This window comes from Pseudomonas sp. DL (assembly GCF_047199225.1).
Classification (GTDB): domain Bacteria; phylum Pseudomonadota; class Gammaproteobacteria; order Pseudomonadales; family Pseudomonadaceae; genus Pseudomonas; species Pseudomonas aeruginosa.
This window is the reverse complement of the sequence record NZ_CP178323.1, coordinates 3,606,407-3,829,484: the sequence shown is the minus strand read 5'-3', so window position 1 is coordinate 3,829,484 and position 223,078 is coordinate 3,606,407. Positions and strand designations below refer to the sequence as shown.

The window sequence follows — 223,078 nt, the reverse complement described above, 5'->3', positions numbered from 1 at the left end:
GGGCGGCACGGGTCGCGATGGGCATACTGCGCAAAGACATGATGGCGGATTCCAGGGGGCAGGAAGAGGGACGGGGCTGACCAGTACTATCGGCAGGCAGGGCGGGAGGTTTAGCCCGTTCATGCAGTCCGGGTAAAGAAACGCTGGGTACAAAAAAGCGCCCCGGAGGGCGCTTCATGCGGCGATGGAGGGAATCAACCCTGCCAGCGCTTGAGGACCAGGGTGGCGTTGGTGCCGCCGAAGCCGAAGCTGTTGCTCATGACGGTATCGAGCTTGGCGTTCTCGCGGGTCTCGCGGAGAATCGGCAGGTCGGCCACTTCCGGGTCGAGTTCGTCGATGTTGGCGGAGCCGGCGATGAAGCCGCCCTCCATCATCAGCAGGCAATAGATCGCCTCGTGCACGCCGGCGGCGCCCAGCGAGTGGCCGGACAGGCTCTTCGTCGAGCTGATGGCCGGCGCCTTGTCACCGAACACTTCGCGCACGCCTCGGATCTCGGCGACGTCGCCGACCGGGGTGGAGGTGCCGTGGGTGTTCAGGTAGTCGATCGGCGCGTCGACGGTGGCCAGCGCCTGCTGCATGCAGCGGATCGCGCCTTCGCCGCTCGGGGCGACCATGTCGTAGCCGTCGGAGGTGGCGCCGTAGCCGACGATCTCGGCGTAGATCTTGGCGCCGCGCTTGAGCGCATGCTCCAGCTCCTCGACCACCACCATGCCGCCGCCGCCGGCGATGACGAAGCCGTCACGCTTGGCGTCGTAGGCGCGGGAGGCCTTTTCCGGCGTGTCGTTGTACTGGGTGGAGAGGGCGCCCATGGCGTCGAACAGGCAGCTCTGGCTCCAGTGTTCCTCTTCGCCGCCACCGGCGAAGACCACGTCCTGCTTGCCCAACTGGATCTGTTCCATGGCCTGGCCGATGCAATGCGCGCTGGTGGCGCAGGCGGAGGAGATCGAGTAGTTGACGCCCTTGATCTGGAACGGTGTGGCCAGGCAGGCCGATACGGTGCTGCCCATGGTGCGGGTCACGCGGTATGGGCCGATGCGCTTGACGCCTTTCTCGCGCAGGGTGTCGATGGCTTCCATCTGGTTCAGGGTGGAAGCGCCGCCGGAGCCGGCGATCAGGCCGGTGCGGGGGTTGGAAATCTGTTCCGGAGTCAGGCCGGAGTCCTTGATCGCCTGCTCCATCGCCAGGTAGGCGTAGGCGGCGGCATCGCCCATGAAGCGGAAGACCTTGCGATCGATCAGCTCTTCGAGGTTCAGGTCGACCGAACCGGAAACGTGGCTGCGCAGGCCCATCTCGGCGTAGGACGGATTGAAGCGAATGCCGGGCCGACCCGCACGGAGGTTGGCGGAAACGGTGTCTTTGTCATTGCCGAGGCAGGAAACGATGCCCAGACCGGTGATAACGACGCGACGCATGCGGATAACCCTTAGAAGCTGTCAGTGGAGGTGAACAGGCCGACGCGGAGGCCTTCGGCACTGTAGATTTCGCGGCCATCGACGCTGACGGTGCCGTCGGCGATGGCCAGGACCAGCGAACGATTGATCGTGCGCTTGATATGAATGTTATACGTGACCTTCTTCGCTGTCGGCAGAACCTGACCGAAGAACTTCACTTCGCCCGAACCCAGGGCGCGGCCGCGGCCGGGGTTGCCCTGCCAGCCGAGGTAGAAACCGACCAGCTGCCACATGGCATCCAGGCCCAGGCAACCGGGCATGACCGGATCGCCTTCGAAGTGACAGGCGAAAAACCACAGGTCCGGGTTGATATCCAGCTCGGCGACCAGCTCGCCCTTGCCATACTTGCCGCCGACATCGCTGATGTGAACGATGCGATCGATCATCAGCATGTTGGGGGCGGGAAGTTGCGCGTTACCCGGGCCGAACAGCTCGCCGCGACTGCAGCGCAGCAGGTCTTCTCGGGTGAAGGCGTGTTGTTTGGTCATGCGAGCTCCTCAAAAATCCCTGAACTGCAGGGTTGTGGCGGTTCGTCCAGCGGCCGTCGCGCCGGGTTATTGTATCGGCGTCGCAGCGGCAGCCTAGTCATAGACTGTTGCGTTGCGGTGAAAGTCACAGTGTCCGGCGAACAGATGTTCACTTTATTCCCGCGCCCGCTTGCCGCCCTTGTCGTAGATCATTCCGGCTCCCCTCGTCCGGTTTCGTTCGATGTCACGGGGAGTTCCGGCTGCGAGCCGATCCAGCGTTGCAGTATGCGTTGCAATTCCGCCCGTTTGAATGGCTTGGCCAGGTAATCGTTCATTCCCGCCTGCAGGCAGTTCTCCCGATCGCCCTGCAGGGCGTTGGCGGTCAGGGCGATGATCGGTACCTGCCGGCCGTTCTCCTGGGCCCTGATTTCCCGTGTCGCCGAGTAGCCGTCGAGCACCGGCAGGCGGCAGTCCATCAGGATCGCGTCGTAGCGCTGGCGCTCGGCGCTGCGTACCGCCTGGATACCGTCGGCGACCAGGGTGACGCGATAGCCGAGGCTGCGCAACATGGCTTCTATGACTGTCTGGTTCACCGGATTGTCCTCGACCAGGAGGATTTCCTGACCGGCGGCGACCGGGGCGGCGTCGCCGGCGGCCTGCTGCCGGTGCGCCGGCGACTGCTGGAAGGGCAGCGGAATCTCCAGGGTGAAGGTCGATCCCGAGCCTTCCTTGCTCTCTGCCTGCAGGGTGCCGCCCATCCGTTCCGCCAGGGTCCTGGCGATCGCCAGGCCGAGCCCGGTGCCGCCGTAGCGTCGGGAAATCGACGAATCCGCCTGCTGGAAGGCGTCGAACATATGTTCCAGGCGTTCCGGCGAGATGCCGATGCCGCTGTCGTGCACCGCGCAGGTCAGCCACAGTACGCCGTGATCGAGAGCCTGCCACTCCAGGCTGAGATGGATGGCGCCTTCCTCGGTGAACTTCAGCGCATTACCCAGCAGATTCACCAGGATCTGTCGGATCCGCGTCGGATCGCCGCAGACCTCGATATTCTCCAGGCCGGCCTGGATCTGCAATTCCAGCGCCAGTCCGCGTTGCTGGGCGCTGTGCTGGAACACCAGGGCGGAGCCTTGCACCAGTTCCAGCAGGTTGAAGGGGATGCACTCCAGTTCAAGCGCGCCGCGTTCGATCCTTGAGAAATCGAGAATGTCGTTGATGACCTTCAGCAGGTGTTCGGTGGACTCGGTGGCCAGCGCCGTGTACTCGGCCTGTTCGCGGGTCTGCTCGGTGGTTTCCAGCAGTTGCAGCATGCCCAGCACGCCATTCATCGGGGTGCGAAGCTCGTGGCTCATCATCGCCAGGAAGTCGGACTTCGCCCGGTTCGCCTGCTCCGCTTCCTCGCGGGCGCTGATCAATTGGCTGATCGCCTGTTCCTGTTCCCGGCTCGCGCGGTCCAGCCCGCTGGCGAGATTGTTGATGTGACGGGCCAGGTCGCCGATCTCGCCGTCGTCGAGGATCGGCAGGCTGGTCTTGTAGTCGCCGCTCTGGATCGCCTCGACCGCCTGGCCCATGGTGCTGATCGGCGCCGACAGGCGCTGCGCCAGGCGGCGCGCGACGAGGAAGGTGAGGATCAGGGCGAAGGCGGCCAGCAGGGCGGCCTTCAGGAGGATTTCCTGTTGCCGCTGGCTGAAGGCGTCGTTGGACATGCCGACCACCACCCGGCCGAGGTAGTCCTCGCTGGACTGGCCGTCGCCTTCGCTGGCGCCATCCAGCAGCGGGTCGCTGGCCAGGGCGATACGCTGGCGCTGGATGGTGGAGTGGAAGATGTCGATCGGCGCGGCGTTCTGCAACGCGCCGGGCAACTGTTCGACGTACACCAGGATATTGTCGTTGCGGTCGCGTACCTCGATGAAGCGCACATGCGGGGTGTCGAGGGTGGCCTGCAGCAGCTTCTGCAGCACGGGCGTGTTGCCGGCGATCACGCCGTATTCGGCGGCCGGCGCCAACTGGTCGGCGATCAACTGGCCGGTATGGGTCAGTTCCTGGCGCAGGTCCTGCAGGCGCGAGTAGGTGAAGTAGGCGGTGAGCAACAGGGTCAGCAGCAGCGCCGGGCCCAGGCTGATCGCCAGCATGCGGGTACGGATGTCCCAGCCGTGGCGCTGGCTCATGGTTCTTCTCCTTCGGCGAGGCGCCGGCCGAGGTCGGCGTCGCTGGCCAGGTCGATACCCAGGGAACGGGCTACCTGCCGATTGCCGAGCACCTTGAAATGCCCTGGATAGAGGCTGAGGGGCCAGTGCCTGGGCGCCTGGCCGAGCAATTCGTCGAGGGTGTCCAGCCAATCCTCCTGGTCGCTGTAGCTGCTCGCCAGGCTGCCGGCCTTGACGAAGGCTGCGGTGGGGCCGAGCAGCGCGCGGTTCTTGGCGTAGCTGCCGAGCAGCAGGCTCTTGATACTCTGCGAGTTGTACAGCTGTTTGTCGTCGATGCCGAGCAGCAGGTCACTATTGCCGAGCAGGAACTGCAGCGGGCGCGGGTCGTCGTTGCCGCTGCTGCTGGCGACGAACAGCTGGAGCCCCTGGCTGCGGGCCTCGCGGCGAAGCTCGTCGAGGAGGAATTCGCTGTCCTTGCCGTAGAGCACGCCGATGCGCTGGATGCCCGGCAGGATCAGGCGCGCCAGGCGGAGCTGGCGGGACGCCGGCGGGTCGCTCCAGAGTACGCAGAGACCTCCGACGCCGTGTCCGCCATGTCCGTTGGCGCCTGGCAGCAGGCGCTGGCCATCGACCCGGTTGAGCAGCAGCGCCAGGGTCGGCGGCGCCCGGTGCTGGCGCAGGCGCCAGGCCAGAGCCTCGGGGCCGAGCAGGAGCAGGCGGGTGTCGTCGGCGAAGACCATCCCCTCCGCCAGGGCCGCGGGCGTGCGCAGTTCCACCTGGTCCTGCGGCCGTCGCTGCGCCAGGGCATCGCGAAAGGCGTTCACCGCGGCCCCCTGGTTGGCGCTGACCAGGACCAGTTGCGCGGCCTCGCCGACATGCGGGAGACAGCAGAAGACGAGCGCGAGCAGCGCCTGGAAAGCCCGGCGGGCGGGGCGCAAGCGACGCATCTAGAACGTCACCTCGGCGCTGAAGTAGAGCAGGTGGCGGCTGTCGTAGCGGTTGTCGGGAAACGTCAGCGGTTCGTCGTCGAGACGCTGCTGGAGCACGCCGGCCAGTTCCAGGGCGGCCTTGCCCAGGGGAATGCGCTTGGCCAGGCGCAGGTCGACGCGTTCGAAACGATGTCCATTGAGCGAGTCGTCGCCATAATAGAAGAGGGCGCTGGACCAGCCTTGGCCCCAGTCGTGCATCCAGCCGGCCGAGCCGCCGTGGCGGGCGGTCAGGCGCCGGTCGTAGCGACTGGTGGCGTCGTAGTCGAGATAGGCGTAGGTGGCGCGCAGGCGGTCGCGTAGGCCCAGGCGCCAGTCGAGCTGGCCTTCCGCGCCGGAGAAGCGGATGCGATCGCCGTTGTCGGGACTGAAGTCGACGACGCTGAGCGGATCGCTGATCAGTCCGGTGATTTCCTCGTGGAACAGGCGTACATCCACGGCCAGCCCGGTCTCGCGGAAAAAACCGTTGTAGCCGATCTCGCGCGAACGGGTGTGTTCCTTGCCCAGGTCGCCGGGGCCGTGGGCGCTGGCGAAGTAGTAGGCTTCGCTCTGCCCATAGGGCGCCGGTGTCAGGTGGCGGACCCGGTAGCGCCAGTCGACGTCGTTTTCGTACATGCCCGGTGACCGCACTGCCTCCGAATAGACCGCGCGCAGGCTGTGCTGGGGGTTGAACAGGTAGTTCACCGCCAGCCGCGGGCTGAACGAACTGCCGGAGCCCTCGACGTCTTCGAGCATCCCCCCGCCCTGCAGCAGCCAGTGTTCGCCGGCATGCCACTCCAACTGGCTGAACAGCCGCCAGATCTGGCTGCTGACCCTGCCGCCGTAGAAGGTCTCGGAGTTTGCCTGGTCGTAGCGGTAGCTCAGGCCGTTCAGCAGGCGCAGGTTGTCGCCCAGGCTGAGGGTGTCCTGCATCTCCAGGTCGTAGCGGCTTTCCCGGATGTTGCGGTCGACCCGTCCGCAGACCGGGCGCAGTCCGCCGTTGCGTAGCTGGTCGAGGACCTGGGTCGCCAGTTGCAACTCCTGGGCGCTGCCGGGCGGCAGCCGGGTCGGATCGTCGGCGAACCTGCGCAGGTAGTCCGGGTTCAGTTCCCAGAGCTGCGCCAGTTGCGGGCTGAAGGCAATGGCCGCCTCGCAGGCGTTCCATTCCTGCCGGCGCTCCCAGTGCTGTGCGTAGCCTTGTATATAGAAGCTGTGGCGCGGGTCGAGGTCGACATTCCAGCGCAGCGAACCGGCATAGTCGTGGGCGAGCGTATCGGAGTTGTCGATGTCGTCGGGAACCTGGGGAAACGGCGAGCGGTAGGCGTAGGGGTGCTGGTTCGAGCCTTCCTTGGCCGCCAGTTGCCACTCCAGGCTCTGGTTCGGCGCCAGGCTGTGGCTGGCGTTGAGGTTGAAGCGGCTGAGCCGGCGGCCGTCGCGCAGGGCGTGACCGTCGTGGTCGCGGTCGAAGCCGTCGTCTTCCTGGCCGGACAGCGACAGGCGGAAGTCGCTGTCTTCCAGGGCGATGCTCTGGCTGGCGTACCAGTCGCGGATGCCGCGCTGGCCCGCCGTGTACTTCAGGCGCGTGCCGGGCGACTCGCCGGGGGCGCGGGTGATGATGTTGATCACCCCCATCAATGCGTTGGCGCCGTAGCTGACGGTATTCGGCCCACGGAACACTTCGATCCGCTCGACATCCTCGAGGGCCAGCGGCAGGTCGCTCCAGTCGACGCTGGCAAGGCCCGGGCGGTACACCGAGCGGCCGTCGATCAGCACCTGCAGGCGCCGCGCCCCCGACATGCTGGTGCCGTGGTAGTTGACCGTGGGCTGGTTGCCGGACAGGTAGCCGACCATCATGCCCGGGACCAGGCGCATCAGTTCGGGAATGTCGCGGGCGCCGCTGGCGACGATCAGCTCGCGGTCGAGCACGCTGATGCTGCCGGGAACTTCCGCCGGGGATTGTTTCAGGCGTGTCGCGGTCAATACTTCGGGAACGCCGCTGGGATCGTTGAACAGGTCGGCGGCCGCGAGCTTGCCGCCGAACAGCAGGGCCAGCAGGGTCAGGGAGGCGGGAGCATGTGAAGCGATGGGCACGGAACGACCTTGTTCTCGATAGGTATTGTCTGGCCCGGGCATGGTAAACGAGGCGCGGGCTTTTGCCAGCGCCGGCGTCAAGACTGGTCGGCCGGCTGGCCGACCGTATAATGGCGTGATTGCCGCGTGGCGGCCAGAAATGGATGAATCATGACAGAGCAGCAACCGATTGCCGTGCTCGGTGGCGGCAGTTTCGGCACCGCCATCGCCAACCTGCTGGCCGAGAACGGCCAGGCGGTCCGCCAGTGGATGCGCGACCCGGAGCAGGCCGAGGCGATCCGCAGCCGACGCGAGAACCCGCGCTACCTGAAAGGGGTCAAGGTGCATCCCGGGGTCGAGCCGGTCACCGACCTGGAGCGCACCCTGGCCGATTGCCAACTGATCTTCGTCGCCTTGCCCTCCAGCGCCCTGCGCAAGGTGCTGCAACCACACCAGGCGGCATTGACGGACAAGCTGCTGGTGAGCCTGACCAAGGGCATCGAGGCGCACACCTTCAAGCTGATGAGTGAGATCCTCGAGGAAATCGCCCCGCAAGCCCGCATCGGGGTGATTTCCGGCCCGAACCTGGCGCGCGAGATCGCAGAGCACGAGCTGACCGCCACGGTGGTCGCCAGCGAGGACGACGAGCTGTGCGCCCGCGTCCAGGCGGCCCTGCACGGCCGCACCTTCCGCGTCTACGCCAGCCGCGACCGCTTCGGAGTGGAACTCGGCGGTGCGCTGAAGAACGTCTACGCGATCATGGCCGGCCTGGCCGCGGCGATGGACATGGGCGAGAACACCCGTAGCATGCTGATTACCCGCGCGCTGGCGGAAATGACCCGGTTCGCCGTCAAGCTCGGTGCCAACCCGATGACCTTTCTCGGCCTCGCCGGCGTCGGCGACCTGATCGTCACCTGTTCCTCGCCGAAGAGCCGCAACTACCAGGTCGGCCACGCCCTTGGCGAGGGGCTCAGCCTGGAGGAGGCGGTATCGCGCATGGGCGAGACCGCGGAGGGTGTGAACACTCTCAAGGTACTCAAGGAAAAGTCCGACGAGATGCAGGTGTACATGCCGCTGGTCGCCGGTCTCCATGCGATCCTCTTCGAAGGCCGCACCCTGGCGCAGGTCATCCAGCTGCTGATGCGCGGCGAGCCGAAGACCGACGTCGATTTCATTCCCACCACCGGCTTCTGACGAGGAGACCGCTATGTCCGCAGACCCGCAAGCACGCGAATCGATCTCCATCCGCATCCTCTGGATGCTGCTGTTCGTCCTGGTCTGGCAGGTCGCCGAATTGCTCCTCGGGGCGGTGGTGGTGATCCAACTGGTCTACCGACTGATCTACGGCGCGCCGAACGGCAGCCTGATGGCTTTCGGCGACAGCCTCAGCCAGTACCTGGCGCAGATCGGCCGTTTCGGTACCTTCCACAGCGACGAGAAACCCTGGCCGTTCGCCGACTGGCCGAGCGCCCGCGCCGCCGAGGGCGAGGCCGCCCACAGCGTGCCGCCCGCCGCGCACCCGGCGCGCGACGAAGAGCCGAAGTTGTGAAACTCTGGCTGTTGCGCCACGGCGAGGCCGAACCGCACGCCAGCCGGGATTCCGAGCGGCGCCTGACCGCCCATGGACGCAAGGAGGTGCTGCAGAGCGCCGCGCGGCTGGCCGGGTTGCCGCTGGACGGGATTCTCGCCAGCCCCTACGTGCGCGCCCAGCAGACCGCCGAGCTGGTGCGCGAGGCACTGGGCCTGGTCGAGCCGGTCGGCACCGCGCCCTGGTTGACCCCCGACGACGATCCGCGCGAGGTGCTCGGTTTCCTCGACGAGCGCAGCGAGCGCAATCTCCTGCTGGTCAGCCACCAGCCCCTGGTCGGGGCGCTGGGCGGTCTGCTGGTGCATGGCAACCGGCGCGATCCGTTGCCGATGAGCACTGCCTCGCTGGCCGAGCTGGAAGGCGACTTCGCCGCCGCCGGGCTGATGACCCTGGTCTCGCTGCATCACCCGCGGCACGGCTAGGAAGCGCCTGGCACAACGACTACAAACCGAAACATTTCCCGGCTTGCCTGCGGTTGGCTGTGATGGAATATTCGACCAAGCAAGTGCTTGGTCGATCTCCCAGAACAACAACAACGGAGGCGGTACGTGGTCACTGCAAATCGTCTGCCGCTCGAAGTCTTCTTCGAGCGCGAAAAGCGTCATCCGCAACGGCGTTACCTGGTGCAGCCCATCGGTGGCGGCCGGGTCGAGGAGCTGAGCTGGGGCGAGGTGGGCGACCAGGCGCGGCGTGCAGCCGCCTGGTTGCGCAGCCTGGATCTCCCCGCCGGCAGCCGTATCGCGATCATCTCGAAGAACTGTGCGCACTGGATCGTCATTGACCTGGCGATCTGGATGGCCGGGCACGTTTCCGTCCCCCTCTATCCCAATCTCACCGCCGAGTCGGCGCGCCAGGTGCTGGAGCATTCCGAGTCGGCGGTGGTCTTCGTCGGCAAGCTCGACGACTGGCCGGCGATGGCGCCCGGAGTCCCCGAGGGCATACCGACCGTGGCCATGCCGTTGCACCCGGAAGGGCGTTTCGACCGCCAGTGGAGCGACCTGCAGGCCTGCGCGCCGCTCGAAGGCGACACGCCGACCGCTGCCGAGCAACTCGCCACCCTGATCTACACCTCCGGAACCACCGGCGTGCCCAAGGGGGTGATGCACAACTTCAGCAGTTTCGCCTTCGCCGCCAGCCGCGGCGTGGAACTGTTCGGCACCCGCGAAGACGACCGGATGCTCTCCTACCTGCCGCTGTGCCACGTGGCGGAGCGGATGTTCGTCGAGATGGGGTCGCTCTACGGGGGAACCACGGTGTTCTTCGCCGAAAGCCTGGACACCTTCGTCGAGGACATGAAGCGTGCGCGGCCGACCCTGCTGTTCGGCGTGCCGCGCATCTGGACCAAGTTCCAGATGGGGGTGTATTCGAAGATGCCGGCGCAGAAGCTCGACCGCCTGCTGAAGCTGCCGATCCTCGGCCGCATCGTCGGTCGCAAGGTGCTCGCCGGGCTAGGCCTGGACGCGGTGCGCTACGCGCTCTGCGGCGCGGCGCCGGTACCCGAGGCGCTGCTGCTCTGGTATCGCCGCCTGGGCCTGGATGTGCTCGAGGTCTACGGGATGACCGAGAACAGCGGCTACTCCCACGTCTGCCGGCCCGGCCGGCAGAAGACCGGCTGGATCGGCCAGAACAGCCCCGGCGTCGAGGTACGCATCAGCGACGAGGGCGAGGTGCAGGTGCGTAGCGGCGCAACCATGGTCGGCTACTACAAGGAGCCGGAGAAGACCGCCGAGGTGCTCACCTCCGACGGTTTCCTGCGCACCGGCGACAAGGGCGAGCAGGACGCCGACGGCAACCTGCGCCTGACCGGGCGGATGAAGGAAATCTTCAAGACCAGCAAGGGCAAGTACGTGGCGCCGGCGCCGATCGAGAATCGCCTGGCGGTGCACGATCGCATCGAGCAGGTCTGCGTGGTCGGCGAGGGCCTCAGCGCGCCGCTGGGGCTCTGCGTGCTCTCCGAGGTCGGTCGCCGGGAGGCCCTCAACGGTACCCGCGGGGCGCTGGAAAGCAGCCTGCGGGCGCACCTGGAACAGGTCAACGGTGCGCTCGACAAGCACGAGCGCCTGGTCGGCCTGGTCCTGGTGCAGGAAACCTGGGCGGTGGACAACGGTTTCCTCACGCCGACCTTGAAGATCAAGCGCAATATGGTGGAAGGTGCCTATGGCTCGCGCTTCCACGAATGGGTGGAACGCCGCGAGGCCGTGCTCTGGCACGAATGACTCCCACCGACGGGAAGCCCTTCCGGGCTTCCCCCTTGCGCAAGGAATTCCCATGAGCCTCTGGCGACAAACGCCCGACCTGGAGCAACTGAACGCCTCGCAGAAGAACAGCATCGGCGACCTGCTTGGCATCCGCTTCGAAGCCTTCGACGACGAGTCGCTGACCGCCAGCATGCCGGTCGACTCGCGTACCCACCAGCCGTTCGGCCTGCTGCATGGCGGCGCCTCGGTGGTCCTCGCGGAAAGCCTGGGCTCGATGGCCAGCTACCTGTGCGTCGACACCAGTCAGTACTACTGCGTCGGCCTGGAAGTGAACGCCAACCACCTGCGCGGCCTGCGCAGCGGCCGGGTCACTGCGGTGGCCAGGGCGATCCACCTGGGGCGTACCACCCATGTCTGGGACATCCGCCTCAGTGGCGACGACGGCAAGCCGAGCTGCATCGCCCGCCTGACCATGGCGGTGGTGCCGCTGGCGGGCAGGGCGGGCTGAGCGCGGTCCGCAATTTTGTCCAAGATCGTTCCGTCCCGCGGGCGGTAGAGTAGCGGGATGGAACAGATCACCCATCTCAGCAGCGGGATTCCCGGCGTACGCCTGATAGACGCCGAGCACAACCGCTTTTCCTTTCCCCGGCACTTCCACCTGGAGTACCACATCGGCTTGCTGTTGCAGGGCCGGCATCGCTATGCCGCCGGCGGCGAACGGCGCCTGGCCGGGGCCGGCGACGCGTTGCTGATGGCGCCGGAAAGCATCCACGACGGCAGCAGCGCCGGCGAGGAGGGCTACCGTATCCGCGTCCTGGCGCTCGATGCCGACTGGCTGGAGCGCGCCAGCCGTGACTTCAGCGACGGCCGCCGGGGGGCGCCGCGCCTGACCAGCAGCCTGGTCCGCGACGAGCGTCTGCAGCAGCGCCTGCGTCAGTTGCACCTGGGCATGCTCGGCGGAGCGGCGGCGCTGGAGAACCGTCTGGCCCTGGAAGAGCACCTCTGGCAGGCGCTGGCCTGCCTGCTCAGCCTGGGCAGCAGCCTGCGCCTGGAGGAGGGCGACCGGGAAGGCTTCGGCCAGCGCGACTGGACGCGGCTGCGCGACTGGCTGGAGTCGCGCCTGGAGTACCCGCCGAACCTGGAGGAACTGGCCGCCTTCTGCGGCCTGAGCCCCTGGCAGGTGCTGCGGCGCTTCCGCCGTCACTGCGGCCTGCCGCCCCACCAGTGGCTGACCCAACTGCGCCTGGAGCGCGCCTTGCCGCTGGTTCTGCTCGGCGAGCAGCCATTGAGCCAGGTGGCCCAGCAGTTCGGTTTCTACGACCAGGCGCACTTCAGCCGTCTGTTCCGGCGCACCTATGGGTTACCGCCGGCGCGCCTGCGCCAGCGCTGATTCGCGTTTTCCTTTCCGATCCCTTTTTCGTGGAGTAGCCATGCAGGAATTGTCTGTCTTGCTGACCCTGGCGGCGGTGTTCGCCATAGCCCTGGTCAGCCCCGGTCCCGATGTCGCCCTGGTGGTGCGCACGTCCCTGCACCAGGGGCGGCGGGCCGGCCTGGCCAGCGCGCTGGGGCTGGCCTGCGGGATTCTCCTGCATACCACCCTGGTGCTGACCGGCGTGTCGCTGCTGCTCAGCCGTACGCCTGTGCTGTTCGCCATCCTGCAGGCGCTCGGCGCGCTGTACCTGGCCTGGCTCGGCGTCGGCGCGCTGCGCGCCTGGCTGCGGCGCGGCGACGGCCAGCCGGGCCGGCTCGACGGGGCACTGCCGCCGTCGCCCCTGGGGCCCTGGCTGCGCGGAGTGGCGACCAATCTGTTCAATCCCAAGGCGCTGGTGTTCTTCATCGCCTTGCTCGGCAGCCTGATTCCCGCGCAGATGTCGCTCGGCGGCAAACTGGCGGTGGCGGCGCTGCTGTTCGGCATGGGCGCCTGCTGGTTCGGCCTGCTCAGCCTGACCCTTACCCGCCCGGCCCTGCAGACCCGCCTGTTGCGCGCGGTGCCCTGGCTGGACGCGGCCTGCGGGGTGGTGTTCCTGCTGGTGGCGGCGGCGATCCTCGAGCATCTCGTCCGCTCTGCCTGAGGTTTTGGCCGCTTCGCCGTGCAAGGCAGCCGGCAAAGCCATTGCCGCCTCGGCGAGGCTCCCGGAGAATCCCTGGCATCAGCCCTGTCGAGACGTCGCGCATGTCGCAATCGGTTTTCTTCGCCCACGCCAACGGCTTCCCGTCGGCTACCTACGCCAAGCTGTTCGAGGCGTTGGCGCCGGAGTATCGGGTGGATCACCTGGAAATGCACGGGCACGACCCGCGTTTTCCGGTGAACGACAACTGGGACAACCTGGTGGACGAACTGCTGCACCACCTCGCCAGCCTGGAACAGCCGGTCTGGGGCGTCGGCCATTCCCTCGGCGGCGTGCTGCACTACCACGCGGCGCTGCGCCGGCCGGAACTCTACCGCGGCGTGGTGATGCTCGATTCGCCGGTGCTGACCCTCGCCGACCGCCTGGTGATCCGTGCCGCCAAGCGCTTCGGCTTCATCGACCGGATCACTCCGGCCGGGCGCACCCTGGGGCGTCGCGAGGCGTTCCCCGACCTGGAAGAGGCGCGGGCGTACTTCTCCGGCAAGGCGCTGTTCCGCCGCTTCGACCCCGATTGCCTGGAGGCCTACGTACGCCACGGGCTGGCCGACAGCGGCGGCGGTTCCGGCCTGCGCCTGCGCTTCGATCCGGCCACCGAGATCAGCATCTACCGTAGCGTGCCGCACAGCAGCCCGGGGCGTCCACGACAGTTGCAGGTGCCGCTGGCGATGGTGCGCGGGCGGCACAGCAAGGTGGTGTTGCCGCACCACACCCGGCTGATCCGGGCGATGCCGCGCGGCGAGTTCATGTCGCTGCCCGGCGGCCACATGTTCCCGCTGGAGCGCCCGCGGGAAACCGCCGAACTGCTGAAAGGCGTGTTCGATCGCTGGTCGCGGGCGACCGAGGAGCGTTCGGCATGAGCCTGCAGGTCGAGGAAGTACGCATCAGCCTGCCGCACATCGAACTGGCCGCGCATCTGTTCGGTCCGCCGGACGGCAAGCCGGTGATCGCCCTGCATGGCTGGCTGGACAACGCCATGAGCTTCTCGCGCCTGGCGCCGAAGCTCGCCGGGCTGCGTATCGTCGCCCTCGACTTCGCCGGCCACGGGCATTCCGCGCATCGTGCCGAGGGCGCCAGCTACCTGCTCTGGGACTACGCGCTGGACGTGCTGATGGTGGCCGAGCAACTGGGCTGGGAGCGGTTTTCCCTGTTGGGGCACTCGATGGGCGCCATCGTCTCGGTGCTGCTCGCCGGGGCCTTGCCCGAGCGCATCGAGCGGCTGGCGTTGATCGATGGCCTGATTCCCTACACTGGCGAAGCCGACAAGGCGCCGCAGAAGCTCGGCGAAGCGCTGAAGGCGCAACTGGCGCTACGCCACAAGCGCAAGCCGGTCTATGCCGAGCTGGAAAAAGCCGTGGAAGCGCGGATGCGCGGGGTCGGCGAGATCTCTCGGGAGGCCGCCGAACTGCTCGCCCAGCGCGGCCTGGAACCGGTGCCCGGTGGCTATACCTGGCGCACCGACGCGCGCCTGACCCTACCGTCGCCGCTGCGCCTGACCCAGGCCCACGCGCTGAACTTCGTGCGCAGCGTGGAATGTCCGGTCAGCCTGGTACTGGCCGAACAGGGCATGCTGGCGGTGGAGCCGCGCATGCGGGCGCTGCTGGAGACCCTGCCGTTCGAGCGGCACCACCTGCCGGGCGGGCATCACCTGCATCTGGACGACGAGGCCGGGGCGCAGGCGGTGGCCAGGGTCTTCGCGGCCTTCTTCGCGCGCTGAAACACCGGCTTGCCGTTGTTTCCTTGACTATTCCGGGTCCAGCCGTAAGGCTGGACGGATCGTTACGGAGAGTCACCGCATGATCGATCTCTACACCGCCGCCACGCCGAACGGCCACAAGGTTTCCATCGCCCTCGAGGAAATGGGCCTGCCCTACAGGGTGCACGCGCTGTCGTTCGACAAGAAGGAGCAGAAGGCTCCGGAATTCCTCAGGATCAATCCCAACGGCCGCATCCCGGCCATCGTCGACCGCGACAACGACGACTTCGCCGTCTTCGAGTCGGGCGCGATCCTCATCTACCTCGCCGAGAAGACCGGGCAACTGATGCCCACCGACGTCAAGGGCCGCTCGCGGGTGATCCAGTGGCTGATGTTCCAGATGGGCGGGGTCGGCCCGATGCAGGGGCAGGCCAACGTGTTCTTCCGTTATTTCCCGGAGAAGTTGCAGGGCGCCATCGACCGCTACCAGCATGAGACCCGGCGCCTCTACGAAGTTCTCGACGGTCGCCTGGGCGAGGCCGAGTACCTCGCCGGCGACTACAGCATTGCCGATATCGCCACCTATCCCTGGGTGCGCATCCACGACTGGTCCGGTGTCGCCGTCGACGGGCTGGACAACCTGCAGCGCTGGATCGCCGCCATCGAGGCGCGTCCCGCGGTGCAGCGCGGACTGCTGGTGCCGCGGCGGGAGAAGGAGGGCGACGACGCCATCCGTACCGCCCAGTCGATGCTGACCCGTTGAGGGCCGGTATGCGAGGGTTCCTGTTGCTATCCCTGGGCGTTTTCAGCTTTTCGGCGCTGGCCGCCGACCTTCCCGGCAGCCATGACCTGGACATCCTGCCGCGCTTCCCGCGCGCCGAGATCGTCGACTTCCGTCAGGCGCCGAGTGAGGAACGGATCTACCCGCTAGGGGCGATCAGTCGCATCAGCGGTCGCCTGCGCATGGAGGGCGAGGTGCGCGCCGAAGGCGAGCTGACCGCACTGACCTACCGCTTGCCGCCCGAGCACAGCAGCCAGGAGGCGTTCGCCGCGGCGCGCACCGCGCTGCTCAAGGCCGACGCCACGCCGTTGTTCTGGTGCGAGCGACGCGACTGCGGCTCCAGCAGCCTGCTGGCCAACGCCGTGTTCGGCAATGCCAAGCTGTACGGCCCGGACGAGCAGCAGGCCTACCTGCTGGTGCGTCTGGCGGCGCCGCAGGAGAACAGCCTGGTGGCGGTCTACTCGATCACCCGTGGCAATCGCCGCGCCTACCTGCAGGCCGAGGAACTCAAGGCCGATGCGCCGCTGGCGGAACTGCTGCCGAGCCCGGCGACCCTGCTGCGCCTGCTCAAGGCCAACGGCGAACTGACCCTCAGCCATGTGCCGGCGGAGCCGGCCGGCTCCTGGTTGGAGCTGCTGGTGCGGACCCTGCGCCTGGATACCGGGGTGCGGGTCGAGCTGTCCGGCAAGCACGCCCAGGAGTGGCGCGACGCCCTGCGCGGGCAGGGCGTGCTGAACAGCCGCATGGAGCTGGGCCAGTCGGAGGTCGAGGGCCTGCACCTCAACTGGCTGCGTTGAACGCGTTCGCCCGGGCCTGCGGGCCCGGGCGATGGCGAAAATGCCTTCGGCAAGGCCGCCCGCCAGAGTAGACTGCCTTTCCCCCGCGCCCCACGCTCCGGCTGGAAACGGCGCACGCCGAGCGCTGTCTATCGGTGTATCCCCCTTTGAGGAAGGCCTGCCTTGATGTTCGATAACGATCGGCTGTTGCTTCGCGTGCTGCTGTTCGGTCTGCTCGGTGCCAGTCTCTGGGTGCTGGCGCCATTCTGGTCGGCGCTGTTCTGGGCCGCGGTGCTGGCTTTCGCCAGTTGGCCGCTGATGCGCATGCTCACGCGCCTGCTCGGTGGCCGCGAGTCGCTGGCGGCGGGCCTGCTGACCCTGGGCTGGATCGTCCTGGTGGCATTGCCGCTGATCTGGCTCGGCTTCGGCCTGGCGGACAACGTTCGCTCGCTGATGGAGCTGCTGAAGAATCTCCAGGTCGAGGGCCTGCCGCCGCCGCCTTCGTGGATGGCCGGCGTACCGCTGATCGGCGACCGCCTGATCGGCTGGTGGGACTCCATCGACCAACAGGGCGTGGCGTTCTTCTACGTGCTCAAGCCCTATGTCGGCGAGGTCGGCAACTGGCTGCTGGCGCGCAGCGCGAAGATCGGCGGAGGGATCCTTGAACTGGTCCTCAGCCTGATCCTGATCTTCTTCTTCTACCGCGACGGGCCGCGCCTGGAGTCCATCGTCCACCGTGCCCTGGAACGCCTGATCGGCAACCGCGCGGAGCACTATCGCGACCTTGTCGCCGGCACCGTACAGCGGGTGGTCAACGGGGTGATCGGTACCGCCGCGGCGCAAGCCCTGCTGGCCTGGATCGGCTTCATGATCGCCGGCGTACCGGGAGCCATGCTGCTCGGCCTGCTGACCTTCGCCTGCAGCCTACTGATGGTCCCGCCGCTGGTCTGGGGGCCGGCCACCGCCTGGCTGTTCTTCAAGGGCGACTATGGCCACGGGGTGTTCCTCGGCCTGTGGGGCTTCTTCATCATCAGCGGGGTGGACAACATCCTCAAACCCTACCTGATCAGCCGTGGCGGCAACCTGCCGCTGGTGGTGGTGCTGCTCGGGGTATTCGGCGGCCTGCTGGCGTTCGGCTTCATGGGCCTGTTCCTCGGCCCGATCCTGCTGGCAGTGGCCTACAACCTGCTCAGCGACTGGATCGCCAGCACGCCGCGGACGCCGCCCGCCGAAGGGCGCGGCCCGGATGCCTGAGTGACGAAGGAGAAAAAGCCCCGCGATGCGGGGCTTTTTGCGTCTGCGGGGCTACAGGTGTTCGCTGCGGGCCCCCACGTACTGGCTGCGCCCGGCGCCGAGGCCGAACAGGGTGGCGGCGATGGCGACGCCGATGAAGATATAGCCGACCGCGTTCCAGCCGCCGGTCAGGTCGTGGACCACGCCGACCATGAACGGCCCCATGGCCGCCAGGGTGTAGCCGACGCCCTGGGCCATGCCCGACAGATGCGAGGCGACGTGGGCGTCGCGCGAGCGCAGGACGATCAGCGCCAGGGCGATGCTGAAGGTACCGCCCTGGCCGAGGCCGAGCAGGACCGCCCAGCCCCAGATGGTCTGCAGCGGCGCATAGAGGAAGCCGAGCAGGCCGGCGAGGGTGGTCGCCATCACCAGCACCACCGCCAGGCGCTGGTCCCTGGCGCGAGCGGCGAGCCAGGGCGCGAGCAGGGCGGTGATCAGTTGCAGCATCACCGAGCCGGACAGCACCAGGCCGGCTTCTACCGCAGTCATGCCGCGGTCGATCAGGATCGACGGCAGCCAACCGAAGACGATGTAGGCCAGGGACGATTGCAGGCCCATGTACAGCGTGACCTGCCAGGCCAGCGGGTCGCGCCACAGGCCGATGACACGGAAGGCCTGGCGATGGGCGTGCTGGCCCTGGCGGGTCTGCGGCAGCCAGAAGGCGGCGGCGAGGATCGCCGGCAGCGACCAGAACGCCAGCGCCAGTTCCCAGTTGCCGAAGAGCTTCTCCAGCGGCGCGGTAGCGCCGGCGGCGAGCGCTGCGCCCAGGCACAGGGCCATGGTGTAGACCCCGGTCATCACCCCGGCCTGGCGCGGGAAGTCGCGTTTGACGATGCCCGGCAGGAGCACGCCGATGATGCCGATGCTGGCGCCGGCCAGGACGCTGCCGGCGAACAGGCCGAACACCGGGAACAGGCTGCGCAGGACGATGCCGCCGGCCAGGCAGAAGAGGATCAGCAGCACGCTGCGCTCGGCGCCGATACGCCGGGCCAGGCGCGGCGCGAGCGGCGCGAACAACCCCAGGCAGAGTACCGGCGCGGTGGTCAGCAGGCCGGCGGCAGCGGCCGAGAGGCCGGTATCGTCGCGCACCTGGTTGAGCAGGGGGGCGAGGCTGGACAGCGCCGGGCGCAGGTTCAGCGCCACCAGCACCAGGCCCAGCAGGAGCAGCCAGGGGCGTAGTGGCGGCGCCGGCGGAACTGGTTCGTCGTCGACTTCGGCATCGATCAGCAGTTCTTCCGGAGGATGGCCGGGGTGCGCTCCCGGCCGGGCATTCAAGGCGTGAGTCATGGGTCTGTCCCGGGTTCAGATCAGCAGTGCGCGGTTGGCCGCGGCGGCAGCGTCCGGGTCTCCGCGTTCTATGGCGTCGAGCAGTTGCTGGTGCAGCTCGAAGCAGGGCTGGGCCCTTTGTGGGTCGGCCATGGTGCGTTCCAGCGAGGTCCGGATGACCTGCGAGAAATAGCGGTAGAGTTCGCTGAGCACCGGATTGTGGGCGGCATCGACCATCCGTTGGTGGAAGCGGACGTCGTGCTCTATGTAGTCCTGCAGGTCGGCGCTGCCGTAGCGCTGGCGCGAAGCGTCGAGATGTTCGCGCAATGCGCTCAGGTCGCTGTCGTCGCGGCGAACGGCTGCCAGGCGCGCCGCCTCGATCTCGATCATCCCGCGGGCCTCCAGGGAGTGCTGCACCGCGCTGCGCGCCAGCACCAGCATGGTTTCCAGCGGATCGGCGCAGGCGCGCACGTAGGTGCCGTCGCCCTGGCGGACTTCCAGCACGCCGGAGAAGGTCAGCACCCGCACCGCTTCGCGCACGGTGTTGCGGCTCATGCCGAGCAGCTCGGCGAGTTCCGGCTCCGGCGGCAGGCGCTGGCCGAGCGGCCAATGGCCGGCGTCGATGCGCTGGCGGATCTGCTCCAGGGCGATGTCCACCAGGGAGCGCTTGAGGGGAATGGTCACGGAAGAAACATCCAATCATCGGATGAATTTGCGCGCAGGATACCTCGGCAGCTGCAAGCCCGGAAAGCGTCGCTCGGGGAAAAAGCGTTGGCCTGGCGGCGAGACGCATGACGCTGCGCCGCCAGGTCGCCGATGCGTCAGCCTACGGCGGCGGTTTCGCCGGCGCGCAGGGACATGCCCAGTTGCGCTCGTCGGCGCAGCCAGGGACTGGGCCGGTAGCGCGGGTCACCGGTAAGCGTCTGCAAGCGCTGGAGAATGCTCAGCAGGCGCCGCGGGCCGAGGCGGTCGCCCCATTCCAGCGGGCCGTGAGGATAGCCGAGGCCGAGGTGCACCGCCTGGTCGATATCCTCGACGCTGGCAATGCCCTGCTGGGCGATGTCGCAGGCGAGGTTGACGATCATCGCCAGTACCCGCTGGACGACGAAGCCGGGACTGTCGCGCAGCACCGTGACCCCGACGCCGTCGCCAGCCAGTAGCGCGTGGGCGGCGTCGCGCATGGCCGGGATAGTCAGTGGCGAGAGCATCAGGCAGCGCCGGCGCTCGAGGTCGCAGAGCAGGTCGATGCCGACGCTGCGCTCGGCGGGACAGGCGAAGCGCTGCACGGCGCTGCTCAGGTCCTCGCCCCAGGCGGCCAGCAGGCAGAGCGCTGCGGCGGAAGGGCGTTCGCCGGTTTCCGGCTCGACGCCGAGGCGATGCAGCAGTTCGGCGAGCGTGCGGCGGTCGTCCTCGTTTTCGCAGCCCAGCCACACCGGGGGCCGGATGGCGGCCTGCGGCACCGGTTGCGGACCGGGCTTGTCCTGCGGCTGGCCGTCGACGTAGCGATAGAAGCCCTGGCCGCTCTTGCGCCCGAGACGGCCGGCGGCGAGCAACTGGCGGGTCAGCGGGTGTGGGCGGTAGCGCGGTTCCTGGTAGTACTGCTGGTAGATCGATTCCATTACCGGGTGCGACACGTCGAGGCCGGTAAGATCGAGCAGTTCGAACGGCCCCATGCGGAAGCCGGCGCACTCGCGCAGCACACGGTCGATCTCGGCGCATTCGGCGACGCCTTCGCCGAGGATGCGCAGGGCCTCGGTGCCATAGGCGCGGCCGGCATGGTTGACGATGAAGCCGGGGCTGTCCTTGGTCCGTACACCGCGGTGGCCCAGGCGCGCGGCGAGGGCGAGCAGGGCGTCGCCGACTTCCGGAGCGCTGGCCAGGCCGTCGACCACCTCGACCACGCGCATCAGCGGCACCGGGTTGAAGAAGTGAAAGCCGGCGACCCGCTGCGGCCGCTCGCAGGCGGCGGCGATGGCGGTGATCGACAGCGACGAGGTATTGCTGGCGAGGATGGTCTCCGGCGCGACTATGGCTTCCAGCCGGCGCAGCAATTCCTGCTTGGCCTCCAGGCGCTCGACGATGGCCTCCACCACCAGTTCGCAGTCGCCCAGTTGTTCCAGGCGTTCCGCCACCCGCAGCCGGTTTTGCGCGGCCTCGGCGTCGGCGGCGCTCAGCTTGCCTTTGCCGCACAGGCTCTCGAAGGTCTGCCGCAGGCGCTGGCGTGCCTCGGCGGCGGCCTCGGCGCGGCTGTCGAACAGCCATACGGTCAGGCCGGCCTGGGCGGCGATCTGGGCGATCCCGGTGCCCATCGCACCGGTACCGACCACGGCGATACAACGAATATCGGGCATCGTCTATTTCCCCTGGTAGTTCGGCGGGCGTTTCTCCAGGAAGGCCTGCATGCCTTCCTTCTGGTCCTGCGAGTCGAACAGCAACTGGAACGCCTTGCGTTCCAGGGCCAGGGCACTGTCCAGCGGCAGGTCGGCACCGGCCAGGACCACCTCCTTGATCTGCGCCAGCGCCAGAGGGGGCAGGCGGGCGATCTCCATGGCCAGTTCCAGGGCGCGCGCCAGCGTCGACTCGTCCGCCACCACTTCGCTGACCAGGCCCATGGCCAGCGCTTGCGGAGCCTTCACCAGGCAGCCGGTGAACAGCATGCGCAGCGCCTGGAACTTGCCCACCGCCCGTACCAGGCGCTGGGTGCCGCCGGCACCCGGCATCACCCCGACCTTGATCTCCGGCTGGGCGAACTGTGCCGACTCGCCGGCGACGATCAGGTCGCAGTGCATCGCCAGTTCGCAGCCGCCGCCCAGGGCGAAGCCGTTGACCGCGGCGATCACCGGCTTCGGGCAGCGCGCGATGGCTTCCCAGTAGCGCTCGCCGTGGCGGCCGTACAGGCCGATCGCCGTGCTCGTCGAGAGATCGCGGAGATCGGCGCCAGCTGCAAAGCAGCGCGAGTCGCCGGTGAGCACGATGACGCGGATCGCCGGATCCGCGCCGAGCGTCTGGAAGTGGCTGGCGAGGCGCTGGCGCACTTCGTCGTTCAGCGCGTTCCTGGCTTGCGGACGATTGAGGCGAAGCAGGGCTATATCGGCTGCGGGAAATTCGAGCAGGACCACGGGCGAAGGATCGGCGGACATGGAAGCTCCGATGAATTGATATTTCGCTATGCGAAATATAGTTTCATGATTTATCGAAAATAATCAGCGCCAGCCGTGGCGTTGTAAATACTCGCGTCGGATTTCGGACGATCTACTTATACAATTTACTGTTTTAAAAGGATTTTATTTTCGTTGTTGAAAGTGCATGGGTTCTTCTATTAGTTTCGCTATGCGAAATATGATTTTGTTTTATTGATTTTTTGAAAAAGAGGTCCCTACTATGCGCGGCAACGACGAGCGCCGGAGTCCGGCGGAAGGTGCCAGTACGGAAGCGGAAGTGTCCGCCTTCGAAGCTGTGCTGATCGACCCGATGCAGGAGAAAGACGAGGAACTCAAGGACCGCCAGTTCGTCACCGCGCTGGCCCGCGGGTTGGAATTGCTGCGCTGTTTCACGCCACGGGAAAGCCTGCTGGGCAACCAGGAACTGGCGAAGAAGACCGGCCTGCCGAAGCCGACGGTGTCGCGTCTGACCCACACCCTGACCCGGCTGGGCTATCTGCGTCACCTGCCGCATAGCGGCAAGTATCAATTGGAAGTGGGGGTGATGTCGTTCGGCTACGCGATGCTCTCGAACCTGTCGATTCGCGCGCTCGCCCGCCCGTTGATGGAAGAGATGGCCGGCTACGCCAAGGCCGCGGTGGCCATGGCGGCCCGCGACCGGCTGAGCATGGTCTACCTCGATGTGGTGCATGGCGAGGCCAACCTGACCATGCGTCGCCAGGTCGGCAGCCACCTCTCGCTGCACCGCAGCGCGATCGGCCGGGCCTGCCTGGCGGCGATGCCGGAGGACGAGCGGGAATTCATCCTCGGGCACATCCGCAAGCGCCACCCGGAAGACTGGCCGGAAGTGCGCAAGGGGCTGGAGCGGGCCTTCCGCGACTATGCCGACTACGGCTTCTGCCTGTCGCTCGGCGAGTGGCAACGCGACGTCAACGCGGTGGGCGTGGCCTTGCACCATGAGAGCCATGGGCTGCTGGCGTTCAATTGCGGCGGGCCGAGTTTCCATCTCAAGCGCGAGAAACTGGAGGACGACATCGGCCCGCGCCTGCTGCACATGGTCCACAACATCGAGGCCGCCACCCGCTGACCGAGGCCGGTGACGGAATCATGGCAACCGGCCTAGTGGCCTATTGGAGTGAGCATGATTCGTGATCCGGAAACCCTGAACCTGCTGCTGGACAGCATCCGCCAGTTCGTCCGCGAAAGCCTGGTGCCTCATGAGCAGGAAGTGGCGGAAACCGACCGCATCCCCGAGGCGATCATCGCCCGCATGCGCGAGATGGGCCTGTTCGGCCTGTCGATCCCGGAGGCCTACGGCGGCCTCGGGGTGACCATGGAGGAAGAGGTGAGCATCGCCTTCGAGCTGGGGCGGACCTCGCCGGCGTTCCGTTCGCTGCTGGGCACCAACAACGGCATCGGCTCCCAGGGCATCGTCATCGACGGCACCGAAGAACAGAAGCGGCGCTACCTGCCGCGCCTGGCGTCGGGCGAACTGCTCAGTTCGTTCTGCCTCACCGAACCGGACTCCGGTTCCGACGCCGCCTCGCTGAAGACCACGGCGGTGCGTGACGGCGAGCACTACGTGCTCAACGGTACCAAGCGCTTCATCACCAACGCCCCGCAGGCCGGCATCTACACCGTGATGGCGCGCACCGACCCGGCGATCCGTGGCGCCGGCGGAATCTCCGCTTTCGTCGTCGAGCGCGGTACGCCCGGGCTGTCCCTGGGCAAGCCGGATCGCAAGATGGGACAGAAGGGCGCGCATACCTGTGACGTGATCTTCGACGACTGCCGGGTGCCTGCCAGTCAGTTGATCGGCGGGGTCGAGGGCGTCGGCTTCAAGACCGCGATGAAGGTGCTCGACAAGGGCCGCCTGCACATCGCCGCAGTCTGTGTGGGGGTCGCCGAGCGGATGCTCGAGGATGCGTTGCGCTATGCCCTGGAGCGCAAGCAGTTCGGCCAGCCGATCGCCGAGTTCCAGTTGATCCAGGCGATGCTTGCCGACAGCAAGGCCGAAGCCTACGCGGCGCGCTGCATGGTCATCGACGCCGCGCGGCAGCGCGACGAAGGCCGCGATGTCGGTACCGAGGCGTCCTGCGCCAAGCTGTTCGCCTCGGAAATGTGCGGCCGCGTCGCCGACCGCGCGGTGCAGATATTCGGCGGCGCCGGCTATATCGGCGACTACGGGATCGAGCGCTTCTATCGCGACGTGCGGCTGTTCCGCATCTACGAGGGCACCACGCAGATCCAGCAACTGCTGATCGCCCGCAACATGATCCGCGCCGCCCAGGGCTAGCGTCGATCCTTCGCCTTGTCACCGGCCGTGGCGCAGTCCCCGGCCGGTTGCTGTCCCAGGCGCTGTCCGCGCCACTCTTTACGCTTTCTTTATGCCGTCCGACACGGCCCTGAATCGCTTCTTTACGCCCCCTTTGCGGAGACTTTCCCTCAAGCGGCAGAGGCCGCTCGAAGGAGAGATCGCACACATGACCGTTCTGGATTGGTTGTCCCTGGCCCTGGCCACGGGACTGTTCGTCTATTTGCTGGTGGCGCTGCTACGCGCCGACCGTGCCTAGGGGAGGGCACATGAACAGCCACGAGATTCTCTTGATCCTGGCCTTTTTCGCCCTGGTCCTGGTGCCTGCACCGTTCCTCGGGCGCTACTGCTTCAAGGTGATGGAAGGCCAACGCAATCTCCTCAGCGCGCCGCTGGCGCCACTGGAGCGCGTCTGCTATCGCCTGTTCGGCGTCGATCCGGCGAGCGAGCAGGACTGGAAGACCTACACCCTGGCGCTGCTGGCATTCAACCTGGCCGGCCTGGTCCTGCTGTTCTCGATCCTCATGCTGCAGGGCAGCCTGCCGCTGAACCCGCAGCACCTGCCGGGCCTGGAATGGACACTGGCGTTCAACACCGCGGTCAGTTTCGTCACCAACACCAACTGGCAGGCCTACAGCGGCGAGGCCTCGCTGAGCTACTTCAGCCAGATGGTCGGCCTCACGGTGCAGAACTTCGTCAGCGCGGCGGTCGGCCTCTGCGTGCTGGTGGCCCTGGCGCGCGGCATCAGCCGCCGCTCCACACGACAGCTGGGCAACTTCTGGGTCGACCTGACCCGCGGCACCCTCTACGTGCTGCTGCCGCTGTGCCTGCTGCTGGCGTTGCTGCTGGTCTGGCAGGGCGTGCCGCAGACTTTCTTCGACTATGTCCATACCACCACCTTGCAAGGCGCCGAGCAGACCATCCCGCTCGGCCCGGCGGCCAGCCAGATCGCCATCAAGCAGCTGGGCACCAATGGCGGCGGCTTCTTCGGCGTCAACTCGACCCATCCGTTCGAGAACCCGAGCGCCTGGAGCAACCTGTTCGAAGTGGCCTCGATCATCCTGATCCCGGCGGCGCTGGTATTCACCTTCGGCCATTACGTGAAGGACCTGCGCCAGAGCCGCGCGATCCTCGGCTGCATGCTGCTGCTGTTCTGCCTCGGCCTGGGCCTGTCGCTGTGGGCCGAATACCAGCCGAACCCGGCGCTGGCGCAGTTGCCGATCGAGCAGGGCGCGCCGATGGAGGGCAAGGAGAGTCGCTTCGGCACCGCCGCCAGCATGCTCTGGGCGATCACCACCACCGCCGCCTCGAACGGCTCGGTGAACGCCATGCACGACAGCCTGAGCCCCCTGGGTGGCATGCTGCCGCTGCTGAACATGATGCTCGGCGAGGTGATCTTCGGCGGCGTCGGCGCCGGCCTCTACGGCATGCTGCTGTTCGTCCTGATCGCGGTGTTCCTCGCCGGCCTGATGGTCGGGCGGACGCCGGAGTACCTGGGCAAGAAACTCGAGGCGAAGGAGGTCCGCCTGCTGGTCTTCACCCTGCTGGTGATGCCTGTCGGCGTGCTGGTGCTCGGCGCCATCGCCGCCAGCCTGCCGGGGCCGGCCTCGGCGGTGACCAATCCCGGCCCGCACGGCTTCAGCCAACTGCTCTACGCCTACACCTCGGGGAGCGCCAACAACGGCTCGGCGTTTGCCGGTTTCGGTGCCAACACGCCGTTCCACAACCTGATGATCGGCCTGGCCATGCTCATCGGCCGCTTCGGCTACATCCTGCCGATCCTCGCCATCGCCGGCAGCCTGGCGGCGAAGAAGGCCAGCCCGGTGGGGCCGAACAGTTTCCCGACCCATGGTCCGCTGTTCGTCAGCCTGCTCACCGTGACCATCCTGCTGGTCGGCGGCCTGACTTTCCTGCCGACCCTGGCCCTCGGCCCGATCGCTGAACAACTGAGCCTCGGCTTCTGAAGGAATCGTACATGAACGCTCAGACCCAGGCGTCCAAGAACGCCTTGCACAAATCGCTCGAACGTCGCCACAACGCGTCCACCAGCCTCGCCGCCTTGTGGCGGCCGGCGCTGCTGCAAGCCTTCGTCAAGCTCGACCCGCGCCAGTTGCTGCGCTCGCCGGTGATGCTGGTGGTCGAACTGACCGCCGTGCTCACCACCTTGCTGTGCTTCGTCCCCGACCAGGCGGTGCCGACCTCGGTGGCGCTGCAGATCGCCCTCTGGCTGTGGTTCACCGTGCTCTTCGCCAATTTCGCCGAAGCGCTCGCCGAGGGGCGTGGCAAGGCCCGCGCGGACAGTCTCAAGGCCGGCAGCCAGGGCCTCTCCGCCAATAAGCGGCGCGCCGACGGCAGTTTCGAGAGCGTCGTTGCCAGCAGCCTGCGCAAGGGCGATGTGGTACGGGTCCAGGCCGGCGAGATGATTCCCGGCGACGGCGAAGTCATCGAAGGGGTGGCGGCGGTCAACGAGGCCGCCATCACCGGCGAATCGGCGCCGGTGATCCGCGAGTCCGGCGGCGATCGCTCGGCGGTGACCGGCAACACCCAGGTGGTGTCCGACTGGCTGCTGGTACGGATCGGCGCCAACCCGGGCGAGTCGACCCTGGACCGGATGATCGCCCTGGTGGAAGGCGCCAAGCGGCAGAAGACCCCCAACGAAGTGGCGCTGGACATCCTGCTGATCGGCCTGACCCTGATCTTCCTGCTGGTAGTGGTGACCCTCAAGCCGTTCGCCCTGTTCGCCGGCGGCAACCTGCCGCTGGTGTTCCTGGTGGCGCTGCTGGTGACGCTGATCCCGACCACCATCGGCGGCCTGCTCTCGGCCATCGGCATCGCCGGCATGGACCGCCTGGTGCGCCTGAACGTGATCGCCAAGTCCGGTCGCGCGGTGGAGGCGGCCGGCGACGTCCACGTGCTGCTGCTCGACAAGACCGGCACCATCACCTTCGGCAACCGCCGCTGCAGCGCGCTGTACGCCGCGCCGGGGGTGAGCGGCAAGGAACTGGCCGAGGGCGCGTTGCTGGCCTCGCTGGCCGACGACACCCCGGAAGGCAAGTCGATCGTCGAATACCTGCGCATCCTGCATCCGATCGAGGAGCCGCGCCGCGAGGAGCTGACGCCGATCGCCTTCAGCGCGGAAACCCGCCTGTCCGGGGTCGACTGGAACGGCCAGGTGTACCGCAAGGGGGCGGTGGATGCGGCGCTGCGCTTCATCGACCTGCCGCGGGAGAAGATGCCCGAGGTGCTTTCGCGGGAGGTGGACAAGATCGCCCAGAGCGGCGGCACCCCGCTGCTGGTGGTAGCCAACGGCCGGCTGCTCGGCGCCATTCACCTGAAGGACGTGGTCAAGCCGGGCATTCGCGAGCGCTTCGCCGAACTGCGCCGGCTGGGCATCCGCACCGTGATGGTGACCGGCGACAACCCGCTGACCGCCGCTGCCATCGCCGCCGAGGCTGGGGTCGACGACGTGATCGCCGAGGCTACCCCGGAGAAGAAACTGGCGCGGATTCGCCAGGAGCAGGGCGAAGGTCGCCTGGTGGCGATGTGCGGCGACGGTGCCAACGACGCCCCGGCGCTGGCCCAGGCCGACGTCGGCATGGCCATGAACGACGGCACCCAGGCCGCCCGCGAGGCGGCCAACCTGGTCGACCTGGACAGCGACCCGACCAAGCTGCTCGACGTGGTCCAGGTGGGCAAGGAGTTGCTGGTCACCCGCGGCGCGCTGACCACCTTTTCCATCGCCAACGACGTGGCCAAGTACTTCGCCATCCTGCCGGCGCTGTTCGTCGGCATCTACCCGCAGCTCGACGTGCTCAACGTGATGCGCCTGCAAAGCCCGCAGAGCGCGATCCTGTCGGCCATCGTGTTCAACGCGCTGATCATCGTCGCGTTGATCCCACTGGCCTTGCGCGGCGTGCGGGTTCAGGCGGCGGACGCTTCGCAACTGCTGCAGCGCAACCTGCTGATCTATGGCGTCGGCGGCCTGGTGGCGCCGTTCCTCGGGATCAAGGCGATCGACCTGCTGCTGACCGCCGTCGGCCTGGCATGAACAACGGCCCTCGCCGTCGGGCGAGGGCCTGGGACTGAAGAGAGGATCTGCACATGTTCAAGCAACTCCGTCCGGCACTGGCGTCACTGCTGGTGCTGAGCCTGGTCACCGGCGTGGCCTATCCGCTGCTGGTCACCGGTATCGCCCAACTGGCGTTCCCCGAGCAGGCCAATGGCAGCCTGCTGCGCGACGCCGAGGGCAAGGTGCTCGGCTCGCGGCTGATCGCGCAGAAGTTCGACGGCGAGGAGTGGTTCCATTCGCGGCCTTCGGCGGGCGACTACGCCACCGTTTCCAGTGCCGCGAGCAACCTGGCGCCGAGCAACCCGGCACTGGCCGAGCGCATCGCCAGGGACGCCGCCCAGGAGCGTATCGCCGACCAGGGGCCGGTGCCGCTGGCGCTGGTCACTACCTCCGGTAGCGGACTCGATCCGCAGCTGCCGCCGCAGGCCGCGCGTTACCAGGCGCTGCGGGTGGCCACGGCGCGCGGGCTGCCGCTGCGGCTGGTGGAAGACCTGGTGGAAAGCCACACCGAGCGGCCGCTGGTGGGGCCGGCGGTGGTCAACGTGCTGGCGCTGAACATGGCGCTGGCGGGGTTGAAGCGCTAGGTTTCCCCAGAGACCCACGCAAGGGCTTGCAATATCGCCGCATCGGCGGATGATCGCCGGCGATCGTCCGCCCTGCGCGGCGCAGAGCAACGGAGTACGACCGATCCATGACCGACACCGCACGCGCCGACGCGCTGCTGGCCGACCTGCCCGCTGACGGGCGCGGCCGCCTGAAAGTCTTTCTCGGCGCGGCGCCGGGGGTGGGCAAGACCTTCGCCATGCTGCAGGCCGCCCAGGCCCAGTTGCGCCAGGGCGTGAAACTGCGCGCCGGGGTGGTCGAGACCCACTCGCGGGCGGAAACCGAGTCCCTCCTCGCAGGCGTGCCGCAGCAGCCGCTGCGCAGCCTCGAGTATCGAGGGATGAAACTGCAGGAAATGGACCTCGACGGTCTCCTTGCCGACCCGCCGGCGCTGGCCCTGGTCGACGAACTGGCCCACAGCAACGTTCCCGGCAGCCGCCACGCCAAGCGCTGGCAGGACATCCAGGAGTTGCTGGCGGCGGGAATCGACGTCTACACAACGGTCAACGTCCAGCACCTGGAGAGCCTCAACGACCAGGTCCGCGACATCACCGGCGTGCAGGTCCGCGAGACGGTGCCGGACTGGGTGTTGCAGGAGGCCTACGAGATCGTCCTCATCGACCTGCCGCCGCGCGAGCTGCTGGAGCGCCTGCGCGAGGGCAAGGTCTACGTGCCGGAACAGGCGCGGGCGGCGATCGATGCGTTCTTCTCGCAGACCAACCTCACCGCGCTGCGTGAACTGGCGATGCAGACCGCCGCCGCGCGGGTCGACGCCGACCTCAACCACCGCTACCGCCAGCGCGGCGAGGAAGCGCCGGCGTTGCGCGGGCGGCTGCTGGTGGGCATCGACGGTGACGAACAGGCCGAACGCCTGGTGCGCCACGCCTGCCGGGTCGCCGAACGTCGGCACCTGCCCTGGAGCGTGGTACACGTCGATACCGGCGGCTTGCGCGGCGAGCAGGCGCGGATGCGCCTGCAGGGTGCGCAGCAACTGGCCGAGCGGCTCGGCGGCGAGATCGTCGTGCTGCGCGCCGGCGAGGTGGCGCGGACCCTCCTGCAACATGCCCGCGAGCGCCGCGCCAGCCTGGTCCTGGTTGGCCAGTCGCGGCGCCGCTGGTACCGCCGGGCCTTCGGCGGTGGTCTCGCCGGGCGTCTGCTGCGTGACGGCCAGGGCCTGGAGATCAGTGCCCTGGACAGCGAGGCCGACCTGCGCCCGGCGGAACCGCGGCCACGCTATCCGGTGGTGTGGAACGACTATCTGCTGGCGCTGCTGGCGACCGCCCTGGCCAGCGGCCTGGCCTGGATCGTGGCGCACCTGCTGGAGCTGCCGAACATCTCCCTGGTGTTCCTGATGGCGGTGCTGCTGGTGGCAGTGCGCAGCAGCCTGATGCCGGCACTGCTGTGCGCGGTGGCGTCGTTCCTGGCCTATGACTTCCTGTTCATCCCGCCGCATTTTTCCTTCGCCATCCATCGCCACGAAGACCTGCTGAGCCTGGCGTTCTTCCTGTTCATGGCCGGCCTCACCGGCAACCTGGCGGCACGCCAGCGGCGCCAGCTGGAGGCGCTGCGCGATACCCAGGAGGAAACCAGCCTGCTGCTGGAGCTGTCGCGCAAGCTCACCGCCGCCACCGACCGCCAGGCGGTGCTGGCCGCCGCCGCCCAGCAGTTCGACGACTGGAAGGACGTCGAGGTCTGCCTGCTCGGTCAGGTCAATGGCGAGTGGAAGACCGGGGCCGGCGTGCAGCGGCAACTCGCCGACCAGGAACGGGTCGCCGCGGACTGGGCCTGGGCCCACGACCAGCCGGCCGGCCTCGGTACTGGCACGCTGCCCGGAGGACGCTGGTGGTGGTGGCCGCTGTCGGCGGAAGAGGGACCGCTGGCACTGCTCGGTGTCGCGCCGCTGGACGGCCAGCCGCTGAGCCCGCAGCGCCGGCGCCTGCTCGCCGCCCTCGGCCAGCCTCTGGCCCAGGCCCTGGCGCGGGCTCGCCTGGCCGAGGACCTGGAGGCCGCGCGCCTGCACGGCGAGACCGAGCAACTGCGCAGCGCCTTGCTCGCCTCGGTGTCCCACGACCTGCGCACGCCGCTGACGGCCATGCGCGGCTCCATCGACAGCCTGCTGGCGCTGGGCGAGGCGATCCCGCCGGCGGATCGTCGCGAACTGCTGGAAAGCACCCGCGACGAGGCCGAGCGACTGGACCGCTATATCCAGAACCTGCTCGACATGACCCGTCTCGGCCACGGTGGCCTGAAGCTGGCGCGCGACTGGGTGGCGCCGGGCGACATCGTCGGCAGCGCGCTGAACCGCCTGCGCGCGGTGCTGGCGCCGTACCGGGTACAGGCGATCGTGGCCAACGACCTGCCGTTGCTCTACGTGCATGCGGCGCTGATCGAGCAGGCGCTGATCAACGTGCTGGAAAATGCCGCGCGCTTCTCGCCGAACCACGGCCGGTTGCGCATCGAGGTCAGCCAGGATGCCGCCGAGCTGCGTTTCGCGGTGAGCGACGAGGGGCCGGGGATTCCCGAGGCCGAGCGGGAGAAGATCTTCGACATGTTCTACACCGCTGCCCGTGGCGACCGCGGTGGCCAGGGCACCGGCCTGGGCCTGGCGATCTGCCAGGGCATGATCGGCGCCCACGGCGGGCGTATCAGCGTCGGCGAAGGCCTCGACGGTCGCGGCACCACGCTGGTCCTGCACCTGCCGCTGCATCCGCAGCCGGACCTCGGGCAACTGGAGGGCGACGAATGAGCCCGGCGCACTTGCCTGGCGCCTGCGCTCGCGCTATTCCTGCCGTTTCCGCGACGCCGCCGCTGGCCTGTCGCCGTGTTCACCTGCCGTGCCGAGTGCCATGACCCAATTGCAGAACAGCATCCTGCTGATCGACGACGAACCGCAGATCCGCAAGTTCCTCCGTATCAGCCTCAATGCCCAGGGCTACCGGGTGCTCGAGGCCGGCACCGGCGAAGAGGGGCTGGCCCAGGCCGCGCTGAACCGACCGGACCTGGTGGTGCTCGACCTCGGCCTGCCTGACCGCGACGGCCAGGACATCCTTCGCGACCTGCGCGAATGGTCGCAGGTGCCGGTGCTGGTGCTGTCGGTGCGCGCCAGCGAGGGCGAGAAGGTACTGGCCCTGGACGGCGGCGCCAACGACTACGTGACCAAGCCGTTCGGCATCCAGGAGTTCCTCGCCCGCGTGCGCGTCCTGCTGCGCCAGGCGGCGCAGGGCGAAAGCCCGGAGGCGTCGGTGGCGGTCGGCCCGTTGCAGGTGGACTTCGCCTATCGCCGAGTCACCCTGGAGGGTGCGGAAGTGGCGCTGACGCGCAAGGAGTATGCAGTGCTCGCCGCGCTGGCACGCCATCTCGGACGGGTAGTGACCCAGCAGCAACTGCTCAAGGATATCTGGGGTCCGACCCATGTCGAAGACACCCATTACCTGCGGGTCGTGGTCGGCCACCTGCGCCAGAAGCTCGGCGACGATCCGGCCAGCCCGCGCTTCCTGGTGACCGAGGCGGGTGTCGGTTATCGCCTGCGCGACAGCTGACGCGCAGCGCAATTCTGCGCGAGGGGCATGCCTCCCGTGCGTTCATCGCCTATGATGCCGCGCATTCGCGCTGGCCCGGATGCGCCCGGGTCGGTGCCCCGGTGTCACCACGAAGGTCATCATGCAGCAACTGTTGAACGAGATTCTCGATGAAGTCCGCCCGCTGATCGGGCGCGGCAAGGTCGCCGACTACATCCCCGCGCTCGCCGGCGTCGAGCCGAACCAGCTGGGGATCGCCGTGTACAGCCGCGACGGCGAGCTGTTCCATGCCGGCGACGCCCTGCGGCCGTTTTCCATCCAGAGCATTTCCAAGGTGTTCAGCCTGGTCCAGGCGATCCAGCATTCCGGCGAGGACATCTGGCAACGCCTTGGCCACGAGCCCTCCGGCCAGCCTTTCAACTCCCTGGTGCAGCTGGAGTTCGAGCGCGGCAAGCCGCGCAACCCGTTCATCAATGCCGGCGCCCTGGTGATCTGCGACATCAACCAGTCGCGTTTCGCCGCGCCGGCGCAATCGATGCGCGATTTCGTCCGGCGCCTGTGCGGCAACCCGGAAGTGGTGTCGGACTCGGTGGTGGCGCGCTCGGAGTACCAGCACCGCTCGCGCAACGCGGCGGCGGCCTACCTGATGAAATCGTTCGGTAACTTCCACAACGACGTCGAGGCGGTGCTGCTCAGCTATTTCCATCATTGCGCGCTGCGCATGAGCTGCGTCGACCTGGCGCGGGCGTTCTGCTTCCTCGCCGACAAGGGCTTCTGCAAGCACAGCGGCGAGCAGGTACTCAACGAGCGGCAGACCAAGCAGGTCAACGCGATCATGGCCACCAGCGGGCTCTACGACGAGGCCGGCAACTTTGCCTATCGGGTCGGCCTGCCGGGCAAGAGCGGTGTCGGCGGCGGCATCATCGCGGTAGTGCCGGGGCGCTTCACGGTCTGTGTCTGGTCGCCGGAACTGAACGCCGCGGGCAATTCGCTGGCGGGTATCGCCGCGCTGGAGAAACTCAGCGAGCGGATCGGCTGGTCGATCTTCTGAAACCGCCGCCCGTCGTGGCGGCGCTCGAATTCCCGGCGCCGCTGCGCTATGTTCTGCGGCTACCGCTTGCCGGCGCCGGATGCGCCGGTCCACTCGCCAGGAAGGTCGCCATGTCCCGTCCGATCCCCGTTTCCCGTGTCTTCGCCTGCCTCACCGTTCTCGCCGCCTGCGCGCATGCCGGCGCCGCCGAACCGGACTGGCGTGGCTACACCAGCGAACAGCAGCAGCGCAGCGTGCTGGCCGTCGAGCAGGACGCCGAGGCCATCAACAAGCGCTACTACGACAGTGCCTTCGAGGAATTCCTGCCGGAACTGGAGCAACTGGAACTCAGCCTGGCGCAGCCCGTCGTCGCCGTCGACGAGAAAGGCCTGCTGGGCGACTGGAAGTGCCGCTCGACCCAGGCCGACCAGTACGGCATCTATCGCTATCCGAACTTCCAGTGCCGCATCCGGCGTACCGACCGCGGCCTGTTCCTGGAGAAGACCAGCGGTTCGCAGCGGGTCAGCGGCTACCTGTTCCGCGAAGGCACGCAGCGCTACGTGTTCCTCGGCGGCGCCACGGTCAACGACGAGCCCCAGGTGGCCTTCAGTGGCCTGGCCCACGGCGCGCCGGCTGAGTCCGACGTGGTCGCGCTGCTGCGCCCGCACGCCGGTGGCTTCCTCCTGCTGTTCCCGGAACGGCGCGGCGGCTACGAGGTCCTCGAGTTCAGCCGCTGAGGCTCAGGCGTTGTCTTCCTCGTAGCGGTCCAGGGTGTCGCTGGCGATCTGCCGGCCGAGGGCGATCAATTCCGGCGCCTTGTAGAACTCGAAGAAGCGGCAGACCCGCTTCGGCACGTTGATCAGGATGTCCGGCGGGTAGCCGGCGATCTTGTACTGCGCCAGCGAGGTCTGCATCACCTCGAAGCTCTGGTTGACCAGTTCCAGCAGCGATGCCGGACCGCTGCTTTCCACCACCGTGGTGCCGCTGGCCGACTTCGGCGAGTCCTTGCCTTGCGGCGCCGCGGCCGGCTGTTGCAGTTGCGGCTCGGCGGGCTCCTCGGATTCCGCCGGAACCGGATGGAGCAGGGCGTCGGCGCTCAGCTCCGGCGGGGTATTGTCGTCGCCGTGGCGGCGGAAGAACGAGAGTTTGTGGCCGAGGCTCTCGATCATGCTGTCGAAGCGCCCCTTGAGCGCGGCCGGACGCTCGATCACCGGCAGGTGGTACTGCTTCTGGTTGGTGGCGTTGAGATTGACCGCGATGATCAGGTCGCTGTGGGCCGACACCACCGGCACGATCGGCAACGGGTTGAGCAGGCCGCCGTCGACCAGCATGCGGCTGCCCTGCATGACCGGTGTGAACAGGCTGGGGATTGCCGCCGAGGCGCGCATGGCCTGGTGCAGGCAGCCTTCCTGGAACCAGATTTCCTGCTGGTTGGTGAGGTCGGTGGCAACCGCCGTGTAGGGAATCGACAGGTCCTCGATGTTTACCTCGCCGAGGATCTCGTGGATCTTGCCGAACACCCGCTCGCCGCGGATCGCGCCGAGGCGGAAGCTGACGTCGAGCAGGCGCAGCACGTCGAGGTAATCCAGGCTTTCCACCCACTCGCGGTACTCGCGCAGCTTGCCGGCGGCGTAGATGCCGCCGATCACCGAGCCCATGGAACAACCGGCGATGCAGGTGATCTCATAGCCGCGTGCCTCGAGTTCCTCGATCACGCCGATGTGCGCGTAGCCGCGCGCACCGCCGGAGCCCAATACCAGGGCGACCTGTTTGCTCATCTGCAACCCCTTGCCAATACTGCGTGACGAAGCGAAAACGATACGCGTGTCGCCCGGCCGCCGCCAAGTGCGTCGCGGCGATGCGCGGCCCTTTCCCTGTCCGGAGATCGTTCGATGAAAACCTGGATCGTTCTGCCCGTCCTTGCCCTGACCCTGGCCGGCTGCGCCGGCAAGACCGCCTACCGGGAGAACTGCGCCGACCAGCTGGACGCGGCCTGGAAGGAACTCGACCTGGCCAAGGCCGAAGGCTTCGCCGGCACCGTCAGCTACTCGAAGGCCCTGACCCTGCTCACCGGGGCCAAGACCCAGCAGCAGTTCGAGGCCTACGAGGGCTGCACCAGCAAGGCCGAGAAGGCGCGCTTCTATATCCGCGAGTCGCGCGCCGGGCGCTGAGCCGGGCGCGGCGATCGGTCCTCTGGCGGCGGCGCCGGCTTTGCTAGAATGGGCACTTTTCCGACATCCACGGGAGTACACCGATGAGCGAGGCGATCCGCCTGACCCAGTACAGCCACGGCGCCGGCTGCGGCTGCAAGATTTCGCCCAAGGTACTGGAGGTGATCCTCGCCGGCAGCGGCGCGCAGAACCTCGATCCGAAGCTCTGGGTCGGCAACGCCTCGCGCGACGACGCGGCTGTCTACGCCCTCGACGAGGAGCGCGGGGTGGTCTCCACCACCGATTTCTTCATGCCGATCGTCGACGACCCCTTCGATTTCGGCCGTATCGCCGCGACCAACGCCATCAGCGATATCTACGCCATGGGCGGCGACCCGCTGATGGCCATCGCCATCCTCGGCTGGCCGGTCAACGTGCTGGCCGCGGAAGTCGCCCGCGAGGTGATCGCCGGCGGCCGCAAGGTCTGCGAGGAAGCCGGCATCCCGCTGGCCGGCGGACACTCCATCGACGCCCCCGAGCCGATCTTCGGCCTGGCCGTGACCGGCGTGGTGGAGAAGCGCTTCATGAAACGCAACGACACCGCCGAGGCCGGCTGCAGGCTGTACCTGACCAAGCCGCTGGGCATCGGCATCCTCACCACCGCCGAGAAGAAGGCCAGGCTGCGCGCCGAGGACGTCGGCGTGGCGCGTGACTGGATGTGCACCCTGAACAGGCCCGGCGCGCGCTTCGGCCGGTTGGCGGGGGTCAAGGCGATGACCGACGTCACCGGTTTCGGCCTGCTCGGCCACCTGGTGGAAATGGCCGACGGCAGCAAGCTCACCGCACGCGTGGAGTACGCCGCGGTACCGCGCCTGGCCAGTGCCGAATATTACCTGGAGCAGGGCTGCGTGCCTGGCGGCACCCTGCGCAACTTCGACAGCTATGGCGAGCGCATCGCGCCACTGCCGGAAGTGCAGAAGCTGTTGCTTTGCGATCCGCAGACCAGCGGCGGCCTGCTGGTGGCGGTGGCTCCGGAAGGCGAGGCGGAGTTCCTCGCCGTGGCGGCGGAACTCGGCCTGCAACTGGCGCCGATCGGCGAGCTGGTCGAGCGACAGAGTCTCGCGGTACAGGTGCTGTAATGCGCGACAACACCCAGCACTACCGCGAACTGTTTCTCGACGATATCCCCCTGATGGATGTGCGCGCCCCGGTGGAGTACCACAAGGGCGCCTTTCCCAACACTGTCAACCGGCCGCTGATGAACGACATCGAGCGGCAGAAGGTCGGCACCAGCTACAAGCAGCACGGCCAGCAGGCCGCCATCGCCCTTGGCCACGAACTGGTCTGCGGGGCGCTCAAGGCCGAACGGCTGGCGGCCTGGAAAGCCTTCGCCGAAGCCAACCCGAACGGCTACCTGTATTGCTTCCGCGGCGGCCTGCGCTCGCAGATCGTCCAGCAGTGGCTGAAGCAGGACGCCGGCATCGACTACCCACGGGTGATCGGCGGCTACAAGGCGTTGCGCAACTTCCTTTTCGAAACCACCCGCGCGGCGGTCGACGAGTGCGATTTCGTGCTGGTCGGCGGCCTTACTGGTTGCGGCAAGACCGAGGTGATCGCGGCGCTGGACAACAGCCTCGATCTCGAAGGCCACGCCAACCATCGCGGCTCCAGCTTTGGCCGGCGAGCCACGCCGCAGCCGGCGCAGATCGACTTCGAGAACCGCCTGGCCATCGACATCCTGAAGAAGCGTCATCGTGGCGTCGGCCAGTTCGTCCTCGAGGACGAGGGGCGGATCGTCGGCAGCTGCTCCTTGCCGCTGGAGCTGTACCAGGGTATGCAGGGCTACCCGCTGGTCTGGCTGGAGGATGCCTTCGAGCAGCGTGTCGAGCGTATCCTCAGGGACTACGTGATCGATCTGCGCAGCGAGTTCGAGCGCGTGGTGGGCGTGGAGGAGGGCTTCGCCGCCTTCTCCGCCTACCTGCAGAAGAGCCTCGCCGGCATCGTCAAGCGCCTCGGCGGCGAGCGCTACCAGCGGCTGGCGGCGATCCTCGTGCAGGCGCTGGAAGAGCAGGGCCGCGACGGCTCGGTGGATACCCATCGCGGCTGGATCGAGGGGCTGCTCAAGGAGTACTACGACCCGATGTACGCCTTCCAGCGGCAGAGCAAGGAAGACCGCGTCGAGTTCCGCGGCAACCAGGCCGAGGTGATCGGCTACCTGCGCCAGCGTCAGGCGTTGCGGCCATCGTAGTGCTGTACCGGGAGCGCGCTGGCGTCGATGTCCTCCAGGCAGCGCGCGTTGACCGCGGCCATCGCCTGGCCGTCCGGACCTATGCCTTCGCTGAACGGCGCGCAGCCGCAGGTGGGGCAGAAGTGATGCTGCAGGCGGTGGGTGTTGAAGGTGTAGGTGTGCATCGCGCTGGCCGGCGTCTTCAGCGCCAGACGGTCGCGCGGGACGAACCACAGCAGCCAGCCGCGCCGGCTGCACAGTGAACAGTTGCACTGGATCACCTGGTCGAGGTCGCCTTCGACTTCGTAGGCGATGGTTCCGCAGTGGCAGCTTCCTCGATAGTTCATGGCAGGGCTCCTGGGTGAGGGTAGGGCAAGTCTAGCCGCTGCCTCCAGGTGGCGCAGGGCTGCGGCGCAGACGGTCGCGAGAGCTGCGGGGCTGCGGCATAATCGGCGTCCCCTCCGTCGATTTCCGCGAGACCGCCATGCAACTGGACTTCACCACCATCGCTCCCGCCGAGGCCTATCGCTGGTTGGCTTCCACCGTCACCCCGCGACCGATTGCCTGGGTCTCGACCCTGTCCGCCGAGGGCGCCAGCAACCTGGCCCCGTTCAGCTTCTTCCAGGTGATCAGCGACGAGCCGCCGACCCTGATGGTCAACGTCAGCCTGCGCGACGACGGCAGCCTCAAGGACACCCTGCGCAACGTCCAGGCCACCGGGCAGTTGGTGATCCACCTGGTCGGCGCCGCCCAGGCCGAAACCATGAACGCCACCTCCGCCTGGCTGCCCCATGGTGTGAGCGAGATCGAGACGGTCGGCATCCCTACCGTGTCCAGCGTACGCGTGGCGCCGCCGCGGATCGCCGCGGCGGCGGTGGCCTTCGAGTGCGAGGTGGCGGAGATCAAGCCGTATCCGGCGGAGAACCCCAATTGCCACCTGATCTTCGCCCGCGTGCTGCTGGCCCATGTCGACGATGCCGTGCTGGCCGACGAGCGCCATGTGGATAGCGCCCGGCTCGACCTGGTCGGTCGCCTGGGCGGCAGCCACTACAGCCATACCCGCGACACGTTCAGCATGATCCGGCCCAGGTAGCCGGGCTCAGTCCGGCGCCCGCAGGCACTCGTCGACCGTGCGCCGGCACACCGGCGCCTGGCCCGCGGCCTGGCGTTCCTGCCACTGGCGATAGGCGAACTGGTAGCTTTCCGGATACACCCCGCCGCGCTTCAGCGGCGCCACGATACTCGCGCGCAGCGCCTGTTCGGTCAGCGCCAGGTGCGCGGCCAGGCGCTGGAACTGCCAGGGCTGCTGGCCCTGGCGGCGCTCCAGGACCTCGACGTGGTACAGGCCGTCGGCCGCCGCGCTCGACAGGTTGTGCACGATCAGCCAGCGCGACAGGCCCGGCGCCGCCGGCAACGACCAGAGCGGCTGCTCGATCGGGCCGCTCCAGTCGGCCAGGGTGGGGGCGCACAGACTCAGCGACAGCAACAGCGGCAATACGGGACGCATGGCAAGCTCCTTTTTCCATGGGGCGCCCAGTATGGCTCCGCGCTCGACCGACGTCAGCCCGGATATCCTGGAAACGACCTGCGCATATCTCTCCTGGCCATTATCGTGCCATTACCTTGCCCGGCCGCTCAGGTTCGGCGAAAAACGCGCGACACAGCGGGAAATGCGCACGCAGACGGCGCGTCACGGGGGAGGGGAGTCATGCTGGGGTTGCTGCGCAGGCGTCTGGCCGATCTCGGCACGGCGAAGAAACTGGCCATCGGTTTTACCCTGGTCCTGCTATTGACCGCGCTGGTGGCCGCGCTCGCGGTGCTCTCGCTGCATGCGCTGGGGCAGCGCTTCGCGCGCCTGCAGGAGATGAGCGCGATCAATCGCGACGTGCTGGAGGTTCGCCAGGCCGAGAAGGACTTTGCCCTGCACGGGGAAAAGAGCGACGCCGAGCGCTTGCGCCAGCGCCTGGCCGCGACCCTTGAACGGGTGGGCCGGCTCAAGGCCGACGGCGACGCCGATCAGGCGCTTGGCATGGCCGAGGTGGAGCAGGTGCTGGCGGCATACCTAGAAGCGTTCGGCCGCTTCGAGCAGTCCATCCAGGGACGCCAATTGGCTTGGGAAAGCGCCAGTTGGTCGCTGAACGGCGCCGCCAACAGCCTCGATATCCTCCAGTCCAGCCTGGCCGAGGATGGCGCCTATGCGCTGAAGGAGAGCCAGGGGCACGACGGCGAGCCGCTGTTGCAGCAGGCGGCCCAGGTCGCCCAGGTCAATCGCCTGGTCCTTCAGGGGCTGGACGAGGCCCGCTCGCGTCTCGAAGCGCGCGCCGCGGATGCGCAGGAGGGGCCGCCGAAATCGCTGCGCGAGGCGCTGGAGCTGGCAGCCCGGCTGGAGCAGGCGATCACCGACGATGCCTACGTGTCGGTGGTCAAGGACGTGCTGACCAATATCCGCGGTTTCGCCGACAAGCTCGCCGAGTACCGCGCCAGTCAGCTCCAGGAGCGGCAGATGTACGCCGCCATGGGCGAGCGCGCCGGGCAGGTGATGGCGCGTGTCGACCGTAGCTGGGAGGCGCAGCAGCAGGCCATGCTCCACAGCCTGCGGACAAACTCCCTGCTGATCGTCGGCGCCGCCGTGCTGGCGCTGCTGGTGGGCCTGGGCGCGGCCTTCGGCATCAGCCTGCTGATCGTCCGTCCGCTGCGCCAGGCGATGGGTGTGGCGCAGCGGATCGCCGAAGGCGACCTTGCGGTACGGGTCGACAGCGAGCGGCGCGACGAGGTTGGCCAACTGATGGCCGCGATGCGCGCCATGACCGGCAGCCTGCGCGGTATCGTCAGCCAGTTGCAGGACGGCGTCGGGCGGATTGCCGGCGCTTCCGAGGCGCTGTCCGGCGTTACCACGCGCACCCGCCTGGGAATCGACAGCCAGCGGGCGGAAACCGAACAGGTGGCCACGGCGATGAACCAGATGGCCGCCACCGTCCATGAAGTGGCGCACAACGCCGAGGAAGCCGCGGGGGCGGCGGAAAGCGCCGACGGCAAGGTCAGCGTCGGCCAGGAGGTGGTACGCCAGACCCTGGAGCGGATCGAGCGACTGGCCGAGGCGGTGCGCGCGGCCACCGCCAGCGTCGAGGCGCTGAGCGCCGACAGCCAGCGCATCGGCAGCGTGCTGGACGTGATCAAGAGCGTGGCCGAGCAGACCAACCTGCTGGCGCTGAACGCCGCCATCGAGGCGGCGCGGGCCGGCGACCAGGGTCGAGGCTTCGCCGTGGTCGCCGACGAGGTGCGGGCGCTGGCGCGGCGCACCCAACAGTCCACGGCCGAGATCGAGACCCTGATCGGTGCCTTGCAGAATGGCACGCAGCAGGCGGTGCAGCGTATGCAGCGCAGCCACCAGTTGGTGGACCAGAGCGTCGACGACGCGTTGCAGACCGAGGCGGCGCTGGGCAACATCGCCACGGCGGTGGCGCTGATCCAGCAGATGAACCAGCAGATCGCCGCGGCCTCCGAGCAGCAGAGCGCGGTCGCCGAGGAGATCAACCGCAGTGTCACGGCGATCCGCGAGGTGGCCGATCAGTCGGCCCAAGCCATGCAGTCGACGGCTTCGTCCAGCGAACAACTGGCGGAGCTGGGCCGCGAACTACAGGGCATGGTCAGGCATTTCCGCTTGTAGCCGCGGCCTGGGCGGCGAGTCTTTCCTGCTGGCGCAGCCAGTAGCGATAGGCACTGACCCCGGAGCGCACCGAGCTGAACACCAGCGGCGGCTTGATCTCGCCGAGCATGCTCGAGCGTTGCAGCAGGTCCAGCGTCTGCCCGGTCACCCGCGCCAGCGACAGGTGCACGCCCTGGGCCTTGAGGATCTGTTGCACCTCGTGGAGGGTGGCCAGGCCGCTGATGTCGAGGTTGGTCATGGCTTCGGCGTTGAGCAGCACCGCATTCGGCCGCTCGCTGCCGTCCACCACGGCAAGCACCCGCTGCTTGAAGTAGTCGGCGTTGAAGAACAGCAGGGGGGCGTCGAAGCGGTAGATCACCAGGCCGGGAAGAGTGGTGGCTTGCGGGTACTTGGCCAGCTCGACCTGGCCGTCGATGCCGTGCATCCAGCCGAGCACCGCGTCGCTCGGGCGATAGGTGTAGTAGAGCAGGCGCAGTACGGCGATGCTGACGGCGACGAAGATTCCCGGCAGCACGCCGACGCTGAGCACGCCGACGGTGGTCAGCAGGCAGAGGCTGAACTCGAAGCGGCTGAGCTTCCAGAAGCCCTTCAGCGCCTGCACGTCGATCAGGCCCCAGCCGGCCAGCAACAGGACCGCACCGAGCGCCGGCATCGGCACCCAGCCCAGGGGCTTGTTCAGCAGCAACAGGGTGGCGGCGATCACCAGCGCGGCGACCACGCCGACCAGTTGGGTCTTGCCGCCGACCATGTCGTTCACCGCGGTGCGTGAGTCGGCGCCGCTGATGGCGAAGCCCTGGGAGACCCCGGCGCCGATGTTGGCCAGGCCGAGGGCGACGAATTCGTGGTTGGCGTTGATGCTGTAGCCGTGACGGGCGCCGAAGCTGCGCGCGGTGAGCATGGCGCTGCAGAAGCTGACCACCGTGATGCCGGTGGCGTCGCGCAGCAGGCTTTTCAGTTCCTCCAGGCTGGTCTGCGGCCAGCTCAGTTGCGGCAGCCCGGCCGGTACCTCGCCAAGCAGTTCCACGCCGTAGCGATCCAGGCCCAGCAGCGCCGCGGCGAGGCTGGCCAGGAGGACGCCGCAGAGCGCCCCGGGCAACTGCGGGAAGCGCCGCGGCAGCAGCACCATCAGCAAGAGCGAGAGGCTGCCGAGGATCAGCGTCGGCCAATGGATGTGCAGCAGGTTCTCCAGCAGCGCGAGGATGCCGGCGACGAAGCCGCTGGTCGCCGCCTCGTAGCCGAACAGCTTGCCCAGTTGCCCGACCAGCAGGCTCAGGCCGATGCCGTTGAGGTAGCCGACCAGGATCGGTCGCGAGAGGAAGCTGGCGATGAACCCGGCGCGGGCCAGGCCGGCGACGATGGAGAACAGCCCGACCATGATCGCGACGATCATCGACAGGTCCACCAGGCGCTGCGGATCGCCCGCCGCCAGCGGGGTGATGGCGGCGGCGACCATCGCCGCGGTCGCCGCGTCGGGGCCTACCATCAACTGCCGCGAGCTGCCGATCAGGGCGTAGATCAGCATCGGCAGGATGCACGCATAGAGGCCTACCTGGGGCGGGAAGCCGGCGATCTGGGCGTAGGCGATGGCGGTGGGGATCTGGATCGCCGCTACCGACAGCCCGGCCTGGACATCCGGACGGAACCAGGCGCGGCGGTAGTGGAGCAGGCTATCGAGTCCGGGTACCCAGCGGGCGAGCGGCATGCGGCTGATTCCTTGCAGGCGCGGATGCCGCAGCTTAGCCCGAAGGACAGGCGGCAGGATTGCCGGGAATCATTATTTCTTCAGTGCACACGCTCTTCGAGGCGAGGCGCTATCCGCCGCTTCTTCGCGCCGGCGGCGGACCTCAGACCTTCAACACCAACTTGCCGAAGTTTTCCCCGCTGAACAGCTTGAGCAGCGTTTCGGGGAAGGTCTCCAGGCCTTCGACGATGTCCTCGCGCGATTGCAGCTTGCCTTCCGCCAGCCAGGTGGCCATCTCCTTCAGGCCTTCTGGGAAGCGCTGGGCATAGTCCATCACCACCATGCCTTCCATGCGCGCCCGATTGACCAGCAGCGACAGGTAGTTGGCCGGGCCGCGCACCGCTTCCTTGTTGTTGTACTGGCTGATCGCCCCGCAGAGGACGATGCGTGCCTTGAAGGCGATGCGGGTGAGCACTGTGTCGAGGATTTCGCCGCCGACGTTGTCGAAGAACACATCGATACCCTTCGGGCATTCGCGCTTGAGTCCGGCGGCGAGGTCTTCGTTCTTGTAGTCGATGGCGCCGTCGAAGCCCAGTTCTTCGACCAGGAAGCGACATTTCTCGGCGCCGCCGGCGATGCCTACCACCCGGCAGCCCTTGAGCCTGGCGATCTGCCCGGCAACGCTGCCCACCGCACCGGCGGCGCCGGAGATCACCACGGTCTCGCCGTTCTTCGGCTGGCCGACGTCGAGCAACGCGAAGTAGGCGGTCATGCCGGTCATGCCCAGCGCCGAGAGATAGCGTGGCAGCGGCGCGCGGGACGGGTCGACCTTGTAGAAACCCTTGGGCTCGCCGATGAAATAGTCCTGCACGCCGAGGGCGCCGTTGACGTAGTCGCCGGCCTGGAAGCCGGGGTGCTTCGAAACCAGCACCTTGCCGACGCCGAGCGCACGCATCACCTCGCCGATCCCCACCGGCGGGATGTAGGAGCGGGCGTCGTTCATCCAGCCGCGCATCGCCGGGTCCAGCGACAGGTACTCGTTCTTCACCAGGATCTGGCCCTCGGCCGGTTCGCCGAGCGGGGTTTCGACGAAACTGAAGGTGTCGCGGCCGGGCAGCCCGCTGGGACGCTGGGCCAACTGGTATTGCCGATTGATCTGGGAGGTCATGGCAGGGCACTCGAATGTCGGGAAACAGGCCCCTAGGGATAGCTGGCGCCGGCGCCGGCGGCAAGCGAAGGCGAGTGCGGAAATGACCGGTCATCTATGCCGATGATTCGCCGCCATCAGTCTTATCAGCGGGCTGGATGGCCCATCCTCCAGTCCCCTGATAGTGCTATGCCTTGCGCCGGCCCTGGCTAGACTGGCGCGGCCCGGTTCCGTCGCGGTTGGCGGAAGGCGATTTTCCGAGGAGCAGCAGATGAGCAAACTTCTTTCCGGCCAGGTCGCACTGGTCACTGGCGGTGCGGCGGGCATCGGCCGCGCTACCGCGCTGGCCTTCGCCGCCGCCGGGGTCAAGGTGGTGGTCGCCGACCTGGACAGCGCCGGCGGCGAGGGCACGGTCGAAGCGATCCGCCAGGCAGGTGGCGAAGCCGTCTTCATTCGCTGCGACGTCACCCGCGACGCCGAGGTCAAGGCGCTGGTAGAGGGTTGCGCGGCGGCCTACGGCCGTCTCGACTACGCCTTCAACAACGCCGGTATCGAGATCGAGCAGGGCAAGCTGGCCGACGGCAACGAAGCCGAGTTCGACGCCATCATGGCTGTCAACGTGAAGGGCGTCTGGTTGTGCATGAAGCACCAGATCCCGCTGATGCTGGCCCAGGGCGGCGGCGCGATCGTCAACACCGCCTCGGTCGCCGGGCTCGGCGCGGCGCCGAAGATGAGCATCTACGCTGCTTCCAAGCACGCGGTGATCGGCCTGACCAAATCGGCAGCGATCGAGTACGCGAAGAAGGGCATCCGCGTCAACGCCGTGTGTCCGGCGGTGATCGACACCGACATGTTCCGCCGCGCCTACGAGGCCGATCCGCGCAAGGCCGAGTTCGCCGCCGCGATGCATCCGCTGGGTCGGGTCGGACGGGTCGAGGAAATCGCCGCCGCGGTGCTCTACCTGTGCAGCGACAACGCGGGCTTCACCACCGGTATCGCCTTGCCGGTGGACGGCGGGGCGACGGCGATCTGAGCGGGCGGCGATACAATCGGGATGCCCCGGCGCGGGGCATTCGCATTCTGTTACAGGTCGGCGCGCGGTTTGGCGCGCCAGGCCACTGCCGGGGGACTAACCTGGGTCGAGAATCCGGGGCCTGAGCCCGTCTCCATCGCATCGGAGCAATAACAATAATGACCGCCGATCCCATCCTGACCCTGTTCCTCCCCATCGCCCTGGGCATCATCATGCTCGGTCTCGGACTGTCCCTGACCCCGGCCGACTTCCTCCGCGTGGTGCGCTACCCGAAGCCGGTGCTGGTCGGCCTGGTGTGCCAGATCGTCCTGCTGCCCATGGCCTGTTTCCTGATCGTCCAGGGCTTCGCCCTGGAGGCGGCCCTGGCGGTCGGCATGATGTTGCTGGCGGCCTCGCCCGGCGGCACCACCGCCAACCTCTACAGCCACCTGGCGCATGGCGACGTGGCACTGAACATCACCCTGACCGCGGTGAACTCGGTGATCGCCATCCTCACCATGCCGCTGATCGTCAATCTGTCGCTGCAATACTTCATGGGCGACGGGCAGGCGATTCCCCTGCAGTTCGGCAAGGTCATGCAGGTGTTCGTCATCGTCCTCGGCCCGGTGGCCATCGGCATGCTGGTGCGCAACCGCCTGCCGGCCGTGGCGGATCGGCTGCAGAAGCCGGTGAAGATCCTTTCCGCGCTGCTGTTGCTGGTGATCATCCTGCTGGCGCTGGCCAAGGACTGGCAGACCTTCGTCACCTACGCGCCGGTGGTCGGGCTGGCCGCGCTGGCCTTCAACCTGCTGAGCCTGGCGGTGGGCTACTGGGTACCGCGCCTGCTGCGCCTGCCGAAGGCCCAGGCGGTGGCCATCGGCATGGAGATCGGCATCCACAACGGCACCCTGGCGATCGCCCTGGCGCTGAGTCCGAGCCTGCTGAACAACAGCACCATGGCGATTCCGCCGGCGATCTACGGAGTGTTGATGTTCTTCACCGCGGCGGCCTTCGGCTGGTGGGTCAGCCGTGGCCACCAGGCCGCGCCGGCGCCCGTGACGGCGCCGGACTGAGGTCGGTCAGCCGCGCCGCCAGTTGAGCACGAACTGAGTCAGCAGGCCGGCCACCAGGCCCCAGAACGCCGAGCCGATGGACAGCAGGGTGAAGCCGGAGGCGGTGACCATGAAGGTCACCAGCGCGGCCTCGCGCTGGCGCTCGTCGGCCATCGAGTTGGCCAGGCCGTTCATGATCGAGCCGAGCAGGGCGATGGCGGCGATGGACAGTACCAGTGCCTTGGGGAACGCCGCGAACAACGCTGCCAGGGTGGCGCCGAAGGTTCCTGCGACGCAGTTGAAGAAGCCGCACCAGAGCGCCGCGGTATAGCGCTTGTGCGGGTCCTCGTGGGCCGAGGGACCGGTGCAGATCGCCGCGCTGATCGCCGCCAGGTTGATCCCGTGGGAGCCGAACGGTGCCAGCAGGATCGAGGCGATGCCGGTACTCGAGATCAGCGGCGAGGCCGGCACCTGGTAGCCGTCGGCGCGCAGCACGGCGATGCCGGGCATGTTCTGCGAAGCCATGGCGACGATGAACAGCGGGATGCCGATGCTGATGGTGGCGGCCAGGGAGAAGCTCGGCGTGGTCCACTCCGGTACCGCCAGTTCCAGGCGGAACCTGCTGAAGTCCAGTTGGCCCAGTATCCCGGCCAGCAGCACCCCCACCAGTAGCGCAGCGAACACCGCATAGCGCGGCGAGAAGCGTTTGCACAGCAGATAGCTGAAGAACATCGCCAGCACCAGCAGGGTCTGTTGCTCGGCGGCGTTGCAGATCTCGATGCCGATGCGGAACAGCACCCCGGCCAGCAGCGCCGAGGCCAGCGAGGAGGGAACCTGGCGCATCAGGCGTTCGAAGCTGCCGGTGACGCCGCACAGGGTGATCAGGAGGGCGCAGACGATGAAGGCGCCGATCGCCTCGCTGTACGGCACTCCGGGCAGGCTGCTGATCAGCAGCGCCGCGCCGGGGGTGGACCAGGCGATCACGATCGGCACCCGGTAGCGCAGGGTCAGGCCGATGGTCGCCAGGCCCATGCCGATCGACAGGGCCCAGATCCACGAGGAAATCTGCGCGCTGCTGAGACCGGCGTTCTGCCCGGCCTGGAACATCAGTACCAGCGAGCTGGTGTAGCCGGTGAGCATGGCGACGAAGCCGGCCACCACGGCGGCGGGAGAGGAGTCGGCGAACGGACGCAGACGAGGCTGGGGCTGGTTGGTTTCGGTCATGCCGGGTACTTCCATGGAGTGTGCGGGACGACCGGGCACGGCGGTGGGCGGAGCCACGGGGCAGGTTGCGCGAGGCGCGGAGTGCCGATCATCTTTTTCTGTTTTGCGCAGCCTAAACAGCCGGCCAGGGGCTGTCCCGGTACAGCCGCGGACATAGTTGGCCATACAGTCGCAGCTGCCGGAAGCTGGCGCAGCTGGTAACTTCCCGGCATTTGCCGAGGAGCTTCGTCATGGATGCAAACCCCTACGCCACGCCGCGTGTCGAATTGGTCGAGCAGGGCATACCGGATGCTTTCCGCCGGCGCTGGACGCCCGCGCAACTGCGCATCCTCGCCTGGCTCTGCCTGGCCTCGATAGCCGGCGGCGTGGTGCTGATGGTGCTCAGCCTGCTGGAGGCATTCGGCGACGGCGCCGCGTTCAGGGTCTACGCCGACTGGCTGGGCCTGCTCCTCAGCCTGCTCGGCGCCTACCTGCTGCTGCGGCTCAAGCACCTGGTCGAGTCGCGCTTTCGCGGCCCCTCGCTGGCCTGGCCGGTATGGTTGTCGATTCTCCTGACCCTGCTGGGCGAGGGCTGGAGCCTGCTGGCGGTTACCGACGATGCGCTGCAGGGCTGGAACTGGCAGGCGCTGGTGTACTTCGCGCTGCTTGCGCTGATCGGAGCTACCACCCTCTGGCTGGGCCTGCGTCTGCTCAAGCAGGAAAATCTCTATCCGTCGCTGCGGATCATGGCCTGGCTGGACATCGCCGGCGGCGCGATGCTGGCTTCGGTGCTGTTGCTGGTGCTGGCGGTACTGCCGCTGCTGGCCGCCACCGTGGCCATGGCGCTGGCCTGCTGGCGCGCGGCGCGGGAGTTGGAGCGGAGCTAGCGGGCAGCCGGTCGGCTTGTCGAGCGTCCATGCGCCAGGCCCATGGGGCGTCAGTCGGCGGCCTCCGTCGCCGCTTCGCCGCGGCTGCCTGCATGCGCCCGAGCCAGGGTGCGATTGACCGCCAGCCAGCCGGAGACCGCTTCGCCGCCGGCTTCCTCGAAGCAGCGTTGGAGCAGCCGCGACTGCTCGCGACGCAGCGCCTTTTCCAACCGCACGCCCTCGGCGGTGAGGCCGAGGAGGCGTTTGCGCTTGTCGTCGTCGGCGGTGGCGCTGCCGATCAGGTTCATCTCCAGCAACTGGCGCAGCGGGATGTTCAGCGCCTGCTTGGTCACGCCGAGCAGGGCCAGCAGTTCCTTCACGCTGAGGCCCGGATAGCGGGCGATGAAGAACAGCACGCGGTGGTGCACACGTCCCAGGCCGCGGCGGGCGAGCATCTCGTCAGGCTTGGTGGTGAAGGCCTGGTACGCGAAGAAGAAGGCTTCCATCATGGCCTGCTGCTGGACGGCGTGGTTTTTCAGGTCAGGCATATTGACGCTTCCGGGTGCGGCATCGTAGTTTCGGTCAAGCAGTTTGACTCATTTTTCCCCGCCTACGCTACCGGTGATCCCATGGCCTTCTCTGAACGCATCTCCCGCCTGAAAAGCTCCTTGATCCGCGAAATCCTTGCCGCGGCGCAGCGTCCGGAGGTGATGTCGTTCGCCGGCGGGCTGCCGGCCGAGCCGATGCTGCCGAAGGTGCAGTGGGAGCAGATGCCGGCCTCCATAGGCCAGTACGGCATGAGCGAAGGCGAGCCTGCCCTGCGCGAAGCCATCGCCGCCGAAGCGCGTGCCCTCGGCGTCCCCTGCGAGGCGAGCCAGGTGCTGATCGTCAGCGGTTCGCAGCAGACCCTCGACCTGGCCAGCAAGCTGTTCATCGATCCGGGCACCGAGGTGCTGCTCGAGGCGCCGACCTACCTCGCCGCGCTACAGGCCTTCCAATTGTTCGGCGCCGATTGCGTGACCGTGCCGCTGGGTGCCGAGGGCCCCGACCTGGTTGCCCTGCGGCAGCGCCTGGAGCGACACAAGCCGGCCTTCGCCTACCTGATCCCGACTTTCCAGAATCCGTCCGGCGTGCGCTACAGCGAGGAACGCCGCGACACGGTGGCGGCGCTGCTAGACGAATTCGGCGTGACCCTGATCGAAGACGAACCCTATCGCGAACTGGTGTTCGACGAGGGCCGCGCAACCCCGCTGGTCAGCCGCCTGCGCAAGTCCAGCTGGATCTATACCGGCACGGTGTCGAAGACCCTGCTGCCGGGCCTGCGCGTCGGTTTCCTGATCGCCACCCCGGACCTGTTCCCCCACCTGCTGCGGCTGAAACAGTCGGCCGACCTGCATACCAACCGGGTAGGGCAGTGGCAGGCGCTGCAATGGTTCGGCAGCGAGGCCTACCGCCAGCACCTGGCCGAACTGCGCGAGTTCTACCGGGTCCGCCGCGACGCCATGCAGGAGGCGCTGCTGGAGCACTTCGGTGAGCTGGCCGAATGGAATATCCCGGAGGGCGGGCTGTTCTTCTGGCTGACCCTCAGGCAGCCGCTGGATACCCGCACCCTGCTCCAGCCGGCGCTGGCCGCCGATGTCGCATTCATGCCCGGCGAACCTTTCTTCGCCGAGCCGGAGCAGAACCTCGGGCGTCTGCGGCTGAACTTCAGCCACGTCGCCCCGGAGCGCCTGCACGAAGGCCTGCGGCGCCTGGCCAAGGTCGTCCGCGACGCCCAGGCCGCCGAAGCGGCCTGAACCCTCATCGGCGCTCCTTCCGGGGCGCCGGCCATCCGATCCGAGGAGCGACACGATGTACAAGGTCTACGGTGATTACCGTTCGGGCAACTGCTACAAGATCAAGCTGGCCATGTCGCTGCTCGGCATCGACTACCAGTGGGTACCGGTGGACATTCTCAAGGGCGAGACCCAGACCCCGGAGTTCCTGGCGAAGAACCCCAACGGCAAGATACCGGTGCTGGAGCTGGAGGACGGCAGTTGCCTGTGGGAGTCCAACGCCATCCTCAACTTCCTCGCCGACGGCAGCGCCCTGTTGCCCAGCGAACCGCGCCTGCGCACCCAGGTGCTGCAATGGCAATTCTTCGAGCAATACAGCCATGAGCCCTATGTGGCCGTGGCGCGCTTCATCAAGCTCTACCTCGGCCTCCCGGAAGCCCGCCGCGCCGAGTTCGAAGAGAAGAAGATCGGCGGCTACAAGGCCCTCGACGTCATGGAGAAACAGCTGTCGCGCACGCCATTCCTGGTCGGCGAACAGTTCTCCATCGCCGATATCACCCTCTACGCCTACACCCATGTCGCCCATGAAGGCGGCTTCGACCTGACGGCCTACCCGGCGATCCGCGCGTGGATCAAGCGAGTGGGGGAGGTGCCGGGGTATGTGGGGATGCTGGATTGAGGGGAGCTTCGATCAGCGGTTGGCGAGGCAGTGATTTCTGTCATGAGCGGGAGTTTCGGGTAGAGCGAAATTTTTATGCATCGGGCTGGATGCGCGTTTTTCCTGATTATTCGTAGCTCGCTTTCCTGGCGCTGCTGTTGGTACCCGGCGCTGCGCTGGTGGCGGGTCAGTTACTGGCCGTTGAGGTCGATGCCCAGGAGGGCATCGACCGACTGGCCGCGCTAGCCGACCCGACTACTGTCGGGCAGCTTTCTCGCCAGTAGGCGCACAGCACTGTCGAGCGGGTAAGCGGTGCGCAATTCTCTGTCGTCGCCGTACGCGGCCTACCGCATAAGTTGGTCATCGAGGGCTTGGCGATAGGCGCTGCGGCGGTCATCGAATCCTGCTTTCCTGACTGCTCGGGTCGCTATCGATTTCCGCCCAGCCGGTGCGGTACGGGCGTGTCCAGGGTAAACGCAGCGGTGCGTCCCGCCTGCAGTCGGTCACGGCGCAACTTCCTCGCCGGTGGCCATGGGACCGCCCATCTCGATTAATTTCTCTAACAATTCCCGTGCCAGTCTTTTCGTGGCTCTTTTAATCAATCTCATTCAATGGCTTATTGTTATCCATGTCTCATTCTGAAAAGAAATATAACAAGTGAATTGAGCAAGAAGTTGCGCAGTGCTGTGCAACTTTTTGCGCAGTAGTGTTCAGGCCAGTATTTTCAAGGGCTGTGGACTGTTATTGGGGATGTTTCTTGGTTTTCATTGTGCAACTTCTTGCACAATCGCTATTACGCTCTAAATCAGCTGTTGGTCCGCTTGGAAGGCCTATGTTTCGAGGCTCTCCGGAGAAATCCATACTGCCTGCCTTATTTTTTATAAATTGTTAACTACCTGTTTTGGTAGGGTTTTCCAAATGGCCATCAATGTCGTTATGATGGCTATAGCCAAGCCGTAAAGGGCATGGACGCAGACGCCTGACGTTTGGCTGAAAATCTTTCATTGATTCGTATCAATGAATAGGAAAATTCCCAAAGAGGGAATGTCCTGTTGCTTGCCAGTTTTTATGTTGTTTTCATGGAAAAGGCAAAGAGCTCTTCAGACTATTGGGATTTTCGCTCGGTTTTTATGCCAACTAGTTGAATTGTTAAGATATTCATTGGCGCACATGGTGTGCATTGAAGGGTTAGGATGACCTATTCGAGCAAGCTCTCCTCGCATTATCTGGAACTCGCGGAACAGCCGATTTCAAAGGATGTCTTTGCGGGTGAGGATGTGCGTTTTTCCAGCGAATACGAGGCGCTGGAAAATGAGCTGGGCAAGGCGCTCTCGCTCCATGAGAACGGCCAGACCGACTGGTTGAAAATCCTGGAAAACAGCGAAGCGCTGCTTCGTGCCCAATCCAAGGACCTGCGTGTTGCAGCCTGGTTGACCTGGGCCCTCTACCAACGGGAATCCTTTCCCGGTTTGCTGGCCGGACTGGGATTGCTGGAACGTCTGTGCAGCCGGCATTGGGTCGAGATCCATCCGCTCAAGGCGCGCACTCGCGCCGCGGCCATTGCCTGGCTGGTGCCCCGGCTGGAGCAGGCACTGAACGAAAACGTACCGATCAAGGAGCAACTCCCCCTGTTCCGGCGTCTCGCCGAGCACCTGGAAAAACTCGATACCGCGCTGACCGCGCAACTGGGCGACGACGCGCCCTTGTTGCTGCCGATCAGCCGACGCCTTTCGGGCATGCTCCAGCGCGCCGCCGACAACCAGCCCGAACCTGGCGTGGTCGGCGCCGTGGTGGCCCAGGTCAAGCAGGCGGCCAGCCAGTTGCTGGCGCCGGGTGCGCCCATCGACAACGAGCGCGACGCCCACAAGGCCATGCGCGCCCAGCAGGAGGCCGCACGCCCCCTGTGCGCCTGGTGGCTGAAGCAGAAAGCCACCGATCTGCGCGCGCTGCGCCTCAACCGAACGATGCTCTGGCTGCCCATCGAGTCCATGCCCGAGCGCAATGCCGAACAGGTCACCGCGCTAAGGGGAGTGCCGGCGGACAAGCTGAAAAGCTACCAGGAGCGTTTCGCCCAGGGCCTGTACGCCGATCTCCTGGTGGAGCTGGAGGCGAGCCTGGCACGGGCGCCGTTCTGGTTCGACGGCCAGCGCCTGGTCTGGGAGTGCCTGCAAGGGCTCAACGCCGAGCAGGCGATGCGGGAAGTCGAAATGCATTTCGCCTTGCTCCTGCAGCGTCTGCCGGGGCTGGTGGAGCTGCGTTTCCACGACGGCAGCGCATTCGCCGATGCGGCCACCCGCGGCTGGATCAGCGCCCATGTCATGCCCCATCTCCAGAACGACAGTGCGCCGCGCAAGGTCGAGACCGTGGCCCTGCAGGCCGAATGGGACGTCGCCCTGGACGAGGTCCAGCCGGTGTTGCGCAAGGACGGCCTGAAGGCGGCGGTACAGGTGTTGAAGCAGGGCATGAAGCGCGCCCACGGCGGACGCGCCCGGTTCTTCTGGCAACTGAGCCTCGCGCGACTGTGCTTCCTGGCGAAGAAGTACGAGCTGGCCAAGACCCAGCTGGAGAGCCTCGACCATCAGTTGCACGAATCGGGATTGCACGCCTGGGAGCCCGATCTGGCGCTGGATGTATTGCACCTGCTGCATAGCTGCTGCGAGCTGTTGCCGCAGAACCACGCCGTGCGAGAACGCAAGGAAGACATTTATCGCAGGCTGTGCCACCTCGATCTCGAGGTGGTGCTCGAATAGGGCTTCGCGCCCTCAATTCTCAAGGAGAAAAAGCCATGGCCAAAGAAGGCTCGGTAGCCCCAAAGGAACGCATCAACGTCACCTTCAAGCCCGCCACTGGCGGTGCCCAGGAAGAAATCGAACTGCCGTTGAAGCTACTGGCGATCGGCGATTACACCCAGCGCGCGGATGAGCGCAAGGTGGAGGACCGCAAGCCGATCGGCATCGACAAGATGACCTTCGACGAGGTCCTGGCCAAGCAGGAGCTGGGGCTGACGCTGAGCGTACCCAATCGTCTCCAGGAGGAGGGCGGCAGCGACGAGCTGGCGGTGGGGCTGCAGATCAACTCGATGAAGGACTTCAACCCGGCCAGCATCGTCGAGCAGGTGCCCGAGCTGAAGAAGCTGATGGAGTTGCGCGATGCGCTGGTGGCCCTCAAGGGCCCGCTGGGCAACGCCCCGGCGTTCCGCAAGGCCATCGAAAGCGTACTCGCCGACGACGAGTCCCGTAGCCGTGTGCTGGGCGAGCTGGGGCTGAGCGCCGCCCCCTCCCAGGACGCCTGAGCCACCCCTAGCCAAGGAAGCAGATACATGAGCACCAGTGCCGCACAGCAAGGCCGGAACCAGAACGGCGAATACAACATTCTCGACAGCATCATCGCCGAGACCCGCCTGAGCCCGGACGACGAGGCCTACGACATCGCCAAGCGCGGCGTCTCCGCCTTCATCGAGGAATTGCTCAAGCCGCAGAACGACGGCGAGCCGGTGAAGAAGGCGATGGTCGACCGGATGATCGCCGAGATCGATGCCAAGCTCAGCACGCAGATGGACGAGATCCTCCATCATCCCGATTTCCAGGCGCTGGAGTCGGCCTGGTGCGGCCTGCAACTGCTGGTCGACCGCACCAACTTCCGCGAGAACATCAAGATCGAGATTCTCAGCGTTTCCAAGCAGGACCTGCTGGACGATTTCGAGGACTCGCCCGAGGTGATGCAGTCCGGCCTGTACAAGCACATCTACACCGCCGAATACGGCCAGTTCGGTGGCCAGCCGGTCGGCGCCATCATCGCCAACTACTACATGTCGCCCAGTTCGCCCGACGTCAAGCTGATGCAATACGTCTCCAGCGTGGCCTGCATGGCCCATGCGCCGTTCGTGGCGGCCGCCGGTCCGAAGTTCTTCGGCCTGGAAAGCTTCACCGGCCTGCCGGACCTGAAGGACCTGAAGGATCATTTCGAAGGCCCGCAGTTCGCCAAGTGGCAGAGCTTCCGCCAGTCCGAGGATTCCCGCTACGTGGCGCTGACCGTACCGCGCTTCCTGCTGCGCACGCCCTACGATCCGGAAGAGAATCCGGTCAAGTCGTTCGCCTACAAGGAGACCGTGGCCAACAGCCACGAGCATTACCTGTGGGGCAACACCGCCTATGCCTTCGGCACCAAGCTGACCGACAGCTTCGCCAAGTATCGCTGGTGCCCGAACATCATCGGGCCGCAGAGCGGCGGTGCGGTGGAGGACCTGCCTTTGCACCACTTCGAGAGCATGGGCGAGATCGAGACCAAGATCCCCACCGAGGTGCTGGTGTCCGATCGCCGCGAGTACGAACTGGCCGAGGAAGGCTTCATTTCCCTGACCATGCGCAAGGGCAGCGACAACGCCGCGTTCTTCTCCGCCAGCTCGGTGCAGAAGCCGAAGTTCTTCGGCATCAGCGCCGAAGGCAAGGCCGCGGAGCTGAACTACAAGCTCGGCACCCAGTTGCCGTACATGATGATCGTCAATCGCCTGGCCCATTACCTGAAGGTCCTGCAACGCGAACAGCTGGGGTCGTGGAAGGAGCGTACCGACCTCGAGCTGGAGCTGAACAAGTGGATCCGCCAGTACGTCGCCGACCAGGAAAACCCCAGCGCCGAAGTGCGCGGCCGTCGCCCGCTGCGCGCTGCACAGATCATCGTCAGTGACGTCGAGGGCGAGCCGGGCTGGTACCGCGTCAGCCTGAACGTGCGCCCGCACTTCAAGTACATGGGGGCGGACTTCACCCTGTCGCTGGTCGGCAAGCTGGACAAAGAGTAAGCGGAGCTTTCCATGACCGGATACGGCAGCCTGTTCGAGCGCCTGAACGGCGACGCGGATAAGCGCGTCGGCTGGAGCCGCGAGGTTTCCGCCATGGCGTCGGTGGCTGCCCATCTGGGCAAGATGCTCAGCACCCGGGCGGGCAGCGTGCAGACGCTGTCCGACTACGGGTTGCCCGATCTCAACGACATGCGCCTGAGCCTGCACGACTCCCTGAGCCAGGCCCGCTCGGCCATCGAAGGTTTCATCGAGGCTTACGAACCGCGCTTGAGCGACGTGCGTGTCGTTTCCCTGCCACGCGACAACGACCAGCTCCGCCTGGCCTTCAGCATCGAAGGGTTGCTGGAGGTGGAAGGTTTCAAGCGCCAGGTGAGTTTTTCCGCATGCCTGGATGGCAGCGGCCAAGTGACGGTCAGCTAAGGAGGTTTCGATGTCCGGCAAACCCGCAGCCCGCGTTTCCGATCCAACCGCTTGTCCGCTCCCCGGGCACGGCAGCAATCCCATCGTCGTCGGTTCCGCCGACGTGTTCTTCGACGGCCTCGCGGCGGCCCGCCAGGGTGACGCCTCGGCCTGGCGCGCTTCGATGCCTGGTTCGTCCATGAGGTCTTCTGAGATGGGCGCGAATCGGGTCGATTACGGAAAGACAACGGACACCGTGGGTTTCCGATCTTCAGGCCAGAAATGTCATTGCGGTTTTGGCGGCAGCGGTCAGACGACTGCCATCAGTGAAACGATATCCAGCAGGTAGGCCGTGTCCTTCAATCATTACTACCAGAGCGAACTCACCGCACTGCGCCAGCTGGGGCGCCGTTTCGCCGAGCGTAGCCCGGCCCTGGCCCCGTTTCTCGGGCAGGTCGGACGCGATCCGGATGTCGAGCGCCTGCTCGAGGGCTTTGCCTTCCTGACCGGGCGGTTGCGGCAGAAGCTGGACGACGAGTTGCCGGAACTCAGCCACTCGATGATGCACCTGCTGTGGCCGAACTATATGCGCCCGCTGCCGGCTTTCAGCATTCTCCAGTTCGACCCCCTGACCCGCCCGGGCGGGGCGCTGCGCGTGGAGCGCGATACGCCGGTCGAGAGCCGGCCGGTGGGCGAGGTCGCCTGTCGCTTCCGTACCTGCTACGCCACCGAGGTCCTGCCGCTGGTGCTGGAGGCGCTCAACTATTCGGTGACCGGCGAAGGCGCGCTGCTCGGCCTGCGCCTGGCGATGAACTGCGACGGGCACCTCGGCGAGCTGGGCCTGAGTCGGCTGCGCCTGCACCTGGCCGGCGAGCGCTACATCAGCCAGATGCTCTACCTGTGCCTGCTGCGCAACCTGGAGAGCATCCAACTGATTCCGCTGGACGCCCATGGGCGCCCGCTGGATGGCGTGGCCGGCAAGCCGATGTCGTTCCGCCTGACGGGCGAGCGGGTGCAGCCGGTGGGTTTCGCCGAAGACGAGGCGTTGATTCCCTATCCGCTGAATACCTTCCGTGGCTATCGCTACCTGCAGGAGTACTTCGCGTTCCAGGACAAGTTCCTGTTCGTCGACGTGGATGGCCTGGACCTGCTCGGCGCGCTGCCCGAGGAAACCCTCAAGCAGGTCCGCGGCCTCGAGTTGCGCTTCGATATCCGCAAGAGCGGCATCCAGCGCCTGCACCCGACGCTGGAGAACGTCAAGCTGTACTGTACGCCGGTGGCCAACCTGTTCCGCCACGATGCGCTGCCGATCCGCCTCGACGGCAAGCAGGACGAGTACCTGCTGATGCCGGCCGAATACAGCCTGGAGGACTGCGGGGTGTTCTCGGTAGAAGGCGTCACTGGCTGGCGGCCGGGCGGGCTCGGCTACCAGGCTTACGTACCGTTCGAGTCCTTCGAGCACGATCCCAGCTTCGACGTTCCCGAAGCACGGCCCCACTACAGCGTCCGGCAACGGACCTCGTTGCTGCACGATGGCCTGGACACCTACCTGAGCTTCGGCATCCGCCATCCCGAGCAGATCGAGACGCTGTCGGTGGAACTGACCTGCACCAACCAGAACCTGCCCCAACGGCTGCGCCTGGGCGATATCTGCGTCGCCTGCGAAGGCACGCCGGAGTTCCTCGGTTTCCGCAATATCACCCCGGCGACGCCGAGCTACGCGCCGCCGCTGAACCGCGATTTCCTCTGGAAGCTGATCAGCAACATGTCGCTCAACTACCTGTCGCTGGCCAACGTCGACGCGCTCAAGGTGATCCTCGAAACCTACGACCTGCCGCGCTACTACGACCAGCATGCGGCGAAGGTCAGCAAGCGCCTGCTGGGCGGGCTCAAGGCGGTCCGCCACGAGCATGTCGACCGCCTGCATCGGGGCCTGCCGCTGCGCGGCTTGCGTACCGAGCTGACGATCGATCCGGAAGGCTACATCGGCGAGGGCGACCTGTTCGTGTTCGCTTCGGTTCTGAACGAATTTTTCGCGCTTTACGCCAGCATCAACTCCTACCACGAGTTGCGGGTGAGGAGCACACAGGGAGACGTGTACCAATGGAAACCGCGCATGGGTTTGCAGCCCCTGCTGTAAGCGCGCTGGCCCGGGGCATTCGCGAGTACTCGCTGTTCCAGGCGGTCCTGCTGGTCATGGATCGCCTGCGCGAGGAACATCCCGGCCTGGGAGACGAGGCGCTCTACGATCAGTTGGAATTCCAGGCCAATCCTAGCCTCGGCTTCCCGGGCAGCGATGTCGATCGGGTGGAGTTCTTCGAAGAGCGCGGCATGCTGCGGGCGCGGCTGCGTTTCAACCTGATCGGCTTGTTCGGTGCCAGTTCGCCGTTGCCGGCGTTCTACAGCGAGCAGGCCCTGGGCGACAGCGAGGAGGGCAATCCTACGCGGAACTTCCTCGATCTCTTCCATCACCGCCTGCATCGGCTGCTGTTGCCGATCTGGCGCAAGTACCGTTACCGGGTGAGCTTCCAGAGCGGCGCGAGCGATGCGTTCTCCGCTCAGTTGTTCGCCCTCGTCGGATTGGGCGGGGAAGAGATCCGCAAGGCCAGGGAACTGAACTGGAAACGCCTGCTGCCCTACCTGGGCCTGCTCAGCCTGCGGGCGCACTCGGCGGCCTTGATCGAGTCGGTGCTGCGCTACTACTTCAAGCATGCCGAACTGGTCGCCGAGCAGTGTATCGAACGGCGCGTCGCGATCCTCGAAGAGCAGCGCAACCGACTCGGCCTGTTCAACAGCCAGCTTGGCGAAGACGCGGTGCTGGGCGAACGGGTCCGCGACCGCAGCGGCAAGTTCCGCATTCATATCCGCCAGCTCGACTGGCAGCGCTTCCACGAGTTCCTGCCGATCGGTCCCGGCTACCAGCCGCTTTGCGCGCTGGTCCGCTTCACCCTGCGCGACCCGCTCGACTACGACATCCGGCTGGTCTTGCGCCACGAGGAAATCCGCGAGTTCCGCATCGGCGCGCAGAACGCCTGCCGCCTTGGCTGGACCAGTTGGCTGGGCCGGGAGCGCGCCGATGGCGTGGTGACGCTGGGCAGCAAGATTCATTAAGGATGGATGAGCATGATCAACGTAGACCTGCAACAACTGATTCAGGCGCTGGATGCCGACACCCGGCGCGACCTCGAAGGCTCGGCCGAGCGCTGCGTAGCCCGTGGCGGCAACAAGGTACTGGTGGAGGACCTGTTGCTGGGCCTGCTGGAGCGTCCCCAGGGACTGCTGGCGCGCGCCCTGCAGGATGCCGCGGTGGACGCCGGCGAACTCAACGCCGCGTTGCAAGCGCGGGGCGAGCACAGCGCCTCGCGCAATCCGGTGTTCGCGCCCGAGCTGGTGCAGTGGCTGCAGGATGCGCTGTTGCTGGCCAACCTCGAACTGGGCCGTAGCCAGATCGACCAGGCGGCATTGATCCTGGCCCTGCTACGCAACCCGTTGCGCTATGCCGGCAGCCGCTACCAGCCGCTGCTGGCGCGGCTCGACATAGAGCGGTTGAAGGATTTCGCGCTCTCGCAGCCGCTGGAGGGCGCGCCCAGCGGCAAGCCGGGCGGCGGCGAGTCCCTGTTGCAGCGTTTCACCCACAACCTTACCCAGCAGGCGCGCGACGGCAAGCTCGATCCGGTGCTCTGTCGCGACGGGGCTATTCGCCAGATGGTCGACATCCTGGCCCGTCGGCGGAAAAACAACCCCATCGTGGTCGGCGAGGCTGGCGTCGGCAAGACCGCCATCGTCGAAGGCCTGGCCTCGCGGATCGCCGCAGGGGAAGTGCCGCCGGCGCTGAGGGACGTCGAGCTGTTGTCCCTCGACATGGGCCTGTTGCAGGCCGGTGCCAGCGTGAAGGGCGAGTTCGAGCGGCGCCTTAAAGGCGTCATCGACGAAGTGAAGGCAGCGCCCAGGCCGACCATCCTGTTCATCGACGAGGCCCATACGCTGATCGGCGCGGGCGGTCAGGCCGGCGGCTCGGATGCCGCCAACCTGCTCAAGCCGGCCCTGGCACGTGGCGAGTTGCGCACCATCGCGGCGACGACCTGGGCCGAATACAAGAAGTATTTCGAGAAGGACCCGGCGCTGGCCCGGCGCTTCCAGCCCGTGCAGTTGCATGAGCCGAGCGTTGCCGAGGCGGTGACGATCCTGCGTGGCCTGGCCCGGGTTTACGAGGAAAGCCACGGTATCTACCTGCGCGACGACGCGGTGGTGGCCGCCGCCGAACTGTCCGCCCGCTACCTGGCGGGTCGCCAGTTGCCGGACAAGGCCGTCGACGTCCTCGACACCGCCTGTGCGCGGGTGCGCATCAGCCTGGCGGCGGCGCCGGAGAATCTCGAGCGCCTGCGCGGCGAGCTGGCCGAAGGCGAGCGCCAGCGCCAGGCCCTGCGCCGCGATGCCGAGGCAGGCCTGCCGATCGACCACGATGCCCTGCAGGCGCTGGAGGAGCGCCTGGCCCAGGTGGAAAGCGAGCGGCACGTACAGGAGGACCAGTGGAGCCGCCAGCGCGAACTCGCCGAGCGCCTGCTCGCCCTGCGCCAGCAATTGGCCAGGGCCCGCGAGGCGAACCGGGAAGAGCAGGGCAGCGAGGCGGACACGGAGGCTTTCCCGGCCGACGAGCATGGCGGTGTCGAAGCCCTGGAAAAGGCCCTTCACGAAACCCGCCAGGCACTCGCCGATGCCCAGGCCCAGGGGCGGCTGGTCAGCTTCGAGGTCTGCCCGCGCCTGGTTGCCGAGGTGATCGGCGCCTGGACCGGCGTACCGGTGGAACAACTGGCGCGGGAACACAACGCCAAGGTGATGGGGTTCGCCGACGACCTGCGGACGCGGATCCGTGGCCAGGAACAGGCGGTCAGCGCCCTGGACCGCGCGATGCGCGCCACCGCGGCCGGGCTGAACAAGCCCGATGCGCCGGTCGGCGTGTTCCTGCTGGTGGGCCCGAGCGGGGTGGGCAAGACCGAGACCGCGCTGGCGCTGGCCGACCTGCTGTATGGCGGAGAGCGTTTCATCACCACTATCAACATGTCCGAGTTCCAGGAGAAGCACACCGTCTCGCGCCTGATCGGCGCGCCGCCCGGCTATGTCGGCTATGGCGAGGGTGGCATGCTCACCGAGGCAGTACGCCAGAAGCCCTATTCGGTGATATTGCTGGACGAGGTGGAGAAGGCCGATCCGGACGTGCTCAACCTGTTCTACCAGATCTTCGACAAGGGCGTGGCCAACGATGGCGAAGGGCGCGAGATCGATTTCCGCAATACCTTGATCCTGATGACCTCCAACCTCGCCAGCGAGCACATCGCCGCGCTTTGCCAGGACGGCGCGCGACCTTCCGCCGAACTCCTGGAGGAAACCATCCGGCCGGCGCTCAGCCGGCATTTCAAGCCGGCGCTGCTGGCGCGCATGCGCGTGGTGCCTTACTACCCGGTGGGCGGCCCGGTACTGCGCGAGCTGATCGAGATCAAGCTGGAACGCCTCGGCGAGCGTCTGGCCCGCCGTCAGCTGGCTTTCGACTACAGCCAGGCGCTGGTGGATCACCTGGCCGAGCGTTGCACCCAGAGCGACAGCGGCGCCCGGTTGATCGACCACCTGCTGGACACGCACCTGCTGCCGCTGGTGGCCGACCGTTTGCTGGAAGCGATGGCGCACGACGAGCGTCTCGAGCGGGTCCATGCGACGCTGGGCGAGCACGGCCGCGTGCTCTGCGAGTTCGCCTGAGGTGGGTGCGATGTTCAGCCGCGTACCGCAACCCCTGGCCTTCGCCGAAGCCCTGCTCGCTCAGTTCGGCGCGCTGTCGCGGGAAACCGACATCGCGGCCCTGCTGGGCGGTTTCGCACGCGCAGTCGGCGAACTCAGCGGCTGCGAGCTGAGCCAGTTGTATCTGCTCGACCAGACCCATACCGCGCTCACCCTCAACGCCGAATGCCGGGACGGCCTGTTGCAGGCGCTGGAGCCGTCGAGCCTGCCGGCGGACTACACCGGCGAGCAGTTGCTGCAGTTCGCCCTGTGCCAGAACCGCGTGGTCAGTCTCGTCGACCTGCCGTCGCGGCTGCACGAGACCGGCTTCCTGCCGGCAGGGGAGCAGCCCTGGCTGTCCCTGCTCTGCGTTCCGCTGGTGAGCCCGGAGAAAACGGTCGAGGGCATGGTGGTCTGCGCTACCCGGCGCCCACTGGACCTGCAGGGATTCGCCCATCCACTGGGCCAGCTGGGCTCGTTCGTGCTGGCCCAGCTGCATCTGCTGCAACGCCTCTCGCAACCCTCCGGCGAGCCGCAGGGACCGTCCAGCGCACCGGTGGTCAGCGGCTACGGGCTGATCGGCAGGAGCGCGGCGATGCGTGAGACCTGCCGCCTGATCAGCAAGGTCCTGCACAACCCCTATACCGTGTTGCTGCAGGGCGAGACCGGCACCGGCAAGGAGGTGGTCGCACGGGCGATCCACGAGTACGGCCCGCGGCGTGCACAGGCATTCGTGGTGCAGAACTGCGCGGCGTTTCCGGAAAACCTGCTGGAAAGCGAGCTGTTCGGCTACCGCAAGGGCGCCTTTACCGGTGCCGAGCGCGATCGTCCCGGGTTGTTCGATGCCGCGGATGGCGGAACCCTGTTGCTCGACGAAATCGGCGACATGCCCCTGTCGCTCCAGGCCAAGCTGTTGCGCGTGTTGCAGGAAGGCGAGATTCGCCCGCTCGGCGGCAACGACACGCACAAGGTCGATGTACGCATCATCGCCGCTACCCACCGTGACCTCGCCCTGCTGGTACGCGATGGCAAGTTCCGCGAAGACCTCTACTACCGGCTGGCGCAGTTTCCCATCGAGTTGCCGCCGTTGCGCCAGCGCGAGGGCGACGCCCTCGAACTGGCCCGGCATTTCGCCGAGCGCGCCTGCGTGTTCCTGCGCCGCGCGCCGCTGGGCTGGTCCGCGGAAGCGCTGGAACTGCTCGACGGCTATGGCTTTCCCGGCAACGTTCGGGAGCTGAAGGGACTGGTGGAATGCGCGGTACTGCTCTGCGAAGGCGAGGTGCTGCTGGCCGAACACTTTTCCCTGCGCGCGCCCCCGGAAGCGGAGGCGCCGCTCAAGCTGCGCGAGCATCTGGAGCAGATCGAACGGGACCTGCTGCTCGCCTGCCTGCGCAGGAACGCTGGCAACCAGACCCTCGCCGCGCGCGAACTGGGTCTGCCGCGACGAACCCTGATCTATCGCATGGGACGCCTGAACATTCATTTCGGCGATCCCCGGACCTGAAGCCCATGATCGAGATTTCCTTCCAACCAGCCCAGCCGGGCGCGCGCCTGGAGCGCGGCGTCCGCGTCCCTTCCATGGAGACTCCCTGATGCCTGTTCGTCACTGGCCCGCCGTGCTTCTGGCCCTGGCCGTCCTCTGCGGCCTCGCCGGTTGCAGCGGCAACTACAAATTCAACGACGGCGACTATCGCCCGCTTGGCGATCCGCAGGCGGTCAATCGCGGCAAGTGACCGCAAGGAGCGATCTCATGGAACTGGTATTGGAAATGCTCAGCGCCAAGCAATTCGTACCGACGGAGCTATGCAGCAAGACCTTCGGCAGGAACGGCGGCCTCATCGGCCGCGGCGGTGAGTGCGATTGGGCGATTCCCGATCGCAAGCGGCACCTGTCCAAGCAGCATGCGCGGGTCAGCTATCGCAACGGCGCGTTCTACCTGACCGACACCAGCAGCAACGGCATCCGCGCCGGCAACGGCAGCCGCCTGCCGCATGGCGAGCCGCAGCGCATCGAGCAGGACAGCGTCTTCCTGCTCGGCGACTTCGAGATCCGCGCGCGGTTGCTGCGCGAGCCCGACGAGCTCGCCATGGACGTCGGGCGGCCGCAGCCGGCGGGCAGCATCATTCCGGACGATGCCTTCCTGGCCCTCGATCCGTTGCAGGCGCTCGACCAGGACGGTGCAGATGCCTACGAACTCGACGACCTGAGCGCGATCGCCCAGCCCAGTCATGAGGCCGGGGCGCGTGCGGACTACGCGCGGATCGACATGGAAAGCCTGGTCGTACCGGAGCTGGTGCCCGCCCCGGCGGCTCCGCAGGAACCCGTGGAAAGTCCGCCTCCGGAACGCGACGAAGCCTTCTGGCAGCGTTTCGGCCAGGCGCTCGGAGTGGACCTCGAAGGCCTCGACGGCGCTGCGCGCGAAGCGCTGGCGATCGACGCCGCCGGTTTGCTGCGGCAGTGCATCGGCGGCTTGCAGCAGAGCCTGCGGACCCGCAGCGAACTGAAGAACGAACTGCGCCTGTCGCTGAGCACATTGCGCGATACCGGCAAGAATCCCTTGCGCTTCAGCGCCGATGCCGGCGAGGCGCTGGGTCATCTGCTACGGGATGGCAAGCCTGGCCAGTTGAGTGGCGAACAGGCCGTCGCACGCAGTTTCCGCGACCTCCAGGCGCACCAGGTGGCGCTGCTCGGCGCCAGCCGGGCGGCGGTGCGCGCGACCCTCGAGCATTTCTCGCCACAGCAGCTGGCCCTGCGTTTCGAGCGCGACGGTCGCCGGCCGTTGCTGGCCACCTCGGGCAGCCGCTGGCGTGCCTATGGTCGCTACCACCAGTCGCTATGCCAGGACGACGATTGGAGCGAGCGTCTGTTGGCGCGTGATTTCGCCCAGGCCTACGAAGAGCAGGTTCGCCTGATTTCCACCCTCTACACCGAGCACCAAGGATGATCGCCATGTCTCGTCGCCCGATCCCGCCAGCCAGGGCGCTGGCCATGCTCGCCGTCCTGGCGCTGCTGGCCGGCTGTTCCACGCTGTCGCCGTATTCCAGACTGACCAAGCTCGACCTCGCCCTGAGCGCCGGCGAGCGGGTCAATCCCGACCTCAATGGCCGGCCGTCGCCGGTGGTAGTGCGGCTGTTCGAGCTGAAACACCCGGTGGCGTTCGAGAACGCCGACTTCTTCAGCCTCTACGAACGTCCCAAGGAGACCCTGGACCCCGACCTGGTGACCAGCGAGGAGCTGGAGCTGCGTCCCGGCGAGCGGGTCGAACTCAAGCTCAGCGTGGAGGAGGGGAGCCGCTACGTGGGCGTGCTCGCCGCCTACCGCGATCTCGGCGAGGCAAGCTGGCGCTACGTGGTGCCGGTCACGGCGAAAGAGCTGACCCGGGTAGAGCTGAAGCTGGGCCAGAAGGGCATCCTGAATGCCGGCGAATTGCTCGGCAAGGCGGGTGACGCGCGATGAACGTGCACAAGATCGTCTGGCAGGAAGGCATGCTGCTGCGCCCGCAGCACCTGCAACACAACGACCGCTACTACGACAACCAGATGAAGGCCCGGACCCAGTTGCTGGGCAGCTACAACTGGGGCTTCCTCGCCCTGGAGCTGGACCGCCAGTTCCTCAACATGGGCAAGCTGGTGATCAGCCAGGCCTCCGGCGTATTGCCCGACGGCAGCCTGTTCGAACTCGGCGGCAACACCGAGCCGCTCGCCCTCGACGTGCCGCCCAATACCTCGAACGTGCCGATCTACCTGGCCCTGCCGCTGGTCACCGGCAACCACATCGAGGCGCGCCGGCCGGAGCAGGCCGAGGTCCTGGCGCGCTATACCGCCTACGACCTGGAGGTGGCGGACTCCAACGCCGGCGAGGATTCCATGGTGCAGGTCAGCTGCGCGCGGCCGGATTTTCGCCTGCTGCTCGGCGAGCAGCAGAGCGACCAGGCCTACGTCAAACTGAAGGTGGCGGTGGTGCTGGATACCACGCCGGACGGGGTGATCAGCCTCGACCCCGACTTCGTGCCGAGCTACCTCCACGCCCACGCATCCGCCTACCTGCTGTCCTGCCTGAAGGAGGTGATCAGCATGCTCGGCCATCGCGGCGACACCATCGCCGAGCGTATCCGGTCCAATGGCAAGGTCGGCGGCGCGGAGGTCGGCGATTTCATGATGCTGCAACTGATCAATCGCACCGAGTTGCTGCTGCGCCACTACCTGGGATTGGAGCAGGTGCATCCGGAGCAGTTGTACCGGGTGCTGCTGACCATGCTCGGCGACCTCGCCACCTTCGGCAGCGAGAGCAAGCGTCCGCGCCTGGACAGCCGTTACCAGCACAGCGACCAGGGCGCCAGCTTCCGCAGGTTGATGGAGGCGATCCGCCAGGTCCTGTCGATGGTGCTCGAGCAGCATGCCATCGAACTGCCTCTCCAGGCCCGCCAGTACGGCATCCTGGTCTCGCCCCTGCACGACCACAAGCTGCTCGGCAGCGCCTCGTTCGTGCTCGCCGCCAGTGCCAATTGCGAGTCGGAGGAACTGCGCCAGCGGCTGCCCGCGCATCTCAAGGTGGGTGCGGTCGAGCACATTCGCCAACTGGTCAACCTGCACCTGCCGGGGATCCGGGTCAAGCCGCTGCCGGTGGCGCCGCGGCAGATCCCGTTCCACTCCAACAAGACCTATTTCATTCTCGAACCCAACGCCGAGGACATGGCCCAGCTGGAGCGCTCCGGCGGTTTCGCGTTCCACGTATCCGGCGAGTTCTCCGAGCTTGAACTGAAATTCTGGGCCATCAGGAACTGAACATGATCAAGGAAAGGGAATACCACGAGGACGAGAAGACCGTCCTCCTCGATCACCAGGGACAGGTACCGGCCCAGGGGCCGCTGACCGATTTCGCCGAACCGCCGCGCTTCGAGCAGCTCGAGGAGCGGATGATCTACGCGGCGCGCCTGCGTCCGGGCGAGGCCTTCAACGTCAGCCTGAACCCGCTGGTGGCGGCGGCTTCCGAACTGCTTTCGGAAGTGGTCCGGCTCAAGCACAGCACCGTGCTGGAGAACCTTGCGGCGCTCAAGGAGCGGTTGACCTCCGCCATGAAGCTCTTCGAATTCCGCGCCGTGCAGGATGGCGTGGAAAACAGCCAGGTCATGGCGGCGCGCTACGTGCTGTGCACGGTGGTCGACGAGGCGGTGGTGACCACCCCGTGGGGCAACGAAAGCGAATGGTCGAAGATCAGCCTGCTGAGCAGCTTCCATAACGAGACCTTCGGCGGCGAGAAGTTCTTCCAGTTGCTCGACCGGCTGTCGAAGAACCCGGTCAAGCACCTGCCGATGCTGGAGCTGATGTACCTCTGCCTGGCCCTCGGCTTCGAGGGCAAGTACCGGGTTATGGCTCGCGGCGTGCTCGACCTGGACGGTATTTCCGATGCGCTCTACCGGCAGATCCGCCAGTTGCGCGGCGACGTGCCGCGCGAACTGTCGCCGCACTGGCAGGGGCTCAGCGACCAGCGTCGCGGCCTGGTGCGGATCGTGCCCTGGTGGATGGTGGCGCTGTTCACCCTGGTCTGCCTGGTGGTGATGTATTCGGGATTCGCCTGGGTTCTCGGCGAACAACGCGACACGGTGCTGCAGCCTTACCAGTCGCTCGATGCGGCGGCAGGACAGCCCGGTTCGTAAACACAGGGACGCGAAATGAAAAACTTCTTCAAGAAAGTCGGCGCCTTCCTGCGCAAGACGTGGGTCTGGACGCTGTTGCTGGTACTCCTGGCGGCATTGCTGGTGTGGTTCGTCGGGCCGCTGCTGGCGGTCGCCGACTACAAGTTCTGGGAAAGCCCGACCTCGCGGTTGCTGAGCATCAGCCTGATGTTCCTGGTCTGGGGGCTGGCGATGGTCTTCGTCAGCTGGCGCGCGGGAGTGCGGCGCAAGGCCGTCGAGGACAGCGACGAGGGCCAGGAGCGCCTGCGCCGCGACGGTCTGATCGAAGACGAACAGAAGGAATTGCGCAGCCGCTTCAAGGACGCCTTGCGCACCCTGAAGACCTCCAGCCTGTACCGCGGCCGCAGCGAGCGCTGGCGCAACGAGCTGCCCTGGTACCTGCTGATCGGCCCGCAGGGAAGCGGCAAGACCAGCCTGCTGGACTTTTCCGGACTGGAATTCCCGATCAACCGGATCGACCGCAAGCTGACCCGCGACACCGCCGGCACGCGCTACTGCGACTGGTACTTCGCCGACCACGGCGTCCTGATCGACACCGCCGGGCGCTACCTGACCCAAGCCGACGGCGAGGTCGACGGGGGCGCCTGGGCGACCCTGCTCGGCCTGTTGCGCAAGCGCCGCCGCGCACGGCCGCTGAATGGCGTGATGGTGTCGATTCCGGTAGAAACGTTGCTCAGTGACGACGAGATGGCGCTGGATACGCTGGCTCGCCAGGTGCGTGCGCGCCTGCAGGAAATCCAGCAGACCCTGCACCTCGATCTGCCGGTCTACCTGGTGCTGAGCAAGGCCGACCAGTTGCTCGGCTTCGACGAGTTCTTCGACCAGTTGAGCCGCGAGGAGAGCGACCAGGTTCTGGGCACCAGCTTCGGCAAGGAGCAGAACGGCACAGATGTGACGGTCCTGCGCCAGGCGTTCGAGGACCTTCTGCGACGCCTGAACAGCCAGGTGATCATGCGCATCCACCAGGAGCGCGATACCCTGCGTCGCGGTCGCATCCTCGACTTCCCGCACCAGCTTGGCCAGATCGGCGAGCGGTTGTGCCTGTTCGTCGAACTCGCCTTCACCGGCAACCGCTACCAGCGCGCCAGCCGCCTGCGCGGCTTCTACCTGACCAGCGCGCCGCACCTGGCCCAGCAGCTGGACGAGGACACCGCCGGCATCGGCGCCAACCTGGGGATCGCCAGCGGCCTGCTGCCGACCCTGCGCAACGGGCGCTCGCGCTTCATCCATCACCTGCTGAGCCAGGTGATCTTCCCCGAGGCCAACCTGGCAGGTCTCGATCGCCGCGAACGCACGCGCATCCACTGGGGCCAGCGAGCCCTGTACGTCGGTTCGCTGGCGCTCCTTCTGCTATTCGGCCTGCTCTGGGCTGGCGGTTTCTCGGCCAACCACGAGCGCCTGGAGCGGGTCCGCGAGCTGGCGCAGCAATGGGCCCAGCAGCGCCAGGCGCTTGGCGAGCGCGAAGACGCCATGGCGGCGCTGAAGACGCTGGATAGCAGCTATGCGGCGACCACCGTGTTTCCGCCCAAAGGGGAAGTCTCGCTGCACGAGCGCGCCGGGCTGTACCAGGGCAACGAGGTCAACCCGCCGCTGGCCGCGGCCTATCGCCGCGAGCTGGAGACGCAACTGCTGCCGCGCGTGGCACGGATGCTCGAAGCGCAGATCCGCGGCAACATGCAGAATCGCGAACGCCTGCTCAACAGCCTGCGGGCCTACCTGATGCTGAATCTGCGCGAGCGCCGCGAGAGCGGATGGCTCAAGGACTGGGTGGCTACCGACTGGTCGCAGCGCTATGCCGGCAACGGCACCGTGCAGAATGGCCTGAACACGCATTTCGCCCGTCTGCTCGAGCAACCGTTCAGCTATCCGCTGAACGAGACCCTGGTGGCCCAGGCACGCCAGGTGCTGCGCAGCGAGTCCCTGGCCAACGTGGTCTACCGGGTGCTGCGCGAACAGGCGCGAAGCCTGCCCGAGTATCGCTTCGGCCAGCACCTGGGGCCGCAGGCCGGTCTGTTCGTCGGCACCGACTACGTGATCCCGGGCTTCTACACCCAGCAGGGCTACCAGCAGTACTTCGTGGTCCAGGGCGCCAGCCTGGTCAACGACATCCTTCGCGACAACTGGGTCCTGGGCGAGGGCAGCGGGATCAGTGACATGGACCTGCGGCGCCTGATGGTCGAACTCGAGCAGCTGTATTTCCGCGACTACGCGAACTTCTGGAGCGAGGCGGTCGGACGCCTGGGCCTGCTGCCGTTCAACGATGCCGGCGAGGGCGCCGACCAGGTTTCCGGGCTGCTCGCCGCCAACTCGCCGATCCTCCAGTTGTTGCTGGAGGTCCGTGAGAACACCCGTTTCCCGGTCCTGGCGGAGAGCGCCGAGGCGCTGGCAGAGGCCAGCGACAAGGCCGCGGAAAAGGGCGGCAAGCTGGGCAAGGCGGCCGCCGCGGCGGCCGGCAAGGCCAGGGACGCGTTGGCGAAGAACCTGCCGGATACCGCGAAGAAGTCCCTGCAACGCCGCTTCGAGCCCCTGCATCGCCTGCTCGACGATAACAACGGCCCGGCGGCCGACCTCACCCCGCTGTTGCAGGCGCTCAACGAGTTGCAGTTGCAACTCGCCGGACTGGCGCGCGCCAGCCAGCCGGAGCAGGCGGCTTTCGACATGGCGAAGAACCGCATGGGCGGCCAGCGCGATGCCCTGAGCAACCTGCGCAACGCCTCCGCGCGACTGCCGCGACCGCTCGGCGGATGGTTCAGCGTGCTGGCCGAAGACGCCTGGCGGCTGGTCCTCGGCGATGCCTACCTGTACCTCAACCAGCGCTACCAGAGCGAGCTGTACGGTTTCTACAGCAAGGCGATCAACAAGCGCTACCCGTTCAACGCGCACAGCGCCAGCGATGTCGCGGTCAGCGATTTCCGCGAGTTCTTCAAGGCGCAGGGCGTCGCCGAACGCTTCTTCGAAACCTACATGCGGCCCTTCGTCAGCGGCGACCCGGGCAGTTACCGCCTGCGCAGCGTGGACGGTTACAGCCTGCCGATGTCCAAGGTCTATCTCGACCAGATGGGCACGGCCCAGGTGATCCGCCAGAGCTTCTTCGCCGAGAACCCGGCCGAGCCACAGGTGCGCTTCCGCCTGGAGCCCTATACCCTCGATCCTGGCGTCAGCCGCGCCGAGTTCCGTTTCGACGGTCAGTCCATGGAGTACCGCCACGGCCCGATCGTGCCGATGTCGTTCAAGTGGCCCAGCGACGCCGACGGCGGCCGCACCAGCCTGGTGCTGGAGAAGATGGCCGGACGACCGGTGGGAATCGAACGCAATACCGGGCCCTGGTCGCTGTTCAGGCTGTTCGACCTGATGCAGACCGAGTACCTCAGCGGGCGTGACGTGATGGTGCTCAAGGCCGACCTGGGCGGCCTGCGCGCCAACTACCTGCTGCTCGCCCAGCGCACGCCGAATCCGTTCGATCTCGCGGTCCTGCGCAGCTTCCGCATGCCGGTGCAGCTCTGATGCAACGCACCGAGCCCTGGCGCAGCGCGGCGCGCACGGATCGCGGCAAGGTCCGCGCGCGCAACGAGGATGCCTTCCTGGACTGCCCGGATCGCGGGCTCTGGGCGGTCGCCGATGGCATGGGCGGGCACCAGGCCGGCGACCTGGCCAGCCGGATGATCGTCACCAGCCTGGCGGAACTGCCGGCCCGGGCGGGATTCGACGAGCGCCTGAACGCGATGCGCCAGTGCCTGCACTGGCTCAACCGGCGCCTGGGCGAGGAACTCACCCTCAGCGCCGAACGCGGCGACAGGATCATCGGCAGTACGGTGGTGGCGCTGGTCGTGGAGGGGTCGCGGGCGGCCTGCGTGTGGGTCGGCGACAGCCGCTGCTACCTGTGGCGCGGCCAGCGGCTGTACCAGCTGTCCCGCGACCACTCGCTGTTGCAGCGACTGGTCGACGAACGGCGGATGGATATCGAGCAGGCCCGCGCCTATCCCTCGGCGCGCGCGCTGACCCGTGCCGTCGGCGCCAGCGAACAACTGGTGCTGGACGTGTTGGAACTGGAGGTGCATCCCGGGGATGTCTTCCTGCTCTGCAGCGACGGGCTCTACGAAGAGCTGAGCGCCGATGCGCTGGGTCGCGCGTTGAGCCTGGCATCGCCGCAGGTGGCGGTGGAGCGGCTGTTCGACGGTGCCCTGAGCGGCGCCGCACGGGACAACCTGACGGCCGTGGTGATCCGCCAATGAACGAACCGCTGTCGTCGCTGGAGCTGCTGCCGGAGGAGGAGGGCGGCGCGAACCTGACCTATTTCGCCTTCGCCGCCCCGACCGCCTCGGCGCCGGACCTGCCGGCGGTGTTGCCCGGTCCGCTGCCGGACGTTCTTTCCGGGCGCTACCGTCTGGAGCGGATGCTCGGCGCCGGCGGCATGGGGACGGTCTACCGTGCCCGGGACCTGCTCCATGAGCAGTTCGGCGACCCGGCGCCGCTGGTAGCGCTGAAGCTGCTCAACGAGTCGGTCGCCGAGTCACCCGACGCCAGCGCCTTGCTCTATAGCGAGTTCGCCCTGACCCGGCGCTTGCGCCATCCGAACGTCGTGCGTCTGTTCACCTTCGACGTCGACACCGCATGCCAGCGCGCCTACATCGTCATGGAACTCATGCCTGGCCTGCCGCTCGACCGCCTGCTCTGCGAGCGTCCCGAAGGCCTGCCCTGGTCCGAGCTGAGCGCGATCGCCCGGCCGTTGCTGGATGTTCTGGCCTACGTCCACGAACAAGGAGTACTGCATGGCGACCTGAAGCCGAGCAACGTGATGCTCGGCGAAGAGGGCGTGCGGCTCTTCGACTTCGGCCTCGGCCAGGCGCAGGCAGGCATCCTGGATGGCCTGCCGCAGCTCAGCCGGGGCCGCATCGACGCCTGGACTCCGGGCTACGCCGCTCCCGAACTGCTCGAGGGCGCGCCATTGTCGCCGGCGGCCGACCTGTATGCGCTGGCCTGCGTCCTCTACGAACTGGCCGACGGTCGCCATCCGTTCCGCCGCCTGCCCTCGAACCAGGCCCGGGAGCAGGGGCTGGAGCGCCAGCTGCGCGCGCCCGGACACCTGCCTCGGCGCTGCTGGCCGGCGCTGCGTACCGCCCTGAGCCTCGACCCCGAACGGCGCTGCATCGGCGTCCGCGAATTGCAGGAAGCGCTGGGCGCGCGGCGTTCCTGGCTGGCCGGCGTTCTTGCCCGTTGAGCCGGCGGCGCTCGGTTTGCAGGACCTCTACGGCCGCTCTCCGCAAGCGCTCTGCAGGGCGATACGATTGCCTTCGCTGTCCCTGATCTCGGCGATGAACACGCCGTCGCCAAGCGGCGTCTTCGGGAAGAGGATTTCGCTGCCTTCGCCGAGGGCCCGGGCAATGACGGCATCCAGGTCCGCGACATTCAGGTAGATGATCGCCCCATGTAGCGTAGGCACGTAGACGTCGCCCTCGGCGAGTGCGCCGCTGGCACCGTCACGGCCTTCCTCGAAGGGGAAATGCGCCATTCTGCTTCCGTGCAGGGTGGCTACCTCGCCGAACGCCACTCCGAACACCGAGGCGTAGAAACGCATCGCCCTCCCCAGGTCGGACACCGGTATTTCCACGTGCGCGATCAGGTTCATTTCCTTCCTGTCCTGTCGGGACCACTGGTGACGCCGCTTTCCGGCGACGATGGCGGATGTTCAGCCGCGCGAAACCGAGCGGATCGAGCGGGCATGCCGCCGCGAGGGGGGCGAATGAATTCATGCGAAATTCATTAACATCTTGTCCCGCTTGACCGGCGTCAATACCCGTACTGCGTCACAAAAATACCCTGGCCCCAGGCCGTTCGGAAAGGCCGTTCGCTGTTCGCTTGGGGGAAGTCATCATGGCGCATCTGGTCTGGCAGGATGACCTGAATACCGGTATTCAGGTCATCGACAATCAACACAAACGCATCGTCGAGATGATCAATCACCTGCACGACGCCCAGCAAGGCAAGGAACACGCGGCGATCGCCGAGGTGATCGAGGAGCTGGTGGACTACACGCTGTCGCACTTCGCCTTCGAGGAAACCCTGATGGAGGATGCCGGCTACCAGTTTTCCCGGGCGCACAAGAAGATCCACGAGCTGTTCATCCGCCGGGTCTCCGAATACCGGGTGCGCTTCCAGGCCGGCGAGGATGTCGGCGATGAACTCAAGGGCTTGCTCTCGCGCTGGCTGTTCAACCACATCCGCAACGACGACGCCGGATATGTGGATGCGGTACGCCACAGCATGTCCGAACTGGTCAAGGACAAGAGCGAGGGCGGTTGGTTGTCGCGCTCGATGAAGCGCTTCTTCGGCTGATCGCCGGGGAAGGAAACGCAAAACCGGCCCAGTGGGGCCGGTTCTTTCGCCAGCGGACCTGGCCTCAGCGGATCAGGCTGAGGAATTCGCTGCGGGTGGCGGCGTTGTCGCGGAATTCGCCGAGCATCACCGAAGTGACCATGGACGAGTTCTGCTTTTCCACGCCGCGCATCATCATGCACATGTGCTGGGCCTGGATCACCACCGCGACGCCGAGGGCGCCGGTGACCTGCTGGACCGCCTCGGCGATCTGCCGGCTCATGTTCTCCTGGATCTGCAGGCGGCGGGCGTACATGTCGACGATCCGCGCGACCTTCGACAGGCCGAGCACCTTGCCGTTCGGGATATAGGCCACGTGGGCCTTGCCGATGAAGGGCAGCAGGTGGTGCTCGCAGAGCGAGTACAGCTCGATGTCCTTGACCAATACCATTTCGCTGTTGTCGGAGCTGAACAGGGCACCGTTGACGACTTCTTCCAGGCTCTGTTGGTAGCCGCGGCACAGGTACTTCATGGCCTTGGCGGCACGCTTGGGCGTGTCCAGCAGACCTTCGCGGTTAACGTCCTCGCCGAGCTGGGTGAGGATCGAGGAGTAGTGTTGTTCCAGGGACATGGGCGTTCCAGTCAGACGATTACCAGCGCGGAGGGTAGGACGTCGCCGGGCCGCTGGCAAGACTCGGCGCTTGCCGGCTACTCGTCGCGGCCTTCGAGCATGGTCCTGCGCAGCATCACGTAGACCGAGCCGGTGCCGCCGTGGCGTGGCAGGCAGGAGGTGAAACCGAGCACCTGCGGGTGCTGGCGCAACCAGGTATTGACGTGGCTTTTCACCAGCGGGCTGCGTCCGTCCTTGCGCGCGGCCTTGCCATGGGTCACGCGCACGCAGCGGATTTCCAGGCGGGTGGCCTCGGCAAGGAAGTCCCATAGCGTCTGCCGGGCCTTCTCCACGCTCATGCCGTGCAGGTCGAGGCTACCGTCGAAGGGCACCAGGCCCTGCTTGAGCTTGCGCAACTGGCTTTCCTGGACGCCGTCGCGGGCCCAGGACAGCTCGTCCTCGGGGCCGACGTCGATGACGAACTGGTCGGACAGGCCATCGACGCGGATTTCGTCGTTGCGCACGCTGGCATTGAGCTGGCGCTGCTTGAGTTGCTGGCGGTCGTTGCGAGGTTTGCCGGTATCGGCTCGATCGACCGAGATGCGCTTGACGCCGCGCATCTCGCTCTTGAACAGGGAAAAGTCGTCGTCTTGCATGGGAGCCTCCGCGAAGCGGCGCAGTTTACCGGATCGGCCGGACGCCGGCAGCCCGCTCAGTCGCGCTTTTTCATCAGGTTCGGCGACAGGCTCAGGTCGCTGTTGCGGCGGCTGCGGCGGCGGCTGAAACGCCAGAAGAACACGCCGAGGCAGAGCGACAGCAGGCCAAGGGCCAGCAAGACGCCGCCAGCGGCGGGTTCGATATGCAGCATGCCGACAGCCGGCTGGCGGCCGATCAAGGCCGAGGTGCCGGCCAGCGACAGCAGCACGCCCAGGCTCGCCACCAGGGCCGCGAACGCCGCCGCCAGGCGCCAGCGCCAGACTCTCGGCCGGCGCGGGCGCAGCCGGCGCGCATCGAAACTATCGGACAACTTCATCCCGACTTCCTCGTGTGTCATCGGGGCTAGGACCGGAACCTTCCGGCCGGGTTCCCGGATTCCCGGGAGCCGTGGGCAAACCGTGCGCCGCTCGTCTTCTCGCCGCAAGCCATGGCCCTGCAGGCAGACTAGTCCTCCGCAGGGCGGGACGGGAGGGCGGCTGGATGGGCGGTCAGAGCAGTTCCCGGGCCTGGGCGACGATCGCCGCGAAGTTGTCGCCGAGGGCGGCGATCTCGGCGCGTTGCAGGTCCGCGGCGCTCAGGACCCCGCCGTTCAGGGTGGGTATGTCGCGGGTGGCGCAGGCGCTATCGGCGAGGGTGCAGCGGTAGCCGTAGTCCTTGGCCGCGCGCACGGTGGTGCTGACGCTGGAATGGGTCATGAAGCCGCAGACGATCAGGTCGAGACGGCCGTGGTTCTGCAGCAGGTCGTGCAGCTCGGTGCCGGAGAAGGCATTGGGCAGGCGTTTCTCCACGACCTTTTCCCCGGCTTCCGGTTGCAGTTCCGGGAGGAACTGGCCGCGCGGCCCTTGCGGATCGAACAGGCCGCCCTGGATACCCAGGTGGCGTACATGCACGATGGGCGTACCGCTGGCGCGGGCCGCCTGCACCAGCACGCCGATCTCCGCGGCGGCGGCGTCGAGGCCTGGCAGGCGCAGGGCGCCGCTGCGGTACTCTTCCTGGGCATCGATGATCAGCAAGGTGCTCTGCCGAAGGGGGGCTGGCGGGTAGCCGCGTCCGCTGATCTGCAAAAGGGTGAGCGGATGAGGCATGTCACTACTCCTGAGAAGGCACATGCCTTTCATTCTGGCCCCTATCGGCGAGCCTGTGAACCTTTGCCGCATGCGCACTAAAGTGGTATGGACTTCCCGCGCTGGAGGCCAGCTCCGGCGCGATCGGCTAGAATGTCGCCCTTTTGTGCGTTGCGAGGAGCAATTCCGTCATGTCCGAGTCCCGTCTGCTCACCCTGCGCGACTACATCCGCTGGGCTGTCAGCCGTTTCCACGCCGCCGGCCTGTTCTTCGGTCACGGCACCGACAATGCCTGGGACGAGGCGCGCCACCTGGTTCTGGGCTCCCTGCACCTTCCCTGGGAAATTTCTGACAGCTACCTGGATTGCCGCCTGGAAGACGATGAACGCGCCGAGTTGGCGGAGATCCTCCGGCGGCGCATCGAGGAACGGATTCCGGCGGCCTACCTGCTGGGCGAAGCCTGGTTCTGCGGGATTCCCTTCAGCGTCGACGAACGCGTGCTGGTGCCGCGCTCGCCTATCGCCGAACTTATCGAACAGCGCTTCGCGCCCTGGCTGCCGGCCGAGCCGGCGCGAATCCTCGACCTCTGCACCGGTTCCGGCTGCATCGGCATCGCCTGCGCCTATGCGTTCGAGCAGGCGGAGGTGGTGCTCGCCGACCTGTCCTTCGATGCGCTGGAGGTGGCCAACGTCAATATCGAGCGCCACGACCTCGGCGAGCGGGTCTACACCGTCCAGGGCGACGGTTTCGCCGGGCTTCCCGGCCAGCGCTTCGACCTGATCGTGTCCAATCCGCCCTACGTGGATGCCGAGGATTTCGCCGACATGCCGGCGGAGTTCCATCATGAGCCTGAACTCGGCCTGGCCTGCGGCGACGACGGCCTGGACCTGGTGCGACGGATGCTCGCCGAGGCGGCCGACCACCTCAGCGAGAAAGGCCTGCTGATCGTCGAGGTGGGCAACAGCGAGGTCCATGTGCAGGCGCTGTATCCGGAAGTGGACTTCACCTGGCTGGAGTTCGAGCACGGCGGCCACGGGGTGTTCATGCTGTCCGCCGCGCAGTGCCGCGAGCACCGGGAACTGTTCCGTTCGCGCTTGGAAAAGTGATCGGAGGCGGCTGGTGCCGCCGGTTCAGTGAGTGGCGATCCAGATCAGCAGGCCGGCCTGGAACACCGCGAAGGTGGTCAGGCAGGCGATGGTGAAGCGCAGGCTGGTGTCGTCGCGGCGGTAGTGGTTGATGCGCTGTTCCAGTTGGCGGATCTCCGCATCCTGGGCCTGCAGGGTCTGCTCGGCCTGTTCCAGCATCGCTGCGGCGTCCAGCAGCGGCACGATCTGCACCTTGTCCTTGTGCCAATCGCTGTGCAGCTCACTGACCCGGCCGGCGCTGTAGCGGGCCTTGAGCAACCGCTGGTCCTCATAGCTGACGTCGAAGCCCTGGGCGCGGATGAAATGGTCGCGGCGCAGGCGTGCGTCTTCGGTCAGGCCATCCTTCAGCGCCAGTGCGCCGCCTTCCACCTTGTAGTGGGCCCAGCGTCGTTGCGCCCAGGCGATCGCCTGGGCCAGCAGGAAGCGGCCCAGCCCGCGGTTCAAGGGTTCCAGGCTGAGCCCGGCGTCCGAACCGAAACGCACTTCCTTGTTGCGATGATCGGCCCAGACCTCCAGCAGGTTCTGCTCCTTGCGCAGCATCAGGCCTGGCACCTGGATGCTCAGGCGCAGCAGGCTCTGGTCCGCGCTGTGCCGTTCGACCCTGCCGAGCTGGACGAAGCGCAGGGGGCGGGCGCCGGTCGCGCGGTCGGTGGGCAGTGGCGCCAGGCGGAGCAGGCGGAAATGCTCCGGGGCCAGTTCGGCCCAGGGGTGCGGCGGTTTCTTCTCGGCTTCTTCTGCGGCCGGTTGGGTATCGCTATCGATCATCGGACATCCTCTGGCCGGCCGCCTTCACGGGCCGGCTTTCAGAACTTGTCGGCGCGGGAAGCGATTTCTGTAGCGGCTCAGCGGCCTTTTTCCGCCTCTGCGCCGCGCAGGATGAAGCGGCTGACCGCCTCGACCAGTTGCCGGGCCAGCGGCAGGTTCGGGTCGTTGTAGGCGGAAAGCTGCTGGAGACCGGTGCTCGGGGCGATCCGCAGGATGTGGTTCATGCCGTCGATGAGCACCAGTTGCGAGTCGGGCTTGGCTCGCTGGAGCGCCTCGGCGTCGGCGACGCCGACCTGGATGTCATTGCGGCCCTGGACGATCAGGGTCGGGATGCGCAGGCGGCCGAACGCGCGGGCCGGGTCTTCGCGGAACAGCGAGATCAGGTACGGCTGCACGCTGGGGCGGAGCAGGTTGGCGAGCGCCGGCGGGATATTGCCGCGGGTCTCGCCGGCCTTCAGCGAAGCCAGCACCGAGTCGGCCTGGCGCAGTTGCGCCGGCGGCAGGCGACCGCGCAGTTGCTCGCGCAGCACCCGGTCGATGGGTTGGCCGCTGCCGGCGATGGCGATCAATTCCTCGGCCGGCGTGCGAGGCGCCGCCAGGCTGGCGATCAGCGCGCCTTCGCTATGGCCGACCAGGATCAGCCGGGAGAAGCGCGGGTCGCGGGCCAGCCGCTCGCTCCAGGCGACCACGTCGTCGACATAGACGCCGACGCTGAGGTCTTCCTCGCGCGGCGCCGCCGCCAGGCTGCGGGCGACTCCCCGCTTGTCGTAGCGCACGCTGGCGATTCCGCGTTCGGCCAGGGCCTCGGCGAGACGCAACAGGTAGCGGTTGTTGCCGCCGAAGGGGTTGTTGCCGTCGCGGTCGGTGGGACCGGAGCCGGCGACCAGCAGGACCACCGGCGGCGGCACGGCGCTGCGCGGCAGCAGCAAGGAGCCGCGCAGCACGCCGTGCCCGGTGTCCAGGTCGTAGGGGCGGTGCAGGATGCTGTTGGGAGCGGCGTGGGCCAGGCTGGCGAGCAGGCAGAACAGGGCGAGGAGGGCGCGCGGCATGGAGGTCTTCATGGGCCGATGATAGCGCTTTGATCGCGTCCTCCGGGGAAGGTTCGCAGGCCCGTCCTTGACGGGTATACTCCGATGTCTTTCCCTCTCGTCCTCACGCGGAGCCTCGCATGTCCGGCAACACCTACGGCAAGCTCTTCACCGTCACCACCGCAGGCGAAAGCCACGGCCCGGCGCTGGTCGCCATCGTCGATGGGTGCCCCCCGGGGCTGGAACTGTCCGCCCGGGACCTGCAACGCGACCTCGACCGGCGCAAGCCCGGCACCAGCCGGCACACCACCCAGCGCCAGGAAGCCGACGAGGTGGAGATTCTTTCCGGGGTGTTCGAGGGCAAGACCACCGGCACGCCGATCGGCCTGCTGATCCGCAACACCGACCAGAAGTCCAAGGACTACTCGGCGATCAAGGACCTGTTCCGCCCGGCCCATGCCGACTACACCTACCACCACAAGTACGGCGTGCGCGACTACCGCGGCGGCGGCCGTTCCTCGGCGCGCGAGACCGCCATGCGCGTGGCCGCCGGGGCTATCGCCAAGAAATACCTGGCGGGCCTGGGCATCCAGGTGCGCGGCTACATGAGCCAGCTCGGGCCGATCGAGATTCCGTTCAGGAGCTGGGACAGCGTCGAGCAGAATGCCTTCTTCAGCCCCGACCCGGACAAGGTGCCGGAGCTGGAGGCCTACATGGACCAATTGCGCCGCGACCAGGATTCGGTCGGGGCGAAGATCACCGTGGTTGCCGAAGGCGTGCCGCCGGGCCTGGGCGAGCCGATCTTCGACCGCCTGGACGCCGAACTGGCGCATGCGCTGATGAGCATCAACGCGGTGAAGGGCGTGGAGATCGGCGCCGGCTTCGCCAGCATCGCCCAGCGCGGCACCGAGCACCGCGACGAACTGACCCCGCAAGGCTTCCTGTCGAACAATGCCGGCGGCATCCTCGGCGGGATCTCCTCCGGCCAGCCGATCGTCGCCCACCTGGCGCTGAAGCCGACCTCCAGCATCACCACTCCCGGGCGCTCGATCGATACCGCCGGCGAGCCGGTGGACATGATCACCAAGGGCCGTCACGACCCGTGCGTCGGCATCCGCGCCACGCCGATCGCCGAGGCGATGATGGCCATCGTCCTGCTCGACCAGTTGCTGCGCCAGCGTGGGCAGAACGCCGACGTGCGCGTCGACACGCCGGTCCTGCCGCAGCTGTGAGGGCTGTGGCAGGCAGCGATGCGGGACGGGTGAACGGCGGATCGTGACCAGCGCGGTTCCCTACTGGCGCCTGTCCAGCTTCTATTTCTTCTATTTCAGCCTGCTCGGCGCCACGGCGCCGTTCCTCGCCCTGTATTTCCATCACCTGGGCTTCCCCAGCCCGCGCATCGGCGAGCTGGTGGCGATTCCCATGCTGATGCGTTGCGTCGCGCCCAACCTGTGGGGCTGGCTGGGCGACCGCAGCGGCCAGCGCCTGGCCATCGTGCGCTTCGGCGCGGTATGCACGGCGCTGGGCTTCTCGCTGATCTTCGTCAGCCACAGCTACGCCTGGCTGGCCTTGGTGATGGCGTTGCACGCGTTCTTCTGGCACGCCGTGCTGCCGCAGTTCGAGGTCATCACCCTGGCCCACCTGCGCGAGCGCAGCGCCAGCTACAGCCGGATTCGCCTGTGGGGCTCGATCGGTTTCATCTGCACCGTGGTCGGTCTCGGCGCGCTGTTCGAGCGCCTGAGCCTGGATGTCTACCCGGCGACGCTGCTGGGTATCATGCTCGGCATCGTGCTGTGCAGCTGGTGGGTGCCCAATGCCCAGCCGGCCCATCGCGAACCGCGCGAAGGCGAGGGCGGCTTCCTCGCCCAGTTGCGCCAGCCGGGCGTGCTGGCGTTCTACCTGTGCGTGTGCCTGATGCAGCTGTCCCATGGGCCGTACTACACCTTCCTGACCCTGCACCTGGAATCGCTGGGCTACAGCCGGGCGCTGATCGGTCTGCTCTGGGCGCTGGGGGTGGTCGCCGAGGTCATGTTGTTCCTCGCCATGCCACGCCTGCTGCAACGCTTCAGCCTGCGCCAGGTGCTGGCCGCGAGCTTCCTGCTGGCGTCGCTGCGCTGGCTGCTTCTCGGCAACCTGGCCGACAGCCTGGCGCTGCTGGTCTTTGCCCAGACGCTGCATGCCGCCACCTTCGGCAGTTTTCATGCGGCTGCCATCCATTTCGTGCAGCGTAGCTTCGGCCCGCGCCAGCAGGGCCAGGGCCAGGCCCTGTATGCTGCGCTGGCCGGTACCGGCGGAGCCCTGGGCGCGCTGTATTCCGGCTATAGCTGGAACAGCCTGGGCCCTGCCTGGACCTTCGCCATCGCCAGCCTGGCAGCCTTGCTGGCAGCCGCTATCATCAGTACCCGTTTGCAAGAGGTGCGGGCATGAACGACAACCGTGAACAGCTGACCCAGCAGATCATCGACGCCGGCCGGTTCCTCTACGGCCGCGGCTGGTCGCCGGCAACCAGCAGCAACTACTCCGCGCGCCTGGACGAACAGCGCGCGCTGCTCACCGTCTCGGGCAAGCACAAGGGCCAGTTGGGCTTCGACGACGTGCTGGCCACCGACCTGGCCGGCAACAGCCTGGAACCGGGCAAGAAACCCTCGGCGGAGACCCTCCTGCACACCCAGCTGTATGCCTGGAACCCGGCGATCGGCGCGGTGCTGCATACCCACTCGGTGAATGCCACCGTGCTTTCCCGCCTGGTTCGCGGCGACCGCCTGGTGCTGCAGGACTACGAACTGCAGAAGGCCTTCGCCGGGGTCACCACCCACGAAGGCCAGGTCGAGGTGCCGATCTTCGACAACGACCAGGACATCGCCCGCCTGGCCAGCCGCGTGCAGCCCTGGCTGGAGGCGCATCCGTACTGCTCGGGGTATTTGATCCGCGGCCACGGGCTGTACACTTGGGGCGCGCGCATGAGCGATGCCCTGCGTCAGGTGGAAGCTTTCGAGTTTCTGTTCGAGTGTGAACTGAAAGTACTGAGTCTGAGCCGATGAGCAGCCTTACCGTCTATCACGAGAACCAGCCGGAGCAGCCGCTGAAGCTGCTGACCCATGCCGAGGACATCGCTTCGACCCTGGCCGAGGTCGGCGTCCGTTTCGAACGCTGGGAAGCCGCCGCGCCCATCGCCGCCGGCGCCAGCCAGGACGAGGTGATCGCCGCCTACGCCCACGAGATCGAGCGGCTCAAGCGCGAGCGCGGCTACATCACCGTGGACGTGGTCAGCCTGAACAGCGACCACCCGCAGAAGGCCGAATTGCGCGCCAAGTTCCTCGACGAGCACCGCCATGGCGAAGATGAGGTGCGCTTCTTCGTCGCCGGGCGCGGCCTGTTCGTCCTGCATATCGAGGAGCATGTCTACGCCGTGCTCTGCGAGCGCAACGACCTGATCTCGGTGCCGGCCGGCACCCGCCATTGGTTCGACATGGGCGAGCACCCGCATTTTGTCGCCGTGCGCCTGTTCAACAACCCGGAGGGCTGGGTCGCCCAGTTCACCGGCGACGACATCGCCAGCCGCTTCCCCCTGCTGGAAGACTGAGCGAGGCACCGTCCCATCCGTCACCATCCGCGCCCCCGGTCCTGCCGGGGGCGGTTTCATCCGGAGTCCGCATGACCATCAAAGCCATCCTCACCGACATCGAAGGCACCACCAGCGCGGTCAGCTTCGTTTTCGACGTGCTGTTTCCCTATGCCGCCCGGCACCTGCCGGACTTCGTCCGCGAACACGCCGGGGAGCCCGAGGTAGCCGCGCAACTGGCGGCGGTGCGTGCCGAGAGCGGTGAGGCGGACGCCGATGTCGAGCGGGCGATCGCGATCCTCCTGCAATGGATCGCCGAGGACCGCAAGGCGACGCCGCTGAAGGCCCTGCAAGGCATGGTCTGGGCCCAGGGCTACCGCGACGGTCAGTTGAAGGGCCACGTCTACCCGGACGCGGTGAAGGCGCTGCGCGAGTGGAAGGCCCGTGGGCTGGACCTGTACGTCTATTCCTCCGGCTCGATCCAGGCGCAGAAGCTGATCTTCGGCTGTTCCGAGGCCGGCGACCTGGGCTCGCTGTTTTCCGGCTACTTCGACACTACCAGCGGGCCGAAGCGGGAAAGCGCCTCCTATGCGCGGATCGCCGGGGCCATCGGCCTGCCGGCCGCGGAAATCCTTTTCCTTTCCGACGTGGTGCAGGAACTGGATGCCGCGCGCGACGCGGGCATGCGCACGCTCGGCCTGGCCCGCGAAGGCGGCAGCCTGGACGGCCATCCGACGGTGGCCAGCTTCGCCGACATCCTCGTGGAGTGAACGCGCCGGCTATCCTGAGGGAACACTCTTGCTCGGGAGCATCGCGCCATGGGTTCCACCCTCAGCGGGCTGATCAGCCTGGTCATCCTGGCCCTGGATATCTGGGCCATCGTCAACATCCTGAAAAGCGCTGCGGAAACCGGGATGAAGATCATCTGGGTCCTGGTGATCATCGTCCTGCCGGTGCTCGGCCTGATCATCTGGGCCATCGCCGGCCCGCGCGGCAACGTCAGGCTGTAGCCTCCCGCCGCGGCGCTAGCCGCCTGCGGCGTAGTGGTTCCACAGGTGGATCGCGGCGTAGGCGCGCCAAGGCCGCCAGGCCTCGGCGCGGGCCTTCAGGCTGCGCGCATCGATGCCTTGCGGCCCCCAGACCGTGGATTTCAGCAGGCCGAGGTCGGCGGCGGGGAAGGCGTCGGCTTCGCCCATGGCACGCAGGGCTATGTATTCGGCGGTCCAGGGGCCGATGCCGGGCAACGCGCAGAGGCGCTCCACCAGGGCCTCGGGGCCGTCCGCCAGGTCCAGGCTCAGCTCTCCCGAGGCGATCGCCGCGGCGAAGCGTTGCAGCGTCTGTACCCGCTTGCCGGGCATGCCGATGCCGTCGAGGTTGGCTTGCGCCAGCGCGGCGGGCGTCGGGAACAGGTGGCTGATGCCGTCGTAGCCGAGATCTTCCAGCGGCTCGCCGAGGCGCTGGATCAGGCGCCCGGTGATGGTCACCGCGGCCTTCACCGTGACCTGCTGGCCGACGATGGCGCGCACCGCCTGTTCGAAGGGATCGAAGGCCACCGGCAGGCGCAGTCCCGGATTGGCGGCCACCAGCGGGCCGAGCAGGGGATCCCCGGCGAAATGCCGGGCGATGGCGGCCGGGTCGCTGTCCAGGTCGAACATCCGGCGGACCCGTGCCTCGAGTTCGGCGGCCAGGGCATGGGCGGACGGGCTGAGGCTCAGCGCCAGGACCTGGCGTTCCGCCAGCGGTCGCACCTCGAACCAGGCCGGGCGACCGTTGGCCCGGAAGCTGCGGGCATAGTGGTCGTCACCCAGGCTTTCGACACCGGCGAGCAGGCGCAGGGCGAAATGCTGGTGGAACTGGCGCCATTCCCAGGGTGACTGGTAGGGCAGGTGCAGGACGAGGGGAGAGGTAGGCTGGCTCATGGGCAGACGATACCTGGCCGGCGCAGCCGGCGCCATCCGCCGGCGGGGTTCGACCTGTCATTGCCGCCAGCGTAGAATGCGCGCCTTTCTTCGCGGCGCGGGCAAGTCCCGCTGCCAGATTGCAGCCTTACCAGGGAGATCCCGGCCCATGAGCGATTATCAGGAAACTCTGTACCAGGGCTACGGCCAGCGCTTCAGCATCGACAACATGCTGCATGAGGTGCGCACCGAGCACCAGCACCTGGTGATTTTCGAAAACGCCCGGATGGGCCGGGTGATGGCGCTCGATGGAGTGATCCAGACCACCGAGGCCGACGAGTTCATCTACCACGAGATGCTCACCCACGTGCCGATCCTCGCCCACGGCGCGGCCCGGCGCGTGCTGATCATCGGCGGCGGCGACGGTGGCATGCTGCGCGAGGTGGCCAAGCACAAGAGCGTCGAGCGGATCACCATGGTCGAGATCGACGGCACCGTGGTCGACATGTGCAAGGCGTTCCTGCCCAACCACTCCCAGGGCGCCTTCGACGACCCGCGGCTGAACCTGGTGATCGACGACGGCATGCGCTTCGTGGCTACCACGGAAGAACGCTTCGACGTGATCATCTCCGACTCCACCGACCCGATCGGCCCTGGCGAGGTGCTGTTCTCCGAGAACTTCTACCAGGCCTGCCGGCGCTGCCTGAACGAGGGTGGCATCCTGGTCACCCAGAACGGCACGCCGTTCATGCAACTGGAGGAAGTGCGCACCACCGCCGCACGTACCGACGGGCTGTTCGCCGACTGGCATTTCTACCAGGCGGCGGTGCCGACCTATATCGGCGGCGCCATGACCTTCGCCTGGGGTTCGACCCGCGAAGGCCTGCGTCGCCTTCCGCTGGAAACGCTGCGCCAGCGCTTCCGCGACAGCGGCATCGCCACCCGCTACTACAACGCCGATATCCACCTGGGCGCGTTTGCTCTGCCGCAGTACGTGCTGCAGGCCATCGGCAAGCAGGACAACGACTGACGCTTCACCAAGAAGGGCCGCAAGGCCCTTTTTCATGTGTCGCTCCGACATCCCCTGTTACTGCCAGCTAACATTTTTTTCACAATCGATCCGGGAAAATCTGCGCGCTTTTTTCCGTTGCCATGGCTATAAATGGCAGTTTTGTCCTTGAGTGCATCGAATGCTGACCAAACGATTGCGCCAGAGCGGCGTAGTAGTCTCCTGCCTGCTCGGTAGCGTCCTCTTCATCGCCCTGGCCTTCCTCGGCTGGCAGCGTTTCGCCCCGGCAGCCACCGTATCCGGCTGGACCTACCGGGTAGTGCTCGAGGACATTCCCCACGTCAGCGCCCTGGCCCGCGACCCGGACGGCCTGCTCTACGTGAGCCAGGAGTTGCAGGACGGCAAGGGCCTGGTGTTCCGCATCGCCGCCGATGGCAGCCGCGATACGGTGCTCGACGGGCTGTCCAAGCCCGACGGCATGGCCAGCTTCCGCGACGGCATCGCGATCAGCCAGGAGCAGGGCGCCTCGCCGGTGTTCTGGTGGCATGCCCAGCAGGCCCGGCCGCTGTTCGACGGCATCCAGGTGGAGGGCGTCGCCAGCGACGGCCGCTACCTGTACGCCGCCGAGGATCGCGACCTGGACGGGCGGATTCTCCGCTACGACCCGGAGACCGGCGGACTGACGGTACTGCGCGAGGGATTGCAGCGCTCCGAAGGGGTGGCCGCCTGCCCGGACGGAAGCGTCTTCTACACGGAAAAGAAACGTGGCCACGTCATGCGTCTGCATGAGGGGGCCGAGGACGAGGTGGTGCTGAACGGACTGAATGCACCGAGCTTTTTGCTGTGCGACAGCGAAGGCCTGTGGATCACCGAGGACTCGACGCATAACGCGCGAGCCTTGCTGCTGCCGCCCGACGGGCCGCTGCAGGTGATCGTACGGCGCCTGCGTTCCGCACAGTCCCTACTGCCCATCGGGCCCGGCCGCTACCTGCTGGCCGAGCAGGGGCGGGACCGCATTCTCGAAATCGAACGACAGAAGAGCGAATTGTAAACATGGACCAAACGGAAGTCCGAACCACCCAATCGCCCCCACGGCTGTTCCAGCCCACCATCCGCAGCCACCTGGCGTTCACCGCGCTCAGCGCGCTGGTGCTGCTGGTCATGTTCAGCCTGCTGCGCCTGGCCTTGCTGATCTACAACCGCGAACTGATCGGCGCGACCCCGGCGAGCACCTTCCTCGAGGCGTTCGGCAACGGCGTGCGTTTCGACCTGCGGGTCGTCGTCTATGCAGTGGCGCCGCTGGTGCTGTCGTTGTTCGCGGTACGCGCGATGGCCGCTCGCGGCCTGTTCCGTACATGGTTGACGCTGTTCGCCAGCATCACCCTGTTCCTCGGCGTACTCGAACTGGACTTCTACCGCGAGTTCCACCAGCGCCTGAACAGCCTGGTCTTCCAGTACATGTCGGAAGACCCGAAGACCGTCATGAGCATGCTCTGGTACGGCTTCCCGGTGGTCCGCTACCTGCTGGCCTGGGCCTTCGCCACCTGGGTGCTGTACCGGGTGTTCAAGGCCATCGACCTGGCGACCCGCCCGAGCCAGCGCAAGCCGCGCGAAGACAGCGTGATCGCCCGGCCGAGCGCTGCCGCGCCCTGGTACGTGCGCGGCGTGGTGCTGTTCCTCTGCGTGCTGGTCTGCGTCCTCGCCGCCCGCGGCACCCTGCGCCAGGGCCCGCCGCTGCGCTGGGGCGATGCCTTCACCACCGAATCCATGTTCGCCAACCAACTGGGCCTGAACGGCACCCTGACCCTGGTCAAGGCGGCCAAGGAGCGCTTCTCCGAAGACCGCGCGAACATCTGGAAGGCCACCCTGGACGACAAGGTCGCCCTGGAGACCACCCGGCAGATGTTGCTGACCCCCAACGACAAGCTGGTGGACGCCGATGAGGCCGCGGTGCGCCGCGAGTTCACCCCGCCGGCGGCGAATGCCCTGCCGATCCGCAACGTGGTGGTGGTCCTGCTGGAAAGCTTCGCCGGCCACTATGTCGGCGCCCTGGGCGCGCCGGGCAACATCACGCCGTATTTCGACAAGCTGTCGAAGGAAGGCCTGCTGTTCACCCAGTTCTTCTCCAACGGCACCCATACCCACCAGGGCATGTTCGCCACCATGGCCTGCTTCCCCAACCTGCCGGGCTTCGAATACCTGATGCAAACCCCGGAGGGCGGCCACAAGTTCTCCGGCCTGCCGCAGTTGCTCAGCGCCCGCCAGTACGAGGACGTCTACGTCTACAACGGCGATTTCGCCTGGGACAACCAGTCCGGCTTCTTCAGCAACCAGGGCATGACCACCTTCATCGGCCGCAACGACTATGTCGACCCGGTGTTCTCCGATCCGACCTGGGGCGTCTCCGACCAGGACATGTTCGCCCGTGGCAACGAGGAACTGGACAAGCTGGCGAGCACCGGTAAGCCGTTCTATGCGCTGTTGCAGAGCCTCTCCAACCACGTGCCCTATGCGTTGCCGAAGGACCTGCCGGTGGAGCGCGTGACCGGCTACGGTTCGCTCGACGAGCACCTGACCGCCATGCGCTATTCCGACTGGGCGCTGGGCCAGTTCTTCGAGAAGGCGAAGAAGTCGCCGTACTACAAGGACACCCTTTTCGTGGTGGTCGGCGACCATGGCTTCGGCAGCCCCGAGCAGCTCACCGAGATGGACCTGCACCGCTTCAACGTGCCGCTGCTGCTGATCGCCCCCGGCATCCAGGAGAAGTTCGGTACCCACCTGCCGACCGTCGGTACCCAGGTCGACATCGTGCCGACCATCATGGGCCTGCTCGGCGGCGAGACCGTCCACCAGTGCTGGGGCCGCGACCTGCTGAACCTGCCGGAAGGCGACAAGGGCTTCGGCGTGATCAAGCCGTCGGGCAGCGAGCAGAACGTCGCCATCGTCTCCGGCAACCGCATCCTGGTGCGGCCGAAGGACGGTGACGTGCGCGTCTACGATTACCAGCTGGGCGGCGATGCCAAGGCGGTGATCACCAAGGAAGTGCCGGACCAGGCCGAGCTGCAGAAGAAGCTGGAGTCGTTCATCCAGACCGCGACCAAGAGCCTGCTGGAGAATACCGCGGGCGTGGTACACGGGATCCCGGACAAGGACTGACCCGTAGCAAGCATGTGAAAGGGGCCTTCGGGCCCCTTTTTTTCGGCGCCAGGTCGCAGCGTCTTTCGTCGCCGGTGCCGAGGCGGCCGCTCTGCCCGATAGCGATCAGGGCGTATCCGTCTGCTGGCTTTCCAGCCAGCGCAGGACTTCGGCGGTGGCCTGGATCAGGTCCGCCGGTATGTACTGGTCGACATTGCCGTCGCGCAGCAGCGCCCGTGCCAGCGGAATTCGTTGCAGCACCGGGATTCCTTCTTCCTCGGCGATGCGCCGGACCCGCAGGGCCAGGGCGTCGGTGTGCTTCAGGGTGACCAGCGGCAGGGGCGTTTCGCCGCGTCGATAGCGTATGCCGATGGCGACGTGGGTCGGGTTGGCGACGATCACCGAGGAGCGCCGGACATCCGCGCGCAGGTTGCTCGATTGCAGTTCCTGATGGAATTGCCGGCGCTTGCTCTTGATCTCCGGACTGCCCTCCATCTCCTTGTACTCGCGCTTCACCTCGTCCTTGCTCATGCGCAACTGCTTGTAGTGCTGGTGGCGTTCGAAGGCGTAGTCGGCGACGGCAATCGTCAGGAAGCCGACCGCGCAGACCAGCATCAGCTGCCTGAGCATCAGCCCGCTCACCGGTGCCACGCAGTCCAGCCCGCAGGCGGGAATCCGCAGGAGGCTGGCCAGGTTGCCCTGCAAGGTCAACCAGACCAGCAGGGAGAGCAGGGCGACCTTCAGGGTCGACTTGAGGAACTCCACCAGGCTCCGGATCGAGAAGATCTTCTTCGCGCCCTCCACCGGGTTGATCTTCTTCAGGTCCGGCTTGACGCTGTCGAGGCTGAGCAGGAAACCGTACTGGCCGACATGGCTGAGCACCACCACCAGCGCCGCGACCAGCAGGACCGGCGCCAGCAGGTAGAGGAGCTCCTGGAGAAGGTTCTCCAGGATGGTCTCCAGCGCCTGGCGAAACGGCAGGTCGATGTACTCGGCGGGCAGCAGGAGCAGCTTGCCGAGATGCTCCAGGTAGTAGTCGGAAAAGCCCATCAGCAGCGCCACCAGCGACAGGATCAACGCGCTGGAGACAATTTCCTTGCTCTTCACCACCTGGCCTTGCCGGCGGGCGTCGCGCAGCTTCTTCGCCGTGGGCTGCTCGGTCTTCTCGGCGCTCATGGCGTCTCCAGCACGGGACGCAGCAGGCGCAGCGGGTCGACGGCGAGCAGCAGGGCATCGTAGGCGTGCTCCATGAGGATGCCCAGGTAGAGCACCAGCAGCAGGCTGGCCACCAGGCTCTTGATCGGCATGGCGAGGATGAACACGTTCAGCGACGGGGCGAAGCGGCTGACCAGCGCCAGGCCGAACTCGGCGAGGAACATGGCGATCAGCAGCGGCGCGGCGAACAGCGCGCAGAGCATCAGCATCTGCGAGAACTGCGCGTAGAAGAATGCCACCCATTGGCTGCCGAGCTGCGGGAAGAAACTGCTCACCGGCCAACTGGCATAGCTCCTGAACAGCGAGCCGACCAGCGCGAGGAAGGCGCCGCCGGAGAAGAACAGGGTGATCAGCGTCTGCGTCAGCAGCAGCCCGGTGGGGCTGGTCTGGCTGCCCAGGCTGGGGTTGAGGGTCGAGGCGAGTGCCGCGCCACGCTGGTTGTCGATGATGAAGCCGGTCGCTTCCATGGCCCAGAAGGGAATGGTGGCGACGAAGCCGATGAGCAGGCCGAGCAGCACTTCCTTGCCGATCAGCAGGGCGATGTCCAGCGCGCCGAGGGCCGGCGGCAGGCTGCCGGCGACGATCGGGTAGGCGAACAGCGCCAGCGAGCAGGCCACGCCGTTGCGCACCAGGCCGCCGCCCAGGGTCTGCTTGGCCAGCACCGGCAGGACCACGAAGCAACTGATGATCCGCGGCAGCAGCAGGCTGTAGGTCAGCAGCAGTTGCTGCAGGTCCTGGACGCTCATCGCACCAGCGGCACCTTCAGCAGGGTCATTTCGGCGAAACGGTACAGCTCGCCGCCCAGCCAGCCGCTGGTGGCGAACAGTACCACCACCACGGCCACCAGCTTGGCGACGAAGCCGAGGGTCTGCTCCTGGATCTGGGTGAGTGCCTGGACCAGCGATACCAGGGTGCCGATCAGGGCCGCGACCAGTACCGGCGGCAGCGACAGGACCAGCACCAGCCACAGGGTCTGGTTGGTGAAGTGGAGGATGTCGGCGCTGCTCATGGTCAGCCTCCGTAGCTGATGACCAGGCCGTGGGTCAGCCGCGCCCAGCCGTCGAGGAGGACGAACAGGAGCAGCTTGAACGGCAGGGAAATGGTCATCGGCGACACCATCATCATGCCCATCGCCAGGAGGATGTTGGAGATGATCAGGTCGATGGCGATGAAGGGCAGGTAGATCAGGAAGCCGATCTCGAAGGCACGGGTCAGTTCGCTGACGGTGAAGGCCGGCAGCAGGATCAGCAGGCTGTCCGGGTCGAGCCGCTCGGCGTATTCGCTGGGCCAGACCTGGTGGGTGCTTTCCATGAAGAAGGTGTGTTCGCGCTCCTGGATCTGCCGCTTGAGGAAGTTCCGGTAGGGCGCCATGCCCTCGTCGAGAAAGCGTTCCACCGATGCCGAGTCGCTCAGGCTGACGTCGTGGTTGCGCAGGTAGTCGCGGGTGGCGAAGCCGACCGGTGCCATCACGTACAGGCTGAGGATGATCGCCAGCCCGTACATCGCCATGTTCGGCGGAATCTGCTGGACGCCCAGGGCGTTGCGCAGCAGCGAGAAGACCACGGTCATCTTGATGAAGGAGGTCGCCATCACCGCGATGAACGGGACCAGCGCGAGCAGGGCCAGGCCGAGGATCAGGCCGAGCTCGTCGGGCAACTGGATCATGCTTCGTCGTGTCCGAACAGGCGGGTTACGCGCACCCCGAGCCGATCCTGGAGCCTGACCAGTTCGCCGATACCGAGGCAGCGCTGGTTGGCGAGGATGCGCACTTCGCCGTCCAGGGCACTGTCGAGATCGAGCAGCGAGCCTGGCTGCAGGGTGGAGAGGGTATGCAGGTCCAGGGTGCGGCGGCCGACCTCGAAGCTGACCGGGATCGGCAGTTGGTCGAGTTCGTGCAGGTCCTCGCCGTCGGCGAGGGAGGGGATGTCGTGCATGTCGAGCAGTTCCAGTTGCGTGGAGTGGAGTTGGCAGCGCGCCCAGGGGCGTCCTTCGAGAACCCCCAGCAGCGCTGCGTCGGGGCGATGACCGGCAGGCAGCAGCAACAGGTCGCCGGGCTCCAGGGTGCGCAGCTCGCTGGCGTCCAGCGGCAGGCCGGGCCATTGCAGCGACAGGCGCAGCGGTATGGCCAGGCGTTGCGTCGAGGGGCGCGGCGGCAGGCGTGCCAGCAGCGTCGCGGGATCGCCGTCGAGCCAGAGCGCCAGGCGCTGGTCGTCGCGTTCCAGGCTCAGACGCAGGCCCATCGCAGCGCGTGGTTGCGCCGGGCTCAGGCCGTACCAGACCAGGCCGGGAAAGACGTTGCCTTCGCGCTCCAGCAAGGCCAGTTGCAGGGCCGCCGGCAGGCTGGCGAAGGCTGCCTCCTGCAGGTTCGGCGCGAGCCAGTGGGCCAGCGCCGGAGCCTGGCAGAGAAAGCGCAGGGGCAGGCCGTCCCACGCCAGGCTCAGTTCGAGATCGACGTCGGGGGCGGCCTGGGCGATGTCCAGGCGCGCTTGCAAAGCGTTGCCGACATAGTGGCGACGGCAACGCGCGAGACGTCGCTGGAGATCCAGTTCGGCGCGGCTGGCGAGCGGCAGGTCGAGGTCCGTACCGTTCATTCGGCTTGCCACTCTTCATGCAGGTAGCGACGTTGCCGCGAGCGCTGGCCGCTGTCCTGCTGCTGGTTGAAGGTGAGTTGCACCGGTTGTTCCGGATGCAGCCGTTGCAGGCGTTCGAGCAACTCGCCACGGGCTTGCTGGAGAAACGCCAGGCTGCCGGGGCTGGCACTGATCTCGACCTGCAACTGGCCATGGCCATGCAGGACCTGCACCTCCACGGCGCCGAGCTGGGGCAGTCGCACCTGCAGGCGCGCCGCATGGCTTTCGGCTGCGCTGGCGACCTGGATGCGCCCCTGCACGGCATCGAGCAGGCGCGCGAGATCGGCCAGCGGCAGTGGCCGGCTCCCGCTCGATGCCAGCAGGCGTGCCAGCAGGCGGTCGCCGGGGGTTTGCATGGCGGGCAGTGGCACAGGCGCTTGGTCGTCGGGGGGCTGTGCGGATGGATCGGTTTCTCCGGGTTGCCGACGCTCCTCTCCGTGGCCTTCGCCGCCCGCTGTCGGCGCGGGCGGCGAAGCCTGGACACTGGCCTGCGCCGTGGGCGCGACCTCGGCAGCGGTTTTCGCCGGGAAGCCGGGGCCGGGCTGTGGCCGCTCATGCGTCCGACCTGCGATTTGCGGGTGGGAGGACACCGGCACCAGCGGCGGTTCGTCGACCGGAGGCGCCGAAGCGCTGGCCGGCTCCCGGCCTTGCGTGGACGCCGCGACGCGCGCGGTGACTGCCGGCGCTTGCCGTGCTACCGATCCGGACGGCGACACTGTTGGCGTTGGCGTTGGCGTTGGCGTTGGCGTTGGCGTTGGCGTTGGCGTTGGCGTTGGCGTTGGCGTTGGCGTTGGCGTTGGCGTTGCGTCCGCGGCAACTGGCATGGGGGGCTGCCGAATGGTCGGCGGCCGGTCGGCGGCAGGCGCCGCGGGCTGGTCGGCGAGAGGCGTCGAGGTCGGCGCGTCGGCTGTCGCGGCGGTCTCCGTCGTTTCGTCGCCCTTGTCGAACGGTGGCCTGGGCGCCGGCGGTCGGTGCGCGGGCAGGGCCTGTTCGAAGGCGATCTGCTGCGCGCGCAGCGGCGGAAGGGGGGCAAGGGTGTCGGACGACACGAGCGGAGCCGTATCCACGGCGTTCAGCTTGAGCATGGCCAGGTCTCGTGGCGGGTGAATTCTTCCAGTTCGCCTTCCTCGCTGCGTTCGCGCAGCCCCTGGCGCTCGGCGTCGACGTGGCGCTCCAGTTCGGCGAACTTCTCCAGTTGCCGCTGGCGTTCCAGCAGCTCTCGCCGGCACTGCCGCAGGCGCTCGCGCTCCCCTTCGAGGCGCTGCGCGGCCTCGGCGCAGTCCTGTTCCAGGCCGGCTTCCTTTTCCCGCAGCAGCCCTACCTGCTGCTGCCAGGCTTCCAGGCGCCGGCGGTCGAGCATGGCCGCCTGGCAGGCGAGAAACAGCCGTTGCTCTTCGGCCAGTCGCCAGTCGCGGTAGTCCCGTTGCGCCGCCTGGCGCTCGGTGTGTTCCTGCGCCGCGGCGCGAACCCGTAGCAATTGGCGGCCCTGGGCGCGCTCGGCCCGGTCCAGGCGCAGGCGTCGGACGCGCAACAGCAGCGCCAGGCTCATGCGCAGAGGCTCCGCAACTGCGCGCAGGCCTGTGCGTAATCGCTGGTTTCGTGGGTACCCTGGCGCAGCCACTGGCGGATCGCCCCGATCTTCTCGATGGCCTGGTCGGCTTCGCTGTCCTGGCCTTTCTGGTATTCGCCGATCTTCAGCAGCAACTCGACTTCCTCGTACTTCGCCAGCCATTCGCGCAAGCGTCCGGCCGCATGGCGCTGATCGTCGTCGACGATCTGGTTCATGACCCGGCTCACCGAGTGCAGCACGTCGATGGCCGGATAGTGGTTGGCGGCGGCCAGCTTGCGCGACAGCACGATGTGCCCGTCGAGAATCGAGCGGGTCTCGTCGGCCACCGGCTCGCTCATGTCGTCGCCTTCCACCAGCACGGTGTAGAGCGCGGTGATCGAGCCCCGCTCGGATTGCCCGGCACGCTCCATCAAGCGTGGCAGCGCGGCGAACACCGATGGCGGATAGCCGCGGCGGGTGGGCGGTTCACCGGCCGCCAGGCCGATTTCGCGCTGGGCCCTGGCGAAGCGGGTCAGCGAGTCCATCAGCAGCAGGACGCGGCGTCCCTGGTCGCGGAAATACTCGGCGATGCTGGTGGCGACGAAACCGGCCTTGGCGCGCTCCATCGCCGGTCGGTCGGAAGTGGCGACCACCAGCACCGAGCGGCGCAGCCCCTGTTCGCCGAGGTCGCTTTCGATGAACTCGCGGACTTCGCGACCGCGTTCGCCGACCAGGGCGAGTACCGTCACATCCACCTCGGCATTGCGCACCAGGCTGGCCAGCAGGGTGCTCTTGCCGCCGCCGGCGGCAGCGAAGATGCCCATGCGCTGGCCTTCGCCGCAGGTCAGCAGGCCGTCGATGGCGCGCACACCCAGCGATAGCGGCCGCTCTATCAGGCGCCGGCTCATCGGTTGCGGGGCATCCCGGTAGACCGGATACCAGGCCGCCGGCTCGGCCGGCGGGCTGCCGTCGAAGGGGCGGCCGAGGCCGTCGAGCACCTGCCCGAGCAGGTGCTCGCCAACCGCCACGCGATGCATGCCGCCGGTAGGGCTGACTTCGGTGTTGGAGGAAACCCCGAGCATCTCGCCGAGCGGGGTGAGCAGCGCCTGGTGCTGCTGGAAGCCGATGACCTCGGCGAGCAGTGCCAGGCTCTGGTCGGGATTGCGCAACTGGCAGAGTTCGCCGATGCGCACGCCGGGCACCACGGCCTTGAGCAGGGTTCCGGTGACCTGGGTGACCCGCCCGCGGATCTGGATCGGCCGGCAGCCTTCGATGGCGTGGCGCATCCGGACGATGAGAGGAGAGAGAGGCGCGGGCATGGCGGGTCGGTTCGGCTGGAGTCGGCGCGCACTATAGAGAAAGCCTCGCGCGACGAATTTCAGTGCCAGCCGGGAGTTTTTAGAAATCGGTTGCCGCCGCGGCTAAAAAAAACCGGCCGATATTGGCATCGGCGGCACCGGGCCGGTTCCTATACTGCGCCGCCTTTGCAGACCAGGAGCCACAGCCACGATGGACATCCTCCAGAGTTCCTCCGCCGCGCCCCTCGCGCCGCGGGAAGCGGTCAACGCCCCCGCGCAGCAGGCTGGCGGCAGCTTCCAGGGCGAGCGCGTCCACTACGTTTCCGTTTCGCAGTCGCTGGCCGATGCCGCGGAAGAGCTGACCTTCGCCTTTTCCGAGCGCGCCGAGAAATCCCTGGCCAAGCGCCGCCTGAGCGACGCCCATGCGCGCCTGAGCGAAGTCCAGGCCATGCTGCAGGAGTACTGGAAGCGCATTCCGGACCTGGAAAGCCAGCAGAAGCTCGAGGCGCTGATCGCCCACCTGGGCAGCGGTCAACTGAGCAGCCTGGCGCAGCTCAGCGCTTACCTGGAGGGCTTCTCCAGCGAGATCAGCCAGCGCTTCCTGGCGCTGTCGCGGGCGCGCGACGTCCTGGCCGGGCGGCCGGAGGCGCGGGCGATGCTGGCGCTGGTCGACCAGGCGTTGCTGCGGATGGCCGACGAGCAGGGCCTGGAGATCGAACTCGGCCTGCGCATCGAGCCGCTGGCCGCCGAGGCTTCCGCCGCCGGTGTCGGCGATATCCAGGCGCTGCGCGATACCTACCGTGACGCGGTACTCGACTACCGGGGCCTGTCGGCGGCCTGGCAGGACATCCAGGCGCGCTTCGCCGCGACGCCGCTGGAGCGGGTCGTGGCCTTCCTGCAGAAAGCCCTGAGCGCCGACCTGGACAGTCAGTCGAGCCGGCTCGATCCGGTGAAGCTGGAGCGGGTCATGAGCGACATGCACAAGCTGCGCGTGCTCGGCGGCCTGGCGGAGCAGGTGGGGGCGCTCTGGCAGGTGCTGGTGACGGGGGAGCGGGGCCATGGCATACGGGCCTTCTGAATTGACCGGCGCAGTCATCGCCTTGCTCGAGAAGCGCTGGGTCGGCGTCGCCGAGGTGCAGGCGTTGCTCGAGCCGTTGCCGCTGGCCGACGTCGCCCGGCAGATCCATTTCTTCCGCGAACTGAAGCGTCTCTACCGCCTGTTGCCGGTCGAAGTGTTCGGCGACGACGAGCAGCGCCAGAATCTTTTGAATGCCTGCCAGATGGCACTCGACCTGGCGATCGAGCGCGAAGAGGAGCAGCAGCATGGACTGGGTTGAGCTGGCCGTCGCGCAGTTCTGCCAGGACCTGCGGGTGAGCGTACCGGCGCCGCTGGCGCGCGTGGTGCAACTGGATTTCGAGGACAGCGGCACCTTGCAGCTGGAACGCCATGGCGAACAGTTGTCGCTCTGGCTGGCCTGTGACCTGGCCTGGCACCAGGCCTATCGCGGCACCCTGCGGGCGTTGCGCCTGTGCCATGCGCGCGCGGCCGGGAGCCTGCCGCTGCGTTGCGCCTGGAGCGGCGAATCGCGCCTGCTGCTGTGCATCACCCTGGAAGCCCGGCAGGTCGGCATCCCGACGCTGCACCAGGCCTTGCAGGCGCTGCGCTCGGCGCGCAGCGAAGTGCTCGCCGCATGAGCCGGGTCGGTGCCTGGCACATCGGCATCGAACGGCTCGACCTGGCGCATGCCGAGCCGTTCGCGCCGCCCCTGCCGGAGCGCCATCTGCTGGCGCCCGACGGCCGGCCGGTGGAGACCCACGTCGCCAGCCTGTATCCCGCGCAGCAGGCGCAACAGCGCCTGTTCGACTACGCCCGGCCACAGCTGGAGTTGCACGGCCTGCTGCGCCCCGGCGACTTCCGCCGGGCGCTGCGCGATCTCCGACTGGCCCTCACGCTGCCCCGCCAGCCGGCCCTGCAGGCCGCGGCCTGCCTGCTCGGCGAGCGCGATGAAGACGAGCGACTGCTGCAAATGGCCCTGAACCTGTTGCACAAGGTATGAATCGATGACGTTGAAACCGACGCAACAGCGCCTGTTGCTGATGCTGGGCTGGTTGTACCTGCAATGCGGCCAGCCGCGACGCGCCCAGGTGTTGCTGGAGGCCTTGCTGAGCGTTGCGCCGGAGCGCCGCGACGGGCGCCGCGCCTTGCTCCTGGCGTTGCTCCAGCAAGGCCTCGGCGAGCCCGCCGTGCGCCTGTGCCGGCAGTTGCAGGAGGATGGCGAGGAGGAGCCCGGTCTGTGGCGTTGCCTGAGCCGTGCCGAACAGCTCGCCGGGCGTCTCGACGCGGCGCGTGCCGCGCACGCCCGGGCGCTGGAGCTGGAGGCGCGGGAATGAACGACCTGAGCGGGCTTCTCGGCCGGGTCGGCGAGCGCAAGGACATCCTGCTGGTGGTGTTGCTGCTGGCGGTGGTGTTCATGATGGTGCTGCCGCTGCCACCGCTGCTGCTGGACATCCTCATCGCCGTCAACATCACCATCTCCGTGGTCCTGCTGATGATGTCGGTGTACATCGGCTCGCCGTTGCAGTTCTCGGTGTTCCCGGCGGTGCTGCTGATCACCACGCTGTTCCGCCTGGCGCTGTCGGTGAGCACCACGCGGATGATCCTGCTGCAGGCCGACGCGGGGCAGATCGTCAACACCTTCGGCAGCTTCGTGGTCGGCGGCAACCTGGTGGTGGGCATCATCATCTTCCTGATCATCACCATCGTGCAGTTCCTGGTGATCACCAAGGGTGCCGAGCGGGTCGCCGAGGTCAGCGCGCGCTTTTCCCTGGATGCCATGCCAGGCAAGCAGATGAGCATCGACGGCGACATGCGTGCCGGCGTGATCGATGTCAACGAGGCGCGGGCGCGGCGCGCGGTGATCGAAAAGGAAAGCCAGATGTTCGGCTCCATGGACGGCGCGATGAAGTTCGTCAAGGGCGACGCCATCGCCGGGCTGATCATCATCGTCGTCAACATCCTCGGCGGCATCGCCATCGGCGTCACGCAGAAGGGCCTGAGCACCGCCGACGCGCTGCAACTGTACGCGGTGCTGACCGTCGGCGATGGCATGGTCTCGCAGGTGCCGGCGTTGCTGATCGCCATCACCGCCGGGATCATCGTCACCCGGGTGTCTTCCGACGAATCGGCGGACCTCGGCAGCGACATCGGCGAACAGGTGGTGGCGCAGCCCAAGGCGCTGCTGATCGGCGGCCTGTTGCTGGTGCTGTTCGGCCTGATTCCCGGTTTCCCGACCCTGACCTTCCTGGCTCTCGCGCTGCTGGTTGGCGGCGGCGGCTACTTCATGCTCTGGCGCCAGCGGGCCCAGGCCAGCGCCGGTTCCCGCGACCTGCCGGCGCTGCTCGCGCAGGGCGCCGGAGCGCCATCGGCCAAGGCGCGTGGCAAGGCTGGCGGCGGCAAGCCGAAGGCCGGGCGTCTCGCCGAGCAGGAAGAATTCGCCCTCACCGTGCCGTTGCTGATCGACGTCGATGCCAGCCTCCAGGAACGTCTCGAGGCGATGTCGCTGAACGAGGAGCTGGTGCGGGTACGACGCGCGTTGTACCTGGATTTCGGCGTGCCGTTCCCGGGTATCCACTTGCGCTTCAACGAAGCGATGGGCGATGGCGAATACCTGGTGCAGCTACAGGAGGTCCCGGTCGCGCGCGGATGCCTGCGGCCGGGCTGGTTGCTGGTGCGCGAACGCGCCGCGCAGCTGGAACTGCTCGCGGTCCCCCACGAGCCGGCAGAGCTGCAGGTGCCGGGAGAAGAGGCGAGCTGGGTGGAGCAGGCGCATCAGGATCGCCTGGAGCGTTCCGGCTGTGCCTGCCTGGGCCTGGAGCAGGTGCTCACCTGGCACCTGTCCCATGTGCTGCGGGAGTACGCCGAGGATTTCATCGGCATCCAGGAGACGCGCTACCTGCTGGAGCAGATGGAGCAGGGTTACGGCGAGCTGGTGAAGGAGGCGCAGCGGATCGTTCCCCTGCAGCGGATGACCGAGATTCTCCAGCGCCTGGTCGGCGAGGACATCTCGATCCGCAACATGCGGGCGATCCTCGAGGCGATGGTGGAGTGGGGGCAGAAGGAGAAGGACGTGGTGCAGCTCACCGAGTACATCCGCAGCAGCCTCAAGCGCTACATCTGCTACAAGTACTCCAGCGGCAACAATATCCTTCCCGCCTATCTGCTGGACCAGGCGGTGGAGGAGCAGATCCGCGGTGGCATCCGCCAGACCAGCGCCGGCAGCTACCTGGCCCTCGACCCGGCGATAACCCAGGCCTTCCTCGAGCGCGTGCGGCAGACCGTCGGCGATCTCGCGCAGATGCAGAACCGGCCGGTGCTGATCGTTTCCATGGATATCCGCCGCTACGTGCGCAAGCTGGTGGAGAGCGACTATGCCGGGCTGCCGGTGCTGTCCTACCAGGAGCTGACCCAGCAGATCAACATCCAGCCGCTTGGCAGGATCGTGTTGTGAGCGCCGATCCGCTGATTCCCTGGTTTCTCGCCCGCGGCCTGGCGGTGCGTCCGCATTGCCTGCGCGACACCTCGATCGCGCTCGGCTGGCAGGTCCTGGCCCATGGCTGCGAACTGGCCTGGCGCTGCGACGGCGAGCGGGTCTGGATCGTGATGTTGCGTCGGCGGCAGGCGCGCAGCGGATTGGCCAATCCATTCGCCGCGCTGTACCTGCTGGCGGAGGCCACGCTCGATACGCTGGGGCCGCGCCAGCGTCTCTACGGCAAGGTCCTGGCGCTGGCCGGCAGCCCACTGCCTGGCGAGCGCATGGCGCGCTTCTATCGCCGCTGGACCGGCGCCGCCGAGCCCGCCGACGGCTGGTTCGAGCTGGAGGCCGGGCGGGTGGTGACGCAGCGAAGCCTGCGAAAACGACAAAAACCCGACCGTGCCTGACAGGCTCCGGCAACGTCGATCCCTACCATGGACGACATGAACGAATACACCGAAGACACCCTGCGGGCGACCGTCCAGGCCGCCGAACTGGCGATTCGCGACAGCGAGGAACGCGGCCGCCTGCTGGCGGAAATGTGGCAAGGCCTGGGGCTTGCCGCGGACGCCGGCGAGCTGCTGTTCCAGGCGCCGGAGCGAGAGCTGGCGCGAGCCGCCGAAGAGGAGCTGCTGGCCGAACTGCGGCGCATGCGCAGTTCCCAGCCGACGCAGGGCGAGCAGGGTACCCGGCCGCGGCGTCCGACGCCGATGCGTGGCTTGTTGATCTGAGGAATCACGATGGAAGTCAGAAACCTTAATGCCGCTCGCGAGCTGTTCCTGGACGAGCTCCTGGCCGCGTCGGCGGCGCCTGCCAGTGCCGAGCAGGAGGAACTGCTGGCCCTGTTGCGCAGCGAGCGGATCGTGCTGGCCCACGCCGGCCAGCCGCTGAGCGAGGCGCAAGTGCTCAAGGCGCTTGCCTGGTTGCTCGCGGCCAATCCCTCCGCGCCTCCGGGGCAGGGCCTCGAGGTACTCCGCGAAGTCCTGCAGGCACGTCGGCAGCCCGGTGCGCAGTGGGATCTGCGCGAGTTCCTGGTGTCGGCCTATTTCAGCCTGCACGGGCGTCTCGACGAGGATGTCATCGGTGTCTACAAGGATGTCCTGCAGACCCAGGACGGAAAGCGCAAGGCGCTGCTCGACGAACTCAAGGCGCTGACCGCGGAGTTGAAGGTCTACAGCGTGATCCAGTCGCAGATCAACGCCGCGCTGTCGGCCAAGCAGGGCATCAGGATCGACGCTGGCGGTATCGATCTGGTCGACCCCACGCTCTATGGCTATGCCGTCGGCGATCCCAGGTGGAAGGACAGCCCCGAGTATGCGCTGCTGAGCAATCTGGATACCTTCAGCGGCAAGCTGTCGATCAAGGATTTTCTCAGCGGCTCGCCGAAGCAGAGCGGGGAGCTCAAGGGCCTCAGCGATGAGTACCCCTTCGAGAAGGACAACAACCCGGTCGGCAATTTCGCCACCACGGTGAGCGACCGCTCGCGTCCGCTGAACGACAAGGTCAACGAGAAGACCACCCTGCTCAACGACACCAGCTCCCGCTACAACTCGGCGGTCGAGGCGCTCAACCGCTTCATCCAGAAATACGACAGCGTCCTGCGCGACATTCTCAGCGCGATCTAGAGGTATCCATGAACCAGCAAGCGACCCCTTCCGACACCGACCAGCAACAGGCGCTGGAGGCCTTCCTGCGCGACGGCGGCACCCTGGCGATGCTTCGCGGACTCAGCGAGGACACCCTGGAGCAGCTCTATGCGCTGGGCTTCAACCAGTACCAGGCGGGCAAGTGGGACGACGCGCAGAAGATCTTCCAGGCACTGTGCATGCTCGACCACTACGACGCCCGCTACTTTCTCGGTCTGGGCGCCTGCCGCCAGTCCCTCGGTCTCTATGAGCAGGCCCTGCAGAGCTACAGCTACGGCGCGCTGATGGACATCAACGAGCCGCGCTTTCCCTTCCATGCCGCCGAGTGCCACCTGCAACTGGGTGATCTCGACGGAGCCGAGAGTGGCTTCTACTCGGCCCGGGCCCTGGCCGCGGCACAGCCGGCGCACGAGGCCCTGGCCGCGCGTGCCGGCGCCATGTTGGAAGCCGTAACCGCGAGAAAGGATCGAACATATGAATCCGATAACGCTTGAACGCGCCGGACTGCCCTACGGGGTGGCCGACGCCGGGGATATCCCGGCGCTCGGCAGGCCGGTCGCGAGGGATGTCGAGAGTCTGCGGGTGGAGCGCCTGGCGGCGCCGGCTGCGGCTTCCGCGAGCGGCACGGGGGTGGCGCTGACGCCGCCGTCCGCAGCCAGCCAGCAGCGCCTGGAGGTCGCCAATCGTGCGGAGATCGCCAGCCTGGTGCAAGCAGTGGGCGAGGATGTCGGACTGGCGCGGCAGGTTGTGCTGGCCGGCGCTTCGACGCTGTTGTCCGCCGGCCTGATGTCGCCGCAGGCGTTCGAGATCGAGCTGGCGAAAATCACCGGCGAAGTCGAGAACCAGCAGAAGAAACTCAAGCTGACCGAAATCGAGCAGGCGCGAAAGCAGAACCTGCAGAAGATGGAGGACAACCAGCAGAAGATCAGGGAATCGGAAGAAGCCGCGAAAGAAGCCCAGAAGTCCGGTCTGGCAGCCAAAATCTTTGGTTGGATCAGTGCAATAGCTTCGATCATCGTCGGCGCAATCATGGTGGCAACCGGCGTCGGCGCGGCCGCGGGTGCACTGATGATCGCGGGCGGTGTCATGGGAGTGGTCTCCCAGTCGGTACAGCAGGCAGCCGCGGACGGATTGATCAGCAAGGAAGTGATGGAAAAGCTCGGCCCGGCACTGATGGGTATCGAGATCGCCGTCGCGCTGCTGGCGGCGGTGGTCAGCTTCGGCGGCTCAGCGGTCGGCGGGCTGGCCAGACTGGGAGCGAAGATCGGCGGCAAGGCGGCCGAGATGACCGCCAGCCTGGCGAGCAAGGTCGCCGACCTGGGCGGCAAGTTCGGCAGTTTGGCCGGCCAATCGCTGTCGCACTCGCTGAAACTCGGCGTGCAGGTTTCCGACCTGACCCTGGACGTCGCCAACGGCGCGGCCCAGGCCACTCATTCGGGATTCCAGGCGAAGGCCGCGAACCGCCAGGCCGACGTGCAGGAATCGCGTGCCGACCTGACCACCCTGCAGGGCGTGATCGAGCGCCTGAAGGAAGAGCTGAGCCGCATGCTGGAAGCATTCCAGGAAATCATGGAGCGGATCTTCGCCATGCTCCAGGCCAAGGGTGAAACCCTGCACAACCTGTCCAGCCGACCGGCAGCGATCTGAGGAGACGTCACATGATCGACACGCAATATTCCCTGGCGGCTACCCAGGCCGCGATCCCCTCCGAGCCGATCGCTCCCGGCGCCGCCGGGCGTTCCGTCGGCACGCCGCAAGCGGCTGCGGACCTGCCGCAGGTGCCGGCCGCGCGGGCCGACCGGGTCGAACTGAACGCTCCGCGCCAGGTGCTCGACCCGGTGCGCATGGAAGCGGCCGGCAGCGAGCTGGACAGCAGCGTCGAGCTTCTGCTGATTCTCTTCCGCATCGCGCAGAAAGCGCGCGAGCTGGGCGTGCTCCAGCGCGACAACGAGAACCAGTCGATCATCCACGCGCAGAAGGCGCAGGTGGACGAGATGCGCAGCGGCGCCACGCTGATGATCGCCATGGCGGTGATCGCTGGCGTCGGCGCATTGGCCTCGGCGGTGGTCGGCAGCCTCGGCGCGTTGAAGAACGGCAAGGCCATCAGTCAGGAGAAGACCCTGCAGAAGAACATCGATGGGCGCAACGAACTGATCGACGCGAAGATGCAGGCGCTTGGCAAGACCTCCGACGAGGATCGCAAGATCGTCGGCAAGGTCTGGGCGGCGGACCAGGTGCAGGACAGTGTGGCGTTGCGTGCGGCGGGCCGTGCCTTCGAGAGCCGCAACGGCGCCCTGCAGGTGGCCAACACGGTGATCCAGTCCTTCGTCCAGATGGCCAACGCCTCGGTCCAGGTGCGCCAGGGCGAATCGCAGGCGAGCGCCCGGGAAGGAGAGGTCAACGCCACCATCGGGCAGAGCCAGAAGCAGAAGGTCGAGGACCAGATGAGCTTCGATGCCGGCTTCATGAAGGACGTCCTGCAGCTCATCCAGCAGTACACCCAGAGCCATAACCAGGCCTGGCGTGCGGCGGCCGGAGTGGTCTGAGCCGTCTCCGCGCGGGAGGAAAAGGCCACAGCGATGTGGCTTTTTTCTTAAAAGAAAAGTCTCTCAGTGACAAAAGCGATGCATAGCCCGGTGCTAGCATGCGCTGAGCTTTAGGAGGCGCCCCCATGGATTTAACGAGCAAGGTCAACCGACTGCTTGCCGAGTTCGCAGGCCGTATCGGTTTGCCTTCCCTGTCCCTCGACGAGGAGGGCATGGCGAGCCTCCTGTTCGACGAACAGGTGGGCGTCACCCTGTTGCTGCTCGCCGAGCGCGAGCGTCTGTTGCTGGAGGCCGATGTGGCGGGCATCGATGTGCTGGGCGAGGGGATCTTTCGCCAGCTCGCCAGCTTCAACCGCCATTGGCACCGTTTCGATCTGCATTTCGGCTTCGACGAGCTGACCGGGAAGGTCCAGTTGTATGCGCAGATTCTCGCAGCGCAACTGACCCTCGAATGCTTCGAGGCGACCCTGGCCAACCTGCTCGACCACGCCGAGTTCTGGCAACGCCTGCTGCCGTGCGACAGCGATCGCGAGGCGGTCGCTGCGGTCGGCATGAGGGTTTGAGTGGTCCCATGAAAATCGAATCGATTTCGCCGGTGCAGCCGTCCCAAGACGCAGGAGCCGAGACGGTGGGGCATTTCGAGGGGCGTTCGGTGACCCGCGCGGCCGTTCGCGGCGACGACCGTTCCAGCGTGGCCGGGCTGGCGCGCTGGCTGGCGCGCAACGTGGCTGGTGATCCGCGCAGCGAGCAGGCCTTGCAGCGCCTCGCCGACGGCGACGGCACGCCGCTGGAGGCGCGCACGGTCCGGCGCAGGTGAGGTGCTGGATGCTGTTGCCGCTGGCGTTGCTGCTCGGCGGTTGCGTCAGCCAGCCCGCGCCGATGTCGCCGAAGGTGACGGTGGGCGGTTCGGTGGGCGGCGTTTCCCTGCAGGCGCGCCAGGCGCAACTCAGGCTGCGCCTGTATGCCGTCGTTCAGGGAAGGATGCAAACGATTGCCGAGCGGCGCTACCGGGTGTCCGGGTTGCCGTTGCGCTATGCGTTCGATCTGGAGGTCGACAGGTTGGAGGGCGAGGCATTGTACCTGCGTACCGAGCTTTCCTGGGTGGGCGTCGCGGCGGTCCAGGCGAGTGCCTGGCAACAGGTGGCGGCGGGCGTCGATGAGCGGGTCCGGCTGGTTCGGCGCGACTGTTTTCCGAATTGTACGGCCGCTCGCCCGGAAGAAAGATCTGGCAACGATTGATACATTGCCTGCTGTTTCGGAAAGTGCGTATGGAGATTAAAGAAGTGCAAGTCTCGTTCGTTTTCAGGGAAGGCCTCGAATAATAAAACTGGTACTTTTGTTCCGCTTCTAAAGAAGGCTGGATTAATTGGCGGAAGCCGACTCGCTCTGCGAATCAGCGCACGTCGGATAATCCTGATTATTATAAAATCGACTCCGTGCTCATGGCTTTGAAAATCAATAAAACGGAGCGTATTCATGCCTCTCCGCTCGGCGGGGCATTCAAGGTACGACGGGAAGTGTTGGGGTTCTTATAATATGCAAGGAGCCAAATCTCTTGGCCGAAAGCAGATAACGTCTTGTCATTGGAACATTCCAACTTTCGAATACAGGGTAAACAAGGAAGAGGGCGTATATGTTCTGCTCGAGGGCGAACTGACCGTCCAGGACATCGATTCCACTTTTTGCCTGGCGCCTGGCGAGTTGCTTTTCGTCCGCCGCGGAAGCTATGTCGTAAGTACCAAGGGAAAGGACAGCCGAATACTCTGGATTCCATTATCTGCCCAGTTTCTACAAGGCTTCGTCCAGCGCTTCGGCGCGCTGTTGAGTGAAGTCGAGCGTTGCGACGAGCCCGTGCCGGGCATCATCGCGTTCGCTGCCACGCCTCTGCTGGCCGGTTGCGTCAAGGGGTTGAAGGAATTGCTTGTGCATGAGCATCCGCCGATGCTCGCCTGCCTGAAGATCGAGGAGTTGCTGATGCTCTTCGCGTTCAGTCCGCAGGGGCCGCTGCTGATGTCGGTCCTGCGGCAACTGAGCAACCGGCATGTCGAGCGTCTGCAGCTATTCATGGAGAAGCACTACCTCAACGAGTGGAAGCTGTCCGACTTCTCCCGCGAGTTCGGCATGGGGCTGACCACCTTCAAGGAGCTGTTCGGCAGTGTCTATGGGGTTTCGCCGCGCGCCTGGATCAGCGAGCGGAGAATCCTCTATGCCCATCAGTTGCTGCTCAACAGCGACATGAGCATCGTCGACATCGCCATGGAGGCGGGCTTTTCCAGTCAGTCCTATTTCACCCAGAGCTATCGCCGCCGTTTCGGCTGCACACCGAGCCGCTCGCGGCAGGGGAAGGACGAATGCCGGGCTAAAAATAACTGACGTTTTTTGAAAGCCCGGTAGCGGCTGCATGAGTAGAATCGGCCCAAATTGCAGGCTCTGACGAGCGCGCAATGTAGTGAGGAAGCCAAGGCAGAGAATGGAGCAGGAAGACGATAAGCAGTACTCCCGAGAAGCGGTGTTCGCTGGCAGGCGGGTATCCGTGGTGGGCTCGGACGCCCGCTCGCGGGGTCGGGTGCCGGGTTACGCATCGAGCAGTTTGTATCGTGAGTCCGGAATCATCAGTGCGCGGCAACTGGCGTTGCTGCAGCGGATGCTGCCGCGCCTGCGGCTGGAGCAACTGTTCCGCTGCGAGTGGTTGCAGCAGCGCCTGGCGCGCGGCCTGGCGCTGGGGCGCGAAGAGGTGCGGCAGATTCTCCTCTGCGCGGCGCAGGACGACGACGGCTGGTGCGCCGAACTGGGCGACCGGGTCAACCTCGCCGTGCCGCAGTCGATGATCGACTGGGTCCTGCTGCCGGTCTATGGCTGGTGGGAAAGCCTGCTCGACCAGGCGATCCCCGGCTGGCGCCTGTCGCTGGTGGAGCTGGAGACCCAGTCCCGGCAACTGCGAGTCAAGTCCGAATTCTGGTCCCGCGTGGCCGAGCTGGAGCCGGAGCAGGCCCGCGAGGAACTGGCCAGGGTCGCCAAGTGCCAGGCGCGCACCCAGGAACAGGTGGCCGAACTGGCCGGCAAGCTGGAGACGGCTTCGGCACTGGCGAAGAGCGCCTGGCCGAACTGGCAGCGGGGCATGGCGACGCTGCTCGCCAGCGGCGGGCTGGCCGGCTTCGAGCCGATCCCCGAGGTCCTCGAATGCCTCTGGCAACCTCTCTGCCGGCTGGACGACGACGTCGGCGCGGCGGACGCCGTCCAGGCCTGGCTGCACGAACGCAACCTGTGCCAGGCACAGGATCACTTCTACTGGCAGAGCTGAGCGGCCGGCGAAAGCCGGCCCTACCGAGGAATCATGGATCATCTGTTGAGCGGATTGGCCACTCGCCTGGGCCAAGGGCCCTTTGTTGCCGATCGGACGGGTTCGTACCACCTGCGCATCGACGGACAGAGCGTCCTGTTGCTGCGCCAGGGCGACGACCTGCTGCTGGAAAGCCCGCTGGAGCACGCCCCCCTGGACCCGCAGCGCGACCAGCTGGGGTTGCTGCGGGCGCTGTTGTCGCGGGTCGCCAGTTGGAGCCGGCGCTATCCCCAGGCCATTGTCCTGGACGCGGACGGGCGCCTGCTGTTGCAGGCGCGGCTGGGCCTCGACGGCCTCGATCCCGAGCGACTCGAACGGGCCCTGGCCGCCCAGGTGGGGCTGCTCGAGGCGCTGGCGCCGGAGCTGGAACCGCTGCCCCGCGGGTTGCCGCCGCAGGCTCCGGTGTGGCGTCCCTGATGCGCCGCCTGCTGATCGGCGGACTGCTGGCGCTGCTGCCTGGCGCGGTCTTGCGCGCGCAGCCGCTGGACTGGCCCAGCCTGCCTTACGACTATGTGGCGCAGGGCGAAAGCCTGCGCGACGTGCTGGCCAACTTCGGCGCCAACTACGATGCCTCGGTGATCGTCAGCGACAAGGTCAACGACCAGGTCAGCGGTCGCTTCGACCTGGAAAGCCCGCAGGCCTTCCTGCAGTTGATGGCCTCCCTCTACAACCTCGGCTGGTACTACGACGGCACCGTGCTGTACGTATTCAAGACCACCGAGATGCAATCGCGGCTGGTGAGGCTGGAGCAGGTCGGCGAGGCCGAGCTGAAGCGCGCGCTGACCGCCGCCGGTATCTGGGAGGCGCGCTTCGGCTGGCGTGCCGACCCTTCCGGGCGGCTGGTGCACGTGTCCGGTCCGGGGCGCTATCTCGAACTGGTCGAGCAGACCGCCCAGGTGCTGGAGCAGCAATACACCCTGCGCAGCGAAAAGACCGGCGACCTCAGCGTGGAGATCTTCCCGCTGCGCTATGCGGTCGCCGAGGACCGCAAGATCGAGTACCGCGACGACGAGATCGAGGCGCCGGGCATCGCCAGCATCCTCTCGCGGGTGCTCAGCGATGCCAACGTGGTTGCGGTGGGCGACGAGCCGGGCAAGCTGCGCCCGGGACCGCAATCGAGCCATGCGGTGGTCCAGGCGGAACCGTCGCTGAACGCGGTGGTGGTGCGCGACCACAAGGACCGGTTGCCCATGTATCGCCGCCTGATCGAAGCCCTCGACCGGCCCTCGGCGCGGATCGAGGTCGGCTTGTCGATCATCGACATCAATGCCGAGAACCTCGCCCAGCTGGGCGTCGACTGGAGCGCCGGGATTCGCCTGGGCAACAACAAGTCGATCCAGATCCGCACCACCGGCCAGGATAGCGAGGAGGGCGGCGGCGCCGGTAACGGGGCGGTCGGCAGCCTGGTGGACAGTCGCGGGCTGGATTTCCTGCTGGCCAAGGTCACCCTGTTGCAGAGCCAGGGACAGGCGCAGATCGGATCCCGGCCGACCCTGCTGACCCAGGAGAATACCCAGGCGGTGCTCGACCAGAGCGAAACCTACTATGTGCGGGTCACGGGCGAGCGGGTGGCCGAGCTGAAGGCGATCACCTACGGCACCATGCTGAAAATGACGCCGCGAGTGGTGACTCTCGGCGATACGCCGGAGATCAGCCTCAGCCTGCACATCGAGGACGGCAGCCAGAAACCCAATAGCGCCGGCCTGGACAAGATCCCCACGATCAACCGCACGGTGATCGATACCATCGCCCGCGTGGGCCATGGCCAGAGCCTGCTGATCGGCGGCATCTACCGCGACGAACTGAGCCAGAGCCAGCGCAAGGTACCCTGGCTCGGCGACATTCCCTATCTCGGCGCGCTGTTCCGCACTACCGCGGACACCGTGCGCCGCTCGGTGCGGCTGTTCCTCATCGAGCCGCGGCTGATCGACGATGGCGTCGGCCATTACCTGGCGCTGAACAACCGTCGCGACCTGCGCGGCGGCCTGCTTGAAATCGACGAGTTGTCGAACCAGAGCCTGTCGTTGCGCAAGCTGCTCGGTAGCGCCCGCTGCCAGGCGCTGGCGCCGGCCAGGGCCGAACAGGAGCGCTTGCGCCAGGCCGGCCAGGGTTCGTTCCTCACGCCCTGCCGGATGGGTGCGCAGGAGGGCTGGCGGGTGACCGACGGCGCCTGTCCCAAGGACGGCGCCTGGTGCGTCGGCGCGGAGCGCGGGAATTAGCATGGCCTGGAAGATCCGCTTCTACAGCGGGCTGAACCAGGGCGCCGAAGTCTCGCTCGGAGAGGGCCGGGTGGCGCTTGGCAGCGATCCGTTGCAGGCCGACCTGGTGTTGCTCGACGAGGGCATCGCGGCAGTCCACCTGGTGCTCGAGGTCGATGCCCAGGGCGTGCGCCTGCTGGAGTGGGCGGAGGGCTGCGAGCCTCGCCAGGACGGCCAGGCGCAAGTCGCCGGAGCGATCCTGCAGGCGCTTGCCGGGCAGACCTGCGGCCCGCTGCGCTGGGCATTCTGCGACCCGCAGCGGAGTTTTCCCGAGCGTTTCCCCGAAGCCGAGGTGCAGACCGCGCCAGTGCGCCGCAAGTCGTCCGCCCGTGCCGGCGGGGCCTGGCTGCTCGGCGTCAGCCTGGCGCTGGCGCTGTGTCTGCTGGGCATGCTCGTCGAACCCTGGTCGGCCCGCCAGCACGGCATGGCCGGCGAGGAGCCCCTGGCGAAGGTGCGCGCCTACCTGCGCGAGCAGGGCATGAGCGAGGTGGATGTGCAGCGCCAGGGCGACAGTCTCCTGCTCGGCGGCTACCTGGAGGACAACGCCCGGCGCCTGGCGCTACAGCGCTACCTCGATGGCAGCGGCGTGGACTACCGACTGGAAGCACGGAGCATGGAAGACATTCGCCAGGGCGTGGATTTCATCCTGCAGAAATTCGGCTATCGGCAGATCCTCAGCAGCAACGCGGACAAGCCTGGCTGGGTCCGGCTCAACGGCGAACTGGCGGAACAGGACGAACGCTGGGCGCGGATCGACGCATTGCTGGAGTCCGAGGTGCCGGGCCTGCTCGGGGTGGAAAACCAGGTCCGGGTGGCCGGCTCGCACCTGCGCCGCCTCGAGCGCCTGCTGGCGGACGCCGGCCTCGACCGGCAACTGAGTTTCCGCGAGCGCGGCGAACGCATCGAGTTGAGCGGCACGCTCGACGAGGTCCAGCTCAGCGCCTTCTACCGCCTGCAGCGCGAGTTCCAGCAGGAATTCGGCAACCGCCCGAGCCTGGAGCTGCTCAGTCGCGGCAAGCGCGCCAGCGGCGACGAACTGGAGTTCACGATTCGCTCGGTGTCGCTGGGGCGGGTGCCCTATGTAGTGCTCGGCGACGGCCAGAAATACCCGGTGGGCGCCTCGACATCCCGCGGTGTGCGAATCCTCGCCATCGAGCCGGAGTCGATCCTGGTGGCCCGCGGCAAGCAGCCTTTCATCATCAATCTCAAAGGGGAGGTGCTCCATGATGACAGCCTTGGAAACGCGACTGTCGGTCGCTGACGGCACGCATGCCGCAGCGCTCCGGCAGCGTCTGCAGGCGGCGCTGGCGGAGTGTCGCCGGGAACTGGCCAGAGGCGCCGGCCCGGAGCGTTTCCAGTTCCTGCAACAGCAGGCCCGGGCCCTCGAAGGCGGTCTCGGCATTCTTTCGCAGCTCACAGAGGACTAAGCATGGCGCAGATATTCAACCCCAACCCGGGGAATACCCTCGATACCGTGGCCAATGCCCTGAAGGAGCAGGCCAACGCAGCGAACAAGGACGTCAACGACGCGATCAAGGCCTTGCAGGGGACCGACAATGCCGACAACCCGGCGCTGCTGGCCGAGCTGCAACACAAGATCAACAAGTGGTCGGTCATCTACAACATCAACTCGACGGTGACCCGTGCGCTGCGCGACCTGATGCAAGGCATCCTGCAGAAGATCTGAACATGGACACTTCACTGATACGCGAATTGGCGGAACTGGCGCTGGCCGGCAGCGGGCAGCACTGCCACGAAGAGGCGCTGTGCATCGCCGAGTGGCTGGAGCGCCTCGGACAGGACGAAGCGGCGCGGCTGATCCGGATTTCCAGCCTGGCCAACCAGGGGCGCTATCAGGAAGCCCTGGCCTTCGCCCATGGCAATCCCTGGCCGGCGCTGGAGCCCTGGTTCGCCTTGTGCGAGTGGCACCTGGGGCTGGGCGCCGCGCTGGACCGCAGGCTGGCCGGGCTGGGCGGCAGCAGCGATCCTGCCCTGGCCGACTTCGCCGCCGGCATGCGCGCCCAGGTGCGGACATGAGCCGCATCGACACGCCGCCGGGATTCGCCGTCTATCCGTCGGCCAGTCCAAAGGCGGCGAACCTGCCGGCTGTCGATCAGGTGCTGGCTTTCGAGCAGGCCCTCGGCGGCGAGCCGCCGGCGGCCGGACGCCGCCTGGCCGGGTTGGAGAACGGCGCTCTCAGCGAGCGCCTGCTGCAGCGCTTTGCCCAGCCGCTGCAAGGGTTGGAGGCGGACCGCCTGGAGCTGAAGGCGATGCTCCGTGCGGAACTGCCGCTGGGGCGCCAGCAGCAAACCTTTCTCCTCCAGTTGCTCGGTGCAGTCGAGCATGCGCCGGGCGGCGAATACCTGGCGCAACTGGCGCGTCGCGAATTGCAGGTGCTGATCCCGCTCAACGGCATGCTCGACAACCTCGTGCGCAACAGCCACAAACTCGACCTGGAGTCATGATGGATATCTCTCGGATGGGCGCCCAGGCGCAGATCACCAGTCTCGAAGAACTCTCCGGCGGCCCGGCCGGCGCGGCCCACGTCGCCGAGTTCGAACGGGCGATGGGCGGTGCCGGCAGCCTGGGCGGCGACCTGCTCAGCGAACTGGGGCAGATCAGGGAGCGTTTCAGCCAGGCCAAGCAGGAGTTGCAGGTGGAGCTGTCGACGCCCGGCGACGATCCCAACAGCCTGATGCAGATGCAGTGGTCGCTGATGCGCATCACCATGCAGGAAGAGCTGATCGCCAAGACCGTCGGGCGCATGAGCCAGAACGTCGAAACCCTGATGAAGACCCAATGAGGCGAACGGTGAAAGGTCTGTCGCGCATGGCGCTCCTGGCGCTGGTCCTGGCGTTGGGCGGGTGCAAGGTCGAACTCTATACCGGGATCAGCCAGAAGGAAGGTAACGAGATGCTGGCGCTGTTGCGTTCGGAGGGCGTTTCCGCGGACAAGCAGGCGGACAAGGATGGCACCGTGCGCCTGCTGGTGGAGGAATCGGATATCGCCGAGGCGGTGGAGGTGCTCAAGCGCAAGGGCTATCCGCGGGAGAACTTCTCCACGCTGAAGGATGTGTTTCCCAAGGACGGGCTGATTTCCTCGCCCATCGAAGAGCGCGCGCGGCTCAACTACGCCAAGGCCCAGGAGATTTCCCATACCCTTTCCGAGATCGATGGCGTGCTGGTGGCGCGGGTCCATGTGGTGCTGCCAGAGGAGCGCGACGGACTGGGCAGGAAGTCCTCGCCGGCATCGGCCTCGGTGTTCATCAAGCACGCCGCCGACGTGCAACTGGATGCCTACGTGCCGCAGATCAAGCAACTGGTGAACAACGGCATCGAAGGACTCAGCTACGACCGCATCAGCGTGGTGCTGGTGCCGTCGGCCGGGGTCCGCCAGGTCCCGCTGGCGCCACGCTTCGAGAGTGTCTTCTCGATCCAGGTGGCGGAGCACTCGCGCGGACGCCTGCTCGGCCTGTTCGGCCTGCTGCTGGCGTTGCTGCTGGCGAGCAACCTGGCGCAGTTCTTCTGGCACCGGCAACGGGGCTGAGCGGCGCGATGCCATTGACGGCCTACCAGTTGCGCTTCTGCCCGGCCCGCTACATCCACGAGTCGCACCTGCCCGCGGTATTGCTGCGGTTGCTGCCGGCGCTGCCGGACTGGCGGCGACAGAGCGTTCTCAACGCCTGGCTGCTGGAGCAACTGGAATTGGACTGCGCGTTCCGCATGCCCGCGCAACTGGGCGGGCTGGCCCTTTACCCGCAGGCGGCGCTGGAACGGACCCTGGGCTGGCTCGGCGCGCTGCTGCACGGCCAGGCCTTGCGGCAGGTGCTGGACGGTGCGCGGGTACGGCGCATCCGCGCGCAGATCGGCGAACAGGGCCAGCGTTTCTGCCTGGAGCAGCTCGACCTGCTCATCGGTCGCTGGCCGCCCGGCTGGCAGCGGGCCTTGCCGGAAAACCCGGAAGAAGGCTATTTCCGGCGCTGCGGCCTGGCTTTCTGGCTGGCCGCCTGTAGCGATGCCGACTGCGGTTTCTCGCGGCGCCTGCGCCTGCGCCTGGAGGCCATGCCGGCCCCGGCGGACTGGACCTTCGACGAACAACGGCGATCCCTGGCGCGGACCCTGTGCCTGAAGGTCGCCCGACAAGCGAGCGATGAATGCTTCCATTTGTTGAACTAGACGCCAGTCGCGTACGGCTGGCCCCCGGGCAGGCCCTGTTGCGCGCCCGCGACTACCAGGACTACCTCAGCGCCAACCGCCTGGTGGAAGCGGCCCGCGAGCGTGCCGCCGAAATCGAGCGCGAGGCCCACGAGGTTTACCAGGAGCAGAAGCGCCTGGGCTGGGAGGCCGGACTGGAGGAGGCGCGTCTGCGCCAGGCCGGGCTGATCCAGGAAACGCTACTGCGCTGCAATCGCTACTACCGGCAGGTCGATCGCCAGCTTGGCGAGGTGGTGCTGCAGGCGGTGCGCAAGGTGTTGCGCCACTACGACGCTGTCGAGCTGACCCTGGCGGCCACGCGCGAGGCACTGGCATTGGTGAGCAACCAGAAGCAGGTGATCCTGCACGTCCAGCCGGAACAACTGGCCGCGGTGCGCGAGCAGGTCGCCCGGGTGCTCAAGGATTTCCCCGAGGTGGGCTACCTGGAAGTGGTCGGCGATGCCCGGCTGGACCAGGGCGGTTGCATCCTGGAAACCGAGATCGGGATCATCGACGCTTCGCTCGACAGCCAGTTGGCGGCGTTGCAGGCCGCATTGACGGAGAGCGTGGCGCGGAGCGGCGAGGAGGAAGGGGACGCCGGTTGAGGGAACCAGGCGCCGCCCCCGGCCCGGGCGTTGGCTCCGGGCGGAGGGCTGAGACGCTGCCGTTCGCCCGCGGCGGCGACGCTGGCGGTGCGGTCGGCGCCTTCAGAGCAGGGTGAAGCTGCGGCTTTCGGTTTGCGCCGAATCCAGGCCGACGAAGACCTTGAACTCGCCCGGCTCGGCCGTGTGCCTGAGCTGGCTGTCGTAGAACTTCAGGTCTGCCTCGCCGAGGCGGAAGACGATCTCCCGCGATTCGCCGGGCTCCAGCATCACCTTGCGGAACCCGCGCAGTTCCTTCACCGGACGGCTGAGGCTGGCGACCGGGTCCTGCAGATAAAGCTGGACCACCGTGGCGCCGGCGCGCTTGCCGCTGTTGCTGAGCGTGACCCGCGCTTCCAGGGTAGCGCCGCGGGCCAGCCGTTCGCTGGACAGGCGCAGGGGCGAGAGACTGAACTCGGTGTAGCTGAGGCCGTAGCCGAACGGGTAGAGCGGGCCGTTGGCTTCGTCGAAATAGCGCGAGGTGTATTTGCCGGGGTTGTCGTGGTCCATCGGCCGGCCGGTGTTCAGGTGGTTGTAGTAGACCGGTACCTGGCCCACCGAGCGCGGGAAGGACATGGTCAGCTTGCCGCTGGGGTTGTGCTCGCCGAACAGCACGTCGGCGATGGCATTGCCGCCTTCGGTGCCACTGAACCAGGTTTCCAGGATCGCATCGGCGTTTTCCTGCTCCCAGCCCAGCGACAGCGGTCGGCCGTTCATCAGCACCAGCACCAGCGGCTTGCCGGTGGCCTTCAGTGCCTTCAGCAGCCGCCGCTGGCTGGCCGGGATGCGCAGGTCGGTGCGACTGGAGGCCTCGTGGGCCATGCCCTGCGATTCGCCGACCACGGCGACCACCAGGTCGGCGTCGCGCGCGGTGCGCAAGGCCTCCTCGAGCATCGCCTCGGCGGAGCGCGGATCGACCTCGACTTCCGGGTTGTAGCTGTTCAGGTAGTCGAGGATCGCCTGGTCGCCACTGACGTTGGCACCCTTGGCGTAGAGCAGGGTGGCACGCTCGCCGACGGCATTGGCCAGGCCCTGGTAGACGGTTACCGCCTGGCGTGGCACGCCGGCTGCCGACCAACTGCCGATGACGTCGCGCTGGCTCTTGGCCAGGGGGCCGATCACGGCGATCCGCCCCTGTTTCTTCAGCGGCAGCAGACCGTCGCGGTTCTTCAGCAGGACCAGTCCTTCGCGAGCCACCTCGCGGGCGGCCTGGCGGTGCAGGCGGCTCTCGGCGTTGGTGTCGAACGGCGGGTCGTCCGGCTTGCCCAGGCGCCGGTAGGGATCGGCGAACAGGCCGAGGTCGTACTTCGCCGCCAGCACGTCGCGGCAGGCGCGATCGATGTCGGCCTGGTCGATCTCGCCGGCCGCCAGCAGCTTCGGTAGCCAGGTCGAGTAGAGATCGTCGTTCATGTTCATGTCGACACCGGCCTGGATCGCCAGGCGCGTGGCGTCCCGCTCGTTGCCGGCGAGGCCGTGCTTGATCAGTTCCTTCACCGCGCCGTGGTCACTGATGGTCAGCCCCTTGAAGCCCCACTGCTGGCGCAACAGGTCGGTCAGCAGCCAGCGGTTGGCGGTGGCGGGCACGCCGTTGATGGTGTTCAGCGAGACCATCACCGCGCCGGCGCCGGCGTCCACCGCGGCCTTGTAGGGCGGCAGGTAGTCCTGGAACATGCGCGGCAGGCTCATGTCCACGGTGTTGTAGTCGCGGCCGCCTTCGGCCGCGCCGTACAGGGCGAAGTGCTTGACCGCCGCCATGATGCTGTCCGGGGCGGCCAGGTTGGAGCCCTGGTAGGCACGGACCATCACGCCGGACAGCAGCGAGGTCAGGTAGGTGTCTTCGCCGAAGCCTTCCGAGACCCGCCCCCAGCGCGCGTCGCGGGTGATGTCGACCATCGGCGAGAAGCTCATGTCGAGCCCGTCGGCGCTGGCTTCGAGGGCGGAGATCCGCGCGCTGCGGGCGACCACCTCGGGGTCCCAGCTGGCGGCCAGGCCGAGGCTGATGGGGAAGATGGTGCGGTGGCCGTGGGCCACGTCGTAGGCATGGAACAGCGGGATCTTCAGGCGGCTATGGCGGACCTGATCCTGCATGGCGCGAATGTCCGGGCGGGTCACGGTATTGAAGATGGCGCCGACCTTGCCGGCGCGGATGTCCGCCATCAGCGCTTCCTTGGGATGGTCGGCGCCGACGCTGACCAGGCGTAGCTGGCCGATCTTTTCCGCGTTGCTCATGCGAGCCATCAGGCTGGCGATGAAACGCTCCTTGTCGGTAGCCGGTGGATTGCCGGATTCGCCCTGGCCAGCCGCCAGTGCCGGGCTCCCGCTCAGCCCGATGAGAAGCCCCAGTACACACAGCCTGTTCATGCATGTTTTCTCGTTATTGGATAGACGCTCGTCGTGGCGGCGTGACATGTCGCGGCATGCCGCCCGGCGGGCGCGACATAAGGTGTTCGCAGCGCGGGCGGAAGTCAACGAGACGGCGATGGGCGAATCTGCCGCTTCTGACAGGTCCCGTGGCGCGCCGCTGGCGGCGCTCAGGCGACGCTGGCGAGCAACTGCTCGGCCGGCATCGGCCTGCCGAGCAGGAAGCCTTGCAGCGAATTGCAGCCGAGGCGGGTCAGGAACTCCTGCTGGGCCTCGGTTTCCACGCCTTCGGCGACGATCTTCAGGTTCAGCGTGCGGCCGAGGGCGACGATCGCCGAGACGATTGCGGCGTCGTCGCTGTCGTGGGCCAGCTCGTTGATGAAGCCACGGTCGATCTTCAGTTCGCTCGCCGGCAGGCGCTTGAGATAGAGCAGGCTGGAGTAGCCGGTGCCGAAGTCGTCGATGGAGATGCCGACGCCCATCGCCGACAACTGCTCGAGGATCACCAGGCTGGCATCGGCATCGCGCATGGCGGTCGATTCGGTCACCTCGAGGATCAGGTGGCTGGGCTCCAGGCTGTGGCGCAGGAGTGCGTTGCGCACCGAGTCGACCAGGCCGGCATGGGCGAACTGCAGGGCCGAAAGGTTCACCGCGATGTTCCACTCCGCATGCCCGCCGTCCAGCCAGAGGCGCATCTGCCGGCAGGCTTCGTCGAGCACCCACTCGCCGATCTGCACGATCAGGCCGGTTTTTTCCGCCAGCGGCAGGAACTGGTCGGGGGGGATCAGTCCGTGTTGCGGATGCTCCCAGCGCAGCAGCGCTTCCACGCCGACCATCGGTCCGTTCGGCGCCAGTACCTTGGGTTGGTAGTGCAAGACCAACTGCCGGCGCTCCAGGGCCTGGCGCAGGTCATGGAGCAGTTGCAACTGTTCCTGGGCGTTGGCGTTCATCGAACTCTCGAAGAAGCAGTAGCCGTTCCGTCCCTGGTCCTTGGCGTGATACATCGCCGCGTCGGCATTGATCATCAGTTCGTGGCGGGTCTGCCCGTCGCCGGGGTAGAGCGCGATGCCGATGCTCGCCGAGATCCGCACCTCGTGGCGGGATATCTGGTACGGCTGGCTGATCCGCTTCACCAGCTTCTCGGCCAGGGTCGCGGCGTCGGCGGGCTCGCGGGCCTCGATCAGCAGGACGAACTCGTCGCCGCCGAGGCGGGCGATGGTGTCCTGGGCGCGGACGTTGGCGCGGATACGCTCGGCGACTTCGATCAGCAACAGGTCGCCGAGGTGATGGCCGTAGGCATCGTTGACCGCCTTGAAGCCGTCCAGGTCCATGAACAGCACGGCGAACCGGCGATCGTCGCGGATCGCCTGCTGGATCGCCTGCTCCAGGCGGTCGTCGAGGAGCATGCGGTTGGGCAGCTTGGTCAGGTTGTCGTGCAGGGCCAACTGGATCAGCTCGCGGTTGGCTCGTGCGAGGGAGGTGGCGAGCACCGAGGTACGTGCCTCGAGGCGCGAGTCCAGCACCGACACGATCAGGGCGATGGCGATCACCGCCAGGGTGATCACGATGACCAGCACCGCCAGCCAGCCGTTGTCGATGCCTCGGCCGGCGGCGCCGCAGAAGCTGCCCAGGGGGAACTGCGCGGCGGCCATCCCGGTGTAGTGCATGCCGACGATGGCGCAGCCCATCACCAGGGCGGCGCCGGCGCGGACCAGGACGATGCGCCGGCTGCCATGGCGCAGGCGGAAGGCGATCCACAGCGCGGCGCCGGAGGCGATCACCGCGATCAGGATGGAGAGGCCGAGCCACAGCGGGTCGTAGACGATCCCCGGCATCATCAGCAGGGCGGCCATCCCGGTGTAGTGCATGGCGGCGATGCCGCTGCCCATCAGCAGGGCGCCCAGCGCCAGGCGTTGCCAGGGGAGTTCCGCCTGGCACACCAGCCAGAGGGCGAAGGCCGAACTGCCGACGGCCAGCAGCAGCGACAGCAGGGTCAGGCCCAGGTCGTAGCCGAGCGGGATCGGCAGGCTGAAGGCGAGCATGCCGACGAAATGCATCGACCAGATGCCGAAGCCCATGGCGAAAGCGCCGCCGATCAGCCAGGAGAGCGCCTCGCGGCCTTTCGCCAGGGTCACCCGGCCGGCCATGTCGAGAGCGGTGTAGGACGCCAGGATGGCCACAATCAGGGAAAAGGCGACAAGAACCTGGTTGTAGCTGCTGATAAGCATGAAAGCGTCCGAACGGGATAGCGGGAGAGAAGTGATTGATATCAACCTGATATTATTGCACGAGTCGCTTTCGCCAATGCCATCGGGCAGGACCAACGGTCGCCGGCGCAGGCGGAATCTTGCTCAACGGCCGGGCCTTTTGTACAGCGCTTTGTCTGCCGCCGGTCGCCGCCCGCCGGGGCAGGCGGCGGAAAGCTCGGCAGCGCTGGCAGGTTGACGCTACCCTGAAAGAAGCCATGGTCGTCCGATCTTCCTCTGGCTTGATCAAAAAACTCTCATGATCGCCGACGATGGCTTCAGCTGAATGGGGAATCGGTGAACTTTCTGAATGTCTCGACAGGAGGTGCGTCTCATGGAAAAGCCCTTCTCGGATGATGTCAGCGTGAATGTCCTGCGTCGCATGAAAGAAGGCGGCTTCGACTTCGCGCGCATCCATCCCATCGACTTCTTCGCCATCTTTCCCAGTGAGCGGGAGGCTCGCCAGGCAGCGGGCCAGTTTCGCGGCGAATCCCTCAGGGCCCAGGTCGTCGCTCGCGACGATGGCTCCTGGAACCTGCAGGTCAGCAAGGTGATGTATGCCACCCATGCCGCCATCGGTGCCTTCGAACACGACCTGGAGGAAGTCGTGGTGCCGCTGGGCGGCGTGCTGGACGGGTGGGGCGTGACCCAGGAGGTCACTTCGCTGCGTCCGTGACGGCGGCGGGACCCCGGCCGCGATCCCGGGCCGGGGCTCCTGCGTCGGGCTTTCCTTCCTCGAAGGCTTTCCTTCAGACTGGGGAAGGAGGTAAGCCATGAGCGATATTCTGATCCTGACCCATGCCGAGTTCTGTCCGCCAGGCCATCTGGGTGCCGTGCTGGCGGAGCGCGGCCTGGACTTCCGCGTGATCCGCGCCGACCTCGGCGAACTCGCCGGTCTCGACGCCGAACGCCCGCGAGCGGTGGCGATCATGGGTGGGCCGATGAGCGTCAACGACGACCTGCCCTGGTTGCGCGACGAACTGGCGCTGCTGCGTCGCTTCATCGAGCGGCGCATCCCGCTGATCGGCCATTGCCTCGGCGGCCAGTTGCTGGCCCGCGCCCTGGGCGCGACGGTGCGGCACCAGCCCTACACCGAAATGGGCTGGCAGCCCATGCAGCGGGAAAGCCGCGACAGTCCATGGCTGGCCGGGCTGCCGGAGCGCTTCTCGATCTTCCAGTGGCATGGCGATGCCTTCGACCTGCCGCAGGGCGCCGAGCGCCTGCTGTCCAGCCCGTGGTGCGAGAACCAGGGGTTTTCCTGGGGTGGTCACGTACTCGGCCTGCAAGGCCATCCGGAAATGACCGAGGAACTGGTGCGGCGCTGGATCGCCGGCTGGCCGCACCTGCTCGATCCCTCCCAGCCCAGCCAGCAATCCGCCGAGGACATGCTGGCCGGGTTGCCTGCCAGGATTGCCGGGCTGAATCGGGTGGCCGAGGGTTTCTACCGTCATTGGCTGTCGCTGATCGATTGACCTTCCCGGCCGCGGGCGCCCCCCTGGCACTACCGCCGGTCCGCTTTATCGCTCGTTCGAGCGAGACGGCTGTCTGCATGGAAGGGAGGGGATAAGCCGTCTCCCTTCCGGGTCTGTTCTAGACTTATCGGTCCCACAGGTCGCTTCGCGATCGGCAGGTCGATGCCGGTCCGTGGCCGCGGGGCGCGCATGCCGTCGAACGGGGCGCCCTTCCTCTCCCTGTGGGCAGGATGCACCAGACTGGGGCGAACCCGCCGCGCCGACCCTGCGAATCGCCGACGAGCCGTGATCCGCGCGCTGGCACGGGCTTTGCGAGTTCCCCATCGTTCGTGACGACAAGGAGTCCGGCATGGCACGCATGTTTTACGACGAGATGCACGATGCTGGCGGCGAATGCCGCTCGCATTATCGGGAATTCGCTCGCTGGCTGGCCGACACCCCTGAAGAGCAACTGCTGCAACGCCGGCGTGAAGCCGACCTGCTGTTCCACCGCGCCGGCATCACCTTCACCCTGTACGGCGACGAGCAGGGCACCGAGCGCCTGATCCCCTTCGACACCATCCCGCGCAGCATTCCCGCGGCGGAGTGGGCGCACATCGAGGCCGGCTGCATCCAGCGCGTCCAGGCGCTGAACCTGTTCCTCGCCGACCTCTACCACGAACAGCGCATCCTCAAGGCCGGGGTGATTCCTGCCGAGCAGGTCCTGGCCAACGACCAGTACCAACTGGCGATGCAGGGACTGGACCTGCCGGGCAACGTCTACGCGCACATTGCCGGGGTCGACCTGGTCCGCGACGGCAGCGGCAACTATTACGTGCTGGAGGACAACCTGCGCACGCCCAGCGGTGTTTCCTACATGCTGGAAAACCGCAAGATGATGATGCGCCTGTTCCCCGAGCTGTTCGTCCGCCAGCGCGTGGCGCCGATCGACCACTACCCGGACCTGCTGCTCGACACCCTAAAGCGGGCCAGTGACGTCGAATCGCCGAGCGTGGTGGTATTGACGCCGGGACGTTTCAACAGCGCCTACTTCGAACACGCCTTCCTCGCCCGCGAGATGGGCGTGGAACTGGTCGAAGGCGCCGATCTGTTCGTCCGCGACGAGCGGGTCTACATGCGCACGACGGCCGGACCGCAACCGGTGGACGTGATCTACCGAAGGATCGACGACGCCTTCCTCGACCCGCTGGCGTTCAACCCGGATTCGCTGCTCGGCGTGCCCGGCCTGCTGGCCGCCTACCGGGCCGGCAACCTGGTGCTGGCCAACGCGATCGGTACCGGGGTGGCCGACGACAAGTCGATCTACCCCTACGTGCCGGACATGATCCGCTTCTACCTCGGCGAAGACCCGCTGCTGCACAACGTGCCGACCTGGCAATGTCGCAAGCCGAAGGAACTGGCGCACGTCCTGGCGCACCTGCCGGAGCTGGTGGTGAAGGAGACCCAGGGTTCCGGCGGCTACGGCATGCTGGTCGGACCGGCGGCCAGCCGGGAGGAAATCGAGCTGTTCCGCGAGCGCCTGAAGGCTCGCCCGGAGGCCTATATCGCGCAACCGACGCTGTCCCTGTCGACCTGTCCGACCTTCGTCGAGAGCGGCGTCGCGCCGCGCCATATCGACCTGCGGCCGTTCGTCCTGTCGGCGCCGGATCGGGTTCGCCTGGTGCCTGGCGGGCTGACCCGGGTGGCGTTGCGCGAAGGCTCGCTGGTGGTCAACTCGTCCCAGGGCGGCGGCACCAAGGACACCTGGGTGGTGGAGGAATAAGCATGCTCAGCCGGACCGCTTCCGACCTGTACTGGATGTCGCGCTACCTGGAACGCGCGGAGAACCTCGCCCGCATGCTCGACGTCAGCTACTCGCTGTCGCTGTTGCCGCAGGACCGCAACGGTGGCGGCCTGGACGAACTGGCCATGCCGCTGCTGATCACCGGCACCCTCGACGCCTACCTGGAGCGCCACGGCGAACTGGCCGCCGAGCGCCTGCTGAGTTTCTTCGCCCTCGACCCGGACAACCCGGCGAGCATCTACAGCTGCCTGGCCGCAGCGCGCGCCAGTGCCCATGCGGTACGCGGGCGGATCACCCTGGACATGTGGGAGAACATCAACGCCACCTGGCTGGAAATGCGCGGCATCGCCGCCGAGGGCATCCTGCGCTATGGCATCAGTCGTTTCTGCGAATGGGTGAAGGACCGCTCGCACCTGTTCCGCGGCGCGACCTTCGCCACCAGCATGCGCAACGATGCGTTCCGCTTCATCCGTCTCGGAACCTTCATCGAACGCGCCGACAATACCTTGCGCCTGCTCGATGCGCGCTACCAGACCCAGGGCGAAGCGGCGCTCGCCGGGGCGGACGAGGGCACCGCGCGCGGCTACTACCAGTGGAGCGCGCTGCTGCGGGCGCTATCCGCCTTCGAGGGCTACACCGAGCTGTACCGCGCCTCGCCCAACGCGCGCAACATCGCCGAATTGCTGCTGTTGCGCGAGGACGTGCCACGTTCGCTGCTGTCCTGCATCGAGGAACTGAGCGAGATCCTTTCCGGCCTGCCCGGCGTCAACGGCCGGCCGGCGCAGCGCCTGGCCGCCGAGCTGGAGGCGCGGGTGCGCTACACCGGCATCGACGAGGTGCTGGAACAGGGCCTGCATACCTGGATCACCGACTACATCCTGCTGGTTCGCCAGTTGGCCAACGCCATTCACAGCTCCTACCTGGAGGCCGCATGAGACTCTCGATCACCCACGACACCACCTATCGCTACGAAGACCGGGTGCGCGCCAGCATCCAGTACCTGCGCCTGACCCCGCAGGACAGCGAGCGCCAGCACGTGGTCGATTGGCGCCTGGACCTGCCGCGCCCGGCGCGGCCGCTGCGCGATCCGTACGGCAACATCCTGCACGTCCTGACCCTGGACGAACCGCATGAGTCGGTCCTGATCGCCGCCCACGGCCTGGTCGAGATCGACGAGGAGCGCGAGGTGGAGCACGATCGCCAGTCGCCGTTGCCGTTCCTGCGCAGCACCCGCCTGACCGGCGCCGATGCCGAGATGCGCGCCTTCGCCGAACGCGCCATGGGCGGCCGCAAGGACCGCGGCGGCCTGCTCGACCTGATGCATGCGCTGCACGAGCATATCCTCTACCAGCCGGGGGCGACCCGCGTCGACAGCACCGCCATCGAGGCTTTCGGCGCACGCGCCGGGGTCTGCCAGGACCATGCGCATGCCTTCCTCGCCTGCGTCCGCAGCCAGGGCGTGCCGGGGCGCTACGTCTCCGGCTACCTCTACACCGAGGACGATACGCACCTGGCCAGCCATGCCTGGGCCGAGGCCTGGCTCGGCGACGGCTGGTACAGCTTCGACGTGACCAACCGGCTCGGCCGTCCGGAGCGCCATCTCAAGCTGGCCGTCGGCCTCGACTACCTGGATGCCTGCCCGGTGCGCGGCTTGCGCCGTGGCGGCGGTTGCGAGCAGATGCATGCGAGGGTGCTGGTCAGCGCGCCGCTGCTGCAGGTGCAGCAACAGTGACGATCCATTGCGCGCCTGGCGTTATCGGCGATTGCCTTTACGCTTGAGGGGCGGGGACGGACGGAATAAGGAAGATTCGAGATGACCTACTGTGTCGCGATGCACCTGGCCGATGGGTTGGTGTTCGCCTCCGATTCGCGGACCAACGCCGGGATCGACCATATCGCCACCTTCCGCAAGCTGTTCACCTTCGGCACGCCTGGCGAGCGCCTGCTGGTGGTGCAGACGGCCGGCAACCTGGCGACCTCGCAATCGGTGATCAACCTGTTGCAGCAGCGCATCCGCCGGGACGGCGCCAGCCTGCTCAACGTGCCCTCGGTCTACGACGCCACGGCGCTGGTCGCCGAGACCACCCGCGAGGTGCTGGCCCGCGACGGCGGCAATCTGGCCGGCAATACCGACCTGAGCTGTTCCTTCCTGGTCGGCGGGCAGATCGCCGGCGGACCGCCGGCGCTGTACAGCATCTATCCCCAGGGCAACTTCATCCAGGCCACGCCGGACACGCCTTTCCTGCAACTGGGCGAAAGCAAGTACGGCAAGCCGATCCTCGACCGCAACCTGACTTTCGACACGCCGCTGGAGCAGGCCCTGCGCTGCGCGCTGGTGTCGTTCGACTCGACCATCCGCAGCAACCTCTCGGTGGGCATGCCGCTGGACCTGCTGGTCTACCACCGCGACAGCCTGATCCTGCCGGAGGGCTACCGGGTCACCGAGGACGACGCCTATTTCAGCGCCATCCGCCGCCAGTGGAGCGCCGGCCTGCACGACTTGCTGGAGCGCCTGCCGTCGCCGCCCTCGGCGTACAACATCTGACGCCGCTTCAGCCGGCCGCGCCCGCCTTGCGGCCGGCCATGTGGCGCAGGTAGCCGATCAACTGGCGCAACTCCTGGTCGTCGATCACCCGTTCCGGGAACGCCGGCATCTTCGCCTGCGGCCATTGCCGCAGCGCCTGCGGGTCGCGGATGTAGCGGGCGAGGAATTGCGGCTGGAAGTACTCGGTGGGGTTGTACGGCAGGTTCAGGTCCGGGCCGAACTGGGCGTCGCCGGCACCGTTGAGACGGTGGCAGGCCAGGCAGTTCTTCTGGAACACGGCGAAGCCGGCGCGCACCTCCGCGCTGGCGTCGGCGGCCGGCAGCAGGGCCGGGAAGCGTTCGGCCAGAGGGGACTGGTAGCGGATGCGGACGACCTGGAAGGGCCATTGCTCCGGACCGATGCGTTTTTCCTCGGGTTTGCTCCAGACCAGATAGAACGGCCCGGCGGACGGCTTGCCGGCGCCCAGCGGCGGCCAGGGGCGCTGCGGATCCTCTATCGCCAGCCAGGCTTGCGAGCCCTGTTCGGCGAGCAGCGGGGCGGCCGGCAACTCGGCGGCGAAGCCGTCGCTGGCCACGGCCTGCAAATGGTCTTCGGGATGCACGCCTTTCAACAACGCCGCCAGTGGCACGGCGCGGTAGCGCATGTTCCGGCGGTAGGCGACGTCGGCCGGGATGTCCAGGTCGCGGGCCTGCGGATGCCTGAGCAGTTCTTCGCTGCTCCAGGTCTGCGTGCCCCCCGGCAGTTCCAGGCGGAGCTCGGCGGCCCAGGCGGCAGCCACAGGGAAGAGCAGGGCACCTAGCAACGCCAGGCGCGGGAGAGTGACAGGCATGCGGGTTCCTCGTGCATCCGCCGGTTATGGCATGGAGCGAGAGATTGGCACGGAACGGGGGCCTCGCGGTAGCATGCGGGCCATTGCATAGCTGGCTAACCAAGGGGTTCCCGTGCTCGCCGAGTTGTTCGCCGTGATGGCGCCCGTGCTGTTCGGCGCCGGTGTCGGTTACGTCTGGGTCCGTCTCGGACACGCCTATCCGACCGAGTTCGTTTCGCGCATCGTGTTCAACATCGGTTCGCCATGCCTGATCCTCGCCACCCTGGCGCATACCCGGGTGGACCTGCACAGTTTCGGCCGGATGGCCCTGGCCAGCGCGCTGATCTGCGTCTGCATGGCTGCGCTGGGCTGGGCGGCGGCGCGCCTCGGGCGCCAGGAGTGGCAGGTGCTGGTGCCGGCCTACAGCTTCCCGAATGTCGGCAACATGGGCCTGCCGGTGTGCCTGTATGCGTTCGGCGAGGCGGGGATGACCCTGGCGGTGGCGTTCTACCTGATCATGTCGATCGGCAACTTCAGCCTCGGCGTGTTCTGGATGAGCGGCGAGCGCTCCTGGCGCTCGCTGCTGGGCAATCCGATCCTGCTCAGCGTGCTGCTGGCCTTGTTGTTGATGGGGCTCGACCTGCAACTGCCACGCTGGATGGCGAATACTGTCGACCTGATGGCCGGGCTGACCATTCCGCTGATGCTGATCACCCTCGGCGTGTCCCTGGCCAGCATCCGCCCGCGGCAACTGGGCAATGGCTTCTTCTATGGCGGCCTGCGTCTTCTGCTGGGGGCGCTGGTGGGCTGGTCGGTGGCGCTGGCGTTGCAATTGCCGCCGTTGGCGCAGGGGGTGCTGGTGGTGCAGTCGTCGATGCCGGTGGCGGTGTTCAACTATCTCTACGCCTTGCGCGGCAATCGTTCGCCGGATCAGGTCGCCAGCCTGGTGCTGTGTTCGACCTTGCTGTCGTTCGCCTTCATTCCGCTGCTGCTGACCTGGTGGCTGCCTGCGCTGCGCTGACCGCGAGGCGGTGCGCAGCGTGCAGGCAGCAGGTGCCCTAGCGGATCAGACTGTTAAGGTTGGGAAGGATCAGGATGACTGTGGTGGCGAAGACGATGAGGCTCGCTTGCCGCCATCTTTTTGGCTGCTCGTTCAACATGGCCTGTCTGCCTTTCTTGTTGTCGGGTGGCTGCCTGCTCCGCGCTACGGCCCGGCGGAACGGCTTGCCACGCAGTGGCGTACTCTTCGGTCGGCCCGGCATCCCCGGCGTCGACCTCCCTTTCGAACGCTTGCATGAATCAGTCTAAGCCCCGGCCTGCGCGGGCTTAGACCACTTGGATACAAGCTGCTGCGGTCTAGACATATTCCCTCTATATGACAGCGTGGTGACGGCTCTGGCGTGCGTCTCGACCGTTCGTCCGGTGTCCGGGTTTCCGGTCGAAAGATGGCATGGTGCTATCTTCCCGGCGTTGCAGGCTGAGCTGGGCGGTCAATCAGCCTGAGCGGTTCGGTCATTGTCCCGCCGGCGAGCCTGTTTAAGGTAGGCGGAGGCCCGCTCGGCCGGACGAGAACAGGATAAGAGAGACCGCCATGACCGACGCATTCATTTACGACGCCGTGCGTACTCCCCGCGGCAAGGGCAAGAAGGATGGCGCGCTGCACAGCGTCAAGCCGGTGAACCTGATGGCCGGGCTGTTGCGCGCGGTCCAGCGGCGCAACGACCTGGATACCGCCCAGGTCGACGATATCGTGCTCGGCTGCGTGACGCCGGTGGGCGACCAGGGCGCCGATATCGCCAAGACCGCGGCGCTGGTGGCCGACTGGGACGAACAGGTTGCCGGCGTGCAGATCAACCGTTTCTGCGCCTCCGGCCTGGAGGCGGTGAACCTGGGGGCGATGAAGGTACGCTCCGGCTTCGAGGACCTGGTCCTGGTCGGTGGCGTCGAGTCCATGTCACGCGTGCCGATGGGCTCCGACGGCGGCGCCTGGGCACTGGATCCGGAAACCAACCTGCACACCAGCTTCGTCCCGCAAGGGATCGGCGCCGACCTGATCGCCACCCTGGAAGGCTTCAGTCGCGCCGATGTCGATGCCTTCGCCCTGCGCTCCCAGCAGAAGGCCGCCAAGGCCCGCGCCGAAGGGCTGTTCGGCAAGTCGCTGGTGCCGGTCGCCGACCAGAATGGCATCGTCCTGCTCGACCACGATGAGTTCATTCGCGCCGACTCCACCCTGGAAGGGCTCGCCGCGCTCAAACCGAGTTTCGAGATGATGGGGCAGATGGGCTTCGACGCCACCGCGCTGCGCAAGTACAGCCAGGTCGAGCGCATCGAGCACGTGCATACGCCGGGCAACAGCTCGGGGATCGTCGACGGCGCCAGCGCCATGCTCATCGGCTCCGAGGCCAAGGGCCGCGAACTGGGCCTGAAGGCGCGGGCGCGGATCGTCGCTACCGCGGTGACCTCCACCGACCCCACCATCATGCTTACCGGCCCCGCGCCGGCGACCCGCAAGGCCCTGGCCAAGGCCGGTCTGAAGGTGGAAGACATCGACCTGTTCGAAGTCAACGAGGCGTTCGCTTCGGTGGTGATGAAGTTCATGAAGGACATGGGCGTGGCGGAAAGCAAGGTCAACGTCAACGGCGGCGCCATCGCCATGGGCCACCCGCTCGGCGCCACCGGCTGCATCATCCTCGGCACGCTGCTCGACGAACTGGAGCGGCGCAACCTGCGCTACGGCCTGGCCACCCTCTGCGTAGGCGGCGGCATGGGCATCGCCACCATCATCGAGCGCGTGTGAAGGGAGAACCGGAATGACTGACGCTATCCGTTACGAAAAAGGCCAGGACAACGTCGTCGTCCTGACCATGGACATGCCCGGGCAGAGCGCCAACACCATGAACGGTGTCTACCGCGAGGCGATGGCGAAGACCATCGCACGGCTGGAGGCGGAGAAAGAGGGGATCGCCGGCGTGGTGCTGACCTCGGCGAAGAAGACCTTCTTCGCCGGCGGCGATCTCAACGAGCTGATCAAGGTCACCAAGGCCGACGCCCCGGCCTTCTACCAGGGCATCCTCGAACTCAAGGGCCAACTGCGGCGCCTGGAGACCCTCGGCAAGCCGGTGGTCGCCGCGATCAACGGCGCTGCGCTGGGCGGCGGCTGGGAGATCTGCCTGGCTTGCCACCACCGCATCGCCCTGGACAATCCCGGCGTGCAGCTCGGCCTGCCGGAGGTGACTCTCGGCCTGTTGCCGGGCGGCGGCGGGATCGTGCGCATGGTGCGACTGCTTGGCCTGGAGAAAGCCCTGCCATACCTCGCCGAAGGCAAGAAGGTGCGTCCGGCGGAAGCGCTCAAGGCCGGGCTGATCCACGAACTGGCCGACAGCCCCGAGGAAATGCTGGAGAAGGCCCGCGCCTGGATCCTCGCCAACCCGGCGGCGAAGCAGCCCTGGGACAGCGCCGGCTACAAGATTCCCGGCGGTACGCCTGCCAGTCCCAACGTGGCGCAGATGCTGGCCATCGCACCGTCGGTGCTGCGCGACAAGACCAAGGGTTGCTTCCCGGCGCCCGAGAAGATCATGTGCGCGGCAGTGGAGGGCGCCCAGGTCGATTTCGACACCGCGCAACTGATCGAGGCGCGCTATTTCACCGAGCTGACCACCGGCCAGGTGGCGAAGAACATGATCGGCACCTTCTGGTTCCAGCTCAACGAGATCAACGCCGGCAAGTCGCGGCCGCAGGGGTATCCGGTGCGGGCGACGAAAAAGGTCGGCGTGCTCGGCGCCGGGATGATGGGCGCGGGCATCGCCTACGTATCGGCGGCGGCCGGCATCGAGGTGGTGCTCAAGGACGTCTCGCTGGAAGCGGCGGAGAAGGGCAAGGCTTATTCGGCCAGGCTGCTGGACAAGAAAGTTGCGCGCGGGCACCTGTCCGCCGAGAAGCGCGACGCCTTCCTCGCGCGGATCGTGCCGAGCGTCAGCGAAGCCGACTTCGAAGGCTGCGACCTGATCATCGAGGCGGTCTTCGAGGACCGCGCGCTGAAAGGCAAGGTCACCGCCGAGGCCGAGAAGCATGCCCTGGCCGATGCGGTAGTGGCGTCCAATACCTCGACCCTGCCGATCACCGGTCTGGCCCAGGCGGTGGCGCGGCCGGAGAAGTTCATCGGCCTGCACTTCTTCAGCCCGGTGGACAAGATGCCGCTGGTGGAGATCATCCGCGGCGAAAAGACCAGCGACGAAACCCTGGCGCGCGGTTTCGACTACGTACTGCAGATCAAGAAAACGCCGATCGTGGTCAACGACAGCCGCGGCTTCTTCACCTCGCGGGTATTCGGCACCTTCACCAACGAAGGCATCGCCATGCTCGGCGAAGGCGTGAGCGCCGCGATGATCGACAACCAGGCGCGCCAGGCCGGTATGCCGGTGGGGCCGCTGGCGATTTCCGACGAAGTCTCCCTGAGCCTGATGACCCACATCCGCAACCAGACCGCCCGCGACCTCGAGGCCGAGGGCAAGGCTCTGCCGACGCACCCTGCGTTCGCCGTGATCGACCTGATGGTCAATGAGTACAAGCGCCCGGGCAAGGCGGCCGGCGCCGGCTTCTACGACTACCCGGCGAACGGCAGGAAACATCTCTGGGCGGAACTCAAGAGCCGCTTCGAGAAGCCCGATGCGCAAATATCCGCCGAGGACGTACGCGACCGCCTGCTGTTCATCCAGGCCATCGAGACCGTGCGTTGCGTGGAGGAGGGGGTATTGCACTCCACCGCCGACGCGAACATCGGCTCGATCTTCGGTATCGGTTTCGCCGCCTGGAGCGGGGGCGCCTTGCAGTTCATCAACCAGTACGGCCTGAAGGACTTCATCGCCCGCGCCCAATACCTGGTCGAACAGTACGGCGAGCGCTTCGAGCCGCCGGCGCTGTTGCTGGAGAAGGCGGCGAAGGGCGAGCTGTTCTGAGTCCTGGCGTCGCATGGAGAGCCGGCCTTCGGGCCGGCTTTCTCGTGGTTGCGTACCGCGGCGGATGACGCCACCCCGGTATCCCCTGGTTCTTGCCAGCCAGGCCGCCACGGGTAGGGCGAATAGCGCCATGGGCGCTATCCGCCGATATGCCGAGGTTCGGCGGATAACCGCGATGCGGTTATCCGCCCTACGCCGCGCGTCGGTACAGGCCCTTGCCTCCAGCCGCCATTGGTAGGGCGAATAGCGCCACAGGCGCTATCCGCCGATATACCGAGATTCGGCGGATAACCGCGATGCGGTTATCCGCCCTACGCCGTGCGTCGATACAGGCCAGCCTCCATGCTTGCCTCCAGGCCGCCACGGGCGCTTCCGCCGATGTGCCTACGCGGGACCTGGGTGTTCCTCGCCGGGGTAGCGCAGCAGGTCGATCACGGTGCTCAACGCCGCCGGGTGGTTGCGGCGGTTCGGATAATAGAGATGGAAACCGGGAAAGGGGGCGCACCAATCCGCCAGGACCCGTTCCAGGCGGCCGGCGGCGAGGTGCTCGGCGACTTCCTCCTCGATGGCGAAGGCAATCCCGACATCGGCCAGCGCCGCCTGTAGCATCAGGCGCGGGTCGTCGAGGACCAGCGGTCCGCTCACGGCCACCGAAAGCGCTTTCGTGCCCTTGCTGAATTGCCATTTGTAAAGCTCTCCGGAAGACACCTTGCGCCAGCCGATGCAACGGTGGCCGAGCAATTCCTCCGGGCTACCCGGCCTGCCTTGCCGTCGGAAGTAGGCCGGGGTCGCGACGATGGCCAAGCGCAGGTCCGGGCCGACCCGCACGGCGCGCATGCCGTGCTGGAGGTCTTCGCCGAGGCGGATGCCGGCGTCGAAACCGGCTTCGACGATATTGGCGAAACCCTCGTCCGCCACCACTTCCAGGGTGATGCCGGGATAGTCGCGGGCCAGTTCGCCGAAACGTGGCGCGAGGACGAGACCGATGGCGTTTCGCGGTGCGTTGATTCGTACCAGGCCGTGAGGCGTTTCGCGAAAGCGGTTAAGGCTGTCCAGCGCGGCGGCGATGTCTTCGAACGCCGGGTCCAGGTGTGCCAGCAGGTGCTCGCCGGCCTCGGTCGGCGAGACGTTGCGAGTGGTGCGGTTGAGCAGGCGGATGCCGAGCTGGGTTTCCAGTTCGCGCAGGGTGTGGCTGAGCGTCGGCGGGGTTACGCCGAGGGTGGCGGCGGCGCGGCGGAAACTGCGTTCGCGAGCGATGGCGACGAAGGCGGCGAGACCGGCGAGATCGGGCTTCTTCATTGGATTATTAAAATAACTCGATCAATGAAAGAGATTTTTCCAGGATAGTTAGCTATTCGGCAGCAATATAGCATCGTCGGGAAACCTGGCTCATGAACAGGGTGGGGCCGGGGAAACCGCTCTTTTCAGAGCCCTCCGACGAGGTCGTACGATGCAGCATGTCCGTCTTGGCAACAGCGGCCTGAAAGTCTCCCGACTCTGCCTGGGGTGCATGACCTATGGCGATCCGGCGTGGCGTCCATGGGTGCTGGACGAGGAACGGGCGCGTCCGTTCATTCGCGAGGCGCTGGAAGCCGGGATCGACTTCTTCGACAGTGCCGATATCTATTCCACCGGCGAGAGTGAGCGGATCCTCGGACGCGCGCTCAGGGACTTCGCGCAGCGCGAGGACCTGGTAATCGCCACCAAGGCGTTCTTTCCCATGAGCGACAGGCCCAACGCCTGCGGCTTGTCGCGCAAGCATCTGCTTGCCAGCGTGGATGCCTCGCTGCGGCGGTTGGGTACGGACTACCTGGATCTCTTCGTGATCCATCGCTTCGATCCGGAAACCCCGATCGAGGAAACCTGCGAAACCCTCGACAGCCTGGTGCGTGCCGGCAAGGTCCGTTACCTCGGCGCCTCGTCGATGCCGGCCTGGCGCTTCATGAAGATGCTCGCCTTCCAGCGCCACCACGGCCTGGCGCAATTCATCTCGATGCAGAGCCAGTACAACCTGATCGTTCGCGAGGACGAGGAGGACCTCGTTCCGCTGTGCCGGGAAGAGGGGATCGCGTTGACGCCCTGGTCGCCGCTGGCGCGTGGGCTGCTGGCCGGAGCGCGAAGCGCCGGCACGCTGCGGACCCGGACGGACGAACAGGCCCCGCGCTGGTACGGCGGCAGGGAGGAAGTCGAGTCGACCCTTGGCGCGTTGGAGAAACTCGCCGCTGCCCGCGGGCTTCCACCGGCGCAACTCGCCCTGGCCTGGCTGCTTGGCCGGAACGGTGTCGCCGCGCCGATCGTCGGCCTGTCCAGGCCGCATCACCTCGAGGATGCCCTCGCGGCGCTGACGCTGGACCTCGCCGAAGAGGAGTGCGCCACGCTGGAGGCGCCGCTCACGGTGCGCGCCCGGACCCCGCGCTGGTAGGGCGCACATCGACGGAGAAAGCATGATGAGACGACAGGCTTCCGTGTTGCTGCTGGTATCCATGGTATCGGCGACCGTCTTGCCGGTTTTCGCCCGTGCGCCGGGCGAGCGCGAGCCGTCCTGCGCCGCGACGAGCATCGTCCTGCCAGCGGGGGCCCGGTATCCCAACGGCATCGCCCATGCCGCCGATGGAACGCTGTACGTCGGTCTGGTCACCAGCGGGCGCATCCTGCGCAAGCCTCCCGGGGGCGAGTGGGAAACCTTCTTCGCCGGCAGCCCGGCGATCTTCGCTGCCACCGCGCTGCGGCTGGACGAGCCGCGTGGCCTGCTCTGGGGAAATTCGCCGGACTTCCTACCCGCTGGCCGGCGCCGGCCGCATGGGGTGTTCGCCCTGGATCTCGCGACCGGTGCCGTGCGCCGATATCTGACCCTGCCCGGCGACGGGATGGGCAACGATCTCGCGGTGGCGCCGGACGGAACGGTCTACCTGAGCGAAACCCGGGATGGCAGCCTGATGCGGCTGCGGCCCGGGGAACCGGCGTTCCAGGTGTTGCTGCGCGACAGCCGCCTGGCCGGCCCCGGCGGCCTGGGCGCGGCGGGCATCGTCCGGGTGGACGACGACACCCTGCTGGTCGGCAACTTCGGTAGCGGGGCGATCCATGTCGTCGAAGGGGTCGCCACGCGTCCGCGGCTGCGCGAGATGGAGCTGCCCCGAACGCTGGAGAATCCGGACGGCATGGCGCTGGCTCCGGACGGCTCGCTGATCGTGCTGGAGAACGCCATCCGCAGCGGCGCCGGCAAGGTGCTGCGGATCGCCGAGCCGCTCGCTCCAGGGCGGCGCGGCATCGAAGTGATACGCGAGGGCCTGGAGTCGCCGGTCAACCTGACCGTCACCGGACAGGGTTGCGCCTATGTCAGCGAGTCCCGCATTCGCCACCGCCTGTTGCCGGGGCGCGAGGGCGAGGTGCCGGCGCGTTTCCTGATCCACCGGCTGCCCCTGGACGCGGCCGGGGGCGGTTGATCGGCCGCTCAGGCGTTGGCGAAACGACCCTCCAGATAGGCGATGATCTCGCTGGATTCGTACATCCAGCGCACCTGGCCGTTTTCCTCGATGCGCAGGCACGGCACCTTGACCTTGCCGCCGCCTTCCAGCAAAGCCTGGCGGGCCTGCGGATCGTTCATGGCGTCCTTGAGTTGCATCGGCAGGTTCAGCCGGTGCATGGCGCGGCGTGTCTTCACGCAGAACGGACAGGCGCGGAACTGGTAGAGCGACAGGTTCCGCAGCGCCCGCTCGACCTCGGCCTGGGCCTCGGCGCTGCGCTGCAGCTTGCGGGGGCGGCTGACGAAGTCGGCGAGGATAATCGCCTGACCCAGTCCGTTACGTACTGCCTTGAGCAACATGGCGTGTGCCTCGCGGGAAAACCGCCAGTTTACGTGGCGGTTCCGGGCATGGGGAGTCCTTCCGTCTCCTGTGCAGATTTCTTTACGGCTGGGCGTCTCGGGAATCTTTCTGCCGGCTGCTTGTTTTTTGGCGAATCGTCCGGATATTCCTTTCGAGGCCAGGGCGACGGTTCCCTTGCCCGCGCTCCTGTGTTAATTAAATCAAACGAAAACGACAATAACCCCACTTCTTCAGAGAGTCTTTATGTCGCTCCGCATCTGTATCCTGGAAACCGATATCCTTCGTCCCGAGCTGATCGAGCGCTACGAAGGCTACGGCCGGATGTTCCAGCAACTGTTCGCCAAGCAACCGATCGCCGCCGAATTCGTCATCTACAACGTGGTGGAGGGGCGCTATCCGGCGGACGACGAGCGCTTCGACGCCTACCTGGTGACCGGCAGCAAGGCCGACTCCTTCGGTCCCGACCCGTGGATCCAGACCCTGAAGACCTTCCTCCTGGACCGCTACGAGCGCGGCGACAAGCTCCTCGGCGTGTGTTTCGGCCACCAGTTGCTGGCCCTGCTGCTCGGTGGCAAGGCCGAGCGCGCCAGCCAGGGCTGGGGCATGGGCATCCACCAGTACCAGTTGAACGAACGGGCCGACTGGATGAGCCCGGCGCTGCCGGACCTGACCCTGTTGATCAGCCACCAGGACCAGGTCACCCGGCTGCCGGAAAACGCGCGGGTGATCGCTTCCAGCGACTTCTGTCCCTATGCCGCCTACGCCATCGGCGACCAGGTGCTGTGCTTCCAGGGGCATCCCGAGTTCGTCCACGACTACTCCCGCGAACTGCTCGAACTGCGCCAGCAGCACCTGGGCGAGGAACTCTATCGCAAGGGGGTCGATAGCCTGGCGGGGGACCACCAGGGCACCGTCGTCGCCGAATGGATGATGCGTTTCGTCGCGCGCCAGCCGACCGGCGCCTGAGCCGGCTCCGCGCCATGCGAGCGCCGCCAGCCTCCCGGGGTTGGCGGCGTTTTCGTTTCAGGCCGGGCAGTCGAGGATGAAGCGCTCCGGGATCCAGCGCTGCGGGCGTGCCGGCGGGGTGCCGCTCTGCAGCTTCAGCGCCAGGTTGGCCGCCAGCGCGCGGACCATCGCCTGGTTGCATTCGATGGTGCGCGCCAGTGCGCCTGCCGAGCCTTGGGCGAGGCCGAGTAGCGAGTAGCCATTGGTCAATATCGCCAGGGCGGCGACGATCCAGAATTTCCGTGTTTGCCTTCTCATGCTGTTTCCCGGGAAAGAAGCCGGCGTTCAACCGGCGCGTCGACTGTTCAACCCCGAGAGCAGGCCTGGCAGGGCCTGGCCGATCTGGTTGGAGAAGGTCGTGGCGGTGTCGTTGTCCGGTGTGGCGTTCCTGGCGCTTTCGGCGCCGGCGACGAGGCTCAGCACGACCAGCATGAGGATGGCGTACAGACCCAGGGTGGCCAGGGCGGTGTTGCGGGCGTAATGGCGTGGGCTGCGACGTTTCATGGCGGCTTCCGTGATCGATACCTCGGATGGGCATAGGATCGCGGAGAAGAATTCGATTGGATAACGAATTGTCGCGCTATTAACTATCGACAGAAATGATGCTTTGGCCGAACGACCGGTACGGGTTGCGGGGCCCGGGTTCGGGCCCGATGGATCAGGACGAAGTCGGCGCGAGCAGGCGATCGACCACCTGCCGGGCTCGCTCGAAGGAGGGGTAGCCGCTGCGCGCGACCGGCAGCTCGGCGTAGGCCTGGCGATAGGTCTCGGCCTTGGGAATGTCGGCGCGCGGCAACAGGAAGGGCTCGGCGTAGATCTTGTAGAGCATCGCGTTGGCCAGCGGGTAGCGTCGCTCGGCGGAACGTTCGAGGAGGCGGGTGATGCGCTCGCAATCGCTGGTCTGGCCGTCGCGGCGAGCGATCAGCACGGCCTGGTAGAAGTCCGCCTCGCCGCTGCGGTCGTCGCGCGCCGCGCGCTCCAGCAGGGCCTGGGCCAGCGGCAGGCGATCGCGGTCGTTGGCGACGATGATCAGTTTCGCCTGCAGCATGTCGTTCTCGTACAGCAGTTTTTCCCTGTCGCTGTCCTGGCGGCAGGTGGCGCAGCTTGCCAACAGCGGGATCAGGCAAAGTGCAATCCATTTCGGCATGGCGGTTGTTTCCTTGTCATGGATGAGACGGCACGAGGCTGGAATCCAATGGAGAGGCGAGGCGCCTCCAAGGTTCCCTCGCATGCAGTCTAGTCGGCCCGTAGCGGATGGGACCGGCCGTCTTTGATACGCATCAACTGGCGCCGGCGGGCAAGGCGTACGGTGAAAGATGCAGGGCGGCGCACGAAGCGCCTGTCCCGAAGCCAAGAAGGAAACGCTCATGATTCGTGAAGTTGAAGGTGACATTCTGCTTTCCGGGGCCCAGGTGATCGCCCACGGCATCGCGCCCCAGGACCATTTCGACAGCGGCCTGGCCCTCGCCTTGCGCGAACGCTGGCCGTCGATGGTTCGCGACTACCGGCATGCCGCCCATGCCAGGGCGCCCGAGCCGGGCGGCATCTGGGTCTGGGCCGGGGTCGACGAGCAGGGCAAGACCCAGTGCATCGTCAACCTGATCACCCAGGGCATGCTGCACAGCGGTCGCAGCGCCAAGCCGGGCAAGGCGAGCCTGGAGGATGTCGGCCATGCCCTGCGCGAGCTGGCCCGCTATGTGCGCAGCGAAGGGGTGAGCAGCCTGGCTCTGCCCTGCGTGGCGACGGGAGTGGGCGGGCTGGACTGGTCCGAGGTCAAGCCGCTGGTGGTTCGCCACCTGGGCGACCTGGAGATCCCGGTGATTCTCTACGAGGTCTATCGCAAGGGCGTGGCGGCCGAGGAAAAGCTGGCCTGAACGAGAAGCCCGGCGTGAGCCGGGCTTTTCAGGGTTGCGGGGAAAAGAAAAACGTTCCTGGCAGGCGGCGTTCAACCCTGCGCATCGGTGTCGCTCGCGGTTGGCGCCGTGGCCTGTTGCTGCTGGGCCTGCTCGATGGCGTGCTGGTTCAGTTGGACCATGCGGTTTTCCATCAGGCTGGATTCGTCGGCGAAGCTGGCTTGCACTGCGAGGGTGGTAGCCATGCCGAGGAGAATGGCGGCGAAGACGTTGCGTTTCATGATGACCTCCGGTTTTCCTTGGGAATGTCACCAGGATAATCCGTAATAATTTTTTAAAAATAGCAGTTATGGAGAGTTACCTTTGCGTAATAAGTAATTATTGGGCGCAAAAAAGCCCGGTACCAACCGGGCTTTCGCTGGCGCGGGCCTTAGCCCAGGTGCTTCTTGTCCAGCTCGATCGCCTGGTCGAGGGTTTCCAGCAGTGCCTTGCGCACCTTGAGCTTGGTATTGCGATGCGCGGTCATGTTGAGTTTCTTCAACTGCTGGGCCGCTGCACGCGCGCTTTCCTGCAACTGGTCGGCGCTGACCAGGGTGTCGAGGAAGCCGGCATCCACCGCAGCGGCCGGACTGAACATCTCGGCATTGATGACCGAGCGGGTGAACGCCGACTTGCGCAGGCGATCGCGGGCCAGTTCGATGCCGACATGGTGCATGGTCATGCCGATGGCGACTTCGTTCAGGCCGATCTGGAACGGCCCGTCGACGCCGATCCGGTAGTCGGCCGAGAGCAGCAGGAAGGCGCCCTTGGCTACCGCGTGCCCGGGGCAGGCGACGATCACCGGATAGGGATGGGAGAGCAGGCGGCGAGCCAGGGTCGAGCCGGCGGCGACCAGGTTGACGGCATTCTCCGGGCCGGAGGTCATGACCTTCAGGTCGTAGCCACCGGAGAGGATGCCCGGCTGGCCGGTGACGATGACCACGGCCTTGTCCTGCAGGGCCTGGTCGAGAGCCTGGTTGAAGGCGTCGATCACCGCCGGGGAGATGGCGTTCACCTTGCCGTTGTTGAGGGTCAGGGTGGCGATGCCGTCTTCGAACTGGTAGCTGATCAACTCGCTCATGGCAGGATTCCTTTTGGTGGAGTGGCGCAGACCTTACTGATGGGCGTCGTCGGCGTAAAGCGCTTTGGCTGACCCGCGGGTCATGCGTGATTGTGCTTGCGCGGGCCTCCCGAGCAGGGCTCCAGTGACGCCTGCGCGTTCCTGGCAGAAGAAACGGTTGAGTCTGGCCGGGGAAGACAGCAATATGGGCCCTATCGTTAGTCCGGCCTTGCATGCGGTGCAGGTCACCCGTTTCGAGGATGTCCGCCAGGCGCGCTCAGCCGCCGGGACGAGAACGGACGAAGTTATCCGGCGGCCTGCTGAAGGCCGGTACGCGGGGGCATCCTCGCGAGGAACCCTATCAATCAGGTGCGGGTCGGGTTACGAACCCGTTGAGGAGATCCAAAGTGAGCGAGTCCCTGTCCATCCATCATGACGTGGGCGGCCATCAGTTCGAGACGACGGTGGATGGCCATCGTGCCTATCTGGCGTATATGGACCTGGGCAAGCAGACGCTGGACATCTACCGGACCTTCGTACCGGATTCGCTGCGGGGTCGCGGTATCGCCGCCGCGCTGACCGAACACGCCCTGCAGTACGCCGACCGCATGGGCTACAGCGTGATCCCGTCCTGCTCCTACGTGGAGCGTTACATCGAGCGTCGCCAGCGTCAGGCCGATCCGGCCGCCTGAGCAGGCGCGCAATGAAAAACGCCGGGCATCAGCCCGGCGTTTTCGTTTCCGCCTCGCTCAGCCGCGCTGGCGTTTCGGCAGCACGTCCTTGAGCTTGGCGTGCATGCTGCGGATGCTCTTCTCGGTGGTCGCCCAGTCGATGCATGCATCGGTGATGGAGACGCCGTACTGAAGTTGGTCGAGATCCTTCGGAATCGGCTGGCTGCCCCAGCCCAGGTGGCTTTCCACCATCAGGCCGACGATCGAGTTGTTGCCTTCGACGATCTGGTTGCTGACGTTGTCCATCACCAGCGGTTGCAGGGCCGGGTCCTTGTTGGAGTTGGCGTGGCTGCAGTCGACCATGATGTTCAGCGGGATTTTCGCCTTGTTCAGGTCCTGCTCGCAGAGCGCGACGCTGACTGAATCGTAGTTCGGCTTGCCGTTGCCGCCGCGCAACACCACGTGACCATAGCGGTTGCCCTTGGTGGTGACGATGGATACGCCGCCCTGCTGGTTGATGCCGAGGAAGCGATGCGGGCTGGAGACCGACTGCAGGGCATTGATCGCCACGGTCAGGCTGCCATCGGTGCCGTTCTTGAAGCCGACCGCGGAAGACAGGCCGGAGGCCATCTCGCGGTGGGTCTGCGATTCGGTGGTACGGGCGCCGATCGCCGACCAGCTGATCAGGTCCTGCAGGTACTGCGGGGAAATCGGGTCGAGCGCTTCGGTGGCGGTGGGCAAGCCTTTCTCGGCGAGGTCGCGGAGCAGTTGGCGACCGATGTGCAGGCCATCCTGGATCTTGAACGAGTCGTCCAGGTACGGATCGTTGATCAGGCCTTTCCAGCCCACCGTGGTACGCGGCTTCTCGAAGTACACGCGCATCACCAGGAACAGCGTATCCGCCACTTCGGCCGCGAGCGCCTTGAGGCGGTCGGCGTATTCGTGGGCGGCCTTGATGTCGTGGATGGAGCAGGGGCCGATCACCACGAACAGACGGTGGTCCTTGCCATCCAGGATGTCGCGCACCACCTGGCGACCATGGGCCACGGTCTGCAGGGCCTTGTCGGTCAGGGGAATTTCACGCTTGAGCTGCTCCGGCGTGATCAGGGTCTCGTTGGAGGCAACGTTAAGGTCGTCGATCTGTAAATCAGCCATCGTGGTACTCAATCAGGTCACGGGCGCCGGCCGCCGGGAGGCCCCCTGCGAAAGGGCGCAGGCATGAAGTTCGCAAACGGGGAGACGAACCTTAACGTGTCGGGCCGGGCCTAGACAATGGGCGGGACGCGGTTCGCCGGTGTTTTCCCCGCTCTGCGCACGTTTTCTTCGTTGCTCCGGGCCAAGGCTGCCAGCGGAGTTGCAGGTGAGGCCGCCGCGGACGATATTGTGCAGGTGCTGCGGAGGGGCGCGCCTTGCGCGTATCCGCTGGCCGAGGAGGGCGCCAGCGCTATCGCAGGAGCCGAAGCCTACGGATGATGGTCGGGCCCCATTTCTTCCTTTCTATCGAGGTCAGCAGCGTGCCGTCCCTGGAACTCACCGATCTGGACGCCGACCGGCAGTTGCTTGCCCTGGAAGGGGTTTCGCTGTTGGTATTCACCAGCGAAGGCTGCGCGTCGTGCCGCTGGGCCCGGCGCCATCTCCCCGCGATGGACCTGCCCATCGAGCGCCTGTGCTGGGTGGACGCCGGCCGCAATGGCGGCCTGGTGGAACGCTACGGCGTCTTTCACCTGCCGGCCCTGTTCATGGTCCGCGACGGCCGCTTCCATGGCGCACTGAACGTTCCGCTGCACCAGGAAGCCTTGCGGGGTGCGGTGCTGGCGGGGTCGACCGCTTTACCTGAGGAGTTGCCCTGATGGATTCAAAGCAGCAACGGATCGGCGTCATCGGTACGGGAGCCATCGGCGGCTTCTATGGACTGATGCTGGCGCATGCCGGTCACGACGTGCATTTTCTCCTGCGCAGCGAGTTCGAGGCGGTCAATCGCGCCGGACTCAGCCTGAATAGTGCGGTGCATGGCTCCCGGCGCCTGGCACCGGTCCAGGCCTACCATTCGGCGCAGGACATGCCGCCCTGCGACTGGTTGCTGGTGGGCGCCAAGACCACCGGCAATGACGAACTGGCACCCCTGATCCGCGCAGCGGCGGCGCCGGGTGCCAAGGTTCTGCTGCTGCAGAACGGTCTGGGCGTGGAGGAGCGGCTGCGGCCGTTGCTGCCGGAAAGCCTGCATCTGTTGGGCGGCCTCTGCTTCATCTGTGTGCATCGCGGCGAACCGGGCGTGATCGAGCACCAGGCCTACGGCGGAGTGAATCTCGGCTATCATTCCGGACCGGCCGACGAGCGACGCCGGCGCGAGATCGTCGAGGAGGGTGCCGCGCTGTTCCGCGAGTCCGGGCTGGAGTCCACGGCGATGCCCGACCTGGAGCAGGCGCGCTGGCAGAAGCTGGTCTGGAACATCCCCTACAACGGGCTGTCGGTATTGCTGAAGAGCAGCACCGCGCCGCTGATGGCCAACGCGGACAGTCGGTCGCTGATCGAGGCGATCATGGAGGAAGTCATCGGGGCTGCCGGCGCCTGCGGCTTCATCCTGCCTGAGGGCTATGCGGACCAACTGTTGGCGGCGACCGAGCGGATGCCCGACTATCGGCCGAGCATGTACCACGACTTCGCCCATGGGCGGCCACTGGAGCTGGCGGCGATCTATGCCGCGCCCCTGGCCCGCGCTGCTGCTGCGGGCTACCGGATGCCCAGGGTCGAGGCGCTGCACCAGGCGTTGCGCTTCCTCGAAGCGCAACCGCGCTGAAGGGCCGAGCGCGGCGACCAGCCGGCGCCGCGCTCGCAGGGAGAAAAGGGATTTACCCCAACGGGCCGGAAAAAGCCCGAAACAGCAGGGAACGCTAGGAGAATGGATGCTTGCTGCTAATCTGCTAATGAGGCCCGCCGCGCAGGCTGTCGAGGAGGCCGCATGATTCGTTCGATTCTCTATGCCACCGATCTGGGGCTCTATGCTCCCTATGTCCTGCAACACGCCCTGTCGCTGACCCGCGCCTACAACGCCGAGCTCTATGTCGTCCATGTGGTGGAGCCCCTCGGGCTGTTCGCCGAGTCGGTCCTGCAGACCTACCTTGACACCGAGCGTCTCCAGGACCTGCGGGCGCAAGGGCTGGACAACGTCATGGAAAGCATCGAGAAGCGGGTCCTGGAAGGGTTTCGCGATGAACTCGGCGAGTTGCCCCAGGATGCGGCGCTGGTCAAGAGCGTGCGGGTGGTGCAGGGCGACCCGCCGCAGATGATCCTCGATGAGGCGGAAAAGCTGGCCGTGGACCTGATCGTCGCCGGCAGCCATAGCCACGGCACCCAGCTCGACACGCCGCTGGGCCGGACTGCCGCGCGTCTGGTGCAACTGGCGGAGGTACCGGTGTACCTGGTGCCGATGTTGCAGCACCGTAGTCGCGACCTGTAGGCCAGCGGTCGGCTGGTGAAAAAGCGTGCAAAATCAAAAAAAACGTCTAATTTTATTCCTCAAACCATTAATATGGTTATATACCTTCGGTTCTTGATCGCCGGTCGCGACAACCTTTTCGAGGAATCTCCATGAAGCTTCAGCAATTGCGCTATATCTGGGAGGTTGCGCACCACGACCTCAACGTCTCCGCCACGGCGCAGAGCCTCTATACTTCGCAGCCGGGCATCAGCAAGCAGATCCGCCTGCTGGAGGACGAACTGGGCGTCGAGGTGTTCGCTCGCAGCGGCAAGCACCTGACCCGTGTGACGCCGGCGGGGGAGCGGATCATCCATACCGCCGGCGAGATTCTGCGCAAGGTCGAGAGCATCAAGCAGATCGCCCAGGAATTCTCCAACGAGAAGAAGGGCACGCTGTCCATCGCCACTACCCACACCCAGGCGCGCTATGCGCTGCCCAACGTGATCAGCGGCTTCATCAAGCAGTACCCGGACGTCTCCCTGCACATGCACCAGGGCACGCCGATGCAGATCGCCGAAATGGCCGCCGACGGCACCGTCGACTTCGCCATCGCCACCGAGGCGCTGGAGTTGTTCGGCGACCTGATCATGATGCCCTGCTACCGCTGGAATCGCTGCGTCATCGTGCCCCACGGGCATCCGCTGACCAAGCTGCCGAAACTGACCCTGGAAGCCCTGGCCGAGCAGCCGATCGTCACCTACGTGTTCGGCTTCACCGGCCGCTCCAAGCTCGACGAAGCCTTCAGCCAGCGCGGCCTGGTGCCCAAGGTGGTATTCACCGCGGCCGATGCCGACGTGATCAAGACCTACGTGCGGTTGGGCCTGGGGGTCGGCATCGTGGCGCACATGGCGGTCGATCCGAAGCTCGACAACGACCTGGTGATCCTCGACGCCAGCCACCTGTTCGAGTCCAGCGTGACCAAGATCGGCTTCCGCCGCGGCACCTTCCTGCGCGGCTTCATGTGCGACTTCATCGAGAAATTCGCTCCGCACCTGACCCGCGAGCTGCTGGCCAAGGCCGTGCAATGCCACAACAAGGCCGAGCTGGACGAGTTGTTCGACGGCATCGAACTGCCGGTCTACTGATCGCCTCGGCCCATGAAAAAGCCCGGCCTGGTGCCGGGCTTTTTCATGGCTGGCCCTCAGAGCATGTCGAGATTGTCGCGACCGGCCAGCCTGGCCAGCGCTTCGCGATCAGCGTCCGCGGACTGCTCGGCTCGCGGTTCGAGGACTTCATGGAGGAAGCTCATGAACACGGTGTAGACCTGTTCGCGCCCGTCGTCGTGGCGAACCACGAAGAACGGCGCGGTCTCTACGCCATATTGGGCGGCGACCATCCAGCCTGCGCTGTTCGGGTCGCGTTCGTCGGCCACCAGGGTGCGATGGATGCGCGGCAGGTAGCCGCCTTGTTCCAGGCGTTGCCGGACTTCCTTGCACTTGCGGCAGTCCTCGCCGTTGGCGAGGACTTTCTTGACCATGGTGATGCGCATGCTGGGTCTCCGCTCGGGGTTCGACCCGCACTTTACCCCGATTGCATACGCTCTATCGACGGTTTCAGGCCTTGCTGATCAGGTTGCCGGCGTGCAGCCCGCACTCCTTGTGGGTGGCTTCCTCCCACCACCAGCGGCCCTCGCGCTCGTGCTGGTTGGGCAGCACCGGACGGGTGCAGGGTTCGCAGCCGATGCTGATATAGCCGCGTTCGTGCAGGCTGTTGTAGGGCAGTTCGAGCATGCGGATATAGCCCCAGACCTCCTCGCTGGTCATGGACGACAGCGGGTTGAATTTGTACAGCGGCTTTTCCGGCGTGGAAAAGGCACCGTCGATTTCCAGCACCGCCACCTGGCTGCGCGTGCCGGGGCTCTGGTCGCGGCGTTGGCCGGTGGCCCAGGCGCGCACGCCGGCGAGCTTGCGCTTGAGCGGTTCGATCTTGCGGATGCCGCAGCACTCGCCGTGGCCGTCCCGGTAGAAGCTGAACAGGCCCTTTTCCTTCACCAGGGGTTCGAGCAGGCGCGGGTCGGGGGAAAGCACGTCGATGGCGATGCCGTAGTGTTCGCGGACCTGGTCGATGAAACGATAGGTTTCCGGGTGCAGGCGACCGGTGTCGAGGCTGAACACCTTCACGTTGCGGTTGAGCTTCCAGGCCATGTCTACCAGGACGACGTCCTCGGCGCCGCTGAAGGAGATCCACAGCTCGTCGCCGAAGTGCTCGAAGGCGGCTTTCAGGATGTCCTGGGGGGATTTGTCGGCAAGGCTGGAGGCGAGGGCGGGAAGGTCGAAAGGCTGGCTCATCGGGCTGGGGTCCTGGTGCTGGGCGGCGCTGTTGCGCTCTGTGGCGGGAATGGTAGCAAAGGGCGGCATATGGCCCTAAATAACCATTTACCCCTGTCGACCTTGATTCCAGGAATAAGCCGGCGTTGCCTTGCCCTCGGCGAGGGGCTAGAGTGCCGCGTCCGTCGTCACCCCATCGTTCAGAGAATTTCGAGGAGAGTCCTGTGGAAATTGCCTGTCTTGACCTGGAAGGCGTGCTGGTTCCGGAAATCTGGATCGCGTTCGCGGAAAAAACCGGTATCGACGCCTTGAAGGCGACCACCCGGGACATTCCGGACTACGACGTGCTGATGAAGCAGCGCCTGCGCATCCTCGACGAACATGGCCTGAAGCTGGGCGACATCCAGGAGGTGATCGCCACCCTGAAGCCGCTGGAGGGGGCGGTGGAATTCGTCGACTGGCTGCGCGAGCGCTTCCAGGTGGTGATCCTCTCCGACACCTTCTACGAGTTCTCCCAGCCGCTGATGCGCCAGCTGGGCTTCCCGACCCTGTTGTGCCACAAGCTGGAGATCGACGACAGCGACCGGGTGGTCGGCTATCAATTGCGCCAGAAGGATCCCAAGCGGCAGTCGGTGATCGCCTTCAAGAGCCTCTACTACCGGGTGATCGCCGCAGGCGACTCCTACAACGACACCACCATGCTTTCCGAGGCCCACGCCGGCATCCTGTTCCATGCCCCGGAAAACGTGATCCGCGAGTTTCCCCAGTTCCCCGCGGTGCATACCTACGAAGACCTCAAGCGCGAGTTCCTCAAGGCTTCCAGCCGTTCGCTGAGTCTGTAGCCGCGCCGCCGATGAAAGAGCCCGCGGAACGCGGGCTCTTTTCTATTCCGGGGACGCTGTCCCGGCCATCCCTTCCAGGGTTTCCAGCAGCACCCGGACCTTGTCCAGGGTTTCCTGGTACTCGTCCTCCCAGTGCGAGTCGGCGACGATGCCGCCGCCGCCCCAGCAACTGACCTGGCCGTTCCTGACCAGCAGGGTGCGGATGGCGATCGAGCTGTCCATCTCGCCGCGCACGTCGAGGTAGAACAGGCTGCCGCAGTAGATGCCGCGTCGGCTCGGTTCCAGTTCGTCGATGATCTGCATGGCGCGAATCTTCGGCGCGCCGGTGATCGAGCCGCCGGGGAAGCTGCCTTCCAGCAGGTCGAGGGCGTCCTTGCCCGGCGCCAGTTCGCCGGTGACGCTGCTCACCAGGTGATGCACGTTGGGATAGCTTTCCAGGGCGAACAGCTCCGGTACCCGTACGCTGCCAGGTTGGCAACTGCGTCCGATGTCGTTGCGCAGCAGGTCGACGATCATCAGGTTTTCCGCGCGGTCCTTGGGGCTGGCCAGCAGCGACGCCGCCAGCGCCATGTCCTCCTCGGGGGTCTTGCCGCGCGGGCGGGTGCCCTTGATCGGCCGGGTTTCCACCTTGCCCTTGCCGAGCTTGAGGAAGCGCTCCGGCGACAGGCTGAGGATCGCGCCGTCGGCCAGTCGCAGGTAGCCGGAGAACGGCGTCGGGCAGGCCTCGCGCAGGGCGCGATAGGCCGGCCACGGCGAGCCGCTGCAAGCGGCCTGGAAGCGCTGGCTATAGTTCACCTGGTAGCAGTCGCCTGCCTGGATGTAGTCCTGGATGCGGCGGATCGCCTGCCGATAGTCGGATGCGCTGATGCTCCGTCGGAATTTTCCCAGAAGCTTGAAGTTGCCGGCCGCGCCTTGCGCTTCCTCGCTGAACAGGGCGATCAGGCGCTGGCGTTCGCGCTCGTCCAATCGCGGGTGGAATACCAGTTGGCTGGTGCCGGCCTGGTGGTCGCTGATCAGCGCCCAGGCATACAGGCCGACGGAGGCCAGCGGCAGGCCCAGGTCATCGCGGGCGTGTTCGCCGATGCGCTCGATGCGCCGACCCAGGTCGTAGGATAAATAGCCCAGCAGACCGCCGGCGAAGGGCAGTTCGTACGGCGCTGGCAGCTGCGCGGGGCCCAGGCTTCCGGCCGCTTCGCGTAGGCGGGCGAAGAAGCGGTTGGCCGATTCGTCGGGCAGCGGCGCCAGTTCTGCCAATGGCCAGGCGCTCATAAGGTCATAGCGTCCACGGGTAGCGATGGGGCGACCCGAATCGAGCATCACCGCACCGGGCGCCTCATGGATGATGGCAAAGAGACAGCTTGGGTCGCTATGGTAGGGCAGGGGGTGAACATGACAACTGGGCATGGAAAGTGGGGGTAGTGGGACAGTCAGGAATTCTAGTTCGCCGGAATCGTCGATCCTAGAGCCATTTCTTCAGTTTACGTAAGAAGGGTGATCTGCTAATTATGGAAATATCCCACGGAGATTTGGCTCCGTACCACAATGATAATGACACAGGGATACAGGCCGTGGATGCAGTACAGGATCCAGCAGCCGGCAGCCTTTCGCGCTCCAGAATAGTGCCGCCTCAGGTGCCAGCCGAATATTCTCTTCGCCCCGCGATCCGCAACCTGCTGGATCGCAATCCCCATTCACGCGTTCTGATGTTTTCCGCACCTGCCGGCTTCGGCAAGACCTGCGCGCTCGCCGCCCTGGCCAGGGAGCGCACTGTAGCAGACCAGGCGGTGGCCTGGCTCTCGCTTGCCGAAGAAGACGACGACCCCGCCCGTTTCTGCCGGCAGCTGATCGAGGCGCTGGGCGAAGCCGTGCCGCAGCTTGGCGACGACGCCCAGACCTACCTGCAGAACACCATGCGGGTCCCGGTGGTGGCGGTGATCGAAAGCCTGCTCGGCGATCTCGATCGCTATGCGCGGCCGTTGCTGCTGGTGCTCGACGACCTGCACCTGGTTAGCAACCCGGACATCTTCACCGGCCTCAACCGCCTGGTGCAGTACGCGCCGCCCGGGCTGGTCCTGGCCCTGGGCACGCGTTCGCAGCCGGCGCTGAGCCTGGCTACCTGGCGGGCCAAGGGGCTGTTGCTGGAAATCGGCCTCGAGGAGCTGCGCCTCGGCTTCGAGGAAACCCGCGAATACCTCGAGCGCAGCGGTCTCTATCTGGACGAGCCCTGCCTGAAGGCGCTCTATGGCCAGACCGAAGGCTGGGTGGTGGGCGTGCATCTCGTCAGCCTGTGGCTGCGCCAGCAACCGCAGGTGCAGGAAATGGCCCTGCTCGACGGCGACAAGCAGGCGGTCAGCGCCTATCTGCTGGCGGCGGTCTTCGAACGCTTGCCTGGCGACCTGCAGGAAGCGCTGCTGGCCCTTGGCGTTGCCAGCCAATTGAGCGGCGACCTGGCCAACGCCCTGACCGGGCGCCAGGACGGCCAGGCGCTGCTGGAGCGCCTGGAGTCCATGCAATTGTTCCTCCTGCCGCTGGATCGCGAACGCCAGTGGTATCGCTTCCACCTGCTGTTCGCCGACTTCCTCCGCAACCGCCTGCGCGACTCCGATCCGGACCGTTTCAAGCAACTGCATTTCAACGCCAGCCTGTGGTTCACCAACCACCACATGCCGACGTTCGCCATCGAGCATGCCTGTGCGGCGGAAGACCCGGAGATGATCGCCGCGCTGGTCGACGGATGCGGACTGGAGCTGATCAACCGCGGCCAGCTCAGCCTGATCTACCGTTGGCGCAAGCATGTGCCGGACGAAATCGCCGAGCGCTATCCGATCCTGGTCCTTACCGATGTCTGGTCGCGGGCCAGCGACCTCAGCCTGGGCGAGGCCAACCGGATCATCGACGAACTGCTGGCGCGCTGGGGGGAGAGCCGCGGCGACGGGCCGATGGGCGACCAGTACCTCTCCGCGCTGGCGGTGAAGGCGGTGGTGGCGTTGCAGAAGGACGATCTGGAACTGTGCATCGCCCTGGCTCGCCGGGTCGAAGTCCAGCTCGGGCAGAACGCTGCCTTCCTCGAAGTGGCGGTGTTGATCACTGCCGCGCTGGCCCAGGTGGTCCGTGGCCAGGGCGACCAGGCGCGGCGCCTGCTGGGACTGGCGCAGCAGCGCAATCATTTCCTCGAAGGGCGCTACCTGGACATGCAACTGGCCAACGTCGAGGTGATCCTCGCACTCGAGCAGGGCCAGGTGAAGCAGGCGCAACTGCTCATCGAGCGGCTCCGCCAGCGTGCCCGGCCGCTGTTCGAGAAGTCCAGGAGCGCGCTGGCGCTGCCGACCATCACCGAGGCCCTGACCGCCTACTACAGGATCGAGCTGGACGGGCTGGAAGAGCGCCTGGGCTGGGCGCTCGGGCATGTGGATGTGATCAATCCGATCGATTTCTATGCCCAGGGGCAGATCTGCCTGGCGCGCACCCAGCGCCTGCTGGGACGGCCGAAGGAGGCGCTGGCCAGCCTGGCGGCGATGCAGGCCCTGGCCTCGCGCAATCAGTCGTGGCGCTTCTTCGCCCAGGCCATGGCCGAAGAGATCAACCTGATCCTCCAGGACAGCGGCCCCGACCGCCTGAAGCGCGCCGAGCAGCGGTTGAAGAGCGTGGACTGGAACAAGATGGCGGCACACTACCGCAACATGGCCTTCAACCCGGTCAACTGGTCGCTGGGCGTGAGCCGCGTGCGCCTGTTGCAGGGGCGAGGACATTTCAGCGAGGCGCTGCACGAGATCACTCAGTTGCGCGGCACCTTGCAGCCCGGCTGGCACGGCCTGCAGCGCCTGCGCCTGGATATCCTGGCGGCGCTCAGCTATCAGCGCCTGGGCTACCAGGAACGGGCCAACAGCCTGCTCGGCGAATGCCTGATCAATGCCGAACGGGAAGGGGTGCGCAGCCTCTTCATCGAGGAAGGCGACGGCATTCGCCAGTTGCTCCAGCAACTCGAATCCACCGAGCGCCAGCCGGCGCTACAGACCTTCATTCGCGGCCTGCTCGGCATCTGGCCCGGGCAGGGCGTGCGCAAGCCCCAGGATGCGCTCGAGGAAGGCCTGACGGAGCGCGAGCGCGAAGTGGTCTGCCTGGCCGCACAGGGCCTATCCAACGAAGAAATCGGCCAGCGCCTGTCGCTGGCCCTGGGGACCGTCAAATGGCATCTGCACAACATCTACGAAAAGCTCAAGGTGCGCAATCGCACCCAGGCGATCCGGCGAGCCCGCGAGCTGAGCCTGCTCTGACCATGGGCCATCGCGACGGGGTTCCCGCCAGCACCATCCCGCTGTTGCAGACCAAGCTGTTCCCGCCAGGCGCCGGAGGGTTGCCGCTGCTTCCCCGCCAGGCGCTGATCGACCGCCTGTACGAGGCCCGCGGGCGACGCGCGATGGTGCTCAGCGCGCCGGCCGGCTTCGGCAAGAGCACCATCCTCTGCCAGTTGCGCCTGCGCCTGCTGGAGCAGGGCGCGGCGGTGGCATGGTTGTCCTGCGACGAGACCGACAGCGAACCGCAGCGTCTGATCCAGTACCTGCTGGCGAGCATCCAGCGAGTGGTCCCGGCATTCGGCGGCAATACCGCCAATCTGCTCGGCACCGACGTCGCGGTGCCGCTGGAGGGCATCCTGGATGCCTTCCTCGCCGACCTGCGTCGCCTGGAAGGCCCCTTGTACCTGTTCCTCGACGATTTCCACCGCATCCGCCACGCCGCCTTGCCGCATGGGGTTCGCTACCTGATCGAGAACCTGCCCGATCACGTGCGGGTGGTGGCCTCGACCCGCTTCCGCCCGCGCTTCCTGGTCGACGAACCGACCCTCAAGCCCTGGACCTTCTGCCTGAGCGCGGAAGACCTGCGACTTTCGCGCGAGGAGAGCGATGCGTTTCTCCTCGACCTCAAGGGGCTGGAGCTGGGCGAGCGCGAGCTGAAGCTGCTGTTCAAGCGCACCGAAGGCTGGATCACGGCGTTGCACCTGGCGGCCCTGGCCCTCAGTCGCAATACCGACCGGGAAGGTTTCCTCCGCGGGCTCTCCGGGACCGAACGGAACATCGCCGACTACCTGGCGGAAGACGTGCTGGCCAGCCTGCCCGCCGACCTGCAGCTGTTCCTCGACCAGACCTCGGTGCTCGATGAGTTCAATGCGGAACTGTGCAATGCGCTGACCGGGCGTCGCGACGGCCTGGACATGCTCATGCGCCTGCAGAACGAGCAGTTGTTCGTCATCGCCCTGGACGACCAGCGCGAATGGTTCCGCTACCACCATCTGTTCGCCGAGTTCCTCCAGGGGCGGCTGTCCCGGCATGCCGATCCGACCCCGTTGCTGCATGCGGCGGCGCGCTGGTGCGAGGGGCGCGACCTGGCCGACCGGGCGATCAAGTACGCCCTTCGCGCCCGCGACTACCTGTTCGCCGCCGAGTTGCTGGAGCGCCAGGGCGCGCGCCTGATCGCCGGTAACCGGGTGTACGGCATCCTCGGCATGCTCAACGGCATTCCCGCCGAGGTGATCCGCGAGCATCCGGTGTTCCAGATCTTCTACGCCTGGCAACTGGCGTTCGAGCAACGCTTCGCCGAGGCCGAGGCGTTGATCGAGGAGGTCAGCCACCGCCTCTTGCAGGGGCGCGGCAAGGTCATGCACTTCGGGCTCGGCGAGTTGCTCGCCGCCGCCCAGGTGCTCAAGGCCCTGGTGTTGCTCTACCAGGACAAGCTCGAAGCCTGCCTGAAGGTCGCCCGTCACTGGCTGTCCATGGTCCCGAGCAACCAGCCGGTGTTCCGCGCCAGCCTGCTCTGCGTGCAGGCTTCGGCGCATGCGCTGCTCGGCGACTACGCCGAGGCCGCCGGCGCCATCGGTTCCGCGCGGGAGGACCTGAAAGTCGCCGACAGCGAGTACCTGCAGGTGGTGACCAGCCTGATCGAATCCCTGATCTGCAAGGAGAGTGGCGACCTGGAGCGGGGCAGGGCGATCGCCGAGTCGGCGCGCAACCGGGTCGAGCAGGTATTCGGCCGGCGCAGCCGGGTCGGCGGACCCTTGTCGCTGGCCTATGCCGACCTGCTCTACGAGCAGGACCGGCATGCCGGCGTGCTCGCCGAACTACCGCTGGCGACGGTCTGGCGGGATGTCGCGACGCCGGTGGAACTGCTCAGTCGCGGCCAGTTGGTCATGGCCAAGGCGCGCTTCTTCTCCGGCGCCGCCGAGCAGGGGCTGGCGCAACTCGACGAATGGCTGAGCGGTCTGCTCTCGCCCGGCTACGAGCGTGTCTATGCTCACGCCATGAGCTGCAAGGTGCAGTTCCTGCTGTGGCTGCGCCGTCCGAACGAAGCCGAACGGGTCTGCCTGCAACTGGAGCGGCATCTTGCCGGGCTCTCCGGCGAGCGGCATGCCGACGCACAGACCGCCCTGGTCCTGGCGGAGGCTCGGCTGGCATTGTCCGAGCGTCACGCGGAACGCGCGCAGAGCAAGCTGGAAAGCTGTCTGGCCGGCTACTCTTCCGCTTACCAGAGGGATCGGCGGCTGCGTTTGTCCTTGTTACTTTCTGTGGCGTATTGGCAGAAAGGTAACAGCGAAAAAGCCATCGGCCTGTTCCTCGCCACGCTCGAGGAAGCCTGGAATCTCGGCTACCGCCGGCTGTTCCAGGACGACGCGTTGTGGCTGTTGCCGATGTGGGAAAGCTGGAGGGAAGCGGAACCCAAGCGTGCCGCGGCCTGGCAGGGGCTGGCCGACCTGCTCCGCGAGCAGTGCCGGAAGCTCTCCGTGGACCCGGAAAGTTTCGATGAAAATCAGGATGTTAGCCATCGCGAACGGGAAATCCTGCGGCTGGTGGCGGCGGGCTTGTCGAACCGCGATATCGCGCAGGCGGTGCACCTGTCGGAAGCCACCATCAAGTGGCACCTGCACAACCTGTTCGCCAAGCTGGGTGTGAAGAGCAGAACGCAAGCCGTACTAAAGGGTAAAAGCCTGGGACTGCTGAGCGAGGCGTGAGCGGCAGCCGCCATCGCTCCATCCCTTGGATGGGCTGGCGGCGGAAGGGGTGGCCCAGTAGCTTGGAATCCAGGACGAGAGAGCATGAGGCTCTACCGAATCCATGTCCGGGACACCTAGGGAAGCAGTACCGGACCTGGAGACCGGCGAGATGCCGGTCGATCTGCCGGGGACAGGATGCAAACGGCAGTGCCCTGGGGCAAACCACACCTGAACACTGGAGAAATAACAATGAAAAAGCACCTGTTCCTTGCAACTGCTGTTCTGGCTGCTCCCTTGCTGGCGCATGCCGACCTGAAAGCCATGGACGATGGCGCGCTGTCCGACGTGACCGGCCAGGCAGGCATCAGCATTTCCGGTACTTTCCAGGGCTCCGTCGGGGCCGTGACCTACACCGATACCGACACCAACGGCGGCTCCCTGCGGCTGGAGAACATCAGCCTGCCGGCGCTGACCATCGACGATACCAAGCCGCTGACCATCGACGTCGTCACCACCGATATCGGCGGCAAGTCGACCCAGCAACTGGCCATCGGCCTGCCGGCCATCACCGGCGACGTGACCGTTGGCGCCATCAAGGTGGGCGACACCAGCGCCGCCAGCATCGGCTCGCTGACCGTCTCCGGGCTGAACATGGCCGGTTCCACCATCAAGGTCTGGGGTCACTGATCCAGGAACCGAGTCGAGACGCGAAGACCTCGCCGAGGCATCGGCGGGGTCTTTCTCCGAAAGAGGTACGACGGGGCGATGTTCGAGATTTTGCTGGGAAGTCTGATCGGGCTGTTCGGGTTCACCCAGACGGTCGATACCAAGCCGCAACCGCAGGGCACGGTCAACCTCAGCCAGCCTCTGACCCCCAATGGACCCTACCGCGAATCGGTGCAGCTGGAGCCGATGAGCCAGTTGCAGTTCCGCAACGTCATCCGCCAGGCCTATGACTACAGCTGCGGCTCGGCGGCGCTTACCACGCTGCTGGACTACTACCTCGGGCGCAACCTCGAGGAACGCCAGGTCATGGAAGGGCTGCTGCGCTATGGCGAGGCCGATAAGATCGTGCAGCGCCGCGGTTTCTCGCTGCTCGACATGAAGCGCTACGCCGCTGCGCTGGGCTACAAGAGCGGTGGTTTTCGCGCCGAGTTCAGCGACCTGGACGCTCTCGAGCATCCGGCGCTGGTCCCCATCCACTATGCCGGCTTCAAGCATTTCGTGGTGGTGCGCGATGTCTACAACGATCACGTCTTCGTCGCCGATCCGGCCTTGGGCAACATCAGCTTCACCCGGACGCGCTTCGAGGAAATCTGGGACCAGAACGTCCTGTTCGTGATCTTCCCGAGTGGGCAGGAGCCCCGCAACGCGCTGGCGCTGAACGATCGCGACATGCGCCTGGTGGACGACCGCACCGTCAGCCTGCTGGCGTTCCGCGAGTTTCCGCAGATCAACAAGATCACTGAAAACCAGGTCCGTGAGCTGGGCACTGGTGGCGACGTCATACACCTGCGCACCAAGTAGCAGATACCCAAAAACAAGAACAATCTCTGGGGATAGCGCCATGAGAATCAGGGGGTACACATGCGCGGCGGCGCTGATGCTGTCTATCAGCGGTTTGTCCGTTGCCGAGGAAGCCTCGGTCGACCAGGCCCGTGACGCGCTGGCCAAGAAGAATGACGATGCCGACAGCGCCAAGGCGCTGGAGGAGGTCTTCCAGGCCGCCGAGAAGAGCTACACCTTGCTCAAGAAGGGCGAGCGGACCCTGACCTACGGTTTCGACTACGCGCTGGTGCGCGACCAGCGGCTGACCCTGGTGCCGCTGACCAAGACCAGCGGCGGCACGCAGATCTACGGCCTCGCCGGCCGGCAGAGCCAGTCCCAGCACACCTTCACCAACTCCTTCACCTTCGACTACGGGATCTGGGACAACCTCACCTTCAGTTTCCGCCTGCCGCTGGTAGCCAAGTACGACACCGAGATGGATACCCACGCCTACAGCCTCGGCGACGTTTCCGCGACCTTGCGCTGGCAGCCCTGGGCGGCGGTGCGCGGGCGGCCGGTCACCACGCTGTATACCACCATCGGCCTGCCGACCGGCGACAGTCCCTACAAGACCAACCTGGACAAGGACATCTCCACCGGCAACGGCTACTACAGCCTGGGCTTCGGCGCGAACATGTCCTATGTGATCGACCCGGTGGTCCTCTACGGCTCGCTCGGCTACACCTGGAACCTGCCGGTGGACGACGTGCACCAGACCCTGGCCGACAACTCCCAGCTGGAGAAGGTCTCGCCCGGCAACACGATCAACTTCAACATGGGCATGGCCTACGCGCTGTCCTACGACGTCTCGCTGGCGACTTCGTACCAGATGGCCTACACGCTGAAGAACCGCTACCACACCACTGCCGGTACGTTCGAGTCGTCCGAACAGACCAGTAGCATCATGAACTTCTCGCTCGGCTTGCGGACGTCACCGGACTACATCGTCAACGTCAACGCCGGTTTCGGCCTCACGGAAGACTCGCCGGATGTACTGCTGGGGTTATCCGTACCCCTCGATATCAAAGGGCTGAAGGCCCAGTAACCCGCGAGCGAGGCCTGTTATGAAGATGCGCATTGCGCCGCTCTGGCTGGCGCTGGCAGGGGTGTGCCTGGCCTGGATTCCGCCGGCCGGCGCGCAGATGGCCAACGACCTGACCATCGGCAACCCGAAAGCCATGGCCCTCGGCAACGCCGTGACCGCCGACGAGACCGGCATCGATTCGGTGCACTACAACCCGGCGGCACTGACCAGGATGAAGGGCCGCCAGGCGACCGTGAAGCTGCTCACCGGGGTGATGGACATCCGCGCCGGCTTCAAGGCGCCGCCGAACTACGGCGAAGGCACCTTCGGCCTGCGCGACGACCCGGTCGCCAACAGCCACAGCCGGACCCTGACCCCGACCATGTACCTGCCCGGCCTCGGCGGCATGACCGACGTGCCGTTGCTGGTGGCGCCGCTGGCCGGGATCTCGATCAACCCGCCGGGTTCCAAGTTCACCTTCGCCACCAACGTCTACACCCCGCAAGCGCTGGGCTACAGCCGCGATTCCGATAGCGATCCGGCGCGCTACCAGGGACGCGAGGTGTCGTTGCAGCGGCTCACCTACTTCTCGCCGACCCTGGCCTACCAGGTCAACGACGAGCTGTCGGTCGGCCTGTCGGTGGGTTTTTCCCACCAGGCAGTAGCGTTGAACGAGGATTTCCGGGCGCCGAACCAGTTGCTCGGGCTGTTGCAGCAGACCAAGGAGATCGGTTGCCTGCCGGGAATGCAGGAGATCCTCGAGGTGTTCTTCAACGTCTGCGGCGGCAACATCGGTCCGTTCCAGAACCTGGCCAATATCGACCTGGACATGCAGCAGTCGCTGTCGCCCAGCTTCAACCTCGGCGTGCTCTGGGAGCCCACCGACTGGTTCGCCTGGGGCGCGACCTACCAGAGCGAGTCGCGGATGAGGCTCAAGGGCAAGTACCGGGTCGACTACGGCCAAGGCTGGCAGGGTTTCTGGACCGGGGTGCACAAGTCGCTCGGTGGTGCGATCCTCGGCCAGATGTTCCCCTACGGGAACGTCGACGAAGAGCATGGCAACGCCACGATGAACATGGTCTACCCGGATGCCTTCTCCACCGGCGTGAAGCTGCGCCCGTTCAAGAAGTGGCAATTCAACTTCGACCTGAAATGGAACGGCTACAGCGACTGGAACGAGTTCAAGATCGAGTTCGACCGCGAGCTTGACCTGCTGCGCATCGCCAAGTACCTCGACTCGAAGGACGCCACCAGCCACAGCATCACCCTCGACCGCGGCTACCGCGATACCTGGAGCTGGGCCATGGGCGTGCAGTACGACGTCAACGACCGTTTGCAGCTACGCGCCGGCTACGAATACCGGCCTTCGGCGATCCCCAAGGGCCAGGCGGACATCCTGGTGCCGATCGGCGATGCCAATCTCTACGGCCTGGGGCTGGGCTACCAGTGGGACAAGGACACGGTGATCGATGTCGGTTTCAACTACTTCGTCACCAAGCAGAGCGTCAAGGCCGATACCAGCTGCAACCTGAACTGCACCGGGCTCGACAACCTGGTGTACAACCCCTACGCGGGACTGGACGTGGACACCACGGTGAAAGCCTATATTTTCGCCATGACCTACCGTACGACCTTCTGAGGGCTGGAGCATGATGCGCGCATCCATCGTACTTTGCGTCTTCTCCCTGGCGCTGCCGGCATCTTCGCCGGGCTGGGCCTCCGGCGGGCGCTACCTGACCTGGGTGGACGACAATGGCGGGGTGCACAACACCTTCGTCGACGGCCAGTTCGACCGCCAGCAGCGCCAGGCGCGGCAGCGCATCGGCCAGAGCGACCAGGCGCGGGTGCTGAACAAGGCGGACAACGCCACGCAGTGGCCGGGGAACAGCAGCGGAGGGGAGAGCAAGCGTCGCTACTACACCTGGATCGATGCCAACGGCAACGTGCAGAACAGCTTCTATGCCGGCGCCCAGGTCGCCGGCCAGCGCGCCGACTACGTCCTGCCCAACGGCGAGCACTCCGCCGAATACATCGATGCCGAGGCCTTCGAGGGCAAGGGTTTCGTTCGCAGCGAGAACGGCAGTCCCTACTACACCTGGGTGGACGAGAAGGGCCGCATGCACAACTCGCAGATCCCGCCCGAGGAGCGCGCGGCGCGCTTCAAGCGGGAGGCCGCGCCTTCGTCGCAGGTCGCCTTCACCGAGGGCCGGCAGATCGAGTTCAAGCAGCGTCCGACGGCGTTGCCCGGGCTGGATGGCGCCGGCCAGCAGAGCGATGCGCTGAAGGCTTTGCTCAAGGGCACCGAGATGACCATCGACGATCTCTACCAGGACCTGCAACGGCGCTGCTGCGAGCAGATCGCCGAGAGCGACTTCACCGAACTGGATGCCGACGAACCGCGCTACGAGGAGTTGAACCGCTTCTCGCCGAGCTTCGACTTTCCCATGGGCAGGAGCTTCTACGCGGCGATCCGGCTGCCGCGCTCCCAGGGTGTCTACGGCCTGCGCATCCGCAGTTTCGCCAACCGCCAGGTGGTCTACCCGTCGCTGCTGTTCCTCGACGAGCACAAGCGGCCGACCCGGCTGGTCAGCGACGCGGTGTACAAGCTGAACCCGGAAACCTGGTATCGCTACGCTTTCATCGAGGGTACGGTGCCGGTGCGAGCCAATCGCGGCGAGCGCTACGTGCTGCTGCTGACTACCGACGAGGACCGCTCGCTGCAAACCCTCGACAACAAGCCGTTCAAGCGTCCGCTGCAGGACCTGGCGGTGAACGAGGCGGGCATGCAGGTGCATGAGCACGCCCGGCAGGGCGGCTTCGAGCTGGCCGTGGTGCGTTGAAATCCGAGACATGAAAAAGCCCGGCCGGAGCCGGGCTTCTTCATACCGGAAGCACGTCAGCCCTGGTGCTGCTGGACGTGGCCGAACAACTGCTGGGAGAAGCGTACGCGCTCTTCCGCGGACTCTTCGATGCCTTTCGCCTTGAGTTCTTCCAGTCGCGCCTCGACGGCGTGGCAGCGGTGCACCAGGCCGCTGTCGTTGGCGATCTGGATGTTCAGGCCCGGGCGGGCGTTGAGTTCTAGGATCAGCGGGCCTTTCTCCTGGTCGAGAACCATGTCCACGCCGATGTAGCCGAGGCCCGACAACTCGTAGCAACCGGCCGCCAGCTTCATGAAGCCGTCCCAGTTCGGCAGTTGCACACCGTCCACCGCGTTGGTGGTGTCCGGGTGCTTGGCGATCTTGTTGTTCAGCCAGGTGCCGCGCAGGGTGACGCCGGTGGCCAGGTCGACGCCCACGCCGATGGCGCCCTGGTGCAGGTTGGCCTTGCCGCCCGACTGCCGGGTCGGCAGGCGCAGCATGGCCATCACCGGGTAGCCCATCAGCACGATGATGCGGATGTCCGGCACACCTTCGTAGCTGATGCTCTTGAAGATCTGGTCGGGGGTCACCCGGTACTCGATCAGTACGCGGTCGCGATGACCGCCGAGGGAGTAGAGGCCGGAGAGTATGCTCGAGATGTGGTGCTCGATCTCCTCGTGGCTGACGATCTTCCCCGACACGGTCTTGTAGCGGCCCTCGAAGCGGTCGGCGATCACCATGATGCCGTCGCCGCCGGCGCCCTGCGCCGGCTTGATGACGAAATCGTTGTGCTCGCCGATGATCTCGTTGAGCTTGTCGATGCCTTTCTCGGTCTCGATGATGCCGTACATCTCCGGCACGTGGATGCCGGCCTCGAGCGCGCGTTCCTTGGTGATGATCTTGTCGTCCACCACCGGATACAGGTGCCGCTTGTTGTACTTCAGGACGTAATCGGCATTGCGTCGGTTGATGCCCATCACGCCTTTCGCGGTCAGGTCTTTCCAGGTCTTCCAGATCGACATGGTTCAGTCCTTGAGCAGGGCCTTGAAGCGGAACAGCTCGGTCAGGCGGTAGCCGCGGTAGCGGCCCATGGCGAGCATGAAGGCGACCAGGATCAGCAGCACGGCCGGGAAGGTGAAGATGAAGTACACCAGTTCCGGGATGCGCATGAGGATGTGCGCCAGCGATGCCGCGAACAGGGTGCCGATGGCCACCTTCATCGCATGGCCGCCGCCGCGCTCTTCCCAGGTGATCGACAGGCGTTCGATGGTCATGGTCAGGATCACCATCGGGAACAGGGCGATCGACAGGCCGCTCTCGAAGCCGAGCTTGTGGCTGAACAGGCTGATCACCGCGATCATCACCACCACGAAGGTCAGCACCACCGAGAGGCGCGGCAGCATCTGCAGCTTCAGGTGCTCGAGATAGGAGCGCAGCGACAGGCCCAGGGCGGTGATCACGGTGAACAGGGCGATACCCCATTGCAGGCCGGTCTCGCGGAAGGCCAGGGCGATCAGCACCGGGGTGAAGGTGCCGAGGGTCTGCAGGCCGATCAGGTTGCGCAGGATCAGGATCACCAGCACGCCGATCGGGATCATGATCATGATCTGGAAGGTCTGCTGGGTGGACAGCGGCAGGCCGTACAGGGAGTACTCGAGGAAGGCCGCCTCGGTGTTCTCGTCGGACAGCTTGGCCAGGCGGATGGCGTTCATCTCGCTGCTGTTCAGGCTGAAGCTGACCTGGGCCTTCTTGCCGCCGTCGATGGTCATCAGCGGCTCATCGCCAAGCCACCAGATCAGGCGATCGGAGGGCAGGCCCTGTTCGCCGGTGACCACGTTGAAATACAGCCAGTTCTCGCCGTTGAAGCTGCGCAGCCACAGTTCCGGGCTCTGTTGCAGGTCGGCGACCAGGCGGATGGTATGGACCCGCTCCATCGGCACGTGGGCGATGGACAGCAGGGTTTCGACGATATGCGCTTTCTTTTCCAGGCTGGTGTCGCCGGCCATCAGCAGCTTGACGTTGTCGTCGTTGCCGTTGTTGGCGCGCTTGATGGCTTCGCTGACGAAGGTCTCGACGTCGGCCGAGTGCTGGCGAATGGGGGCCAGCAGGGCTTCTGCGGCGATCTTCTCCGGGCCTTCCAGGGGCAGGCTGTCGCGGAAGATCGGGCCTTTCTCCTTGGTCTTCTCGCCGGTGTAGCGCTTGGTCAGCACCAGGCGGTAGTACAGGGTCTGCTTGCCGTTGGCGCGGCGGGCGGACCAGGTCACCTTGCGATTGCCGTCGGCGCGATTGATGCTGACGCCGTAATTGTTGGAGACGAAGCTTTCGTTGAGGCTGACGTAGTCCTGGCTCAACGGCGGAACGAACATCTGCACCTTGACCGGGGTTTTCGGCGTGGCGACGAAGTCGACCTTGGCATCGATGTTCCAGAGGTCATCGGTTTCGGCTTCGGTAACGGGAATACCCTGGACGAAAATCTGATAGGCGGTGATCGCCACACCCAGGGTCAGCAGGATGGCGATCAGGACTTTCAGATGCAGGTTGAGAGAGCGCATGTCGTTTACTCAGCAGGTTTTGCATCAGGTTTGCAGCCGGGTTTCCCGGCCGAGTATTTCAAACTCGGATCGACCAGTGCGTCGAATTTCTTCAAGGCCTCCGAGCCGATCAAAAGCGGGTATTGGAATGCACTTCGGTCGGTCAGGTTCACTTCGATGGTGCGAATCGCCTTGCCCATGCAGACCTGCAGCTCGATCACCGGACGGGCGGTATAGGCCTTGCCCTCGTCGGGGTTGAAGTCGCCGTGGCGGCGCTTGATCTTGCTGATCCGCGCCAGGGGCTTCTCGATCGGGGTGTCGTCGGCGTTGTCGGTGGCCAGGTAGAAGCGCACCCAGGTTTCGCCGTCGCGCTTGAAACGCTTGATGTCGCGGGCGCTGAGGGAGGCGGTCTTGGCGCCGGTGTCGAGCTTGGCGGCCAGCTGGATGTCCGGGTCGTTGATGCGCGCGTATTCGTTCAGGCCGTAGACCGTCTTTTCGGCGGCTACGCTCAGGCCTGGTACGGCGATGAATAGGCAGAGCAGGGGAGCTAAGGGCTTGAGTTTCATAAGTCCTGGTTGGTGTCGCGTTCGGCGGGTCGATCTTGCGATCGCTGTCCAGTCCGTGACGGAAAACCCTGCGTCATCGACCTGCGCTCGGCAGGCCGGGCATGCCGGGCGCCCCGCCAGGCGCATGCGGGCCGCATTCTATCACGCGGTTTTTCGGCAGCGACAGCCGCTTATACCACTTGGTCGGGGTTTTGCCCCTGGGATGAAACGAAATTCCATCCTGGGGCTCGAAGCGTTACCGGAAGCGGGCAAGGGACCTTGGCGGTGCCGAGCCGCTGGCCCCGGAGCGGTTATTTGAAGCGCCGTTCCACGCCTTTTTCGACGAGGATCTTTGCGGAAATCTCCTCCACCGAGAAATGCGTGGAGTTGATGTAGGCGATGTTTTCGCGGCGGAACAGGCTTTCGACCTCGCGTACCTCGAATTCGCACTGGGCGAAGCTGGCGTAGCGACTGTTGGGCTTGCGCTCGTTGCGGATCGCGGTGAGGCGATCGGGGTCGATGGTCAGGCCGAACAGCTTGTGCTTGTACTGCTTGAGGGCGTTCGGCAGTTGCAGGCGCTCCATGTCCTCTTCCGTCAACGGGTAGTTGGCGGCGCGGATGCCATACTGCAGGGCCATGTACAGGCAGGTGGGCGTCTTGCCGCAGCGCGAGACGCCGACCAGGATCAGGTCGGCCTTGTCGTAGTAGTGGGTGCGGGCGCCGTCGTCGTTGTCGAGGGCGAAGTTCACCGCCTCGATGCGATCCATGTAGTGGGAGTTGTGGCCGATGGAGTGGGACTTGCCGACCGAATAGGACGAGTCGGCCGAAAGCTCCTGTTCCAGAGGCGAAAGAAAGGTGGCGAAGATATCGATCATGAAACCGTTGGATTGCGCCAGGACCGCCCGGATGTCGCGGTTCACGATGGTATCGAAGATGATCGGGCGGGCCCCGTCCGACTCGGCAGCATTATTGATTTGCTGTACCATGGCGCGCGCTTTTTCTTCGGTATCGATGTACGGTCTCGTCAGTTTGACGAAGCTGATGTTCTCGAACTGTGCCAGAAGGCTTTGGCCCAGGGTTTCGGCGGTGATACCGGTGCCGTCCGAGATGAAGAATGCGGTTCGTTTCATTTGCACCGAAAGCCTTAAGGTAGGAACGATTCTTGGCTATGATAGGCCGCGCGTTGTCAGAGGCCTTTCTGTCGCAGCATTGTCACTTATTTCTAAGGGCCAGGCCAGAATCCAGCGGAGCTGCTCCTGGCCCCGCTTGAGCTTTTCCAATTCAATAGTGGAGAGATCACCTTGGTAGAGTACGTAGTTTCCCTCGATAAGCTCGGCGTCCATGATGTAGAGCATGTGGGGGGCAAGAACGCATCCCTCGGCGAGATGATCAGCAACCTGGCCGGTGCCGGCGTTTCCGTACCCGGCGGATTTGCCACCACCGCCCAGGCCTACCGTGACTTCCTCGAGCAGAGTGGCCTCAACGACCGTATCCACGCGGCCCTGGACGCCCTGGACGTCGACGACGTCAACGCCCTGGCCAAGACCGGCGCGCAGATCCGCCAGTGGGTGATGGAAGCCGAGTTCCCGGCCCGTCTCGACAGCGAGATCCGCCAGGCCTTCGCCGCCCTGGCCAACGGCAACGACAACCTCGCCGTGGCAGTGCGTTCCTCCGCTACCGCCGAAGACCTTCCGGACGCCTCGTTCGCCGGCCAGCAGGAAACCTTCCTCAATATCCGCGGCGTGGACAATGTGATCCGCGCAGCAAAAGAGGTCTTCGCCTCCCTGTTCAACGACCGCGCCATCGCCTACCGCGTGCACCAGGGCTTCGATCACAAGCTGGTCGCCTTGTCCGCCGGCGTGCAGCGCATGGTCCGCTCGGAAACCGGCACCGCCGGGGTGATGTTCACCCTGGACACCGAATCCGGCTTCCGCGACGTGGTCTTCATCACCGGTGCCTACGGCCTGGGCGAGACCGTGGTTCAGGGCGCGGTGAACCCCGACGAGTTCTACGTCCACAAGCCGACCCTGGAAGCCGGGCGTCCGGCCATCCTGCGCCGCAACCTGGGTAGCAAGGCGATCAAGATGATCTACGGCGACGAAGCCAAGGCCGGTCGCTCGGTCAAGGTAGTGGACGTCGATCGCGCCGATCGCGCCCGCTTCGCCCTGAGCGACGCCGAGGTCACCGAGCTGGCCAAGCAGGCCATGATCATCGAGAAGCACTATGGCCGCCCGATGGACATCGAATGGGCCAAGGACGGTGACGACGGCAAGCTGTACATCGTCCAGGCACGCCCGGAAACCGTGAAGAGCCGCGCCAGCGCCACGGTCATGGAGCGCTACCTGCTGAAAGAGAAGGGGACCGTCCTGGTGGAAGGACGTGCCATCGGCCAGCGCATCGGTGCCGGTCCGGTCAAGGTGATCAACGACGTGTCGGAAATGGACAAGGTCCAACCGGGTGACGTCCTGGTCTCCGACATGACCGACCCGGACTGGGAGCCGGTGATGAAGCGCGCCAGCGCCATCGTCACCAACCGCGGCGGGCGTACCTGCCACGCGGCGATCATCGCTCGCGAACTGGGCATCCCGGCGGTGGTCGGTTGCGGCAACGCCACCCAGATCCTGCAGGATGGGCAGGGGGTGACCGTTTCCTGTGCCGAAGGCGATACCGGCTTCATCTTCGAAGGCGAACTCGGTTTCGATGTGCGCAAGAACTCGGTCGACGCCATGCCCGACCTTCCGTTCAAGATCATGATGAACGTCGGCAATCCCGATCGCGCTTTCGATTTCGCCCAGTTGCCGAACGAAGGCGTGGGCCTGGCCCGCCTCGAATTCATCATCAACCGCATGATCGGCGTGCACCCCAAGGCGTTGCTGAACTTCGCCGGCCTGCCGGCGGACATCAAGGAAAGCGTGGAGAAGCGCATCGCCGGCTATCCCGATCCGGTCGGCTTCTACGTCGAGAAGCTGGTGGAGGGCATCAGCACCCTGGCCGCGGCGTTCTGGCCGAAGAAGGTCATCGTGCGCCTGTCCGACTTCAAGTCCAATGAGTACGCCAACCTGATCGGCGGCAAGCTCTACGAGCCGGAAGAAGAGAATCCGATGCTCGGCTTCCGTGGTGCCTCGCGCTACATCAGCGAGTCGTTCCGCGACTGCTTCGAGCTGGAGTGCCGTGCGCTGAAGAAGGTCCGCAACGAAATGGGCCTGACCAACGTCGAGATCATGGTGCCCTTCGTGCGCACCCTGGGCGAGGCGAGCCAGGTGGTCGAGCTGCTGGCCGGGAACGGCCTGAAGCGCGGCGAGAACGGCCTTAAGGTCATCATGATGTGCGAACTGCCGTCGAACGCCCTGCTGGCCGACGAGTTCCTCGAGTTCTTCGATGGCTTCTCCATCGGTTCCAACGACCTGACCCAGCTGACCCTGGGCCTGGATCGCGATTCCGGCATCGTTGCCCACCTGTTCGACGAGCGCAATCCGGCGGTGAAGAAGCTGCTGGCCAACGCCATCGCTGCCTGCAACAAGGCCGGCAAGTACATCGGCATCTGCGGCCAGGGTCCGTCGGACCACCCGGACCTGGCCCGCTGGCTGATGGAGCAGGGCATCGAGAGCGTCTCGCTGAACCCCGACTCGGTGCTGGATACCTGGTTCTTCCTTGCCGAGGGGCAAGACCAGGCCTGATCGGTCCTCGCTGTATCCGGAAAGGGCGGGTAACACCGCCCTTTTTCGTGCCTCCTGTACAAGACAAGCATGCAAAGCAGTAGTCGCCTCTTTCCTGTCGCCCTGGTCAGCGCCGAGTTGCGCGCCGACCTTACCGAAGACATCTATCGCCTGAAGCCCGGCAACAGCCCCGATGCCAGCGTCGAGCTGGTCGTAACCCGGCTTGGACAGCAGGCCGCCGGCGAGCGGCGCGGACCGCCTGTGATCCTCCTGCACGGGAGTTTTTCCAACCGCCGCTTCTGGTACTCGCCGCGTGCGCTCGGACTAGGTCCTTACCTGGCGCGGGCGGGGTTCGATGTCTGGCTGCCGGAAATGCGCGGCCATGGCCTGTCGATTCGCAACGATGGTTACCGGGACAACCGGGTCGCCGACTACGCGCGCTACGACCTGCCGGCGCTGGCCTCCTTCATCCACGAGCAGTGCGGGCAGCCGGCGCACTGGATTGGCCACTCCCTCGGTGGGGTGGTGCTGGCGGCGGGACTGGGCGGGGGTTACCTGGATCAGGCGCGGATCGCTTCCGTGGCGTTGTTCGGTAGCCAGGTCAGCACCGCGCACTGGCTGTTCAGGTTGCCCATGGCAGGCATCCTCGCGCGCCTGCTGCTGCGCCGCGTCGATGCGCTGTCCGGAAGCCGTTGGCGGCAGGGGCCGGAAGACGAGCCGGTCGGCCTGGCGCTGGAGGTCCTGCGTTGGCATGGGCTGTTCGGCCGCTTCGGCGAGCCGGGCAACGACTGGTGGAAGGGGCTCGCCGCAGTCGACGTACCGCTATTGGCGGTCGCCGGGGCTGGGGACCGGCAGGACCCGTCCTGGGCCTGTCGCAAGTTGTTCGAGCAGTTCGCCTCGTCCGAGCGCGAATACCTGTTGCTCGGACGCGAGGCTGGCTACGCCGAGGACTACGGGCATATCGAGATGCTGATCGGCAAGGCGGCCCAGCTAGAGGTCTGGCCCTTGGTGGAGCGCTGGCTGCGCCAGCGATCGCCGGCGGGCGACGAATCCGCGTGGAGCGAGGCGCTAGACGTATCGGAAGCCGGAATCAGCGGCTAACATGTGACGCAAATGGCGGCTCCGGTCACGCCGGCGCCGCCGGGGCGGGCGGCCGATGTTCCTCCGGAGCTGCCCGAGCCGATCCCTTCACCCACAGGAGCTTCCCATGCATTACGTCACTCCCGATCTGTGCGATGCCTATCCTGAGCTGGTCCAGGTCGTCGAACCCATGTTCAGCAACTTCGGCGGCCGCGACTCCTTCGGCGGCGAGATCGTCACCATCAAGTGCTTCGAAGACAACTCGTTGGTCAAGGAGCAGGTCGACAAGGACGGCAAGGGCAAGGTCCTGGTCGTCGATGGCGGTGGTTCGCTGCGCCGCGCCCTGCTGGGCGACATGCTGGCCGAGAAAGCGGCGAAGAACGGCTGGGAAGGGATCGTCGTATATGGCTGCATCCGTGACGTCGACGTGATCGCCCAGACCGACCTTGGCGTCCAGGCCCTGGCCAGTCATCCGCTGAAGACCGACAAGCGCGGCATCGGCGATCTGAACGTCGCCGTGACCTTCGGCGGCGTCACCTTCCGCCCCGGCGAGTTCGTGTATGCCGACAACAACGGCATCATCGTTTCTCCGCAGGCCTTGAAGATGCCCGAATAGGGCTTTTTAACAGCCGTTCCGGCCCCGGTGACGCAGGCAGCGTCCCGGGGCTTTTTGCTGGAATGAACCCGGGGTGCGCATACGGGTCTCAGGACTGGCTTTAAGGTTGTGCCGCAAGTCCATGAATTGACTGGTACCGGACTTGTGTTTTTACTGTCGAAATGGTCGTTTTACCAAGGGAAGCGCAATGCAAGCGTACGAGTCGGGTGACGAGCGCGGCCTGATCTATGGCTACGTCCTCAACGGGCGCGGCGGCGGACGCCGTGTCGGACGCAACCAGATAGCGGTGCTCGACCTGCTGCCGGAGGAAAGTCTTTGGCTGCACTGGGACCGCGGCGTACCGGAGGCACAGGCCTGGCTGCGGGATTCCGCGGGGCTCAGCGAGTTCGCCTGCGATCTGCTGCTGGAGGAGGCGACCCGCCCCCGTTTGCTCGATCTCGGGGCCGAAAGCCTGCTGGTGTTCCTCCGTGGAGTGAACCTGAATCCGGGCGCGGAGCCGGAAGACATGGTTTCGCTGCGGGTATTCGCCGACGCGCGCCGGGTGATCTCGCTGCGCCTGCGGCCGCTGAAGGCGGTGGCCGATCTGCTCGAGGACCTGGAGGCGGGGAAAGGGCCGAAGACAGCATCCGAGGTCGTGTACTACCTCGCGCACTACCTGACCGATCGCGTCGACACGCTGATCAGCGGGATAGCCGACCAGCTCGATGCTGTCGAGGAGCTGGTCGAGGCGGACGAGCGTGCCAGTCCCGACCAGCACCAGTTGCGTACCCTGCGCCGCCGGTCGGCGGGGTTGCGGCGCTACCTGGCGCCGCAGCGGGACATCTACTCGCAACTGGCGCGCTACAAGCTGTCCTGGTTCGTCGAGGACGACGCCGATTACTGGAACGAGCTGAACAACCGGCTGACGCGGAATCTCGAAGAACTCGAGTTGATACGGGAGCGCATCAGCGTCCTGCAGGAAGCCGAGTCGCGGCGAATCACCGAACGGATGAACCGCACCATGTATCTCCTTGGTATAATCACCGGCTTTTTCCTGCCGATGAGCTTCGTCACCGGCCTGCTGGGAATCAATGTCGGCGGCATTCCGGGGGCGGATGCACCGCATGGGTTCTGGCTGGCCTGCCTGCTGATCGGCGGGGTCGCCACCTTCCAGTGGTGGGTATTTCGTCGGCTGCGCTGGCTCTGACGTGACCTGGGGTGAGGAGAGGGCGTCACTCCCTCGTACAGACATGAGGTGTGCATGCACGATCCGTTCGAAGAGTCCCTGCGGGACCTGCTCAAGGCTTCGGCTCCCCAGCCGGACGACGACGCGCGTCTGGGACGGGTGCTGAAGACCGCCAATCGCCAGGTTGGCGCCGGTGACCTGTTCAGCCTCATGGGGCACTGGCTGCAGGCGCTGATGATCGGCATCAACAACGGTTCGCCGCATCTGGCGCCGGTTTCCCGTATTTCCGCGAAAAACGCATCTTCTGCTGACAAGGCTGAGTGAACATGCAATTCGATATCTGGACCCAGAGCTTGCTGACCGCGATGAACACCCTGTGGGGCAAGCTGGCAGGCTTCATTCCCAACCTGCTCGGCGCCCTGGTGGTCGTTCTGCTCGGCTTCGTCATCGCCAAGCTGCTCGATGCGCTGCTTTCCAAGCTGCTGGCCAAGCTGGGCCTGGACCGGCTGATGGGTGGCACCGGCCTGACCAAGCTGCTGGCCCGGGTCGGCATCCAGGTTCCGGTCTCGACGCTGGTCGGCAAGATCGTCTACTGGTTCGTGCTGCTCGTCTTCCTCGTATCCGCCGCCGAGTCGCTCGGCCTGCAGCGGGTATCCGCCACGCTGGACGTCCTCGCCCTGTACCTGCCCAAGGTGTTCGGCGCGGCCCTGGTGCTGATCGTCGGCGTGCTCCTGGCGCAACTGGTGAACAGCGTCGTGCGCGGCGCGGCGGACGGCGTCGGCCTCGAATACGCGAACGGCCTGGGGCGGATCGCCCAGTGGCTGGTCATCATCATCAGCATCTCGGTGGCGGTGGGGCAGCTCGAGGTCAAGACCGACCTGCTCAACTACATCATCGCCATCGTCCTGATCACCGTCGGCCTGGCCGCTGCGCTGGCCCTGGGCCTGGGCAGCCGCGAGGTCGCCGGGCAGATCATTGCAGGAATCTACGTCCGCGAGCTGTATCAGGTCGGACAACAGGTGAAAGTGGGTGACGTTGAAGGCACTATTGAAGAGATAGGTACGGTCAAGACCATCCTGCTGACGGAAGAGGGAGAGCTTGTGTCGCTGGCCAACCGTCTACTGCTCGATCAGCGAGTTACCAGCCGCTGATCCGGGAGAGATAATGGACGTGGCTGCTCTGCAGGGCGGCCCGGCTTACGATATGACTGGCCTGATCTCACTTGAATAAGCCTCACCCCCTGTCACAGCGGTATGACCCCCGCCAGCTTTCCGATGAAGAGCTGGTCGAGCGTGCGCACTCGGAGCTGTTCCACGTGACGCGCGCCTATGAAGAATTGATGCGGCGTTACCAGCGCACGCTGTTCAACGTCTGTGCCCGCTACCTGGGCAACGACCGCGACGCGGACGACGTGTGCCAGGAGGTGATGCTGAAAGTTTTGTACGGGTTGAAGAACTTTGAGGGCAAGTCGAAGTTCAAAACATGGCTATATAGCATCACGTACAACGAGTGCATCACGCAGTACCGCAAGGAGCGCCGCAAGCGCCGATTGATGGATGCGCTCAGCCTCGACCCGCTGGAGGAGGCTTCCGAGGAGAAGTCGCCGAAGGTTGAGGAGCGGGGCGGATTGGATCGTTGGCTCGTCCATGTCAATCCGATAGATCGGGAGATTCTGGTTCTTCGCTTCGTCGCGGAACTGGAGTTTCAGGAGATAGCGGATATCATGCACATGGGTCTGAGTGCGACGAAAATGCGCTACAAGCGGGCACTGGACCGCCTGCGCGAAAAGTTTTCAGATGCGACCGAAACATAGTTGGGTAAATATTGTCTCTCTATGCGGGAAGTTCTGATAAACTTGCCACCCAAGTTGTGCGGCTGATTGTTGGACAACTAACTGACCATCAAGATGGGGATTTAACGGATGAAACTGAAGAACACCTTAGGCGTTGTCATCGGCTCGCTGGTTGCCGCTTCGGCAATGAACGCCTTTGCCCAGGGCCAGAACTCGGTAGAGATCGAAGCCTTCGGCAAGCGCTACTTCACCGACAGCGTTCGCAACATGAAGAACGCGGACCTGTACGGCGGCTCGATCGGTTACTTCCTGACCGACGACGTCGAGCTGGCGCTGTCCTACGGTGAGTACCATGACGTTCGTGGCACCTACGAAACCGGCAACAAGAAGGTCCACGGCAACCTGACCTCCCTGGACGCCATCTACCACTTCGGTACCCCGGGCGTAGGTCTGCGTCCGTACGTGTCGGCTGGTCTGGCTCACCAGAACATCACCAACATCAACAGCGACAGCCAAGGCCGTCAGCAGATGACCATGGCCAACATCGGCGCTGGTCTGAAGTACTACTTCACCGAGAACTTCTTCGCCAAGGCCAGCCTCGACGGCCAGTACGGTCTGGAGAAGCGTGACAACGGTCACCAGGGCGAGTGGATGGCTGGCCTGGGCGTCGGCTTCAACTTCGGTGGTTCGAAAGCCGCTCCGGCTCCGGAACCGGTTGCCGACGTTTGCTCCGACTCCGACAACGACGGCGTTTGCGACAACGTCGACAAGTGCCCGGATACCCCGGCCAACGTCACCGTTGACGCCAACGGCTGCCCGGCTGTCGCCGAAGTCGTACGCGTACAGCTGGACGTGAAGTTCGACTTCGACAAGTCCAAGGTCAAAGAGAACAGCTACGCTGACATCAAGAACCTGGCTGACTTCATGAAGCAGTACCCGTCCACTTCCACCACCGTTGAAGGTCACACCGACTCCGTCGGCACCGACGCTTACAACCAGAAGCTGTCCGAGCGTCGTGCCAACGCCGTTCGTGACGTACTGGTCAACGAGTACGGTGTAGAAGGTGGTCGCGTGAACGCTGTTGGTTACGGCGAGTCCCGCCCGGTTGCCGACAACGCCACCGCTGAAGGCCGCGCTATCAACCGTCGCGTTGAAGCCGAAGTAGAAGCTGAAGCCAAGTAATCGGCTGAGCCTCTGAGGAAAAACCCGGCCCAGGCCGGGTTTTTCTTTGCCTGGAAAAAGACCGCTCGTCAGGCGCTCAGGGAAATCGGTTGCGACACGATGTCGCGGGTTACTTCGCCGATCACCAGGATCGCCGGGCTTTTCAAGGCGAAACGTCCGGCGTCCCGCAGTAGCTCGCCGAGGTTGCTGCGGCATTCGCGCTGGTTGCCCAAGGTGGCGTTCTCGATCATCGCCAGCGGCGTATCCTCGGCCATGCCTCCAGCCAGCAGCCCGGCCTGGATCTCCGCGAGTCGGGCGACGCCCATGTAGACCACCAGCGTGGTACCGCTGCGTGCCAGGGCTTCCCAGGCCAGCGGGCTGTCGTCCTGGGTATGCGCGGTCACCAGGGTCACGCCGCGGCTGATGCCGCGGTAGGTAAGCGGTATACCGCAGGCAGTGGCGCCAGCCAGCCCGGCGGTGATGCCGTTCACTATCTCGCTGTCTATCCCGTGCCGGGCCAGCCATTCGGCTTCTTCGCCGGCGCGGCCGAAGATGCATGGATCGCCGCCTTTCAGGCGCACCACGCTGCGTCCCTGGCGGGCATGCCGCAGCATCAGGCGCTGGATGAAGTCCTGCGGTGTGGAGCGGCAGCCGCCGCGTTTGCCGACCCGGACCAGCCGGGCGGACGGACAGTGCTCCAGTATGCTCGGGTTGACCAGATCGTCGACCATCACCACATCCGCGTCCTGCAGGGCGCGAACTGCCTTCAGGGTCAACAGTTCCGGATCGCCGGGACCCGCACCCACCAGCCAGACCTTACCGCTCATCGTCGTTCTCCTCAGGCATTCGCCGCCATGGGCCGGGGGGCCGCCAGCAGTCTCTTGATTTCCGGTACGCAGGAGCCGCAGCCGGTGCCGCAGCCGAACTCGCGCTTCAATCCGTCCAGGTCCAATCCGCGGGCGATGCCGCCGAGCACCGTTTGCTGGCTGACGTTCTGGCAACTGCACAGGGTCTTGCCGCCCGCACCCTGGCTGGGTCGTCCCGGTGCCGCGCCGAGTGGGGCGAGCAGCCAGCGGCGTAGCTCGCTATCGGCCCGGCCGGTAAGCCAGAGCTCTTTCAACCAGTCGCGGGCGAGGGTTTCGCCGGCGAGCCGGACGGCGACGATGCGCCCGTCTTCGAGGCGCACGCGCTTGCCGATGGCGCGCCGGGGGTCGTCGTAGGCGAGGATCGGCCCGTCGAGCAATTCGAGTTGGCGATCTATCCGCTCCAGCAGGTCTGCGCCAGGTGCCTCATGGTGTGCGGCGCTGACCAGCAGGGCGGGGCGCTCGCGTCCAGCGAGACTGAAGCTGGCGTGGTCGAAGACTTCGCACAGCGCACGGAGGGCCTCGAAACGCGCCTGGATATCGGTTTCCACCAGCGCGAACAGGCGCCAGGGCAGTTCGACGGATTCGACCTGAACCCCGGCGTGCTTGAGTTCGGGTTGTTTCGACAGGGGGTCGAACGCCGGCAGGGTCAGGACATTGCAGCCCAGGCCCTTGAGGAAGCGATCGCCCCAGTGCATCGGCAGGAAGGCCTGGCCGGGGCGCACCGAGTCGTCTGCGCTCACCGGCAGGACCAGGGCGCCACGCCGGCTCTTCAGGCGCACGAGCTGCCCGTCCCGCAGTTGGCGGCGGCGCAGTTCCTCGGGATGCAGGTGCACCAGGGCCTCCTCTTCATGGCCGAACAGGCGTGCGCAGGTGCCGGTCCGGCTCATGCCGTGCCACTGGTCGCGCAAGCGTCCGGTATTGAGGGTCAGCGGGTAGCGCGCGTCGCGTTTTTCCTGGGCGGCGCGGTAGGGTTCGGCGACCAGTTGCGCGCGTCCCGAGGCGGTAGGGAAGCGGCCGTCTGCATAGAGCCGTGCGGTGCCTTGCTCCGCGCCAGTGGGAAATGGCCACTGCTGCGGCCCCAGGCGGTCGAGCAGTGCGTAGCTGAGGCCGGAAAGATCGAGGTCGCGGCCGGCGGTAAGCAGCTTGTATTCGTCGAACAGGCTGCGGCTGTCGGCAAAGGCGAACAGGCCGGGTTTAGCGGGTCGCAGGTGCCCTTCCAGGCGGCGCGCGAAGTCGCAGACGATGTTCCAGTCCTGGCGTGCTTCCCCGGGGGGCGGAACGGCCCGACGGACATGACTGACCCGCCGTTCCGAATTGGTCACGGAGCCTTCCTTTTCTCCCCAGGATGCGGCTGGAAGCAAAAGGTCGGCGTATTGGCAGGTTTCCGTGCCGGCGAAGGCTTCCTGGACCACCACGAAGGGACAGCGGGCAAGGGCCTCGTGGATCTTGCGCTGGTCCGGCAGCGATTGCGCGGGGTTGGTACAGGCGATCCAGAGCGCCTTGATCCGGCCGTCGTGGACCGCATCGAACAGCTCGATGGCGCTGAGACCGGGGGACGTGGGCAACTGTTCCACGCCCCAGTAGTGCGCCACCTCGGCGCGATGGCCGGGATCGGCGGCTTCGCGGTGGCCGGGCAGCAGGTTGGCCAGGCTGCCGGTCTCGCGACCGCCCATGGCGTTCGGCTGGCCGGTGAGGGAAAACGGTCCGCATCCGGCGCGGCCGATCTTGCCGGTGGCCAGGTGCAGGTTGATCAGTGCGCTGTTCTTGGCGCTGCCGGCGCTGGACTGGTTGAGCCCCATGCACCAGAGCGAAAGGAAGCGCGGCGAACGGCCGATCCATTCGGCGCAGCGCTGCAGGTCGGCGCGGTCGATGCCGCAGATGTCGGCGACGGCGGCCGGGGTGTAGTCGCGCACCAGTTCCTTCAGGTCGGCGAAACCCTCGGTATGCTCGGCGATGAACGAACGGTCGATCCAGTCCTCCCAGAGCAGGATATGCAGGATGCCGTGGAACAGTGCGACGTCGGTACCGGGCAGCAGCGCCAGGTGCAGGTCGGCCAGCTCGCAGGTGTCGGTGCGCCGCGGGTCGATCACCACGATGCGCATCTCCGGCCGAGCGGCCTTGGCGGCTTCCAGGCGACGGAACAGGACCGGGTGGGCGAAGGCCATGTTGCTGCCGGCGATCAGCACGCAATCGGCGCAGTCGAGGTCTTCGTAGCTGCACGGCGGTGCGTCGGCGCCCAGGCTGCGCTTGTAGCCGACCACCGCCGAGGACATGCACAGGCGCGAATTGCTGTCGATGTTGTTGGTGCCGACCAGGGCCCGCGCCAGCTTGTTGAAGGCGTAGTAGTCCTCGGTCAGCAACTGGCCGGAGATATAGAAGGCCACGCTGTCCGGCCCGTGTTCGCGAATGGTCTCGGCGAAACGCCCGGCGGCATGTTCCAGGGCACTCTCCCAGTCGCTGCGAGCCCGCGCCAGTTGCTTGCCGAGGCGCAGTTGGGGGTACAGCGCGCGGGCCTGGAGGTCGCCGGTCAGGTGCAGGCTGGCGCCTTTGCTGCAGAGTCTGCCGAAGTTGGCCGGGTGCCGAGGATCGCCTTGCACGCCGAGGATGCGTTCGCCGTCGTGTTCGATCAGGACGCCACAACCCACGCCGCAGTAGCAGCAGGTCGAAGCGGTGGTGCGCAGCGGGGAATCTGTCGACATGCTCGGCTCCTGTTATCGGCGAGAGATCAGGCGCACAGCGCCACGCTGTCCAGGCCGAGCAGCACCCGCCCGTTCTCCACCCGCACCGGGTGGCGATGGGCGCAGCCCTGGTCCGGGGCCACGGCTTCGCCGCTCTCCAGTTCGATCTGCCAGTTGTGCAACGGACAGGCCACTCGCTTGCCGTAGATCAGGCCCTGGGACAGCGGGCCGCCCTTGTGCGGGCAGCGGTCATCGAGGGCGAAGACCTGGTCGTCGGCGGCGCGGAAGATGGCGATGTCGCCTTTCGGGCCGGCGACCACGCGCGAGCCCAGCGGGTTGATTTCATCGAGGGCGCAGATATCCAGCCAGTTCATCGGTTCACTCCGGTAGGGGGAGGGCCGCCGTGGGACGGCCCGGGCAAGGGATTCAGACGTTTTCCAGTTGCTTGAGCGGAATCCGTTCGAACTCCTTCTTCAATTGCGGCTGTTCGATGCGCTGCTTCCATGGGTCCTGCTCGAAGGACAGGGCGAATTGCAGGCGGTCGTTGAGCGCCTTGCGGTTTTCCGCGTCCTCGACCACCGCCTTGCGGATGTACTCCATGCCGACCCGCTGCAGGTAATGCACCGTGCGCTCCAGGTAGAAGGCTTCCTCGCGGTAGAGCTGGAGGAAGGCGCCGTTGTATTCGCGCACCTCTTCGGCGGTCTTGAGCTTGACGAAGAACTCCGCGACCTCGGTCTTGATCCCGCCGTTGCCGCCGATGTACATCTCCCAGCCGGAGTCCACGCCGATGATGCCGACGTCCTTGATCCCGGCCTCGGCGCAGTTGCGCGGGCAGCCGGAGACCGCCAGCTTGACCTTGTGCGGCGACCACATGTTGAACAGGTCGTGTTCCAGATCGATGCCCAGCTGCGTCGAGTTCTGCGTGCCGAAGCGGCAGAACTCGCTGCCGACGCAGGTCTTCACGGTGCGGATGGATTTGCCGTAGGCATGTCCGGAGGGCATGTCGAGGTCTTTCCAGATGGCCGGCAGGTCGTCCTTCTTCACCCCCAGCAGGTCGATGCGCTGGCCACCGGTGACCTTGACCATCGGCACCTGGTACTTGTCGGCGACGTCGGCGATGCGCCGCAACTCGGCGGCGTTGGTCACGCCGCCCCACATCCGCGGTACCACCGAGTAGGTGCCGTCCTTCTGGATGTTGGCGTGGGCGCGTTCGTTGATCAGGCGCGACTGCGGATCGTCCTTGGCTTCTCCCGGCCAGGTCGAGATCAGGTAGTAGTTCAGGGCCGGGCGGCAGGTGGCACAGCCGTTCGGGGTCTTCCAGTCCATGAAGCGCATGGCGGCGTCGAGACTGGTCAGCCGGTGTTCGCGAATGGCCTTGCGGATCTGCCCGTGGTTGAGGTCGCTGCAGCCGCAGATGGCCTTCTCGCTCTTCGGCTTGACGTCGGCGGCGCCGCCGACGGTGCTGATCAGGATCTGTTCCACCAATCCCGCGCAGGAACCGCAGGAGCTGGCGGCCTTGGTGTGTTTCTTGACTTCGTCGACGCTGAACAGGCCGTGTTCTTGTATCGCCTTGACGATGGTGCCCTTGCAGACGCCGTTGCAGCCGCATACTTCGGCCGTGTCGGGCATGCTCGCGGCGCTGTTCTGGCCCTGGTGGCCGACATCGCCGAGGGCGTTCTCGCCGAACATCAGGTGGTCGCGGATCTGCGCGACGTTGTGGTTCTCGCGGATCTGCCGGAAGTACCAGCCGCCGTCGGCGGTGTCGCCGTAGAGACAGGCGCCGACCAGTACATCGTCCTTGATCACCAGCTTCTTGTAGACGCCGCCGATGGGGTCGGAAAGGGTGATGGTCTCGCTGCCTTCGCCGCCGATGAAGTCGCCGGCGGAGAACAGGTCGATACCGGTCACCTTGAGCTTGGTCGAGGTCACCGAGCCCTGGTAGCGGGCGTAGCCGAGATGAGCCAGGTGGTTGGCGCAGACCTTGGCCTGCTCGAACAGCGGCGCAACCAGGCCGTAGGCGATGCCACGGTGGTTGGCGCATTCGCCGACCGCATAGATGCGTGGGTCGTAGGTCTGCAGGGTGTCGTTGACCAGGATGCCGCGGTTGCAGGGGATGCCCGCGCTTTCGGCCAGCTCGGTATTGGGGCGGATGCCGGCGGCCATTACCACCAGGTCGGCGGGAATCACGTCGCCGTCGTTGAACTGCACGGCACAGACCCGGCCGCTGCCGTTGTCCATCAGTTCCTGGGTCTGGGTGTTCAGGCGGAAGCGGATGCCGCGGGCTTCCAGCGCGCCTTGCAGGAGTTTGCCGGCGGTGCGGTCCAGTTGGCGTTCCAGCAGCCAGTCGGAGAGGTGCACGACGGTCACGTCCATGCCGCGTTGCTTGAGGCCGTTGGCCGCCTCCAGGCCGAGCAGGCCGCCGCCGATCACCACCGCGTGGCTGTGGGTCCGGGCGCAGTCGATCATGGCCTGGGTGTCGGCGATGTCGCGGTAGCCGATCACGCCCTGCAGGCGATTGCCGGGTATCGGCAGGATGAAGGGGACCGAGCCGGTGGCCAGCAGCAGGCGGTCGTACTCGGCCTCGCTGCCGTCCGCGGCGACCACCCTGCGGCGGACCCGGTCGATCTGCACCACCTTGCGGTCGAGGACGAGCTTGATGCCGTTTTCCGCATACCAGTTGAGGTCGTTGAGGACGATTTCCTCGAAGGTCTGCTCGCCGGCCAGTACCGGGGACAGCAGGATGCGGTTGTAGTTGGGATGGGGCTCGGCGCCGAACACCGTGATGTCGTAGAAGTCCGAGTTGAGCTTGAGCAGTTCTTCCAGGGTACGGACCCCGGCCATGCCGTTGCCGACCATCACCAGCTTGATCTTCTTCATGCGGAGGAGCTCCTGCATAAGGTTGGCGCAAACAAAAAAGGCGTCCCGCTGTTGCCAGCAGGACGCCTTTGTCCAGGTCCCGTTCGGTCGGGAAACGCCGCCTCGTCGTTGAGGCAGGCGCTTTGTTGTCGATTGTCGGGAGAACCCAAGCAGGCGCCGTGCCAACTTGCGCTATTGCCTATCTCCATGGCCTTGCAGGGATAACGCGGGGCCTCACCGCGGTCTTTCTGCTCCGTGCCGGGGCGTATCGCACCGGGCTGGTGCCACTCAGCCCTTCAGCCAGACCAGGAGTAGCGCCAGGTTGGCGGCCAGGGACAGCAGGGCGATGGCGCGCCAGGTCTGCAGCGGTTCGCGCTCCAGCAATGGGCGGGTTGCCGCGGCCGGCAACGCTTCTCCCTGTTGCAGCGAGAGCAGCCATTCCTCGGCGGTCTCGAAGCGCTGTGCGGGGTCGCAGGCGACGGCGCGCAGCAGCAGGTCGTCGATCCAGGCCGGCAGGTCGGGGCGATAGCGGCTGGGCGGGACGGGGCGACCGAAGCGCGGGTGCTGGAAGGCTTCGATCTCGCCATAGGGATAGCGCCCGGTCAGCGCCTGGTAGAGGCAGACGCCGGTGGCGTAGAGATCCTGGCGCACCGAGGGCGAGGTGCCGGAGAAGCACTCCGGCGCCAGGTAGCTGGGCGTACCCGGTAGCAGATGGGGGTCTTCGCGCGACAATCCCGGACACCAGGCCAGACCGAAATCCAGCAGGCGCAGCTCGCCGTCGCGGCCGAGGTGGAGATTTTCCGGCTTGAGGTCGCGGTGCAGCAGGTTGCGTCGATGCAACTGGCCAAGCCCGCGCAGCAGCTGGTTGGCCAGCCCCAGCCACTCCGGCAGCGACAGCGGACCATGGTTGCGCAAGCGCTCGGCGAGAGTCTCTCCAGGGTGCTCGCGCATCAGGTAATACAGATGCTGGCGCTGCGCCAATCCGTGCAGCTCGGGGAAATGCCGGCCCTGGACGCGGCGCAGGAACCATTCCTCGAGCAGCAGGGCCTGGGTTGCCAGCGGATCGTCGGCACGTGCGGCGGGAAGGGTCTTCAGCAGCCAGGGTTGGCCCTGGCCATCCTCGACCCGGTAGAGCAGGGACTGGCGGGATTCGCCGAGCAACTGCCGGACCCGCCAGCCTTCGAAGAGCTGGCCGGGCTTCAGCGGCGGCGGCAGTGGCCAGTGGCCCAGTTGCGCGAGGGCGTCGCCGAGGCTGCCTGCGGGCACGGCTTCCACGCGTACCAGCAGGGCGCTGGCGTTGTCCTGGCTGCCTGCCAGGTGGGCGGCGCGAACCAGGGCCTCGGCGCTGCGCTGCGGCTCCTCGGCGTTGCGCAGGATGCTGCGGATGCCGCTGTCGCCCAGCGTCGCCCAGACGCCGTCGCTGACCAGTAGCCACTGGCTGCCGGGCTCCAGATCGCCTTCCAGATAGTCGACCACCAGATGCTGGTCCAGTCCCAGGGCGCGGGTCAGCACGTGTTGCATGTGCGGCTGTTCCCAGACGTGGTCGCTGGTCTGCCGGAGCAACTCGCCGTCGCGCCACAGGTAGGCCCGGCAATCGCCGACGTGGGCCAGGGTGTAGCGGGTGCCGCGCAGCACCAGGGCGGTGAGGGTGGTGAGCAGCGGCTGGCCGCCGCCGTTGGCCTGTAGCCAGCGGTTCTGCGCCAGCAGCAGGCGGTCCAGGGATTGCACGATGGCCCAGGTTTCCGGAGTCGCATAGTAATCCAGGGCCAGCGCTTGCAGGCTGCTGCGCGCCGCCAGGCCGCCATCGGCGCACTGGCTGACACCGTCGGCGATGGCCAGCAGGTGTCCCTTGCTGGCGGCCAGGGCCGGCGCCGGGGTGACCACCCGCAGCGCGTCCTGGTTTTCCGTGCGAGGCCCGCAGGCGCTGGCCTCGCCGATGCTCAGTCGCAGCCCCACGCTCAGACCCGCGCGGCGGTGACCGCGGCCGAGCCCCAGGTGGTGCGCCAGCGCCGCTTCACCCCGTGGAGGCCGAACCAGGCCAGCACGCCGAGACTGGCGAACAGCCACAGGCCGAGCTGGTAGTCGCCGGTGCTTTGCTTGATCGCGCCGAGGCCGGCAGTCAGGCAGAAGCCGCCGATGCCGCCGGCCATGCCGATCAGCCCGGTCATCACGCCGATTTCCTTGTGGAAGCGCTGCGGTACCAGCTGGAACACCGCGCCATTGCCGGCACCGAGACTGAGCATGGCGACCACGAACAGGCCGAGGGCGGCCATCGCGCTGGGCAAGTGGAAACCGACCGCGGCGATGCAGATGGCGGCCAGGGTGTACACCATCAGCAGGCTGCGGATGCCGCCGATGCGATCGGCGAGGGCGCCACCGAGCGGGCGCATCAGGCTGCCGGCGAAGACGCAGGCGGCGGTGTAGTAGCCGGCGGTCACCGGGTTCAGGCCGTACTGGTCGTGGAAATAGCCGGGCAGGGTGCTGGCCAGGCCGAGGAAGCCGCCGAAGGTGACGCTGTAGAAGAACATGAACCACCAGCTGTCGCGGTCGCCGAGGGCTTTCAGGTAATCGCCCATGGCCTTGGGCGCCGGCCGCTGCGGGGCGTTGCGCGCGACCATGGCGAACACCAGGAGGGTCAGGACGAGCGGCAGCAGGGCGAAGCCGAACACGTTGTTCCAGCCGAACGCGGCGGCCAGGCCGGGGGCGAAGAGGGCGGCGAGCACGGTGCCGGAGTTGCCCGCGCCGGCGATGCCCATGGCCTTGCCCTGGTGTTGCGGCGGGTACCATTGCGATGCGAGCGGCAGGGCCACGGCGAAGGATGCCCCGGCGAAGCCGAGGAACAACCCCAGCAGCAGTGCCTGCGCATAGCTGTTCACGCCCAGCAGCCAGGCGGCCGCGAGGGCGGCGATGACGATGACCTGGGCGAGGATGCCGGCGCTCTTCGGCGACCAGCGATCGGCCAGCAGGCCGAGCAGGAAGCGCAGTACGGCGCCGGCGAGGATCGGCGTGGCGACCATCATCGCGCGCTGTTGGGTGCTCAGTTGCAGGTCGCCGGCAATCTGCACCCCCAGCGGGCCGAGCACGTACCAGACCATGAAGCTCAGGTCGAAATAGAGAAACGCCGCGAACAGGGTCGGCGCATGGCCGGCCTTCCAGAAGCTGTTGTTCATCGAACACCTCGTATCCAGCGGAATCGGGGCGGAACGGCCGCCCGGCGGAAGTTGCATCGCTACAAGGTGAGCGTCCGACAGCGGACCACCCACCCGCCCCGACGCTGGGGCGAAACGACGAAGACGCCACGGGCCTCTGCCGGGAAGGAGAGGCCGCGCGACGTCTTTGTCGGGGATGGGTAACCGCCGTTGGCTACCGTCAGGCAGGACGTAGCAAGCTCTTTGCCAAGTTGTCGAAAGCGCGGCGTAGAGCGGTTGCAGGGACAACCATGGCGTCGGGCGTGCACGCCGCGGTGGCAGGCGTCGGGGGCTTGCACAGGGCTGGGGCGGCGCGTCCGTGCGCCGTCGGCGGTTCAGCGATGGGCGGTGTTCAGGTGGTAGATGGTCACGCGGCTGCCTTCGCCGCTGTCGCCGGCGTTGTCGTTCACGTAGGCGCCGGCCTTGAAATAGAGCAACTGGTCGTTCCAGGCGCTGCCGAGGGTCTGGTAGTAAGCGTCCTCTTCGCCGTCCTGGCTGCGCGCGCGCACCGCCAACTCGCCGCTGGAGGTGACGCGCAGGCTGTAGTTGAAGCGCTCGCCCAGGCGTACCTGCTCGAGGATCGACACGTTGCGGCTATAGGAATCGTCCGGGTGGTTGCGTACCAGCGCCTCGACCCGGCCGAGGCCTTCCTCGGGCTTGTAGTAGTACTGCAGCTTCACCAGAGGTTCGCCGTCGTCGGTCTGTGGCGACTTGCTGTGGATCTGGCCGATGATCACCTTGTTCTTCGAGGGGACCTTCTCGACGCTCATGGTCACCCGCAGTTCGTTGTCGGCCTGCCAGTAGTACCAGTTGTCGAGGCTGCCGTCGGCCTGGGTTTCGCGCAGTTCGGTGCGAGGATAGGTGCTGTCCTCGGTGTGCGAGCCGTCGATGGGCACCCAGAAGACCAGGCCGCCATCGTTGCCTTGCTGGAAGTACCGGCTCTGGTAGCCGTTGTTGAGTTGCTGGGTGGTGATCACCTGCGGGGTGGGTTCGGTGGGAATGGTAAGGTTCCAGGTGCTGAGATCGATCATGCTGAGCATCTCCTGACCGCTGAGTCGGCGGTGCGGTTCGGGCGGACGCCTGCGGCTCCTAGCCCTGGGCGTCCACTGCGGGCCTCCCTGGTCATGCTAGTCGAGGGTGGCGAGGGGGTAGCTCCCAGAACGGATAGGGCCGTTCCGGGCGCACGAGCATAGCCGCGCCGCTCTGCGCCGGGGGCCAGCAGGGTGGCTGGCGATATGATCGCCAGCTGCCCAGCCGGATTCAGCCGCCGAGCATGTCGTGCATGGCGATGATCTGCTCGGCGACCTGGATCAGCCTCTGCTGGCGGCTCATGGCCTGGCGCCGCATCAGCGTGTAGGCCTCCTCCTCGCCGCAATGCTTCATCTTCATCAGCAGGCCCTTGGCCAGCTCGATGCGCTTGCGCTCGGCCAGCTGCGCCTCGCGCGCCTGCAGTTGAGCGCGCAGCGCCTGGTCGCTCTCGAAGCGCGCCATGGCGACGTCGAGGATCGGTTGCAGGCGGCTGGCCTGGATGCCTTCGACGATGTAGGCGCTGACCCCGGACTGGATGGCGCGGCGCATCACTCCCGGATCGTGCTCGTCGGTGAACATCACGATCGGGCGCGGCTGGTCGCGGCTGACCAGGCAGACCTGCTCCATCACGTCGCGGCCGGGAGACTCCGTGTCGATCAGGATCACGTCGGGACGCAGCGCTTCGACGCGCGCCGGCAGGTCGATGGTCAGCCCCGACTCGTCCACCACTTCGAAACCGCTCTCGAGCAGGGCGGCCCTGAGGCGTCCGACTTTCTTCGGCGTGTCGTCGATCAGCAGGATACGCAGCATGGCGGGCGCACCAGGGTCAGGGGGCGATGCCCTGGCCGGTTTCGGCCAGGGCGTGGATCGGGAAGCTGCGGGCGTAGCCGGCGGGGTCGCTGCCGTCCCAGGTGCGCCCGTCGATCAGTGTCGAGCGGCGCATGTCGGCGCCGTCCAGGCACAGGCCAAGGGCCGTCGCGGCATCGCGGTACAGCGCGGTCTGCTGGACCCTGCGGGCGATGCCCAGGTAGTCCGGGTCTTCGCGCAGCAGGCCCCAGCGGCGGAATTGGGTCATGAACCACATGCCATCCGAGAGCCAGGGCCGGTTGACTTCGCCGTCGGCATAGAAACGCAGCGGATGCGGGTCCTGCCAGGCGTTGCCGAGGCCGTCCTGGTAGCGGCCGAAGAAGCGCGGCTGGATCGCGCCGAGCGGAGCGTCGACATAGTCGCGGCCGCTGATCAGTTGCGCGGTGCCCAGGCGGTTCTCGGCGTTCTGTTCGATGAAGCGGCTGGCGTCGAGGACCGCCATGACCAGCGCGCGGGCGGTGTTCGGGTAGGCGTCGACGAAGGCGCGGGTAGTGCCGAGGACCTTTTCCGGGTGGTCCGGCCAGATCGCCTGGCTGGTGGCGATGGTGAAGCCCTGGCCCTGGTCCACGGCCAGGGCGCCCCAGGGACCGCCGGCGCAGAACCCGTCGATGCGCCCGGCCTGGAGATGGCCGACCATCTGCGCCGGTGGAACCACCACGCTGTGCACGTCGTGCAGCGGATGCAGACCGATGCTCGCCAGCCAGTAGTTCAGCCAGAGCGCGTGGGTACCGGTGGGAAAGGTCTGCGCCAGGGTCAGGCGTGCACCATTCTGGCGCCGATGCCGGAGCAGTGCCTCCGCACTGGTCACGCCAGCCTGCTTCAGCGGTTCGGAAAGATTGATCGCCTGGCCGTTCTGGCACAGTCCCATGAGCACCGCCATCTCGCTTGCCGCGCTGCCGCCGAGGCCGAGCTGGACGCCGTAGACAAGCCCGTACAGGCACTGCGCGGCATCCAGCTCGCCGCTGAGCAGCTTGTCGCGCAAGGTGGCCCAGGACGGTTGGCGCCTGAGATTGAGCGTGAGGCCGTAGGGCTGGGCGAAGCCCTGGGTGGCGGCCACGATCAGCGAGGCCGAATCGGTCAGCGCCATGAAACCGATGTCCAGGGCGCTCTTTTCCGGTGCGTCGGAACCGCCGGCCCAGGCCTGGCTGCGTATCGCTCTGTCTGTCATCACCACCTCGAGTGCGGGAGGGCGGCGCGGGCCGTCCCGTTTTCCAGTGCGCAGGCGCCGTCGTCGGCGCGCTTTTCCATAGCTGCCACAGCAAGCGCTATGCCAGGCGGCGCGGGGGTTTTCGCCGGGCAAGAAAAAGCCCCGCACGGGGCGGGGCTTGTTCGACGCGTCGCTGGATCAGGCCTGGACGACCGGGATCTTGGCGTTCGCAGCCGCTTCGCGGAACTCGGCGATCTGGTCGAAGCTCAGGTAGCGGTAGACGTCGGCAGCCATGCTGTCGATGTCCTTCGCGTAGGCCATGTACTCCTCCACGGTCGGCAGTTTGCCGAGGATCGAGGAGACCGCCGCCAGCTCGGCCGATGCCAGGAACACATCGGTGGCATCGCCCAGACGGTTCGGGAAGTTACGGGTCGAAGTGGAGACCACGGTGGAACCGGTCTGGACGCGAGCCTGGTTGCCCATGCACAGCGAGCAGCCCGGCATTTCCATGCGCGCGCCAGCCTTGCCGTAGATGCCGTAGTAGCCTTCCTCGGTCAGCTGGTGGGCGTCCATCTTGGTCGGCGGAGCCAGCCACAGACGGGTCGGGATGCCGCCCTTGACCTTGTCCAGCAGCTTGCCGGCGGCGCGGAAGTGACCGATGTTGGTCATGCAGGAGCCGATGAACACTTCATCGATCTTGCGGCCCTGTACGCTCGACAGCAGACGCGCGTCGTCCGGATCGTTCGGCGCGCAGAGCACCGGCTCCTTGACGTCGGCCAGGTCGATCTCGATCACCGCGGCGTACTCGGCGTCCTTGTCGGCTTCCAGCAGCTCCGGCTTGGCCAGCCAGGCTTCCATCGCCTGGGCGCGACGCTCCAGGGTGCGCGGGTCGCCGTAGCCTTCGCCGATCATCCAGCGCAGCAGGGTGATGTTGGACTTCAGGTACTCGGCGATCGCCTGTTCCGGCAGCTTGATGGTGCAGCCGGCGGCGGAACGCTCGGCCGAGGCGTCGGACAGCTCGAAGGCCTGCTCCACGGTCAGGTCGTTGAGGCCTTCGATCTCGAGGATGCGGCCGGAGAAGATGTTCTTCTTGCCCTTCTTCTCGACGGTCAGCAGGCCCTGCTGGATCGCGTAGTAAGGGATCGCATGGACCAGGTCACGCAGGGTGATGCCCGGTTGCAGCTTGCCCTTGAAGCGCACCAGCACCGACTCCGGCATGTCCAGCGGCATCACGCCGGTGGCGGCGGCGAAGGCCACCAGGCCGGAGCCGGCCGGGAACGAGATGCCGATCGGGAAGCGGGTGTGCGAGTCGCCGCCGGTACCAACGGTATCGGGCAGCAGCATGCGGTTCAGCCAGCTGTGGATGATGCCGTCGCCCGGACGCAGCGACACGCCGCCACGGGTCATGATGAAGTCGGGCAGGGTGTGGTGGGTCTTGACGTCGATCGGCTTCGGATAGGCCGCGGTGTGGCAGAAGGACTGCATCACCAGGTCGGCGGAGAAGCCGAGGCAGGCGAGGTCCTTCAGTTCGTCGCGGGTCATCGGGCCGGTGGTGTCCTGGGAACCGACGGTGGTCATCTTCGGTTCGCAGTAGGTGCCCGGGCGCACGCCCTGGCCTTCCGGCAGACCGCAGGCGCGGCCGACCATTTTCTGCGCCAGGGTGAAGCCCTTGCCGCTATCGGCCGGTGCTTCCGGCTTGCGGAACAGGTCGGAGGCGCCCAGGCCCAGCTCGGCGCGGGCCTTCTCGGTCAGGCCACGGCCGACGATCAGCGGGATACGGCCGCCGGCGCGGACTTCGTCGAGCAGGACCGGGGTCTTCAGCTCGAAGGTGGTGACCACTTCGCCGCTGTCGTGGCGAACGACCTTGCCTTCATAGGGGTATACGTCGATGACGTCGCCCATGGCCAGGTTGGTGCAGTCGAACTCGATCGGCAGGGCGCCGGCATCTTCCATGGTGTTGTAGAAGATCGGTGCGATCTTGGTGCCGAAGCAGAAGCCGCCGGCACGCTTGTTCGGCACGAACGGAATGTCGTCGCCGAAGAACCACAGCACCGAGTTGGTGGCGGATTTGCGCGAGGAACCGGTGCCGACCACGTCGCCGACGTAGGCGACCGGGAAGCCCTTGGCCTTGACCGCTTCGATCTGCTTCAGCGGACCGACCGAACCCGGCTGGACCGGCTCGATGCCGTCGCGGGCCATCTTCAGCATGGCCAGGGCGTGCAGCGGGATGTCCGGGCGCGACCAGGCGTCGGGGGCCGGGGAGAGGTCGTCGGTGTTGGTTTCGCCGGGGACCTTGAATACGGTGAGAGTCAGCTTTTCCGGGACTTCCGGCTTGGCCTTGAACCACTCGCCATCGGCCCAGGATTGCAGCACGGACTTGGCCGCGGCATTGCCCTTCTTGGCGCGCTCGGCGACGTCGTGGAAGGCGTCGAACATCAGCAGGGTGTGCTTCAGCTGTTCGGCGGCGGTGTTGGCCAGTTCGGCGTCGTCCAGCAGCTCGACCAGGGTGGCGATGTTGTAGCCGCCCTGCATGGTGCCCAGCAGCTCGGCGGCACGTTGCTTGTCGATAAGGGGGGAGGTGGCTTCGCCCTTGACGATGGCGGAAAGGAAACCGGCCTTGACGTAGGCGGCTTCGTCGACGCCCGGCGGTACGCGGTTGGTGATCAGGTCAAGGAGGAATTCTTCTTCGCCGGCCGGCGGGTTCTTCAGCAGCTCGACCAGGCCTGCGGTCTGTTCGGCGTTCAGCGGTTGGGGCACGACACCCTGGGCGGCACGCTCTTCTACGTGTTTGCGGTAGGCTTCAAGCACAGTATTTCCCTCATCAGTGGTCCCGGGGGACACGTATCCAGGAACCGACGCAGATCCGCTCGTCAGGCCCAGGTGGACGGTAATCCACCAACCTACGAGGGCATCGGCAGGTTCCAGACAGAAGCTGTTTTCAAAGTTTTACGCCGGCGGGCTGGGGTGGGGCTGGCGAGACGCTTGAGGGAGGCGCCGTCGCCAGCGTACCTGCCGGAAACTGTGCTCGTGACGCTTTGAAAACAGCTTCTAACGGACATTGGCGCCTAAAAAGGCGGGCCAATGTTACTGGAAACTCGACGCAAAGTTAAGTCGGAAACCCTAGGAACCACGGGGTGAACTTGATTAGACAAAGGGCTAAGATGCCGCTTTGTTTTCGTTGTCCCGGCCATGTCTTCGCAAAGAATCAAAACCCCCTGCGTAGGGCTTTGCTCCACGGTATACGGCGACCTGGTATGCCGTGGCTGCAAGCGTTTCCACCATGAGGTGGTCAACTGGAACCTCTACGACGCCGAGGAAAAGCGGGCTGTCTGGAGTCGCCTTGAGCAGTTGCTGGCCCAGGTGATGGCCGCCAAGCTGGAAGTCTTCGACGCCGCGCGCCTGCGCCTGCAACTGGAGCAGCGGCAGATCCGTTTCGTCCCCGAGCAGTCCCCCTATTGCTGGGCCTACCAGTTGATCGCCCGCGGTTCCCGGCTGATCAACCAGATCGAAGCCTACGGCGTGGCACTGCTGCCGGAATTCCGCGACTGGAGCCTGCCGGACCTGCGCGATGCCATCGACCGGGAATTCTTCCTGCTGTCGGAAGCGCATTACCAGCGCTACATCGCGCCCTCGTTCCTGCAGGCGATCGACAGATAGGCGGTGTCTCCAGCGAAAAAGCCGCCCTTGGGCGGCTTTTCCGTCCGACCAGCGGTCACTCCTTGCTGGCCAGCTCCTCCAGGTGGGCGATGATGTCGTCCGGCTTCAACACCAGCACGTCGCTTTCCAGGGTATCCAGCACCACTTCCGCGGTATTGCCGATCAGCGCGCCGGACAACCCGGTGCGCGCCACGGTGCCGATCACGGTGACCACCGCGTCGAGCTTCTGCGCGGTGCGCGGGATCAGCACGTCGGCCGGACCTTCCTCGATGTGCAATTGTTCGTCGCTGAAACCGTACTCGGCCTGGAAGGTGCGGCAGGCCTCGCGATAGCGGGCCTCGATGGTTTCGCTGAGCTGGAAGGTCGGGTCGGCAGAGGAGAGCATCGGCGAGGGGTGGGCGCTGATCACGTGCAGCGTGGCCTTGGCCAGGCCGGCGATGTCGTAGGCATGGCTGATGATCCCGGCGTGCAGGGAGCGGTGCTCGCCGTCGTTGTTGCCGACGTCGACCGCGGCGAGGATCTTTCCTCCCGTCCAGGGCCGGGCGGTCTTGGTCATCAGTACCGGACAGGGCGCGAAGCGCAGCAGCTTCCAGTCGTCCGGGGTGAGGATGGCCTTTTTCAGCGGGTTGTCGGGAAAGTGCTGCTTGATGATCAGCCCGCAGCCTTCGGCCTGTTGCTCGGCGATGATGGTCTGGTGCAGGGAGTCCTTCCAGGCCTGGTTGGTCGAGACGCTGTAGCCTTCCTCGCGCAGCTCCTGGGCCAGGTCGTTGAGAGCGGCGCTGTGGTCGCGGCGCTTCTCGCAGACCAGCAGGTGCAGGTGCGACTGGGTCACGCCGGCGATCAGTTGTGCCCGTTTCAGGGCGAGACCTTCCAGCTGGTCCGGTTCAATCACCACGAGGATGCTGCGAATGGCTTGCATGATCGTCTCCCTGAGTGCTTGTGGTTATCGCTGAAACAACTCTAGACGCAATCCAGCCGCTGCTCTTGATGCATATCAAACGGGTCGGCCTGCCCGACCGCCGCAGCTTCCGTATAATGCTCCGCCTTTCCTGCCCCGACCAGCGTCATGGCAGGCCCTTTCCAGAATGAGTGACCTGCACCATGTTGCCCGAGATCGACCAATTCCTTGCCTGTTCCACTCCCGCCGCCTGGGTCGAGGCGGCCCTGGAGCGCCAGGACGTCATGCTGCTGGACCACAAGGCCTGCGAGATGAAGGCCGCGGCGACGGCGATGCAACTGATCGGCAAGTACTCCGGCCGCCTGGACCTGGTGAACAAGATGAGCCGCCTGGCGCGCGAGGAGCTGCGCCACTTCGAGCAGGTGCTGGCGATCCTGAAGAAACGCGGTATCCGGGTGGTCAATGTCAGCGCCTCCCGCTACGCCTCGGCGCTGCGCGACCTGGTGCGCAAGCAGGAGCCGCAGCGGCTGACCGATACGCTGGTGGTCGGCGCCTTCATCGAGGCGCGTTCCTGCGAGCGCTTCGCCGCCCTGGTGCCGCACCTGGACGCGGAGCTGGCGAAATTCTACGGCGGTTTGCTGAAGTCCGAGTCGCGGCATTTCCAGGACTACCTGAAGCTGGCCTACCAGTACGGCGACGAGGCCGACGTGGAGCGGACGATCGAGGTGGTGCGGGCCAAGGAGGCCGAGCTGATCAGCAGTCCGGACAACGAATTCCGCTTCCACAGCGGCCTCCCGGTGGACCTGGTGGCCTGAGTCGGAAACAAGAAAGCGCCCCGCGGGGCGCTTTTTTTGCTGCCTGGATCAGTCCTTGACCTTGAGGTCGAGGGCCAGGTCGCGGGCGGCCTTGGTCGCCAGAACGCCCATCAGCTGGCCGATCTCGTCCTGGCGGCTCGCCGCGCCGTTGGCGCCGGCGCCCATCATTACGCTGGGGACGGGGGCCTGGGCGGCGGCTTCGGCCCAGACCTTGTTGATCGCGATCAGCGCGTCGAGCTTCGGCTGCAACGCGCCGTCCGCCTTAATCACCGCTTCGCGGGCGTAAGCCTCGGCGTCGGCGGTGATCTTGGTGGCCTGGGCGGTCACCGTGGCCTTGTCGCGCAGCAGTTCGGCGGTCTGCTTCTCGATCTCGGCGCGCTGCTTCTCGCGCTCGGCGTTGATCACCGCCAATTGCTTGTCGGTTTCCGCCTGGGTGGTGCGTTCGATCTGGTCGCGCAGGGTTTCCTGGCGCTTGGCCTCGACTTCCTTCTCGCCGCGGGCGGTGACCAGCAGCTTTTCCTCTTCTTCCTTCAGGCGGTTCTGCCGCGCCACCGCCAGCTCGGCGAGCGCCTGCTGGACCTTGACCATGCGCTGCTTGTACTGCGGGTTGGGATCGACGTTGGTGATCCGCGCTTCCACCACCTCGACGCCGAACTTGCGGAACTGCTGTTGCTTGCGTACCGGGATGCCCTTGGCATCGGTGACCTTCTCGGTGACGAACTGGCTGGCGTTGTTGTCGCCGAACGCTCCCTGCTCGGTGCCGGCCTGGAGGATCGCGGTCTGGTGCGGAATGGCGCCGCGCGGCCCGCGGACTTCCTTGCGCTTGATCAGGTACAGGCCGTCGTTGAGCTGGTTCTCGAACTCGGCGGCGAATTCGCTGCGGGCTCCGGCGTAGTAGTCGTCGGCGCTCATCAGCGAAGCGGTGGCCTGGAGGGTTTCCTTGATCGCCGGCACCAGTGCGGTGCGGATGAAATTGTCCGGGTTGCGGTATTCCTGGGCCATCTTCAGGAACGGCTCGCCGCCGGGCAGGCGAAAGCGCGCGGAAGATTCGACCTTGGCGTCGACGTTGCCGAGGAACACGATCGGGAAAGCCTCGATGGTGGCGCCGAGGCCGTCGTTGTCCGGATTGGTGTCGTTATCGTCCATGACCAGCACGGACTGCACGCTGATGGCCTTCTTCCAGGTGGTGGCGCGACCGAACCACTTGGTCGCGTAGCCGACGTCATCGACGATCTTCTCGTCGCCGAAGATGGTCCTTACGTGGGTCATGAAGCCGGCTTCGTTATAGAAGAACACGCCGTTGAACAGGCCGAAGCCGAGGGCGAGCATGCCGAGGGGGGCGGCGACGAACTTGATCAGGTTTCCCTTCGAGATGATCACGATCATTCCTTGATGCGGGGTGGGGGAGCGCGATCCTGCTGAAAGGTGGCCCGCGACGTCAAGATGGACGGTGGAAAAAATGCGAATCGCATAATGCTTCGCTGAAAGGCCCGCATGGCGGGCCTGGGGTGGGTCAGAGCGGGAAGGGCGCCTGGCGATGGCCGTTGGCGTCGATCTCCAGGGCCCAGCCCTGGCGGTCCCAGTCGCCGAGCACGATGCGCCGGGCGGGCTGGCCGTCGATGTCCAGCGGGTGTTCGGCCGGCCGATGAGTGTGGCCATGGATCAGGGTACGCACGCCATGCCCGCGCATGACCCGGGGCACTTCTTCGGGCGTGACATCGATGATGTCGACGGCTTTCATGCGGGTCTGCGCGCGGCTTTCCTTGCGCAGCTTGCGTGCCAGCTTGTGCCGGGTGGCCAGCGGCAGGTGGCGCAGTACCCAGAGCGTGAGCGGGTTGCGCAGCCAGCGGCGCAGGCGCATGTAGGCCTCGTCTCGGGTGCACAGGCTGTCCCCGTGCATCAGCAATACCGGCTCGCCGTACAGGTCGATAACGCTCGGGTCGGGCAGCAGCGTGCATCCGGCCTCGCGGCAGAACGCCTTGCCAATGAGGAAGTCGCGATTGCCGTGCATCAGGTAGATGCGCGTACCGTCGTCGGCCACCTGGCGCAGGGACTGGGCGATGGAGCGCTGGAAGGCGTCCATGCCGTCGTCGCCGATCCAGGCTTCGAAGAAGTCGCCGAGGATGTACAGGGCCTCGGCCCGACGGGCGCGCTCATCGAGGAAAGACAGAAACGCCCGGGTGATGTCCGGGCGTTCCGCTTCGAGATGCAGGTCCGAGATGAACAGGACGCTCATCGCTTCATTCTTCGACGATTTCGGCCTTCTCGATGATCACGTCCTCGGCCGGCACGTCCTGGTGGCCGCTGCGCATGGTGGTGGCCACGCCCTTGATCTTGTTGACCACGTCCATGCCCTCGACCACTTCGCCGAAGACGGCATAGCCCCAGCCCTGGGTGGTGGGGGCGGTATGGTTGAGGAAATCGTTGTCGGCGACGTTGATGAAGAACTGCGCGCTGGCCGAATGCGGGTCCATGGTACGAGCCATGGCGATGCTGCCGACCTTGTTGGTCAGGCCGTTGTTGGCTTCGTTCTTGATCGGTGCGCGAGTGGGCTTCTGCTTCATGCCCGGCTCGAAACCGCCGCCCTGGATCATGAAGTTGTTGATCACGCGGTGGAAGACGGTGTTGTCGTAGTGGCCGCTTTTCACGTACTCCTTGAAGTTCGCCGCGGTTTCCGGGGCTTTCTCTTCATCGAGCTTCAGGGTGATGACGCCATGGTTGGTATGCAGCTTGATCATGTGGGTAATCCGCTTTGTCGTGAAAATCGAAGGCCTGTCAGGGGGTTGACAGCTTCGGCTATGATAAGCGCTTTGATTTGCCCGGCCTACCCTGGTCGGGCGAGAGCATGACCAAGGATCCCATGAGCAAGCCAGAGACCACCGCCGCCCCGAACTTCCTGCGCCAGATCGTTCAAGCCGACCTGGATGCCGGCAAGCACGCGAAGATCGTCACCCGTTTCCCCCCGGAGCCCAACGGTTACCTGCACATCGGCCACGCCAAGTCGATCTGCCTGAACTTCGGCCTGGCCCAGGAATTCGCTGGCGATTGCCATCTGCGCTTCGATGACACCAACCCGGCCAAGGAAGACCAGGAGTACATCGATGCCATCGAGGCCGACATCAAGTGGCTGGGCTTCCAGTGGTCCGGCGAGGTCTGCTATGCCTCCAACTATTTCGACCAGTTGCATGCCTGGGCCATCGAGCTGATCAAGGCCGGCAAGGCGTTCGTCTGCGACCTCGGTCCCGAGGAAATGCGCGAATACCGCGGCACCCTCACCGAGCCGGGCCGCAACAGCCCTTACCGTGACCGTTCGGTGGAGGAGAACCTCGACCTGTTCGCCCGCATGAAGGCCGGTGAGTTCCCCGACGGCGCCCGTTCGCTGCGGGCGAAGATCGACATGGGTTCGCCGAACATGAACCTGCGCGATCCGATCCTGTACCGCATCCGCCATGCGCATCACCACCAGACCGGCGACAAGTGGTGCATCTACCCGAGCTACGACTTCACCCACGGTCAGTCGGACGCCATCGAGGGCATCACCCATTCGATCTGCACCCTGGAATTCGAAGACCATCGTCCGCTCTACGAGTGGTTCCTGGCCAACCTGCCGGTACCTGCGCAACCGCGCCAGTACGAATTCTCCCGGCTCAACCTGAACTACACCGTGACCAGCAAGCGCAAGCTCAAGCAACTGGTCGACGAAGGCCATGTCAGCGGCTGGGACGATCCGCGCATGTCGACCCTGTCCGGCTATCGCCGCCGCGGCTACACCCCGGAGTCGATCCGCAACTTCTGCGAGATGATCGGAGTGAACCGTGCCAGCGGCGTGGTCGACATCGGCATGCTCGAGTTCAGCATCCGCGACCACCTGGACGCCACCGCGCCGCGTGCCATGTGCGTGCTGAAACCGCTCAAGGTGGTGATCACCAACTACCCCGAAGGGCAGGTGGAGAACCTCGAGTTGCCGCGTCATCCGAAGGAAGACATGGGAGTGCGCGTACTGCCGTTCGGTCGCGAGCTGTTCATCGATGCCGGTGACTTCGAGGAAGTCCCGCCGGCCGGCTACAAGCGCCTGATCCCCGGTGGCGAGGTGCGTCTGCGCGGCAGCTACGTGATCCGTGCCGACGAAGCGATCAAGGATGCCGACGGCAATATCGTCGAACTGCGCTGCAGCTACGATCCGGACACCCTGGGCAAGAACCCGGAAGGCCGCAAGGTCAAGGGCGTGATCCACTGGGTGCCGGCCGAGGGCAGCGTCGAGTGCGAAGTGCGCCTGTACGATCGGCTGTTCCGCTCGGCCAATCCGGAGAAGGCGGAAGAGGGCGGCAGCTTCCTCGACAACATCAACGCCGACTCCCTGCAGGTACTGACCGGCTGTCGCGCCGAGCCGTCGCTGGGCCAGGCGAACCCGGAGGATCGCTTCCAGTTCGAGCGCGAAGGCTATTTCGTCGCCGACCTGAAGGACTCCAGGCCGGGCAAGCCGGTGTTCAACCGTACCGTCACCCTGCGTGACTCCTGGGGACAGGGCTGAGGAAAGACCGTGCTGCAGATCTACAACACGCTGAGCAAGACCAAAGAAGTCTTCACGCCGCTGGTCGGCAACCAGGTACGCATGTACGTGTGCGGCATGACCGTGTACGACTACTGCCATCTGGGCCACGGCCGCAGCATGGTGGCGTTCGACGTGATCACCCGCTGGTTGCGCCACCGTGGCTACGACCTGACGTACGTGCGCAACATCACCGATATCGATGACAAGATCATCAATCGCGCCAACGAGAACGGCGAGCCGTTCGATGTGCTGACCGAGCGCATGATCGCGGCGATGCACGAGGACGAGGCCCGGCTGAACATCCTCAAGCCGGACCAGGAGCCACGCGCCACCGATCACATCGCCGGCATGCACGCGATGATCCAGACCCTGATCGACAAGGGCTATGCCTACGCGCCGGGCAACGGTGACGTGTACTACCGGGTCGGCAAGTTCGCTGGCTACGGCAAGTTGTCGCGGCGGCGGGTCGAGGACCTGCGCATCGGTGCGCGGATCGAGCCGGGCGAAGCGAAGGAGGATCCGCTCGATTTCGTGCTCTGGAAGGGCGCCAAGCCGGGCGAGCCGAGCTGGTCGTCGCCCTGGGGCGATGGCCGCCCGGGCTGGCACATCGAGTGCTCGGTGATGTCCACCTGCTGCCTGGGCGATTCCTTTGACATCCATGGCGGTGGCAACGACCTGGAGTTCCCTCACCACGAGAACGAGATCGCCCAGAGCGAGGCCGCGACCGGCAAGCCCTACGCCAAGTCCTGGCTGCACTGCGGGATGATCACCATCAACGGCGAGAAGATGTCCAAGTCGCTGGGCAATTTCTTCACCATCCGCGAAGTGCTGGAGAAATATCACCCCGAAGTGGTGCGTTACCTGCTGATCGCCAGCCATTACCGCAGTCCGATCAACTACTCGGAGGAGAACCTGCGCGAGGCCAAGGCGGCCCTGGACCGTTTCTACAACGCGCTCAAGGGGCTGCCCGAGGCGGCGCCGGCGGAAGCGGCGGAGTATGTCGAGCGCTTCGCCGCGGCGATGGACGACGACTTCAATACCGCGGGTGCCTGCTCGGTGCTGTTCGAGCTGGCGCGGGAGGTCAATCGTCTGCGCGAAAGCGACCTGTCGGCGGCGGCTGCGCTGGCCGCGCGCCTGAAGCAGTTGGCTGGCCTGCTGGGGGTGCTGCAGCTGGAGCCGGAAGCCTTCCTGCAGGCGGGCGCCGAGGGCAAGGTCGATGCGGCCGAGGTCGAGGCGCTGATCCAGGCGCGCCTGGAGGCGCGGGCGGCGAAGAACTGGGCGGAGTCCGACCGGATTCGCGACCAGCTCACCGCCATGGGCGTGGTGCTGGAGGATGGCAAGGGCGGCACTACCTGGCGCCTGGCCGACTGAACCCGCAGCGATAAATGAAAAGCCCCGCGTTCGCGGGGCTTTTCATTACCGGCGACCTCAGTCGTGCAGGTGTTCGGCGGCGTGCAGGGTATTTTCCAGCAGGCAGGCGCGGGTCATCGGCCCGACGCCGCCCGGCACCGGGGTGATCCAGCTGGCGCGTTGCGCCGCCACCTCGTATTCCACGTCGCCGACCAGGCGGCCGTCGGCCTGGCGGTTGATGCCGACGTCGATGACGATGGCGCCTTCCTTGATCCACTCGCCCTTGACCAGTCCCGGCTTGCCGGCAGCGACCACCACCAGGTCGGCGCGCGACACATGGTCGGCCAGGTCGCGGGTGAAGCGGTGGGTCACGGTGACGGTGCAGCCACCCAGCAGCAACTCCAGAGCCATGGGCCGGCCGACGATGTTCGAGGCGCCGACCACGACCGCGTCCATGCCGTACAGGTCGGCGCCGGTGCTGGCGAGCAGGGTCATGATGCCTTTCGGGGTGCAGGGGCGCAGCAGGGGCATGCGCTGGGCCAGGCGGCCGATGTTGTAGGGATGGAAACCATCCACGTCCTTGTCCGGGTGGATACGCTCCAGCAGCAGGGAGGCGTCCAGGTGGGCGGGCAGGGGTAGCTGGACCAGGATGCCGTCGATGGCGGGATCGTCGTTCAGGCGGTCGATCAGGGCCAGCAGGTCGTCCTGGCTGGTTTCGGCGGGAAGATCGTAGGCCTGGGAGAGAAAGCCGACTTCCTCGCAGTCCTTGCGCTTGTGCGCCACATAGACCTGAGAGGCCGGATCGGTGCCGACCAGGATCACCGCCAGGCCGGGAACGCGCAGGCCTTGCTGGCGGCGCTCGGTCACGCGTTGGGCTATCTGCTGGCGAAGGTTGGCGGCGATCGCTTTGCCGTCGATCAGTTGTGCGGTCATGTCGGAAGGGTAACCATCGAATCGGGTGGAAAAAGGACGCGCATTTTCGCATGGACGCCGCCCGGGGCAAAGGAGGCGACCCGCGGATTTGCCGTAACTCCTTTATATAGCTGAATTTTTTTAAAAAACCCGTTGACGGCCTTTCGCCCCCTGTATAACATGCGCCCCGCTTGCCGAGCACAGCCGGACGCAGGGTAAGAGGTAATGCAAGTCGGTTGCTGACTTTGTGATTGCCAGAGCTTAAAGTTTGCGCTCAGCATTGAATGCAGATGAATAAAGCGCCCGTAGCTCAGCTGGATAGAGCATCCGCCTTCTAAGCGGATGGTCGCAGGTTCGAGTCCTGCCGGGTGCGCCATTCGGCGAATCGGCAAGAAGCAGGCAATGTTTTACCGCAAGTCGTAATATGGTGGGCGTAGCTCAGTTGGTAGAGCACAGGATTGTGGCTCCTGGTGTCGTGGGTTCGATTCCCATCGTCCACCCCATATTCCGAAGCGCCAGGCCCGGGGCCTGGCGTTTTCATTTCCAAGCAGTGTCCCGCGGACGTGGTGGAATTGGTAGACACACTGGATTTAGGTTCCAGCGCCGCAAGGCGTGAGAGTTCGAGTCTCTCCGTCCGCACCACCTTCAGGCTCGGCTTGTCCGGCCGCTGCGGTTGAAGCCGGAACGTCCGGCACGATTCACGATATGGTGGGCGTAGCTCAGTTGGTAGAGCACAGGATTGTGGCTCCTGGTGTCGTGGGTTCGATTCCCATCGTCCACCCCATATTTCGAAGCGCCAGGCCTTGTGCCTGGCGTTTTCGTTTGCGCTTCACGATCTCTTCTCCGCTTGTCTTTCCGGCACCCAGCCCGCCCTCATGGGGCGACGGCAGGTTGAACTTGTTCCAGCTCCGGCGCTCTTAAGCGAGCCCGTCGTTCCTGGCGGGTCCGTATATGCAGTCTGGGTGAAGCGACATGTCGATGAAATGGACCGAGCAGCGCTTGCGCAAGGCTCTCAAGCAGATGGCGAACAATCATGAATCGGCTGCGGTCGAGGTCATGCGCGCCGTCGAGCGGGCGAACGATCCGAAGCTGGCGCAGCGCCTGCTCGAGGTGATCGAGCAGATGCACCAGGATGCCGATGCGCTGCGCTCCATCGACGACGAAATCGCCAGCGGCGTGATCCGTTGCCAATGAGGCCGTAGACGCTCCGCAGTTCAGGACTTCCCGGCGGAAGTCGGCGCATCCGGCCGGTTCGCCAGTTTCGGGCGCAAGGTCGCGCCCTGGGCTGTGTTCCGGCGAACGGTATAGGGTTGGCGGCCGCGGAAGGCGAAGGCGGTGAACATGTTCGTATTCTCTCTCGGTGCGTTTCAGAAACGGTGTTTCACCTGGACGCCCAGGCCGATGCTGTCATGCCACTCTTCGGCGACAGCGGCGGAGCAGAGGCTGGCGAGCGTGCCGGCGAGGCACGGGGAGGGGCTTCTCATGGGGGCTCCTTCCGTTGCGGCCAGGGACGTGCCTTGGTGTCTTGCTGGGCGAAGCGGTAGCCGAGCGCGTTCAGACCGTCGAAGTCGCGACTGAAGGTGTCTCCCAGGCCCTGGCCGCTGCCGGCCAGGACGGCGTGTGCGCTGTCGATGGGGTGCAGGATGAACTCGCCGGAGCGGGTTCCTCCGGCTTGCCCGCGCACCAGCAGGAAGCCGTCTTCGATCCTGATGCTCAGGCCGTTCAGGTAGCTGTGCCGGCTCGTGCTGGCGACGCGGTAGGTGCCGACGGCTTCGGTCCAGGCCTGGGGCAGGGGTGTCGGCTCGATGCGCTCGCCGAGGTAGGCGGCCTGGCCGTGGCGGCGGGACACCAGGATTCGGCGTTGGCCGTAGCTGACCACGTCCAGTTGCAACTGTCCGGCGCTGTCCACGCCGACAGGCCAGAACCCCAGCAGTCTTTTTCTCATCTGCAGCCAGCCCGAGGTGTCGCGCAACAGTTCCACGCGTTGTTCGCCGAAATCTGCGTACAGGCGACCCCTGCGCTCGTACAGGCGAACCTGGCCTTGGCGGGTTGCGTAACGTCCGTATAGCTGTCGCCGGTCCTCCGGGCTCGGCACCTTCAGTGCGGGGGCGCGCGCGGGGGTGGGCTGTACGGCGGGGCGACGAGCGCCCTGCCTGACCTGCAGCATGAGCGACGCCGCTTGCCGGGCCAGGGAGGCGGTGAGCGAACCGCGGTCATCGGCGTTGCTCATGACAATGGCGGCGAGGCGCTGTTCCGGCAGCAGAACCAGGTGGGCGCTGAATCCTGGGGTGGCGCTGGCGTACTCATAGTGACGGATGCCCCCTTCCAGCGGCGCGGAGCCGCACGGGCTGAGGAACCAGGCCAGGCCCACCTGGCAGTCGAAGTCCAGGGCATTGCCGGCGTTCTGCTGGCGGAACATCTCCTCGACGGAGTGTTTCCGGAGAAGCTGGCGCTCCTTGTGGCGCCCGTTGGCGAACAGCATGCGGACGAAGCGGCTGAGGTCGACCGGGCTGCTCCACAGGTCGTTGACCGGGAGGTCGCTGGCGGCGGCGGAGCCGGGGCGACCGCCGCCGCTGTAGCCTTGGGCGCGTTGCGCCTGGGGCAGGGCGTTCCTGGCGAAGCTGGAACGAGTCATCTGCAAAGGGTCCAGCAGGTGCTCCCGCATGTGCTGCTCGAAGTGCTTTCCGGTGTTGCGCTCGATAGCCGCGCCGACCAGCTCGTAGCCAAGGTTGGAATAGGCGACCTGGGTTCCCGGCGGATTGCTCAGCCAGACGCCGGATACTTTCGCCGGCAGTTGGCCGAGTGAGCTCGGGCGTTCGCCGAACAGGGGCGGCAGGTGTTCGCCAGGAAGGCCGGACTGGTGGCTGAGCAGCCGGCGGAAAGTGATCGCGCGATCCGCCTCGCTCTGGTCGGCATGGAAGCGTGAGCGTACGTAGAACTCGCGCAAGGTGTCCTGGAGCGGGGCGTCGAGAGAGAGTTGGCCGCGTTCGGCCAGTTGCAGGGTCGCGCTGGCGATCAGTAGCTTGGACAGGTCGCCGGCGTGGAATGCGGTGTGCTCGCTGGCGTTGATCCTGTGCTGTCGGTCGGCATAGCCGAAACCGCGGGCCCAGACCAGTTGCTGGTCGTCGACCAATGCCAGGGCCAGGCCGGGCACGTCCTGCCTTTCCATTTCCCGGCGGATGTGGCGTTGCAGATAGTCGATGACCTCGCCGTAGTTGCCCACGGCGGCGCTCGGCGCTGGCGGGGCGGGTGGCAGTCCGTGGCAGCCGCTGGTGCCGAGCAGGCAGCCGAGAAGGGAAAGATGCATTGCACGAAACATGGAATACCTGGCGGAAAGGCGAGGTGTCCCATGCTAGGGCGGGCCTGGCTGGCAGTCCTTACGGCTTTGTCAGCAATCTGTGAAAGATTGTTAAGCCTCCGCTGTCAACGGGGTCGCTCCCAGGTCAGGCGGAAGGAGGCGCCTCCTTGCGGCGTTTCCAGCGCTTCCGCATAGCCGCCGTGCCATTGCGCGACCCGGCGGACGATCGCCAGGCCCAGGCCGAAGCCGCCGGTGCTGCGATCGCGGCTGTCGTCCAGGCGCGAAAAGGGTTCGAAGATCTTCTGCCGGGCGTCCGCCGGTATCCCGGGGCCGTCGTCGTTGACCCGTATCTGACAGCTGTCGCCTTGATTGAGGAGGGCGATTTCGACGCGCGAGTGTGCGTGGCGAATGGCGTTGCGCAGCAGGTTGATCACTGCGCGCGCCATGAAGCGAGGCTCGATGCGGATCTGTTCGACCTGGCAGGCGCTGATCTCGCAGGTGACTCCGGCGGCTTCGGCTTCCAGGGCGACGTCGGCGACGACGCTATCCAGCCAGCTCGCGGCGTCGACGATTTCCCGGTGGCTCCCGACGTTGCCGTGCTCCAGGCGGGCGTAGGTCAGCAGTTCGGAGACCATTTCCTCCAGTTCGCCGAGATCGGCGCGCATGTCCTCTATCAGGTCGTGGCGTACTTCGGCGTCGACCTGCTTGTTCAATTGCTCGAGTTCGAAGGACAGGCGGGAGATCGGCGTGCGCAATTCGTGGGATACCGCGTTGGTCAGTTCACGCTGGTTGCTGATCAGGCTTTCGATGCGGTCGGCCATCTGGTTGAAGTGCTGGGCCAGGGTGCGGATGTCGGAGCGTCGGAAAATGCGCGTGCGCGATGACAGGTCGCCGTCGCCGAAGCGTTGCGCGGCCAGGCGCAGGGTCTCGAGGTCGCGCCAGTGCGGGCGGACCCATACCAGCAGGGCGATGCCGACCAGCACGCCGAGCAGGATGTAGGCCAGCACGGTGAACAGTGGGGTCAGCGAGGGTTCCGGCGGCAGCTTGATGTCGAGCAGCTGCGGGCCCGCGTCGATGCGGCTGATGAATTCCGTGAAGTCCTCGCGTACCACCAGCAGGTTCTTGTCGAGGAGGGCCTGCTCTTCCTGCGTCAGCTTCGCCTGCCTGGCATCCGTCAGGCTCAGCTCGAGCCCGTAGTGGGGACGCCAGTCTTCGAGCTGTCGCTGGCGTCCGGCCTGGTCCAGCGGGGCCAGCTTTTCCACCAGCGAATAGGCCTGGCCGCGAACGGCGTCGCGGTGATAGTTCTCGACGATGCTGTCGTAGAACGCGTCGATGACATGGTCGACCACGAAGATCGCGGCGGCGAACCCCAGGGCCAGCAGCAGGTAGAGGCGCAGGAACAGGCGCAGCATTCAGAGCTCCCAGCCCAGCGGGTTGAACAGGTAGCCCTTGCCCCAGACGGTCTTGATCCGGACCGGCTCGCGCGGATTGTCCTTCAGTTTATTGCGCAGCTTGCTGATGCAGACGTCGACGCTGCGGTTCAGGCCGTCGAAGCCGATGCCGCGGATCTGGTTGAGGATCTCGTCGCGGGAGAGTATTTCCCCTGCCTGGCTGGCCAGCAGCCAGAGCAGCTCGAACTCCATCGTGGTCAGTTCGATGCCGAGGCCTTCGAGTTCCGCTTCGCGCCGCCGTCGGTCGATGTTCAGCTTGCCGAATGTCAGGCTTTCCGGGGAGGCGGGAAGGGGCGCGTGCCGGCGCATCAGGGCGCGCAGGCGGGCGAGCAGCACCGGTGGCTCGATCGGCTTGATCACGTAGTCGTCGGCGCCGGACTCCAGGCCAAGGATGTGATCGAGATCGTCCTCCTGGGCGGTGAGTATGAGGATCGGCAGGTTCGCGACCCGGCGGATCTCCCGGCACACCTGCAGGCCATTCTGTCCGGGGAGCATGAGGTCGAGAACCACCACTTGCGGCTTGAAGTCGAGGAAAGCGGCGAACGCGGCATCACCGCGATGCACCTGGCGCACTTCGAAACCATGCTGGGAAAGGAAGCTGGCAATCAGGCGGGCGAGCTTCTGGTCGTCTTCGACGAGCAATACCTTGCTGAGGGTAGGGCAGTCCATAGGGTTTCATCGGTCGGAGCGGAATCGGCTGGCATTATATGCGCCCGCTTCCGGCGAAGCTCCAGCGACTCGTTCGAGATCGGGCTGCGATCGGCGGAAGCGGCCGGAAACACCCCGGGGATCCGCCTGCACCCTGGCGGGGTGACTTCTGCTTTTCCCTCTACTAGAATGCATGCCCTTGATTCTGGGAGCCGGAAGGACCGGCTTACGTCTGTGCAACGAGGAATATCCATGCAAGTTTCTGTTGAAAGCACTTCCGCTCTTGAGCGCCGCATGACCGTTGGTGTGCCTGCCGAGCGTATCGAGACCGAAGTCAACAAGCGTCTGCAGCAGACCGCCCGTCGTGCCAAGATTCCAGGTTTCCGCCCCGGCAAGGTGCCGATGAGTGTCATTCGTCAGCGCTACGAAGCTTCCGCGCGCCAGGAAGCCATGGGCGATCTGATCCAGGAAACCTTCTACGAAGCCGTGGTCGAGCAGAAGCTGAATCCGGCCGGTTCGCCGTCGGTAGAGCCCAAGTCCTTCGAGAAAGGCAAGGACCTGGAATACATCGCAACCTTCGAAGTCTTCCCGGAATTTACCGTTTCCGGCCTGGAAGACATCAAGGTCGAGCGCCTGCAGGCCGAAGTTTCCGATGCTGATGTCGACAATATGCTCGACGTCCTGCGCAAGCAGAACACCCGTTTCGAAGTGGTCGAGCGTGCCGCCCAGAACGATGACCAGTTGAACATCGACTTCGTCGGCAAGATCGACGGCGAAGCCTTCGCCGGCGGTTCCGCCAAGGGCACCCTGCTGGTACTGGGCTCCGGTCGCATGATCGCCGGCTTCGAAGAAGGGCTGGTGGGGGCGAAGGCCGGTGAAGAGCGTGTGCTCAACCTGACCTTCCCCGAGGACTACCAGAACCTGGACCTGGCCAACAAGGCTGCCGAGTTCACCGTTACCGTCAATAGCGTAGCCGAGCCCAAGCTGCCGGAACTGAACGAAGAGTTCTTCGCTCTGTTCGGCGTGAAGGAAACCGGTCTCGATGGCTTCCGCGCCGAAGTGCAGAAGAACATGGAGCGCGAGCTGCGCCAGGCGATCAAGTCCAAGGTCAAGAACCAGGTCATGGAAGGTCTGCTGCAGGCCAACCCGATCGAAGTGCCCAAGGCCCTGATCGGCAACGAAGTGAACCGTCTGCGCGTGCAGGCCGTCCAGCAGTTCGGTGGCAACATCAAGCCTGACCAACTGCCGGCCGAGCTGTTCGAAGAGCAGGCCAAGCGCCGTGTGGTGCTGGGCCTGATCGTCGCCGAAGTGGTCAAGCAGCACGAGCTGAAGGCCGACGAAGGTCGCGTTCGCGAAATGATCGAGGAAATGGCCTCGGCCTACCAGGAGCCCGAGCAGGTCGTCGCCTGGTACTTCAAGAACGAGCCCCAGCTGAACGAAGTCCGTTCTGTTGTACTGGAAGAACAAGTCGTAGATACTGTCCTGCAAAAGGCCACTGTGACCGATAAGCAGGTATCCTACGAAGAAGCGGTCAAGCCGGCCGAAGCTCCGCAAGCGGCCTGATTCGTTCCTCTCGTTCGAATCCCACAAGCCAGCCTTAGTGCTGGCTTGTGCGTCTTTGAGGCTTCACTATCTGTTAGGGAGTGATCGCAAGACATGTCTCGCAACTCTTTTATTCCGCACGTTCCCGATATCCAGGCCGCCGGTGGCCTGGTGCCCATGGTGGTGGAGCAGTCCGCCCGCGGCGAGCGCGCCTACGACATCTATTCGCGCCTGCTGAAGGAGCGGATCATCTTCCTGGTCGGCCAGGTCGAGGACTACATGGCCAACCTGGTGGTTGCCCAGTTGCTGTTCCTGGAGGCTGAAAATCCCGAGAAGGACATTCATCTCTACATCAACTCGCCGGGTGGTTCGGTGACTGCCGGGATGTCCATCTACGACACCATGCAGTTCATCAAGCCCAACGTCTCGACCACCTGTATCGGCCAGGCGTGCAGCATGGGTGCCCTGCTGCTTGCGGGCGGTGCCGCCGGCAAGCGCTACTGCCTGCCGCATTCGCGGATGATGATCCACCAGCCGCTGGGCGGTTTCCAGGGCCAGGCCTCGGATATCGAGATCCATGCCAAGGAAATCCTCTTCATCAAGGAGCGTCTGAACCAGATCCTGGCGCACCACACCGGCCAGCCCCTGGACGTCATTGCCCGCGATACCGATCGTGACCGCTTCATGAGCGGTGACGAAGCCGTCAAGTATGGCCTGATCGACAAGGTCATGACCCAGCGCGACCTGGCCGTCTAAGGCTCCGCAATACTGGCGGTCGAGACATTCGGCCGCCTCGTGGGCTTGAAAATGCCCACAATTGCCTTCATCTTGTGTTTGAAGCTACCCATTGGATCGATCGAATGACTGATACCCGCAACGGCGAGGACAACGGCAAGCTGCTGTATTGCTCCTTCTGCGGCAAGAGCCAGCACGAAGTGCGCAAGTTGATTGCCGGCCCCTCGGTCTTTATCTGCGACGAGTGTGTCGACCTGTGCAATGACATCATCCGCGAGGAGGTGCAGGAAGCGCAGGCGGAAAGTAGTGGGCACAAACTTCCGGCGCCGAAAGAGATCCGCACCATCCTCGATCAGTACGTGATCGGGCAGGAGCGGGCCAAGAAGGTTCTGGCGGTAGCGGTATACAACCACTACAAGCGCCTCAACCAGCGTGACAAGAAGGACGATATCGAGCTCGGCAAGAGCAACATTCTGATGATCGGCCCAACCGGCTCGGGCAAGACCCTGCTGGCCGAGACCCTCGCACGTCTGCTGAACGTGCCGTTCACCATCGCCGATGCGACCACGCTGACGGAAGCGGGCTACGTGGGCGAGGATGTCGAGAACATCATCCAGAAGCTCTTGCAGAAGTGCGATTACGATGTGGAGAAGGCCCAGATGGGCATCGTCTACATCGACGAGATCGACAAGATCTCCCGGAAATCGGACAATCCCTCCATCACTCGCGACGTTTCCGGCGAGGGTGTGCAGCAGGCCCTGCTGAAGCTCATCGAGGGCACCGTTGCCTCGGTACCGCCGCAGGGCGGTCGCAAGCATCCGCAGCAGGAGTTCCTGCAGGTCGATACGCGCAACATCCTGTTCATCTGCGGCGGCGCTTTCGCCGGTCTGGAGCGGGTCATCCAGAACCGTTCCGCGCGCGGCGGCATCGGTTTCAATGCCGAAGTGCGCAGTCAGGAGATGGGCAAGAAGGTCGGCGAGGCGTTCAAGGAAGTCGAACCGGAAGATCTCGTCAAGTTCGGTCTTATTCCCGAGTTTGTAGGGCGTTTGCCGGTGATCGCGACTCTTGATGAGCTCGACGAGGCTGCGCTCATGCAGATCCTGACCGAGCCGAAGAACGCTCTCACCAAGCAGTACGCCAAGCTGTTCGAAATGGAAGGCGTCGATCTCGAATTCCGTCCGGACGCACTCAAGGCGGTTGCCCGCAAGGCGCTCGAACGCAAGACCGGTGCACGTGGCTTGCGTTCAATTCTCGAAGGTATCCTTCTCGATACCATGTACGAGATTCCCTCCCAGCAGGATGTCAGCAAGGTGGTCATCGATGAGAGTGTCATCGATGGCTCGTCGCAACCCCTGATGATCTACGAGAACAGCGAAAAGCCAGCCAAGGCTGCGCCTGAGGCATGAAAGACCAGGGGCCTTCGGGCCCCTTTTCTTTTCCGACTGGCACGCTTGTTTTTTCCCGGGCCTAACCCCATCTTAGGCTGAAAGGTCTTCCTATCTGTTTCGTGGCCAAGTGCCGCTGTAGAGCCGACATTATGAAAACACTCGTCGAATTGCCCTTGCTGCCGCTACGTGACGTGGTGGTGTACCCGCACATGGTCATCCCGTTGTTCGTCGGTCGGGAAAAGTCCATCGAGGCCCTGGAGGCAGCGATGACCGGCGACAAGCAAATCCTCCTGCTGGCGCAGAAAAACCCCGCGGACGATGATCCGGGCGAAGATGGCCTGTACCGCATGGGTACGGTCGCTACCGTGCTGCAGTTGCTCAAGCTGCCGGATGGCACCGTCAAGGTGCTGGTCGAAGGCGAGCAGCGCGGCCAGGTCGAGCGCTTCATCGAGGAAGAAGGGCACATTCGTGCCGCGGTCCAGGCCATCGATGACGCCAATGTCGGCGAGCGCGAGGCCGAGGTCTTCACTCGCAGCCTGCTGAGCCAGTTCGAGCAATACGTCCAGTTGGGCAAGAAAGTCCCCGCCGAGGTGCTTTCTTCGCTGAACAGCATCGACGAGCCGAGCAGGCTGGTCGATACCATGGCCGCGCACATGGCGCTGAAGATCGAGCAGAAGCAGGACATCCTAGAGATCACCGACCTGTCGTCGCGGGTTGAGCATGTCCTGGCGCTGCTGGATGCCGAGATCGACCTGCTGCAGGTGGAAAAGCGTATCCGCGGCCGGGTCAAGAAGCAGATGGAGCGCAGCCAGCGCGAGTACTACCTGAATGAGCAGATGAAGGCCATTCAGAAGGAACTCGGCGATATCGACGAAGGGCACAACGAAGTCGAGGAGCTGAAGAAGCGCATCGACGCCGCCGGCCTGACCAAGGAGGCGCACACCAAGGCCACTGCCGAGCTGAACAAGCTCAAGCAGATGTCGCCGATGTCGGCGGAAGCCACCGTGGTGCGTTCCTACATAGACTGGCTGCTGAACGTGCCGTGGAAGGCCGAGAGCAAGGTGCGCCATGATCTCGCCAAGGCGGAAGACATCCTCGATGCCGACCATTATGGCCTGGAAGAGGTCAAGGAGCGCATTCTCGAGTATCTCGCCGTGCAAAAGCGGGTGAAGAAGCTCAAGGGCCCGGTCCTTTGCCTGGTGGGACCGCCCGGCGTGGGCAAGACCTCCCTGGCCGAATCCATCGCCCGCGCCACCAATCGCAAGTTCGTGCGCATGGCGCTCGGCGGCGTGCGTGACGAGGCCGAGATCCGCGGTCACCGTCGTACCTATATCGGCTCCATGCCGGGCCGCCTGATCCAGAAGATGACCAAGGTCGGCGTGCGCAACCCGCTGTTCCTCCTCGACGAAATCGACAAGATGGGCAGCGACATGCGCGGGGATCCCGCCTCGGCGCTGCTCGAGGTGCTCGACCCGGAGCAGAACCACAACTTCAACGATCACTACCTGGAAGTCGACTACGACCTGTCCGACGTGATGTTCCTCTGCACCGCGAACTCGATGAACATCCCGGCGCCCCTGCTGGATCGGATGGAAGTCATCCGCCTGCCGGGCTACACCGAGGACGAGAAGGTCAATATCGCCGCCAAGTACCTGATTCCGAAGCAGGTCCAGGCCAACGGCCTGAAGAAGGGCGAGCTGACCTTCGAGGAAGGCGCCCTGCGCGACATCATTCGCTACTACACCCGCGAAGCCGGGGTGCGCAGCCTCGAGCGGCAGATCGCCAAGGTCTGCCGCAAGGCGGTGAAGGAGCATGCCAAGCTCAAGCGTATCCAGGCGGTGGTGTCCAGCGAGACGCTGGAGAACTACCTCGGCGTGCGCAAGTTCCGTTATGGCCTCGCCGAACAGCAGGACCAGATCGGCCAGGTGACCGGGCTGGCCTGGACCCAGGTCGGCGGCGAGCTGCTTACCATCGAGGCGGCCGTGGTACCCGGCAAGGGCCAGTTGACCAAGACCGGATCGCTGGGCGACGTGATGGCGGAATCGATCACCGCGGCGTTGACCGTGGTGCGCAGCCGCGCCCAGAGCCTAGGAATCGCGGCGGACTTCCACGAGAAGCGCGACATCCATATCCACGTTCCGGAAGGCGCTACGCCGAAGGATGGCCCGAGCGCAGGCATCGGCATGTGCACGGCGCTGGTTTCGGCGATCACGCAGATCCCGGTGCGCGCCGACGTGGCAATGACCGGGGAGATCACCCTGCGTGGGCAGGTGCTGGCGATCGGCGGGCTGAAAGAAAAACTTTTGGCGGCGCACCGCGGCGGGATCAAGACGGTGATCATTCCCGAGGAAAATGTTCGCGACCTGAAGGAAATTCCGGACAATATTAAGAGTGATCTGGTTATTAAACCGGTTAAATGGATTGACGAAGTCCTGCAAATTGCGCTGCAATACGCCCCGGAGCCCTTGCCCGATGCGGCTCCGGAGATGGTTGCAAAGGATGAAAAACGCGAGCCTGATTCCAAGGAGCGAATTAGCACGCATTAGTCGGTAGGTATTCTTGACACTGTTTTTGGGCCCTTGTTATAAAGCGGCACTTGCTGAGTCAGTTGGCCTACCAGCGCAGAATTTCCTTACACCTAACACATAGAAACATACTCAACAGAAATAAGGGGACTTAGAGTGAACAAGTCGGAACTGATCGATGCAATTGCCGCATCTGCTGATATCCCGAAAGCTGTTGCCGGTCGCGCACTGGACGCAGTGATCGAGTCCGTCACTGGCGCCCTGAAGGCTGGTGACTCCGTCGTGCTGGTTGGTTTCGGCACCTTCGCTGTCAAAGAGCGCGCTGCTCGCACCGGTCGCAACCCGCAAACTGGCAAGCCGATCAAGATCGCCGCTGCCAAGATCCCGGGCTTCAAAGCCGGTAAAGCCCTGAAGGATGCTGTCAACTAAGCGTCTTTTTGGACTCGATCTACCCAGGTCGGCCAAGGCTGGCCTGGCTGCGGAGCGGTAGTTCAGTCGGTTAGAATACCGGCCTGTCACGCCGGGGGTCGCGGGTTCGAGTCCCGTCCGCTCCGCCAGTTACGAGAAGGCGCATCCTCGGATGCGCCTTTCTTATATCCGCATCTCTTACCCACGCCGCGCCGCCCAAGACGGCTGGTCGTGGCAGTTTTTGGGGGCTGCATGCTGCAGAACATCAGGGATAATTCCCAGGGCTGGATCGCCAAGACCATCATTGGCGTGATCATCGTTCTCCTGTCGCTGACCGGCTTCGACGCGATCATCCGGGCCACCGACCACTCCAACGTGGCCGCCAAGGTCAACGGCGATGATATCAGTCTCAATGAAGTCCAACAGGCCGTGGACATGCAGCGTCGCCAGCTGCTGCAACGCCTGGGCAAGGATTTCGATCCATCCATGCTGGATGACAAGCTGCTCAAGGAAGCGGCCCTGAAGGGGCTGATCGAGCGTACCCTGCTGCTCCAGGCCGCCAAGGACGACAAGTTCGCCTTCTCCGACCAGGCGCTGGACCAGTTGATCCTGCAAACTCCCGAGTTCCAGGTCGACGGCAAGTTCAACGCGGATCGCTTCGACCAGGTCATCCGCCAGATGAACTACAGCCGCATGCAGTTCCGCCAGATGCTCGGCCAGGAAATGCTCATCGGCCAGCTTCGCGCCGGCCTGGCGGGCACCGGTTTCGTCACCGACAACGAATTGCAGTCCTTCGCTCGCCTCGAGAAGCAGACCCGCGACTTCGCCACCCTGGCGATCAAGGCCGACGCCTCCAAGAGCAGCGTGAGCGACGACGAGGTGAAGGCCTTCTACGAAGGCCACAAGAGCGAGTTCATGACTCCCGAGCAGGTGGTCGTCGAATACGTGGAGCTGAAGAAGTCCTCCTTCTTCGACCAGGTCAAGGTGAAGCAGGAAGACCTCGAGGCGCTGTACCAGAAGGAAATCGCCAACCTTTCCGAGCAGCGCGATGCCGCACACATCCTGATCGAGGTGAACGACAAGGTCGGCGACGAGCAGGCCAAGGCGAAGATCGACGAGATCAAGGCTCGCCTGGCCAAGGGCGAGGATTTCGCCGCGCTGGCCAAGGAGTTCTCCCAGGATATCGGCTCGGCCGCCACCGGCGGCGACCTGGGCTACGCCGGTCGCGGCGTGTACGACCCCGCGTTCGAGGAGGCGCTGTATGCGCTGAAGCAAGGTGAGGTATCCGCCCCGGTGAAGACTCCGTACGGCTACCACCTGATCAAGCTGCTGGGCGTGCAGGCGCCGGAAGTACCGAGCCTGGAAAGCCTCAAGCCGAAGCTCGAGGACGAACTGAAGAAACAGATGGTCGAGCAGCGCTTCGTCGAGGCTACCAAGGACCTGGAAAGCTCCGCCTACGAAGCCGCCGACCTGAGCCAGCCGGCGCAGGAAATGGGCCTGAAGGTCCAGACCAGCCAGCCGTTCGGACGTTCGGGGGGCGACGGCATCGCTGCCAACCGCCAGATCGTGCAGACCGCGTTCAGCGCCGAGGTGCTGGAAGAAGCGGCCAACAGTGGCGCCATCGAGCTGGATCCGGACACCGTGGTGGTGCTGCGGGTCAAGGAACACAACAAGCCGAAGGAGCAACCGCTGGAGCAGGTCGCGGCGAACATCCGCGAGCGCCTGGCCGCCGAAAAGGCCGCCGAGGAGGCGCAGAAGCGTGGCGAGGCCCTGATCGCAGAGCTGCGTGAAGGCCGTACCTCTTCCGCAGCGGGGGAGTCGTGGAAAGTGGTCGAGGCGGCCTCCCGCGGCCAGGAAGGCGTCGATCCGAAACTGCTCCAGGCGGTGTTCCGTATGCAGCGTCCGGAGGCCAAGGACAAGCCTTCGCTCTCTGGCGTGACCCTGGCCAATGGCGATTACGTGGTGATCCGCCTGAATGGCGTCAGCGAGCCGGAGGAGGCTATCTCCGACGACGAGAAGGCCATGTACCGCCGCTTCCTGGCTTCGCGCAGCGGACAGGCAGACTTCGCCGCCTTCCGCCGTCAGTTGCAGGACAAGGCGGAAGTCGAGAAATACTGAGACCGAGATGCAGAGAAAAGGCCGCTTACGCGGCCTTTTCTTTATTCCGCCCATGAAAAAGGCCGCTCGAAGCGGCCATTTTTCATGGGCGGGGTGATCAGTCGTCGTCCAGCGGGCCCATGGCGGTAGTGTTGAAGCCGCCATCGACGTAGAGGATCTCGCCGCTGATACCGCTGGCCAGGTCCGAACAGAGGAAGGCGCCGGCATTGCCGACTTCCTCGATGGTGACGTTGCGCCGCAGCGGCGTCTGCCGCTCGTTGGCGGCCAGCATCTTGCGGAAGCTCTTGATTCCGGAGGCGGCGAGCGTTCGGATCGGCCCGGCGGAAACCGCATTGACCCGGGTGCCTTCCGCGCCCAGGCTGCCGGCCAGGTAGCGGACCCCGGCCTCCAGGCTGGCCTTGGCCATGCCCATTACGTTGTAGTTCGGCATGGTCCGTTCGGCGCCCAGGTAGGAGAGGGTCAGCAGGCTGCCGTTGCGGCCCTTCATCATTTCCCGTCCGGCCTTGGCCAGGGCGATGAAGCTGTAGGCGCTGATGTCGTGGGCGATGCGGAAGCCCTCGCGGGTGGTCACCGCGGTGAAGTCGCCGTCGAGCTGATCGCCTGGAGCGAATCCGACGGAGTGGACGATGATGTCCAGGCCGTCCCAGTGCTTGCCCAGGGCGGCGAACACCGCTTCGATCTGGCTGTCGTCGGCCACGTCACAGGGGAAGCACAGCTCCGGCCGCGAGCCCCAGCCACTGGCGAACTCCTCCACCCGGCCCCTGAGCTTGTCGTTCTGGTAGGTGAAGGCCAGTTCGGCGCCTTCCCGGTGCATGGCGGCGGCGATGCCGGAAGCGATGGAGAGCTTGCTGGCGACTCCGACGATCAGGGCGCGTTTTCCTGTGAGAAATCCCATGGTCCGTTCCTTGTCTGCTACTCAGTTTTCCGCGCTTGCCGGGGCCATGAAGGCAGCCTCCAGCAATTGCTGCGTATAGGGATGTTGCGGCGAGGCGAAAACCGCTTCGGCGCTGCCCTGTTCCACCACCTTGCCATGTCGAACCACCATCAGCTGGTGGCTGAGCGCCTTGACCACCGCCAGGTCGTGGCTGATGAACAGGTAGGTGAGGTTGTACTTGCCCTGCAGTTGCCGCAGCAATTCCACGACCTGGCGCTGCACGGTGCGGTCGAGCGCCGAGGTCGGTTCGTCGAGCAGGATCAGTGCCGGTTTCAGCACCAGTGCCCGGGCGATGGCGATGCGCTGGCGCTGGCCGCCGGAGAATTCGTGGGGGTAACGGTAGCGGGTCTGCGGATCGAGCCCGACCTCCACCAGCGCGTCGATGATCGCCTGCTCCTGTTCGGCCTCGCTGCCGATCCTATGGATGCGCAGGCCTTCGCCGACGATCTCGCCGACACACATGCGTGGGCTGAGGCTGCCATACGGGTCCTGGAACACCACCTGCATCTCGCGGCGCAGCGGGCGCACGTCATGTTGCGCGAGACCGTCCAGCCGGGTGCCTTCGAAGCGGATGCCGCCCTGGCTTTCCAGCAGCCGCAGGATCGCCAGGCCAAGGGTCGACTTGCCCGAGCCGCTTTCGCCAACGATGCCCAGCGTCTGCCCGCGGGGTAGTTCGAAATTGACCCCGTCGACCGCCTTGACGTGGTCCACGGTGCGGCGGAACACGCCTTTGCGGATCGGGAACCAGACCCGCAGGTCGTCCACCGCCAACAGGGTTTCACCGGGCGGGTTGCTCGCCGGCGCACCGCTGGGCTCGGCGTTGAGCAGCTCGCGGGTATAGGGGTGTCGCGGGGCTGCGAAGAGTTCCTGGCAGGAAGCCTGCTCGACGATCCGCCCTTGTTGCATGACGCAGACGCGGTGGGCGATGCGCCGGACCAGGTTGAGGTCGTGGGTGATCAGCAGCAGGGACATGCCCAGGCGTGCCTGCAGGTCCTTGAGCAGATCGAGGATCTTCAACTGGACGGTGACGTCGAGCGCGGTGGTCGGTTCGTCGGCGATCAGCAGTTGCGGCTCGCAGGCCAGGGCCATGGCGATCATCACCCGCTGCCGCTGGCCGCCGGAGAGTTCGTGTGGATAGGCTTTCAGGCGCTTGGCCGGCTCGGGGATGCCGACCAGCTCGAGCAGTTCGAGAATTCTCGCGCTGGCCTTGGCGCCACCCAGGCCCTTGTGCAGGGCGAGGACCTCGGCGAGCTGCTTCTCGATGGTATGCAGCGGATTGAGCGAGGTCATGGGTTCCTGGAAGACCATGGCGATGCGGTTGCCGCGGATCCCGCGCAGGCGCCGTTCCGGGAGCTTGAGCAGATCCTCGCCCTGGTAGTGGATGCTGCCTGCTGGGTGGCTGGCGACGGAGTAGGGCAGCAGGCGCAGGATCGAGTGGGCGGTCACCGACTTGCCCGAGCCGCTTTCGCCGACCAGGGCCAGGGTCTCGCCCTGGCGGATGTCGAAGCTGACGCCTTCGACCACCCGCTGGCGTTGCTCGCCGGAGAGGAATTCGACGGCGAGGTCGCGGATTTCCAGAATGTTCTCGCTCATCTCATTTCCTCGGGTCGAAAGCGTCGCGGGCGGCTTCGCCGATGAACACCAGCAGGCTCAGCATGACCGCCAGCACCACGAAGGCGGAAATGCCCAGCCAGGGTGCCTGGAGGTTGGACTTGCCCTGGGCGACCAACTCGCCCAGCGACGGCGCGCCGGGCGGCAGGCCGAAGCCGAGGAAGTCCAGGGAGGTGAGGGTGCCGATGGCGCCGGTGAGGATGAACGGCATGAAGGTCAGGGTCGAGATCATCGCATTCGGCAGGATGTGACGGAACATGATGGCGCTGTTGCGCATGCCGAGGGCCCGGGCGGCGCGGACGTATTCCAGGTTGCGCCCGCGGAGGAACTCGGCGCGGACCACGTCCACCAGGCTCATCCAGGAAAACAGCAGCATGATGCCCAGCAGCCACCAGAAGTTCGGCTGGACGAAGCTGGCCAGGATGATCAGCAGGTAGAGCACCGGCAGCCCCGACCAGACTTCCAGGAAACGCTGGCCGAGCAGGTCGACCCAGCCGCCGTAGTAGCCTTGCAGGGCGCCGACGGTGACGCCGATCAGAGAACTGAGCACGGTCAGGGTCAGGGCGAAGAGGATCGACACGCGGAAGCCGTAGATCACCCGGGCGAGCACGTCGCGGGCCTGGTCGTCGGTGCCCAGCCAGTTTTCCGCCGACGGCGGGGCGGGGGCGGGAACCTTCAGCTCGTAGTTGATGGTGTCGTAGCTGTAGGGGATCGGCGGCCAAAGCACCCAGCCGTCCTTCTCGGCGATCAGTTGGCTGATGTAGGGGCTCTTGTAGTTGGCTTCCAGGGGGAATTCGCCGCCGAAGGTGGTTTCCGGGTAGCGTTTGAAGACCGGGAAATACCAGCCGCCGTCGTAATGCACGACCAGCGGTTTGTCGTTGGCGATCAGTTCGGCGCCGAGGCTGCCGACGAACAGGATGAGGAACAGCCAGAGCGACCACCAGCCACGCTTGTTGCTCTTGAAGCGGGCCCAGCGGCGCTGGTTGATGGGAGACAGGCGCATCGGATTACTCCCGGTTCTCGAAGTCGATGCGCGGATCGACCAGGGTGTAGACGATATCGCTGATCAGCTTCATGACCAGCCCGAACAGGGTGAAGATGAACAGCGTGCCGAAGACCACCGGGTAGTCGCGGTTCATCGCCGCTTCGAAGCTGAGCAGGCCGAGGCCGTCGAGGGAGAAGATCACCTCGATCAACAGCGAACCGGTGAAGAAGATCCCCAGCAGCGCAGCCGGCAGGCCGGCAATCACCAGCAGCATGGCGTTGCGGAATACGTGCCCGTAGAGCACGCGGCGTTCGGTCAGGCCCTTGGCGCGGGCGGTGACCACGTATTGCTTGCCGATCTCGTCGAGGAAGCTGTTCTTGGTCAGCAGCGTGATGGTGGCGAAGTTGCCGATCACCAGGGCGGTTACCGGCAAGGCCAGGTGCCAGAAATAGTCGAGCACCTTGCCGCCGAGGCTGAGCTGGTCGAAGTTGTTCGAGGTCAGGCCGCGCAGGGGGAACCAGTCCCAGTAGCTGCCGCCGGCGAACAGCACCACCAGCAGGATGGCGAAGAGGAAGGCGGGAATGGCGTAGCCGACGATGATCGCCGAGCTGGTCCAGATGTCGAAGACGCTACCATGGCGGACCGCCTTGGCGATCCCCAGCGGGATCGACACCAGGTACATGATCAGCGTGCTCCAGAGCCCGAGCGAGATCGACACCGGCAATTTCTCGATGATCAGGTCGGTGACCTTGGCGTCGCGGAAGAAGCTCTGCCCGAAGTCCAGGTGCAGGTAGTTCTTCAGCATGATCATGAAGCGCTCGGGGGCCGACTTGTCGAAGCCGTACATGCGCTCGATCTCTTTCACCAGCTCCGGGTCCAGGCCTTGCGCGCCGCGGTATTGCGAGCCGGCCACGGCGACTTCGCCGCCGCCGCCGGAGATGCGCCCGGTGGCGCCGCCGGAAGCGGCGTCGAAGCCTTCCAGCTTGGCGATCATCTGCTCCACCGGACCGCCGGGAGCGGCCTGGATGATGATGAAGTTGATCAGCAGGATGCCGAACAGGGTAGGGACGATCAGCAGCAGGCGCCGCAGGATATAGGAGAGCATGCGGCGTTACTCCCGTTCCGGCTCGGCGTCTTGCGTGGCTTCGGCTTGCGCCTTGCTCGGCAGCGCCTTGTCGCTGGTCTGCCACCAGGTCATCAGGCCCCAGTCGTAGAGTGGCGTCACCTTCGGCCGGCCGAAACGGTTCCAGTAGGCGACCCGCCAGGTATCGACGTAGTAGTTGGGAACCACGTAGTAGCCCCACGACAGTACGCGGTCGAGGGCGCGGGTATGGTCGATCAGGCTTTGCCGCGAGTCGGACTGGATCAGGCTTTCCACCAGGCTGTCGATGGCCGGGTCCTTGAGGCCGATGAAGTTGCGGCTGCCGGCCTTGTCGGCGCTGCTGGAATGCCAGAACTCTCGCTGTTCGTTGCCTGGCGAGTTGGATTGCGGCCAGGTCGCCGAGGTCATGTCGAAATCCCGCGAGCGCAGGCGGTTGACGAACTGCGAGACGTCGACGCGACGGATCTGCATGTCGATGCCAAGTTCGGCCAGGTTGCGCTTGAACGGCAGGATGACCCGTTCCATGTTGGCCTGGAACAGCATGAACTCGAAGCTCAGTGGCTGGCCGTCGGGACCTACCATGCGGTTGTTCTCGATCCTGTAGCCGGCCTCGGTGAGCAACTGGTAGGCCTTGCGCCGCTGCTCGCGGATCACCCCGCTGCCGTCATTGACCGGATTCTGGAAGACCTGGTCGAAGGCCTCGTCGGGAATCTTGCCGCGCAGCGGTTCGAGGATCTTCAGCTCGGCTTCGCTGGGCAACTGGTGGGCGGCCATCTCCGAGTTCTCGAAATAGCTGTTGGTGCGCTTGTAGGAGCTGAAGAACAGCTGCTTGTTCGACCATTCGAAGTCGAACAGCAGGCTGATCGCCTGGCGTACCCGGCGGTCCTGGAACACCGGGCGGCGGATATTGAAGGCGAAGCCCTGCATCCCCACCGGGTTGTGGTTGTGGATGCTGGCCTTGATGAAGCGCCCGTCGCGCAATGCCGGCGACTCGTAGCCGGTGGCCCAGTCCTTCGCCGAATATTCGAGGTTGACGTCGTACTGGCCGGCCTTGAAGGCTTCCAGGGCGACCGACATGTCGCGATAGGAGTCGATGGTGATGGTGTCGAAGTTATAGAGTCCGCGGGAGACCGGAAGGTCCTTGGCCCACCAGTCCTTGACTCGCTCGTAGCTGATGGAGCGTCCCGGATCGACCTTGGCGATGCGGTAGGGGCCGCTGCCCACCGGGATTTCCATGCCGGTCTTGGAAAAGTCGCGGTCGGCCCACCAGTGTTTCGGCAGGATCGCGATCTGGCCGAGGATCAGCGGCAGTTCGCGGTTGCCGGCGTGCTTGAAGTCGAAGCGCACGCGAAGCTTGTCCTCGGCGACCACCTTGTCGACGTCCGCATAGTAGTTGCGGTACATCGGGTCGCCCTTGCTCACCAGCGTCTCGAAGGTGAACACCACGTCTTCGGCGGTGACCGGCGTGCCATCGCTGAAACGGGCCTGGGGGCGCAGGTAGAAGCGCACGTAGCTGTTGTCCGGTGCCTTCTCGATCTTCTCCGCGAGCAAGCCGTATTCGGTGAACGGCTCGTCCTGCGACTGGAAGGCCAGGGTGTCGTAGATCAGGCCCAGCGAAGGGGCCGAGACGCCCTTGCCGATGAACGGGTTGAGGCTGTCGAAGCCGCCGAAGTCGGCCTGGCGGAGGATGCCGCCTTTCGGCGCATCCGGATTCACGTAGTCGAAATGCTTGAAATCGGCGGGATACTTCGGAGGCTCATCGTAGAGCGTCAGTGCATGTTTCGGGGCGGCGAGGAGCGGGCCGCAGCAGCCGAGCAGCAGGGCTGCCAGCAGAGGGGTGAAGCGGGGACGGATCATCGGGACGTCTCCAGGTTTTTCTGCCACCACGCGCGCAGGCCCAGGGTGTAGGGCGGGGTGGCGACGAAGGCGAAGCGGTTGCGGTACGCCAGACGGTGCGAATTGAGGTACCAGTTGGGAATGCTGTAGTACTGCCAGAGCAAGGTCCGGTCCAGGGCGCGCGCGGCGGCGACCTGTTCGTCGCGGCTGTGGGCGCCGAGCAGGCGGTTGAGCATGGCGTCGACCACCGGGTTGGCGATTCCCGCGTAATTCTTGCTGCCCTTGACCTTCACCTGGCTGGAGTGGAAGTACTGCCACTGTTCCAGGCCGGGACTGAGGGTCTGCGGCAGGGTCATGAGGATCATGTCGTAGTCGAACTGGTCCAGGCGCTGCTTGTATTGGGCGCGGTCGACGGTGCGCAGGCGCGCGTCGATGCCGATGCTGGCGAGGTTTTCGCGATAGGGCTGGAGAATACGCTCCAGGCTCGGATTGACCAGCAGGATTTCGAAGCGCAGCGGTTCGCCCTTTTTATTCAGCAGTCGGTCGCCGGACAGCTTCCAGCCGGCATCGGCCAGTAGACCGAGTGCATGCCTGAGGGTTTCACGGGGAATGCCGCGCCCCTCGGTGGTCGGCAGGCTGAACGGCTGTTTGAACAACTGCGCCGGCAATTGCTTGCGGTACGGCGACAGGTACAGCCATTCCTGGCCCTCCGGGACGCCGCTGGCGGCGAATTCGCTGTTCGGGTAGTAGCTGCGCGAGCGCAGGTAGGAATTGCTGAAGAGGGCGCGATTGGTCCATTCGAAGTCGAACATCTCGCCCAGCGCCTGGCGTAGCGCGCGCTCCTTGAACACGGCGCGACGGGTGTTCATGAACAACGCCTGGGTCTGGCTGGGGATCTGGTGCGGGATTTCCGTGCGGATCACATCGCCGCGCAGAACCGCGGGGAAGCGATAGTTGTTCAGCCAGTTCTTCGCCTGGTGCTCGATGTAGAAGTCGAACTCGCCGGCCTTGAAGGCTTCGAAGGCGACGCCGTTGTCCCGGTAGAAGTCCACCACGACCCGGTCGAAATTGTATTTGCCGCGGTTCACCGGCAGTTTTTCGCCCCACCAGCCCTTCACGCGTTCGAACACCAGGCGGCGCCCGGGATCGACCTCGACGATGCGATAGGGACCGCTGCCCAGCGGCGCGGTGAAGGTGGTGGCGCGGAAGTCGCGATCCTTCCAGTAATGCTGCGGCAGCACCGGAAGCTCGCCCAGGCGCAGGATCAGCAGCGGGTTGCCGGAGCGCCGCAGGACGAAACGCACCCGGTGGGGGGTGAGGATATCGACCCGCTTCACCTCCTGCAGGTAGGTGCGGTACATCGGGTGCCCCTGCTTGACCAGGGTGCGATAGGAAAAGGCCACGTCGCTGGCGGTGATCGGCCTGCCGTCGTGGAAGCGCGCTTCCGGCCGCAGGTTGAATACCACCCAGCTGCGGTTTTCCGCGTATTCCACGCTCTTCGCGATCAGGCCATAGCTGGAGGCTGGTTCGTCGCCGGACGGGTCGTACAGGCCGGTGCCCACCATCAATGGTTCGTTCAGCTCGTTGACTCCGTACTGGAGGAAATCGCCGGTGCCGATCGGGCTGGTGCCTTTCAGGGTGTAGGGGTTGAGCGTGTCGAAGCTGCCCGAGGCCATCAGGCGCAAGGTGCCGCCTTTGGGGGCGTCGGGATTGGTCCAGTCGAAGTGCTGGAAATTGGCCGGATACTTGAGCGTGCCGAATTGGGCATAACCATGGCTCTGGGTAATCGCGGCGAAGCTGGGCAGGCTCACGGCCAGGCCGAGGATCAGGAAGGAGAGGCGACGCATCAGGCGTGTGTCCGGGTCCTTGGCTATTTTTGACAACGAATCGTCAGGCAACAGTAACACCTTGCCCGCACAGGAAAAAAGAGGGAGCGCGGGCCTGTCCGGCCTAGGGGCCGGGGTTCTGGCCGCGCTTGCGAAAACGCCACGCCGGCAGGAGCGGGCGTGGCGTTTCGGGACGGCCTGCAATGGGCTGTCAGCGGCTCGCGGTGTCCAGGTACAGGGTCAGGGTCTGGCCGGGCTTGAGCGCCTGCTTGCTGCGCGGGTTCCAGCGCTGCAGGTGCTTCATTTCGACATTGAAGCGCTTGGCGATCAGGTACATCGAGTCGCCTTGCTTGACCTTGTAGTAGGTGGCGCTGTCGCGCTTGCCGGCGGCGTTTCCCTTGCGGGCCGCCAGGGCCTGGGTGCCGCCTTGCAGCTTGAGGGTCTGGCCGACCTTCAGGGCGTGCTTGTCCAGGCCGTTCCAGCGCTTCAGGTCGTTGACGTCGACGCCGTTGTTGCGGGCGATCTGCCACAGGCTGTCGCCGTTCTTGACCTTATAGGAGCGGGTCCTGGCCGGGGTGGAAGCCTGTCGGGCGAGTTGCTGGTAGACCGGCTTGACGGCGCCGCCGGCGATCTGCCCGGGGATGCTCAGTTGCTGGCCCTTGCGCAGGTGGTTGCTGGACAGGCGGTTGGCGCTCTTGAGCTCCGCTACGGTGATCCGATAGCGGTTGGCGATGCTGTGCAGGCTGTCGCCGCTACGCACCCGGTATTGCTGCCAGGCGGTGACTTCCTTCGGCTTGAGGGTGTCCAGCGAGGCGGTCAGGAACGCCGCTTTCTCCATCGGCACCAACAGTTGCTGGGGGCCGTCCATGGTCACGCGGCGCTTGTAGGCCGGGTTCAGCTGGTACAGCTCGTCCTCGTCCAGGTTCGCCAGCGCGGCGACGCTGGACAGGTCGATCCCGCGCTTGACCCGGACGGCCTGGAAGTAGGGCTCGTTGTTGATCGGGTTCAGGCTGATGCCGTAGGAATCCGGCGCCATGACGATCTGTGAGAGGGCGAGCAGCTTGGGTACGTAGTCCTGGGTTTCCTGCGGCAGCGGCAGGTTCCAGTAGTCGGTCGGCAGGCCCAGTTTCTCGTTGCGTTCGATGGCGCGGCTGACAGTGCCTTCGCCGGCGTTGTAGGCCGCCAGGGCGAGCATCCAGTCGCCGTTGAACATGTCGTGCAGGCGCTCGAGATAGGTCAGGGCGGCATTGGTCGAGGCGGTGATGTCGCGGCGACCGTCGTAGAAATTGGTCTGGCGCAGGTTGAAATGCTGGCCGGTGGCGGGAATGAACTGCCAGAGGCCGGCGGCGTTGCTGCGCGACAGGGCGAAGGGGTTGTAGGCGCTTTCGATGACCGGCAGCAGCGCCAGTTCGAGCGGCATGTTGCGTTCTTCCAGGCGCTCGACCACGTAGTGCATGTAGAGGCTGCCGCGCGCGCTCGATTGTTCGAGGAACGACTGGTTGCTGAGGAACCAGAGGCGCTGGCGTTCGATGCGCGGGTTGGTGCTGATCGCATCCTGGAGCTGGAAACCGTCGCGCATGCGGTCCCAGATGTCGTTGTAGGCGGCGTTCTGGCCGGGCTGGGTATGCAGCCAGGAGGGGTTGAACTGGACGTCGACGGCTCGGGCGCCGGGACGTGCTGCTTTGGCCTGGGCCTCCCCCTTGATCTGGCCGCTGCCCTGGCAGCCGGCGAGCGCACCGGCGATGAGCAGGATGGACACCCGAACGGCGCGAGCCAGGGCGTCTAGATCGGGGGTTTTACGTGTCTGTGGCGGCATCGGCTGAGTGCTGTTCCGGGCAAAAATTCAGCCGATTCTAGAAATGACCTCAAGAGTGGTCAAGATTTCGCCAACCTTCAGAACTGGTCCTTCCAGGCCCTCAGGACGGCGAAAACCTCCTCCGGGGTGCGGTTTTGCTGGCCGCTCCGCTGGTCGGCTTTTTTCTTAACAGATTTTTCCGAAACGCGAAGAAATGGATTGGTCGACAATTCCAGCGAGATTTCCGACGGCAGGGTGATGCGGTCCCGTTCGCGCAGCCGGGTCGCTTCCTCGAAGCGTTCCCGCAGCGCCGCGTTGTCGGGCTCCACCGCCAGCGCGAAGCGCAGGTTGCTCAGCGTGTACTCGTGGGTGCAGTAGACCCGGGTGTTGGCCGGCAGCGCGGCCAGTCGCGCCAGGGAATGATGCATCTGCGCCGGGGTGCCTTCGAAGAGACGGCCGCAGCCGGCGGCGAACAGGGTGTCGCCGCAGAACAGCAGCGGCGTCTCCGCCGGGTGGTAGTAGGCGATATGGCCGAGGGTATGGCCGGGCACGTGGAAGATCTCGAAGACCAGGCCGAGCACCTCGACCCGTTCGCCGTCTTCCAGCGCCAGGTCGCGGGCCGGGATCTTCTCGTTGGCCGGGCCGAGAACCCGCGCGCCGGTCAGTTCCTTCAGGGCCGCGACGCCGCCGACGTGGTCGTGATGGTGGTGGGTCACCAGGATATCGCTCAACCGCCAGTCGGGATGGGCGGCCAGCCAGGCTTCCACCGGCTTGGCATCGCCGGGGTCGACCACCGCGCAGCGACGGCTTGTCGCATCTTGCAACAGCCAGATGTAGTTGTCGTTGAAGGCGGGCAGGGCGTCGATCTGTATCATGGGTCGATGTCGCTAAGCAGAAGTCATTGGCGCATAGTATTGCTTATTTTCCCGTCGTGCCGGCGTCCGTCGCCGCGAAGGGGAAGACGCTGGAGGTACGCATGAACGAACCGCAAGCCTTCGCCCAGACCGATGCCGAGTGGCTGGCATCGATCAACCGGGCGCGCGACTGGTTCCAGGGCCCGCTGGGCAGCCTGATGCTGGCCGAGGAGCGACGCCTGTTGTGCGACGAGCTGACCCGTTACTTCGGTGGCTACCTGGTGCACTACGGGCCGCATGCCGAACTGCCGCCGAGCACCGGGCAGATTCAGCGCGGCGTGCGCCTGGGGCCGCCGCTGCCGGGCGTGGACATCGCCTGCGAAGAGGGCGCCTGGCCGCTCAGCGAACATGCCGCGGACGTGGTCCTGCTGCAACACGGCCTGGATTTCTGCCTGTCGCCTCACCGTCTCCTGCGCGAAGCCGCGCGTACCGTTCGTCCGGGCGGCCACCTGCTGCTGATCGGCATCAACCCATGGAGCCTGTGGGGCATCCGTCATTATTTCGCCGGGGATGCCTTGCGCCAGGCCCGCTGCATTCCTCCGTCGCGGGCCTGCGATTGGCTCAACCTGCTGGGCTTCGCGCTGGAGAAACGGCGCTTCGGGTGCTATCGTCCGCCGCTTGCGTCGGCAGCCTGGCAATCGCGCCTGGCTCGCCTGGAGCGCTGGGGCGACGCCTGGCAGTCTTCGGGCGCCGGCTTCTATCTATTGGTGGCACGCAAGCTGGTCGTGGGGTTGCGCCCGTTGCGCCAGAGCAAGCGCGAACCGCGCGGTCAGCTGGTGCCCATGCCGGTGGCGAAAGTCAGCCGGCGAGATTCCGAAATTTAGGCATGACAGATAAAGAACAGGTAGTGATCTATACCGACGGCGCCTGCAAGGGCAACCCTGGGCGCGGCGGCTGGGGGGCGTTGCTCCTCTACAAGGGCGCCGAGCGAGAGCTTTGGGGCGGCGAGCCGGACACCACCAACAACCGCATGGAGCTGATGGCGGCGATCCAGGCGCTGGCGGCACTCAAGCGTTCCTGTCCGATCCGTCTGATCACCGACTCGGAATACGTGATGCGCGGCATCACCGAATGGTTGCCGAACTGGAAGAAGCGCGGCTGGAAGACCGCCAGCAAGCAGCCGGTCAAGAATGCCGACCTCTGGCAGGCCCTGGATGAGCAGGTCGCCCGGCACCAGGTGGAGTGGCAGTGGGTCCGCGGGCATACCGGCGATCCCGGCAACGAGCGGGCCGACCAGTTGGCCAACCGTGGCGTCGCCGAATTGCCGCGCTGAGCGGCCACACCGAAACAAGCGTTCAGCAGCCGCGGCTGCAGCGAAACAGAGAAAGGCTCTATAGATGCGTAGCGTCGTACTGGATACCGAAACCACCGGCATGCCGGTGACCGATGGTCACCGGATCATCGAGATCGGCTGTGTCGAGCTGGAGGGGCGCCGCCTGACCGGTCGCCACTTCCACGTCTACCTGCAACCCGATCGCGAGGTCGACGAAGGGGCGATCGCCGTCCACGGCATCACCAACGAATACCTGAAGGACAAGCCGCGCTTCCGCGAGGTCGCCAACGATTTCTTCGAATTCATCCGCGGCGCCCAGTTGATCATCCACAACGCGGCGTTCGATATCGGCTTCATCAACAACGAGTTCGCCCTGCTGGGCCAGCAGGACCGCTCGGACGTGACCGAGTACTGCTCGGTGCTGGATACCCTGCTGATGGCCCGCGAGCGCCATCCGGGCCAGCGCAACAACCTCGATGCGTTGTGCAAGCGCTACGGCGTGGACAACTCCGGTCGCGACCTGCACGGCGCGTTGCTCGACGCCGAGATCCTCGCCGACGTCTACCTGGCGATGACCGGCGGCCAGACCAGCCTGTCGCTGGCCGGCAGCGGCGCGGAAGGCGACGGCAGCGGCCGGCCGATGGTCAGCCCGATCCGTCGGCTCGATCCGGCGCGGGTAGCCACCCCGGTGCTGCGCGCCAACGCCGAAGAGCTGGCTGCGCATGCGGCGCGGCTGGCGGTGATCGAGAAGTCGGCAGGTGGTCCGTCACTCTGGGCGCAACTGGAGGCGCCGGTCGGCGAATAGCCTGCCCATGCACCACGGGCGCCGCGTTCAGCGTGTCGCCCGGTCCACCAGCAAGGTGTCGCAGAACTGCTCGAAACGGCGGATCCTGCCGTCCTCTACCGTCCATACGTGTGCCACACGCGCTTCGAACGACTTGCCGCTGCGACGGTGGGTCGCTGCATATCGACCGACGGCGACCACGCTGTCGCCGCCGTCGA

General features: G+C 66.0%; 213 protein-coding genes, 5 tRNA genes and 1 pseudogene (2 of these 219 cut by a window edge). 141 read left to right on the top strand and 78 right to left on the bottom strand.

What is annotated here, in order from left to right; genetic code table 11:
- The 6 genes from ACI766_RS17740 to ACI766_RS17715 form a co-directional block, all read right to left on the bottom strand.
- A protein-coding gene (locus ACI766_RS17740; protein WP_003097894.1) for a methyl-accepting chemotaxis protein crosses the window boundary here: on the bottom strand, window positions 1-40 show its start. 1,586 nt of this gene lie to the left of the window's left edge; the window shows 40 of its 1,626 coding nt (coding positions 1-40); the start codon lies at window positions 38-40; its stop codon lies beyond the left edge, outside the window.
- 154 nt (window positions 41-194) lie between these two features.
- A complete protein-coding gene (fabB, locus tag ACI766_RS17735) occupies window positions 195-1,412 on the bottom strand; it encodes a beta-ketoacyl-ACP synthase I (protein ID WP_003097892.1) in 1,218 nt (405 codons plus the stop codon).
- A gap of 11 nt (window positions 1,413-1,423) precedes the next feature.
- Window positions 1,424-1,939, bottom strand: coding sequence for a 3-hydroxyacyl-[acyl-carrier-protein] dehydratase FabA (gene fabA / locus ACI766_RS17730; RefSeq protein ID WP_003087475.1), 516 nt, complete (start codon window positions 1,937-1,939; stop codon window positions 1,424-1,426).
- A gap of 188 nt (window positions 1,940-2,127) precedes the next feature.
- Entirely contained in the window at window positions 2,128-4,083 is a 1,956-nt protein-coding gene (locus tag ACI766_RS17725) for an ATP-binding protein (RefSeq protein ID WP_087823698.1), read from the bottom strand.
- The gene (locus ACI766_RS17720) at window positions 4,080-4,838 is read right to left on the bottom strand and encodes an ABC transporter substrate-binding protein (protein ID WP_003120435.1); all 759 of its coding nucleotides are present in this window, start codon (window positions 4,836-4,838) and stop codon (window positions 4,080-4,082) included. Before ACI766_RS17720 ends, ACI766_RS17725 begins: the two co-directional genes overlap by 4 nt.
- 171 nt (window positions 4,839-5,009) lie before the next feature.
- Window positions 5,010-7,118, bottom strand: coding sequence for a TonB-dependent receptor plug domain-containing protein (locus tag ACI766_RS17715; protein ID WP_050158085.1), 2,109 nt, complete (start codon window positions 7,116-7,118; stop codon window positions 5,010-5,012).
- A 150-nt stretch (window positions 7,119-7,268) separates the two neighbouring features.
- Here ACI766_RS17715 and ACI766_RS17710 point away from each other — a divergent pair, with 150 nt between their 5' ends.
- The 12 genes from ACI766_RS17710 (at window position 7,269) to ACI766_RS17655 (ending at window position 17,516) form a co-directional block, all read left to right on the top strand.
- Window positions 7,269-8,291 (top strand): NAD(P)H-dependent glycerol-3-phosphate dehydrogenase, encoded by a 1,023-nt coding sequence (locus ACI766_RS17710; RefSeq protein ID WP_003097883.1) that lies wholly within the window; start codon window positions 7,269-7,271, stop codon window positions 8,289-8,291.
- 13 nt (window positions 8,292-8,304) lie between these two features.
- Window positions 8,305-8,646: a DUF4389 domain-containing protein gene (locus ACI766_RS17705; RefSeq protein WP_016253589.1), complete on the top strand. Its 342-nt coding sequence runs from the start codon at window positions 8,305-8,307 to the stop codon at window positions 8,644-8,646.
- Window positions 8,643-9,107, top strand: coding sequence for a phosphohistidine phosphatase SixA (gene sixA / locus ACI766_RS17700; RefSeq protein WP_003117751.1), 465 nt, complete (start codon window positions 8,643-8,645; stop codon window positions 9,105-9,107). The genes ACI766_RS17705 and sixA overlap by 4 nt, the downstream gene beginning before the upstream one ends.
- Before the next feature lie 126 nt (window positions 9,108-9,233).
- Entirely contained in the window at window positions 9,234-10,901 is a 1,668-nt protein-coding gene (locus ACI766_RS17695) for an AMP-binding protein (RefSeq protein ID WP_016253588.1), read from the top strand.
- A gap of 52 nt (window positions 10,902-10,953) precedes the next feature.
- Window positions 10,954-11,391: a hotdog fold thioesterase gene (locus ACI766_RS17690; protein WP_003087490.1), complete on the top strand. Its 438-nt coding sequence runs from the start codon at window positions 10,954-10,956 to the stop codon at window positions 11,389-11,391.
- 57 nt (window positions 11,392-11,448) lie between these two features.
- Window positions 11,449-12,273, top strand: coding sequence for an AraC family transcriptional regulator (locus tag ACI766_RS17685; RefSeq protein WP_087823700.1), 825 nt, complete (start codon window positions 11,449-11,451; stop codon window positions 12,271-12,273).
- Between the two features lie 40 nt (window positions 12,274-12,313).
- Entirely contained in the window at window positions 12,314-12,955 is a 642-nt protein-coding gene (locus ACI766_RS17680) for a LysE family translocator (protein WP_003117750.1), read from the top strand.
- A 101-nt stretch (window positions 12,956-13,056) separates the two neighbouring features.
- A complete protein-coding gene (locus ACI766_RS17675) occupies window positions 13,057-13,869 on the top strand; it encodes an alpha/beta fold hydrolase (protein ID WP_003097869.1) in 813 nt (270 codons plus the stop codon).
- Entirely contained in the window at window positions 13,866-14,726 is an 861-nt protein-coding gene (locus ACI766_RS17670) for an alpha/beta fold hydrolase (protein WP_003097867.1), read from the top strand. The genes ACI766_RS17675 and ACI766_RS17670 overlap by 4 nt, the downstream gene beginning before the upstream one ends.
- 79 nt (window positions 14,727-14,805) lie before the next feature.
- Complete coding sequence (locus ACI766_RS17665; protein ID WP_003114590.1) at window positions 14,806-15,468, top strand: glutathione S-transferase family protein; 663 nt, start codon at window positions 14,806-14,808, stop codon at window positions 15,466-15,468.
- Window positions 15,469-15,476: 8 nt separating this feature from the next.
- Window positions 15,477-16,283 carry a DUF4892 domain-containing protein gene (locus tag ACI766_RS17660; protein ID WP_003097863.1) on the top strand — a complete coding sequence of 269 codons (807 nt, stop codon included), beginning with the start codon at window positions 15,477-15,479 and terminating at the stop codon, window positions 16,281-16,283.
- Between the two features lie 165 nt (window positions 16,284-16,448).
- Window positions 16,449-17,516, top strand: a complete 1,068-nt coding sequence (locus ACI766_RS17655; RefSeq protein ID WP_003097861.1) for an AI-2E family transporter — start codon at window positions 16,449-16,451, stop codon at window positions 17,514-17,516.
- 51 nt (window positions 17,517-17,567) lie between these two features.
- On the opposite strand, the gene ACI766_RS17650 is transcribed toward ACI766_RS17655, so the two are convergent.
- The 4 genes from ACI766_RS17650 to ACI766_RS17635 all read right to left on the bottom strand — a co-directional run bounded on the left by ACI766_RS17650 (window position 17,568) and on the right by ACI766_RS17635 (window position 21,961).
- Window positions 17,568-18,842, bottom strand: coding sequence for a CynX/NimT family MFS transporter (locus tag ACI766_RS17650; RefSeq protein WP_003114593.1), 1,275 nt, complete (start codon window positions 18,840-18,842; stop codon window positions 17,568-17,570).
- Between the two features lie 15 nt (window positions 18,843-18,857).
- Window positions 18,858-19,505, bottom strand: coding sequence for a FadR/GntR family transcriptional regulator (locus ACI766_RS17645; RefSeq protein WP_003097856.1), 648 nt, complete (start codon window positions 19,503-19,505; stop codon window positions 18,858-18,860).
- A 137-nt stretch (window positions 19,506-19,642) separates the two neighbouring features.
- Window positions 19,643-21,172 carry a 3-hydroxyacyl-CoA dehydrogenase gene (locus ACI766_RS17640; protein WP_023087597.1) on the bottom strand — a complete coding sequence of 510 codons (1,530 nt, stop codon included), beginning with the start codon at window positions 21,170-21,172 and terminating at the stop codon, window positions 19,643-19,645.
- 3 nt (window positions 21,173-21,175) lie between these two features.
- A complete protein-coding gene (locus ACI766_RS17635; protein ID WP_003124891.1) occupies window positions 21,176-21,961 on the bottom strand; it encodes an enoyl-CoA hydratase in 786 nt (261 codons plus the stop codon).
- A 241-nt stretch (window positions 21,962-22,202) separates the two neighbouring features.
- On the opposite strand from ACI766_RS17635, the gene ACI766_RS17630 reads away from it, so the two are divergent.
- From ACI766_RS17630 to ACI766_RS17585, 10 genes are all read left to right on the top strand, one after another.
- A complete protein-coding gene (locus ACI766_RS17630; RefSeq protein WP_003097851.1) occupies window positions 22,203-23,069 on the top strand; it encodes an IclR family transcriptional regulator in 867 nt (288 codons plus the stop codon).
- A gap of 54 nt (window positions 23,070-23,123) precedes the next feature.
- Complete coding sequence (locus ACI766_RS17625) at window positions 23,124-24,278, top strand: acyl-CoA dehydrogenase family protein (protein WP_003097850.1); 1,155 nt, start codon at window positions 23,124-23,126, stop codon at window positions 24,276-24,278.
- Between the two features lie 187 nt (window positions 24,279-24,465).
- Window positions 24,466-24,555 (top strand): K(+)-transporting ATPase subunit F, encoded by a 90-nt coding sequence (locus tag ACI766_RS17620; protein ID WP_003097848.1) that lies wholly within the window; start codon window positions 24,466-24,468, stop codon window positions 24,553-24,555.
- A gap of 10 nt (window positions 24,556-24,565) precedes the next feature.
- Window positions 24,566-26,260 carry a potassium-transporting ATPase subunit KdpA gene (gene kdpA / locus ACI766_RS17615; RefSeq protein WP_023087596.1) on the top strand — a complete coding sequence of 565 codons (1,695 nt, stop codon included), beginning with the start codon at window positions 24,566-24,568 and terminating at the stop codon, window positions 26,258-26,260.
- A gap of 11 nt (window positions 26,261-26,271) precedes the next feature.
- A complete protein-coding gene (gene kdpB / locus ACI766_RS17610; RefSeq protein ID WP_003097844.1) occupies window positions 26,272-28,344 on the top strand; it encodes a potassium-transporting ATPase subunit KdpB in 2,073 nt (690 codons plus the stop codon).
- Window positions 28,345-28,397: 53 nt separating this feature from the next.
- Complete coding sequence (gene kdpC / locus ACI766_RS17605; protein WP_003087529.1) at window positions 28,398-28,949, top strand: potassium-transporting ATPase subunit KdpC; 552 nt, start codon at window positions 28,398-28,400, stop codon at window positions 28,947-28,949.
- A gap of 107 nt (window positions 28,950-29,056) precedes the next feature.
- On the top strand, window positions 29,057-31,714 hold the full coding sequence (locus ACI766_RS17600; protein WP_014603072.1) for a sensor histidine kinase: 2,658 nt from the start codon (window positions 29,057-29,059) through the stop codon (window positions 31,712-31,714).
- A 100-nt stretch (window positions 31,715-31,814) separates the two neighbouring features.
- Entirely contained in the window at window positions 31,815-32,507 is a 693-nt protein-coding gene (locus ACI766_RS17595) for a response regulator (protein ID WP_003114598.1), read from the top strand.
- Between the two features lie 121 nt (window positions 32,508-32,628).
- Window positions 32,629-33,537 carry a glutaminase B gene (glsB, locus tag ACI766_RS17590; protein WP_003087537.1) on the top strand — a complete coding sequence of 303 codons (909 nt, stop codon included), beginning with the start codon at window positions 32,629-32,631 and terminating at the stop codon, window positions 33,535-33,537.
- A gap of 110 nt (window positions 33,538-33,647) precedes the next feature.
- Window positions 33,648-34,253, top strand: a complete 606-nt coding sequence (locus tag ACI766_RS17585) for a DUF4893 domain-containing protein (RefSeq protein WP_003097837.1) — start codon at window positions 33,648-33,650, stop codon at window positions 34,251-34,253.
- 3 nt (window positions 34,254-34,256) lie between these two features.
- Here the strand turns inward: ACI766_RS17585 and ACI766_RS17580 are convergent, their stop codons facing one another.
- The gene (locus ACI766_RS17580) at window positions 34,257-35,294 is read right to left on the bottom strand and encodes a patatin-like phospholipase family protein (RefSeq protein WP_003087542.1); all 1,038 of its coding nucleotides are present in this window, start codon (window positions 35,292-35,294) and stop codon (window positions 34,257-34,259) included.
- Window positions 35,295-35,408: 114 nt separating this feature from the next.
- On the opposite strand from ACI766_RS17580, the gene ACI766_RS17575 reads away from it, so the two are divergent.
- From ACI766_RS17575 to mnmH, 3 genes are all read left to right on the top strand, one after another.
- Window positions 35,409-35,687: a hypothetical protein gene (locus tag ACI766_RS17575; RefSeq protein WP_003097836.1), complete on the top strand. Its 279-nt coding sequence runs from the start codon at window positions 35,409-35,411 to the stop codon at window positions 35,685-35,687.
- An 83-nt stretch (window positions 35,688-35,770) separates the two neighbouring features.
- Window positions 35,771-36,805, top strand: a complete 1,035-nt coding sequence (selD, locus tag ACI766_RS17570) for a selenide, water dikinase SelD (RefSeq protein ID WP_003087546.1) — start codon at window positions 35,771-35,773, stop codon at window positions 36,803-36,805.
- Window positions 36,805-37,914, top strand: a complete 1,110-nt coding sequence (gene mnmH / locus ACI766_RS17565) for a tRNA 2-selenouridine(34) synthase MnmH (protein WP_003087548.1) — start codon at window positions 36,805-36,807, stop codon at window positions 37,912-37,914. The genes selD and mnmH overlap by 1 nt, the downstream gene beginning before the upstream one ends.
- On the opposite strand, the gene ACI766_RS17560 is transcribed toward mnmH, so the two are convergent.
- Complete coding sequence (locus ACI766_RS17560) at window positions 37,893-38,240, bottom strand: GFA family protein (RefSeq protein ID WP_003087550.1); 348 nt, start codon at window positions 38,238-38,240, stop codon at window positions 37,893-37,895. The genes mnmH and ACI766_RS17560 overlap by 22 nt on opposite strands.
- Window positions 38,241-38,377: 137 nt before the next feature.
- On the opposite strand from ACI766_RS17560, the gene ACI766_RS17555 reads away from it, so the two are divergent.
- On the top strand, window positions 38,378-38,986 hold the full coding sequence (locus ACI766_RS17555; RefSeq protein ID WP_003097831.1) for a flavin reductase family protein: 609 nt from the start codon (window positions 38,378-38,380) through the stop codon (window positions 38,984-38,986).
- A gap of 6 nt (window positions 38,987-38,992) precedes the next feature.
- On the opposite strand, the gene ACI766_RS17550 is transcribed toward ACI766_RS17555, so the two are convergent.
- Window positions 38,993-39,400 carry a DUF5086 domain-containing protein gene (locus ACI766_RS17550; RefSeq protein ID WP_003117744.1) on the bottom strand — a complete coding sequence of 136 codons (408 nt, stop codon included), beginning with the start codon at window positions 39,398-39,400 and terminating at the stop codon, window positions 38,993-38,995.
- Window positions 39,401-39,601: 201 nt separating this feature from the next.
- Between ACI766_RS17550 and ACI766_RS17545 the strand changes: the two genes are divergently transcribed.
- Window positions 39,602-41,560 (top strand): methyl-accepting chemotaxis protein, encoded by a 1,959-nt coding sequence (locus ACI766_RS17545; RefSeq protein ID WP_003114601.1) that lies wholly within the window; start codon window positions 39,602-39,604, stop codon window positions 41,558-41,560.
- Here the strand turns inward: ACI766_RS17545 and ACI766_RS17540 are convergent.
- Together ACI766_RS17540 and ACI766_RS17535 are read right to left on the bottom strand one after the other, a co-directional pair.
- A complete protein-coding gene (locus ACI766_RS17540) occupies window positions 41,541-43,262 on the bottom strand; it encodes a SulP family inorganic anion transporter (RefSeq protein ID WP_023087595.1) in 1,722 nt (573 codons plus the stop codon). The genes ACI766_RS17545 and ACI766_RS17540 overlap by 20 nt on opposite strands.
- Before the next feature lie 142 nt (window positions 43,263-43,404).
- Window positions 43,405-44,409 (bottom strand): NADP-dependent oxidoreductase, encoded by a 1,005-nt coding sequence (locus tag ACI766_RS17535; protein ID WP_003097826.1) that lies wholly within the window; start codon window positions 44,407-44,409, stop codon window positions 43,405-43,407.
- A 250-nt stretch (window positions 44,410-44,659) separates the two neighbouring features.
- Between ACI766_RS17535 and ACI766_RS17530 the strand changes: the two genes are divergently transcribed.
- Together ACI766_RS17530 and ACI766_RS17525 are read left to right on the top strand one after the other, a co-directional pair.
- On the top strand, window positions 44,660-45,421 hold the full coding sequence (locus tag ACI766_RS17530) for an SDR family oxidoreductase (protein ID WP_003117742.1): 762 nt from the start codon (window positions 44,660-44,662) through the stop codon (window positions 45,419-45,421).
- Window positions 45,422-45,579: 158 nt separating this feature from the next.
- A complete protein-coding gene (locus tag ACI766_RS17525) occupies window positions 45,580-46,473 on the top strand; it encodes a bile acid:sodium symporter family protein (protein WP_003087569.1) in 894 nt (297 codons plus the stop codon).
- A 6-nt stretch (window positions 46,474-46,479) separates the two neighbouring features.
- Here ACI766_RS17525 and ACI766_RS17520 read toward each other — a convergent pair whose 3' ends face one another.
- Entirely contained in the window at window positions 46,480-47,676 is a 1,197-nt protein-coding gene (locus tag ACI766_RS17520) for a benzoate/H(+) symporter BenE family transporter (RefSeq protein ID WP_087823702.1), read from the bottom strand.
- A 230-nt stretch (window positions 47,677-47,906) separates the two neighbouring features.
- Here ACI766_RS17520 and ACI766_RS17515 point away from each other — a divergent pair, with 230 nt between their 5' ends.
- Window positions 47,907-48,542 carry a hypothetical protein gene (locus ACI766_RS17515; RefSeq protein ID WP_003097821.1) on the top strand — a complete coding sequence of 212 codons (636 nt, stop codon included), beginning with the start codon at window positions 47,907-47,909 and terminating at the stop codon, window positions 48,540-48,542.
- A 50-nt stretch (window positions 48,543-48,592) separates the two neighbouring features.
- Here the strand turns inward: ACI766_RS17515 and ACI766_RS17510 are convergent, their stop codons facing one another.
- Window positions 48,593-49,069, bottom strand: a complete 477-nt coding sequence (locus ACI766_RS17510; protein WP_003097819.1) for a MarR family winged helix-turn-helix transcriptional regulator — start codon at window positions 49,067-49,069, stop codon at window positions 48,593-48,595.
- A gap of 81 nt (window positions 49,070-49,150) precedes the next feature.
- Here ACI766_RS17510 and ACI766_RS17505 point away from each other — a divergent pair, with 81 nt between their 5' ends.
- The 19 genes and pseudogenes from ACI766_RS17505 (at window position 49,151) to ACI766_RS17415 (ending at window position 72,830) form a co-directional block, all read left to right on the top strand.
- Window positions 49,151-50,317, top strand: coding sequence for a PLP-dependent aminotransferase family protein (locus ACI766_RS17505; protein WP_023087593.1), 1,167 nt, complete (start codon window positions 49,151-49,153; stop codon window positions 50,315-50,317).
- A gap of 55 nt (window positions 50,318-50,372) precedes the next feature.
- Window positions 50,373-50,975, top strand: coding sequence for a glutathione S-transferase family protein (locus ACI766_RS17500; RefSeq protein ID WP_003097816.1), 603 nt, complete (start codon window positions 50,373-50,375; stop codon window positions 50,973-50,975).
- Between the two features lie 1,172 nt (window positions 50,976-52,147).
- Window positions 52,148-53,704: a type VI secretion system protein TssA gene (tssA, locus tag ACI766_RS17495; protein ID WP_003097814.1), complete on the top strand. Its 1,557-nt coding sequence runs from the start codon at window positions 52,148-52,150 to the stop codon at window positions 53,702-53,704.
- Between the two features lie 35 nt (window positions 53,705-53,739).
- The gene (gene tssB / locus ACI766_RS17490; protein ID WP_003114607.1) at window positions 53,740-54,246 is read left to right on the top strand and encodes a type VI secretion system contractile sheath small subunit; all 507 of its coding nucleotides are present in this window, start codon (window positions 53,740-53,742) and stop codon (window positions 54,244-54,246) included.
- Between the two features lie 27 nt (window positions 54,247-54,273).
- Entirely contained in the window at window positions 54,274-55,749 is a 1,476-nt protein-coding gene (tssC, locus tag ACI766_RS17485) for a type VI secretion system contractile sheath large subunit (protein ID WP_058354429.1), read from the top strand.
- A gap of 12 nt (window positions 55,750-55,761) precedes the next feature.
- Window positions 55,762-56,169 (top strand): type VI secretion system baseplate subunit TssE, encoded by a 408-nt coding sequence (gene tssE / locus ACI766_RS17480; protein WP_003110444.1) that lies wholly within the window; start codon window positions 55,762-55,764, stop codon window positions 56,167-56,169.
- A 10-nt stretch (window positions 56,170-56,179) separates the two neighbouring features.
- Window positions 56,180-56,341 (top strand): annotated as a pseudogene (locus tag ACI766_RS17475) (PAAR domain-containing protein); the annotation flags it as partial.
- Between the two features lie 159 nt (window positions 56,342-56,500).
- Entirely contained in the window at window positions 56,501-58,288 is a 1,788-nt protein-coding gene (gene tssF, locus ACI766_RS17470) for a type VI secretion system baseplate subunit TssF (protein WP_003087605.1), read from the top strand.
- Window positions 58,252-59,259 (top strand): type VI secretion system baseplate subunit TssG, encoded by a 1,008-nt coding sequence (gene tssG, locus ACI766_RS17465; RefSeq protein WP_003110442.1) that lies wholly within the window; start codon window positions 58,252-58,254, stop codon window positions 59,257-59,259. Before tssF ends, tssG begins: the two co-directional genes overlap by 37 nt.
- Before the next feature lie 6 nt (window positions 59,260-59,265).
- Entirely contained in the window at window positions 59,266-61,899 is a 2,634-nt protein-coding gene (gene tssH, locus ACI766_RS17460; RefSeq protein ID WP_087823705.1) for a type VI secretion system ATPase TssH, read from the top strand.
- A gap of 10 nt (window positions 61,900-61,909) precedes the next feature.
- Window positions 61,910-63,421 (top strand): sigma-54 interaction domain-containing protein, encoded by a 1,512-nt coding sequence (locus ACI766_RS17455; protein ID WP_003087611.1) that lies wholly within the window; start codon window positions 61,910-61,912, stop codon window positions 63,419-63,421.
- An 88-nt stretch (window positions 63,422-63,509) separates the two neighbouring features.
- On the top strand, window positions 63,510-63,650 hold the full coding sequence (locus ACI766_RS17450) for a hypothetical protein (protein ID WP_003087614.1): 141 nt from the start codon (window positions 63,510-63,512) through the stop codon (window positions 63,648-63,650).
- Between the two features lie 17 nt (window positions 63,651-63,667).
- Window positions 63,668-64,861 (top strand): type VI secretion system-associated FHA domain protein TagH, encoded by a 1,194-nt coding sequence (gene tagH, locus ACI766_RS17445; protein WP_003114611.1) that lies wholly within the window; start codon window positions 63,668-63,670, stop codon window positions 64,859-64,861.
- Window positions 64,862-64,866: 5 nt separating this feature from the next.
- Window positions 64,867-65,373 carry a type VI secretion system lipoprotein TssJ gene (tssJ, locus tag ACI766_RS17440; protein ID WP_003114612.1) on the top strand — a complete coding sequence of 169 codons (507 nt, stop codon included), beginning with the start codon at window positions 64,867-64,869 and terminating at the stop codon, window positions 65,371-65,373.
- Entirely contained in the window at window positions 65,370-66,701 is a 1,332-nt protein-coding gene (gene tssK, locus ACI766_RS17435; protein WP_003097790.1) for a type VI secretion system baseplate subunit TssK, read from the top strand. The genes tssJ and tssK overlap by 4 nt, the downstream gene beginning before the upstream one ends.
- Window positions 66,702-66,703: 2 nt before the next feature.
- The gene (icmH, locus tag ACI766_RS17430) at window positions 66,704-67,573 is read left to right on the top strand and encodes a type IVB secretion system protein IcmH/DotU (protein ID WP_003087622.1); all 870 of its coding nucleotides are present in this window, start codon (window positions 66,704-66,706) and stop codon (window positions 67,571-67,573) included.
- 15 nt (window positions 67,574-67,588) lie between these two features.
- Complete coding sequence (tssM, locus tag ACI766_RS17425) at window positions 67,589-71,116, top strand: type VI secretion system membrane subunit TssM (RefSeq protein WP_087823707.1); 3,528 nt, start codon at window positions 67,589-67,591, stop codon at window positions 71,114-71,116.
- Window positions 71,116-71,844, top strand: coding sequence for a PP2C family protein-serine/threonine phosphatase (locus tag ACI766_RS17420; protein WP_003087627.1), 729 nt, complete (start codon window positions 71,116-71,118; stop codon window positions 71,842-71,844). The genes tssM and ACI766_RS17420 overlap by 1 nt, the downstream gene beginning before the upstream one ends.
- On the top strand, window positions 71,841-72,830 hold the full coding sequence (locus tag ACI766_RS17415) for a serine/threonine-protein kinase (RefSeq protein ID WP_003097784.1): 990 nt from the start codon (window positions 71,841-71,843) through the stop codon (window positions 72,828-72,830). The genes ACI766_RS17420 and ACI766_RS17415 overlap by 4 nt, the downstream gene beginning before the upstream one ends.
- A 27-nt stretch (window positions 72,831-72,857) precedes the next feature.
- Here ACI766_RS17415 and ACI766_RS17410 read toward each other — a convergent pair whose 3' ends face one another.
- Window positions 72,858-73,238, bottom strand: a complete 381-nt coding sequence (locus tag ACI766_RS17410; RefSeq protein ID WP_003097780.1) for a VOC family protein — start codon at window positions 73,236-73,238, stop codon at window positions 72,858-72,860.
- Window positions 73,239-73,483: 245 nt separating this feature from the next.
- Here ACI766_RS17410 and ACI766_RS17405 point away from each other — a divergent pair, with 245 nt between their 5' ends.
- Window positions 73,484-73,945, top strand: a complete 462-nt coding sequence (locus tag ACI766_RS17405) for a bacteriohemerythrin (protein ID WP_003087637.1) — start codon at window positions 73,484-73,486, stop codon at window positions 73,943-73,945.
- A 64-nt stretch (window positions 73,946-74,009) separates the two neighbouring features.
- Here the strand turns inward: ACI766_RS17405 and folE are convergent, their stop codons facing one another.
- From folE to ACI766_RS17385, 4 genes are all read right to left on the bottom strand, one after another.
- Window positions 74,010-74,555 carry a GTP cyclohydrolase I FolE gene (gene folE, locus ACI766_RS17400; protein ID WP_003087639.1) on the bottom strand — a complete coding sequence of 182 codons (546 nt, stop codon included), beginning with the start codon at window positions 74,553-74,555 and terminating at the stop codon, window positions 74,010-74,012.
- A 77-nt stretch (window positions 74,556-74,632) separates the two neighbouring features.
- Window positions 74,633-75,190 carry a Smr/MutS family protein gene (locus tag ACI766_RS17395; protein ID WP_003087642.1) on the bottom strand — a complete coding sequence of 186 codons (558 nt, stop codon included), beginning with the start codon at window positions 75,188-75,190 and terminating at the stop codon, window positions 74,633-74,635.
- 56 nt (window positions 75,191-75,246) lie between these two features.
- Complete coding sequence (locus ACI766_RS17390) at window positions 75,247-75,567, bottom strand: hypothetical protein (protein WP_003087644.1); 321 nt, start codon at window positions 75,565-75,567, stop codon at window positions 75,247-75,249.
- 172 nt (window positions 75,568-75,739) lie between these two features.
- Window positions 75,740-76,336, bottom strand: coding sequence for a cysteine hydrolase family protein (locus ACI766_RS17385; protein WP_003103179.1), 597 nt, complete (start codon window positions 76,334-76,336; stop codon window positions 75,740-75,742).
- A 170-nt stretch (window positions 76,337-76,506) separates the two neighbouring features.
- Between ACI766_RS17385 and prmB the strand changes: the two genes are divergently transcribed.
- The gene (prmB, locus tag ACI766_RS17380) at window positions 76,507-77,421 is read left to right on the top strand and encodes a 50S ribosomal protein L3 N(5)-glutamine methyltransferase (protein WP_003087648.1); all 915 of its coding nucleotides are present in this window, start codon (window positions 76,507-76,509) and stop codon (window positions 77,419-77,421) included.
- Between the two features lie 24 nt (window positions 77,422-77,445).
- Here prmB and ACI766_RS17375 read toward each other — a convergent pair whose 3' ends face one another.
- Both ACI766_RS17375 and ACI766_RS17370 read right to left on the bottom strand, forming a co-directional pair.
- Window positions 77,446-78,225, bottom strand: a complete 780-nt coding sequence (locus ACI766_RS17375) for a hypothetical protein (RefSeq protein WP_016253575.1) — start codon at window positions 78,223-78,225, stop codon at window positions 77,446-77,448.
- Window positions 78,226-78,302: 77 nt separating this feature from the next.
- On the bottom strand, window positions 78,303-79,286 hold the full coding sequence (locus ACI766_RS17370; RefSeq protein WP_087823709.1) for an alpha/beta hydrolase: 984 nt from the start codon (window positions 79,284-79,286) through the stop codon (window positions 78,303-78,305).
- A 107-nt stretch (window positions 79,287-79,393) separates the two neighbouring features.
- Between ACI766_RS17370 and aroC the strand changes: the two genes are divergently transcribed.
- From aroC to ACI766_RS17340, 6 genes are all read left to right on the top strand, one after another.
- Window positions 79,394-80,485 (top strand): chorismate synthase, encoded by a 1,092-nt coding sequence (gene aroC, locus ACI766_RS17365; RefSeq protein WP_003087653.1) that lies wholly within the window; start codon window positions 79,394-79,396, stop codon window positions 80,483-80,485.
- A 43-nt stretch (window positions 80,486-80,528) separates the two neighbouring features.
- Complete coding sequence (locus ACI766_RS17360; protein WP_003087654.1) at window positions 80,529-81,680, top strand: MFS transporter; 1,152 nt, start codon at window positions 80,529-80,531, stop codon at window positions 81,678-81,680.
- Complete coding sequence (locus ACI766_RS17355) at window positions 81,677-82,294, top strand: methylthioribulose 1-phosphate dehydratase (protein WP_023104257.1); 618 nt, start codon at window positions 81,677-81,679, stop codon at window positions 82,292-82,294. Before ACI766_RS17360 ends, ACI766_RS17355 begins: the two co-directional genes overlap by 4 nt.
- A complete protein-coding gene (locus tag ACI766_RS17350) occupies window positions 82,291-82,836 on the top strand; it encodes a 1,2-dihydroxy-3-keto-5-methylthiopentene dioxygenase (RefSeq protein WP_003087656.1) in 546 nt (181 codons plus the stop codon). The genes ACI766_RS17355 and ACI766_RS17350 overlap by 4 nt, the downstream gene beginning before the upstream one ends.
- A gap of 71 nt (window positions 82,837-82,907) precedes the next feature.
- Window positions 82,908-83,585: an acireductone synthase gene (mtnC, locus tag ACI766_RS17345; RefSeq protein ID WP_023104258.1), complete on the top strand. Its 678-nt coding sequence runs from the start codon at window positions 82,908-82,910 to the stop codon at window positions 83,583-83,585.
- A 48-nt stretch (window positions 83,586-83,633) separates the two neighbouring features.
- The gene (locus tag ACI766_RS17340) at window positions 83,634-83,825 is read left to right on the top strand and encodes a PLDc N-terminal domain-containing protein (protein ID WP_003103184.1); all 192 of its coding nucleotides are present in this window, start codon (window positions 83,634-83,636) and stop codon (window positions 83,823-83,825) included.
- Between the two features lie 15 nt (window positions 83,826-83,840).
- On the opposite strand, the gene ACI766_RS17335 is transcribed toward ACI766_RS17340, so the two are convergent.
- Complete coding sequence (locus tag ACI766_RS17335; protein ID WP_003449989.1) at window positions 83,841-84,734, bottom strand: DNA-3-methyladenine glycosylase family protein; 894 nt, start codon at window positions 84,732-84,734, stop codon at window positions 83,841-83,843.
- A 148-nt stretch (window positions 84,735-84,882) separates the two neighbouring features.
- On the opposite strand from ACI766_RS17335, the gene speE reads away from it, so the two are divergent.
- The 3 genes from speE (at window position 84,883) to ACI766_RS17320 (ending at window position 88,878) form a co-directional block, all read left to right on the top strand.
- On the top strand, window positions 84,883-85,743 hold the full coding sequence (gene speE / locus ACI766_RS17330; RefSeq protein ID WP_003120347.1) for a polyamine aminopropyltransferase: 861 nt from the start codon (window positions 84,883-84,885) through the stop codon (window positions 85,741-85,743).
- A gap of 160 nt (window positions 85,744-85,903) precedes the next feature.
- Window positions 85,904-86,773 (top strand): YncE family protein, encoded by an 870-nt coding sequence (locus ACI766_RS17325; protein ID WP_003087664.1) that lies wholly within the window; start codon window positions 85,904-85,906, stop codon window positions 86,771-86,773.
- Between the two features lie 2 nt (window positions 86,774-86,775).
- Window positions 86,776-88,878 carry an LTA synthase family protein gene (locus ACI766_RS17320; RefSeq protein WP_004342847.1) on the top strand — a complete coding sequence of 701 codons (2,103 nt, stop codon included), beginning with the start codon at window positions 86,776-86,778 and terminating at the stop codon, window positions 88,876-88,878.
- 105 nt (window positions 88,879-88,983) lie between these two features.
- On the opposite strand, the gene pscU is transcribed toward ACI766_RS17320, so the two are convergent.
- From pscU to pscN, 8 genes are read right to left on the bottom strand one after another with little or no spacing between them, the layout of a single operon-like run.
- A complete protein-coding gene (pscU, locus tag ACI766_RS17315) occupies window positions 88,984-90,033 on the bottom strand; it encodes a SctU family type III secretion system export apparatus subunit PscU (protein ID WP_003160027.1) in 1,050 nt (349 codons plus the stop codon).
- On the bottom strand, window positions 90,030-90,818 hold the full coding sequence (pscT, locus tag ACI766_RS17310) for a SctT family type III secretion system export apparatus subunit PscT (protein ID WP_023114220.1): 789 nt from the start codon (window positions 90,816-90,818) through the stop codon (window positions 90,030-90,032). Before pscT ends, pscU begins: the two co-directional genes overlap by 4 nt.
- Window positions 90,815-91,081 (bottom strand): SctS family type III secretion system export apparatus subunit PscS, encoded by a 267-nt coding sequence (pscS, locus tag ACI766_RS17305; RefSeq protein WP_003087672.1) that lies wholly within the window; start codon window positions 91,079-91,081, stop codon window positions 90,815-90,817. Before pscS ends, pscT begins: the two co-directional genes overlap by 4 nt.
- Window positions 91,082-91,083: 2 nt before the next feature.
- Window positions 91,084-91,737, bottom strand: a complete 654-nt coding sequence (gene pscR / locus ACI766_RS17300) for a SctR family type III secretion system export apparatus subunit PscR (RefSeq protein ID WP_023086384.1) — start codon at window positions 91,735-91,737, stop codon at window positions 91,084-91,086.
- Complete coding sequence (pscQ, locus tag ACI766_RS17295) at window positions 91,734-92,663, bottom strand: SctQ family type III secretion system cytoplasmic ring protein PscQ (protein ID WP_023086383.1); 930 nt, start codon at window positions 92,661-92,663, stop codon at window positions 91,734-91,736. Before pscQ ends, pscR begins: the two co-directional genes overlap by 4 nt.
- A complete protein-coding gene (gene pscP, locus ACI766_RS17290) occupies window positions 92,660-93,787 on the bottom strand; it encodes a type III secretion system needle length determinant PscP (RefSeq protein WP_171448180.1) in 1,128 nt (375 codons plus the stop codon). Before pscP ends, pscQ begins: the two co-directional genes overlap by 4 nt.
- Complete coding sequence (gene pscO / locus ACI766_RS17285; protein ID WP_003087688.1) at window positions 93,775-94,251, bottom strand: type III secretion system central stalk protein PscO; 477 nt, start codon at window positions 94,249-94,251, stop codon at window positions 93,775-93,777. The genes pscP and pscO overlap by 13 nt, the downstream gene beginning before the upstream one ends.
- Entirely contained in the window at window positions 94,248-95,570 is a 1,323-nt protein-coding gene (gene pscN, locus ACI766_RS17280; RefSeq protein WP_003100796.1) for a SctN family type III secretion system ATPase PscN, read from the bottom strand. Before pscN ends, pscO begins: the two co-directional genes overlap by 4 nt.
- 190 nt (window positions 95,571-95,760) lie before the next feature.
- On the opposite strand from pscN, the gene popN reads away from it, so the two are divergent.
- The 28 genes from popN (at window position 95,761) to pscL (ending at window position 114,669) form a co-directional block, all read left to right on the top strand.
- Window positions 95,761-96,627 (top strand): SctW family type III secretion system gatekeeper subunit PopN, encoded by an 867-nt coding sequence (popN, locus tag ACI766_RS17275; RefSeq protein WP_023086382.1) that lies wholly within the window; start codon window positions 95,761-95,763, stop codon window positions 96,625-96,627.
- The gene (gene pcr1 / locus ACI766_RS17270; RefSeq protein ID WP_003087693.1) at window positions 96,608-96,886 is read left to right on the top strand and encodes an Acr1 family type III secretion system gatekeeper subunit Pcr1; all 279 of its coding nucleotides are present in this window, start codon (window positions 96,608-96,610) and stop codon (window positions 96,884-96,886) included. Before popN ends, pcr1 begins: the two co-directional genes overlap by 20 nt.
- A complete protein-coding gene (gene sycN / locus ACI766_RS17265) occupies window positions 96,873-97,244 on the top strand; it encodes a type III secretion chaperone SycN (RefSeq protein ID WP_003087694.1) in 372 nt (123 codons plus the stop codon). The genes pcr1 and sycN overlap by 14 nt, the downstream gene beginning before the upstream one ends.
- Complete coding sequence (gene pscX / locus ACI766_RS17260; RefSeq protein WP_023085089.1) at window positions 97,241-97,606, top strand: type III secretion system protein PscX; 366 nt, start codon at window positions 97,241-97,243, stop codon at window positions 97,604-97,606. The genes sycN and pscX overlap by 4 nt, the downstream gene beginning before the upstream one ends.
- A 4-nt stretch (window positions 97,607-97,610) precedes the next feature.
- The gene (gene pscY / locus ACI766_RS17255) at window positions 97,611-97,940 is read left to right on the top strand and encodes a type III secretion system chaperone PscY (RefSeq protein ID WP_023086381.1); all 330 of its coding nucleotides are present in this window, start codon (window positions 97,611-97,613) and stop codon (window positions 97,938-97,940) included.
- Window positions 97,937-100,057, top strand: a complete 2,121-nt coding sequence (pcrD, locus tag ACI766_RS17250) for a SctV family type III secretion system export apparatus subunit PcrD (protein ID WP_003100792.1) — start codon at window positions 97,937-97,939, stop codon at window positions 100,055-100,057. Before pscY ends, pcrD begins: the two co-directional genes overlap by 4 nt.
- Window positions 100,054-100,488: an LcrR family type III secretion system chaperone PcrR gene (gene pcrR / locus ACI766_RS17245; RefSeq protein ID WP_003100791.1), complete on the top strand. Its 435-nt coding sequence runs from the start codon at window positions 100,054-100,056 to the stop codon at window positions 100,486-100,488. Before pcrD ends, pcrR begins: the two co-directional genes overlap by 4 nt.
- Before the next feature lie 27 nt (window positions 100,489-100,515).
- Window positions 100,516-100,812 (top strand): LcrG family type III secretion system chaperone PcrG, encoded by a 297-nt coding sequence (gene pcrG / locus ACI766_RS17240; RefSeq protein ID WP_003120339.1) that lies wholly within the window; start codon window positions 100,516-100,518, stop codon window positions 100,810-100,812.
- Window positions 100,813-100,821: 9 nt separating this feature from the next.
- Window positions 100,822-101,706: a type III secretion system needle tip protein PcrV gene (gene pcrV, locus ACI766_RS17235; protein ID WP_003100789.1), complete on the top strand. Its 885-nt coding sequence runs from the start codon at window positions 100,822-100,824 to the stop codon at window positions 101,704-101,706.
- An 8-nt stretch (window positions 101,707-101,714) separates the two neighbouring features.
- Window positions 101,715-102,221 carry a SycD/LcrH family type III secretion system chaperone PcrH gene (gene pcrH / locus ACI766_RS17230; protein ID WP_003087708.1) on the top strand — a complete coding sequence of 169 codons (507 nt, stop codon included), beginning with the start codon at window positions 101,715-101,717 and terminating at the stop codon, window positions 102,219-102,221.
- Window positions 102,202-103,374 carry a type III secretion system translocon subunit PopB gene (popB, locus tag ACI766_RS17225; RefSeq protein WP_004342870.1) on the top strand — a complete coding sequence of 391 codons (1,173 nt, stop codon included), beginning with the start codon at window positions 102,202-102,204 and terminating at the stop codon, window positions 103,372-103,374. The genes pcrH and popB overlap by 20 nt, the downstream gene beginning before the upstream one ends.
- An 11-nt stretch (window positions 103,375-103,385) precedes the next feature.
- On the top strand, window positions 103,386-104,273 hold the full coding sequence (popD, locus tag ACI766_RS17220; protein WP_003113550.1) for a type III secretion system translocon subunit PopD: 888 nt from the start codon (window positions 103,386-103,388) through the stop codon (window positions 104,271-104,273).
- A gap of 125 nt (window positions 104,274-104,398) precedes the next feature.
- Entirely contained in the window at window positions 104,399-104,836 is a 438-nt protein-coding gene (gene exsC, locus ACI766_RS17215) for a type III secretion system regulatory chaperone ExsC (protein WP_003100769.1), read from the top strand.
- A gap of 8 nt (window positions 104,837-104,844) precedes the next feature.
- Complete coding sequence (gene exsE, locus ACI766_RS17210; RefSeq protein ID WP_003117722.1) at window positions 104,845-105,090, top strand: T3SS regulon translocated regulator ExsE; 246 nt, start codon at window positions 104,845-104,847, stop codon at window positions 105,088-105,090.
- An 8-nt stretch (window positions 105,091-105,098) separates the two neighbouring features.
- The gene (exsB, locus tag ACI766_RS17205; RefSeq protein ID WP_003100765.1) at window positions 105,099-105,512 is read left to right on the top strand and encodes a YscW family type III secretion system pilotin ExsB; all 414 of its coding nucleotides are present in this window, start codon (window positions 105,099-105,101) and stop codon (window positions 105,510-105,512) included.
- 297 nt (window positions 105,513-105,809) lie between these two features.
- Window positions 105,810-106,646, top strand: coding sequence for a T3SS regulon transcriptional activator ExsA (gene exsA, locus ACI766_RS17200; protein WP_003120334.1), 837 nt, complete (start codon window positions 105,810-105,812; stop codon window positions 106,644-106,646).
- Between the two features lie 97 nt (window positions 106,647-106,743).
- Window positions 106,744-107,574: a T3SS regulon anti-activator ExsD gene (exsD, locus tag ACI766_RS17195; RefSeq protein WP_003124833.1), complete on the top strand. Its 831-nt coding sequence runs from the start codon at window positions 106,744-106,746 to the stop codon at window positions 107,572-107,574.
- Between the two features lie 33 nt (window positions 107,575-107,607).
- Window positions 107,608-108,030, top strand: coding sequence for a YscB family type III secretion system chaperone PscB (gene pscB, locus ACI766_RS17190; RefSeq protein WP_003100754.1), 423 nt, complete (start codon window positions 107,608-107,610; stop codon window positions 108,028-108,030).
- On the top strand, window positions 108,030-109,832 hold the full coding sequence (pscC, locus tag ACI766_RS17185) for a SctC family type III secretion system outer membrane ring subunit PscC (RefSeq protein ID WP_003100753.1): 1,803 nt from the start codon (window positions 108,030-108,032) through the stop codon (window positions 109,830-109,832). The genes pscB and pscC overlap by 1 nt, the downstream gene beginning before the upstream one ends.
- Before the next feature lies 1 nt (window position 109,833).
- A complete protein-coding gene (pscD, locus tag ACI766_RS17180) occupies window positions 109,834-111,132 on the top strand; it encodes a SctD family type III secretion system inner membrane ring subunit PscD (RefSeq protein WP_023086380.1) in 1,299 nt (432 codons plus the stop codon).
- Window positions 111,095-111,298: a YscE family type III secretion system co-chaperone PscE gene (pscE, locus tag ACI766_RS17175; protein ID WP_003100751.1), complete on the top strand. Its 204-nt coding sequence runs from the start codon at window positions 111,095-111,097 to the stop codon at window positions 111,296-111,298. Before pscD ends, pscE begins: the two co-directional genes overlap by 38 nt.
- A gap of 2 nt (window positions 111,299-111,300) precedes the next feature.
- Window positions 111,301-111,558 carry a type III secretion system needle filament protein PscF gene (gene pscF, locus ACI766_RS17170; protein ID WP_003087729.1) on the top strand — a complete coding sequence of 86 codons (258 nt, stop codon included), beginning with the start codon at window positions 111,301-111,303 and terminating at the stop codon, window positions 111,556-111,558.
- Window positions 111,559-111,560: 2 nt separating this feature from the next.
- Window positions 111,561-111,908, top strand: a complete 348-nt coding sequence (pscG, locus tag ACI766_RS17165) for a YscG family type III secretion system chaperone PscG (RefSeq protein WP_003100735.1) — start codon at window positions 111,561-111,563, stop codon at window positions 111,906-111,908.
- Window positions 111,905-112,336 (top strand): YopR family T3SS polymerization control protein PscH, encoded by a 432-nt coding sequence (gene pscH / locus ACI766_RS17160; protein WP_003122856.1) that lies wholly within the window; start codon window positions 111,905-111,907, stop codon window positions 112,334-112,336. The genes pscG and pscH overlap by 4 nt, the downstream gene beginning before the upstream one ends.
- Window positions 112,336-112,674, top strand: a complete 339-nt coding sequence (gene pscI / locus ACI766_RS17155; RefSeq protein WP_003120330.1) for a SctI family type III secretion system inner rod subunit PscI — start codon at window positions 112,336-112,338, stop codon at window positions 112,672-112,674. The genes pscH and pscI overlap by 1 nt, the downstream gene beginning before the upstream one ends.
- Window positions 112,671-113,417 (top strand): SctJ family type III secretion inner membrane ring lipoprotein Psc, encoded by a 747-nt coding sequence (gene pscJ / locus ACI766_RS17150; protein ID WP_003120329.1) that lies wholly within the window; start codon window positions 112,671-112,673, stop codon window positions 113,415-113,417. The genes pscI and pscJ overlap by 4 nt, the downstream gene beginning before the upstream one ends.
- Window positions 113,418-113,425: 8 nt before the next feature.
- Window positions 113,426-114,046 (top strand): SctK family type III secretion system sorting platform protein PscK, encoded by a 621-nt coding sequence (pscK, locus tag ACI766_RS17145; RefSeq protein ID WP_003100720.1) that lies wholly within the window; start codon window positions 113,426-113,428, stop codon window positions 114,044-114,046.
- Window positions 114,025-114,669, top strand: a complete 645-nt coding sequence (pscL, locus tag ACI766_RS17140) for a SctL family type III secretion system stator protein PscL (protein ID WP_003120328.1) — start codon at window positions 114,025-114,027, stop codon at window positions 114,667-114,669. The genes pscK and pscL overlap by 22 nt, the downstream gene beginning before the upstream one ends.
- A gap of 102 nt (window positions 114,670-114,771) precedes the next feature.
- On the opposite strand, the gene bglX is transcribed toward pscL, so the two are convergent.
- A complete protein-coding gene (bglX, locus tag ACI766_RS17135) occupies window positions 114,772-117,066 on the bottom strand; it encodes a beta-glucosidase BglX (protein WP_003113557.1) in 2,295 nt (764 codons plus the stop codon).
- 170 nt (window positions 117,067-117,236) lie between these two features.
- Window positions 117,237-119,294 carry a putative bifunctional diguanylate cyclase/phosphodiesterase gene (locus ACI766_RS17130; RefSeq protein WP_003087737.1) on the bottom strand — a complete coding sequence of 686 codons (2,058 nt, stop codon included), beginning with the start codon at window positions 119,292-119,294 and terminating at the stop codon, window positions 117,237-117,239.
- Window positions 119,295-119,646: 352 nt separating this feature from the next.
- On the opposite strand from ACI766_RS17130, the gene ACI766_RS17125 reads away from it, so the two are divergent.
- From ACI766_RS17125 to ACI766_RS17100, 6 genes are all read left to right on the top strand, one after another.
- Window positions 119,647-119,988: a ribonuclease E inhibitor RraB gene (locus ACI766_RS17125; RefSeq protein WP_003087738.1), complete on the top strand. Its 342-nt coding sequence runs from the start codon at window positions 119,647-119,649 to the stop codon at window positions 119,986-119,988.
- Between the two features lie 97 nt (window positions 119,989-120,085).
- Window positions 120,086-120,784 (top strand): GMP synthase, encoded by a 699-nt coding sequence (locus ACI766_RS17120; protein ID WP_003117716.1) that lies wholly within the window; start codon window positions 120,086-120,088, stop codon window positions 120,782-120,784.
- A gap of 349 nt (window positions 120,785-121,133) precedes the next feature.
- On the top strand, window positions 121,134-122,546 hold the full coding sequence (locus tag ACI766_RS17115; protein WP_003087741.1) for a circularly permuted type 2 ATP-grasp protein: 1,413 nt from the start codon (window positions 121,134-121,136) through the stop codon (window positions 122,544-122,546).
- Window positions 122,547-122,548: 2 nt separating this feature from the next.
- Window positions 122,549-123,502: an alpha-E domain-containing protein gene (locus ACI766_RS17110; protein WP_003087742.1), complete on the top strand. Its 954-nt coding sequence runs from the start codon at window positions 122,549-122,551 to the stop codon at window positions 123,500-123,502.
- Complete coding sequence (locus ACI766_RS17105) at window positions 123,499-124,299, top strand: transglutaminase family protein (RefSeq protein WP_003100717.1); 801 nt, start codon at window positions 123,499-123,501, stop codon at window positions 124,297-124,299. Before ACI766_RS17110 ends, ACI766_RS17105 begins: the two co-directional genes overlap by 4 nt.
- Before the next feature lie 81 nt (window positions 124,300-124,380).
- Complete coding sequence (locus ACI766_RS17100; protein ID WP_003120324.1) at window positions 124,381-125,112, top strand: peptidase; 732 nt, start codon at window positions 124,381-124,383, stop codon at window positions 125,110-125,112.
- Window positions 125,113-125,119: 7 nt separating this feature from the next.
- Here ACI766_RS17100 and ACI766_RS17095 read toward each other — a convergent pair whose 3' ends face one another.
- The gene (locus tag ACI766_RS17095) at window positions 125,120-125,941 is read right to left on the bottom strand and encodes a cytochrome c (protein WP_003100707.1); all 822 of its coding nucleotides are present in this window, start codon (window positions 125,939-125,941) and stop codon (window positions 125,120-125,122) included.
- 112 nt (window positions 125,942-126,053) lie between these two features.
- On the opposite strand from ACI766_RS17095, the gene ACI766_RS17090 reads away from it, so the two are divergent.
- The 3 genes from ACI766_RS17090 (at window position 126,054) to ACI766_RS17080 (ending at window position 130,875) form a co-directional block, all read left to right on the top strand.
- Window positions 126,054-126,941: an AEC family transporter gene (locus ACI766_RS17090; protein WP_003087746.1), complete on the top strand. Its 888-nt coding sequence runs from the start codon at window positions 126,054-126,056 to the stop codon at window positions 126,939-126,941.
- Window positions 126,942-127,511: 570 nt separating this feature from the next.
- Entirely contained in the window at window positions 127,512-128,717 is a 1,206-nt protein-coding gene (locus ACI766_RS17085) for an acetyl-CoA C-acetyltransferase (RefSeq protein ID WP_003087747.1), read from the top strand.
- A 13-nt stretch (window positions 128,718-128,730) separates the two neighbouring features.
- Window positions 128,731-130,875 carry a 3-hydroxyacyl-CoA dehydrogenase NAD-binding domain-containing protein gene (locus ACI766_RS17080; protein ID WP_003100703.1) on the top strand — a complete coding sequence of 715 codons (2,145 nt, stop codon included), beginning with the start codon at window positions 128,731-128,733 and terminating at the stop codon, window positions 130,873-130,875.
- A 384-nt stretch (window positions 130,876-131,259) separates the two neighbouring features.
- On the opposite strand, the gene ACI766_RS17075 is transcribed toward ACI766_RS17080, so the two are convergent.
- On the bottom strand, window positions 131,260-132,174 hold the full coding sequence (locus ACI766_RS17075; protein ID WP_004342915.1) for a LysR family transcriptional regulator: 915 nt from the start codon (window positions 132,172-132,174) through the stop codon (window positions 131,260-131,262).
- 151 nt (window positions 132,175-132,325) lie between these two features.
- Between ACI766_RS17075 and ACI766_RS17070 the strand changes: the two genes are divergently transcribed.
- The gene (locus tag ACI766_RS17070) at window positions 132,326-133,297 is read left to right on the top strand and encodes an aldo/keto reductase (RefSeq protein ID WP_003117709.1); all 972 of its coding nucleotides are present in this window, start codon (window positions 132,326-132,328) and stop codon (window positions 133,295-133,297) included.
- 22 nt (window positions 133,298-133,319) lie between these two features.
- Window positions 133,320-134,318 carry a hypothetical protein gene (locus ACI766_RS17065; protein WP_017002218.1) on the top strand — a complete coding sequence of 333 codons (999 nt, stop codon included), beginning with the start codon at window positions 133,320-133,322 and terminating at the stop codon, window positions 134,316-134,318.
- 8 nt (window positions 134,319-134,326) lie between these two features.
- Here the strand turns inward: ACI766_RS17065 and ACI766_RS17060 are convergent, their stop codons facing one another.
- A complete protein-coding gene (locus ACI766_RS17060) occupies window positions 134,327-134,698 on the bottom strand; it encodes a glutaredoxin family protein (RefSeq protein WP_003087752.1) in 372 nt (123 codons plus the stop codon).
- A gap of 244 nt (window positions 134,699-134,942) precedes the next feature.
- On the opposite strand from ACI766_RS17060, the gene ACI766_RS17055 reads away from it, so the two are divergent.
- Window positions 134,943-135,665 carry an amidotransferase gene (locus tag ACI766_RS17055; protein WP_003098093.1) on the top strand — a complete coding sequence of 241 codons (723 nt, stop codon included), beginning with the start codon at window positions 134,943-134,945 and terminating at the stop codon, window positions 135,663-135,665.
- A gap of 57 nt (window positions 135,666-135,722) precedes the next feature.
- Here the strand turns inward: ACI766_RS17055 and ACI766_RS17050 are convergent, their stop codons facing one another.
- The 3 genes from ACI766_RS17050 to ACI766_RS17040 all read right to left on the bottom strand — a co-directional run bounded on the left by ACI766_RS17050 (window position 135,723) and on the right by ACI766_RS17040 (window position 136,851).
- Window positions 135,723-135,962, bottom strand: a complete 240-nt coding sequence (locus tag ACI766_RS17050; protein ID WP_003087754.1) for a hypothetical protein — start codon at window positions 135,960-135,962, stop codon at window positions 135,723-135,725.
- Window positions 135,963-135,989: 27 nt separating this feature from the next.
- Window positions 135,990-136,208 (bottom strand): hypothetical protein, encoded by a 219-nt coding sequence (locus ACI766_RS17045; RefSeq protein ID WP_003098091.1) that lies wholly within the window; start codon window positions 136,206-136,208, stop codon window positions 135,990-135,992.
- Between the two features lie 154 nt (window positions 136,209-136,362).
- Window positions 136,363-136,851 carry a hypothetical protein gene (locus ACI766_RS17040; RefSeq protein ID WP_019396582.1) on the bottom strand — a complete coding sequence of 163 codons (489 nt, stop codon included), beginning with the start codon at window positions 136,849-136,851 and terminating at the stop codon, window positions 136,363-136,365.
- Between the two features lie 220 nt (window positions 136,852-137,071).
- Between ACI766_RS17040 and ACI766_RS17035 the strand changes: the two genes are divergently transcribed.
- Entirely contained in the window at window positions 137,072-137,578 is a 507-nt protein-coding gene (locus ACI766_RS17035) for a macro domain-containing protein (RefSeq protein WP_003087757.1), read from the top strand.
- Window positions 137,579-137,649: 71 nt separating this feature from the next.
- On the opposite strand, the gene ACI766_RS17030 is transcribed toward ACI766_RS17035, so the two are convergent.
- Together ACI766_RS17030 and ACI766_RS17025 are read right to left on the bottom strand one after the other, a co-directional pair.
- Window positions 137,650-137,838, bottom strand: coding sequence for a hypothetical protein (locus tag ACI766_RS17030; protein WP_003087758.1), 189 nt, complete (start codon window positions 137,836-137,838; stop codon window positions 137,650-137,652).
- A 149-nt stretch (window positions 137,839-137,987) separates the two neighbouring features.
- A complete protein-coding gene (locus ACI766_RS17025; RefSeq protein ID WP_003087759.1) occupies window positions 137,988-138,677 on the bottom strand; it encodes a crotonase/enoyl-CoA hydratase family protein in 690 nt (229 codons plus the stop codon).
- A gap of 386 nt (window positions 138,678-139,063) precedes the next feature.
- Here ACI766_RS17025 and ACI766_RS17020 point away from each other — a divergent pair, with 386 nt between their 5' ends.
- Entirely contained in the window at window positions 139,064-139,348 is a 285-nt protein-coding gene (locus tag ACI766_RS17020; protein WP_003087762.1) for a GNAT family N-acetyltransferase, read from the top strand.
- A 57-nt stretch (window positions 139,349-139,405) separates the two neighbouring features.
- On the opposite strand, the gene ACI766_RS17015 is transcribed toward ACI766_RS17020, so the two are convergent.
- Window positions 139,406-140,482 carry a 3-deoxy-7-phosphoheptulonate synthase gene (locus ACI766_RS17015; protein WP_003087765.1) on the bottom strand — a complete coding sequence of 359 codons (1,077 nt, stop codon included), beginning with the start codon at window positions 140,480-140,482 and terminating at the stop codon, window positions 139,406-139,408.
- A 317-nt stretch (window positions 140,483-140,799) separates the two neighbouring features.
- On the opposite strand from ACI766_RS17015, the gene ACI766_RS17010 reads away from it, so the two are divergent.
- The 4 genes from ACI766_RS17010 to cysB all read left to right on the top strand — a co-directional run bounded on the left by ACI766_RS17010 (window position 140,800) and on the right by cysB (window position 143,890).
- Entirely contained in the window at window positions 140,800-141,177 is a 378-nt protein-coding gene (locus tag ACI766_RS17010; protein ID WP_003120319.1) for a thioredoxin family protein, read from the top strand.
- Entirely contained in the window at window positions 141,177-142,124 is a 948-nt protein-coding gene (locus ACI766_RS17005; RefSeq protein ID WP_023086378.1) for a putative 2-dehydropantoate 2-reductase, read from the top strand. Before ACI766_RS17010 ends, ACI766_RS17005 begins: the two co-directional genes overlap by 1 nt.
- A 162-nt stretch (window positions 142,125-142,286) precedes the next feature.
- Entirely contained in the window at window positions 142,287-142,784 is a 498-nt protein-coding gene (locus ACI766_RS17000; protein ID WP_003087770.1) for a universal stress protein, read from the top strand.
- 131 nt (window positions 142,785-142,915) lie between these two features.
- Window positions 142,916-143,890, top strand: a complete 975-nt coding sequence (cysB, locus tag ACI766_RS16995) for an HTH-type transcriptional regulator CysB (RefSeq protein ID WP_003087775.1) — start codon at window positions 142,916-142,918, stop codon at window positions 143,888-143,890.
- Between the two features lie 56 nt (window positions 143,891-143,946).
- Here cysB and ACI766_RS16990 read toward each other — a convergent pair whose 3' ends face one another.
- Both ACI766_RS16990 and ACI766_RS16985 read right to left on the bottom strand, forming a co-directional pair.
- Window positions 143,947-144,294: a hypothetical protein gene (locus ACI766_RS16990; protein WP_003098081.1), complete on the bottom strand. Its 348-nt coding sequence runs from the start codon at window positions 144,292-144,294 to the stop codon at window positions 143,947-143,949.
- Between the two features lie 64 nt (window positions 144,295-144,358).
- Window positions 144,359-145,093 (bottom strand): phosphoadenylyl-sulfate reductase, encoded by a 735-nt coding sequence (locus ACI766_RS16985; RefSeq protein WP_003087779.1) that lies wholly within the window; start codon window positions 145,091-145,093, stop codon window positions 144,359-144,361.
- A gap of 203 nt (window positions 145,094-145,296) precedes the next feature.
- Between ACI766_RS16985 and thrH the strand changes: the two genes are divergently transcribed.
- A complete protein-coding gene (gene thrH / locus ACI766_RS16980; RefSeq protein ID WP_003098078.1) occupies window positions 145,297-145,914 on the top strand; it encodes a bifunctional phosphoserine phosphatase/homoserine phosphotransferase ThrH in 618 nt (205 codons plus the stop codon).
- Window positions 145,915-145,956: 42 nt separating this feature from the next.
- Here thrH and pabB read toward each other — a convergent pair whose 3' ends face one another.
- Window positions 145,957-147,318 carry an aminodeoxychorismate synthase component I gene (gene pabB / locus ACI766_RS16975; RefSeq protein WP_012614290.1) on the bottom strand — a complete coding sequence of 454 codons (1,362 nt, stop codon included), beginning with the start codon at window positions 147,316-147,318 and terminating at the stop codon, window positions 145,957-145,959.
- 164 nt (window positions 147,319-147,482) lie between these two features.
- On the opposite strand from pabB, the gene ACI766_RS16970 reads away from it, so the two are divergent.
- The 7 genes from ACI766_RS16970 (at window position 147,483) to ACI766_RS16940 (ending at window position 158,308) form a co-directional block, all read left to right on the top strand.
- Complete coding sequence (locus ACI766_RS16970; protein ID WP_003120314.1) at window positions 147,483-150,188, top strand: helix-turn-helix transcriptional regulator; 2,706 nt, start codon at window positions 147,483-147,485, stop codon at window positions 150,186-150,188.
- A gap of 2 nt (window positions 150,189-150,190) precedes the next feature.
- Entirely contained in the window at window positions 150,191-152,914 is a 2,724-nt protein-coding gene (locus ACI766_RS16965; RefSeq protein WP_003087788.1) for a helix-turn-helix transcriptional regulator, read from the top strand.
- A gap of 231 nt (window positions 152,915-153,145) precedes the next feature.
- Complete coding sequence (locus ACI766_RS16960) at window positions 153,146-153,583, top strand: DUF6160 family protein (RefSeq protein ID WP_003098074.1); 438 nt, start codon at window positions 153,146-153,148, stop codon at window positions 153,581-153,583.
- A gap of 78 nt (window positions 153,584-153,661) precedes the next feature.
- A complete protein-coding gene (locus tag ACI766_RS16955) occupies window positions 153,662-154,423 on the top strand; it encodes a C39 family peptidase (RefSeq protein ID WP_003098072.1) in 762 nt (253 codons plus the stop codon).
- 40 nt (window positions 154,424-154,463) lie between these two features.
- Window positions 154,464-155,489: a transporter gene (locus ACI766_RS16950; RefSeq protein WP_003120313.1), complete on the top strand. Its 1,026-nt coding sequence runs from the start codon at window positions 154,464-154,466 to the stop codon at window positions 155,487-155,489.
- Window positions 155,490-155,508: 19 nt separating this feature from the next.
- Window positions 155,509-157,107, top strand: a complete 1,599-nt coding sequence (locus ACI766_RS16945) for an outer membrane protein transport protein (RefSeq protein ID WP_003098070.1) — start codon at window positions 155,509-155,511, stop codon at window positions 157,105-157,107.
- 13 nt (window positions 157,108-157,120) lie between these two features.
- On the top strand, window positions 157,121-158,308 hold the full coding sequence (locus tag ACI766_RS16940) for a MalM family protein (RefSeq protein ID WP_031761357.1): 1,188 nt from the start codon (window positions 157,121-157,123) through the stop codon (window positions 158,306-158,308).
- 56 nt (window positions 158,309-158,364) lie between these two features.
- Here ACI766_RS16940 and ACI766_RS16935 read toward each other — a convergent pair whose 3' ends face one another.
- From ACI766_RS16935 to ACI766_RS16920, 4 genes are all read right to left on the bottom strand, one after another.
- Window positions 158,365-159,348, bottom strand: coding sequence for an alpha-L-glutamate ligase-like protein (locus ACI766_RS16935; RefSeq protein WP_003087807.1), 984 nt, complete (start codon window positions 159,346-159,348; stop codon window positions 158,365-158,367).
- Between the two features lie 3 nt (window positions 159,349-159,351).
- Complete coding sequence (locus ACI766_RS16930) at window positions 159,352-160,878, bottom strand: inactive transglutaminase family protein (protein ID WP_003087809.1); 1,527 nt, start codon at window positions 160,876-160,878, stop codon at window positions 159,352-159,354.
- A gap of 5 nt (window positions 160,879-160,883) precedes the next feature.
- The gene (locus ACI766_RS16925) at window positions 160,884-161,423 is read right to left on the bottom strand and encodes an ATP-dependent zinc protease (RefSeq protein ID WP_003087811.1); all 540 of its coding nucleotides are present in this window, start codon (window positions 161,421-161,423) and stop codon (window positions 160,884-160,886) included.
- 290 nt (window positions 161,424-161,713) lie between these two features.
- Window positions 161,714-162,532 (bottom strand): pyruvate, water dikinase regulatory protein, encoded by an 819-nt coding sequence (locus tag ACI766_RS16920; protein ID WP_023120703.1) that lies wholly within the window; start codon window positions 162,530-162,532, stop codon window positions 161,714-161,716.
- A gap of 171 nt (window positions 162,533-162,703) precedes the next feature.
- Here ACI766_RS16920 and ppsA point away from each other — a divergent pair, with 171 nt between their 5' ends.
- The 8 genes from ppsA (at window position 162,704) to oprF (ending at window position 170,893) form a co-directional block, all read left to right on the top strand.
- The gene (gene ppsA / locus ACI766_RS16915; RefSeq protein WP_003098065.1) at window positions 162,704-165,079 is read left to right on the top strand and encodes a phosphoenolpyruvate synthase; all 2,376 of its coding nucleotides are present in this window, start codon (window positions 162,704-162,706) and stop codon (window positions 165,077-165,079) included.
- Window positions 165,080-165,148: 69 nt separating this feature from the next.
- The gene (locus tag ACI766_RS16910) at window positions 165,149-166,159 is read left to right on the top strand and encodes an alpha/beta fold hydrolase (protein ID WP_003120309.1); all 1,011 of its coding nucleotides are present in this window, start codon (window positions 165,149-165,151) and stop codon (window positions 166,157-166,159) included.
- Window positions 166,160-166,265: 106 nt separating this feature from the next.
- Window positions 166,266-166,754, top strand: a complete 489-nt coding sequence (gene rraA / locus ACI766_RS16905) for a ribonuclease E activity regulator RraA (protein WP_003087823.1) — start codon at window positions 166,266-166,268, stop codon at window positions 166,752-166,754.
- 187 nt (window positions 166,755-166,941) lie between these two features.
- Window positions 166,942-167,940 (top strand): zinc transporter ZntB, encoded by a 999-nt coding sequence (locus ACI766_RS16900; RefSeq protein WP_003098062.1) that lies wholly within the window; start codon window positions 166,942-166,944, stop codon window positions 167,938-167,940.
- Window positions 167,941-167,988: 48 nt separating this feature from the next.
- Window positions 167,989-168,243: a hypothetical protein gene (locus ACI766_RS16895; RefSeq protein ID WP_003122844.1), complete on the top strand. Its 255-nt coding sequence runs from the start codon at window positions 167,989-167,991 to the stop codon at window positions 168,241-168,243.
- A gap of 2 nt (window positions 168,244-168,245) precedes the next feature.
- Window positions 168,246-169,070 carry a mechanosensitive ion channel family protein gene (locus ACI766_RS16890; RefSeq protein WP_003087830.1) on the top strand — a complete coding sequence of 275 codons (825 nt, stop codon included), beginning with the start codon at window positions 168,246-168,248 and terminating at the stop codon, window positions 169,068-169,070.
- 71 nt (window positions 169,071-169,141) lie between these two features.
- Complete coding sequence (gene sigX / locus ACI766_RS16885; protein WP_003098059.1) at window positions 169,142-169,732, top strand: RNA polymerase sigma factor SigX; 591 nt, start codon at window positions 169,142-169,144, stop codon at window positions 169,730-169,732.
- A 108-nt stretch (window positions 169,733-169,840) separates the two neighbouring features.
- Entirely contained in the window at window positions 169,841-170,893 is a 1,053-nt protein-coding gene (gene oprF, locus ACI766_RS16880; RefSeq protein WP_003087843.1) for an outer membrane porin OprF, read from the top strand.
- A gap of 68 nt (window positions 170,894-170,961) precedes the next feature.
- On the opposite strand, the gene cobA is transcribed toward oprF, so the two are convergent.
- From cobA to acnB, 10 genes are all read right to left on the bottom strand, one after another.
- Window positions 170,962-171,699, bottom strand: coding sequence for a uroporphyrinogen-III C-methyltransferase (cobA, locus tag ACI766_RS16875; protein WP_003087845.1), 738 nt, complete (start codon window positions 171,697-171,699; stop codon window positions 170,962-170,964).
- 11 nt (window positions 171,700-171,710) lie between these two features.
- The gene (locus tag ACI766_RS16870; RefSeq protein ID WP_003144730.1) at window positions 171,711-174,437 is read right to left on the bottom strand and encodes a nitrate reductase; all 2,727 of its coding nucleotides are present in this window, start codon (window positions 174,435-174,437) and stop codon (window positions 171,711-171,713) included.
- Window positions 174,438-174,463: 26 nt separating this feature from the next.
- Window positions 174,464-174,790 carry a nitrite reductase small subunit NirD gene (gene nirD, locus ACI766_RS16865; RefSeq protein WP_003098054.1) on the bottom strand — a complete coding sequence of 109 codons (327 nt, stop codon included), beginning with the start codon at window positions 174,788-174,790 and terminating at the stop codon, window positions 174,464-174,466.
- Window positions 174,791-174,842: 52 nt separating this feature from the next.
- Complete coding sequence (gene nirB / locus ACI766_RS16860) at window positions 174,843-177,293, bottom strand: nitrite reductase large subunit NirB (RefSeq protein WP_087823713.1); 2,451 nt, start codon at window positions 177,291-177,293, stop codon at window positions 174,843-174,845.
- 267 nt (window positions 177,294-177,560) lie between these two features.
- Window positions 177,561-179,156 carry a bifunctional protein-serine/threonine kinase/phosphatase gene (locus ACI766_RS16855; protein WP_014603054.1) on the bottom strand — a complete coding sequence of 532 codons (1,596 nt, stop codon included), beginning with the start codon at window positions 179,154-179,156 and terminating at the stop codon, window positions 177,561-177,563.
- Between the two features lie 74 nt (window positions 179,157-179,230).
- Window positions 179,231-180,442, bottom strand: a complete 1,212-nt coding sequence (locus tag ACI766_RS16850; RefSeq protein ID WP_003087861.1) for an MFS transporter — start codon at window positions 180,440-180,442, stop codon at window positions 179,231-179,233.
- 353 nt (window positions 180,443-180,795) lie between these two features.
- On the bottom strand, window positions 180,796-181,491 hold the full coding sequence (locus ACI766_RS16845) for a polysaccharide lyase family 7 protein (protein ID WP_003087865.1): 696 nt from the start codon (window positions 181,489-181,491) through the stop codon (window positions 180,796-180,798).
- A gap of 229 nt (window positions 181,492-181,720) precedes the next feature.
- A complete protein-coding gene (locus ACI766_RS16840) occupies window positions 181,721-182,299 on the bottom strand; it encodes an ANTAR domain-containing response regulator (protein WP_003113581.1) in 579 nt (192 codons plus the stop codon).
- 16 nt (window positions 182,300-182,315) lie between these two features.
- Window positions 182,316-183,524 (bottom strand): CmpA/NrtA family ABC transporter substrate-binding protein, encoded by a 1,209-nt coding sequence (locus tag ACI766_RS16835; protein ID WP_014603053.1) that lies wholly within the window; start codon window positions 183,522-183,524, stop codon window positions 182,316-182,318.
- A gap of 177 nt (window positions 183,525-183,701) precedes the next feature.
- On the bottom strand, window positions 183,702-186,311 hold the full coding sequence (gene acnB / locus ACI766_RS16830) for a bifunctional aconitate hydratase 2/2-methylisocitrate dehydratase (protein WP_003087875.1): 2,610 nt from the start codon (window positions 186,309-186,311) through the stop codon (window positions 183,702-183,704).
- A 381-nt stretch (window positions 186,312-186,692) separates the two neighbouring features.
- Between acnB and ACI766_RS16825 the strand changes: the two genes are divergently transcribed.
- The gene (locus tag ACI766_RS16825) at window positions 186,693-187,160 is read left to right on the top strand and encodes a DUF1289 domain-containing protein (RefSeq protein WP_003098041.1); all 468 of its coding nucleotides are present in this window, start codon (window positions 186,693-186,695) and stop codon (window positions 187,158-187,160) included.
- Window positions 187,161-187,215: 55 nt separating this feature from the next.
- Here the strand turns inward: ACI766_RS16825 and ACI766_RS16820 are convergent, their stop codons facing one another.
- The gene (locus ACI766_RS16820; RefSeq protein WP_003087881.1) at window positions 187,216-188,079 is read right to left on the bottom strand and encodes a universal stress protein; all 864 of its coding nucleotides are present in this window, start codon (window positions 188,077-188,079) and stop codon (window positions 187,216-187,218) included.
- A 170-nt stretch (window positions 188,080-188,249) separates the two neighbouring features.
- Here ACI766_RS16820 and ACI766_RS16815 point away from each other — a divergent pair, with 170 nt between their 5' ends.
- Window positions 188,250-188,873 (top strand): tRNA isopentenyl-2-thiomethyl-A-37 hydroxylase MiaE, encoded by a 624-nt coding sequence (locus tag ACI766_RS16815; protein ID WP_003122839.1) that lies wholly within the window; start codon window positions 188,250-188,252, stop codon window positions 188,871-188,873.
- A gap of 48 nt (window positions 188,874-188,921) precedes the next feature.
- On the opposite strand, the gene ACI766_RS16810 is transcribed toward ACI766_RS16815, so the two are convergent.
- The 3 genes from ACI766_RS16810 to ACI766_RS16800 form a co-directional block, all read right to left on the bottom strand.
- On the bottom strand, window positions 188,922-190,253 hold the full coding sequence (locus ACI766_RS16810) for an SPFH domain-containing protein (RefSeq protein WP_003120298.1): 1,332 nt from the start codon (window positions 190,251-190,253) through the stop codon (window positions 188,922-188,924).
- A gap of 133 nt (window positions 190,254-190,386) precedes the next feature.
- Window positions 190,387-191,109, bottom strand: a complete 723-nt coding sequence (lpxH, locus tag ACI766_RS16805; protein ID WP_003122838.1) for a UDP-2,3-diacylglucosamine diphosphatase — start codon at window positions 191,107-191,109, stop codon at window positions 190,387-190,389.
- Window positions 191,110-191,113: 4 nt separating this feature from the next.
- Window positions 191,114-191,611 carry a peptidylprolyl isomerase gene (locus tag ACI766_RS16800; RefSeq protein ID WP_003087890.1) on the bottom strand — a complete coding sequence of 166 codons (498 nt, stop codon included), beginning with the start codon at window positions 191,609-191,611 and terminating at the stop codon, window positions 191,114-191,116.
- A 122-nt stretch (window positions 191,612-191,733) separates the two neighbouring features.
- Here ACI766_RS16800 and ACI766_RS16795 point away from each other — a divergent pair, with 122 nt between their 5' ends.
- Together ACI766_RS16795 and cysS are read left to right on the top strand one after the other, a co-directional pair.
- Window positions 191,734-193,404, top strand: a complete 1,671-nt coding sequence (locus ACI766_RS16795; protein WP_003139945.1) for a glutamine--tRNA ligase/YqeY domain fusion protein — start codon at window positions 191,734-191,736, stop codon at window positions 193,402-193,404.
- A gap of 9 nt (window positions 193,405-193,413) precedes the next feature.
- On the top strand, window positions 193,414-194,796 hold the full coding sequence (cysS, locus tag ACI766_RS16790) for a cysteine--tRNA ligase (protein ID WP_017148932.1): 1,383 nt from the start codon (window positions 193,414-193,416) through the stop codon (window positions 194,794-194,796).
- 57 nt (window positions 194,797-194,853) lie between these two features.
- Here the strand turns inward: cysS and folD are convergent, their stop codons facing one another.
- Entirely contained in the window at window positions 194,854-195,708 is an 855-nt protein-coding gene (folD, locus tag ACI766_RS16785; protein WP_003087898.1) for a bifunctional methylenetetrahydrofolate dehydrogenase/methenyltetrahydrofolate cyclohydrolase FolD, read from the bottom strand.
- Between the two features lie 278 nt (window positions 195,709-195,986).
- On the opposite strand from folD, the gene ACI766_RS16780 reads away from it, so the two are divergent.
- The 5 genes from ACI766_RS16780 (at window position 195,987) to ACI766_RS16760 (ending at window position 196,881) form a co-directional block, all read left to right on the top strand.
- A tRNA-Arg gene (locus ACI766_RS16780) sits at window positions 195,987-196,063 on the top strand.
- Between the two features lie 51 nt (window positions 196,064-196,114).
- A tRNA-His gene (locus ACI766_RS16775) sits at window positions 196,115-196,190 on the top strand.
- A gap of 54 nt (window positions 196,191-196,244) precedes the next feature.
- A tRNA-Leu gene (locus tag ACI766_RS16770) sits at window positions 196,245-196,329 on the top strand.
- A 66-nt stretch (window positions 196,330-196,395) separates the two neighbouring features.
- Window positions 196,396-196,471: transfer RNA gene (locus ACI766_RS16765), tRNA-His, on the top strand.
- A 188-nt stretch (window positions 196,472-196,659) separates the two neighbouring features.
- On the top strand, window positions 196,660-196,881 hold the full coding sequence (locus ACI766_RS16760) for a hypothetical protein (protein WP_003087901.1): 222 nt from the start codon (window positions 196,660-196,662) through the stop codon (window positions 196,879-196,881).
- A gap of 286 nt (window positions 196,882-197,167) precedes the next feature.
- Here the strand turns inward: ACI766_RS16760 and ACI766_RS16755 are convergent, their stop codons facing one another.
- The 3 genes from ACI766_RS16755 to parR all read right to left on the bottom strand — a co-directional run bounded on the left by ACI766_RS16755 (window position 197,168) and on the right by parR (window position 201,105).
- Window positions 197,168-199,006 carry a serine hydrolase domain-containing protein gene (locus ACI766_RS16755; protein WP_412828461.1) on the bottom strand — a complete coding sequence of 613 codons (1,839 nt, stop codon included), beginning with the start codon at window positions 199,004-199,006 and terminating at the stop codon, window positions 197,168-197,170.
- 104 nt (window positions 199,007-199,110) lie between these two features.
- Entirely contained in the window at window positions 199,111-200,397 is a 1,287-nt protein-coding gene (parS, locus tag ACI766_RS16750) for a sensor histidine kinase ParS (RefSeq protein ID WP_087823761.1), read from the bottom strand.
- Window positions 200,398-201,105: a response regulator transcription factor ParR gene (gene parR / locus ACI766_RS16745; protein WP_003098126.1), complete on the bottom strand. Its 708-nt coding sequence runs from the start codon at window positions 201,103-201,105 to the stop codon at window positions 200,398-200,400.
- Window positions 201,106-201,336: 231 nt separating this feature from the next.
- On the opposite strand from parR, the gene tig reads away from it, so the two are divergent.
- The 7 genes from tig to ACI766_RS16710 all read left to right on the top strand — a co-directional run bounded on the left by tig (window position 201,337) and on the right by ACI766_RS16710 (window position 209,800).
- Window positions 201,337-202,647, top strand: coding sequence for a trigger factor (gene tig, locus ACI766_RS16740; RefSeq protein ID WP_003087920.1), 1,311 nt, complete (start codon window positions 201,337-201,339; stop codon window positions 202,645-202,647).
- A gap of 93 nt (window positions 202,648-202,740) precedes the next feature.
- Window positions 202,741-203,382: an ATP-dependent Clp endopeptidase proteolytic subunit ClpP gene (gene clpP, locus ACI766_RS16735; RefSeq protein ID WP_003098129.1), complete on the top strand. Its 642-nt coding sequence runs from the start codon at window positions 202,741-202,743 to the stop codon at window positions 203,380-203,382.
- Window positions 203,383-203,486: 104 nt separating this feature from the next.
- On the top strand, window positions 203,487-204,767 hold the full coding sequence (clpX, locus tag ACI766_RS16730) for an ATP-dependent Clp protease ATP-binding subunit ClpX (RefSeq protein ID WP_003087924.1): 1,281 nt from the start codon (window positions 203,487-203,489) through the stop codon (window positions 204,765-204,767).
- Between the two features lie 131 nt (window positions 204,768-204,898).
- Window positions 204,899-207,295: an endopeptidase La gene (gene lon / locus ACI766_RS16725; protein WP_003087926.1), complete on the top strand. Its 2,397-nt coding sequence runs from the start codon at window positions 204,899-204,901 to the stop codon at window positions 207,293-207,295.
- Window positions 207,296-207,430: 135 nt separating this feature from the next.
- The gene (hupB, locus tag ACI766_RS16720; protein WP_003087931.1) at window positions 207,431-207,703 is read left to right on the top strand and encodes a nucleoid-associated protein HU-beta; all 273 of its coding nucleotides are present in this window, start codon (window positions 207,431-207,433) and stop codon (window positions 207,701-207,703) included.
- A 51-nt stretch (window positions 207,704-207,754) separates the two neighbouring features.
- Window positions 207,755-207,831, top strand: a tRNA-Asp gene (locus ACI766_RS16715).
- Window positions 207,832-207,934: 103 nt separating this feature from the next.
- Window positions 207,935-209,800 carry a SurA N-terminal domain-containing protein gene (locus ACI766_RS16710; RefSeq protein WP_023087575.1) on the top strand — a complete coding sequence of 622 codons (1,866 nt, stop codon included), beginning with the start codon at window positions 207,935-207,937 and terminating at the stop codon, window positions 209,798-209,800.
- Window positions 209,801-209,897: 97 nt separating this feature from the next.
- Here ACI766_RS16710 and fabI read toward each other — a convergent pair whose 3' ends face one another.
- From fabI to gloB, 8 genes are all read right to left on the bottom strand, one after another.
- Window positions 209,898-210,695, bottom strand: coding sequence for an enoyl-ACP reductase FabI (fabI, locus tag ACI766_RS16705; protein ID WP_003087936.1), 798 nt, complete (start codon window positions 210,693-210,695; stop codon window positions 209,898-209,900).
- A gap of 21 nt (window positions 210,696-210,716) precedes the next feature.
- On the bottom strand, window positions 210,717-212,327 hold the full coding sequence (locus tag ACI766_RS16700; protein ID WP_003087940.1) for an ABC transporter ATP-binding protein: 1,611 nt from the start codon (window positions 212,325-212,327) through the stop codon (window positions 210,717-210,719).
- A 1-nt stretch (window position 212,328) separates the two neighbouring features.
- Complete coding sequence (locus tag ACI766_RS16695; protein ID WP_003087942.1) at window positions 212,329-213,348, bottom strand: ABC transporter permease; 1,020 nt, start codon at window positions 213,346-213,348, stop codon at window positions 212,329-212,331.
- 4 nt (window positions 213,349-213,352) lie between these two features.
- Window positions 213,353-214,435 carry a microcin C ABC transporter permease YejB gene (locus ACI766_RS16690; RefSeq protein ID WP_003098134.1) on the bottom strand — a complete coding sequence of 361 codons (1,083 nt, stop codon included), beginning with the start codon at window positions 214,433-214,435 and terminating at the stop codon, window positions 213,353-213,355.
- A 6-nt stretch (window positions 214,436-214,441) separates the two neighbouring features.
- A complete protein-coding gene (locus tag ACI766_RS16685) occupies window positions 214,442-216,289 on the bottom strand; it encodes an extracellular solute-binding protein (RefSeq protein WP_003098136.1) in 1,848 nt (615 codons plus the stop codon).
- Entirely contained in the window at window positions 216,286-218,115 is a 1,830-nt protein-coding gene (locus ACI766_RS16680; protein ID WP_003113590.1) for an extracellular solute-binding protein, read from the bottom strand. The genes ACI766_RS16685 and ACI766_RS16680 overlap by 4 nt, the downstream gene beginning before the upstream one ends.
- 190 nt (window positions 218,116-218,305) lie before the next feature.
- Window positions 218,306-219,910: a lytic transglycosylase domain-containing protein gene (locus ACI766_RS16675; RefSeq protein ID WP_003120244.1), complete on the bottom strand. Its 1,605-nt coding sequence runs from the start codon at window positions 219,908-219,910 to the stop codon at window positions 218,306-218,308.
- Between the two features lie 77 nt (window positions 219,911-219,987).
- A complete protein-coding gene (gloB, locus tag ACI766_RS16670; protein WP_012614279.1) occupies window positions 219,988-220,764 on the bottom strand; it encodes a hydroxyacylglutathione hydrolase in 777 nt (258 codons plus the stop codon).
- Window positions 220,765-220,865: 101 nt separating this feature from the next.
- On the opposite strand from gloB, the gene ACI766_RS16665 reads away from it, so the two are divergent.
- The 3 genes from ACI766_RS16665 (at window position 220,866) to dnaQ (ending at window position 222,881) form a co-directional block, all read left to right on the top strand.
- Complete coding sequence (locus ACI766_RS16665; RefSeq protein WP_003087952.1) at window positions 220,866-221,627, top strand: methyltransferase domain-containing protein; 762 nt, start codon at window positions 220,866-220,868, stop codon at window positions 221,625-221,627.
- A 2-nt stretch (window positions 221,628-221,629) separates the two neighbouring features.
- Window positions 221,630-222,076: a ribonuclease HI gene (gene rnhA, locus ACI766_RS16660; RefSeq protein ID WP_003087954.1), complete on the top strand. Its 447-nt coding sequence runs from the start codon at window positions 221,630-221,632 to the stop codon at window positions 222,074-222,076.
- Between the two features lie 64 nt (window positions 222,077-222,140).
- A complete protein-coding gene (dnaQ, locus tag ACI766_RS16655) occupies window positions 222,141-222,881 on the top strand; it encodes a DNA polymerase III subunit epsilon (protein ID WP_003087958.1) in 741 nt (246 codons plus the stop codon).
- Window positions 222,882-222,908: 27 nt separating this feature from the next.
- On the opposite strand, the gene ACI766_RS16650 is transcribed toward dnaQ, so the two are convergent.
- Window positions 222,909-223,078, bottom strand: partial view of a nuclear transport factor 2 family protein gene (locus ACI766_RS16650; RefSeq protein WP_003098144.1) — the 3' end only. The gene runs 220 nt beyond the window's last position; 170 of the gene's 390 nt are visible here — the last part of the coding sequence; the start codon falls outside the window, past its right edge; the stop codon is at window positions 222,909-222,911.

Coding starts and splice junctions, on each gene's coding strand:
- ACI766_RS16700 (WP_003087940.1), bottom strand. CDS start 212,327: ATGAGCGAGAACATTCTGGAAATCCGCGACCTCGCCGTCGAATTCCTC.
- ACI766_RS17055 (WP_003098093.1), top strand. CDS start 134,943: ATGTCGCTCCGCATCTGTATCCTGGAAACCGATATCCTTCGTCCCGAG.
- ACI766_RS17600 (WP_014603072.1), top strand. CDS start 29,057: ATGACCGACACCGCACGCGCCGACGCGCTGCTGGCCGACCTGCCCGCT.
- ACI766_RS16695 (WP_003087942.1), bottom strand. CDS start 213,348: ATGCGCCTGTCTCCCATCAACCAGCGCCGCTGGGCCCGCTTCAAGAGC.
- ACI766_RS17390 (WP_003087644.1), bottom strand. CDS start 75,567: ATGAAGTTGTCCGATAGTTTCGATGCGCGCCGGCTGCGCCCGCGCCGG.
- ACI766_RS16900 (WP_003098062.1), top strand. CDS start 166,942: ATGCAAGCGTACGAGTCGGGTGACGAGCGCGGCCTGATCTATGGCTAC.
- aroC (WP_003087653.1), top strand. CDS start 79,394: ATGTCCGGCAACACCTACGGCAAGCTCTTCACCGTCACCACCGCAGGC.
- pscN (WP_003100796.1), bottom strand. CDS start 95,570: ATGCCCGCGCCTCTCTCTCCTCTCATCGTCCGGATGCGCCACGCCATC.
- ACI766_RS16925 (WP_003087811.1), bottom strand. CDS start 161,423: ATGAAACTCAAGCCCTTAGCTCCCCTGCTCTGCCTATTCATCGCCGTA.
- tssK (WP_003097790.1), top strand. CDS start 65,370: ATGAACGTGCACAAGATCGTCTGGCAGGAAGGCATGCTGCTGCGCCCG.
- pscP (WP_171448180.1), bottom strand. CDS start 93,787: ATGCTCAAGCTGAACGCCGTGGATACGGCTCCGCTCGTGTCGTCCGAC.
- prmB (WP_003087648.1), top strand. CDS start 76,507: ATGTCCGAGTCCCGTCTGCTCACCCTGCGCGACTACATCCGCTGGGCT.
- ACI766_RS17025 (WP_003087759.1), bottom strand. CDS start 138,677: ATGAGCGAGTTGATCAGCTACCAGTTCGAAGACGGCATCGCCACCCTG.
- kdpB (WP_003097844.1), top strand. CDS start 26,272: ATGAACGCTCAGACCCAGGCGTCCAAGAACGCCTTGCACAAATCGCTC.
- ACI766_RS17035 (WP_003087757.1), top strand. CDS start 137,072: ATGATTCGTGAAGTTGAAGGTGACATTCTGCTTTCCGGGGCCCAGGTG.
- ACI766_RS17040 (WP_019396582.1), bottom strand. CDS start 136,851: ATGCCGAAATGGATTGCACTTTGCCTGATCCCGCTGTTGGCAAGCTGC.
- ACI766_RS17100 (WP_003120324.1), top strand. CDS start 124,381: ATGACCTACTGTGTCGCGATGCACCTGGCCGATGGGTTGGTGTTCGCC.
- mnmH (WP_003087548.1), top strand. CDS start 36,805: ATGCGCGACAACACCCAGCACTACCGCGAACTGTTTCTCGACGATATC.
- tssM (WP_087823707.1), top strand. CDS start 67,589: ATGAAAAACTTCTTCAAGAAAGTCGGCGCCTTCCTGCGCAAGACGTGG.
- ACI766_RS17355 (WP_023104257.1), top strand. CDS start 81,677: ATGAACGACAACCGTGAACAGCTGACCCAGCAGATCATCGACGCCGGC.
- pscD (WP_023086380.1), top strand. CDS start 109,834: ATGGCCTGGAAGATCCGCTTCTACAGCGGGCTGAACCAGGGCGCCGAA.
- ACI766_RS16910 (WP_003120309.1), top strand. CDS start 165,149: ATGCAAAGCAGTAGTCGCCTCTTTCCTGTCGCCCTGGTCAGCGCCGAG.
- icmH (WP_003087622.1), top strand. CDS start 66,704: ATGATCAAGGAAAGGGAATACCACGAGGACGAGAAGACCGTCCTCCTC.
- ACI766_RS16990 (WP_003098081.1), bottom strand. CDS start 144,294: ATGCGCATCACCATGGTCAAGAAAGTCCTCGCCAACGGCGAGGACTGC.
- ACI766_RS17540 (WP_023087595.1), bottom strand. CDS start 43,262: ATGCCGCTCGCCCGCTGGGTACCCGGACTCGATAGCCTGCTCCACTAC.
- pscR (WP_023086384.1), bottom strand. CDS start 91,737: ATGATCCAGTTGCCCGACGAGCTCGGCCTGATCCTCGGCCTGGCCCTG.
- pscO (WP_003087688.1), bottom strand. CDS start 94,251: ATGAGCCTGGCGCTGCTGTTGCGCGTCCGACGCCTGCGCCTGGACCGG.
- ACI766_RS17705 (WP_016253589.1), top strand. CDS start 8,305: ATGTCCGCAGACCCGCAAGCACGCGAATCGATCTCCATCCGCATCCTC.
- ACI766_RS17675 (WP_003097869.1), top strand. CDS start 13,057: ATGTCGCAATCGGTTTTCTTCGCCCACGCCAACGGCTTCCCGTCGGCT.
- cobA (WP_003087845.1), bottom strand. CDS start 171,699: ATGAGCGGTAAGGTCTGGCTGGTGGGTGCGGGTCCCGGCGATCCGGAA.
- kdpA (WP_023087596.1), top strand. CDS start 24,566: ATGAACAGCCACGAGATTCTCTTGATCCTGGCCTTTTTCGCCCTGGTC.
- clpX (WP_003087924.1), top strand. CDS start 203,487: ATGACTGATACCCGCAACGGCGAGGACAACGGCAAGCTGCTGTATTGC.
- ACI766_RS17505 (WP_023087593.1), top strand. CDS start 49,151: ATGGCCTTCTCTGAACGCATCTCCCGCCTGAAAAGCTCCTTGATCCGC.
- fabB (WP_003097892.1), bottom strand. CDS start 1,412: ATGCGTCGCGTCGTTATCACCGGTCTGGGCATCGTTTCCTGCCTCGGC.
- selD (WP_003087546.1), top strand. CDS start 35,771: ATGAGCGAGGCGATCCGCCTGACCCAGTACAGCCACGGCGCCGGCTGC.
- pscB (WP_003100754.1), top strand. CDS start 107,608: ATGGATCATCTGTTGAGCGGATTGGCCACTCGCCTGGGCCAAGGGCCC.
- mtnC (WP_023104258.1), top strand. CDS start 82,908: ATGACCATCAAAGCCATCCTCACCGACATCGAAGGCACCACCAGCGCG.
- ACI766_RS17030 (WP_003087758.1), bottom strand. CDS start 137,838: ATGAAACGCAACGTCTTCGCCGCCATTCTCCTCGGCATGGCTACCACC.
- ACI766_RS16845 (WP_003087865.1), bottom strand. CDS start 181,491: ATGATCGATCTCAGCACCTGGAACCTTACCATTCCCACCGAACCCACC.
- exsE (WP_003117722.1), top strand. CDS start 104,845: ATGAAAATCGAATCGATTTCGCCGGTGCAGCCGTCCCAAGACGCAGGA.
- ACI766_RS17405 (WP_003087637.1), top strand. CDS start 73,484: ATGGCGCATCTGGTCTGGCAGGATGACCTGAATACCGGTATTCAGGTC.
- pcrD (WP_003100792.1), top strand. CDS start 97,937: ATGAACGACCTGAGCGGGCTTCTCGGCCGGGTCGGCGAGCGCAAGGAC.
- clpP (WP_003098129.1), top strand. CDS start 202,741: ATGTCTCGCAACTCTTTTATTCCGCACGTTCCCGATATCCAGGCCGCC.
- ACI766_RS17420 (WP_003087627.1), top strand. CDS start 71,116: ATGCAACGCACCGAGCCCTGGCGCAGCGCGGCGCGCACGGATCGCGGC.
- ACI766_RS16820 (WP_003087881.1), bottom strand. CDS start 188,079: ATGCAAGCCATTCGCAGCATCCTCGTGGTGATTGAACCGGACCAGCTG.
- ACI766_RS17415 (WP_003097784.1), top strand. CDS start 71,841: ATGAACGAACCGCTGTCGTCGCTGGAGCTGCTGCCGGAGGAGGAGGGC.
- speE (WP_003120347.1), top strand. CDS start 84,883: ATGAGCGATTATCAGGAAACTCTGTACCAGGGCTACGGCCAGCGCTTC.
- ACI766_RS17105 (WP_003100717.1), top strand. CDS start 123,499: ATGAGACTCTCGATCACCCACGACACCACCTATCGCTACGAAGACCGG.
- ACI766_RS17635 (WP_003124891.1), bottom strand. CDS start 21,961: ATGTCCGCCGATCCTTCGCCCGTGGTCCTGCTCGAATTTCCCGCAGCC.
- ACI766_RS17065 (WP_017002218.1), top strand. CDS start 133,320: ATGATGAGACGACAGGCTTCCGTGTTGCTGCTGGTATCCATGGTATCG.
- ACI766_RS17690 (WP_003087490.1), top strand. CDS start 10,954: ATGAGCCTCTGGCGACAAACGCCCGACCTGGAGCAACTGAACGCCTCG.
- kdpC (WP_003087529.1), top strand. CDS start 28,398: ATGTTCAAGCAACTCCGTCCGGCACTGGCGTCACTGCTGGTGCTGAGC.
- pcrG (WP_003120339.1), top strand. CDS start 100,516: ATGGACGACATGAACGAATACACCGAAGACACCCTGCGGGCGACCGTC.
- ACI766_RS17725 (WP_087823698.1), bottom strand. CDS start 4,083: ATGAGCCAGCGCCACGGCTGGGACATCCGTACCCGCATGCTGGCGATC.
- ACI766_RS16840 (WP_003113581.1), bottom strand. CDS start 182,299: ATGCTGCGTATCCTGCTGATCGACGACACGCCGAAGAAAGTCGGACGC.
- exsD (WP_003124833.1), top strand. CDS start 106,744: ATGGAGCAGGAAGACGATAAGCAGTACTCCCGAGAAGCGGTGTTCGCT.
- ACI766_RS17550 (WP_003117744.1), bottom strand. CDS start 39,400: ATGCGTCCCGTATTGCCGCTGTTGCTGTCGCTGAGTCTGTGCGCCCCC.
- pscT (WP_023114220.1), bottom strand. CDS start 90,818: ATGAGCGTCCAGGACCTGCAGCAACTGCTGCTGACCTACAGCCTGCTG.
- pscG (WP_003100735.1), top strand. CDS start 111,561: ATGGACACTTCACTGATACGCGAATTGGCGGAACTGGCGCTGGCCGGC.
- ACI766_RS16710 (WP_023087575.1), top strand. CDS start 207,935: ATGCTGCAGAACATCAGGGATAATTCCCAGGGCTGGATCGCCAAGACC.
- rnhA (WP_003087954.1), top strand. CDS start 221,630: ATGACAGATAAAGAACAGGTAGTGATCTATACCGACGGCGCCTGCAAG.
- ACI766_RS17640 (WP_023087597.1), bottom strand. CDS start 21,172: ATGCCCGATATTCGTTGTATCGCCGTGGTCGGTACCGGTGCGATGGGC.
- ACI766_RS17500 (WP_003097816.1), top strand. CDS start 50,373: ATGTACAAGGTCTACGGTGATTACCGTTCGGGCAACTGCTACAAGATC.
- pscF (WP_003087729.1), top strand. CDS start 111,301: ATGGCGCAGATATTCAACCCCAACCCGGGGAATACCCTCGATACCGTG.
- ACI766_RS17650 (WP_003114593.1), bottom strand. CDS start 18,842: ATGACTCACGCCTTGAATGCCCGGCCGGGAGCGCACCCCGGCCATCCT.
- pscY (WP_023086381.1), top strand. CDS start 97,611: ATGACGTTGAAACCGACGCAACAGCGCCTGTTGCTGATGCTGGGCTGG.
- ACI766_RS16665 (WP_003087952.1), top strand. CDS start 220,866: ATGAACGAACCGCAAGCCTTCGCCCAGACCGATGCCGAGTGGCTGGCA.
- ACI766_RS16835 (WP_014603053.1), bottom strand. CDS start 183,524: ATGACAGACAGAGCGATACGCAGCCAGGCCTGGGCCGGCGGTTCCGAC.
- ACI766_RS16795 (WP_003139945.1), top strand. CDS start 191,734: ATGAGCAAGCCAGAGACCACCGCCGCCCCGAACTTCCTGCGCCAGATC.
- ACI766_RS17525 (WP_003087569.1), top strand. CDS start 45,580: ATGACCGCCGATCCCATCCTGACCCTGTTCCTCCCCATCGCCCTGGGC.
- ACI766_RS17510 (WP_003097819.1), bottom strand. CDS start 49,069: ATGCCTGACCTGAAAAACCACGCCGTCCAGCAGCAGGCCATGATGGAA.
- ACI766_RS16950 (WP_003120313.1), top strand. CDS start 154,464: ATGAGAATCAGGGGGTACACATGCGCGGCGGCGCTGATGCTGTCTATC.
- tssA (WP_003097814.1), top strand. CDS start 52,148: ATGACCTATTCGAGCAAGCTCTCCTCGCATTATCTGGAACTCGCGGAA.
- ACI766_RS17455 (WP_003087611.1), top strand. CDS start 61,910: ATGTTCAGCCGCGTACCGCAACCCCTGGCCTTCGCCGAAGCCCTGCTC.
- ACI766_RS17625 (WP_003097850.1), top strand. CDS start 23,124: ATGATTCGTGATCCGGAAACCCTGAACCTGCTGCTGGACAGCATCCGC.
- ACI766_RS17320 (WP_004342847.1), top strand. CDS start 86,776: ATGGACCAAACGGAAGTCCGAACCACCCAATCGCCCCCACGGCTGTTC.
- lpxH (WP_003122838.1), bottom strand. CDS start 191,109: ATGAGCGTCCTGTTCATCTCGGACCTGCATCTCGAAGCGGAACGCCCG.
- pscL (WP_003120328.1), top strand. CDS start 114,025: ATGCTTCCATTTGTTGAACTAGACGCCAGTCGCGTACGGCTGGCCCCC.
- ACI766_RS16920 (WP_023120703.1), bottom strand. CDS start 162,532: ATGAAACGAACCGCATTCTTCATCTCGGACGGCACCGGTATCACCGCC.
- tssJ (WP_003114612.1), top strand. CDS start 64,867: ATGTCTCGTCGCCCGATCCCGCCAGCCAGGGCGCTGGCCATGCTCGCC.
- ACI766_RS16955 (WP_003098072.1), top strand. CDS start 153,662: ATGTTCGAGATTTTGCTGGGAAGTCTGATCGGGCTGTTCGGGTTCACC.
- ACI766_RS17710 (WP_003097883.1), top strand. CDS start 7,269: ATGACAGAGCAGCAACCGATTGCCGTGCTCGGTGGCGGCAGTTTCGGC.
- parR (WP_003098126.1), bottom strand. CDS start 201,105: ATGGACTGCCCTACCCTCAGCAAGGTATTGCTCGTCGAAGACGACCAG.
- sycN (WP_003087694.1), top strand. CDS start 96,873: ATGGACTGGGTTGAGCTGGCCGTCGCGCAGTTCTGCCAGGACCTGCGG.
- ACI766_RS16850 (WP_003087861.1), bottom strand. CDS start 180,442: ATGAACAACAGCTTCTGGAAGGCCGGCCATGCGCCGACCCTGTTCGCG.
- ACI766_RS17060 (WP_003087752.1), bottom strand. CDS start 134,698: ATGTTGCTCAAGGCAGTACGTAACGGACTGGGTCAGGCGATTATCCTC.
- ACI766_RS17560 (WP_003087550.1), bottom strand. CDS start 38,240: ATGAACTATCGAGGAAGCTGCCACTGCGGAACCATCGCCTACGAAGTC.
- oprF (WP_003087843.1), top strand. CDS start 169,841: ATGAAACTGAAGAACACCTTAGGCGTTGTCATCGGCTCGCTGGTTGCC.
- ACI766_RS17450 (WP_003087614.1), top strand. CDS start 63,510: ATGCCTGTTCGTCACTGGCCCGCCGTGCTTCTGGCCCTGGCCGTCCTC.
- tssC (WP_058354429.1), top strand. CDS start 54,274: ATGAGCACCAGTGCCGCACAGCAAGGCCGGAACCAGAACGGCGAATAC.
- ACI766_RS17005 (WP_023086378.1), top strand. CDS start 141,177: ATGGATTCAAAGCAGCAACGGATCGGCGTCATCGGTACGGGAGCCATC.
- ACI766_RS17045 (WP_003098091.1), bottom strand. CDS start 136,208: ATGAAACGTCGCAGCCCACGCCATTACGCCCGCAACACCGCCCTGGCC.
- tig (WP_003087920.1), top strand. CDS start 201,337: ATGCAAGTTTCTGTTGAAAGCACTTCCGCTCTTGAGCGCCGCATGACC.
- dnaQ (WP_003087958.1), top strand. CDS start 222,141: ATGCGTAGCGTCGTACTGGATACCGAAACCACCGGCATGCCGGTGACC.
- pscC (WP_003100753.1), top strand. CDS start 108,030: ATGCGCCGCCTGCTGATCGGCGGACTGCTGGCGCTGCTGCCTGGCGCG.
- ACI766_RS16960 (WP_003098074.1), top strand. CDS start 153,146: ATGAAAAAGCACCTGTTCCTTGCAACTGCTGTTCTGGCTGCTCCCTTG.
- ACI766_RS16675 (WP_003120244.1), bottom strand. CDS start 219,910: ATGCCGCCACAGACACGTAAAACCCCCGATCTAGACGCCCTGGCTCGC.
- tssH (WP_087823705.1), top strand. CDS start 59,266: ATGAGCATGATCAACGTAGACCTGCAACAACTGATTCAGGCGCTGGAT.
- ACI766_RS16935 (WP_003087807.1), bottom strand. CDS start 159,348: ATGTCGATCTGGAAGACCTGGAAAGACCTGACCGCGAAAGGCGTGATG.
- tagH (WP_003114611.1), top strand. CDS start 63,668: ATGGAACTGGTATTGGAAATGCTCAGCGCCAAGCAATTCGTACCGACG.
- ACI766_RS17325 (WP_003087664.1), top strand. CDS start 85,904: ATGCTGACCAAACGATTGCGCCAGAGCGGCGTAGTAGTCTCCTGCCTG.
- ACI766_RS17125 (WP_003087738.1), top strand. CDS start 119,647: ATGGAAAAGCCCTTCTCGGATGATGTCAGCGTGAATGTCCTGCGTCGC.
- ACI766_RS17130 (WP_003087737.1), bottom strand. CDS start 119,294: ATGCTTATCAGCAGCTACAACCAGGTTCTTGTCGCCTTTTCCCTGATT.
- ACI766_RS17535 (WP_003097826.1), bottom strand. CDS start 44,409: ATGACCTCCCAGATCAATCGGCAATACCAGTTGGCCCAGCGTCCCAGC.
- pabB (WP_012614290.1), bottom strand. CDS start 147,318: ATGCCCAGTTGTCATGTTCACCCCCTGCCCTACCATAGCGACCCAAGC.
- ACI766_RS16800 (WP_003087890.1), bottom strand. CDS start 191,611: ATGATCAAGCTGCATACCAACCATGGCGTCATCACCCTGAAGCTCGAT.
- tssE (WP_003110444.1), top strand. CDS start 55,762: ATGACCGGATACGGCAGCCTGTTCGAGCGCCTGAACGGCGACGCGGAT.
- cysB (WP_003087775.1), top strand. CDS start 142,916: ATGAAGCTTCAGCAATTGCGCTATATCTGGGAGGTTGCGCACCACGAC.
- ACI766_RS17595 (WP_003114598.1), top strand. CDS start 31,815: ATGACCCAATTGCAGAACAGCATCCTGCTGATCGACGACGAACCGCAG.
- pcrH (WP_003087708.1), top strand. CDS start 101,715: ATGAACCAGCAAGCGACCCCTTCCGACACCGACCAGCAACAGGCGCTG.
- ACI766_RS16940 (WP_031761357.1), top strand. CDS start 157,121: ATGCGCGCATCCATCGTACTTTGCGTCTTCTCCCTGGCGCTGCCGGCA.
- ACI766_RS16985 (WP_003087779.1), bottom strand. CDS start 145,093: ATGAGCCAGCCTTTCGACCTTCCCGCCCTCGCCTCCAGCCTTGCCGAC.
- ACI766_RS17575 (WP_003097836.1), top strand. CDS start 35,409: ATGAAAACCTGGATCGTTCTGCCCGTCCTTGCCCTGACCCTGGCCGGC.
- ACI766_RS17050 (WP_003087754.1), bottom strand. CDS start 135,962: ATGAGAAGGCAAACACGGAAATTCTGGATCGTCGCCGCCCTGGCGATA.
- ACI766_RS17585 (WP_003097837.1), top strand. CDS start 33,648: ATGTCCCGTCCGATCCCCGTTTCCCGTGTCTTCGCCTGCCTCACCGTT.
- lon (WP_003087926.1), top strand. CDS start 204,899: ATGAAAACACTCGTCGAATTGCCCTTGCTGCCGCTACGTGACGTGGTG.
- nirD (WP_003098054.1), bottom strand. CDS start 174,790: ATGAACTGGCTGGATATCTGCGCCCTCGATGAAATCAACCCGCTGGGC.
- ACI766_RS16930 (WP_003087809.1), bottom strand. CDS start 160,878: ATGCGCTCTCTCAACCTGCATCTGAAAGTCCTGATCGCCATCCTGCTG.
- pscJ (WP_003120329.1), top strand. CDS start 112,671: ATGAGGCGAACGGTGAAAGGTCTGTCGCGCATGGCGCTCCTGGCGCTG.
- ACI766_RS17110 (WP_003087742.1), top strand. CDS start 122,549: ATGCTCAGCCGGACCGCTTCCGACCTGTACTGGATGTCGCGCTACCTG.
- gloB (WP_012614279.1), bottom strand. CDS start 220,764: ATGATACAGATCGACGCCCTGCCCGCCTTCAACGACAACTACATCTGG.
- ACI766_RS17085 (WP_003087747.1), top strand. CDS start 127,512: ATGACCGACGCATTCATTTACGACGCCGTGCGTACTCCCCGCGGCAAG.
- pscE (WP_003100751.1), top strand. CDS start 111,095: ATGATGACAGCCTTGGAAACGCGACTGTCGGTCGCTGACGGCACGCAT.
- ACI766_RS16690 (WP_003098134.1), bottom strand. CDS start 214,435: ATGCTCTCCTATATCCTGCGGCGCCTGCTGCTGATCGTCCCTACCCTG.
- ACI766_RS17655 (WP_003097861.1), top strand. CDS start 16,449: ATGTTCGATAACGATCGGCTGTTGCTTCGCGTGCTGCTGTTCGGTCTG.
- pcr1 (WP_003087693.1), top strand. CDS start 96,608: ATGGCATACGGGCCTTCTGAATTGACCGGCGCAGTCATCGCCTTGCTC.
- ACI766_RS17370 (WP_087823709.1), bottom strand. CDS start 79,286: ATGAAGACCTCCATGCCGCGCGCCCTCCTCGCCCTGTTCTGCCTGCTC.
- rraA (WP_003087823.1), top strand. CDS start 166,266: ATGCATTACGTCACTCCCGATCTGTGCGATGCCTATCCTGAGCTGGTC.
- pscQ (WP_023086383.1), bottom strand. CDS start 92,663: ATGAACGGTACGGACCTCGACCTGCCGCTCGCCAGCCGCGCCGAACTG.
- pscH (WP_003122856.1), top strand. CDS start 111,905: ATGAGCCGCATCGACACGCCGCCGGGATTCGCCGTCTATCCGTCGGCC.
- ACI766_RS16680 (WP_003113590.1), bottom strand. CDS start 218,115: ATGCGTCGCCTCTCCTTCCTGATCCTCGGCCTGGCCGTGAGCCTGCCC.
- popN (WP_023086382.1), top strand. CDS start 95,761: ATGGACATCCTCCAGAGTTCCTCCGCCGCGCCCCTCGCGCCGCGGGAA.
- fabA (WP_003087475.1), bottom strand. CDS start 1,939: ATGACCAAACAACACGCCTTCACCCGAGAAGACCTGCTGCGCTGCAGT.
- ACI766_RS17515 (WP_003097821.1), top strand. CDS start 47,907: ATGGATGCAAACCCCTACGCCACGCCGCGTGTCGAATTGGTCGAGCAG.
- ACI766_RS16945 (WP_003098070.1), top strand. CDS start 155,509: ATGAAGATGCGCATTGCGCCGCTCTGGCTGGCGCTGGCAGGGGTGTGC.
- glsB (WP_003087537.1), top strand. CDS start 32,629: ATGCAGCAACTGTTGAACGAGATTCTCGATGAAGTCCGCCCGCTGATC.
- ACI766_RS16755 (WP_412828461.1), bottom strand. CDS start 199,006: ATGTTTCGTGCAATGCATCTTTCCCTTCTCGGCTGCCTGCTCGGCACC.
- tssG (WP_003110442.1), top strand. CDS start 58,252: ATGGAAACCGCGCATGGGTTTGCAGCCCCTGCTGTAAGCGCGCTGGCC.
- ACI766_RS17620 (WP_003097848.1), top strand. CDS start 24,466: ATGACCGTTCTGGATTGGTTGTCCCTGGCCCTGGCCACGGGACTGTTC.
- popD (WP_003113550.1), top strand. CDS start 103,386: ATGATCGACACGCAATATTCCCTGGCGGCTACCCAGGCCGCGATCCCC.
- ACI766_RS17670 (WP_003097867.1), top strand. CDS start 13,866: ATGAGCCTGCAGGTCGAGGAAGTACGCATCAGCCTGCCGCACATCGAA.
- tssB (WP_003114607.1), top strand. CDS start 53,740: ATGGCCAAAGAAGGCTCGGTAGCCCCAAAGGAACGCATCAACGTCACC.
- ACI766_RS17095 (WP_003100707.1), bottom strand. CDS start 125,941: ATGCCTGTCACTCTCCCGCGCCTGGCGTTGCTAGGTGCCCTGCTCTTC.
- fabI (WP_003087936.1), bottom strand. CDS start 210,695: ATGGGATTTCTCACAGGAAAACGCGCCCTGATCGTCGGAGTCGCCAGC.
- ACI766_RS17335 (WP_003449989.1), bottom strand. CDS start 84,734: ATGAGCCAGCCTACCTCTCCCCTCGTCCTGCACCTGCCCTACCAGTCA.
- pscU (WP_003160027.1), bottom strand. CDS start 90,033: ATGAGCGCCGAGAAGACCGAGCAGCCCACGGCGAAGAAGCTGCGCGAC.
- ACI766_RS17395 (WP_003087642.1), bottom strand. CDS start 75,190: ATGCAAGACGACGACTTTTCCCTGTTCAAGAGCGAGATGCGCGGCGTC.
- ACI766_RS17070 (WP_003117709.1), top strand. CDS start 132,326: ATGCAGCATGTCCGTCTTGGCAACAGCGGCCTGAAAGTCTCCCGACTC.
- ACI766_RS17410 (WP_003097780.1), bottom strand. CDS start 73,238: ATGAACCTGATCGCGCACGTGGAAATACCGGTGTCCGACCTGGGGAGG.
- exsB (WP_003100765.1), top strand. CDS start 105,099: ATGCTGTTGCCGCTGGCGTTGCTGCTCGGCGGTTGCGTCAGCCAGCCC.
- ACI766_RS16870 (WP_003144730.1), bottom strand. CDS start 174,437: ATGTCGACAGATTCCCCGCTGCGCACCACCGCTTCGACCTGCTGCTAC.
- ACI766_RS16965 (WP_003087788.1), top strand. CDS start 150,191: ATGGGCCATCGCGACGGGGTTCCCGCCAGCACCATCCCGCTGTTGCAG.
- ACI766_RS17680 (WP_003117750.1), top strand. CDS start 12,314: ATGCAGGAATTGTCTGTCTTGCTGACCCTGGCGGCGGTGTTCGCCATA.
- ACI766_RS17545 (WP_003114601.1), top strand. CDS start 39,602: ATGCTGGGGTTGCTGCGCAGGCGTCTGGCCGATCTCGGCACGGCGAAG.
- ACI766_RS17115 (WP_003087741.1), top strand. CDS start 121,134: ATGGCACGCATGTTTTACGACGAGATGCACGATGCTGGCGGCGAATGC.
- pscS (WP_003087672.1), bottom strand. CDS start 91,081: ATGAGCAGCGCCGACATCCTCCACTTCACCAACCAGACCCTGTGGCTG.
- ACI766_RS17010 (WP_003120319.1), top strand. CDS start 140,800: ATGGTCGGGCCCCATTTCTTCCTTTCTATCGAGGTCAGCAGCGTGCCG.
- ACI766_RS16825 (WP_003098041.1), top strand. CDS start 186,693: ATGTCTTCGCAAAGAATCAAAACCCCCTGCGTAGGGCTTTGCTCCACG.
- pscX (WP_023085089.1), top strand. CDS start 97,241: ATGAGCCGGGTCGGTGCCTGGCACATCGGCATCGAACGGCTCGACCTG.
- ACI766_RS17385 (WP_003103179.1), bottom strand. CDS start 76,336: ATGCCTCATCCGCTCACCCTTTTGCAGATCAGCGGACGCGGCTACCCG.
- pscK (WP_003100720.1), top strand. CDS start 113,426: ATGCCATTGACGGCCTACCAGTTGCGCTTCTGCCCGGCCCGCTACATC.
- ACI766_RS17340 (WP_003103184.1), top strand. CDS start 83,634: ATGGGTTCCACCCTCAGCGGGCTGATCAGCCTGGTCATCCTGGCCCTG.
- ACI766_RS17580 (WP_003087542.1), bottom strand. CDS start 35,294: ATGAGCAAACAGGTCGCCCTGGTATTGGGCTCCGGCGGTGCGCGCGGC.
- ACI766_RS17630 (WP_003097851.1), top strand. CDS start 22,203: ATGCGCGGCAACGACGAGCGCCGGAGTCCGGCGGAAGGTGCCAGTACG.
- ACI766_RS17075 (WP_004342915.1), bottom strand. CDS start 132,174: ATGAAGAAGCCCGATCTCGCCGGTCTCGCCGCCTTCGTCGCCATCGCT.
- ACI766_RS17375 (WP_016253575.1), bottom strand. CDS start 78,225: ATGATCGATAGCGATACCCAACCGGCCGCAGAAGAAGCCGAGAAGAAA.
- ACI766_RS17660 (WP_003097863.1), top strand. CDS start 15,477: ATGCGAGGGTTCCTGTTGCTATCCCTGGGCGTTTTCAGCTTTTCGGCG.
- ACI766_RS17350 (WP_003087656.1), top strand. CDS start 82,291: ATGAGCAGCCTTACCGTCTATCACGAGAACCAGCCGGAGCAGCCGCTG.
- bglX (WP_003113557.1), bottom strand. CDS start 117,066: ATGAACAGGCTGTGTGTACTGGGGCTTCTCATCGGGCTGAGCGGGAGC.
- folD (WP_003087898.1), bottom strand. CDS start 195,708: ATGACCGCACAACTGATCGACGGCAAAGCGATCGCCGCCAACCTTCGC.
- pcrV (WP_003100789.1), top strand. CDS start 100,822: ATGGAAGTCAGAAACCTTAATGCCGCTCGCGAGCTGTTCCTGGACGAG.
- pscI (WP_003120330.1), top strand. CDS start 112,336: ATGGATATCTCTCGGATGGGCGCCCAGGCGCAGATCACCAGTCTCGAA.
- parS (WP_087823761.1), bottom strand. CDS start 200,397: ATGCTGCGCCTGTTCCTGCGCCTCTACCTGCTGCTGGCCCTGGGGTTC.
- ACI766_RS17665 (WP_003114590.1), top strand. CDS start 14,806: ATGATCGATCTCTACACCGCCGCCACGCCGAACGGCCACAAGGTTTCC.
- ACI766_RS16685 (WP_003098136.1), bottom strand. CDS start 216,289: ATGATCCGTCCCCGCTTCACCCCTCTGCTGGCAGCCCTGCTGCTCGGC.
- ACI766_RS17685 (WP_087823700.1), top strand. CDS start 11,449: ATGGAACAGATCACCCATCTCAGCAGCGGGATTCCCGGCGTACGCCTG.
- ACI766_RS17555 (WP_003097831.1), top strand. CDS start 38,378: ATGCAACTGGACTTCACCACCATCGCTCCCGCCGAGGCCTATCGCTGG.
- ACI766_RS16760 (WP_003087901.1), top strand. CDS start 196,660: ATGTCGATGAAATGGACCGAGCAGCGCTTGCGCAAGGCTCTCAAGCAG.
- ACI766_RS17530 (WP_003117742.1), top strand. CDS start 44,660: ATGAGCAAACTTCTTTCCGGCCAGGTCGCACTGGTCACTGGCGGTGCG.
- ACI766_RS17000 (WP_003087770.1), top strand. CDS start 142,287: ATGATTCGTTCGATTCTCTATGCCACCGATCTGGGGCTCTATGCTCCC.
- ACI766_RS16890 (WP_003087830.1), top strand. CDS start 168,246: ATGCAATTCGATATCTGGACCCAGAGCTTGCTGACCGCGATGAACACC.
- popB (WP_004342870.1), top strand. CDS start 102,202: ATGAATCCGATAACGCTTGAACGCGCCGGACTGCCCTACGGGGTGGCC.
- folE (WP_003087639.1), bottom strand. CDS start 74,555: ATGTCCCTGGAACAACACTACTCCTCGATCCTCACCCAGCTCGGCGAG.
- exsA (WP_003120334.1), top strand. CDS start 105,810: ATGCAAGGAGCCAAATCTCTTGGCCGAAAGCAGATAACGTCTTGTCAT.
- ACI766_RS17015 (WP_003087765.1), bottom strand. CDS start 140,482: ATGGCTGATTTACAGATCGACGACCTTAACGTTGCCTCCAACGAGACC.
- ACI766_RS17520 (WP_087823702.1), bottom strand. CDS start 47,676: ATGACCGAAACCAACCAGCCCCAGCCTCGTCTGCGTCCGTTCGCCGAC.
- nirB (WP_087823713.1), bottom strand. CDS start 177,293: ATGAAGAAGATCAAGCTGGTGATGGTCGGCAACGGCATGGCCGGGGTC.
- ACI766_RS17120 (WP_003117716.1), top strand. CDS start 120,086: ATGAGCGATATTCTGATCCTGACCCATGCCGAGTTCTGTCCGCCAGGC.
- exsC (WP_003100769.1), top strand. CDS start 104,399: ATGGATTTAACGAGCAAGGTCAACCGACTGCTTGCCGAGTTCGCAGGC.
- ACI766_RS17080 (WP_003100703.1), top strand. CDS start 128,731: ATGACTGACGCTATCCGTTACGAAAAAGGCCAGGACAACGTCGTCGTC.